A 230,686-nucleotide genomic window follows, 5' to 3' on the forward strand; every position below is an offset into this window, starting at 1 on the left:
CATTTTGCTGATTCCCGCTTTTTTGAACACTCCCTGCGTGAAATTATATCCCAAAGTAATCGTTCTGATCTTAAGATATGAAGCATCAAAATAAGCTAAAGTACTTCCATATCTTGGATTATTATTGCTTTGATAATGTCCCGGTCTTGGGTAATAGGCATCGGTATTTTCGGGAGTCCAGTAATCAACGTCTACGTTGTTTCTTCTTCCGCTTAACATATTCAGATAACCTGTATTTCCGTACAATGTGCTGATCAAAATACCTCCGCTTTTGAAAGCTCCAACAATGCTTAGATCAAAGTTTTTGTATGCCAATCTGGTATTAAATCCACCCTGAAAATCAGGATCTGTATTTAAAATCTGTCTGTCTTCAGCGTTGATAGCTCTCACAGGCGATCCATCTGGATTATAAGCTCCTGTATATAAAACTTTAATGGAGCCGATTGCTTCTCCCGGAATATTGGTAGGTTCCAGAATATTCATATAAGGATCACCTGCCTGCCACAATCCTGTATACTGATAATCATAAATTGAATTGATTGAACTTCCCACAAACCACCAGTTGGCAACATCTCTTGTAGCTCCCGAAGACAATGAGGTAATTTTATTTTTGTTTGAATAAAAGTTCACCCCGAAATCCCATGAAAAACCATTTGGATTACTGATAATCGCTCCATTTAATGATATTTCAATTCCTTTATTGCTTGTAGATCCTACATTTCCGGTGTAGCTTCCTACTCCAGAAGTTGCCGGTAATTTAACATCCAACAATAAATTTTTCGTATTCGTTGTATAATATTCTACCGTACCTGTTAATCTATTGCCGAACAATCCGAAATCCAACCCATAATTAAGCGTTTCCGAAAACTCCCAACCCAATTTTGAATTTGGCAGCGTAGAAACATAAGTTCCGATTGCATTGGTATTTCCAAAGTTATAAGGTTCTGTGGTTAAACGTCCAAAAGTAGAATAAGGAGCCACAGCCTGATTGGAAGTTTCTCCATATCCAAAACGAAGCTTTAAATTATTAATAACTTTTGAATCTTTTAAGAAATTCTCTTTAGCAACATTCCAACCCGCTGAAAAAGCGTTATAGATATTCCACTGATATCCCGGCGCCAATACTGAAGAAGCATCTCCTCTGATGGAAGCCGTAAACATATATTTTCCGTCGTATTCGTACATTACACGTCCCATCCAGGACTTAAGACCTCTTTTGTAATAGCCTTGATTATCAGGATTAATGGTAATTTCCCCCTGAGCGTGACCAAGATTGTAAAACTGAAACTGATCCGTCGGAATATCTCTTGCCGTGATGTATGAACTGTTAAATGTTCTCTGTTCCTGAGACTGTAAAGCAACGACATTTACTTTATGCTTGCTTGCAAAAGTTCTGTCGTACGTTAAGATATTTTCGTTTACCCAATGCGTCAATAAAGAATTTCCGATGGAAGCCGTGGATAAATTATTAGGCTCTGAGCTGAAAACTCCTTCTCCTGTGTAACTTCCTGTATTTGTCGTTTTAAAGTTTAAACCAACATTTGTTCTTAATGTCAAACCTTTCACCCATGGAATTTTAAATTCTCCGAAGAAATTATTATAAGAACTGAAAGAAATTGCTTTATCAATCCACGCATCTCCTAAATTTTCGATGCCGTCTCTTGTGTACACATATTGAGTATCTGCGGACATCACAATGCGCTCTTTTTGACTTCCATCTGCTCTGTAAGGATTCGCAACAGGAGTTGAGCTCAATGTATTGTAAAGCCCAAGATTACTGCCTTTATTTACTGTATAAGCATTGTTTGTCGTGATCCCAACCCGGAAATATTTACCCAAATCCTGATCTAGACTTCCTCTTAGATTAAATCTTTCAAAATTTTGTCCGGGAAGAACAGATTGCTCGTTGTAATAGCTCATTCCAAAGTTGTACGAACTTTTTTCAGTACCTCCGGAAATGCCAAGATCATGATTGGTAACGATTCCGTTTTTATACATTAAATCCTGCCAATCGGTATTGGTATCTCTTGATTCATCGGCTCCGTATTGCGTGAAAAGCCCGGCATCATCACGAAGTTTCATGAATTTTTGCGCATCCATCATCGGATATTTAGAAAAAACAGATGTAATTCCTGTATAGGTATTATAACTAAAGGTTGCTCTCTGATTTTTTCGCCCTGTTTTAGTTGTAATTAAAATTACTCCATTCGCTCCACGAGATCCATAAATTGCCGTTGCAGAAGCGTCTTTCAGGATATCCATACTCTGAATATCGTTCGGGCTGATATCTGCCAATGATCCCGGAAAAGGAATTCCGTCCAATACAATTAACGGATCGTTATCTGCCGTCAGAGAACGCGTTCCTCTGATTCTGATCTGCATCGGAGCTCCAGGTTTACTGGAAGTCTGTGCAATATCAACTCCGGCTATTCTTCCCTGTAATGCCTGACTCACATTCGCAGAAGGCACTTCTCTCATCACATCACCTTTCACAGAGGCTACAGATCCCGTTACGGATTCTTTTCTCTGTTTTCCATATCCTATTATAACAACCTCATCTATCTTCTTCTCTTTTTCAACAGTATCTTTTTTAACCTGGGAATACGCTAAGCCAGAAGGCAATAAAGCCATTGCAAAAAACAATGCAGCCTTATTTGTTTTGGCAAAATAAAATCGGTTCATAATTATTATTTTTAAAAATTAGGGTTGAATAAAAAGGCCGTTAGTAATGATCAATGTTGAAAATCCTTAGTGTTTAGCAGCCCTTTTACTGATATTAGATATACATGTTTACGATCGCTTCAAACAATTCCTGTTTTCCGCTTTTTGGCTGAGGTTCGCCTGTTTCGTGGGCGATTCTCTGAAGATCTTCCAATGTAAGATTTCCGGTTTCGAAAGCTTTACCGTTTCCGTTATCAAACGAAGAATAACGATCTGTTCTTAATTTTTTATAATCTGAATTTTCAAGAATATCGGCAGCGGCCAAAAGTCCTTTTGCGAAAACATCCATTCCGGAAATATGAGAGATAAATAAATCTTCCGGATCGGTAGAATTTCTTCTGATCTTCGCATCAAAATTAACTCCGCCATTTCCTAAACCTCCCGCCGGAAGAAGCACCAACCAAGCCTGAACCATATCATAATAATCGATCGGGAACTGATCTGTATCCCAACCATTCTGATAATCTCCGCGGTTTGCATCGATACTTCCTAAAAGTCCTGCATCAACAGCAGCCTGAAGTTCATGTTCGAAAGTATGACCCGCCAATGTTGCATGGTTTACTTCGATATTTAATTTAAAATCTTTATCTAAACCGTAATGTCTTAAAAATCCGATTACCGTTTCAGAATCGTAGTCGTACTGGTGTTTTGTAGGCTCCATCGGTTTTGGTTCAATTAAAAAAGTACCTTTAAAACCTTGCTGACGGGCATAATCACGAGACATTGAAAGAAAACGTGCCAAATGATCTTTTTCACGCTTCATATCTGTGTTTAAAAGGCTCATGTAACCTTCTCTTCCGCCCCAGAAAACGTAATTTTCTCCACCAAGAGCGATTGTTGCATCAATAGAATTTTTAACCTGAGTTCCGGCACAAGCAACTACGTCAAAATTTGGATTGGTAGAAGCTCCGTTCATGTATCTTTCATGTGTAAAAACGTTGGCTGTTCCCCATAAAAGCTTGATTCCCGTTTCCTGTTGTTTTTGTTTTGCATATTCAACAACAGCCTGAAGATTTTTTTCGTAATCTTTCCAATTGTTGGCAGGATCTACCAAGTCAATATCGTGGAAACAGTAATATTGGAAACCTATTTTAGACATAAATTCAAAACCTGCATCCATTTTTTGCATTGCTCTGGAAACCGCATCATTTCCTGCATCCCAAGGGTGGTGAATTGTTGGTCCTCCAAATGGATCGCTTCCGTTTGCGCATAGCGTGTGCCACCAAGCCATTGCAAAACGTGTCCAGTCTTTCATGGGTTTTCCCATAATTATTTTTTCAGCGTCATAATAGCGAAATGCCATTGGATTTCGGCTTTCTTTACCTTCAAATTTGATTTGATCTATTCCCGGAAAATATTCCTTAGTGTTTGTTAAAGTGCTCATATATTTTGTTTTAATTTTTGATTTAATTTTAAAATTTGTTGTAGGAATTCCCTGCTCACTGATTTTGAAAAGTCAGTAAGAACAATGGAAAGATCCGTTGTAAGGTGGATTATACTATTTCATTAAGATGCTTTGTCCATCTTGAGTAGGCTTCTAAATATTGATCTCTTTTTTCGTGTTCAGGCTCGATGACGGCAATTTTTTCAAGGGAAGAAAAGGCTTCTTTAGAATCAACATAAAAACCTATTCCCATTCCGGCAGCTCTTGCGGCTCCTACAGCTCCGTCTGTATCGTAAAGCTCAATCACCGCATTACTCACACTGGAAAGCGTTTGACGGAAAATCGAACTTAAAAACATATTGGCATTTCCTGCGCGAATCACCTGAATATCCATGCCGATATTTCTCATGATATCCATTCCATATTCGTAGGAAAATACGATTCCCTCCTGCGCTGCGCGAAGAATATCTCCTTTTGAGTGGATATTAAAATTAATTCCGTGCATCGAACAGCTTGTATCTTTATTTTCTAATACTCTTTCTGCTCCGTTTCCGAAAGGAATGATGCTTAAGCCTTTAGAACCGATGGGTGAAAGTGAAGCCAAATCGTTCATATCTCCGTAAGAAGACAATGAGGTCGCAAAATTGTGTTTTAACCAAGAATTTAGAATTCCTGTTCCGTTGATGCATAATAAAACGCCTAATCTTGTCTGTTCCGGAGTGTAATTAACGTGTGCAAACGTATTTACTCTTGATAATTTATCATATTCAAGCTGATCTAAAACCCCATAAACAACACCTGAAGTTCCTGCTGTAGAAGCAATTTCCCCCGGATTGAAGACATTTAATGACAATGCATTATTCGGTTGATCTCCCGCTCTGTAAGAAATCGGCGTTCCTTCTTTTAAGCCTAATTCCTGAGCAGCTGTAGCTGAAACAGTCGCCTGAATCCCAAAAGTCGGGATAATTTCAGGGAAAAAGCTTTTCGGAATCCCATAATAATTGATGACATCTTCTGAGATACAATTGTTTTTAAAATCCCAGAAAATTCCTTCTGATAAACCTTCAATCGTCATTCCAATTTCACCTGAAAGTCTCATGGCGATGTAATCTCCCGGAAGCATTATTTTATCAATTTTTTCGAAAATTTCGGGTTCATTTTCTTTAACCCAAGCTAATTTTGACGCGGTAAAATTTCCAGGAGAATTCAATAAATGCGATAAACATTTCTCTTCTCCAATTTCCTTGAAAGCCTTTTCACCATACGGAACAGCACGGCTGTCGCACCAGATAATCGAAGGTCTTAAAAGGTTTTGATCTTTATCTACCAAAATCAAACCATGCATCTGCCACGTAATACCAATTCCTTTGATATCCTCTGCATTGATACCGGATTCATGCATGACAGCTTCGTGAGCCAGCTTTAAATTCAACCACCAATCAGTAGGGTTTTGTTCTGCCCAACCGGGATTTACAGCAGTGATTTTCATCTCTTTTTTAGGAGAAAAATCTGATGCAATAATTTTTCCGCTGGATGCCTCAATGAGACAAACTTTTACAGATGAACTGCCAATGTCATATCCTAGTAAATACATAATTTCAAAAAAGGTATTATTTTATTAGTCTGGTATTATTTTTCTTATAAATTTTAGCATCAAATCTGTAATATCTTGCAGCGCGATGCGAAACGTTGGTTTCTATCTCCTCCAACGGGATAATGTAACTGAACGATGAAATCTTCTTGTGAAAATTTTTAATATCAATTCGTTTTTCACTTAAAGCGCTATACAATTGATACAGCTGTCTTATCGTAAATCTTTTCGGTAATAATTCGAAAATAATTGAGAAGTCGGATTCTATCCATTTTCTGATCTCAATTAAAGATTCACTGATGATTTTATTATGATCAAATGGCAATGACGGAACTTCATCAATCGGATGCCAGTCTACCGTATCGTATTTCGTACTGTTAATCTTGTGGTCGATCTTGCAAAGAGAAAGATAAGCCACGGTAATGATCCTGTCTATGTGATGTTTATACTCTGTATCCATCCACTTTATATCATCCTGATTACTGGCCCGTAACGGATCTGCAAAACATTTGAACTGTTTAAGAACCATTTTCTTAATACCAGTTAATTCATGAAGCACGCGTTGAGCTGCATCGTCTACATCTTCATCGCTAAGTATTAAACTACCCGGCAACTTTCTTTGTCTTTCGGCAGGCACATCGTCCATGCGACGCTGTACCAATAAAATGTTCAGTCGATTTTCAAGGTCGAAACCAAAAACAACACAGTCGACAGAAACATACGTATGAATAAAATTCGGACTCATTTCTATGTTAACATTTACGTAACATGACAAATATAAAAATTCAATCGAGATAAAAAAATAAAATTATCACTACCTACTGCTTATCAACATATTACATATCTATTTTCTATGATAACAATACCATAAAAAATATGATAAGGTTATCGTAAATATGATGATATATTTTTACAAAGAGATTCAGAAATAGACATTTAGATTAAAATAAATTAAGCCTAAAATAAATTTATATTATCATTAAAAATATGATAAGAAAATCAAGAAAATATTTTATTTTTTTGAAAATATTTTCATAATATTCCTCTTTTTGCTATAAAAATGACAGTAAATGATTGAAAAATTTCACCATTTTCATTATCAAAGCTTAGAATTTTATCAAAACGAGAAAATAATAGAATGAAGAATAGGATAAAACAACTTATTTAAGAATATAAGTTTAACTATGAATAGATACTTTTAATAATAGATGATTTTTTTAACGTTAAGACGCAAAGATTTTCTTTAATAATTGAGAATATTTTTCGTTCGCAGAGTCGTTTGACTACGTCGAATCTTCGATTTCACTCAGCAAAGTTGAACTTTGTATGGGGTGAGCAATTACGGACAATTTAATTAATTTTTATAAAATCTTAATTGAAAATAAATCTTATTTAGTCTAAAAATAAAATTTATTATGTTAACAAATTTAATCTCTACTAAGTGATAAATTATGTAATTTTAATACAGAAAAAATTCAATTTAAGCCTTATCTAGACTGATTTTAAATAACATTAAGGAGATATAAATTAAGTAGAAATACTGAAATTAAAACAATTTCAACTCTTTACATTTGAATAAACAAAAACTGATAATTATGGCAAATGAGCAATGCTTCAAAAAATAAAATGATAATTGTCATTTAAAAAACTTTAACCATCAAAATTTAAACGAAATGATTATTAACAAAATCCTCAACGTCGATGATTACTACTACGACGTGTTTATGGCGATTTCAGGAACTCTTACCGGATTTTCTGCGAACGAACTGCAATCCACCGGTTTGGCGGAAACCTATTACAAACATATTTTAGGTCAAATCGAAACCGCAACATTCTTAGAATTTTTGAACGTTTCAAAATCTATCCTTGAAAATTCTTTCAGTCAGGATCAATTAAGAAATGCCATTCAATCCGAAATTATGGCAGATCCGGGAATGCAGGATATGTCAAACAATATCATCACAATGTGGTATTTGGGAACCTGGGAAGGCACTTACGTGAATGAATTATCATACAAAGAAAGTTTGGTTTGGAACGTTATGCACGCACATCCACCGGGAGCAAAACAACCTGGTTTCAAATCTTGGGCGGTTCAACCTGTAAACAGCAACTCATGAGCAATATAGAATTCAAAAAAGACGTGATCATCGTAGGAACGGGGATCGCAGGATCATTGATCGCCAAACTTTTGACCGATCATGTTTTTGACACAGAAAAAGGCAAAATGGTTTACCGTGCAGAAGTTGATCATCCTGAAAACGTAAGAGAATTATCAATTTTAATGTATGAAGCTGGACTGGAAGCCGGATTAGAGCTGGACTCATCGTCATCATTGACAACCTACAACGAGTACATCCGTAAATTTTACATGGAGGAAGCCAAAGTTCCGAATTCTCCTTACCCGAATTTAAAACAGGCTCCATCACCGGACGTTTTGGATATGGAAAAAATCATTCCTCCGTTTCCGGATAAAAAAGGATATTTGGTTCAGTTTGGCCCGATGCCGTTTGCAAGTGATGCCATCAGAATCGGTGGCGGAACAACGCTTCACTGGCTGGGAACAACTCCAAGAATGCTCCCGAATGATTTTAGACTGACTGAAAAATATGGTATTGAAATCAATAAACCTGATTCTAAGGTTAAAACACCGATCAACTGGCCAATTGATTATGATGCTTTAAAACCATATTATGAAATGGCCGAATTTGAGATCGGTGTTTCAGGAAATGTTGCAGCACAGGAATATCCGATTTCGGAAAGTATGGAAGAGTATTACGGTAAAGACTATGTTTTTCCGATGGATGAAATTCCTCAAAGTTATATGGATCAAAAGATCATCAATGGTCTTGTAGGAACGAGTGTTCAATTAAATTTTGAAGAGTTTCCGTTGACGATGGTTCCATCTCCTCAGGGAAGAAATTCTACTCCAAATCCTGCATATGGAAAAGCAAAAATCATTAAAGCCAATTCTACAGATTCGGGATATAAATTATCATTAAATAATATTGAAAACGAAGAATACAAAGCGCTAGGCTCTGTCTGGAATCCCTACATGGGAGAACGTTGCGAAGGAAATGCTTCGTGTGTTCCGATCTGCCCCGTTCAGGCAAAATATAATGCGCTGAAAACGTTGAAAAAAGCGTTGTATAAATTCAATAAAAATGAAAATCTTCAAAAACATAAATTTATCAGCGTTCAGGCGCAGAGTGTTGTGTACAAATTGAGTGTTGACCAGACAGATCAGGAGAAAATTTCAAAAATTCATTTAAGAAGATATATTTCTAAAGAAAAAACAGATTTTGTGGAAGAAGTTGTTGACACCTCAGATTCAATTGTGATTCTTGCAGCCAATGCTTTTGAAAATCCGAAAATTTTACTGAATTCAAAATATACGGTTATCGAAAACGGACAAAAAGTTGAAAAAACCGTTGCCAACCGAAGCGATCAGGTAGGAAGAAACTTAATGGATCACATGGTAATGCTGACTTGGGGATTGTTCCCGGAACCGATTTATTCATACAGAGGTCCCGGTTCTACTACCAATATTTCGTCTTTCCGTGATGGTAATTTCAGAAGTGAATTTTCTGCGTGGATTTCTCCACTAGATAATTGGGGATGGAGCTGGCCAGCATTTTCTCCGGGATCGGATATTTCAGAGTTTTTGGGACAAGGTCTTTTTGGAGCTAAATTAAAAGAAGCTTTGGCTTACAGACTTTCAAGACAGGTTTTATTCCATTTTGAGATCGAACAATTACCGAATCCGAATAACAGAGTGACAATCAACGATCAATATCTGGATGCTTTGGGAATTCCCCGTCCTGTCATTAATTATGAACTGACGGAATACGAAATGAAAGCTATGGAACAGGCAAAATTAGCTTCGGATCAAATGTTTAAAAGGCTGAATATCGAAGATTTCACCAAATATACCGAAGCAGACAAAAACACTTTCATCTATAATAACGTAAGATATTCTTATAACGGAGCCGGCCACATTGTAGGAACTCACCGAATGGGCGACAATGCAGATGATTCTGTAACCAACAGCTATTGTAAATCTTGGGATCACCCGAATTTATACATCATTGGCGCAGGAAATATGACAACTTTGGGAACTTCGAACCCTACTTTAACCTTATCAGCATTCACAATTCGTTCGGTAGAATCTATTTTGAGTGATTTAGAAAACAAATTTAAAAACTGAAACCATGAGACAAAGATTAATCAATAAATCAGAACCAGAACAGATTTTATTAAAAGGTTCTTTCGACAAAAACACCCTTGTTGAAGAAGCAATTTCTTTACATTCTTTATTATTCGATACAAAAATTAGCAAAGAAGATTGGCTAGAAGGATTGAAATTTCATAGTAAAACTTTAACCAACTTATTATTGAATAATCAGATCAAAGAATTTAATGATTATTTAAGTTCACAGTTCGGATCAGTTTTACAGGAAATAAGTGTTGATAAATTAGAAGTAAAAACAGTTACTCCAACAAAGAAAAGTGGATTGCTAAACATGAATTACCGTTCTGCTTTACAAGACCTTTTGCAGACGGCGATTCTTATTGAGCATTCAACAATTCCACCTTATCTTACGGCTCTGTATTCCATTAAAGATGGGACAAATTTATTGGCTTCACAAATCATCAGAAGCGTTGCCGTGGAAGAAATGCTTCACATGATCATGGTTTGTAACGTGATGAATGCTGTAAATATTCAACCTTCCGTAAACAGACCTCAAAACTACCCTACTTATCCGATGAAATTGCCTATGAATGTTGATTTCTTTGTAGGATTGGAAACATTTTCTACGAACAGTATCGCCACATTTATCGCGATTGAAAGCCCGAGCAGTCCTTTGGTAAAAGCTCCGATATATGATCATATTGAAGAAAATCAGTCATTGCTTAAAAGTGCATCAGTAGAAGAAAATAACTTCTGGACTTTAGAAAATATGAAAGGTTTCATCATGGAAAATGTTCACACGATTGGTGAATATTATGATGTTTTATTCTTTTATATTGTTGTTTTCCAAATCATTGCTTATTACAAAGCCAACGGAAAATTACCTCAAACATTTGAAGAATTAAATACAGGAGGAATTTTCACTGGAAATCCGGCAAAACAAATTCGTCCGGAGCAATATTACGGAAGCGGCGGAAAATTACACGCGGTGGAAGCTTTATCAGGCGTAATTGCTGTTTTTCAAGAAATTAAAGGTCAGGGCGAAGGTGCGGATGATACTATTTTTGATGTTGATCCTTCTCAGTTTGAAGAAGGAATGGAATTAGCGCATTATTTCAGATTTAAAGAAATTTTCCATGAACATTATTATTTGGATGGAAACTATAAACCTTTTATGGATGAAAACGGAATGATGCCTGTCACCACTCCACCTGTCGGAAAAGCACTGCCTGTAGATTGGAACGCTGCTTATCCGATGAAACCAAACCCGAAAATGGCAGATTATCAGTCGAATCCGCAATTGTATGCGCAAGGAAAAGCATTTAATCAAACCTATAAAAATTTATTGGATGCGATTCAGGCTGCTGTAGAAGGTGATGCAAAAGAATTAGAAAAATCAATCATGTATATGTATGCTTTGAAAGAACAGGCGTTCGGATTGATGAGCCAACCGTTGGATTCTCAATACAATGCAGGGCCAACTTTTGAATATCCAACAACTTAAATTTATTTAAAATTTTAACCACAAAAGAGACAGAAGATTAACACTTAAGTTATTTAAGTTCATTTATTTATCTGCAAATAAGAACACATAAGTTTTTAAAAATCATTGATTTTATGCTTTGATGAACTTTTGATTTCTAAATAACAGTTTTAATAAATCAATAAGAGCTTTTGCTTCTTTTGCGGTTAAATTTTAAAACAACTTCATTAATTAATAACCATAAAAACAATATACCATGCTTAAAAGAAAAAAGGACAGTCTTGAAGGGAGTCAATTACTCCGTAAGAGTTCAGATGAAAGTCAAAAAAGCTATCTCGCCAATCTGATGAAAGATTACTCGAAACTTTTGATTGATGATCCCGTGAGACCTTTTAGAGAAGAAAATTTACAGGAAATTGCAAACAATGTAGATTATGGTGTTTTAGAAGCACTTAACGGAACATGGGTAAGTTATAATGCTAATTACAATAAAAATATCGGCCGTCCATCATTAGGAAGTGGAATTCACACGACGATTATGCCTTCTCCAGGAACCAATCAAAATACAATTCCAGGAAAATTTAGTTTTGATACTGAAGAATATATCGAAAAATTAACATTCGAAATCGTTCCCGGTGGTGTTCGTAACCGTGGTGGTGCAACGGAATTATTTTGTGGTGCCGTAAAATACGATCAAACCATTAAAAGTGTAAATAAAGTAGAAGGAAATCCAAATTTACAATACGCCGGAATTCACGAAGAAAACGGAATGTATCTTTGGCTAAGTGACGTTTACAATTACGCTGCAACTGAAGAAACCATCAAAAGAGACCGTGGAATTCATGCCTTTTCTAATGAAGATTTTGAAAAATACGGATATAAAGGAGAATACAGAAACGAACCTTTGGTTGAGGTAAAAGATGAACAGGGTAATTCTTCTTACATTCTTTTAAGTGAATTAAAAGAAGGACAGCAATATTATCAAATCATTCCGGCGCAAGAAATAAAGCCAATGGATGGAATTAAAGGACCTTATTTTATTCCTGATTATTCGATCTCAAGAAGTGGAGTTATCCCTCACGGAAGTACGATTACGGTATTGGGAGATATTACCCCTGAGAGTAAAGATAATAAAGTATATTACCTTAGAGACGGCGCTCCGCAATTCCCTACTGGTCTTGCAACTTGGGATCCTCCTCATCTTGCTATCTCACCAACAATGGGAGGTGCGGGAGGTGCTATTAACCTTGACGAACCGGCTCCGGCATGGGTTCACCAGACTTTAACTGATGAAACCGACCCTGGTTCAAACAAAATTTATACGCAGAGAATATTGGCAAATGAGTTATATCCTTATTGTGTAAGACCGGATATGAGATTAAGAGACACATTGAGCGGACAAAATGTTGCCAATTATGTACTTGTTCAATTATCATCAAAAATGCAAACTGGAGCGCAAGGCGGAATTCTAAATGTTCCTTTTGTTAATCGTTTTGTACCCACCGTTGAAATAGATTTTAATCTTTGGATCGAAACTGTAATTGAAGATGGAAAAGAAATTCTTCAGTTACAATACGAGCAAATTATATTTTTCGAATTTGATTTTGGAAACGATGGTGGTACAACAAGCTGGCCACACATTCAGGTAAATACGCTTCGTAAAATCGAAGATATTCCTGCAGACCAGAGAAAAATAATCGAACAGGAATTTTTCAATGCACCTCCTGCAATGAACATGACAACAACTGCTGCAGTTTCTGAGCGCATTGCCAATCCACCTTCAGGATGTCCTTATCATAAAGAATAAAATTTTGATTTAATCTTATTAATTCAAATAAACACTACTCAACCTTATAGGTTTCAGAAACCTATAAGGTTTTAAATAAACAAATTAAACTTTATTTTTTATTAGAAGCAATTTCCTGCTTTCCACTATATCTTTTTAGTTACGGCCTCCGCTTCGCTCCGGCCGCAACCAAAAAGGATGTCGTTACAATCAGGGCTATGGCTGTAGTCTTTTATTTAAATATCCACGAAGCTTGTCATCCTCTAAAGATCTAAATATAGTATTAGAAAAGTTTAGAAAGATCGGAGCCTAGATGCTTCCAGCATGACAAACATACTGGAAAACATAGCTGAAAATATAAGTTTAAAACAAATTTAAAAAACTAAAAAACCAATTTATCATGAGCAATCAATTACCTCCAATTCCTTCAGGATTTGGATTACCATTCTATTACGCAACCCTTTTCAACATTGAGGTTGCCTTTCTTGTTGATCGCGAAAAAGTTTTAAAATACCTTGAAAATACAGGACTCATCGTCGCAGATTTCGATGGAAAAGCTTTGGTAAGTTTTAATTTTCAAAATTATACCGGACAGTTTCCCAACGGATCTAGCACCACTCAGGAAATCGAGTTGAATATCGTTTCTTACCCTGAATCTCAAAAAGATACAGTCGCTTTTGTAACTGCGGAAGAATATCTTCGCGGAGAAGAACAGACAAAATTAATGGGACACAAACGCGTTTGGGTTCCTTGTGACGCAGATATGGCAATCAAAGCTGGAATAGAATTGTTTGGAGAACCGAAATTTAAGACTTCATTTACAACTAATCTTCCTTCATTAAACGTTCCCGGTCAAAATACCTGGACGGTGACTTGTAATGATCCAACTGACAGTACAGAATCAATTTTCACTTGTGTTGCAGATGTTGCGGATTTAATCCCTGAAATGTCGGCATTCTCTCCTATCACGGAATATGGAAAATTTGAAAATAAATTAATCGGTTGCCGTTGGAATATTCTTCAACCAACAAATCTTCACTTTTTAAACTCAGAAGAAAGCAAAAAACGAGTACAAATGACTTATGGAAATTCTGATCATCAAATGAAAGCCGATATGGAGTTTTTGATCGGAGATTCATCGGCTTTTGCAGTTCGTACAAGCATGTCGGCTCCGGCTGCAATCCAGACGAGAGCTTATTATATTTAATTTAAATTAAAAACTTTTAACCTTAAAAACTAAAAATTATGAATCTAGAAAGCAAAATGAGAGGATTAACATTAGGAGCACAAGTCCTTCCTCTTGAAAAAGTTTCTGCCTCAGATCTTGGCGCTTTGGCTCCACTTGTAGGAACCTGGAAAAACGTTGATGTTCCCGCAACGGCTATTTCAGCGGGTTGGAATACCATTTCTGTTCCCGGACAGGATAAAGGATTTGTCTTTGAAGTCATTCCTTACACAGAAACATTGACTTTCAATCCGGTTGTTGTACAGGCCGGAAATCGTGGCCCTGTCGTGAACGGACAACAAGTAGAGCAAATGATCTTCGGTCTTTTGTATGAGCAGCAAATTATAAGCGCATGTGACAGTAGTTTTTGCAACGAACGTGGTTTTCCTGCAGGATCAACGATTCATGTTGAGACAGGATTATTTTTAAATTTAGGTCAGCCCAACGGAGGTTACACGATTGCCCGCATGTCAACTATTCCTCACGGAAATTCATTATTGGCTCTTGGAAGCTCCATTGAAGTGGGTAATCCGGGAACAGATTTCTTTAGTCCGGCTTCTTCAATTCCAACTTTATTGAATGGTGACAGAATAACTCAACTTGGTTATTCGGATCAAATTATCGGAAATCCGCAGTTTGCACCGTTCAATCAGGTCAATCCAAATGCTTTCCTTCAATCTACACTGGAAGCTTTAGTAGGAACAGGCGGAGTGAGTAATATGACTGTTATTCAAATGTCTACCGACACACCGGAAGCCAACGGAGGAATTTTGAATATTCCGTTTATCCAGACTAACGTAAACGCTACAAAAATGGATGCAACCTTCTGGATTGAAGATATTGTAGACAGCACAGGAAATCCTAGCCAGGTATTGCAATATTCACAAACGATCAATCTGGTTTTTCCTGCTACAGGATCTGCACAGCCTGTTAACTGGCCTCACGTTACGGTCAATTCAATGGTAAAAGTACCTGAAACAATGGAACTGCAACAAAAGTTTCAAAGTTTAGATGTAATGGAAGGATTAGATGTGACGCAAGGTCTTACAGAAAGTTAATTTTAATTTTTAAATACTAAACCTCTGGATTTAATTCGGAGGTTTTTAGTTTTAATCTAGCAGCTTTCGATTTTTCTTTCTTTATTTTCCTGAAATCCCAAGGTGATATTGCGTTTTTATCTGCCCATAAACCACGTTTCTTTTTCTTTGCTAAAATTTCATATTCTTTTAACTGAAGATTTTTAGAAGCTTTAAAATACCACCATCCATAACCAGATTTGATGATTTCCGCAGAAAGATATTTGTCATCATCATAAAATATTTTGGCGATCGTTCTTCGGTATCTGTCTTTTTTGATTCTGTAAAATATAACATCTTTCCCAAAGACTTTTGAACTCGTAAATTGTTTTGCATTGTTCCCAAAAGGCTGATTCTTTTCGGGACAATCTACTTCTGCCAAACGTAAGGTTTCCTGAGTTTTATCTGCCAATAAAGCAACAACAGTATCTCCATCTTTTATGCCAATAATTTTTGCCTTGATTTGAGAAAACACCCACATAGACGCAAAAAACAGCAATACGCACATCATTTTTTTCATGAGTACAATGATAAGAACTTTAAATGGAAAATTCAAAAACCTTCAAATTAAAATTTGAAGGTTTTGCTTATTAATTATTTTTTTTTAACGCAAAGTCCGCAAAGTTTTTTTAACCAATGATTCTGCTGATTTTTAAGTTCGCAAAGGCGTTTGACTTAGCAAAGTTCACAAAAAATTTCATTATTACTTTTCAAATATTGGAAGTTCAATTCCTGAAAGCATCATTTTATATTGTTGAAGCTGATCATTAATTGTATTTAATTCTGATTGAAAGAAATTTGATTGACTAAACAGATTTTCATAATATGAAATTCCCTCAAAAAGATTTTCTTTAAAGGTTTTCCATTTCTTATCCTGTGATTTGGTAACTGTTCCTGAGAAATCGGCAATCTCTTTTTTTAAGTGATCGACATACATTTTTAGTTCGTTAATGAACATATTCGGGCGATTATTGTCGGGAAGAATATTGGTATTTCCGTAAATATGCTGTACCATCTGCGAAAGAGAAACTTCTTTATCGAAAAAAGCAAGATTAGGCCCCGGACAAATCACGACACCTTGTTTTTCTCCTTTTATTTCTAGCTTTTGTTCCATATAAGCAGCATTCACCAATCCGACACATAAACATGCTTTTTCTATGATTTCTTCTTTTCTTTTTTGGAATTGTTCCGGCGTTATCTCTTGTTTTTCGGCTTGTAAATTTTCAAGTTTAATATCTTGATACTTTTTTGATGCTGTACAAATTCCTTCTGATGAAAACTCTTTACTCAGAGCCAATAATTTTTTAGGACACGAACTTCCGTAACGGTTTTTATTATTTTTGTTTTGTCTAAAAATTTCGTTGGACGTTCCTCTCACAGTATTAAAAGGCACTCCCAAAGGCGAAAGATTACTTAAATAAAAATCGTTTTCTTTAGATTTTAAAAGTAATTTTCTTGTTTCATCATCCACTGAAGTTGCTTCCGGAACCAGTAAAAATGGTGAGCCCCAACCCACACTATTTACGTTATAGGTTTTCATTAAAAAATCATGTTCCTCTGAAGTTCCTACTCCACCCTGAACGGTGATTTTCATTTCTAAAGGCTCAGAAACGGTAATTTTCCCTTTTTGTTGTAAAGCATTGAGCATTAATGAATGTGCAGAATCGATCAGTTCGTTTTTCTTTTGTTTGAATTCTTCCATGATTGGGCCAAGCAACAAACCTTCGGTAGCAAAAGCGTGACCGCCACAATTCAAACCGGATTCTATTCTGTACTCAGAAACCCAAAGTCCTTTTTTAGCCAAAAAATTCCCTTGAATCATCGCAGAACGGAAATCACTCACTTTCAGGATAATTTTCTTTTTTAAAAAACCATTTTCATCAGGAAAAAAATCGTCAAATTCTTCGATATAACTGTATAAACGAGGATTCATCCCTGCGGAAAGTACCACTGAGGAAGATAATTTACTGTTGGCAAAACCACGCAAAGAAGCATGAGCATCATTATAAATTACAGGTAATTGCTCATTTTTTTTGAAGTTATCTTTATCAACTTTCGTCATGATATTGACATCTATACTCCCGGGAGCAAGATTTTTTTCAATAAAATGTTTAATTGAAGATGTAAAACTTTCCTTTTGATTCAGAAGATTTTGCAACCCGTTTTTCAGCTCTGATGTGTTAGGAAGCATATCCACAAAGTTCATCAAAGCGGTTTTGTTTTTCGCAATTTCTTCTTTGAAAGCATCAAACTTTTCATTGACGATATCATCCACCATGTCCAGATAAGCAGTAATTCTTTTGGCACGGTAGTCGTCTATTTTTGTTGAAATACTTGAATAATTCAAATTGAATTTTTCATTATAAAAGTTTTTCATTTTCTCTATAATTTCATCATCAATTATAGAAACAACGGAAGAAATTCCGTATTGTGCGACACGGATAGGACTGTCTATCGTATACGCTAATCCCATCACAGGAATATGGAAATTGTGTAAAGGTTTTTTGATCATTTTTATATTCATTAAAATAATTCTTGGCCTCTAAATTCCCATCAACTAATTCACTGTAAAAATATCAGTTTAAAATTAATTATGCATTAAATAATAATTGAATTTCTTGAAAATATGCTTAAAATCATTCTCTTTGAGGTTTTTTAACGCAAAGAGCGCAAGGTTTTCTTTGACTACTAACTGTTTTTAAGTTCGCGAAGGCGTTTGACTACGTCGAATCTTCGATTTCACTAAGCTAGGAGAGATATAGATACAAACCCCAACTGTTTTAGTCAGGGTATATAAGTTTTTATAATTAAAAATAAACCTTTAATGTCGCATCAATGCCTGTTAATAATCAAATAAAAACAGTGCAAATCGAAAATAAGTTCTTAAAAAATTAACTGCTCATTAAAAATCTAAACTTATTGATATTTTTAAGCGCGATTCCTGTTCCACGAACAACTGCTCTTAAAGGATCTTCAGCAACACATACAGGCAGTCCTGTTTTTTTGTGTAATCTGTCTGCCAATCCGTTTAATAAAGCACCTCCTCCGGCAAGATAAATACCTGTTTTGTAGATATCTGCAGCCAATTCGGGTGGAGTAAGAGAAAGCGTTTCCATCACAGCATCTTCAATTCTCATGATAGATTTATCCAAAGCTTTGAAAATCTCTTTATAATTGATCATGATCTCTTTTGGCTTACCCGTAATCAAATCTCTTCCCTGTACAGGAATGTCTTCTAAAGGATAATCCAGTTCCTCCAGTGCAGAACCTATTTCAATTTTTATTCTTTCGGCAGTTCGCTCTCCAATATATAAGTTATGATATGATCTTAAAAAGTAAGAAATATCATTGGTAAATACATCACCAGCAATTTTTAAAGATTTGTCACAAACAATTCCTCCAAGCGCAACAACAGCGATTTCGGTAGTTCCCCCACCTATATCAACAATCATATTTCCTTCAGGACTCTGTACGTCAATTCCAGCTCCAATAGCGGCTGCCATTGGTTCATAGATCAACTTTACTTCCTTGGCATTTACCTTCAATGCAGAGTCTTTAACGGCTCTTTTTTCAACTTCGGTGATTCCGGAAGGAATACAAATAACAATTCTAAGTGCAGGCTGAATAAACCTGCCTCTGATTCCCGGAATTTGTTTGATGAATTCCTTGATCATATGTTCCGAAGCGTGAAAATCGGCAATAACTCCATCTTTTAAGGGACGGATTGTTTTAATATTTTCGTGGGTTTTCCCTTGCATTAATTTGGCTTGTTCGCCAACTGCAATGGGCTTTCCTGTTGTTCTGTCTATAGCGACAATGGAGGGTTGATCAATAACAATCTTGTTATTATGTATGATTAGTGTATTAGCGGTTCCAAGATCCATTGCGATCTCCTGCGTAAACATATCAAATAACCCCATTTTATCGTTCTTTTATTATATTGCAAAGTACGGCTTTCTGTACGGATATAGATGTCGGGAAAATTGATAACAGAAGTTAAAGTTGTGTTAATCTTTTTTTAATATCTAATTTTTAATAATGCTAATTTTTATGCAAAGTTTGTTGAAATTTTTCATTTTAAGTTATATCAATTTATTCATGAATGTATTTTATCTCTTATAATTCACTTTATTATTTTTAATTTCCAAAATATAACTTACACAACAGTAAATAATTATCAATTATTGAAATAACACAGAAAACATTTTATCTGATATTCATAAAACTTATCTATTTTTAGCCCATCAAATTAAAAACTAAAATGAAGGCTAAAACTCCTTTTTACATTGCTCTCGTTTTCGGAATGATGGCAACCCCTTTTTCGGCACAAACAGACTCTCAATTAAAAAATGAAATATCTAAAGTAGAATCAGGATTGATGCCTGTTGTTCGGTTTGAAGGTGAACCTCTCTGGACTTTAGAATCCCGAATGAAATATTACAATGTTCCCGGAGTGAGCATCGCTGTCATTAAAAATTCTAAAGTGATCTGGAGCAAAACATACGGATTTGCAGATGTAGAATCTAAAACTCCTGTGAATTCCAACACGCTATTTCAGGCGGCATCTATGAGTAAACCAGTAAGTGCTTATGCTATGCTAAAAGAAGTGGAAATGGGGAAACTCGATCCAAATGCAGATGTAAATTCTTATCTAAAATCATGGAAAGTTCCTGAAAATGAATTCACAAAACAAAAGAAGGTAAGTCTCAAAAATATTGTCAGTCACACTGCAGGTTTTAGTGTGAGCGGATTTGCGGGTTACGAAGTTGGCCAACCTATTCCGACATTAGTTCAGGTTTTGAATGGACAAAGTCCCGCCAATTCTCAGGCAGTTATTGTCAATAAACTTCCAGGAACACCTTTTCGTTATGCCGGCGGTGGATATTGTGTGTTGCAACAAATGTTGATAGACCTCGAAGGAAAAGATTTCGCCTCAATATTGACTGAAAAAGTACTTTCACCTCTAAATATGAAAAACAGTACTTTCTCTCAACCCTTATCGGAAGCTCAAGCTCAGTTTGCAGCTACGGCTTATAATGAAAACGGAATTAAAGTTCAAGGGAAATACCATGTTTATCCAGAATTAGCTGCGGCAGGTTTGTGGACAACTGCAGAAGATTATGCAAAGTTTGTGATTGATGTTCAAAACACGCTGAGCAATAAAAGCCAGACAGTTATTTCTAAAAAAACAGCCGAGGAATTTACAACTCCGTTTATTGATCCATACATGGGATTAGGTATTTTTCTGGAAAATAGAAATGGTAAGGTCTACTTCACGCACGGTGGTTGGAATGAGGGTTTTTCCAGCAAATCTATAGGAAATAAAACCAGCGGTGACGGAATTGTAGTTTTAACGAATACCAACAAACCTGCATTTATTGAAGAACTTATCCGATCGGTTGCAAACGTTTATCAGTGGCCGAATTACGTGAATTCAATTAATAAAATCCTACCTACTACCGAAAAAGATTTTAGCAATAATATTGGTCGCTACAAATCTGACAAGTATGGTTTTTATAAAGTTTATCAGGAGAATGGAAAGCTAATGGCCATCAATAATACGGAAGCTCCAACAGAACTTATTAAAGTAGGTGAAGACACTTTTGCAATTCGGGATTGGGATTTTCAATTTAAATTTATAAAAAATAGTAAAACCGGAAAGAGGGAATTGATACAAATTCTGGGGGACAAGACCATAAGATCTAAAAATCCACAAATGAGTGCTAATGAAAAGACGCCTTTAGAGCTTATTTTGGAAGGTAATTTTGATAAAGGTTTACAATTATATAAAAAAGCAAAAACTGAAGATGCCAATCATAATCTGATTTCCGAAGGTTATTTAAATGGAGTTGGCTACGCTCTTCTTCAACAAAAGCAACCCAACAAAGCCATCGATGTTTTCCGAGTGAATACTCTACTTTATCCTAAAAGCGAAAATGTGTACGACAGTCTAGGAGAAGCCTATCTGGGAGCCGGACAAAAGGAAAAAGCCAAACAGAATTATCAAAAAGTATTGGAAATAAATCCTAAAAATGAAAATGCCGCTAAGATTTTAAAAACATTATAAAAGAAATTGCCTTCATTAATTTGGAGGCATTTTTTGTTTTAGAGCTTTTAATTCAGATTAAAATAAGCCAGTTTAAATTTTTTATTTAAACCACAAAAGATACAAAAGCTATGATTGAACTTTTTAAAATTTAGCCGTTTTAAAAACAAAAGCCCTCAAAAGATAAAAATCAAAGATTTTTAAAAACTTATGTGTTCTTGTTTGCAGTTCATCATGAACTTAAATAAGTAACATGTTCAGTCTTTTGTGCCTTTTGTGGTTTAAACAAGTTCAATAAAAAATCCCAACTTTCGTCAGGATTTCATTATTTTTTTTTCAATAAAAATATTTTCTATTCAATCACAATACTTCTCTTACTAACCGTATGTGCTGAAAAATATCCTAAAGCTCCGTTATTAATATTGCTTGGCGGATTGGAAGGTGTAACACCTCCACCAGGGCCACCATCTCCAGAAATCTGAAGAAGAGCGCTGTAATACGTGAAAATATTATTGTCGATACTCTGCATTTCAACATGAATGGTATCTCCTGCCACAACTAAAACATCATCCGGTTCATCACCATCATCGTTGGGAAGAAACAAAGGACGCTGATTCGGCAATCCGTTATTTACATTATCTGAAAAAACTTCGAATGTCTTTTTAGGTTTGTCATTAACTGTAAAATTAAATAAATAACGATTTCCTAATGCCTGAGGATCAGTGAAAACAGGTAAAAGTGTGTATGTTGTTGTCCCTCCAAACACAAAAGAATCCTGCGTTAATCCATCAAAACTTACTTCCTGAGGCATCGTACTTTGAGCCGTATATTCTTTTCCTTCTGCCTGAATTTTCAATGTATAAGTTCTTCCCATTACTCCGCTGAAAGCTGTGGTTTTATATTTTCCGTCGCTAACATATTGCAATGTTTCGGTCTGACCTGTATTATCGCTTAAAACAACCTGAGCATTGGTAACTGCAGGATATTGATTGTTTTCTGTAAAAGCCACAGATTTTGTTATTCTCACAAAATAAGGGCCGGGCTGATTGGTTATATTAGCTTCTATGACGATGTTTCCGCCTTTGTTATCAAGGTCTAAATCGATTTCTTTTTCGCAAGACGTTAATAAAAACAGGGATAATATGATAAAAAATGTATTCTTCATGATTTAAAATTTGAAATTGTAAGTGATGTTTGGTACCCAACGGAATAACGAAGTCTGCATAGCGCGGGTTGTTCCCGGATTGTTCGGATTATCTTCAAAAGTAATCGTGTAGGCATTTTCGCGACCGTACACATTATAAATTCCGAATGACCAAGAGCCTTTGAAACGTTTTGTAGATTCCGGCTCATAGGTTGCGCTCAGATCCATTCTGTGATAGGCAGGCATTCTGTCTGCATTTCGGTTGCTGTACTGGAAAATTGTTTGTCCGTTCAACTCATATTTTCCGGTTGGGAAAGTCACCGCATTTCCTGTGCTGTAAAGGAATAATCCTGAAAGTGACCATTTTTTACTCAACTCATAGGTTGCAACGATGGAAAGATCGTGGGTTTTATCCATTCTGGCGTTGTACCATTCATTATCGTTGATGCCGTCTATTTTTCTTTCTGTTTTTGATAAAGTATAGGAAATCCAGCCTGTCAGTTTACCGCTTTTCTTTTTAGCAATTAATTCTAAACCATAAGCTCTTCCTTTACCGAAAAGTAACTCACTTTCAACGTCTGCAGCGGTATCAAATGAGATTTGAGCCCCATTTTTAAAGTCGATCTGATTTTGCATTGATTTGTAATAAACCTCAGCATTAATCTCATAATTATTGTTATTGAAATTTCTGCTATAGCCTAAACTTACCTGATCTGCAATTTCAGGTTTTACGCTGTAACTACTTCCAATCCATTGATCTGTAGGATTTCCACTGCTGCTGTTACTCAACAAATGTAAATTCTGTGTGTTTCTGGAATACCCTCCTTTTACACTACTCAACTCATTAATACGGTAGTTTGCCGTAATACGCGGTTCAAGATTTACATATGTTTTCCCGAATTTTCCTTTTTCTAAAAACCTGCTGTCTGTGAGAACTCCGTTTTCATAACTATTAAACGTATCACCTCCTAAAACACTGAAACCGGAAAGTCTTAACCCATAATTAACGGTCAGTTTTTCGGTTGCTTTAAAATCATCATTGATATAGACTGCATTTTCCCATGAAGATCTAGGATTTCTAGGAAAACTGCTCACACTTGTCCCCGAAGCACTGCTTGGTGTAATCGTATGATAGATAGACTGTAAACCAAAACGCACCGAATGTTTATTCCCTGCAAACCATGTGAAATCCTGTTTAAGATTCCAGTCTTCGATCTGAGAATCTAGTCCGAATGTATTGTCGTTGCTTTTTAAACTTACTTTATAATTGTAGTTGCTGTAAATTAAAGACGTGTTGGAGAATAATTTACTATTAATAATACTATTCCAACGAAGTGTTGCCGTCGTATTTCCCCAATCTGTTGAAAAAGTATCGCCTAATCCCAAGACATCTCTTCCAAAATATCCTGATAAATAAAGACGGTTATTTTCGTTAACCTGATAATTTGCTTTTAAATTAAGATCATAAAAATACAGTTTGCTGTCTTTAAAATCGTCGGTTGATTTCAAAAATAAATCAGCGTACGTTCTTCTTCCAGAAACAATGAATGATGATTTTTCCTTTTGAATCGGGCCTTCAACGCTCAATCTGCTGCTTATTAAACCGATTCCTCCGTTGACGTTGTAATCTTTATTATTTCCGTCCTTCATTTTAACATCCATCACGGAAGAAAGACGTCCGCCATACTGTGCAGGGCTGTTTCCTTTGATGATACTTGCATCTTTTAGTGCATCACTGTTGAAAGTACTGAAAAATCCAAGTAAGTGTGAAGCGTTATAAACAGGTGCTTCATCCAACAATATTAAATTCTGATCGGTTGCACCTCCTCTTACACTAAATCCGCTGCTTCCTTCACCGTTACTTTTAATTCCCGGTAAAAGCTGGATTGTCTTCATCACATCTTTTTCACCAAATAAGACCGGCAGTTTTTCTATATTTTTGATGCTCAACGTTTCCGTACCCATTTGAGCGGTCGAAAGGTTTTTATCTTTTTTAACCCCGGAAATAATAACCTCATCGATATTTGCTGTTCTTTCCTGTTTTTCTTCCTGAAATAAAGGAAGATCCAATTTAATATTTTGATCAACTTTTATATTCTGTTCAAAATCTTTGTAACCCGGATAAGAAATGATCATTCTGTAATCACCCTCCGGCAGGGATAAAGAATAGAATCCGTATTCATTGGCCACCACATTGATCGATGGATCTTCCGCTACTTTTACGGTCACTCCGATCAGTAATTCGCCGTTTTTTTGGTCTTTTACAGTTCCGCTTACCGAGTATTTCTGCTGGGCTACAGCTAAAGTACTGAAACAGAGCGCAGCCGAAGCAGCCGCGATTTTAAAAAAAGATGTTTGCATTCAGTTTATTATTTAATGTAGTAGAATTTTTTTAATATTAATAAAGTTTATTGATGTTAATTAAATAGATGAAATAGGAAATTAATTGAACAAAAAAGAACTAAAAAACAGTCATTTTTTCTCATTAATAGGCCTATTCTAGGATATTTCACTGCAAAGATAAATATCAACTTGGAATAAAAACTCTTTGATGTCGAAATTATTGCCTTTGTACTGATAAAAAGTGAATATAAAATTTTATGTTATTTCTGGATTTTATTGATTTAATACAAATTATATATATATGATTCTATAATCCAATGTTTTTATTGTGATTTTAAAGAGTAATTTTTGTTTATCCTAAAGCCCATACAAATTTTCAATTATTTAAATTAGATATTTTATTTTGTTTTTTTTTTACTTCTACCTAAATTTGTAAAAAATAAATTAATGAATTATAAACTTGAGCTCAATACGCAGGAACCTAACTCTAATATTGTTTTCAATACAATCGTATTCGAGTCATTCAAGGTAAATGTAGTCGAAAGGTATGTCGGAAAGATGCGTTTCGCTCCAAAATTATGTCATGCTTTGTTTAAAATCAGGACTTTGGAGAATGAACTCATCGAAACCAGAGACGGGAATTTAAGGGTGAAAATTAAAGATGATAATTTTGAAACTTACCAGAAATTGATAAATGTATTAAATTCTTACGATTATAAAAACAAACTGATCAACAGAAAAGATGCAGATCAGGATTATGTTCATTTCATTTTAGGTTTAGTAATCGCTAATTATGATCTTAATTAAATAATATTTTATTTCATAACAGTATACTAGAATATATTTTCTTAGTATATTGATGCTATGGATATTAGTGCTGTTTATTGTAAGAATAATTATTTAGTCATTGAAAATAATTTTATGTTGGAGAAGATTGATAGTAAATCTTTTGACGACATTATAATCTTTCATGAATATCCTACACGGAAATATAAGATTTTTATGTTTTTCACTAATCCTGTACAATATGAACCCCAAAAGGGATTTATTAATAAAATCATTTGCTCCATTTTTAATCATAACAACAATCCTTACGAAATAAAAAGGGTTTATTATGACCATGATATCGAGGTTTTACTTCCAATCCTTAAACAATGTTTACCGGATGCACAGATTCCAGATCTAAAAAACAGTCTGTTTTGGAGAACAGAAGAAGATAAAAATTCTGTTCCCAAAACAAAATTGGTTTACAGTAAAGATAAACTTTCATTAACAGATGTTTTCAGAAAGCATAAAATGATGAAATAATTTCATGTATCTTAAAGCTATGAAAAATATAGTTTTAATTGTTTCAGTTTTTGCCGAAATTCTTACCTATTCGCAGCAAAAACAGCATCCTTTTGTGCAAGTACGAGAAGAATTGGGCGATCTTAATAAAGCAAGAAGAAAATCACTTTAAACCCCTTGCCTACTATTCAAACTCTTAGAAAATTTGATCATCAATTGGAGTAAACTTATTTAAAATTGATTCGGTTGGTAAATCGCAAAGGCGCAAATTATAACTAAAACACTGTTGTAAGGCACAAGGATTTTATCTGCGATAAAATTTGTACTGTTTATACTTAACGTTTTCTGAAAATCTTCGATTTTCTTGCGCCTTAAAAGCAATATGGAGATCAAAAACCTTTGCGATTTACCAACAAAAAGCATTTTCCTTTTGCATCTTCTCTCATGCGCTCTTTCTATCGAACTTCATTAAGTATTTCTACTTAAAGCTGTAATTCATTATTTCTACTCTACCACATTTTCTGCCTTCTTTGTTACTTTGAAATACATAGTAAAGACAACAATAATGTGCTTGAAAATCCCTGCACATGAGGATTTAGATTTAATCTTTGAAATATTGTCTTCTTTACTTGTTTCAAAAACAGCATAAAACCTAAAAACAAATAACCATGAATACTGAAAACTACGACGTAATTGTTATTGGCGGAGGAGCAATAGGTCTTGCAACGGCCTACCATCTCGGCAAACGCAAGGCAAAGACGTTGGTTCTTGAGCAGTTTACTTTTGTGAATCAACTTGGAAGTTCAGCAGGAGTATCGCGCCAATTCCGAATCCCCTATCCTGACGAATATATGGTGCAGATGGCTTTAGATGCACAGCCTTATTGGGATGAGCTACAAAAAGAAACTGAAACTTCATTGCTTGACAAAGTGGGTACACTTTGGTTTGGAGATCCTGAAGTACATTCCACCGAAGGAAATATAGCTGAAGCTGAAAAAGCCTTAAAAGCTTTAAATGTTCCTTACACTACCCTAACCGCAAAGGAAATTGAAGATCAATATCATTTTAGAAATTTACCTGAAAATTATACGGGATTATTTCAGCCGGATGGTGCCAGCATCAATTTTAAAGCGACGATTGAAACGCTTTTAAGTTTATGTAAAAAAGAAGAAACAGTTGAATTGAGAGAGGATTCCCCTGTACTTGAAATCAAACAAAATGGTGAACTTTTTGAAATCACTACTCCGAACGGAATTTATATTGCTAAAAAGCTGGCGATTATTCCAGGGCCGTACATCAACAGCGTAATCAACTTGTTAGATTTTAAAATAGAAGCCACGTATTGGAATATGTCTTCCGCTTATTTCAAAAAAACTGACCCTAGCATACAATATCCGACATGGTTTGTTTTCCAGAATCCTGTAGGAAAAAATGGGAATGAATTTTATGGTTTCCCATCAGTCTCTTGGGATCATCCGGAATATATTCGTGTGGCGCCAGATTTTGTTATCAATCCTTTAGAAGAGCCTAGTGACAGAACTTTAATTCCAAATCCACAAGAACTTGCCTACACTTCTGAATGGATAAAAGAGCACATGACAGGCCTAAGTACAGAACCTGAATATACTTCAACATGTCTTATTGCTTTGAGTACGATACCCAACAAAGAATTGTTGATTGATTTTGCCCCAAAGTACGTTCCCAATTATAAAAACATTGTGGTTTACGCCACCGGATGGGCCGCAAAATTCACTCCATTTTTAGGTAAAATCATGTCTGATCTTGCCTTAGATGGACATACGGATTTCGATATTTCTCATTTCCAATTAGGACGTAAATTCTTTAAAGCCATTTAAAACTATTACACCATGAATAAAAACACCCCATTAAATCCAGGAATGCATCCTGATTTAAAAATTGAAGTCGCTATTATCGGTGCCGGAACTTCCGGTTTATACACCGCGTACCGTTTAGTAACGGATAAAAAATTCACTGCCGACCAAGTACAGATTTTCGATATGAATAATAAGCTTGGCGGAAGACTGGAATCTGTAGTTATGCCCGGAATGAATTTCTGGGGCGAATTGGGAGGTATGCGTTACCTGACCTCTCAGGAAATTGTAACAACATTAATTGAAGGTTATCCCCTTTCTGAAGCAAATCCAGATAAGCGTATTCCCGTTTTGAAAGATAAAATGACGTCCGTCCCATTTCCGATGGGCGATCCTACAAAATTATTAATGTATCTTCGAAAAGAACGTTTCAAACAAGATGCTTGGGATGTGGCTCAAAAAGAAGGTAAAAAACTGGAAACCAGATATTATTTGAATGATGATGATTATGGTTTCAGTTCAGATCAGCTTTTTAACAAGATTATTTATGATGTTTTAATGGCAGATCCTTGGGTAGCTAAAAAATACGGAGATAAGATCATTAAAGGTGATACGATCTACGATTACAGCTTTAAATTAACAAGCAAAGACTGGGATGATATCAAACCTAAATTGGTCTATAATTTCCCTAATTCTCCTTACGATCAGCGTAAAGTAAATGATTTAGGATTTTGGAATTTAATTAAAGATCAAGTTTCGCAGGAAGGATACGAATTTGTAGCCAATGCGGGCGGATATTACTCAAATACAATCAATTGGAACTCAGCGGAAGCCTTTCCTTATATGGTTGGAGATTTTTCTGCAGGAACAATTTACAAAACCATAGAAGAAGGTTATGACAGCATTGCGTATGCAGTCGCCAATTCTTATATGGATCATGATGGAGCCTGTATTTGGTCTGAAAATAAGCTACTTACATTCACCAAAGATCATTCTTTAAAAGATACTCATAAATATCAACTGACTTTTCTCAATCTGAAAACCAACACAACATGGAATGTTTATGCAAATAAGCTAATTCTTGCCATGCCTAGAAAATCTCTTGAGCTTTTGGATCAGAATAATTTCTTTTTTGATATTAATGAAAATTCAGTGATCAATAAAAATATCCGTTCGGTGATTATGGAACCTGCGTTTAAAATTTTAATGGGCTTCCAATACCCTTGGTGGAAAGAATTAAAAATTGATTCCGGGCATTCTATTACCGATTTACCAATGAGACAATGTTATTATTTCGGAACAGATCCTGAGACCAATAACTCAATGCTGTTGGGAAGTTACGGAGATATGGAAACCGAGACTTTCTGGAAAGCATTAACTGATGACAAGCTACTTTTTGAAGTAAAACCCGCTAAATCTGCATCATTGAAAGAACTTCATCAACTGGATGATGTTCAGGCTACTCAATTAATGGTGGATGAATTAATGAATCAACTTAGAGAACTTCACGGTCCGGATATTACGATCCCAGATCCTTACGTAACCTATTTTAAAGATTGGACAGATGAACCCTTCGGCGCAGGATATCACGCATGGAAAGCCGGATATTCGGTTGAAAATGTGATGCCTTACATGAGAAAACCTGTATCTGATGAGCAAATTCATATTATCGGAGAAGCTTATTCTGATCAGCAAGGCTGGGTGGAAGGTGCTTTCTGTGAAGCCGAGAAAATGCTTCAGGAACATTTTGGAATGCATCGCCCGATTTGGTTGAGCCCTGATTATTATTTAGGATGGTAGATCAAAAAGGTAGATTATAAAACAAATAAAGCCAGTTCATTTTTAATGATGAGCTGGCTTTTGTTTAAAAATATCTGTTCTTTACTAACTAACAGAAATCATTATACACTTCATTTTAGTTTTCTACTATATCGCAATACAAAATACATATAATTAAAATTTGAAAAATAAGGAAGGGAGAATAAATGGATATTGTTCAAAAGGTTTCAGTGCATCGTCATGACCTAGCATCATTGGTAAATCTGTAATGTTAAATACCATAATGACTATCAGCAACGCTTTGCTTCCTTTGAAATACCACCAACAGAATATTCCGTACATTAACTCAAACACAAAATTCAAAAGTGGATAATCTATAAATCCTAATCCCCAAACAGATTTGTCTGAAAACGGTGAAAGCCGAATATCTTTTCGTGAAATACATGATTAATTGCATACATAATCTCTGATTTATTTTATTAATTTTTTAGGTAACAATATACTTAAATGAACTGTATGTAAAAATTATTGATTTTGCTCTTAAACTATATATTATTACCAATATTTTTTATGTATTTTTTAGAAAGCCAAACGTAAAAGGCACCAATTCTCTTACAGACTATAATTTAATCCTAATTTCTCCAGTTGTCGTTTTATATAGCTTGCCTGATGCCAAACCACCGGCTGCCGCTAAAGAATCATTATTATATGATGGAAGCGAGCTAAAATCAAAATCCGTTGCAGAAAGTGAAGCGGTAGTTACGGTTTTTAAAACACCTGTTGCGTCAGCTACTACGATTTTATCTGTTGCTGTACCTGTTTTCAAGCCTTCGAAACGGACAGGGTCTGTAGTCCCTCCTTTAATATGTAAAGTATTTGTGGGAATGAAGGCTGTACCTAAGCCTATCTTACCATTATCTCCAAAAATCCAGTTGCCAATATTTAGTTGATTTGATCCGGTTTGTGAAACTTTTGCGACTGCATTTCTTCCTATCAGAATATTATCGCTACCTGATCTTAGGTTATTACCAGAATTGTAACCTAATCCGATATTACCCAAACTATTAGTATCACCAACAAAATTTCCAAGTGCATTAGAACCTATACCAACATTTCCAGTTCCAATAATCTGACTTGTTAATGCTTCTGCACCCACCGCAACATTTAAAATTCCTGTAGTATTTTGTCCCAGCGTCCAGATTCCACCTATTGCCGTATTGTAATTTCCTGTAGTATTAGAATTAAGTGCAGCACCTCCTATTGCCAGGTTATATTCCCCATCTGTATTTTCTGCGAGAGCAGAACCTCCCAACACTATATTGTAACTTCCTGTTGTATTTTTACCACCACTTCCATCACTAGATTCTGTATTAATTACCAAATTACCATTTCCACTTGTATTTGATTGAAGCGCAGAGCTACCAATACCAATATTGTCTTTTCCGGTAGTATTCGATTTTAAAACATCCTTACCCAAAGCGATATTGTTTGTACCTGTACCTACACTTGTTCCATTACTGCCAATTCCGGCATCTTGTGTAATATGGCTACTACCTACAACCCTTAAATCTACTGTCATTTTTTGCCAGATATTTCCATCAAAATAGAAATAGCCTAATGCTGTTACATTTATCGTTTTGGCAGTTGTGTCGGTTGGCGCTAATATTTCGGTAACATAGACGATTGCTCCTGTTTGCAGCAAGGTATAATTTGCATCTTTTGCTTTTAGTTCTGTGCCTTTCAATCTTGGTGCGATAAATCCATCGGTTTTGCTCAGATCTGACGGAATTGCCGTCACATCAAACGTAGCATTAGGTGTTGCTGTATTTATACCCACCTGCGAATATGTGGCTCCGCCAATCATAAGGGCGAGTAAGAGAAAATAATTTTTTTTCATTTTGATAAGGGTTTTATAAGGAGATATTGTATTTTAATAACAAAAGCTTGTGTCTTTGATTAATTTTAGAAGTAAGTTATTAATCATTGTGCTTGTTATATAATTTGATTTTTACAGCTATTTGACACAAATCTGAGAGGGAGATTATTATCTTACTTATGCTGCCACAAAACTCTTAATTTTCATTTTCCCCTCAAAAAAAAAATCTATTACATAGGTGTTACAGCAAAAAAAACGCACCAAAATTTAATTAAATAAGCTGCAATATTATTATATTTTGATAAGTAAAAAAAGACAATATAAATATTGAATTACGCTAAATATTCAAATGTAATATCCGTGTCATATTTGATATTATATCTGTTTTTGCTTAAAAAAACAATCTTATATTCTTTATCATTTTTTTCAAGAATATGAGATTGATATACAGAAAGAAACCCCTTCAGAATTCTTACCTGAAGAGGAAATCTTTTCAAATTTTAGTTTTGTCCGCCAGTACCTCCTGTTGGATTTGAAGGAGTTGTAGGACAGCTTTTTGAATAAACTGCTTTTGAACTGCTTATTGCACAGCAAAGAAAGTATTTTGTTGTTACTTTATAGGTAACTGTACAAGATCCTTCTTTCTCTGTTACATAAGATATTTTATAACAAAAGAAGTTTGCTTCTTCTGGTTCTGCAAATTTTACTGTGTTTGCGCTCATCATTGAAGTACCGAATGTTGCAAGTAACATACCTGCCAAAATAGTTTTTTTCATCGTAAATTGAAATTTAAAAATTAATAATTAGTTTAAAATATTTTTTGCAAAAAAATTTTCTAGTATAAAGCCACGGCCTGGAACTTCGTTCCCTGGCCTCCTCCACCTTGTCGACATGTGATGTATGGGTTACAAGTACCCTCCAGTTTAATGGTGTGAGTTCCGGCAGTCAGTTTTACAAAAGCACTGCCTGTATTAAAGAAAATACCTTTAAGAGCTTCTGCACTGGTGCCTGTTCCGGTACCTACAGAAGAATTGGTGTATATATTTGTAGATTTTACTACAATTATATTATCAACCACCAAATGTGTTCTCAACATTTTGGAACCTCCATCTGTAGGAGCAACACCAGTACCATATTTAAAGACATCCCAGATAGGAACAGCAAAATTAATCTGTACCAAAGCATCTTTTGTAAGAGTAATTGTCTGGCTTTGGATCATACCCGGTGTTCTGGCATCATCTCCATTAGGATTACTGTCGCTAATACCGACGTCTGTAATTGGAGTAAGATCAAACAGAACTTCATAAGAATTAGATGAAATAGCATTTGCTGGTACAGATTTTAATGCACCATTGGCATCTGCAACTACTATTTTATCTACACTGGAATTAAAAGTATTGGGAAGAAGATTTCTTACCCTAGCTGTTCCATTAACGTCTAATGTGTTTGTAGGAGTGCTTGTGTTTACACCTACCAGTCCGGTCTGTGCATTGATCATTACTGATGCTATCGCAACAGCAACAGTGAAACATTTTTTTTTCATTTGTAAGATTTATAATTGTGTTTAATTTGTGTTTTTGATTGAATGAATTGTTATAATATTAGATAAAATAGTTTTTTCTACTTTGCTATAGTATTTCTGCTTAATTTAAATGAAGCGCCAAGCGAGAATTAATAACGATTTTATAATAATCTTTTTGAAGGATAAAAATTAATTCATATAAAATTGCGAAGTATATTTATTCTAATCTTGTTAGAGTTACTCTATAGCTTCTACTGACATTCCCGTTATTCGTAACATTTATTGTCCCAGCAGACGGCATTGTTAGTGTATAATTAAGAGCAGTACTATCACCTCCATCTTGACAGACTGGCTTGCCTGTCCAAGTAGTAGTTGTAGTATTTTTATTTGGTTCTCCAAAAGTAGGCCCTTTAGTAGCACTAGGACTAAGAAGTCCTGTAACTCCCCTAATAGTAAAACTTCCATTAAAAGAATAATTAATCATAAGATACTCAGCAACAGCAACATAAACACATCCATCTGAATCAATAACAATCACTTTATAAATACCTTGAGCTACCCCGGTAATTAATGTTCCGGTAGCACCACTTGCGACAGTAACCGAATTTGAAGTAAGTTCCCCATAAACAGCAGAAGGAGATGCTTTTACCAAAACCCCATTAGTATCAGAATACACAGGAGTAACAGCTGTTGATCCTGCTACAGGAATAATCGTTCTTACTCTTGTATTACCATTTACATCTAATGTATTTGTAGGAGCACTTGTGTTTACACCCACAAGCCCAGTCTGTGCATTGATCATTACTGATGCTATGGCAACAGCAACAGTGAAACATTTTCTTTTCATTTGTAAGATTTATAATTGTGTTTAATTTGTGTTTTTGATTGAATGAATTATCAGAGTATTGGATAAAATAGTTTCTTCCACTTAGCGATCGTATTTCGGCTTAGTTGAAAATGTATTGATAATTGAGAATTATTAAGTTTATTTTTAATCTGATATTCCAAAATTTCGTGAATTGCTGAGATATCATAAGATTTATGTCTCTGATTGGATAAAGAAATTTCTTTATTTTTAACATCAAATAATAAGGAATTAAGTTTTATAATATCTAAAAATGATAATTCCTGCTTGCTCAATATCGGATTACATTGTTCTCTTTTTTCCGGATACTTTCTTGCTATAATATCGTTGTAGATTTTTTTGTAATCTGGAGATCCTATTTTTTGCATCATGTGTTTTTTAGAACTTACTTAATTTTAAAATCTGATTTTGATTTTGCCTAAATTGTCTTTATCCCTATTTGACATTTTATTGAAAAAATTAATCCAAGAAATAATCATCTTGTTACTATTTTTTGACACTGCAAATTTGCTCTTTCTGCTCTTTCCTTCAAAGAAAACACACCTTACTTAGCTATGACAATCAAGAAAAAACTGAATGAGATAGTTATGTAATACCTATCACGACGTATAAAAATCTGTAATAGATATATTTTAAAACTCTCATTATCAAACATTTAAAACTAAGCGATAACTCATAAAACTACTGAAAGTAAGATGTTATTTATTATTGATGTTTTTCATCCAGATATAAATATCTTCATCGGAAGAAATATTCAACTTTTTTCTCAATCTGTTTTTTCTGGTTTGTATAGATTGAGGCTGTACAAATGTGTAAGCAGCTATATCTTTAGCAGAAAAATTCAGAAATAATAATGCACAGAACTTTAATTCTGTATTGATGAGCTGAGGTTCAATTTCTAACAGTTTTGGGAAAAACTCAGGATAAACTTCCTGAAATCTTGTAAGGAACTCAGGATCATTGTTTTTAGCTAATTGTACCACTTCATCAAAAGCAACGTTCAGTTTTTGACTTAATTCTTTTGTCTCCTGTACTTTTACATCTAAAATTCTGTTTTTTTTGCGCATTCTTTTTACGACTAAAAAGATAAAAATAACCAAGCCTAAAATTCCAACCCAGATACTGTAGAGTAAAAATTTATTTTTTTCTTTTATTTTGTTTTCCTTTTTTGTGACTAGTTCTTTTACTGTATTTTCAATTTCGGGTTGTTTAACATTTATTAAACTGTCGGTAATCAAAGTATATTTTTGGTGATATTCTCTGGCAGAATTTTCATCGCCGGCCTGTTTATAAACTTTGGAAACAGCGTCATAGAGCCATCGCACCTGTATAACATTTTTACCTTTTTTAGATAATTGGATAGCCTTATGATAATTAAGGATGGCCGAATCATACTCCTTTTTATGTTCATTAATTAAGCCTTTTATTTTATATAATTTAAAATTGCTGTTCCCAAGTACCTTTATTGATTGAGCTTCCAATGGTTTAAGCTTCATTTCTGCAGAATCAAATCTTTTTTCTTCAATATCAATTTCTATTAACGCCAGAGTATACCATAATAACATGGCCTTTAATTTGGGCGTCAATTTTTTTTCATGTCGTAAAATATCAGTTCCTTTCTGGATGTAGAATCTGGATGAATCTAATTGATTTCTAGTTTTATATACCGTTCCTATTTCGCAAAAAGCATAAGATTTATGATATATTCTTACTGAATCAATCGGAACTTCGTCAGACAATATGGTGATTTCTTTAAACTCAGAGATCGCTTCCTGATAAAGTCCCATATTAAAATAGTTAAAGCCCAACGTATTTTTAACTAAAATCTGAAAGTCGGAATTATTCTGAGCATATTCGGTATTTTCTGCCAGTTTTAAAAATTCCATCCCTTTTTTGTAATTCTTTGCGTATGAATAACCGTTAGAGAGATTTAGATATCCTACTGCAATTCCTTTAGAATAGCTGATTGTTTTAGACTCTTTCAGTAAGAGCATGTTTTTTTTAATGTACTCATCGTACTTACCTTCTCTGGCTAAAATTTCGGTCTTATCGAACTCTAAGTCAATATATTTGGTCGAAATTTGTTGTCCAGACAATAGAATGGAAAAAAATAAAATAAAAAGTTTCATTTTGTGTTAATTATTTATAAATATAAAAGTAAAATATTCCTAAATAGTAATTGAAATTGAAATTATCATACTAAATTAACAATATTATCATTATATCTAGATTAAATAATTCAAAATTATGTTTACATATTTCAAAAAATCATGATTGATTTATTTTGGGGGCAATAATAAAAATTTACATGTTATAAATTCGTTTAAATACATATTACACAGATATGACATTTTGAGTTTTTAACATTTTTGAGCATTTTTTTCTATCTAAAAACAATACGCTTTCTCAATCAAATAACAATAAATGATTATTCTTTTCTATAAATAATAAGTAAGGAGGTTGTGTCACATATAAGTAAAGCCCTATTTTTTGTATTTTCTAAAAATAAAAGCTTAAAATTGAACTTTCCTGTTTTTAAATTCTTAATAAAAAACAAAAAAGCTAAAATCCATACAAACAAACACAATAACAAATAAAAAACTACCTATCAACACATTACAAACATGTAACACCCGTGTCATACGTGATAATTTGCAAAAACCTGATCTTCTAATGTAATATTGCCGAGTCAAATTTTATAAATATTGGGTAAAAAAATTTGAAGATTCTAAACACACAAATAAGTCGAAAATTAGTTATACAGGGTAATACTGCCCTGTATAAAATGAAGAGACAAAAAGAAGAATTAAAATTAATCTCGTGTTTTCTGAAACTTCATATTTACTCGATAATGACCATCATCATTTTATTTTCTCAAATATGATTTTTAAGAATATTCATATCGGCAAATTAGTACAAACAAGAGTCAGTGAAACAGATTTTTCGGTAGAAAGAATCATCAATTTTTTACAATGCGACGAAGAAGATCTAGAAAAAATGTATAATAGTGCCTCTCTGGATTCAGAAATACTTCTAAAGTGGAGTAAATTATTAAAATATGATTTCTTTAGGATGTATTCACAACATCTTTTATTATACTCTCCTCCATCTTCTGTTACTTATAATGAGACAAAGAATCAGAAAACAGAGCTCCCTGAATTTAGAAAAAATATATATTCAGTTGAAATTATAGACTTCATCCTAGGCCTATTAAGGACTAACGAAAAATCAAAACAACAAATAATAAGTGAATACAAAATACCTAAAACTACACTATATAAATGGTTGAAAAAATATTAGCGAAAAAATTTAACCCTACAACAAAGAGTATTTGCTAATATGAATAATTGATAAACAAGTTTTTTTATTATTAGATTCGGTGAGAATACTATTTTACTACTCACCGAATTGCTTTTCCCCCAGTTAAAATTTTACAATTTTTAATTATATTTTTAATACAAAAAGCCTTTAAATAGTATTATTTAAAGGCTTTTGAAGTTATTCAATTTGAGAAGAGCGGGACTCTCACTTATTACTTTAATATACATCAGTTTTACTTAAATAATTATCATTATATGGACTATTATTGTCTGTAGTACTACTCATTGTAATGATTTTCAATGTTATACAAATAAAACCTGTTGTGCATTTAGGTTAAGCTAATTTTTGTTTTGTTTAGACTTCTTTTAAAGACAAAAAACTTTATCTACTGAATCATTGTAAAAGAAGTAATTTTAGAAGCAATTCTTGCTACTAAGCCTAGAAACATTTTAGCAAAATTGAGATTGATTGAAAATTGTCCTCCCAATTGAGAGATTGTAGTTTCAATTGACTGCGTCGAACTACCTCGTTAGGTTTCTCGTATTCGTTCAATAAAAAAAGATTTCTTTTCCTTTTATTATAAACACTTTGTTCAATTTTATCATCCAAACCAGCTCCAGGAATACATCTAAACAGCTTTAATTCAGAATTTATTGACATATATTCTGCGGTGATGTTAAAGACAACAAGCTCCAGGTCAAAAAGTTTTGGAATTCTAATTTGTTTTATAGATTTGATATGACCACAAGATTTTGTCAATTCTTTTAAAATAATTTTGAATAAGATCATCCACTTCTTTAATAGATTGGTAGTCAATTAAATATAAGATTTATTTAACCAAATGATTTTTTTTATTCTTTACTAAATGCACAACGGGTCTATTTATCTTCTAACATCAACAAATGGTTTATCACTTTCAAATAAAACTTCTCCGTTTTGATCCGAAGTTGATTTATATATTGCTGATTTTGAATAAATTTTATTTAAAGCCGATGAAAGCAGGGTTTCATTAGAATCACCCAACGGCAAAAGCGGCAAGGCTATGTATTCATTTACCATAATTTGCGGAGAAATTCCGTTGCTGTAACCTCCTTCCCCATTGGCATTGAAAACTTTATAAATAACAGGATGAATCTGCCATGTGACCTTTTTAGGTTTTCGTTTATCTTCAATGGCAAAACCTGCCATGTCTTTTCCTAATGTAACCTGGCCAATCTGAGTCACTTGCAGATAAGGTTTTAAATTATTAATAACAATTTCCGAAGCCGAAGCTGTGTTGTTTGAAGTAAGAATATAAACTTTATTCAAACCTAATGCATTGGCGTGAAGCGTATTAAAATCAAGTGCATTGGGATCGTATGCAATTTGTTGTGCAAATGTTCTTTTTACTTCGCCCCCGTTTTTATTTCCTTTATAGGTAATAAATTGTGAATTGGCTGTTATCCCCGACGGAATCAGCGAACAAAGCGCTGCCGCAGACGAAACCGAACCACCATAATTGTACCGAAGATCAAGAATTAATTCCTGTACTCCTGCAGCTTTAAATTCGATAAACTTTTGATTCAAAGTCTGTGTCATCCCATCCGGAAAGTCGTAAATGTAAAGATATCCGGTCTTTTTACCGTTTTCTTCAAAAATTTTAGACATCACCGACTGTTCAAAGGAATATCCGTAATAAACGGTTATATTTTTTTCATTAACAATTGTATTATTTTGCCAGTCTCCAACGGTCAATTCAAAAACGGTCTGATTAGGAATTGATGAGGTTAACTGCTCCGCATTAGAAGCTGTGATCAGTGTTCCGTTGATTTTTTTGATCATCATTCCTCTTTTTAATCCAGCATTCATGGCAGGTGAATTATTAAGAACGAGTTTTATGACCGTCACTACGTCGCCATTTCCCAACTGTAAAATAGCATAGTCAAAACCGTACATATTGCGGATAGAACGCGGATAGGTAGAAGAATCCTGTGTATCAACAATATAGGAAAAACGATCCTGCGGCGACAGTAAACTCTGAAAAAAGTCTTTGACAGAAAGATGGTAATCCGGTTTTGCAGGCATCTGATCTGCCCAATAATAATAGCGTTTCATGCTGTCCTGAACCCAGACATTTTTATATTCCGTGCTGCCTTCCGGAAAATCGGGAATTCCTTCATCTGCGTCTCTGCACGATACAAAACTGATGCCTATTACTAAAATAAGCAATACACGAAATTGTAAAAAACTCTTGATTTTTTTCATCGTTTTATAGATAATCTGCTACGTCTATATCACCTTTTACGACCAATACTCCGTTCTCCATTTTTTCCTGAAGGACAATCATATTGGCGCCAATATCCTGTTTTACTTTCACCTGAATAAGTCCGGAACCTGCGTAAGGTTCTGTCGTTCCGGGTTTGTATAATTCCAAATACACCGGAGCCGTTGTGCTGAAAAAATTATAGATTTTCACAGCGGTAAAATTATCTTTTCCGATATTTTCAAATTCTGCCAGAACTACTCCGTTTTCCCTTTTCAGAACGCCTTTAACATCATTTAAAGAAGAGCCTGAGAATTCTCCCAAATTCGGGAAAATAAACTCAAAACCTACTTTTCCTAGATTAACTTGAGGTTTAACGGCATAAGTTTTAAGGAAAATTCCGGGAAGATTAAAGAAGCTCAGATTTTTATAATCTCCTGCATTGTTGTAATTTATATTGTATTTCGCTATTTGAGCGCCTGTTTCATTATTGTAGATTGCCAATTCATCAGTTTCGCCTTTATCCAGCACAAACTGAAGCTGTGTTTCTATTTTATCGCTGTAAGAAAATTTTCCGTTAATAGATATCGGTGATCCGTTAAGTCTTAATTGAAGAATATCCGGTTTAGAAAATCCTTTAATATTGACTTCCGCAGGTTTTTGAGCTTTATCATATACCTCTAATGTATCGTTATCGGTACAGGAAAATAGTAATGTAAATAGTATCAGTGTTATGATATTTTTCATCTATATTATTTTAAACTATAAAAAATTTAAACTTAAAAAATTGCCCTACCCAAGAAGCAGGGCAATGGATTATAAAAAAAAACTAAATTGGATGTTTGTAACTAAATTTTATATATAAGCTGTTTGACAGGGTTATTTATTTTTAAAATTTTCATGGTTTTTAAAAACATCTTAGTGTTTAAAAGGAAAATTGGTTATTTTTTTGAATGTCCGCTTTTAGTAATAACATTTTTAACGCGAAGAGCGCAAAGATTTCTTTAATTATTTCAAATTGCGGCTCATCACATTATTTTTTGATAAACTTCAGCTTTTCTGATGTGTTTCCGTCAGAAACCTCAGCAAAATAAATACCTGCAGAAAGCGCTGAAACATTCATGGTTTTCGAATATTTAGTCATTAAAACTTTTTGTCCTGCCATGTTGTAAATTGAAACCGTAGTGGTATTTTCTTTTAATTTCGGATTAAGCTGTAGTTGTAGAGAATTTGTTACAGGATTTTCCATTATTTTGGTTAAGTTTTTAACTTCTTTTACATCTTTTGTGTTTAAAACTGAAGAATAAATAGAAATCTCATCAATATTGATATTCTGAGAATTAGGAGCCGAACCAGATGATATTCTGTTTGACCATAAACCGATGTAAATCTTTTTTCCTGCAAAAGCCGAAATATTAACTAAAGATTCAGCAAACTGAGTAAGATCTGTTGGTAAAGTTGCACTGGCACTAAATCTATATGTTGCCCCACCTGCATTTTGTGCATCTGTTGCCAATTGTTGAAAATCAGACAATTCAGGCACTTGTTTTTGAGGGGTGCTCACAAAAATATAAATATCTCTGCTTACACTTGTATGGGTAGATCTTTGTCTTCCGATATAACCTGCCAATGTGATAGTTCCTCCCGCTCCTGTAAGATCGATCTCAGGTGAAATGATCCAATCATTTTCGGCTGCAAATCCGGTTGCATTTCCGCTGGGCACCAAGTTGATCGAATGACGTAGAACTCCAGAAGTTCCGTACGTCAAAGCTGTCCCGTTGTAATAAATATTTGGTCCTTGAAGCCATTTGTTTCCATTTCCGTTTAGATCATGGAAAGTCCATCCCTGTAGAGAAGCAGGTGTGTCAAATGTATTACTCCAAACAAGATATTGTGCAAATATTGCTTGTGATAATAATAGAATAGATAATAAAATTAATTTTTTCATAATACCAATTATTAAAGTTTTTTTGTTTGTAATAAAAGCAGGGAATGGCAATAATACCATCCCTGCATTTAAGAAATTATTCTTGGATTGAGAAGTCATATTTTGTCCAGATACCTGTGAAATCACCACAATTTCTTGGAGATATATTCCATGCAGCTACGTTGTAGAATGGCTGAGAAATACCAAAAAGAGCAGCAGATGATGTGTTAGATATATTTGTAATTGCTGCGGTACCTACTCCTGTTACAGGAGTTGTAAATCCGTGTACGAAGATTGAACTATAAGTAGATGCAGAAGATAATTCAGAACCTGAACCTTCTACTCTGATACCTGTAGGATATCCTGTAATTACAGCATCATTTAAAGTTAATCTACCGTTTCTTCTGATGTGGATACCGTTTTCATACGTTGATCCTATTCCCGGAGTAAGTACATTTGTGTTTGTTCCTACGATTGTAAGATTATTAACAATAGGATGTGTAAGTAATGCAGTTGCAGTACCTGTTGCATTGTTATCTAATTCAATACCGTTAGTATCAGAAGCACCACCACTTGTAGTGTGTGAAGAACTAGTATCTGCCAAAGCCAATGCGCAAGTAATTGTACCTGTGTAACCATTGTCAAAGTCAAAGTTATCATCTTCTGCTGCAAAAGATACCAAGTTAGTCGCGTTTACAGTACCTCCGAAGAATTCGAAAGAATCATCCTGACCGTAAGAAACCTGGATATGATCTAAAGTAGTACCGCTTCCAACACCCCCCAAAGTTAAAGCATTAACTTCGTTACCAGAGTTAGCACCAGCGAAATCGTAACCAGCGAACTCGATACGAACATATTTCATGATCCCTGCACTATGATTAGAGACAGTACCTCCAAACTGAAAATCTTCTCCCGATAACCCCTCTACAGTAGTGGTAGTTGGTGCGTTTGTAGGAGCAGTCCCCAATAAAACTACACCTCCGAAATCTCCTGCTTCAGCAGTAGTAGATTCTTCTCCGTCCAGCAAATTGTAGCTAGTAAAGATAATTGGCTGAGATGCTGTACCAGTCGCATCAATTGAACCTGTTTTTGTAATGATTAAAACACCTCTACCTTCTCCGGCAGCGTTTGGTTTAGCTTTAATAAATGTTCCAGGTAAGATTGTTAATTTAGCACCGTTTTTCACAGCAATATTACCATCAAGTTCTATCACTCCACTCCAAGTAGTACTCGTAGTAATATCTGCATTAACAGTAGTAACAGGAAGAGCTGAAGCCGTGATATACTCAGCAGACGCTGACTGCATACCAAATGGAGATGAAGAATCTGCTAATGAATCATGTTGACAAGCTGTAAGCGATAAAGCAGCAGCTGCGATTAGAGTTAATTTTTTCATTGTTATAAATTTTTGTGGTCAGGTAGGTTGTTTATGTTTCGGACCTGATGTTTTTATATTAGAAATACCCACCTCTGTATTTCTGCGATTTGGTTAATTTTTTTCGACTTCTGCAATGTATAAGGTGACACATTACGAAGTTTCCCGATTTGTCTAAGCCAGTGTCCGAGAAAAACGACTGACCTCCGGTTTTTGCCTGAATCTTTACTGTTGTTGCGCATCATCAGTAATACTATCAATTCATTCTCAGGTTACCGAAACCTGTACATTGCTGAGCTCTTTTCTTCTATTTTTTTAATGATTTAAAATGTGTAATTCACACTTAAACCAAATATTCTTCCGCTATAGGCACGAAACAAGATCTTATCAATATTCTTGTCGTATTTATCGGTAGCACCCGGCAAAAGCTCCCACATTTCTCTGTCTGTTTGTGAAGCACCACCCTTTGCCACCGAATAAGAATTAAAATTGTTGTAATATTCTTTCACCCTGTTAAAAAGATTCCTGACATTGAATTTTACTTCTAAATTCTTATCTCTTAATAATTTATAGGATATCTGTGCATCTGCTACTGCGTAAGCGCGCTGTATTTCTTCTCCGTTATAGGCATATCCCACTGTGATGTACTGATCGCCTTTGGCATTGTATAAAAAACTTAATCCTAAACGCTCACCGTCATACATCAACCCTAAATTATAAGCATAAGGAGTCTGCCCGTAAAGCGGTCTGTCTACTTCATAGGTATCATCTGCATCTGTTGTTTTTTCCCTGTTTTTAAAAGAGATAACCTTGGTATCGTTGTAGGTAAAATTTCCACTTATAAAAAGTTTTTCAAGAAAGGAATCTGTTGCAATGAAGCCTAAATTTTTTCTTACTTCTGCTTCAAATCCTTTAAGCTTTGCATTTTTTGAGTTTCCGTTATAAAGGAATAAGTTTCCTTCGTTGGAGATAAATCCTTCACGCTCAATCGGTCGGTCGATATTTTTGTAATACAATCCTGCTGAAAAAATTTCACCTAATCCCGGAAACCATTCAAATTTAAAATCATAATTATTGACCACGGATGATACCATTTCTGTATTGAAAATCAATCCGTTTGCTATCGGATCAAAATAGGGCAAACCTGTTCTTTCATTAAACTGAGGACGAATTACCGTTCTGTTATACGCCAGTCTTACATTAATTTTATTGGTCGGACTATACGTAAAGTTGGCAGAGGGCATAAATTGCCAAGGTTTATCTTCTACAGCGGGCTTATTTACATTTTGCGGATCATCCGGATCTATTTGTTGAGAAATCAAACTATATTTAAAATATTCTGCTCTTAATCCCCATACAATCCTGAATTTACTTTTCCAACGATTATCAAACATGATATATCCGGCATGCTGATCCACTTCACCTTCATACTTTTCGTTTTCATAAAGCGGTCTTGTTTGCCATCCGATTCCTCCCGGTACGTAATGTGAGCCGTCGAACCAGTCAGAAAGTGCTCCATCCAATGTGAGTATATTATTTCCGGTCACCTTTTCATCCACCCTCAGCAAAAATTTCTGCTGGATATTCGTATTACTCTTTGATGCACCGGCGTATCCAACTTTTATATCATTTTTAAAACTTTCGCCATTAATATTCCATTTAAATGATGCTCCGTAATTGTAATCTGTCTGCTTGTTTTCAATATAACCTCTTGCAAAATCACTCGAGGAATTATATATTTGGTGATATGCCTGTATCTCATTTCCAATAAAATTATAAAGCGTAGGATGCATTGTATAATCTTTGGTATCGGATGAAACTCCTGTTCGCGCGAAAAACCAATCAATATCTACATTTCCTATTTTGTGGTTTCCTTCCAGTTTATTTTGTAAAAGAGTCTGATAAATAGGATAATTTGTATTATCTGTGTAAGGTTTGTCTAAAGATTTGATCTGTGAAGGATCATTATTGGGTATAATTCCGTGATAAAAATAATTGTATGACAATTCTGCATTACTCGGCAAACCGCTTCCCGATGTATATTCGTTCCAACCGGTGATTCTGGTAAGCGTGTTGTCATAAATATGCGTATAAGAATTACGGAAAGAGATTCTGTTTTTCCCCAATTGCAACCCGAAGTTCAACATTCCGGCAACCGTAGAATTATAGGTGTAAGAAGCTCCCTGATTTTTAAAATTATAAAATTTTACAGGGGTTTGTTGATAATCAGGATCTGCTGGATTGGTAAGATAAGTTGTATCCAGCCAGTTTCCTCTTCCTGTGTGTTCTATGTCTAATTTATTTTGTTCGTTTCTAATCGTTAACGCTCCGGCTAATCCCCATTTATTATTATTTTTAAGCTGAAAAGTCCTTCCTAAAGCCAGTTGCATATTTGAACCTAAATCTGCTTTTGTTGCATAATTGGTAAAATTATCATTCACAAACTGTTTCGACTGTTCAAAAAACAGAGGATTCTCCCAGTTCATTGCTTTAAGACCTTTTGGAAAATCTCTTGTTCCATCGTCATATCCCAAATAATCGTATTGTCCGCGCTGACGAGTCAGAAATTCCTTAAATGTAGAAATATCATTGTAAGAAGTCCCGACAGTTACCGTTGTAAAATCCTGATTAGGAATATCTTTAGTTTTTATTTCAACATAACCTCCTGCAAAACTGGCATTCATGTCCGGTGTAGCGGTTTTGCTTACGATCACGCTTTCCACCATCGCGGTAGGAATAATATCGAACGAGAAATTTTGATTGTAAGCTTCCGTGCTTGGAAGGCTGATTCCGTCCATTGCTGCGGTATTCCAGCGCTCTCCCATCGAACGGACAACCACATATTTATTGTCAATAGTAGTAATTCCCGTTACTCTTTTCAACGTTCCTCCGACATCGCTGTCAGGTGTTTTGGAGATTTGTTCGGCAGAAATTCCGTCGCTCATTTGTGCGGCTTTTTTCTGTAAAGCCAATAATCCAGCTTGGGTATCGGCTTTACGAACTCCCGTGATCACGACTTCTTTGATTTCAGTTATTTTATCTGAAATCGGCTTCATCGCAAATGAAACATTATTCGTTTCGCTATTGCTTACCGACAGTTTTTCTACTCGTAACGCATTGAATTTCGATGCTTTAATCGAAAGAGTATATACTCCGGAAGGTAAATCAATGGCAAAATCACCATTATTATCTGTTGTTATCGTTTTTCCGGCAATCGTTATTTGCGCCCCAACTACGGGATTTCCCACTTCATCAACAATCTTTCCGGAAATTCGCCCGTTTCCCAATACAGAAACATTGGAACCTTCATATTTTATTGAAATAAGATCTCCACGCAAACGAAAAACTACCGGAAGACCTTCTGTAATGTCTTTCAGGCAATTGCTTACAGGAACATTTTCACATTTTACCCCTTTTACTTTTAATTCTTTAATATCCGCTTTAGAATATGCGAGTCTTGTGCCTGTTTTCGTGGCAAATTCTTCCAAAACTTCAATCAACGGTTTGCTTGCAGGAACAGAAAATGATACTTTTTGTACTAATTCCTGCGCCTCTACTGCTGTTACAGTAAAAAACATCGCCGCGATTGTAAAACTACATTTCAAACTTTTCATCCTCTTTTTTAATTAAAATTTTTCTTATTATTTGTTTTTTGATATACTATTTTGCGGATTTTTATTTTTTCAAAATATATGTTTGGTTATCTTTTTCTACTTGCAGACCTAGTATAAATGCCAGTGCTTCTATATTTTCGTCGGTAGTTCCACCCGTAAAGTCTGCCGTGATTTTCTTATCTGAAACTTCTTTAGGATATTTGATATTGATGTCATGATTTTTTTGTAAAACTTCAATCACTTCTTTTAAAGACACATCATTAAAGCTCAAAGACAATAAAGTAGAATGCTTCTTACCCGAATTCTTTTCAGTTGAAAATGAAATAATTGCAGCCGTGCGCGGAATTCCGAAATTGGTCCATTTCTGATGAGGTTTAAGGAAAAATACTGGAACTCCGGTTGATGAAACGGCAACTTTACCTTCATAAAGATCAACCGTCTTGTCATTTCCTGATTGCGAGATTTTAAAAACCGTTCCTAAAACTTTAGTGCTAAAACCATCGGCATTTACAATAAATGGATGCTTTTTAGATTTTGCAACGGAAAATATCGCGTCTCCTTTTAAAGCAACAACTCTAGTATCGGCGGGAAAAGATTTTTCTACCGTAAGCTCAGCACCCGGAAATAAGTTCACCAACGAGCCGTCTGCCAAATGAATTTTTTTGTTCCTAGAATCAGCAACATATACATCCGGTTTAAAGAAAGTATTGTAGGTGAAAATTCCGCCTAATGATAATAACAGAATGATGACCGCCGCAGCCTGATAAATATATTTTTTAAAGCTAATTTTATGATTAGCTATTGTTGGCTCTACAAAATAAGGTTCCAAAGCGAATAAAATTCTCTCCCTGGATTCTTTTATATGAGTTTTATCCAGATCATTTTCAACATGAGCTTTCCATTTTTCCAACACTTCGGTTTCTTTTTGGGAAATCGTTTCTCCTGAAACCTCTCGCTGCCAAAGCCTGAAAACAAAAGCTTCAACATTTTTATATTTAAGACTCTTCATAAATTGTCAATTCACAAGTATTACTATCTGTAAAACTGTGAAAATGAAAAACTTCCCCAAGCCGATTTTAATATTGAATTAACATTAAGGTCGACTTGTTAACCGTTTTAGATGATTTTTAATACATCCTCAACATTCGCTTCATATTTTAATGGAATTTTTCAGAAATAATTAATATTGAATTTGCTAAAGTTCACAAAAAGTTAATTTTGCATTAGGTAATTTTGTCGTGTAATTATGAACCCGACAGACCATACTTTATTAAAGAAAATAAAATCAGGTGACAGACCTTCTTTTATGCTGTTGTACGAACGGTATTGGGATAGTCTTTACCGTTTTGTTTTCGTCAGAACCAGAGATAAGGAGATTTCGGAAGAGCTCCTGCAGAATCTTTGGGTAAAAATACTTGAGGATACAGCCGTAATTCAGACCGATGAGTCAGAAAGCGCAAAAGGCTATTTATTGCGTTATCTTCACTACAGAATCATCGATTATTACAACAGTTATAAAAAAATTCCGCCGATTGTAAGTATTGATGAATCTGATTTTCCTATTGAAATAACCGATACAGAATATTTTGAAATTCTTGAAGAAAATGATATTTCCGCTTTATTCCTCATGATCGATGAAGTGGTTTCTCAACTTCCCGTTACCGAACAAAACGTGTATGACATGAGAATCCGGAAAAATATGTCTGTTGATGAAACAGCAGAAGCTTTGGGTTTAAGTAATAAAACGGTCAGTAATAAATTAAGTAAAGCTTTGGGTGAAATTCGTGAACAGCTGAATCCTGATTACCAATCTTCTAAAAAGCTTATTTCTCTATTAATGCTGATGGAAATGATAACGAAGTATTGAAGTTTGATAAAGTGATTTTACTTCTCTAAACAAATTTTTACATCCAATTTTTGTTGCCCAGAAAACACCCTAATTAAGCTTGTATAATTTCAAATTTTCAGGCTATCCTATATAAAATTTCACATATTTGAGATATAATAAATATCTATCAACTTTAAAAAGGTACTCGATTTCAATTCGATTGTAAATGGAATAGTTATATAATATATTACCTCCGTTGTGCATTATGAATAAAAAAGTTTTTTCGTTTGATTGAAAATCAATATTTATCCAACACAAACCACTTATAATAAGCAATTTAAAACATATTTCACATGCCATATTTCTTGATCATGAAAGATTTTGAATATACAAATACATACTGCGTAAAATTTTAATCAAATAAATAGTTTGATTCTCGGTATAGTGAAATGCCTGTTATGCAATCTACAAAAGTGTAACAAAAAAACTGCATCATGTAGTAAAAAGAGCACAAGATTACTAGCTTATTTTCTTAGCAAAACACATAGATTTGAAGGGTAAAATTAGTGTAATATAATAATCCATTAATAGATAATGTATCATCACTTCAATTATCAGATTTTATTATTGAGACTTTTCTACTAAAAATAAAAAACATATAATTTAAAAAATTCATCTCATGAAAAAACACTTTATTATCGGTGGAATGTTCTTGCTGGTATCCTCTTTTACTTTTGGGCAGATTGGAATAAATACAGCAAATCCCCAAGGAGCATTCCACATTGACGGACAAAAAAATAACCCTGCAACAGGAGTTCCAAATACAACAGAACAATCTGATGATTATGTTGTGACTGCAAACGGAAATGTTGGGATAGGTTTAACGAACCCCACGGCCAAGCTAGAAGTAAATTCAGGAACTGCCGGAGTATCAGGACTAAAATTTGATAATATCAACAACTCGACATCAGTTTCTTCAAACCTTGCATTATTAGGAGTAGATGCAGCTGGAAATGTAGCCACAGCTGCGGGTACAACAGTAGCAGGGGAAATTGGAGATGTGAAAAACTCATTCAGAACTGCAGATTACAATGGCTGGTATCTTTTAAACGGAAGAGCTATTTCTACACTTTCTGCGTCAGCACAAGCAGCTGCCGCAACATTAGGATTTACAACCAATTTACCTGACGCTACTGATAGAGTTCTAAAGACTAAAACTACCTCAGAAAACTTAGGCATTACAGGAGGCTTTAACACACTTACTCTTGTTAGAGCCAATCTACCAAATTTTAATTTCGCGGGGACAATCAGTGGTACCGCATTATCTAACGGAGCTCATACACATACTCCTCCGGCTGGCGCTTTTTTATTAGGAGGTACTCAGATGGGTAATAATGGTACAGGTAATTTTGCTGGTAATGCTCCCGCAGGTGCATGGGGTGGTATAGGTGCGAGTGCTAACACAGCATCAGCGGGAGGCCATACACATACGTTAAGTGGCACGGCAAGTGTACCTTCAGGTGGTACGGGTACACCTTTAGATAACAGATCACCATACTTAGTTGTTAATACTTATGTGTACTTAGGTTTATAATTATCTATTACTTTGTGACCACTTAAAAATTTTCATAATAGTAGAGCTTTCAGTGAGGATTTAACATTCAAGTTCGTTTATTAATGACACCTATAGCGATTTTGTCCCGAAATTCTAAGTCTTCTTTTTTTCAATCCGATGACTATTTCTGCATTATTTTTGTAATCCATTTTACTCACAATCTCTAATCTTTAACTGAAAGCAAATTAGTATCTTAAAGTCTGAGCATTGAGGAAGAGTAAATTAAACAATATCCGTAAATAAATTATAACATATAATCTAATAATAGGTAGCTACAAATCTTTTGAGGTGACATAATAGTCAACGTATCATTACTAAATAAATTCATGTTTAGTTACAGTTTAAAAGCAAATTCAACAATATTTAAATACTATTGAGTTTGCTTATTTCAGTTAATTCGAATCATTATAAATTTTCAGAAGATCAATAATATTCTTAACACCTAATTTAGCATAGATTCTTCTTTTATAGGTACTTACTGTAGATATATTAATATTCAGAATATTAGAAATTTCTAAATTCCCATTTCCCTGAACTAATAGCCTAAAAACTTGCAATTCTCTTTCCGACAAAACTTCTGTTCCATTTTTTTTTGACCGATTAAAAGCCTGATCGATAAGTTTTGACGGGTAATAGTACCCCTGGTCAAAAATAGATTCAACCGCTTTTATCAGTGCTTTTTCACTACATAATTTATTTATAAAACCTTCCGCCCCCTCATGTATATATTCCAGAGCTGCACTTTCTTTAGCAGAGGAAAATATCAGAATCATCAAATCTTCCTGTATTCTCTTTAGCTCTTTTACCATAAATTTAAATGTACTCCCTGGCATTTCAATATCCAAAATGATAAGGTCGAACCTTTCACTCCGAATTTTTTCTTTTACTTCATCATAATTTTCAGCACATTCGATTGAAACGTCACTGAAATGATTTTTCAAAAGCATTGAAGTTCCGAAGGTTACTATATAATGATCATCAGCGAGCAATATTTTTTTATTCATTAATTATATAATTATTTGCATTAAATTAAAATTTTGACAATTGTTCCTCTAGATGTATTGTTATGGAAACTAATTCTGGATCTGATTTTTTTAGCAAGTTGAATAACCATAGGAAGACCCAATCCTTTCTTTGCAAAAATTAAATTCTCATCTCCAATATCTAAAAATAATTGATTGTAATATTCTATCTGATCTGTTGACATTCCTTTTCCTGTGTCAGAAATCCTGATTTCAATTTCACCATTAGTACGATCATTTGTAATTATTATTTCACCATCAACAGTGTTTTTTACAGCATTATCAATAAGATTATGTAAAATTGCTGAGATAATACTTATATTGACTTTTATCCTAGCATTTGAATTACAAAAGTTATGAATAGTTGTATTTTTTTCTGCAGAGATTTCTTCAAATAATAATTTTTTATTTTCAACTAAATCGTACAAAGAATATTCATTTTCTTCCAGTATATTTTCAGCTTTGAATAGTTCAGTATATTCCTTCAAACCTTGCGTAAATTTAAAAAGCTGACCTGAAGCCTTCGTTATGGCCTCAAAAAATTTTTTCTGATCATCAATATCTTCTGTCTCGTTGAGTTTTTGAGAAAGTAATGAAATAAACTTTACCGGAGTTGTAATATCGTGACTGATACTTTGTAGAATATTTTGTTGATATTCAGATTCATTTTTCAGTTTATTCTTCGTAACCTCAAGTTCATCACTCCTATTTTGAAGATTATTCTGTAAATTCTTATTACTGACCCTTAAAAAATTGGTTCTCATCTGAATGACAGTAACTATTGCCCCAAATATTAGAAAAAAAGCAATAATTTTAAATATAAGAGTCTGATAAAAAAATGGTTCAATTTCAATTGGAACAGTCTTATAAGTAAATTTTCCATTTTCAGAATGAATAAATCTCACAATCAAATTATATTCGCCTGGATCTATATCGTTAATAGAGTATTTTCTCTCATTACTAATATTTTCCCATTTTTCATTCTTGCTATTTTCCAGCTTACCTTCTAAATAAATATTTTCAATATTAGAAAAATAAGGAATGTCTATATAGATATCTGCAGTTTTAAAGTTACTTTTAAGTTGTAGTTTATCTTTGAAATTGACTATGTGATTGTCAATATTTGCTCTTTCAACATATATCTGATTGGGTTTGGGGTAATAATTTTTCACCTCATCTGGCTTAAAAAAAACAAAACCTTCCATTGAAGGAAATACAAACTCACCATTTTCTAATATATTGCCACCAGGATGTGCACTATTGAATTCATTGTTCAATAGGCCATTCAGTTTTGAATATCTATAATAAATAACTTTATTATTTTTATTTTTGGCATAATTCAACAGCATTTTTTCGGCAACTCTGAATAAACCATTATTAGAAGAAATCCAAAAAAAACCTTTGTTATCTTCTAATATAGTATGTGCACTTGAAATATAGCCATCCATGTCATCGGGCATTTTAACAGGCACATGGTTTTTGAGTAAATACCACCCTTTATTATAGGTCGTAAACCAAAAATTACCATCTTTTGTTCGTGAAATTTCCTTAATGGAGATATTAGCAGTCAGTTTTTTTATGATCTTGTTTTGAGCTATAGAAACCAGATAGATACCGTCATTACAACCCACATACATCATATCCTTATTATATTCGATGATACAGTTTATATTATCCCTAAATCTGATGCTATTTGTAATCTTTTGAAATTTATCATTGGTAAATAGATATAAATAATATTGATTTTTTGCATCAATGATATTTCCCATATACAATCCATTAGATTTAAACCAACCTTCAACACTATGAGAAAAAGATAAAGAATCGCTCCTTTTATATTGTGAACTCCTATATCTTCTATGTAACTTATTATACTCTACATACATTAGGTTTTTCGAGTCATCATAGAGCATGTATCTTTTTCCGGATCTAACATTAATAGGAGATATTAATCTGGTTTTATCCTTAAAATATTCAACCCCGTCTTTTGAAATCACTGAACTTTTAGAGAAAGGCAAAGAAGCATAACAAACTTCGTCAGCAAAAGGAATCTTCTTCTGTGAAATATAAAAATTGGAAAGCGTAATGATGTTAAGTCCTTTTATAGCACTACCAAGGTAAATTTTATGGGCACTTTCATCATAGAACATACAACCCACAAATTCATTTTGAATACCTTTATATTTTAACAAAAAAGCAGGTTTCATTTTACCATTTTCTATTTTGTTTAAATATATATTGTCCTCGTTAATAATAAATACTTGACCCGTCGCCTGATGCCAATATATTTTTGTCTTTGGATCGTTATAGATAGAAGGATTGTTATCATACGATACTTTTCCATTCTGGATAATCATTGTCCTTCTTTTTGAGTGATCACCTATATAAATCGTATTATGATCTACAAAGGCATTGGCGAGCTTATTATAATTAAAATTTTGGAGTATTGTTAATTCCGTTTTACTACTGCCATTATTTTTGTATTCAATGGAGTGCTTACCGAAAAAATAGGTTTCGCTACCTATTTTAATATAATAATAATCTGTGTCGGGGTAGAATTTTTGTGTGAAACTATTTTTATTAAATTTTCTATAGACTTTACCATTAACAATTCTATTATTATATACAAAAGAATTATTTTTCGAAGTGAAAACCTTAATTTTTCTTTCTGATATTACAACACCTTCTCTTTTTAAATCATTAATTGAAAAGAAATCATCTTTACCAAAAGTTTCAAAATCAAAAAAACTAAGGCTGCTAATTTTGGTACTATCCAGCAAAAAATTCTTTCCGTCATATCTCATTATCCCCCCATCTGTAGCCAACCAAATAAAACCATATTTATCTTTTACAATGTCTTTAATGCTATTTTGAGGTAGACCATTATCCATATTATACCACTGAGAAGTATAATTTTGAGCTTGTATGAATAATGAAAAAAAAACGGCAATAACGTAGTATAGTTTCATTAATTATATACTTTGATTATTATGGTGTAAAGATAGGAGATAATATTGTTACAATGATGCACATGTAGTTTTCTTCGTACAACAATGTAAACCTCTTCGCACAAATAATATCTATTTAACGAATGCATTATATTTAAATTCGCTTAGGATAAAATTACATATGCTTGTCAAACAGCTATAATCATTTTTAGCCTCTTGAATAGAAAACTTTCTTTGTGTTGTTATTTATTTTTTTAGAATTACTATCAATTATTGTATGATATTAATACTTTTCTCCTTTTAAAATTTGTTCCCAAACAAGACGTTATTTTGACAAAAATGATGAGAAAAAATGGAAAAGGCATTTTACAATAATTAATTATCGGAGCAAATGAATTGCTCCGGTTTTTTTTAGTTGCAAAAGAATAAATCAATCTTAGTAAAATAACTTCAGACACTGATAATCTTAAATTTTAAATTCACATCAGTTTTTTTACAATAATGTAGTCTTTTAACTACATCAACTTAGTATTATTCGTACAATTATGTAGCTTTCTTTGTACAATCAAGTCTCTGTTTAAGTAGTTCATTACGAGTAAATTCGCATAAAACAACGACACTATGAAAAAGATTGTACTCGTAGCATTTCTCGCGTCAGGCGTTTATGCAAAAACCCAAGTGGGTATTAAGACAACATCCCCAACCAAAATTCTAGACATCAATGGAGACCTCAGAATAAGGGTACTCCCCCAAGGAAGCACCTCACAAAGCCTCCTTATTACAGATGTAAATGGGAATATGCTCCAAATGCCCATTCCAGAAATATCTCATTCTCCGGGAGATATAAAAGACAGTTACGCAACCACAGATCATGATGGCTGGTATTTATTAAACGGAAGAAATATCAGTACATTAACTGCCACGGCAAACGCTGTAGCCATTTCTTTAAATTTTAATACTACACTGCCGGACTTTTCCGGCTATTATGCTAAAGCAGCAAAAAATGAATCGTTAAGTGCTGCCGGAGGAAATGCATCCTATACACTTACCAAACAGAATATGCCAAATTTTGCGATTTCAGGCAGCACTTTAGGCGGCGGTAGTCATTCCCATACTGCAACAGACCGTACTCCATACGGAGCAGGTCCAATCTGGGGTCATGCTACCGACGGGACTGTCAACTGGGCTCAATCCACAACCAGAACAACCAGTTCCAATGGAGCACATACCCATACACTTTCTCTTAATTCAAATGGTTCCGGACAGGCATTTGGACTTACACCAGCATTTCTAGCCGTTAATACCTTTGTTTATTTAGGTCTCTAAAATTATATACGATGAAAAAAATATATTCTCTCTTGTCAATGCCGGCAATTCTACTGATCCTATTAATAACTCCGAAAAAAATTAATGGTCAGGTCGGTATAAATACAAATAATCCAACCAAAACACTTGATGTAAATGGAGAAATGCGCATCCGCCTTTTACCTTTGGCAACAACCGATACGTATAGTTTAACGGTTGCAGACGTTGACGGAAATGTCAGTTCTGCAACATTGGTCATTCCTTCCTATACTTTTGGTGATATTAAAAAAGGCTTTCAGTCGACAGATCATGACGGCTGGTACCTGCTCGACGGAAGAGCAATAACTACTTTACCGCCAAATGCGCAGACAGCAGCAAACACGCTTTCGCTTGTAAATCTTCCCGATGCAAGAGGACGGTTATTAAAAACAAAAAATGGATCTGAACAGCTAGGTGCTTTAGGAGGAAACAACAACATCGTACTTAGCCGTACAAATCTCCCTGCTTATAATTTTTCAGGGACAACTGCACCTAATGGTCAGCATAACCATACAGTGTACGAACTCCACCAGAACACAGCTCTTAATCATCTAAATTTTCAATACTCCCCAGGTTGCTGCCAAGTATATGGCTATAGGCAAGACGCAAGAGGAACCAGTGGAGTTGGTAATCATACCCATACTTTTACAGCGAGTTCCGAAGGAAGCGCAGCGAGCTTTTCCATCATTCCACAGCACATCACAGTAAATACATTTATTTATCTGGGAAATTAAATCTAAACACAATGAAAACAATACAATATTTTATAGTTTGTGTTCTGTTTGCAACCATTGCAAGGGCACAAAGCATAGGGATCGGAACCGACAGTCCTACAAAAACACTGGATGTGAATGGAGAAACGAGAGTTCGTCTGTTGCCATCCGGTAATATGCAAAACAAAAACATGATAACGGTAGATCAGGACGGAAACCTCTACAAAACTGCAAATATTGTTGTAATGGGAGATCTTAAAAGTGGCTTAGAAACCACAGATCATAAAGGCTGGTATATTCTGAACGGAAGAAATATAAGTACACTCTCCACAAGTGCCAGGAATGTAGCAATATCACTGGGATTCACCACCACATTACCGAATTCTGCAGACAGGATAATAAAAACAAAGACTTCAGTACAGGCACTGGGATTATCTGGAGGAAGCAATTCCCAAGTTCTGATACAGGCAAACATACCCGTCTATACAATGGCAGCAACATTAAGTACGATGGGACCACACACCCATACCTGGGAAGACCATCACACATATCCTGCAGGAACCCAAACAGTGCCTGATGGCGGAAGTTATGCACACGCCCACGAAGGTGGTGATATAAATACAACCTCAGACGGATTGCATACCCATACGGCAACATCCCCTACAGGCGGATTATCCACAGCGTTTTCTCTCCTTCCGGAATACCTTATTGTTAACACTTTTATATATCTGGGAGAATAAAATATTCTTTAATAAATATCAAAAAATCAAGGCTCTAATTCATTAATTACTCACAATAACTCCCCTGAGCAAATAGTTATCAGAAGTCCAAATTCTACCAGATTACTCCTATTTGTAGTGCGTTTGGCCAAAAGGAAATTTAATATACAGCCAATCTGTATTTCTTTGAATCAGTAGACATTTTCATGTACAATTCAAATAATTTTAAATCGTAAAAAAAATGAGACAAAAGACATTTTCAGCTGTTATCCTTTTTATAGGCTTAACAATTAATGCCCAAGCAGTGGGCATTGGTACGGCTTCCCCGGCAACTTCATCAATCTTGGAATTGAGCGCTACAAACAAAGGTTTTCTGGCTCCCAGAATGACAACGGCAAACCGAACAGCTATCGCATCACCCGCAACAGGACTTCAGGTGTATGACACCACCACAAACACCTTTTGGTACTACAATGGTACAGTCTGGGTAAATTCAAGCGCAGCAGCTAGCGGTGACAACTTGGGAAATCATTTAGCAACACAGCCGTTGGCATTAAATGATAATGAATTACGGTTTAGAGCTGCAAACGACGGCGGTCAAAAGTTGGCATATAGTGCTACAGTCGATGGTCCTATTCTTACAGGATATGACGGCGGAGCTTTAGCAACAAGCAGAGACGGCTCGATCAAGAATATTTTGACTTGGAACAATGCAGGTAGTGTACAGGTAAACGGTGCTTCAACAAATACTGCAGCTTTCGATGCTGGCTCAGGAAATGGAATAGATTTCAGTAAAAGTAATTTGGCGTACACTACAGCCAATCCTGGAACAACATTTACGCTTACGGGCATAAAAAACGGAGGTACTTATACGCTCAGTGTTAGAGGCACTACAAGTGGAACGGCAAATTTTAATGCTTCAGGTTTTACGGTAAAATATGCTAATAACCGTGCAACCACCGCTGGTACAGAAACACTATATACGATAATCGCAATGGGAACAACTGTATACATTTATACAGCTACTGGTTTTTAATTTTTTTAAATATCAAAAAATATGGGAAAAATTAAAAATACACTTACAACGCTTTTTCTATGCATCGTACAACTTTGTGTTGTACAGTATAGCCAGGCACAGGCAGTGGGTACGCCCTATATGCCACAACAGGAAGTCCCCATACCATTTAGTTTTCTGAATGGGGGGGATGCGGGTGAATCTACGGAAGATGTCCAAAACACAACTGATGGGGGGTATATCACTATTGGTAGCTCTCAATCAAGAACATTAATAGGCGGTGGCGTAGTATCAGGCGCGGGAGCCAATCACGGTCAAGTTGGAAATTATGACTGGATAATTATAAAATATAACAAGCTTGGTAAAATAGAGTGGCAGCGCTTTTATGGAGGTGATCAAAATGATTGGGGAAGAGCAATCAAGCAAACCAGTGATGGAGGCTATATTATGACAGGCTTTACGGCTGCTTCTGGTAGTGGGGATGTACCGGCACAACCCGGAAGCAACCCAGTAGTGATGGTAGTTAAATTAGATACCTCGGGTGCTATTACTTGGCAAGTAAATATAGGAAGCGGCACCCTAGCATCAGGTAGAACTATACTACAAAATACCGATCTGACCTATATAGTAGGGTTTGATATCGGTGCTGTTAAGCTAAATAGCGCAGGTAATATCATTTGGCAATACAATGCAGCAGCGGGTAATAGCATGATACGTAGTTTAATCGCCACAAGTGACGGTACCGGCTACATAATGGCAGGATATGGAAGTAGTACTTCTTTTTTAATTGTAAAAATAAACCTTACAGGAGCCTTGGTATGGCAAAAGAATTACGGCGGCAGCGGTCAAGAGGAAGCTACGGAAGTAACCCCAATGCCAGATGGCGGGTGTATCGTTGTAGGTATGTCACTCTCGTCTGCCAGTGGCAACGTTACTGGAACGAACCATGGGGGTAACGATGTATGGGTAATGCGATTGGATATATCTGGGAACATTGTATGGCAGCAACTCCTTGGTGGCAGCGGTAACGAGTACGGCTATTCGGTCACCAAGACAGCCGATGGCGGACTTATGGTGGGAGCCTACTCTAGTTCTTCTGCCAATGGCAATGTAACGGGTACCAACAATGGCGCTGCTGATGTGTGGCTGATTAAGCTTAGTACTGCCGGGGCTATTCAATGGCAGCGGTTGTATGGTGGTGCTGACAATGATGGTGCTCTTCCTGGAAATGTCGCTCTAGTTATGAATTCTTATAGGCCATCATTAGTTAGGGTGAGAGAGACATCTGAGGGTAATTTTATCGTGTTGGCACCCTCAGCATCCAGTAATAGCTCGAATGTAACAGATACAAATAATGGAGTCACCGATATGTGGCTGTTTAAAATCGATCCTTCCGGCAATATTATTTCTGTGCCTAATATTGGGCAATAAAATATAGGTTCAACTTTTATTCAGTAAGAGAATTAAATTGGTTATAGATGAGCTTGCTTTCAGGCATAGTCTTTTTAGCAAGCTCTATTTTTCAAGTTTTCACGCTTACTATTCTTTGATATTTGGTAGAGAAAAATAATCATTAGTGGGAAAAAATTATTATTTCGAAAAAACTAGTTTTTAACATTATAATTAAAAAATCATGAAAATCACTACTCGAATGATGCTACTTTGATTGAATTGATTTAACTCCTGATCAAAAATTCAAAAAATGACAAAGTTAATTAATAACGTCAAAAATAAATTCTATGTTGAATCCCTTTCAGAATATATTGGTTTTAAAGGAATGCACAGAAACGAAGTAATCTCGGAAATGAAAATGGAATTTCTTCCCGATTCCGATGATGGCCTGCTGATCTATCTCATCCATAAAACATGGTATGGAAGAAAGACGTTTTTATTGGTTCTTTTTGATGATGATAGTACTGCAGATGCAGTGATTTTAAGAACATTTTACTGGTATAAGATGAACAATACTTTATGAAACAAGGAATGAACTTAAATGAATCTGCAAGAGTAATAAAGATTATAATTTAAAGTAAAAAAACTGATTTATAAGGTATTATACTTTCGTAAACCTTTTTAATAAAACATTAATACTTCAACAGCTTCTCTTCCTTTAGTAAAAGTCAAATTCATCCGATGGGTATAGAAATAATGCTGCATTCCAATAACTCCATTGACTGAGCTACCCATCAAGCCTTAGTATAAACCACTCGAACAGCAACTCGAAATATATCTACCGGGGATCTGTACTATTCTAATAAAATAAAAATATGGACAACATTATTAAAAATATCCACATTGGCAATTTAATACATCAGCGAGTAAAAGAGGACCAGACTGAACTTTCCCGGATCTGTAATTTTATGCAGTGTACAGAGGAAGAAGCTGAAAAAATGTATCAATCTAAAACAATTGATACAGAAGTTCTTTTACGTTGGAGCAAACTGCTGAAATATGATTTTTTTAGGATCTACAGCCAGCATCTGATCATGTATTCTCCTCCATCATCAGTTGATTATAATAAAACTAAGGCAGGTAAAACTTCTATACTTCCGCGGTTTAGAAAGAACATCTACACTAAGGAGATGATAGATTTTATCCTGGAGATGATTGAGAAAGAAGAGAAAACAAAAAATCAGGTCATGCAGGAATATGGAATTCCCAAAACTACACTTTATAAATGGATCCATAAATTCAGCCGCTTATGAATATAGATAACTACCAAAACTTAAAAGGTAAGAACAAAACACAGATAGTAGATGAACTGGGGGAAGAGTTTAATTTCTTTCCGGCTGATATGTGGACTTATACACTGGGAAAATCATGGTTTGGACAAAAGAAAATTCTGGTCATTTTATTCGAAAATGATACTGCAGTAAAATTATATACAAAAAGAACGTATGGGAAATTCAGCAGTAGTAATTTATAATATATATCAAAATTAAACACCGCTTTTTTACCAAAACGGCAGCTTTGATCAGGCTCTATAAAACCAATCTGCTTTATACAAATTCAAGGGCTTCATCATTATACCTCAAATAATGTCTGTATTCGTTTTTCATGATTCCTGCTATATAAATGCACGAGTTCAATAATTTTTTTAAAAGAAAATTCAAAGCAGGACTAAAAATTATTTTATACATATAGACTAAAGACAACGGTTTAAATAAAGTAACTGTTTAAACTTAACCTTTTCTTCTAATCATTCACGATACACAGGAAAGTACAATTTAATAAATATTAAAAGAAATCATCATCAATACTAAAAAAGAACCAATGGAACAATCAGGATCAGTTAATTATAAAAGAATATTTACAGATATAATCACAAAGAAATTTCCTGAAAAAATAACTGAATGTAGAAGTATTTTGGATAAAAAAGCACTATCCGTTTTAGATGTGATAGAACTTAATCGGAAAATATTCGGAAACTCCGACAAATCAACACAAATCTTTAACCAGAAAGAAAGATCATATAATGAATCCGCCATTTTAAAAATACTGGATTACCAGAAGAAGAATAAATTAAATAATTCTCAATTAGCACTCCACTTTAAAATGAGTAGGAACACCATCAGTAAATGGAAAAAAATATTTATTCAGCAATAGATAGACAAAAATAATTAAGGCAAAATTCAATAATGGTTAATTGAAATAAAAAAGAACACGAGTATATTCATCTGCCCCACTGAATTACTCATTGCCACGAAAAATAAGATCAATTAATCAAGCACGAAGCCTTTATCATTAATAATACAATATCTCTTTATAAAACTTTTATCAAAATGAAAAAAAATTATTTTCTCTTATTCGCCCTCATCATTGGCGAAGCTGCATACTCGCAGGTAGGTGTAAATACAGCAACGCCAAATGCCACATTCGATGTGACGGCAATTCCGGCAGATTTGAGCAAAACCGATGGGTTTATTGCACCCAGGTTGAAAGGCGCTGAACTGAAAGCAAAAGATGCAAATTATACCTTGCTACAAACGGGAGCAATCGTCTATGTTACCGAAATATTAGCGCCAGCCGACACAACTGCCAAAACGATAAATGTAACAGCATTAGGCTATTTCTATTTTGATGGAAATATCTGGCAAAAAATGACAGTAGATTTAAGGGTTGTAGGTAGTAGCCATATTACACAAGATGCCGGAATTGGCAGTAATGGAACAAGTGTCGGTACAGGTACAAACAATATCGCTCTGGGTAAGGATGTTTTAAAATCGAACACCACCGGAACAGACAATATTGGTATTGGTGCCTCTGCACTTCAATCAAATACAAGTGGAAATGGTAACTTGGTAATTAGTACAGAATCCAGTCAGTTTAGTGATGGAAGTGGCGGTAACAATACAACAGGAAGCTATAACATTGTGTTGGGAGGTTCTGCACTTGCACAAAATACAGCCGGGGAATATAATCTGGCCATAGGCGGTGCTGCTCTTAATTCTAATACTACAGGAAATTACAATACGGCAATAGGTGGAATCTGGACGCTGGGACAAAATACGACAGGAATCTTAAATGTTGCGGTGGGTGCAGAAGCATTGACAAGTCAAATTATTGGAACCGGAAATGTTGGTATTGGTGCTAATGCGCTTGCAAATTTTATTGGTGATGCCAATAGTTTCGGGAACATTGGATTAGGTTACAATCCGGGTAATAACCTAAGATCAGGGAGTGATAATATTCTGATAGGAAGAAATGCAGAAGCAAAAGTTTCGCAAACCGGATCTAATCAATTAAATATTGGTAACTGGATTTTTGGAGATAATGGTAAAATTGGTTTAGGTACAGCCTTCATTCCCACAAATACTTTACACGTTAAAGGAGGTACGACAAACCCTATCCGTTTCGAAGGCTTGAAAGCAGGCACATCAGCAGATAAAATAGTTGTAGTTGACGCAACAGGTATTTTAAAAACGATAACTACCGCTTCGCTTTCCGCTGCAGATTTTGATTTTAGCTCGCTTCCATCGTATGACAGTGATTCTTTAGCAGCAGCCGGTGGTCTGGCATCAGGCAAGCTATATAAAACGACAACTGGAGAAATTAGGATTAAATTATAGATTCTACTAAAAGTGTTGCCTTTTACTCTTGCTTTCTAAAAGGTTCATATAAAAATCTAAATAGCTAGTCTTAATTTTAACTAAGGACATTGCCGAGACAGTACATCTGAATATCAGTCGGAGCAATAAATAGTAATGAGCGATTCTATCAACACAATTGAATCCCAATTAAGCAGAAAGTATTCCCTTCTATTTTCTGTAAGAACTTTGAATAGTCAGAACTCCATAAGTTATGCTTACGGAGTTTTTGTTTTGGGGATTATCTGTACTCAGAATTAAGCTGATTATGCTTCACCATCCCAGGCACACTAAAGATTCGTGTAGTTATGTGTTCTTGATTAAAATATTATTGCTTTTTTTGAAACACTTTTTTATTAAAAAAAATAACAAAAAGCATCCAATTATCATTAATAACCCAGGAATAAGCATAACCAGCATTAAGCCCTAATTGAATATTTTCAAAATCACCTTGTGATTTTAAACCTTCAATTTTATAATAATAATAATAATAATAATAATAATAAGCTCCAACTCCTAAAAACCAGCTACCTGCTGATCGAAATTTTATTTCGTTGAGATCGAACGCCGCTTTACTTGAAAACGTTCTAAACCAACTCCCAAGTCAAGCGGATAACTGGGAGCATAACTCTGTTTGTCATCATTTAGCTGAATAAAACTGGTCGAAACATTTCCCATAATTCTGATTTTCTGTGGATATGATCTTACATACACAGAGTCTGATTCTTGCGCTTGCACAATTAATATTGTGTAAATCATTAAGAAAAAAATCAGAAGTTTTTTGAATTTCAAAAGTTGTTATTTTTTTATGATTGTAATCAACGTTATTCATTTATAGATTATTGTTCAGCCACTTTATTAATTTAGGTTTTTTTTCCCTACTTACAATAATTTCTTTGTCAAAAGAAAACGTCATAACGAGTTTCATTTTTCTCGGGAAGTATTCTACCGCTTCCTGTAATGAACTGCGGTTGATCAGAAATTGCCTGTTCGCCCTAAAAAAAGTTTGATTTACTTGTTTTTCAGTTTCCTCGAGTGTCTCCGGTATCAAGTATGTTTTCCCTGAGAAAAGCAGGATGTGATTCACTTCATCTTCCAAATAGAACATGGCTATCCTATCCAATGATACTGGCAGAAGCCGGTCTCTATAACGGATCATAAATGTCCCGCTTTCTTTCAAACGATAAGATTCCAATGTCTGTTTAACGGTTTCATATTGCTGCAAAATATCTTTTGCCAGTACTGTTTTAAGGTTTAGAAACTTTTGAATAGCTCTCTCGATAGACATTTTGTCATAAGGCTTCAATACATAATCAATACCGCTGGACTGAAAAGCTTCTATCGCATAGTTATCATAGGCTGTACAAAATATAATAGGAACATCGATTTCCAACTGTTGATAAATTTCCAAACTTAATCCGTCACCCAATTGTATATCACTAAAAATAAGATCTGGCCGGCTATGCGATGAAAAATATTCCACTGCTTCGCTAACAGAACTCAGGATAGCCTGTAATTGTATCTCAGGGTCTATCCGTTGCAGAGTAATGTAAAGATCTTCAGCAACAAGCTCCTCGTCTTCTATGATCACAATTTTCATCAACTTACAAATTTAAAAAGTACAGAAAATACCTCATTGTTATTACGTACTATAATGTCCTGTCCTGTTAGAAGTCTGTAGCGTTCGGAAAGATTACTTAGACCACTTTTGAGAGAGCTTTCATTATATTTTTTCTTATTGATATTGTTTGATATTTCAATAATATCATTTTGTTGGCAAATTTTAACTCTAAGCGGTTTTTCGATAGTTAATGCATTGTGCTTAATCGCATTTTCAACAAGGGGCTGCAATGAGAACGATGGTACTTTTCTATTTAAAGACTCATTATCATTTATAATGATTTCCCAGTCCAGAGAAGAGTTAAAACGGATTTTCTGCATTTCAAGATAGTTTTTACAGATAGCCAATTCCTCTTCAAAAGTGGATGTAGAGGCTTTGCTATGAGAAACGGATGCTCTTAAAAAATCTGATAACCTAAACAGATATTGTTCTCCCATTTCATGATCTTTATTATACAGAACTTTCAGTGTATTAAGTGCATTGAAAAGAAAGTGTGGATGGATCTGCTGTTTCAGAATAAGATTTTCGGCCTCTGTATTCCGCATCTGTAGCCGGTAATTTTCCAGATCTGCCTGTATCTTTGCTCTTCTGATGATAACAAAATCGTGTAATGCAAAAATGAACATATTAAGAAAAACAGCGATCATAGTGTAAATAATGACCCATCTCAATTCCCCAAAATGAGTATCTACATGAGCTATAGAGGTGAAAACGATCCAAGAAATAAAATATAATATGATACCAAAACCAAATCCTAAGATATACCTGTAAAATTTAAATCTTATAGGATTTTTACTGAATTTTAGAACACAAAACTTCAAAACAAAAGCCTGAGAATAGCTGGTTGCCATAATATACAGTCCACTTTTGATGCCCATATAAGGGATCTTATACTGTTCAAGAACCAAAAAAGAAAAAGAAAATACAAAAACCACACCCGAAAGCATATTGTTTATTTTGTATACATCCCTAAGACTTTTGGAATTGATATGCGTGCTGATATTTCCAGACATTTGTTTCTATATTTTAAAGACAAATTTATTATTAAAACTGTTTGGTATCTAAAAAAAGCCTGATAATTACTATCAGGCCCAGAATTTTTAAAAAGCTACACTGATATTATGTTAATAAATAACTCTATGAGCTTCTACAGTAGAAGAAGATTCTCCACTAAAGTAAATCGTATAGATCTTCCCTTCTTGAATATCTGTTATTTCAAAATCTTTAATCAAATTCCCAGACCCTGTTCCATAGATCGAAAATGAAAAAGTCCCAGGATTGATTGTTTTATAACCACTCTCAATATTCCTACTCAAATTGTTCACAATTTCATTACCAGAAGCATCCCTGATCCTGATATCAGAAGGTATTCCATCACTCAAATGGATAAATTTCACTTTCGCTTTACCAGAAGATGGAGAAGAAAGATCATCCTCGTATTGCTTAATTCTTGCAGTTGAACCTGAGCCAACAAGATAAGCTGTATAACGTTTCGTATTCGCCATCCAAAGTTCCCCATCAGCAGATCCACTTTCACTACTCTGATCTCGGAAGGATGCAGAAAGCCTGTTTCCTGAGCTGACACTGATATAATCTGAATATTCTGTATAACCTAAACCTTCTTTTAATAAGTTTCCTAAAAGATAAAAGTTCTGGGCAGAAGATCCCTGTGCAGCATTTACGATTTTGAGCTGCGCAGAGCCATATTCGTCCACGTCATCTTTTTCACATGATGACAATCCTAACAATATTAGCAAAATACTCATGGCTGTTGATATTTTTTTAATAATATTTTTCATTTTAAAATCAATTTAATTATTGCTATCATTTATCTCTTAATTTGTATTAATCCGCGTTTACATGATCAATAATTAGAAAAAAACGATCCATAAACAAAGAATAGAGAAAATGAAAATCATTATCAGAATGATAATTGTTTTCCTCTTTTTGTTTTCCTGTTTTCTTTCAAGCTGTGGGATTAATTGGCTTTCTAATACTGATAACTTTTCCTGAATGATCTTATAATCAGCATCTGCACGATATTGCTCTATCGAAAGCTTTTTACCTAAAAAACTCACTCCTACATCTATTTTATCTGTGAAGGCATCGATGATCTTGAAATCAGCCCGATAAGGATATAGAACTTCTTTGAAACCAGTATTTCTTTTTTTTGAAGTATGATGAAGAATGGCATTGATATATATCGTTGCTGTATCAGTTAATCTGATCACTTCAATTTTGACGTCCTCGACATTTTCGGAATATGAAAACTTCAAGAGATCTTCAGCATTAAAAATAGCTTCTTCAAGTACAGGTTTCATATCTCAAGAAATTAAAAGATATAAAATATACTGCCCTGAATTACAGCATTTTTAAAGTCAGGTTTAACGGATGAAGATGTAAACTTCCCAACATCAGTAAATCCATAATAGTATCTCGCTCCAATTCCTAATCCTTTTACCGGACCGGTTTTGAATTGATAACCAAGACCGGCAACCGCACCCCCGTCAATTTTATCAGCAAACTTCTCAAATCCGGTATTCTTTGCATCTTCGATCAAGATATTTGCCTGACCGCCTATCTCACCGTACAATCCAATATTCGAATGGTATTTTAAAAGTATCGGAACTGAAAAATAAGATAGTTTGAGATCCTTATCCCCTACAGCAAAACCATTTTTAATTTTTGCACCCTGAGTAGAATAGAGAAACTCTTCCTGTATAGACCATTTCTCAGTAAGAGCAAAATTTACAATAGCTCCGGCATGAAAACCGGTCAAGCCTTCTGTTTCAAAACTAGCACCTTCAAAATTGCTGTAATTGGCTCCGGCTTTTAATCCAAAGTGAAATCTGCTCCATAAACTTTGTTGCCCAAATGCAGCATGGCTCACTAACAGGGTGGCAGCCACTAAAAATACTTTTTTCATTGTTTTAAATTTTAAATTCTGGGACAAAACTATAAGGATTGTATTTTCTAACATAGAAAAAACAGATTGAAACGGACAAATATTCAGCAGAAGCGGTTATGTGTTAACAAACACAATCCCTGTTAATCATAAATAATTTTGTAATACCCTTTGCATAATTAAAGGAATTTAATCTATAGCAAACTTTAGGGCTAACTTTTGATTTTTCTGCAACATCATACATTGCGATCCAAAATTACCATCTTGGAGTAAGAGATTGGTTGTGGCATATTTATTTTTGTTTCTATATTAATCACTAATGAATGTTGTGAAATAAGCTGTCTAAAAAAAATGATTCTTTGCTAGAATTAAATTATCAAAAAATGCTTGCATAATTGAACAGTGTTCAGTAAATTTGCATCGTAGATATTTTTAAAATAAAATGATTCAGTATAAAAATTGATGTCTGTATAATCATTTTATTTTTTCTATTAGATATAATTAAAACAAACCTAAATTAAACCTTTAAATATTATGAGCATCACAGATAGAAAATATAAGGAAAAGCTGGAAATGCGTAAGCGTATTTTAAATGGGGCACGTAAAATTTTCCTTGAGAAAGGATATGAAAATACGAGTATGCGAAATATTGCGAGCGAAATTGATTACAGTGCAGGCACACTCTATTTTCACTTTAAAGATAAAAGTGAAATTTTTCACGAACTTCATAAAGAGGGATTTCGTCTGTTACTTGATCAGCTGAAAGTGTTGGACAGCGTTACAGATCCCTTTGAGCGTCTGAAAGCGGTAGGTAAAGTATTTATAAAATTTGCACAAGACAATAAGGATTATTATAACTTAATGTTTCTGGTTGACGAATCATCATCCGACACTTCTGAAAGTGGCGGTTTTCAAATTGCACAGGAAGCAATCAATCACCTCTTGGAACTTATTAAAGAATGTCAGAAAGAAGGCAGATTTAAAAATATGGACGCTGAATATTTCACCTTTATGTTCCTGTCATCCATACACGGGATATGTGCACTTTTCTGTAAGGAACGCACACTCAACTTTGTAAATAAAACAAATGATGAACTAATGATGAATGGCTATGATTGTTTTGTTTCACTTCTTGAAAAAGGGTAATCCTTTTTTTTATCCTATAATTGAACACTGTTTAAATTTATTACAATGATTAAATACTATCGAAAAAAACTAAGTTTGTGTTGCTACTTGGTTATTTTGTTAAGTTTTGCAACACAACCTATTGAAGCTCAGAATAAGTTGGATGATTACATCAAGCAAGGCATCGAATCCAACCAGAGCATCAAGCAACAGTCATTTATTCTGGAAAGAAATGTCTATGCGCTGGGTGAAGCAAAAAGTATGTTTTTGCCCAATGTTTCTTTTTCAACAACTTACACCAAGGCAGACGGCGGTCGTACCATAGATTTCCCAACAGGTGATCTTTTAAACAACGTCTACTCTACCCTTAATCAAATGACGGGAAGCAGTTCATTCCCACAACTTGAGAATCAGAGTATTCTTCTGAATCCTGACAATTTCTATGATGCAAAATTCCGTATTACCCAACCTATTTTGAATGCAGAATTAGGTTATAATAAAAAGATCAAGTCAAAACAGATTGATCTTCAGAAAACGGAAATAGTATTATACAAAAGAGAGTTGGTCAAGGAGATAAAAACTGCTTACTATAACTATCTCAAGGCTACGAATGCCACAAAGATCTATCAATCCTATCTAAAATTAGTCAGTGAAGGAGAAAGAGTCAATAAAAAACTATTTGATAACGGAAAAATAAACCGGACATCAGTGATCAGAAGCCAAAATGAAGTTTCAAAGATCAATGCTTCCATTATTGCATCACAGAAAACTGAGGAATCAGCACAGTATTATTTCAATTTCCTTCTCAATCGTCCATTAACAGACACCATCTTAGTTGATGATATCAATACATTGCCGGATGATGCGCAACTGTTCAATGAGAATGTCACCAATCGTGAAGAATTATCTAAACTTAAAATCTCAAAAGACATCAATAATGATCTGACAGGACTTGCCAAGTCTTATCTTATTCCCAAGATAGGAGCTAATCTGGATTTGGGTTCACAAGGTTTTGACTGGAAATTCAATCAAAAAAACAGGTATTATTTATTAGGTATTTCATTAGAATGGAATCTTTTCGCTTTTGGAAAGAACACCTATCGAATCAAACAATCTATTGCCGAAAATCAAGCAATTACCTCACAAACCGATTACGTGCAGCAGCAGCTTCTTACAGAGCTAAAAGTACGTCAAGCCAATATGGAAAGTGCGGTCGCACAATACAAAGCAGCGCAGTCGCAATTAAAGACAAGCCAGACCTACTACGGTGATATGGCAAAACTCTACAAGGAAGGAATGACGATCTACATTGAGCTTTTGGATGCTCAAAATCAATGGATAGACGCCCAATTAAAATCTAACATAACATTATTTGACACGTGGATCGCTTACACAGCCATTGAACGAGCCAATGCCAGTTTTAACATACAATAATATCCTATGAAAAAAATTCAATCAACATTTATTGCTCTTGCATTCATCTTGTCATCTTGCAGTGAAAAGCATCCCGACAAAAATCCGATGGGTCAACCTGATATCATCTCTGTAAAAGTATCGTCTTTATCATCACAAGAAGTTCCCAACTCTATCTTGGCTACCGGACTTGTAAGTACAGAAGATCAGGCCAATTATTCATTTAAAATTGGAGGTGTCATCAGCCGAATATTTGTAAATGAAGGACAATTCTTCCGTAGAGGACAACTACTTGCAACACTGAACACGACTGAAATTGCTGCCGGATTAGCCCAGGCTGATCTGAATGTTGCTAAGGCACAACGTGATTACAACAGAGCCAATAACCTTTACAAAGACAGCGTTTTCTCGCTGGAACAATTACAGAATACAAGAACATCATTAGAAGTTGCCCAAAAATCAAAACAGGCGACTGCATTCAACGAGCGGTACACCAAGATATACGCCGTTTCTGATGGATTTGTTGCCAAGAAAATAGCCAATGAAGGCGAAATTATCAGTGGCGGAATGCCTGTATTTTTAACTAATTCCACTCAAAAGAATAATAGCTATTTGTTAAAAGTGGGTGTAACCGACCGTGAATGGGCAGCAATCAAGATGGGACAATCTGCAAAAGTAACGCTTGACGGTTATCCCGATTATACATTTGAAGCTACAGTTTTCAGAAAATTACAGGCTGCGGACAGAGAAATAGGCTCATTTCAGATAGAATTAAAATTGAAACTTGACCAGGTCATTCCTGCGGTAGGAATGTTTGGAAAAGCGGAAATAAAAACAGAACAGACCGAAAAATCAATAGTTGTTCCTTACAATGCCCTTGTAGAAGCAGACGGAGAACAAGCGTTTGTATTTACACCAACCGGTAAGAACAGAGTTAAGAAGGTTCCCGTAAGCATCTTAAAATTTGACAATCAAAATGTCTTTCTTAAAGAAAAACCTTTAGGAATTGATAAGATCGTCATTTCTAACAGCGCTTACCTCAATGAACAATCTATTATTAAAATCATCAAGTAATTATGAAGATCACGAATTTCTCCGTTAAAAATTATCAGTTTACGCTGATCATATTTGTTCTGGTAGCTGTGGTAGGTATCCTGACGCTGTTCACGATGCCAAGATCAGAAGACCCGACGACAGATCCGCCACAATACCTGATCACTGTCATCTATCCGGGTACAAGTCCGAAAGATATGGAAGAACAGGTGGTGAAACCTATTGAAAACAAGATATATGGACTTGAAAATATCGATAAGATACTCACCACTGTTGAAGATGGTGTAGCTGCCATACAGGTCAAGTTCAAATACGGCGTTGATGTAGACAACAAATATCAGGAGATCTCAACAGAGATCAATGCGCTGAAGAACAGTGAACTTCCTAAAGATATTTATCTGATCAAAACTGAAAAAATATCGTCTTCAGATGTCAAGATATTGCAAGTGGCTTTGGTCTCCAATACGGTTTCAGGCAAAACACTGAGAGATAAAGCCGATCAGTTAAAAACGCAGCTTGAAAAGATCACCAATCTAAAGGAAGTAAAATATGCGGGAATTCCTGAACAGGAAATAAGGATTGATCTGCAGTTGGATAAACTGGCGCAGCTAAAAATCCCATTGAACCTTGTAATGGGAAGCCTCCAAAGTGAAGCTGCTGATATTCCCGGGGGAAGTATCAACCTTGAAAGTAAGGTTTTCAATGTAAAAACGAGCGGAAAATTTAAGAATGTAGAAGACGTTTCCAATACGGTCATCTACAACGCAAACGGTAAAATCGTTTACCTGAAGGATGTGGCAAAAGTCAGTTATAAAGATGGTACTGTCAATCACATCACACGACTGAACGGTAACCGATGTATTTTGGTAACCGCAGCAATGAAAGACAATGTAAACATCAGCAAGGTAAAAGACGAATACACTCCTATACTTGAAGCGTACAATAAAACCTTGCCGGAAAACATCAAAATGGTTAAGAATTTTGATCAGGCAGATATGGTTTCGAAACGTTTAGGACACTTGGGTTTTGACTTTGCTTTAGCGATACTTTTAGTGGTAATCACTTTACTGCCTTTGGGATTCAGAGCTTCCATTATTGTGATGATTTCTATACCATTATCTCTTGCTTTGGGATTGATTACGATGAATCTTATGGGCTATTCCCTCAATCAGCTGAGCATTGTTGGTTTGGTAGTAGCACTGGGACTGTTAGTGGATGACAGTATTGTAGTCGTTGAAAATATTGAACGATGGCTGCGGGAAGGTCATTCCAGAAAAGATGCCATCCTGAAAGGAACCAAACAGATCGGTGTTGCTGTGGTTGGATGTACCGCTACTTTGGTCATTGCATTTTTGCCATTAGCTTTTTTACCTGATATTGCCGGTGAATTTATCCGCAGTCTTCCTATGGCGGTAATGACAAGTGTGCTGGCATCAATGATTGTTGCATTGACTTTAGTTCCATTTTTAGGAAGTAAAATATTAAAGACACATACCCACGGTGAAGGAAATTTTTTCCTAAAAAATCTACAGAAATTTTTAAGTTATTCTTACAAAGGCATTATGCCAATCGCTTTAAAATGGCCAAAAGTAACAATAGGAATTTCAATTGGGTTGAGTGTATTGGCATTTTTTCTTTTTTCTTTAGCAGGTTTCAAACTATTTCCCACTTCTGAAAAACCAATGTTTTTAGTAAATATCAAAATGCCTCTGCAAGCTGATATTCCTGAAAGTGACCGTGTCACCAAACTTATTGAAAAAGAACTGAAGAAGGAGAAAGAGATCGTTTATTACACCGCAAACGTTGGTAAAGGAAACCCACAAATTTATTATAATGTACATCAACAAGATATAAAGCCTGACTTTGCCCAGATTTTTGTTCAGATGGATGAAGAGGCTAGTCCTGATACAAAGAAAGAATTAATAAAAAAGCTTCGAAACAAATTTTCAGATTTCCCCTACGCAAGGATTGAAGTTAAGGATTTCGAACAGGGAACTCCAATAGAAGCCAATATTGTCGTGAGAGTCTTCGGCGAAAATCAGGATACTTTGCGATCGATTTCATTTAAAGTGGAAGAACTTTTGCGAAAACATCCCGGAACATTTTACATCAATAATGAACTGAATGTTTATAAATCTGATATCAAAATAAAAATTGATAAAGAAAAAGCTCGAACATTAGGCGTGATGACGAGTGATGTAGATAAAGTAATCCGTATGGCTGTTGCTGGATTAAATGTGGGTGATTATATTGATGATAGAGGTGATTCCAGAAATGTGGTCATTACCCTTCCCCGGGAAAAGTTTTCAAACTTAAATGCACTTAAAAATTTATATGTCAATAATATTCAGGGTATCCCTGTACAAATTGACCAGATAGCAACCATCGGCTTTGAGAAATCCCCTACCGCTATCAATCATTTTAATAAATCTCGATTTGTTAAAGTTACCTCATTGACAAAGGATGGTGTATTAGCAAATGACATATTAAAAGATATTGTTCCGCAACTAGACAAAATGAAACTACCCGCAGGATATTCCTATAAACTGGCAGGAGAAAAAGAATCTGAAGGCGATACCTTGGGAGGGAATTTTCTTTCCGTCATTATCCTAAGTGCATTTCTTTTTGTAGCCGTTTTACTACTTCAGTTCAAAACATTCAAAGGAATCATTATCGTATTGTCCATCATCCCATTGGGAATTCTAGGTGGTGTTGTTTTACTGCTACTCACAGGAAATCCAATGTCATTGGTATCTATTATTGGTTTTATAGGTTTATCCGGGATTCAGGTCAAAAACTCTCTGTTATTGGTTGATTTTACAAACCAGCTTAGGCTTGAGGGTCACAGTATCGATGAAGCGATAAACATCGCTGGCGAAACACGTTTTCTGCCCGTAGTTTTGACTTCAATTACTGCCATTTGTGGGCTCTTGCCAATTGCATTAAACCCAAATCCATTAATCGCACCACTCGCCATCGTATTGATTGGAGGTTTAATAAGCTCCACTATATTGTCAAGAATCGTAACACCCGTGATGTACAAATTGATTCCTCCACAGCTGGACGAAAAAATATAATTATCTAAAAACAAAATTAAAGACTTGTAGCAAAATCACACAACTTGTTTGTAGAGAAACACATTAACTAAACAATCAAAATTAAATATTATGAAAATTAAAAACGTCACAGTATTTGGATCCGGTGTACTCGGTGCACAGATTGCATTTCACACAGCTTATCACGGATATAATGTTACATTATTTGATATCAGTGATGAATTGTTGAAAAATGCCAAACTAAAGTTTGAGCAGTTCAAACCTATGTATCAACAAGATATAAACGCTGCCCTCCTCGATTTGGAGGCTGCTGTATCAAGAATAAGTCTAACGACAGATTTAGCAGAATCAGTAAAAGATGCTGATCTTACTATCGAAGCAATCCCCGAAAATATTCAGATAAAGAAGGATTTTTATACTAAATTAGGGATTGTGGCACCGGCAAAAACTATTTTCTGCACCAACTCATCTACGTTGTTACCAAGCCAATTTGCTGCTGAAACAGGAAGACCGGAGCGATTTTTAGCACTGCACTTTGCAAATTATTTATGGAAGAACAATGTGGCTGAAATTATGAGCCATTCCGGTACAGATCCTGAGGTTTTTGAAAAAGTGGTACAATTTGCTAAAACGATTGGTATGTTAACAATACCAATCTATAAAGAACAACCGGGATATGTGATGAATTCCCTTCTGGTGCCTTGGTTAATAGCAGGACTAGATTTATACCGAAATGGTATTGCAGATGCATCCTCTATTGACAAGACCTGGATGAAAACCGTAGGAGCGGATCTGGGACCTATGGCTATGGCGGATCTTGTAGGAATGACCACCGCATATAATGTTTCTAAGTCCTATGCAGAATTGACTGGTGAGGAGATATGGAAAGAAAGACGAGATTTCTTGAAAGAAAACTTTATTGATCAAAACAAGCTCGGTATCTCTACTGGAGAAGGTTTCTACACGTATCCAAACCCAGCCTATCAAGCAGTTGATTTCCTAAAATAAAGTACACACTAAGATATTCATCGCTAAGATAAATTAAGTTTTAATCAAATAAACAATACTAAAAATGAAAGAATACATTTTAATTACCGGAGCATCATCCGGTATTGGTTACGAAATGGCAGACCAATTAGCAGAGAAAGCATATAACCTGATATTGGTTGCCCGTACAGAAAGTAAATTGCAACAAATGCAATCTGATTTAACAAAAAAATATGGTGTTTTGGTTCATTATTTTGCTGCGGATTTATCCAATGTAAATGCTGCAAAAGACTTGTATAAAAAGGTAAAAGATGAAAATTTGCTCGTTAGTCATCTCGTAAATAATGCAGGTGTCGGCAACTATGGTGAGTTTACTGAAACTTCATTGGAAGAAGAACTGAGTATGATTCAACTAAACATTTCCAGTTTGGTAGTATTAACCAAGCTCTTTTCACAAGATATGGTCAGCCGTAAATCTGGCAGAATTATGAACGTAGGCTCAGTACTTTCATTTTTACCATTCCCCTACTTTGCTGTTTATTCTGCGACGAAAGCATTTGTATTAGCATTTAGCGAAACACTTGCCGCCGAGTTGGAAGGGACAGGCGTAATCGTTAATTCTCTTTATCCTGGAACAACAGATACTGGCTTTACGACACCTGATATGCAATCTACGAATCTCCATAAAACCAAACCAATGCATCCAGAGATGGTTGCAGAGCAAGGTATAAAGCATCTCTTAGAAGGAAATGGAAAAAAAGTTGTCGGTTTTCAAAACTGGTTTAATTCTAAACTCCCCAATTTTGTTCCTGACAGTATTATGATGAAGATAAAGAAGGGTCTGGCGAGTCATAAATAAGTATAATTACCACTAAAGCAGTGTATTAAAAAATGAAAAGGAAAATCGCATTTGCATTGATAATGGGAGTTATAACGACGGGGATTATATCTTTTACTGTAATATCTGTTAACATTGGATTTAAACCCAATTTCTTAAAAATCTGGTCGAAGTCTTGGGGTCTTGCATACGTCGTGGCTCTCCCAACAATTTTAATAATTGCCCCACGCATTCAAAAGTTAGTCGATTATTTATTCGACAAACAAGATAGAGAAGTATCGAAAGACACATCTAAAAATCAGTAGTATTACCTCCAATGATATTGTTTCTTTCTATGTGAGAAATATCCTATCAGCGGATGATAATGATCAAAAATAATTAAGTTCAAATGATAAATCTTAAATAATGAAAACAACAAAATTTTTCATATTTGTTAGCTTAACGAGTATGTCATTATTACTTACCTCTTGTTACTCACATAAAAAAGTAGTTCAATCTAGTCTGCCTTATTCCGAAAAAATCAACTGGCCGGAAGGTTTTAAACCTGCAGAATCTGATTTTTTCATACACAACGAGATAGACATTAAAGCTTCTCCTCAAGTGGTTTGGGACATTTTCACCAATGCTGCCAAATGGCCGGAATGGTACAAAAAAGCTGAAGGTATCGAGCTGCTATTCACCTGACAGAAAGCTTAACCCAGCCAGTGTCTTTATTTGGAATCCGGCAGGGAAATTCACTTCAACCATCAAGGAGTTCAATGCTCCATACAATATCGCTTGGTTAGGCGAAACCGATAATAAAAATATGACCGTTTACAATGCGTGGATGATTATTCCAACCATAGAAGGCTGCAAGGTTGTTTCAAACGAATCCCAAAAGGGACCTAAAACAAAAATGGAGAAAATTTTTGCCCCTAATATGGTTCGTAAAAATATTAAGAATTGATTAATAAGTCTGAAAGAACTGTCAGAAAAACAATCAAATAATTAAAGCACAGGAGCTATCTCTTCGCACTTACTGTAAAGTAAACATCAAGAAGGTTAATAAAACAAGATCGAAAATAAATTACACTGCAATCTGTGTAGAAGGTGGAACCATAAAAGCAATTATCTAACAGTAAATTTCTAAATCAACTGAATGTTTGTTTTACCACGAATAAATAAACGGGATTTTAATTATAGGTTTCTTTATAAAATTTATCCATCCTGTTATTTTGTCAATGGCCAATGCCGAACCAGATATAAAACCGGCAGTTGTCAAAAAGCCGTTTTCTTTGAATGAAGATGCTAAAAACTTTGTACTTCAAAACGAAAAACTTTTTAAAACGCTCAAAAAAGCAGCAAATCGATACATTGGCGGAGAAACATTAGCTGAAACTATACTTTCAATTAAGAAATTGAACGAAAAAGACTATACTGTCACAACCGATTTTATGGGTGAGAGTATACGTAACGAAAGAGATGCAAATGATGTGACCGAAGAATTCATAAGATTTGCAAAATCTATTGCCACAGAAGGTATGAATAGTTCGATTTCTTTAGATCTATCTCATATTGGCTTATTAGTTTCAACGGAATTGACAATTAAAAATCTTAAATTGATTTGTGAAGCAACTGCAAAATCAAAACAAGAGGTGATCATAAGTATGGAAGGAACAGATAGAACCGACCAAATAATTGCTATTTACAAAGAGTCCTTGAAAGAGAATTCAAATTTAGGGATAACATTACAGGCGTATCTATACAGAACGAAAGATGACCTAAAAGACCTGATAAATTTGTCCGGTAGCATAAGACTGGTCAAAGGTGCTTATGAAGCGTCTAAGGATCTTTCAATTCCAAGAGGAGACGAGCTTGATGAAATTTATTTGCAATATGCAGAACAATTATTTGAAAACAACCATCATTGCGCAATTGCATCACACGACGACAAAATATATAGAGAAATCACAAAACTTATTGATAGGTATAAACCTACAAATTATTTCTTAGAGAGACTATTGGATATTCAAAATGAGGAATTAGAAATATATAAGAATAAGGGTTATAAATGCCGAATATATGTTGTTTACGGTAAGGAATGTTATTTGTACTTATGCAATCGTTGGGCTGAATATCCATTGAACGTATTTAGGGCATTGGCGGATATTGTAGAATAAAACCGATTAGTGAGCCTCCGAAGAAACGTAAAACACTAGGGAATAACCCTTTACAGTACCTTACTTTTTCCTATTAAAATGTTATTTAATTTTTTCTGAACATTTTGGTAGAGTGTATTTTGTTAGCGATTATTTTTATTTAATTGATAAGTATTTAATTCCTATAAATGCAGTTAAAGAATAATTAATCCTTTTTACTTTCTCTTCTTCCGTCCATTAAAAAAAACCGGCTATTTTATAAAATAGCCGGCTCTTAACCAGTTCTTTATATGATTAGTTGAATTATTCCCCCCTTTCTGTGTCTTTAGTAACCTCAGGAATGAAAACCAAATAGTCGTAACCTTTTATAATTCTTTCCAGCTTCAAGCCGTCTACTTTAAGCTTGTTTTTAGAAATTGCTTGTTTTAATGGTCTTAAATCATAAGCATACCAATTGTCATCTTTTACGACGGTTAAGAAAGATTTATATTGATCTAAATCAGCCAATGTTTTACCTTGTTGCTTTCCGATGAGCATAATGTGTAATGACTTCCGGTAATTTGCCTCTTCAATATTAGAAACCAAGTTGCCAATATCGAATACCTCCATTAAACTCTCTCCTTTGGGCATGTGATTAGCACCAAATTTGAAAAGATTCTTCTTGTCTTTCCATTCAGGAAGTTTTTCAAAAACCAAGTGTTTCATGTATTGAACTCTTAAACGATGAATTCGATTTAAATATAGTTCCCTGCTTAATTTTAATTCTTCAAGCTGCTCTTTCTCGTTGGCTGATAAATTCAGAGTGCTCAATGCGTTCATTTTTGCCAGACAATCGTCAGAGAGCAAATAGAATGTGGTGTTCTTTTTTGTGTCATAAGCAGCGGAATTATCTATCATCTGCTTATAAATTTCTTTTGCTTTAGCATTTTTGGATTGTTTACTCAATTCCGAAAGCAGTAACCGATCTGAAAATATATTAATTTGATCAGCTCCATATAGTTTGATATTATGCTGAACTATGTTTTTGAATAAATCAAACTCAGATTCACCTTGTAAAAAAGATAAAGCTGAGCCTGATTCATTACGGAATTTGTCCAGTTCAGCAGGTGATAAGGATTTAATTTTTGTTGATATTGTGTTGATTGTATATTGATCAATTTCAAGAATATAGTTGTCGAACTTAGTATTATTGATAATCGCGTTTGTGAAGTAAGGGACTTCATTGGTGAAATGTTGCTCGCCCAATAAAACAGAATTGCTTTTGCTGATTTCATCCTGTAAGGTCGTCCAGCCTTTACCTTCGAAAGCGTTGTTATTGTTTTTTTTAAAGGTGGAGTAGTTTTTTTGAATTAAACTATCCATTAATGTGGTTTGTGCGTAACTGAAATTGGCAATAAATAGGGTTAGAATTATTAGTTTGGTTTTCTTCACTTTTTTTTAGAAAGATACAATTATTAATCATTATTGTCCAGCAAAATTTAAAACCAAAACATATCTAGCAATCAATTATTTGTCATTTTATTTTGATGATTTATAGAAATTAGGCATCAAAAAAAAGACATCTGTTCACTTTCAGCTTGATCAACAATCCCGTCTTTTTCAGGATTCTCTAGAAACTTAATCAATTGAATGTAATTGAAGAGGTGGATTTTACAAAAACTAACCAAGTTTGAAAATGTTCAGTTTCTTTTGAGCTTCTTTTTTATTACGGCTATCAGTAAGTTAACTGCAAAACCAGTATAGGATTATGGTCTATCAGGAAGATATTATCAAAATAGCATTGTATTTCCGGGGGAGGTCTGCTGGAAGAGCAATGAGCGGTAAAGGAAAATCTTTGTCCATATTACAGAAATTAAAAGACATTTTTTTTGAATCCTTTAAGGACAAAGGACATCCTGAACAATTATCTCAGGAAGTGCATAGGCAAATCGAATCCTTTACAGGTATTGCACATTCTGCTTCTTACACAGTGGAAAGTTATCAGAGTCTATATTTATAAGACCTACTACCCTATAGAATTCATGGTGTCAGCCATCAATAACGGAGGTCAAGTTTACAGAATGGAAGTGTATATTCACGAAGCAAAAATGTCGGGAGTAACCATTCATAATTCGTGTATCAATCTCAGCGAATTGCAGAAGACGGTCTATGGAAAAGATGTGTGTTTGGGTTTTATGTCAAACATTGGCCAGTATTTATATATCCAGCTTGTGGTAAACAGAAAAATAATCCCATAAAGTACGATTACCATTTTCTATTAATAGCATTGCTTTCTATAGTTACTAAAGACTCTCCACGATTTAATTGATTTGATCTTGAGGAAACTCGACCTTCTTTTTATGCTCAATACTTAAATGTGACAGCAATATAATTGTTAATTTTTTCAATTGTTTTCAATGGATATCAAAGAACTTGTATGATTTAATTGATTCTTATAACTGAGGTTCCTGCTTTTTCTTTGCCGATGATCATAGGAAGTATAAGGCACATAAAACCTTAATCCTCCAAGCTGTTGGAGGAAGAGGCTCGAAATATTTTTGTCCGCAGGATTCAGGAGTGTCTGAAAAATTGATTGGAGCTTGTGGAAAGAATTTTTATAGAAACCCAAAATTATTTTTTTAGGTGACTGATACTTTTCTACATTTGCATTAGTAAAAAGCAATACCTCTGTGATAAAGATGACAAAACAGTTTCACTGATGATCTACATTTATTTGTAAGTGTTGATGAGATAGATCAAAGAGTCGGTTGAATATTTGGCAGGAAAAATCTTTTAGAACAAAACTTTTTGACGAGATTATCAACCAATACTTTATTTTAATTCATAAAATAAAATTCAAACGATAAAAACTTATATCTAAATAAAAGGTAAGTGGTTTGAAATGCTTAAAAGAAATTTTTGGAGAATGCAGGGCTTAAACAAATAAGTAAGATTAACCATCTACTATCTTGGAAGAATATATTTAATCTGATGTTTTAAGCAATTATATTATAAATTTGTAAAAAACACTAAACATCGCAAAGCCAACCAATTTTAGATGTATATACGCTTCATTATAGCACATACATTTAAGTTCATGGCAATTTAAACACAGAATCAGAATACAAGGTGTTTTGGATTAGAAAAATAAAAAGGTAATGAAAATTTCAGTAGCACAAACAAGACCAATTAAAGGCGACATATATGCAAATATTGAGATACATAAAAAATTGATTAACCTTGCTGTTTCTCATAAGACCGACTCAATATTTTTTTCCGAACTTTCTGTTACTGGTTATGAATCTGAGGACAAAGCAATGATACATTATCCAGAAATTGCAAAGAAATTTTCAATGCCAGTTTTAATGTCTAACTGCGTGGGGTTTTGCGACAACTTCCAAAGTGTTGGAAAAAGTTCGGTTCGGAGCAAGCAAGGAAATTTGGTAGGACGACCAAAAAGCAATATTGACCAATAAAAATATCAAGTGACACAAGAAGAAATTAACATAAATAACATCTTAACTTTCGACAATTTAATGGTAGAAATACCAAGTGGGAACATTGAATTGAGGGACGACAGGACAAAACAAAATTGGACTGTTGAGATAAACCCAAAAACGCTAATGGCAATTTGAGGAAACGATAATAATAAACTAATAAATAAACTAATAAAAATGACTTTCATTAAAACAATTTTTACATTTTTAATTACGCTTTTAATTGTAACAACAACTTTTGCACAAGAATCTAAACATAAAACCAAAATCTTATTAATCGGGACAATTCACTTCGAAACGCCTCATTTAGATCAGTTTGAATTAAAGACTGACGATTTTTTAGCTCCAAAAAGACAGCAGGAACTGGAAGAGTTGACCGGAATTTTGAAACGAACAAATGCTGATAAAGTGATGATAGAAAAACCATTTAATCAGCAAAAGCAAATTGATAGTTTGTATAATGCATATTCCCAAAACAAGTATAAATTAACAGTTTCTGAACGAGAGCAAATCGGTTTTAGATTAGCTAAAAAATTAAATTTAAAACATATCAATTGTATAGATGTTTTTTATGGAATGAAACATGACAGTTTAGTTTCTGTAACTGCTAAAGAGAAAAATCAGTTATATCTATTAAATGAATTAAGTACTACTGCGAATAACTTTATACTTGAAATAGATAACGTATCAAAACGAAATTCAATAACCGAAATACTAAAATATATCAACACAAAAGAACTTTTGCAGAAAAATTTATCACTGTACTTAAAATATTATGCAAAAATTGGTGCTGGAGAGAATTATATTGGTGCCGAATCAGTTTCTGATTGGTATTTGAGGAATTTAGCCATTTACGCTAATATAATTACTCAAATCAATGCAAATGACAAATACGTTATACTCATATTTGGACAAGGACATATTCCGATATTAAAACACCTACTACAAAATAATGACGACTTTGAACTCGTTGAATTAAATAGCGTATTAAAATAAACTGCGCCCAACCGCCCGTTTGGCAATATGAAGGATTTAGGCTAAATTTGAAGATGGTTTTGTACTTGAAAAATTAGTCAGTAACCGAAATTTGAGTTTTATTTAGTCTGCCACATCGCCAAGCGGCAAAGCGTTGTGTAACATTTTGTGCAGAACGTGTAACTAAACAAAAAAATAAATATTTTTTAACAAAAAATTATGCAAGAAGAAATAACGAAACATTCAAAAAAAATTTACAAAACTGTGAAAAATTCAGAACACACATTGGGAGAGAAAGTGAAAGAAATCATCATAGAAATTTTTATAATCGTTTTTGCTGTAACACTTTCAATATGGTTACACAGTTGGAGTGAACACAAACATCAACAAGAAGAAGTATCAGTGTTTCTTGGTAATTTAAAAAATGATTTAAAGGATGACATAAAAAAGCTCGACAATGGAAAGGAACAATATCAAAAGGCAAACATAGATTATGAAAAAATTTTAGCACTGACGCCTCTTCAACTTGACAGTATTTATAAGTCTAAAGATATAGTTCATTTCCCTGTTTTTTCACATGGAAATATAATGAATGTTGGAAATTTTGAAGGTTTTAAGTCAAGTGGTAAAATTGGCTATATTGAAGACGAAAAATTAAAACAGAAAATCTTAAGTTATTACCAAATAATTGTACCGGCAGTTAATGAAGTTGATAAAATTTATGATAGTTTTTTATTTAAATGTTTTGATAAAATGATAGAAAACGCTGATAAACCTGAAGAAAAATTATATTCAGACCCAAAATTTAAAAAAACAGTCGAATTTCTTGTCAGACTAGGTAAGAATAACATAAGGGTTTATGACGAAAATACAAAACCAGAAGCAATTGAACTTATTAAAGAAATTGAAAAGAAAGAGAATAAATAAAACGGTACACAACGTCCGTTTGCCAAAATGGCGGGTTTAGGCTTAACTTGAAGATGGTTTTGTACTTGTAAACGAAATTCTTTAGTTTAATAACAGTTTTAAGAAATAAAAAATATTTAAAAAAATTAACAACTGTCTGAAACGATCATTTTAAATTTTGTACTATATTTACAATACAAAAAGTTAAAATTGCAATATGCACCCGGCAAAGGTGCATGTATCTATCATTTGATTATTCCAATTAAGTATATGAATTTCAAATCATTTCAATTCATCCTGACACTTTCGTTAATCTTTATTACAACTTCAGTTTCATTTGGTCAGTCAAAAGACGAGGTAGAAATCAGAAGGCTAGAAAAACTTTGGACTACCCTCCTGGACAAAGGTGATACAGTTTCGCTAGCATCTATATGGTCAAAAGATTATGTTGTGAACAATCCGAACGGAAAAATTGTTACACCTTCTGATATAATTAAATTAATGAAAGAAGGTCACAAATTTCCATTAGTAGAAAGGTATATTGAAAAAATAACATTCAATGAAAATGTGGCTATCGTGATGGGTAAAGAAATGCAACAGCCTTCTGAAAATATTAAGAATGTTGACAATTGGCTTCCTCGTAGATTTACGAATGTGTGGATTAAAAAAGGAAAAAACTGGCAGCTTGCAGCAAGACAATCAACAGAAATCAGCGTCAGCAAATAGAACAAAATATTACTACTCCTTTCTCTCTGCGGGTGCGACAGCATACCAGTAGCATAATCATCTTGCTTACTTTGGGTTGGGAATACATATATTTTCTTTGGATAAACACTTTTCCATAGCCTTCATTCTGCCTCGCTTGTATTTTCATCTGGCTAAAAGTAACCCCAAGCATCATAATTTATTCTTCAGTAAAATATAGTGTCAATGGTTGATGAAAATCCGTCAAAGTCCATAACGATATGATCTGCCCATTTGATTTTTTCCCAAGCGTCTAGTAAATCAGGTTCTAATTCGGTTCTCTTTTGGTAGCCAATAAATTTTTCAAGTCTGTGATTATAATTGATTTCACTTCTGCTCCTTGTTTATAGGCTGTCGCAATTTCAAAATTGAAAGAATCCTTATTCGGATGCCCATTAATTATTAATATTTTTTTGTTCATCTGCTTTTTGATTTATTTAAAACACAAAAGTAAAGATGGAATTTTTGTTCTGGCAGGACATTTGTCTTAAAAAAAATCTTTTCTTATCCTTCTCAAATGTCTTTGTGTAACACCTAACTGTTCGGCAACTATTTTCAAGAATTTCACCCAATTCGGATTCTTCAATGCCAAATCATCAATTATATTTTTCGGGAAGATCAACAATTCAACTGAAGTAATTGCCTGGATGTTCTCGGCTGTACCTTGTCCTGTAATAAAAGATGAATAAGCGGTCACTAAATTATTTGGGAAAGTAATACAATACGTAATTTCTTCTCCTTTGTCTGAAATATAATAGGAACGAAAAATACCGGTTAAAACAAAAGCCACTTCTTTGCAAGTTTCGCCTTCACGAATAAAATAATCCGCCTTGTTTAAATCTCTTTTAGTAGATAGTTGAATGAGGTTTCCAATTTCATCGTCTGTTAAAACATTGAAGGATTTAAGGCTATTTTTTTATCATTATTATTTAGCTTTTGACAATGCCATTTTAATTGCAAGTCCAGTTAAAACACTTGCCATAAACCATTTTTGCACTTTTACCCAAGAAGGTTTTTTGGCAAAAAACAGTGCGACTCTTGAGGCTGTTAGTACAATAATAAAGTTGATCGTAAAACTAACTAAAACTTGCACGGCCCCAAGTTGTAAGCTCTGCGTCATAATAGAACCATATTCCGTTTTTATGAATTGTGGAAAAAAGGATAAATAAAATACTGCAACTTTCGGATTGAGCACATTTGTTAAAAATCCAGTGCTGAATAGTTTGCCAGGCTTGTCATAAGGCAAGTTTTTTTTTGTTTCAAAAATATTTTTGCTGTTTGGCTTTATTGCCTGGTAAGCTAAGTACAAAAGATAAATAACGCCTAATGATTTCAATGTTGTATAAGCAAATGGTACTGCAAAAAGCACCGCAGTAAGCCCAAAGGAAACCATAACAATATGAAACATAAAACCAAAAACAACGCCTGCTAGCGAAATTAGACCAGCCTTTCTGCCTTGCATTATAGAACGGGAAATCAAATAAATCATATTCGGTCCCGGACTGATAACAAGTACCAAAGCAGATAGTGCAAAAATCAAAATATCATTTAATGGGATCATATTTTTCTGTTTTTATTTTTGGTATTTTATAATGACTGCAAGGGGTTTCTGCTTTGTGCTGGTGGGGTAATTAGAATTTCTTCGGGTCAAATTTAGTACAAAAGCTGAATTTATCCTGTATCAGTTTAAATGGTTTTTGTTTTCTTGTAAATAGATCATTGCTTCTTTAACTGCTTGTATTGAATTTTTTGGATTAAAACCTAATTCTGTTCTTGCTTTTGTGATGTCGAAATCTTGTTGAAGGCCTGAAAACATCGCAATGTCTTTTGTACTCAACAAAGGTGCTTTGCCACTTATTTTACTACCAATTTCCATAAACCAAGCGATTATAAATAATATTGGTTTGGGAACCGCCACAGGAAGTTTTATTTTCAAGTCTGGAAATAATTCCTGTGCAATTTGTGTTGTAGCTTTTATAGAAGTACACTTTTCATTTGCTAAAATATAGCGTTCGCCATTTTTCCCTTTTGTTGCAGCTAAATAACAACCTTCTGCAACATCTTTTACATCAATCCAATTTAAAGTGATGTTTGTTTCAACCGGGATTTGTTTTTCAATAATTAAGGAGATAATGTTGTAAGAAACGCTTAAAGGTTTAAAAGCGGTGCTGCCAATCATTGCAGATGGTAAAACGGCAACCAATTCTATATTGTGCTTTTGGGCCAATTCAAAAGCTAACTTTTCGCCGTCGTTTTTTGAATTGTAATACATATCCCTACGGTCAGGATTTTGACCATAACTTTCTTTAGTGGGAAGTTTAGAATAATTTAGGGCAGCAATAGAACTTACGTACACAATTCGTTTTACGCCTGCTTCTGCTGCGGCTTCAACCATATTTCTTGTACCTTCAAGATTGACATCATAAATTTCTTTTTTAGGATCTTTCGCCCAAAGTTTAAAAACAGCGCCAACAGCATAAAATGTTTCCACGCCTTGTAAAGCTTTTATTAATGACTGTTTGTCGGAAATATCAGATTGTACCACCTCACAATCTAAACCAATAAAAGGCTCTTTGTTTTTGATGTTGCGAACCGAAGCCCTTACAGGAATGCCTTTACTGATAAGCAATCTTACCAAGTTGTTACCAAGATGTCCGTTTGCACCTGTTACCAATGCTAAATTTTTCTGTGCCATTTTTTTAATTTTTAGTAGGACACAAAGTTGGGTAATGCATTTTCAAATACACTTCGCAAATGTTACTTAATCATCTGCTTTCTAATTCTACTCAAACTTTTGGGGTTCATTCCTAAAAACGAAGCAATGTATTGAAGAGGAACATTGTGTACAATTTCAGGATAATTGTCAGTTAACTTTTTATAACGCTGTTCAGCCGTTAAGGTTGCTAAATCTTTTGACCGGTTTTCGTTGTATGTAATAGATTGTTGAAACACCCAAATGCTAAAATCTTTAAATGCTAAACTATTTTGAATAAGAAAGTCCAAATCAATTTTTGTAATTCTCAAAAGTTCACATGCTGTAATGCATTCTACATTTTCAATAGATTTTGTTTGGCTAGTAAAATTGGTGTAGGAAGTCAAAAATCCAGGTGGGCAATTGATATGCGTTGTAACTTCATCACCTAAATCGTTGTAATAAAACAATCGCATAAAACCTGATACAACAAAATAAAGATATTTAGGAATTTTGTCTTCGTGTTCAATAATTCGATTTTTAGGAAATAACACGGGCTCAAAATACTTTTTGCATAATTCTTTGTCGTTGTCAGTAAGTACAACTTTTAGACTGATCAGATTTGATAATTGGTCGTGCATTTTTTAATATTAGGATTTCTGTATACTATTTAATCTACGTTTGGCAGCTTGGCGATGTGGCAAATAAGAAAGCTTAAACCCTCCGTATTGCCAAACTGCGGCTAGCGGTCGTTATTGTTTGGCCACTCTTTGACAGGTTCTATCCAATCATCTAATGCTTTAAACAAAAAACCGTGTTTTAATTTTGTATTTAATTCAATTTCTTTATAATAAACTTGTCTAATAAACCTTCAAAATCCAATCAATTTAAGAATTGTTCTCTATATTCTGTTGGGGTTAAGCCTACTTCTTTCTTAAATAGCCTTGAAAAATAAGGAGGATTCTCAAATCCCAGTTGATAAGCAGTTTCAGAAACAGTATTGTCTGTACTTATCAGTAAGTTTTTAGCTTCCGTAATCAAGGAAATATGAATATGATCTAATGCTGTCTTTCCTGTTTCCTGTTTTAGAAGATCACTTAAATATCTTGTGGATAGAGATAATTCTGATGCCATATAAGTAACTGTTGGCAGTCCTTCTTTTTGAAGTTTACCACTCTCAAAATATGATTTTAAAATTTGAGTAAACTTAGTGATTATTGTTCCTGACAACGAAGTTCTATTTAAAAATTGTCTTTTATAATAGCGCTGGGAATATTTTAAAATTGAATCAATATGGGTCAGCATAATATCTTTGCTGAAATCGTCCTGATTATTGTAATATTCCAATTTTATTTTTTTAAAGAGATCCCAAATCGTGTCTTCTTCTTTGGGAGATAAATGCAGAGCTTCATTAACTTCATAATCAAAAAAACCATACTTTTTAATTTCTGAATAAAGATTTGTATTCATCAGAAAATCTTCGTGAATGTAGATCATAAAGCCCTTTTCAGTCACCTCAATATCACTCATCGTAATTTTTTGTCCCGGTTTCACAAAAGCCATAGAACCATTATTATGATCATACTTTGTTTTCCCATAAAGAATGGTACCAGATTTTATTTTTTTTAAGGCAATTTTATAAAAGTCCATTGTAAATTCTGTTTCTGCAAATGTGCAGCCTTTTAATTCTTCAAAAGTTACTAAACCCAGCAAAGGATTTTCAGGCGGTGGAAATCCATTCGAGGTATACAGATCGCTAATTGTTTTGTAATTGATCATTTGAAAACTGTTTATAAAATATAAATTTACGTTTTTGTAAGATTATTTTAAATTGGTTCCTTAGATTTCTTCAAGATAAGTAACGTTCGGTTCAACCATCAGTTTTCCATTTAGAAATGCAAAAAATTGTGTTACATAATCTTGCTCAAGATGCCAGTCATAAGTCTGTTTCGAAGTATAAACAGCAAAAATAATGATGGTATTTGGATCTTTTACTTTTCTCATCAGTATAAAATTTTCACAACCCTCCTCATTCAGTATGTGAATTCTTGTTTCCTTGGCTAGCGGCAGAACTTCATTAATATATTCAGATTGGATTTTAAGAACAGCATAAGTTATAATTTTATTTACCATTTTTTCTTATTTAATACTTTTTAAGATTGAGCTCTCAAACATCTTAGGTGCAAATTGCTGTAAGAAAACAATCATACTAGACATTTTCCCAACAGGATTGCTGAATTTAGGTTCTTTGGTTTCTATTAATTTTGAAATAGCATTTACAACAACTGCTGGAGACTGAGCTTCATCTAATCCTTTCTGAGTTGCCACATTCACTTTTTTTCTGTAATGGTTATAATCTTCAATATTTCCTACTGACGAAACAGCATTATGTCCAAGATTTGTTTTGAACCACACTGGTTCAACCACACTTACTTTAATGTTAAATTGATGCAATTCAAAACGTAATGATTTGAAATATCCTTCTATTGCATGCTTAGAAGCAGAATAGTATGATAAATTCGGAGGTCCTATCAATCCAACAATAGAACTTACGGTAATGATCTGCCCGGATTTTTGTTTTCTTAAATACGGTAACAAGATATTAGTTAATTTAACTGTTCCCCAAAAGTTGGTTTCAAACTGTTGTCTTGCAATTTCTATGGGCGTCTCCTCTGCAATTCCTGTTACCATAAATCCAGCATTATTAACGAGAACATCCAAACGTTCTATTTCATTGAATAGCTTTTGACTAAAGGTGTTTATTGATTTATCATTATCAAGATCTAACGGTAAAAGTTTAAAAGGCACATTGTATTTTTGTGGATCTCTACTGGTTCCAATCACTTTAAAACCTTTCTTATGAAGATCATTTGCCAACACTAATCCAAAGCCAGATGATGCTCCGGTTATTAAAATTGTCTTGCTCATATTTTTTAATTTTTCGTTATTATTAATGAGGCAAAGTTAAATTGATCGTGTCTGCTGCTTGTTATACAAAAGTGGGTAGATATGATACATTTCTACGTTGATTAAATCACAAAAAATATAAATATTAGAAAGTACCTAAGATTCATTTTTAAATTTATTTAAAGATCACTATTGAGGTTATATCAAAAACCATTAATCTTTCAATAAAAAGCCCCTATTTGAAATGCCTGACAAATTTTATGTAGAACAAAAACTTAAATGCCTTAAAAAGATTTATTTCAGGAATATTGTAAGAAACAAGATAAACAAGAATGTGGAAAGAATAAGAAATAGCTGATAATATTTATAATATGCTTGCCATAATTATTTATATTAAATATATTTACAAATATAAAAATTTATTAAATATATAAGATAGTAAATTTTAAAATTAAGACGGCTTTATTCCTCGGAATACATGAAAAGTACTAGTACGAAAATGTAACAATAAATTTCATTGTACATGAAATTTTTCATAAAATTTAAAACAATAACCATATGAAAAAACACATTTTTAGCTTACTAGCTGTGATCAATTCACTATTTTCATTCTCTCAGATTGGAATTAATACTCCAACACCTCAAAAAACACTGCACGTAAACGGCTCTTTACAGGTAACTCGTGAATTAAATCTTGGAGGAGATGACGCTACAGAAGGAAACGCCGGAAACAAAGGCCAAATACTTACCTCTAATGGCTCTGGTCAAGTCCCCAACTGGACTGATCCTAATACTTCAGCTGGAAGTATGACATTTTCCGGTTTGGGAGAAAGGACAACCTTAAGTAATATTATCCAGCCTAGCGTCACAGTCTATGTTCCGTATGAAACCATTCCATTGATATCTGCAAATTTGATGTATGAGACGTCTACCAATTCATTTGTGGTTTTAAAAGCAGGATATTATCAATGTATGGCATTTATTCGATTTGATTTTCTTTCTTCACCAACAGGGGCTGCAAATACTGGTATCTTTATTGTTAGAAATGATTTTCCCAACGTGATTGGTGCTGTAACTTCTAGTGTTATAAGTGGTCAAACCGGATTATATAGCAACTTAGCGGGAATAGGTTATTTTAATGTAGGAGATAAGATTAAAACAGCTATAATCGTTGGAGGTAAGGAATGGAAATACGATGTTGGTAACTTGAGTATTACACGCATAAATTAACCTTATTTTACAACAGCATGTAACTTTTAATGTTATTAATTAAAGCTTAATTCTATTTCAAAAAAACAAGAGCATTTCAAAAATAAAGGCTCTTGTTTTTTATTTGAAAGAATATCTTATACTATATTAGAAATTTAAGCTTAGTTGAAAAAAAATATTTAATACAGCTACAAATTAATGACTCTATTTTAAATCTATTAAAATTATATTTGTAATTTAAATCATATACTTTACTAAGATGGAATTTGAAATTGTCTACACAAAGTCTATCGACAATCTATTTAAGAAAAGCCCTAAAAAGAATGGCTTTTATAGTGTTTTGCTTTGTTTGAAAGGTAGTTTATCAATAAAAATAGGCTATCATAGTTTTGAACTACGTTCCAACATGATATCTATTTTAGCTCCCGATATGATTTTTTCAACGGCTCAACCCTCAGATAATTTTGAAATAATTCAACTAATTTTTCCTAAATCTTTTTTGCAAAAAATCTTTCTTAAAGAGGAAATCATCAATGAACTATTGGAACTGAACACTGATTATCCGCCCGTATTTATGTTGGAAGAATCTTTTGGTCACGTTTTACAAAAATTCAATCAAATCGGCGAGGAACTTGAAAGAAAATCTGCTTATCATCTAGATATTATCCGGTTAATCACAGTAGAAATTTTGTACGAATATAACCGTGCTTGTGAGTACTGTTTACTCGGTTTCCGAAAAAACATGAACCGCAACTATCAACTTACCTACCAGTTCAAAAAATTAGTAGATGAGCACTTTTTAATGTGGAGGTCAATTGGTAATTATGCAGATCATCTGGGTATTACGGCAAAGCATTTAACCGAAGTTGTCAAAATAGAAACAGGGCATACAGCATTGCAAATTCTTCATGAGCGATTACTGTTAGAAAGTCAGTATTTACTAAAGCATACGGCAAACTCTATAAAAGAATGTGCATATCTCTTAGGATTTGATACACCTTCTTATTTCACCCGGTTTTTTAAAACGCAGATGGAAATTTCTCCTCACGAGTATAGAGACCAAGAACAATAGGTGATTTTATATCAAGTCAATGAAGATAAATTCTACTTCTCAATCGTCATACCTATCGCCCATTAAACAATTGTTATAATATCTTTTTTTATCAAACATCAAGGGGGAGAAAGAACGAAATGTCCATAATCCGAAAATAATGAAATAGATTCCGAAGAATTGGGATGGTGTAAATGTGTCTGTATTTCGAAATTTGTCATCATCAATTAAAATCGAAATGAGTACGATCAATCAAACAACATCTCTTTCTGAAACGGCCAGTTGGAAAGCTTTGTTTATCGGCGGTAATGGAATAAAAGCGATTGCTTTAGCATTGGGAGTTATGCTACATGCTACAAATATATATTTGGCAACAACGGTCATGCCTTCTATTATAGAAGAAATTGGTGGATTGGAGTATTATGCTTGGAATACCACTTTATTTGTGGTTGCCTCAATAATAGGATCTGTTATTTCCGCTAATAGACTTTCGTTATTAGGACCTCGAAAAGCATATCAGACTGCTATTATTCTATTTTTCTTAGGGTCATTATGCTGCGCTTTTGCACCAAGTATGTACATCTTGCTGATGGGCAGGTTTATACAGGGGCTTGGAGGCGGGTTGCTCTTTGCCTTGTCATACGCTATGGTTCGTATCGTTTTCGATAAAAGATTATGGTCTAGGGCTATGGCCTTAATCTCAGGAATGTGGGGGATTGCCGCTTTCTCTGGACCTTTTATCGGCGGTATTTTTGCGGAAAATGATCAATGGCGCTGGGCATTTGGTAGCCTTTTGGTCATATGTATCCTTATATTTATTATCAGTAGCATAATTCTTCCTGTTCATAAAAGTAAAAACAATGCCCCATTAATACCGTATTTAAAACTAGTATTGCTTGTTCTGGCTGTCTTATCTGTTTCTATAGGAAGTATTTTAGAAAATATCATTGCTAATGTCTCAGGGGTCATTCTTGCCTTACTACTGTTATATATATTAATGGTAGCAGAGAAAAAAAATAGTGTGCGTCTTTTGCCTACCGGTGCATACAAACTCTCCTCTCCATTAGGTACTACCTATGCAATTATGACATTGCTGACAATTGCCACATCAATTGAAATTTTCGTTCCTTACTTTGCACAGATCATTAACGGATTTTCGCCTTTGAAATCAGGGTATCTCACCGTTTTAATTGCATTTGGATGGACCTTTTCTTCTCTTCTGTTCTCTGGTGTAAAAACTAGTTCTGTTGCTAAAATCATTCGCTTTGGCGCGGTATTTATGTTGGTCGGTTTAGTAGGGCTAACTTGGATTGCCGGTACAAATAATCATTCTACGTCATTATTTTTGATTTTGAATTGTCTATTTCTCTTTTTGATAGGCGTAGGAATTGGAATGGGCTGGCCTCATTTATTAACGAGTGTATTTTCAATGGCACCCAAAGGAGAAGAAGAGTTAGCGTCTGCTTCGGTCACCACTGTTCAATTAATGGCAACTGCTTTCGGAGCTGCTATAGCGGGGTTGGTTTCCAATATGGGAGGTATAACCGAACCCGGCGGTATAATAGGAGCACAAAATGCATCTTTGCTGTTATATGGTGTCTTTTCTATTGCTCCACTGTTAGCAATAGCGCTACTATTGAAAAAAAATAAGTAACAAATTAAAAATTTAAGATATGATAAGAGGACTTTATGAAACGCATATTCAAGTGAGTGATTTGAAAAAATCAGTTGAATTTTATACCCAGGTTTTAGGATTAAAATTTGCGCATTATGATGTAAACAGACCCATAGCTTTTTTATGGATCGGAGATGATAAGAAAGCTATGCTTGGCTTGTGGGAGCAAAAAGAAAATTTACAAAAACGACATTTTGCTTTTAGCTGTGATCAAGATTTTATACTGAATTCTGCTGAAGGATTTTTAAGCGATCGTGATTTAAAACCCTATAATTTCCTGAAAAATAAATCTGAAAAACCAATGGTGTTTAGCTGGATGCCTGCACTTGCTATTTATTTTGATGATAGAGATGGCAATCAATTAGAATTTATTTCTATTCTGGAAGGAGAAAGTCAGCCAGAATTAGGCGTAATTACCTACCAGGAATGGCTTGAATTGAAAAAGTAATTAGAGTTTGCTAAGAAATCAAATTGATTTTGATAATCAAAGAATTGTTACAATATTTTATTGAATAAATTTGGAACACGGCAAATTAATGCTATAAATCAACTGTCAACTCAATGAGCAACAGCGATGAAAATAAAATACATATAGACCAAATGTGGAGATTGTTCGTGGGATATTTTAACGACAATGTTTTACATCGGTACTATACTTTACAAATTGGTGTTGCTTTAAAGCAAAATTTTGAAATAAGCCTTGCAACATTTATATTATTGTAAGGCTTTATTTTCGTATTTAAATAATTGATATTAAATCTGATGCTATTTTTAGAAAACATTTTACATATCTCTAATTTCTTCCTAGGATTAATACTAAATCCTTTGTGAAAATTGAATTCACCCTGTGTAATCGATTTACAAAAGTAGAAGCTCTCTGTGGATTTTTACCATATACATTTTTCACCCGTTAGTACTTGTTGGAGTCATACTGGCTGTAAGAAACTGGTCGATTGAGCCCTGCATAAAACATCTGGTTGTAATGCCATTAATAGTATTAAAAAGCTTTGTGTTTGGAACACTTATTTTACTAATCCTTGGAATCAATAACATAATTTAATGATATTTCAATATTTAAAAAAAACGTTATTGCTGTGCTCTAAATTAATCCACAGTTGTTTTTTTGACCTTGATAAGAATTACTGAAAAGGAAGCCAGTAAAAATAAAACACCAGCCATAACAATAGCATTTGAAGGGTTGCTGCCTAAAAAACATTTGTAAATAAATCCAAAAGAAACTGTCTGAATCAGCATCGGAATGACGATCATCATATTGATCACCCCCATATAAACTCCCCTCTTGTTTGAAGGAATCGATGGAGAAACCATCGAATACGGTAACCCCATCATTGCAGCCCATCCAATTCCAAAGAGAACCATCGGTAATAATATCAAATATTCATTGTGAATGAATGGTAGGATTAGTAATGATATTCCTGTTGCCAAGAGACAAAATACATATACATTTTTGGAAGAATATTTAAGAGCAAAAGGAATCAGAAGCAGTGCTGAGATCATCGTTATAAAATTATAAAAACCATTCATCAGTCCTGTCTGACCGACTGCTGTTTCTACCAAACGAAGTATATTATGAGCCCATTCTATTTCAGTTGAATTTCCCAAACCAGTCTTCGAAAGTGCAATAATATGTTTAGCTTTTACCTCATCATTTTCAGAAACGTGATACAAGGTCTGCTTGATCATTGGAGTGACAAACTGCCAATAGCAGAACAGTGCATACCATTGAAATAAATAGACCAGAGCCAACTGCCAGAGTATTTTTGGCATATTGACAATAGACGTAAAAATATCAACAAATGGTGTAAAAACTGTATCTTTTTCTTTTTCCGCTTTCAACTTTACAAGTTCTTCTTCCGTTGGTGGAATTTCCGGTGTTTTGTACACAGACCATACCACAGAAGCAATGGAACAGAAAGAACCTAAGAAAAATGAATAATAGACCCAAGCAGGAATACCCCCCGATTCCGAAGTTCCACCGAAATATTTTTGAAAAACAAATAAGGAAAGGTTTGCCAGCGTAATTCCACCACCTACAAACAGACTCTGCATCTGAAAACCATAGGTCTGCTGTTCTTCTGGAAGTTTATCGCCAATAAAAGCTCGGTATGGTTCCATTGCGGTATTATTTGCAGCATCCAAAATCCACAGTAATCCTACCGCCATCCAAATTGAAGAACTGAATGGAAAAACGAATAATGCCAAACTGCAAAATACTGCACCCAGCAAGAAAAAGGGTTTGCGGCGTCCCCATTTTACACTCCACGTTTTATCACTTATTGCCCCGATCAATGGTTGAATAAGTAATCCTGTAACAGGACCTGCCAAATTGAGAATAGGAAGTTGATCTGCGTGAGCACCTAAAAATGAATACAATGGATTTACAGCAGTTTGCTGAAGCCCAAAACTATACTGAATCCCAAAAAATCCAACATTCATATTCCATATCTGCCAAAAACTCAGTCTTGGTATTATTTTCTTATTCATCGCTTATGACTTTATAATTTGATAGTTCTTATCAAGTACGATATCCGCCTTTTCTTTGAATTCACGGATGATGTTGTGTTCAATATCCAAAACTTTTTCAACAAAATCACTCTGCTCATCACGGTTTCTTTCCATTCGGTTTTCATATGTATCTTTATAATTACGATCTATGAAAATACTGAAATCAAAATCATCAATGTCCAATATATAAGTTCCTTCAATAATGAGAACCTGAGTACCGTCTATTGCTAGAATTTCCTCAGCGATAGAATTATTTATATAATGAACAAGGGGCTTTTCTATAAAAGATTTTCCTTCTTTAAACTGCTTTATATTTTCCTGAATGATATTTAAATGAACTTCGTGAATTCCAACATTGTCAAGACTTTTCTGTCGGTTTTCGTGATTGCTTTTAGGAGGAAGTTTAAAATAATCATCCATTTGTATCACTACACTTTTTATACCTTCTTCTTCCAAAACTTTTTTAAGGGCAAAGGCTGTGACCGATTTCCCGCTTCCACTTTCTCCACAAATCCCTATAGTCCATTTTTCATTGTGATTATAATTTTCCTTTATAATTTCGTAAATATTTTCAGCTGTATCCAAATGTCTCTGTTCCAAATTAATTACATCTCCAATCATCTTTCAATCCGTTTTAAAAATAAATAGTTTTTGTTTTAAATTCATTAATCTTCAGCATTATATCTTCATCAAAAGATAACCGGAGGCTGAAAAACACAGCTGATCTGTTCCTGAAGGGATCAACTGATCCGTAGAATAGTATTCTCTGAAACTCGAACCCTTCTCTGTGAGAAGTTTCTCATATTGGTTTACAATTTTTAAAGGTATTTCATTATAGCCTCTTTTCTTTAATCCCAGACAGAGCCACCCAAGATATATAGGCCAAGAACCTCCGTTATGGAAATGATAAGGCTGATTTTTAAAGTCGTAGCTGTAATTGTTTTCTAATAAATTCCAGTCAGCATCCTTTGGAAATATGATTGGATAAAAAACAGGAAGCATCCAATGATTAAACTCATCACTTAATTGTTCTAAAAACTGTAAAAAGGTTTCCATATTTAAATCAAAACCTAAAAGCACTGCCAAGGCATTTCCTGCAAGATCGAAGCGTTCATCATATCCGTCAGCATTCAACGATGCCCAGAAATAAGGTTTTTCATTAGCTTTTTGATAGGCTGTTTCGTGATATTTAGTTTCTCCAGAACTGTTTTTTCTGAAATTATTTTCTATCAGTTTTTTGGTTGTTTCAGCAAAAGATTTTAGCTTTTTATCTTCATATACTTCCGCTGCATTTTTCAAAGCCCAGTATCGCAGAACATTATCATAAAGTACATAGCCTGAAGTAACATATTCGTCTGCCCAATTCCCACCTAACGGACTATACAATAAACCTTTTTGATTAAATTCCCACGTTTTTAAGCAAGAAAATGCCTGATATATTTTATCCTTTAAAGTTTCTTTTAAATCTTCATCTTTAGAATATATGATGTATTCGCAGGCTCCAATAATCCACCAGATCGTTGCGTCTGTTCTTCCTACTAGCGTACCATAACTTGCCTTATCTCCATAAACATTGGAAGGGATCTGTCCGTTTTCGGCCTGATGATTTGCAAGAGTTTTTATAGATTTTTCCAGACCGTCCACTATCGTTTGATTTTTGATAAAAATCCCCGTGATTCCTGTCATCATAGAATCTCTTGACCATACCCTCGCATAATTATCTTTTTTCTCCGAAGATGCCAGGATTCCCTGGTCTGAAATTGCTTGTTCTATAACGCATAAAGCTTTTTTTGTAAACATATAATTTTTTAAATATGATTAAAGAAACTAACAGCAGAATATGCTGTTAGTTTATAATGTAAATTCATTTCACTATCAATAAGTGATCATCTGATGGTCATCATTCGTTATTAAAAATCAAATTTCATGCTCGCTCCGAAAGTCCTTCCCGGTAGTGTTCTCGCTCTGATGATTCCATTGGTTCCCTGTAAAGTACCTTCTTCTGCCTCTGTAATAGCCAATGCATTGAATACATTGTTGGCATTGACATTAAGCGTCAAATTTTTCAATAACCTATAAGAAATGTACGGATTTACGATCACATAACCCGGCATAATCAGCTCATTGCTGTCCTGAGTAAACGCTTTTGTAGATCCTACCGCAAAGAAACCAAAGCTTAACTTTTCAATATTCACATTTGGATTGAAAGAGTACATTACTTTTGGAGTTCTTCTCGGCATATTTCCGATGATGGTCTGATCTATCGCATTTTTAATTTCAGCGTGGGTATAGGTAAGTCCGGCTTTGATGTCAAAGTTTTTATTGATCTTATAGAACCCATCTAACTCTACTCCAAATGACTCATATTTATTTTCTGTTCTAAGCTGTGTGGTCGCTTCGTAATTAGCTTCAATTGTTCTCGCTTGAAATAAGGTCGTATTCAGGAAATAATTCGCACCTCTTAATTTGTAACCTACTTCGATCTGATTGAGTTTATTTACTTTTACTGCATCTAAAGCTGGATCATCATTATTCGTGTAGTTATAGCCTGCAAAAAGAATTCTGTCGGCAGAAGCACTTCCACCCTGACTTACCCTTGCAAAAACTGCATTACGGGAATTTAAAGCATAGTTTGCCCCAAATGAATATCCGAAAATACCATATTTGTAATCAACAGGAACATTTCCGTTCACGACTTCCACTGAAAGTTCGGGTGTTTCCAAAGTTCCGTTTTGATTAATGTCTATTGCACCTTTCGTATTCTGCGTCCCTGAGAAACTTCCCGTAACATTTCCGAAATCATATCTTGCTCCAAAATCCAACGTCAATTTTTCAATCGGATTTATTTCCACCTGAGCGTGTGGAGCTATCACTGAGTATTTGGTATCGTAAATTCTGTTCACGCCGCCAAAAGCCGGAACACCGTAATTTAGAAGTCCGTTATCTGTAATTTTAGTTCCTGTAGGGCTCAAAACATCCACTAATCTGGCATTATTATCAGAGACTTCCATCAGATAAGTATTCCAGTTCCAAGAGAGATTGATGTTTTGTGAGCTGTTGTAAACGCCGGTATTCAACTTTACTTTGTTCCATTTTTTACTGACATTAACATCGCTGAAAAAGTTGTTCAGATTATTTATTTTAGTGTTGAACAAAACCGTTTTCATATATTTTGCATTGCTGTCAACCGCTGTATTGGTTCCTGCATATACTGCGCTTCCGTAACCTATAACAGATTCCAAAATTTCAGATTTACTTCCAACTGATGCCGGAAACGGTGCTAAAAACTGACCGTCGTTTGCTGCATATCTTGCTTTAGCATCGACTTTCCAACCGGAACCGAAATCATAATTAAATTCAAACCCAACTGTTTTTGAGACGGAATGCATTCCGTCACGAATATCACTTTTCAAAATCTGTCCGTTTGCGCCAAGCGTAACATCATTTTTGAAGTTGGAAGACTGTAAAGCGCCAGTTAGGATATTATAATTGCTGAGAGAGCTGTAATCCGGATTCGAATCTGAGCCTGAAACTGCAATAGGCATCGGCATATAAGCTGCTGTACGGTCGTCTAGATATTTACCATAAATTCTGACACTTCCCTTTTCGAATTTCTTTAATAATGATAAACGAAACTGTCCTCCGTTATTGGAAGTATAGCCCGTTTTTCTGGGTCCGTCTCCTCCTCTGTAGAAGCCACCAACTCCAATGAAAAAATCTTTGCCAAGCCGTGTTCCATAATCGATATCTGTTCTGAAGTTTTTATAATTCAGACCAACCTGCTGGGTGATACTACCTCCTTCCTTTTCACCCGTTTTCGTAATAAAGTTAATGATCCCGGCTGGTGAATTAGATGCAAAAACAGATGCAGAACCTCCTCTCAATGCTTCAACCCGAGATACAAAAGAATCAAATCTTGTAAACTGATCCTGTGTTCCAAAAGCAATATCTCCAAACTGCATTACGGGAAGACCATCTTCCTGAATTAAAAGATACCTAGATCCTCCAGCAGAAACAGGAACCCCTCTCACAGTAATGTTCGAGTTACCCTCACCTCCTGAAGATTCGGCGCGTATTCCCGGAATGGTTCTGAAAATCTCAGCAGTGGTTCTTGGTGCAGCATTGATAATATCCGCTTGTTTTAAAGTAGAAATTGAAGTACTGGTCTTGATCGAAGATTTAGGATTAGAGTTACCTGTAATCACAACTTCGTCTATCACCTTATCTCGGGTTGATATTGTATCAGTAACAGTATTCTGAGAGAACATAAAGGCTGCAATATTCATTGTCCCGAAAATCAGTAATTTCTTTATTACTTGTGATTCCATAATATTTCTTAGTTTTTGTTATGTCTCAAAAGTATTTTTTTTAGGGTATCAAAAATTGATTTTAAACAAACTGTTAACAGCGTATTAATTTCAAACGATTGCGCAAACGGTTGCGGTTGGTAACTTTAAAATATATTAACTTTTAATTAACAAATACATTGTATTTATTTAACAAATATTAACAAAATACTATTACGTAATTATTCTTATTTTCTCCCAATAATTGAGACGAACAATCAAAATGAAAAGAACGACCATAAAAGACCTTGCTGAGATGCTTAATATTAGTACCTCAACAGTTTCGAGAGCATTGAAGGATCATCCTGACATTAGTAGTTCTGTTAAGCTCAAGGTCAGAGAAGCTGCTGAAACATTTAATTATGTTCCCAATGATTTCGCCATCAACTTTAGAAAAAAGTCTTCTAAAGTTATCGGTCTTATTGTTCCTGAGATATCGATGTTTTTTATACCCTCCATCATTAGGGGAATTTCCTCTGTACTTAATAAGGAAGGATATCATTTTTTCATCCTTTCTTCTGACGATACTTCTGCAACAGAAGAACAAAATATACAAACCTGTATTAACTCCAGAGTAGATGGTATTCTTGTTTCTCTCACAAAAGAAACGAAAGACTTTCAACATTTTCAAAAAGTAAAGGAAATGGAAATCCCCATTGTGATTTTTGATAAGATCATACCTCACCATAGCTTCGATTCTGTGATCTTTGATAATGCAAAAAACTCGGAACTATGTGCAGAGAATCTAATAAAGAATGGCTGTAAGAATATATTAGCAATTTTTGGTGATGAAAGTCTCGATATCACACAAACGAGAATGGATTCTTTCTTAAAAAAAATCGGGGAGTTTCCGGAAATTGAATGCAAAACAATATTTTGTGAGTCTGCAGATGTAGTAAAAGAAAAACTTGATATTCTTTTGAGTCAAAATAATTTTGATGGCTTTTTTGCGATGAGCGACGAAACTTTAATTGGACTTCATAGTTCCCTAATTAAAACAAATCTCCACAACAGTAACATAAAAGTGATTGCAATAAGTGAAGGTACACTTCCAAAATATCTTGACGAATCTTACCAATTTCAAATTAATGATGGATATAAAATGGGGATTATTGCAGCATCCGAATTACTTAAAATTATAAATAAAGTAGATGATGATGGTAGTACGAGACGTCTTCCTACTACACATCTCATATAATTACCTTAAAGCTGTTTACTACAAGGAAAAAATAGGGAAAATGCATTGGAAGCTTACAGAATTTTATAGCAGGAGTCTGGCGATCTAATGTATTTGGATATTCAGATACCAAATCTGAACGGAATTGAATCTCTTAAATCATTAAATAAAAGGTCTAACAGTTTTCATTACCGCTTATCGTGAATATACCATTGAAGGATTCGAATTGGAGGCTGCTGATTATTTATTGAAGCCCATGACATTTGAACGATTTTTCAAATCAGTTTAATTTATTATAGCAAATCAGGACGGATCAGTAATTAAAATAGTTAGTTCCTTACTGTTGACCTGAATAAATAATTAAAATCGACTGATTAATATAATGTTACAATTTTTCAAAAATAAAAATATACCTTTCGGTATTATTTCATATCTTTGTTATACAACTATCAGATAAATGACAAAGGCAGAACAAACGCGACAGTTCATTATTGAAAAAACAGCACCTATTTTTAATAAAAAAGGTTACGCAGGTACCTCTTTGTCAGATATTACCAATGCCACAGGTTTAACTAAAGGAAGTATCTATGGGAATTTTTTAAATAAAGAAGAGGTTGGCCTTGCCGTCTTTAAGTATAATACAAAAGAACTTTCAAGAAAAACCGAAGCTTGGATCTCAAAGAAGAACAATGCCTACGAACAGCTGATAGCATTTCTGAATTTTTACCGTGTAAATTGGAAAACTGTCTTTGAAAATGGCGGATGTCCGATTCTAAATTCAGCTGCAGAATCCGATGATGTTATGCCTGCGATGAAAGCATTGGTAAGATCAACTTTTGAAAATTGGGAAGACTATATTTCAGCGATGATAGATGAAGGTAGACAGAAAGAACTATTTAAAAAGGAAATTAATGTTCCTGAATACTCTAAATTATTCATTATGATGATAGAAGGAGGGATTTTGTTTGCGAAAATTTCAGATGATCCGGCAGATCTTTACTTAGTGTTGAACAGAATTAAGAAAATCATTGATGTGGAAATTATAAAGTAAAATTTTTTACCCATAAAAATACCGATTGGTATATTTTATTGATCATTAAAAACAAAAAAAATATGACACCACTAGAAAAAATCAAATCCTATAGAGGAAAAGAATTTACTGAATCACCATCGCCATTTATGCGTTGGTTGAATCCAATCATTGTTGCGGCGGAGCCGGGAAAACTGGAATTCACTTACCGAATTTGCCCGGAGTGGTTAAATCCTGTAGGTAATCTTCATGGAGGTGTTACAGCTGATATCATAGATGATATCATTGGTGCAACAATGTTTTCATTGGATGAGCCCTATTTCTATACTACAATTAATAATGTTATTGATTATTTTTCTCCAGTGGCAGGTGACGAAATTATCATTGCAAAAACGACTATTGTAAAAAAAGGAAAACAATTTATCAATGCCGAATGCGAAATCTGGAACAGTGACAAAAGCAGATTAATAGCTAAAGGCTCTTCCAATTTATTTAAAACAGAAATTAAAAAAAACTAATGAAAAGAGTTGTAATTACAGGCTTAGGAACAATCAATCCTTTGGGAAATGATATAGATTCTTTCTGGGACAATGCCGTAAATGGCCATAGTAGCACAGACTATATCACACGATTTGACGCCTCGAAATTCCGTACGCAGATTGCTTGTGAAATTAAGAATTTTGAACCTCAAAAGTACCTTGACCGTAATGAAATCAAAAGAAGCGACCTATTTACGCAGTATGCCCTCTACAGTGCCTCGCAAGCATTGGAAGATTCAGGCTTGGACATCTCATCTATAGACCCTTTCGACATCGGTGTTATTTGGGGTGTTGGTCAGGGAGGTATGGAAACATTTGAAAGCGAAGTAGAAAATTACGTCACAGGAAATTACGTTCCCAGGTTCAGTCCCTTCTTTGTACCTAAACTGATCGTTAATATGGCATCAGGAATGATCTCCATTAAATTTGGTCTGCAGGGAATCAATTATACAACAGTATCAGCATGTGCTACATCAAATACAGCAATAATGGATTCCTTTAATTACATACGTTTAGGAAAAGCAAAAATATTTGTGACCGGTGGTTCAGAAGCTCCGATCACCGCTGCTTCTATTGGAGGATTTTCTTCGATGAAAGCAATGTCAGCCCGCAACGCTGATCCGCTTACTGCAAGCCGACCTTTTGATAGAGACCGTGATGGTTTTGTAATGGGTGAAGGTGCCGGTGCAATAATTTTGGAAGAATATGAGCACGCAAAAAAAAGAGGAGCGAAAATCTATGCTGAATTAGTAGGGGCATCAATGACTGCTGACGCCTACCATATGACCTCCCCACATCCGGAAGGGTTAGGTGCTTCTAAAGCAATGCAACTTGCCTTGAAAGAAGCAAAATTAAATCCCTCAGAACTAGACTACCTGAATCTTCACGCAACCTCTACACCTGTAGGAGATATTGCAGAACTTAATGCTGTCAATAAAACTTTTCAGGGTTCCAGTAACTTATGGGTGAGTTCATCAAAATCCATGACCGGACATTTATTGGGAGCTGCCGGAGCCATTGAGGCCATACTTGCTATCAAATCGATAAATGAAAATATCATTCCTCCAACGATCAATATTGAAAATCTTGACCCTCTAGTGCCAAAAGGTATTCAAATAGTGATGAACCAGCCATTGCAGAAAAAAGTTACAACGGCAATGAGTAATGCTTTCGGATTTGGAGGTCACAACTCAACTGTTATATTTCGTGAAATTTAAATTGAATTAATAATGAAAGATGTTTTTATAGTAGCCGCTAGACGTACACCTATCGGTGGTTTTTTAGGCAATTTTGCAGAAGTTTCAGCAACCGAGCTAGGAGCGGCAGCAATCAAAGGTGTCATGAGTACTGTAGGTATAGACGGTAAAAATATTGACAGTGTCTATATGGGAAATGTTCTGTCTGCAAATTTGGGTCAGTCTCCTGCCCGACAAGCCTCAAAATTTGCAGGAATTCCTGATGAAACAGATTGCACCACAATAAATAAAGTATGTGCGGCCGGAATGAAAGCAACAATACTTGGCGCCCAGCAAATCCAGTTGGGACTTGAAGATCTTGTAATTTCCGGAGGAATGGAAAGTATGAGCAATGTTCCTCATTATACCAATAAACGCAAGATAAACAAACTAGGTCATGAAACCTTGACAGATGGACTCCTAAAAGATGGACTGACTGATGTGTATAATGATTATCATATGGGAAATGCCGCTGAGCTTTGCGTTGAGAAATTTCAAATAACAAGAGAGCAGCAGGACGAATATGCGATTCAATCTTATGAAAAAGCGGCTAATGCAACCAAATCAGGAAAGTTTGAAAAAGAAATCATTCCATTTAATTTAAAACAGAAAAATGGAGAAATATTAATTACTGAGGATGAAGATATTTATAAAATAGTTCCTGAGAAAGTTTCTAAATTAAAACCAACTTTTGTTGAAGGTGGAACCATTACAGCAGCCAATGCCAGTAATTTAAATGACGGTGCCGCGGCTATACTATTAGCATCCAAAGAAGCGGTGGAAAAATACAATCTCAAGCCTTTGGCAAAAATTATAAGCTATGCAGATGCTGCTCAGGCTCCGGAATGGTTTACCACTGCTCCATCTGTTGCCATTCCAAAAGCATTAGAAAGAGCAAATCTCACATTGGAAGACATTGATTTTTTTGAAATCAACGAAGCTTACGCTGCCGTGTCTTTGGCAAATCAAAAGATATTGGAATTGAATCCTGAAAAAATAAATGTATATGGAGGTGCAGTAGCATTAGGACATCCCTTAGGTGCATCAGGAGCTCGAATTATTTGTACTTTAGTTTCTGTATTAAAACAGGAAAATGGAAAATATGGTGTTGCAGCTATCTGTAATGGAGGTGGTGGCGCATCTGCAATTGTCATAGAAAATATAACTCACTAAAGATATATGCATAATGGAAAATTTTGACATCGCAGTAATCGGGTCAGGACCCGGAGGATATGTTGCTGCAATACGTTGTGCCCAATTGGGTTATAAAACTGCAATTATTGAAAAATATCCAACATTGGGCGGAACTTGTACTAACGTGGGATGCATCCCTACCAAAGCTTTACTTGACAGCTCAGAACATTACCATCAGGCAATAGAAACTTTCGATAAACATGGGATTGAAGTGGGTGAGGTAAATCTGAATTTTCAGCAATTTATCTCAAGGAAAAATGAGGTGGTTGCACAAAACACGAAGGGATTGAATTTTTTAATGAATAAAAATAAAATTACTGTATTTGAGGGGACTGCACAATTTCTGAACAATACTACTATAAAAGTCACTCAATCAAATGATATAGTTACAGAAATTCAAGCTAAACACTTTATCATTGCCACAGGCTCAAAACCTGCAACACTTCCCGGTATTACAATCGATAAAAAAAGGATTATTACTTCTACTGAAGCTTTAACTTTAAAGGATAAGCCCAAAAGCATGATCATCATTGGCGGTGGCGTTATTGGGGTAGAAATAGCATCCATATATAACCGGATCGGAACTAAGGTTACAATAATTGAATATACGAAGGAACTGATCTCGACAATGGACCGTGAACTTGGTACTAGTTTAAGGAAGATCCTCACCAAGCAAGGTATTGACATCCAACTCAATCAAAGTGTTTATAATGTAGAAAATGCGGGAGATAAAGCAATCGTATATTATAAGAATGAAAGTCAGGAAGATTTTAATTTGGAAGCTGATTATGTATTGATGGCTGTAGGACGCAGACCATACACCGAAGGGCTTGGCCTGGAAAATACAGAAATCGAGCTCGATGAGAAAGGCAGAATAAAAACCAATGAAAATCTTCAGACAAATGTTCCATCAATTTACGCTATCGGAGATGTAGTTGCAGGACCAATGTTGGCTCACAAAGCGGAAGAAGAAGGTGTATTTGTGGCAGAAATTATTAATGGACAAAAGCCCCATATTCATTATAATAGAATCCCTGGAGTAGTTTACACCTGGCCTGAAGTCGCATCTGTAGGTTATACGGAAGAAGAGTTGATAGCTAAAGGAATTGAGTACAGAAAAGGGAAATTTCCATTTTCCGCAAGTGCCAGAGCCAGAGCGGCTATGGAGAAAGATGGTTTTGCAAAGGTATTATCAGAACCTAAATATGGCGAGGTTTTGGGCGTGCATATCATCGGCCCCCGAGCTGCTGATCTGATTGCTCAAGCTGTAATTTCATTAGAATATGAAGTTACCGACAGTGATATGTTTATGATTTCTTATGCACATCCTACCTATTCAGAAGTTTTGAAAGAAGCCTATATGCTGGTCTCCGGTCAACCTGCAATTAATATTTAATTAAAAAAACCAAAAATGACACCAAAAAAAGTCGCCATTGTAGGTTATAACAGAACGCCTTTTGTAAAACATAACGGCGTTTTTGCCGATGCTACTAATCAGGATTTATTAGTTGCTGCCCTAAATGGATTAATTGATAAATGTAATTTAACCAATAAAAGATTGGGGGAAGTTGCAGGCGGATCTGTGATCAAGCACATTTCTGAGAGCAACCTTATTCGGGAATCTGTAATGAAAACTTCACTTGACCCGGCAACTCCCGGATGTGATATTCAACAGGCTTGCGATACGGGTATTGAATCAGCCATCTACATCGCAAATAAAATTGCATTGGGACAGATAGAAAGTGGCATCGCGTGTGGCGTGGAAGCAATGAGTAACATCCCTTTTGAAACAAATGCACGTCTGCGAAAAATACTATTAAAAGCAAACAGTGAAAAATCAACATTGGGTAAATTAAAAGTTTTATCAAAAGCGAAAATTAAAGATTTCATACCGATTCCTTACAAAGGTAAAGAGCCCGAAACTGGTTTGGTAATGGGAGAACATACAGAAATTACTGCTAAATATTACGGGATTTCCAGAGAAGATCAGGATAGATTAGCACTGCAAAGTCATCAAAATATGGCTAAAGCCTATGATGAAGGTTTTTATGATGACATGATAACCCCTTTTTTAGGAATTTCGATTGATAACAATATGAGACGTGATACTTCTTATGAGAAATTATCAAGACTAAAACCTGCCTTTGGTAAACAAAACGGAACCTTAACAGCTGGTAATTCTACCCCATTTACTGACGGCGCTTCATCCATATTGCTAGGCAGTGAAGAATGGGCAAAAGAAAATAACCTTCCAATTTTAGCGTACATCACTCAGGCTGAAATCGCAGGAATAGAATATATTAAGAACAAACAAAATTTATTATTGGCACCCGTTAATGCTGCAGATCGAATGCTAAAAAGAGCACACTTAAAGCTGGATGAATTTGACTTTTATGAGATCCACGAGGCTTTTGCGGCGCAGGTTTTAGCGACTTTAAAAATATGGGAAAGCGAAAAACTATCAAAAGAATTTGGCTTAGAAAATGCTTTAGGACACATTGACAGAAGCAAACTGAATATAAAAGGAAGTAGTCTTGCAGCGGCCCATCCATTCGCTGCTACCGGTGGAAGAATTATTGCAACGCTTGCCAAATTACTAAATGAAAAAGGAAGTGGAAAAGGTTTTATTTCGATTTGTGCTGCAAGAGGTCAAGGTGTGACCATGATTCTTGAAAAATAAATGTTTATATCAACATTAGATCAGGATAATATTATTATAAAAAATACCCTCTTTTTATCGAATCATTTAAGATCCTCCTAATCAATTATTTGACATAATCGATGAATCGGTTAAGCAGTTGTATTCATGAATCCTTAATTGGTAAATTTATCTAATATTACTGAATTTTTCTTGAGGATATATTCTCTTTCAACTATAAAACATTGGAGTCATTTACTGATGGTATAATTTCTGAAGAAAAACTAAAAAAAAATTTCAATGAAATAAGCTTTAAGTTTGGTGATCTTGAAAAACATGACATAGACCATTTTCTGCTTGGAAATCCTGTTCAGGAAAAACCATTTATACAGGTTACAGAAAATGACACTATTTTCAATACAAGTATTTCAAATCTAGACAGATCACCCATTCTTAGAGTTGTCAAATCGATACTTGTATTCATTTGGAATGCTGTAAATATATTTATAAAAATTATCAATATCAGCTGACAATTGATTTAAATATAATCCTGTTATTAGTAACTGAGGATTCTGTTTTTTCTTTGCCAATGATAGGAAATTTAACAATGAATAATAGTGAATTTTTGGTATTTCAATTAAACGACTGCCTAAACTCCAAAGGCGAAAGGTTGGTCTTGATCTTGAAAAGTTTGCTAAACGATTGTGAATGTTCAAAGCCCAATTCATAAGCAATTTCCGAAACAGATAGATCTGTCGTTGATAATTTTTCCTTCGCTTTTTCTATGATCGTATTCTGAATGTATTGCTGTGTGTTTAGTCCTGTCAATGAACTTAGCATATCGCTCAAATAACGTTGCGACAGCTTTAATTCTGTGCTGATATATTTCACCGATGGCAAACCATTTTTTAAACTATTTTCTTCTTCAAAATAGCTGTTTAAAAGTTTGTCCAAAGAAGTGATGATGTCGTGATTGACGGCTTTCCTCGTCAAAAATTGCCTGTTGTAAAAACGATTGCTGTAATTCAATAACAATTCTATCTGTGACACTAAAACGTCTTGACTGAAACTGTCGATATTGTTGTCTAATTCATTGACTATTGACGCAAATAAATTGGCTATAATTTCTTTTTCTTTTGCCGATAAAAACAAGGCTTCTGAAACATCGTAAGAGAAAAAACCATACTGATTGATCGCTTTACCTAACGGATAATTTCGGATAAAGTCCGGATGAAAATACAAAGCGATCCCTTCATAGCTTTCTGTTTCTTCGGGTGAAGTAACAATTTGTTTTGGCTTTAGAAATGCCAATCCGCCCTCTTCAAAATCATAATAGCCCTGTCCGTATTTTATTTGCCCTGTGAAAGTAGGCTTAAAGGAAATTTTGTAAAAATCAAGACTTACTTTTTGCCCTTTCGGAAACATTTCGATCGAAACATTATTGTAATCAACCAGTGCGATCAATGGGTGCAAGGGTGCAGGAAATCCTAAGACGCACACCAATTGCGATATACTTTTAATTTGATTGATGTTAGATTTTTGCTGCATTTTCGTTTACGAATGTAATCAATTTTGTTTTGACGGACGAATCACAATGTCGCCAATTTCAACATCATCAGGTTGGCTTATTGCATAAATGACGGCATTGGCAATAGCTATGGGATCTATGGCTATTTGTTCCATTCCCTTTTGAATAGCTATTTTCATTTCTTCGTTTTTTATATTGTCCGCAAAATCTGTTTTCACAAATCCGGGCGAAATGCCTGTAATGCGTATCGTTCCGTCCGACTCCTGTCGAAACGCTTCTGCAATCGTGCGAATGGCATTTTTAGTCCCTGCATAAACGCCTTGCATTGGAACAATCTTTATTCCTGACGTTGAAATGATATTGACAATATGTCCCGATCGTTGCTGTTTGAAAACGGGAATTGCAGCCGCCATCCCATACAAAACACCTTTGAGGTTAATGTCGATCATTTCTTCCCAACCGTCAATATCCAATTCATCAATGCGGCTTAATTGGCTGACCCCTGCGTTGTTTACAATGACATCCAATTTTCCGTACTGCTCAACTGCCGTATTGACCAACCTAATCAGATCAGCTTTATTCTTTACATCAATTTGAGCAAAGGCAGCTTCACCACCCTTGCTTTTAATTTCTTCAACAAGTTGTTGTAATTGTTCTGTTCGTCTTGCACCTAAAACAACCTTTGCACCATTTTTTGCTAATTCTACGGCGATGGCTTTACCCATTCCGCTGCTTGCACCTGTAATAGTGACAACTTTTCCTTCAATATTCTGCATTGCTGTTTGTTTTTATCTGTCTATTTGTTTTTCTAAAAATTCGGGATAACGGTCGCCCACAAGTGTAATCCCTTTGACTGTTGTGTCAATTTTTGCAAGCTCATCGCCTGTTAATATAATATTTGTACTGCCAATATTTTCTTCTAAACGATGTAATTTTGTGGTTCCAGGGATTGGAGTTATCCACGGCTTTTGCGCTAATAGCCAAGCCAATGCTAATTGTCCGGTCGTTATATTTTTTTGTTTTGCAATCTCAGAAAGTGCGTCCACTAAAACCAGATTGACCTTTATGTTTTCTTCGCTGAAACGGGGAATAACATTTCTACGGTCGATATCCTCTAATTTTTTGTTGATGATCCCTGTAAGGAAGCCTTTGCCCAAAGGACTGAACGGGACAAAACCAATTCCTAATTCTTCTAAAGTGGGTATAATTTCATTTTCCGGTTCACGCCAAAACAAAGAGTATTCGCTTTGCAAAGCTGATACAGGTTGAATTGAATGCGCTTTTCGAATCGTTTTAGCACTTGCTTCCGATAAACCGAAATATTTTACTTTGCCCTCCTGTATCAGGTCTTTTACCGTTCCTGCAACATCTTCTATCGGAACATTTGGGTCAACTCTATGCTGATACAGCAAGTCAATATAATCTGTTTTTAATCTTTTTAAAGATGCTTCGGTTACTGCTCTTATCGTTTCGGGTCTGCTGTCCAAACCTACTGCCGGGCTAGCTTCTTTACAGCCAAATTTTGTGGCAATCACTACATCTTCTCTATATGGTTGTAATGCCTCGCCAACAATTTCTTCGTTGGTGTAAGGTCCGTAAGCTTCTGCGGTATCAAAAAATGTGATCCCTCTTTCAACGGCGTTGTGTAGTAGCGTGATGGCATCATTTTTATCAAGGCCTTTCCCGTCCAAAAAGTTTAAACCCATACAGCCAAAGCCCAATGCGGAAACCTCTAATCCACTATTTCCTAATTTTCTTTTTTGCATAATTCTTTTTTTAATTATTTATAAAACTGACTTAAATCTCAAGTACAAAATTCCTGATTGTCGTTCTATAAAAAGTAGCCCAATTGGTAATTGTTGTAGTCCAATTTTCAATTTTTTTTAACGCTATAAATTATAGTCCGCGACCTTTATGCTGCTGACGATTTACATCAACTTGGAAGTAATACTGATATAGATCAATAAATATATCGCAGGTATAATGTTATGTGATAAGGTCTAATTTAAAGTTAATTTGAGCCAGATAAATCTTCAATTATATTTAACGATTAGTTTTTTATGCACCAAATTTATATCTTCGTATATAATAGGCAATATTTCAACACTAATACTGAACATCCTTTAAAATAATAGATAGACTAAGAAAGTTAGTAGTCTTATCTAAAATCTACAAACCCTTTAAAATTTAGTGAAAAAATGACAGAATTTATTGCCGTTATGACTATTGCAATCTTGGCAACCATAAGCCCAGGACCAGATTTCGTACTAGTTACAAAAAAAAGTCTAGTACATGGAAAAACTCCGGGGATTTATACTGCTATTGGCATATCTCTAGCGGTTATGGTTCACGTGGGTTACACTCTTTTTGGAATAGGTTATATTATTTCGCAATCCATACTTTTATTTACTGTGTTGAAAACGGTAGGATCATTATATCTTATATATATTGGCATTAAGATGTTCCTTGCAAAAAAAGGAAATAATTCCTACAAATGGTTGGATGTTCTAACTTAGCTAGGAATTCTGATTAAGGAGAAAATCTTAACTTTAGTATAATATTTAGCATCTTAATATCATGAAGCAGTAGCGATAATGCTAAAAAGCTATAATAATAAATAAAATGCAAGAAAAAGAATTTTTGAAAACAATTTTTTCAGAGAACGACTTTAAAGAAGATGAACTTTCAATGATACTTCCAAAATTCAAGAAGGTAAAATTTATCAAAAATGACTTTTTACTTCAAGAAGGGCAAACAGAAAATTATTATTGGTTTTTAGAAAGTGGCTTTGCCCGCTCGTTTGTAAATGATATCAATGGCAATGACATCACAACAAACTTTTATAGTTCAGAAGACGCTGTGATTGATTATTCATCATTCTTTCTTCGTAGTCCGACAAGAGAAAACATTCAGGCATTAACCGACTGCGTTTGCTGGCAGCTGGATTTCAAAACCTTTCAACAACTCTTTCACGGGATTGAAGCTTTCAGGGAACATGGACGAACAATATTAGTGAGTTCTTATTTTGTATTGAAAAATCATAGGGTATCAATTATTGCAGACCAAGCTAAAGAAAGATATATACAGCTTCTGAAAGACAAACCACAGATCGTTCAAAATGTTGCTTTGAAGCACATCGCAACTTTTTTAGGTATTACAAAATCTTCTTTAAGCAGAATAAGAAAGGAAATTTCTTTATAAACTCATTTTTTTTTGCCATAGGACAACTTTTCAGAAAACAGAGTCCGGTACTTTTGTTCAATAATCAGAACTAAAAGGAAAAATGGGAAACTTAAAAGAGTTTGTGTTGCTATTTAGACTACCACAAGAAGACAATCAATTAACCAACGAACGTGCTGCTAAAATTAACCAGCAGTGGAAAAAATTTATTGCATTAATTGCGTCACAGGTAAAACTAGTTAATGTCTCAAGATTAAGTTTTGAAGGGACTATAATTAAAAGTGACCTTTCAGTAGTACACAAGACTGTTCTCGAAAATGGTTTTTTTGTTAGTGGCAATTTGACAATGAAATCCGAAACAATTGAGAATGTAATTTTAGTGGCTAAAAAATGTCCCATTCTTTTGGTAGGTGGAACAGTTGAAGTACGACAAACAATTCCATTGAATTAAATGAACTTATGTCTATTTCTGAAACAAAATTTTATAAATTCTTTATAAGCATTAATAACTAATTAAATTATGAATATGGAAAATAAATCAGAAAAAAACTGTTTCAATAAAAAATTATGGCTTTGAACACACAAACGCTGGAAGTAGTTTTTTAAATTTATCAAATAACAATTGATAAATCACCCAATTCATTGTAATATTTAAATGTCCCGTCCTAAAAATCCGATACAGATTTTTAGGACGGGACAGTTTGTAATATGCTTAAATAAAATTAGCTTGTAGCTCATCAAATTATTATCATTAACGATATACTACTTCGTTTTTTCGATTCGATACTTTATCTATACAAACGAAGATGTATTAATGAAGATGAGCAGTCATTATCTTGAATTTTCAATATATGTTAGCAGCTTCTTTGAAGAAAGTTGATAATATTGATGAGTTACAAGATTGAATGGTTAAAGGAATATCGAACACATAATAATGAAGAATAGGAGTGTTTTAAAGCCAATATTTTTTTATTAAGGTAAACACTGAAAAACTCGAACACATATTTATATAACTTTATTCAAATGTAAAACATTGTAAATCAATGAATAAAGCTTACAAAAAAGGGAGACGTTTAAATATAAACGTCTCCCTAAGCGGAGAGAGAGGGATTCGAACCCCCGGACCTGTTACAGTCAATAGTTTTCAAGACTATCGCAATCGACCACTCTGCCATCTCTCCTTAAACTTCGATTATATCGTTGTTTTTGGTGGTGCAAATATAGAAAGTTTTTCAATTCTGTCAAAACATTTTCGAAAGAATTTCATTCAAAAAACAATAATCACCTATAAATCAACCTAATTATTTTTCGTAAATACCGACTACTACAGTGAAGTTTGAATTTTCATTCCTAAAATCACAGCTCCAAATCCTAAAATCAGGCTTAATAAAACATATAAAGATAAGATTCCGTACTGTTGATTTTGCCACAAAGAGAAATTTTCTACAGAGAAAGTAGAAAAAGTAGTGTAACCTCCGCAAAGTCCTGTAATTAAAAGAAATTTTAATGAATTGTCATTCTTCACAAAATAAGAAGTCAGAAAGCCAATAAGAAGGCATCCTGTGATATTCACCAAAAAAGTGCCCAACGGAAATGAATTAACATTCCAAAGTTTTTGGGTATAGTTTGATATCAGATATCTTAGAATACTTCCTAAACCACCTCCAATAAATATGTAGAAAAGATTTTTCATCGTAAAAAACAAACGCACCAAAAAGGTGCGTTTTATATTTTAAAATTAACTATTAATGTAATTCAGCTAAATATTTTTCAGCATCCATTGCAGACATACATCCACTTCCAGCCGCTGTAATCGCTTGTCTGTAGATATGATCTTGAACATCTCCTGCTGCAAAAACTCCGGGAAGATTGGTTCTTGTAGAACCTTTTTCAGTTACGATATATCCGTTTTCGTCAAGGTCGATTTGTCCTGCAAAAATATCCGTATTCGGCTTGTGACCGATCGCGATAAAAATTCCGTGAACATCAACTGTAGACTTTTCCTGAGTTTGGTTATTGATGGCAACTGCTCTTTCTACTAAATTATTTTCACCTTCAATACCAATCAATTCGTGGAAAAACTTCACTTCAATATTCGGTGTATTCTGAACTCTGTGGATCATCGCTTTTGACGCTCTGAACTCCCCTTTTCTCACTAACATGGTTACTTTATTCACCAATTTAGCAAGGTAAGTAGCTTCTTCAGCTGCTGTATCACCTGCTCCTACTACTACAACATCTTTTCCTCTGTAGAAAAATCCGTCACATGTAGCACATGCGGAAACTCCTCCTCCATTGTATTTTTTCTCGTCATCAAGACCTAAATATTTTGCTGTAGCTCCTGTTGAAATAATTACTGTTTTAGCAAAAATCTCTTTGGTTCCAGCGTATAATTTATGAACTCCTCCAACTTCTTTAGAAAATTCAACTTTAGTGATCATTTCGTAATGAACTTTAGTATCAAATCTTTCAGCTTGTTTTTGCAAATCCATCATCATTTCAGGACCTGTAATCCCTGCCGGATACCCTGGAAAGTTATCAACTTCTGTGGTTGTCGTTAATTGTCCGCCCGGCTCCAAACCTGTGTATAATTCAGGTTTTAAGTCTGCTCTTGCTGCATAAATTGCCGCTGTGAAACCAGAAGGTCCAGATCCAACGATCACACAATCTAAAATGTTTTGCTCCATAATTTGCTTTTCAAAAGATTTAAAAATTTCCGACTGCTAATTTCGGAATTTTTAATATGTAATTAAAGTTATTTTAATGATACTTGTCAATATTTAATATGTCGAATTTCGATAGTTAATGGTTGATTGTTTTTGATTGACAGATTTTAATATCCATCAACTGAAAACTAACAACAAGCAACAAAATTAGACCTTAATCTTATCTACATTGATAATCTTGTAAACCAATTCTTTGATCAATTCCGCTTCGCTCATATTTACCGCTCCGAGGCCCTTTCCTTTCATGTCAAATTCTCTCAAAATTGAAATCACTCTTGTTGCATGTTTTAAAGGATATAATCTTGCACTTTCGGCATAATCTTTAACAAAATAAGGATTAATTCCCATTTGTGAAGCGATAACCTGCGGTGGCTGACCAGCCATTGTATTGTAAATAATAACATTGGAAAAGTAGCTGTACAAATTCGCCAACATCATTACAAAAGGATTATTTTTAGGATTTTTGCCCATAAAATGAGCAATTTTAAAAGCTGCATTGGCATTTTTTGTTCCTAAAGCTTTCTGTAATTCGAAAACATTGTATTCTTTACTGATTCCGATGTGGTTTTCAATGATTGTTCCGTCGAGAACTTCTCCTTCTTTAAGGATTATTTTTAATTTATTTAATTCATTGGCGATTCTGGAAAGGTCATTTCCAAGATATTCTGCCAAGAGGTTTGAAATATTCGGGGCTGTTTTTATTTTTAATTTAAGACATTCGTCAGCTATCCATTTTGGGAGATTATTTTCTCTGATAGATTCACTCAGAAAAAGTGCTTTGGCTTTATCTAAAGCTTTCGTAACCTTTTTTCGACTGTCTAACTTCTTGTGTTTGTGGGCAAAAACCAAAACGGTAGACGGAACAGGATTTTCAACATAAGCTTCTAAAGCTCTACCTTCTTCTTCATTCAGCTTTAAATCCTGAGCTTCTTTTACGATAATTACCTGCTTATCTCCCATCATCGGAAACTGTCTGGCCAACGAAAGAATTTCCTGATAAGTAGTATCTTTTCCGTAAGTAACAGTTTGGTTGAAAGCCTTTTCATCTTCTTCCAAAAAGTCGTGTTCAAGAGCTTTTACCGCTAAATCAATAAAATAAGGTTCATCTCCGTGGAAAAAATAAATAGGTAAAACTTCTTTATTTTTAATATTTTTGAGGATTAAATCTAATTCTTTCATCTTACTATAATGGAACTCCCAAAACTGAATTTTCAGGAAACTTTTGATTTTAAATTCAAGAAAGACAAAGATAAGTTTTTTATTTATGATGTCGTTCGTAAAACTTACCTTTTGCTCACCCCCGAAGAATGGGTGCGGCAGCATTGGATACATTATTATCTTACCGTAAAATCCTATTCTGTATCGGCATTGATTACTGAAAAAAAGATTGTTTTAAACGGTTTAACAAAGAGAATTGACCTTTTGGTTACCGAAAAAGCACAACCTAAAATCTTGATTGAATGCAAGGCTCCATCTATTAAATTAACGGAGAAAACGTTTGAACAAACCGCTAGATATAATTCCATTATCGGAGCAACAGAAATTGTTCTGACAAATGGTTTGCAACATATTAATGCGTATTACGAAAACGGCGAGTATCAGTTTTATAAAGCTTAATGTTTCATAACGTTTTATTAATCGTTGTTGTGAGTTATTTTCATTAATTTAGATGAGGATTTTACTTCAAATACAAATCATTACGACAAACCTAACAGGTTTCGAAAACCTGTTAGGTTTAGATTCATAGTATGGAAAGATTCGAGTCTAGATTACTGCGGGATGACAAAGAGAATATTGATTTTATTGTGAAAAAATTTAAAATCCGACAAATACCCTAGCCCCGATTGCAGAGAAAATCCTTTTTTGAAAAAAAAGATTGTAACGGAAAGCGGGAAATAGCTCCTAAAAAATAAATTACGAAATATGATACGTTCAATCTTATTAACAGCTTCTCTCATGGCTTCAGGAACAATTTTCAGTCAAAATCTTAAAACAGTTTCTTATCAGGATGGTACGCAAAAACTGAATGGTTTGGTAACTTCCAATGCAGGTAAAAAACTTCCCGGAGTCTTAATTCTTCCAGCTTGGAAAGGAATTGATGATGAAGCAAAAATGGCTGCCACTGAATTAGAAAAACAAGGCTATATTGCTTTCATTGCTGATATTTATGGTGAAGGAAATATTCCGGCTGACGGTGATTCTGCTGCAAAAACTTCAGGATATTATAAAAAGAATTATGAAGCTTATCAAAAAAGAATTTCTTTGGCTTTGGAACAATTAAAGAAAAATGGAGCTATTTCAGATAAAATTGCCGTGATTGGTTATTGTTTCGGAGGAACGGGAGCTCTAGAATCTGCGAGAGGAAGTCTGCCTGTTGTGGGCGTTATTTCTATCCATGGAAGCATCGGGAAAGACCAAGCCAGAAAAAACGGAGTGATCTCTACTAAAATTTTAGTTGAAAACCCTGCTGATGACAAAAGCATCACACCAGAAGATTACAATAATTTGGTTAAAGAGATGAATGACGGCAATGCGGATTGGCAAATTATTACTTATGCGCACTCAAAACATACTTTTACAGATCCAAAATCACCTGATTATAACGAAGTGATGGCCAAAAGAGCTTGGAATCATACGTTGATGTTTTTGAACGAGATTTTAAAGTAAAATTCTAAAAATATAATAGTCTTTTTGTCATTCTGCCGCATTTTAACCATTAAGTTTCATTTAAGAAGTTAAGATTATTAAGGTAGATTCTTCATTCCGCTTCGCTACTTTCAGAATGACAAAGAGACTTTATAATTTTTATTCAGTTTCCTACTCTTCCCTATTTACAAGGTCAATTGAAAAGGCAGGAAGACAAATGGCAACATATTCGCAAGGCTCAGAAAAGGGATTACTGTAACGAACTCTCGCTCCTTTTTCTACTAAAATGCTTTGTCCTTTTTCGAGGATAACAATTTCGCCATCGATTTCAAATTGTTTTTTACCTGAAATAATCATGGTAAATTCGTCAAATTGAGGAGTCTGATGTGGTTCACTCCAATCTGGCGGTGCAACCATGTGAGCAATTGAAATATTTGAATTTTGGGTAGAATTGCCCCAATGTTCTTCAATTAATTTCCCGTCTGTAGTCGGAACTACAAAGGGTGATTTTTGGATTTTAAATTTTTTCATGACCAATTTTCTTTTTTGATTTCGTAAACAAAATTAGTTCTCGTAGGTTCTCCGAAATAGGCAACTTCCTCTTCCGCAATCTTCTCACCTCCAAGTCTTCCCAAAGCAATCTGCGAACGGAAATTTTCTTTACCAATATGGAAAAATACTTTGTCTACAAATTGGAAAATATAATCCAGCATTAATTTTTTGATCTTCGGATTGATTCCTTTTCCCCAAGATTTTGTACCGTAAAAAGTATAGCCAACAAAAATGCCATTTTTATTTTCATCAAAATCATAGTAACGGGTACTTCCCAAAACATCTCCGGAACTTTTATCTATAATTTTAAAAGCACCTTTGCTTTCTATTGCGCCTTTGAAAAAGTTTTCAAAAACTTCTCTCTGATAACGATCTTTATTGGGATGCTGTTCCCAAACTTTAGGGTCTGAAGCCACTTCGTATAAAGACTCAAAATCCCCTTGCTGTAAGGGGATTAATTGATATTCCTGATTTTCTAAAATAGGTTGAATAGAAAAATCCATCTCTTAGCTTTTTGTTTTTGCAGCGTCTGATTCAATTTTCTTGATCTCTTTCAGCTTTTCAGCAATTTTGGTTACTGCCTCTGGTTTTGCTGGTTTTAAAGCAACCTCTGCCTGAGCAAGATCCCATTTGATGACAAGATTTCCAGAATTTTCATCTGTTGGATTTAATGTGATTTCAAACCACTCTTGTTTGTCTGCCAATTTATTAACAGGTACTGTAACATCTACAACATCCTGTTTTGCGTCATAAGTATACGCTCCCCACTGTTGGAAATCTTTATTCAAGATTACTTTCCATTCTTTTTCTGTAGGAACGATGAACAATCCGTAAGTTCCCGCAGGAACGATTTTCCCACCGAAGTTAACCGACTGTCCGAATGTGATTTTTGTAGAAGAGTTTGCTCCCGCTCTCCAAACTTGTCCGTAAGGAACCAATTCTCCGAAGATCTTACGACCTTTTACTCCCGGTCTTCCGTAATCGATGGTGATTTTAGACATTGAGAACTGCTGTTCTACCTGTTGACGCGGACTTGCTGCCGGTACCGAGTAGTCTTGTGCAAAACTGAAAGCTGAAGCTGATATGCAAAGTGCAAATAGTAACTTTTTCACGTGTAAATTTTTGTTTAAAAATACGAAAATCAAAACAAAATAGCCTTCTCTAATTCTAATAATTTTTGTTTTCTCCAGATTCCGCCTGCGTAGCCTACCAGTTCACCGTTTGAACCGATCACCCGGTGACACGGAATTAAAATGGCTATTTTATTGATTCCGTTGGCGGTTCCTACGGCTCGAATTGCTTTTGGATTTCCTAAAAATTCAGATTGCTGTTTGTAAGTTCTGATCTCTCCTATTGGAATTTCGCGCAAAAGCTGCCAGACATTTTTCTGGAATTCTGTTCCTGTAATAAATAACGGAACATCAAATTGACTTCTTTTTCCTTCAAAATACTCTGCTAATTCATCTTCCAACTGTTTGAAATGCTTGTTTTCACCTTGAACAATTTCAGCGTTTAATGCTTTGGATAATGAGATAAATTGTTTTTCCATATTTTTTCGGTCTGTAAATTCAAGCAAACAAATACCTTCATCTACAGCGCATGCAAACATGGTTCCGAGGGGAGTTTCAATTCTTTTAAGATCAATAATCATTTGTATTCTGCTGTTTTTTGGAGAAACTCCTAGAATATTTTTAAAACTTTCATTAAAACCACTTAAACTTTCATATCCTGAATCCAAAGCTGTTTCCATAATACTTTCACCATTTTTTATTTTTTTGAAAGCTGTGTTCATCCTGAATTCTCTTTGAAAAGTCTGAAAGGTCATTCCGTGATTTTTCAGAAACCAGCGACGGATTGTTACGGGTTCAATATTTCTTTTCAGGAGATCAACATCTTTTATTTTTAAAGATTCATTTTGTGTAAGTTCAGCCAATAATTCCTGAATATATTGAGGTGTTTCATTTAATTTTTCAAGAGGCTTGCATATTTTGCATGCTCTGTATCCTTTTTCAATCGCTTCTTTTGCGTTTAGAAAGAATTCTACGTTTTCTTTCTTCGGCTTTCGTGCAGTACAGGTTGGCCGACAAAAAATTCCGGTAGTTTTTACAGCCATCCAGTAAGTTCCTTCAAATGAAGAATCTTTATCCAACGATGCCTGATACATTCTCTCTGCTGTAAGTTTCATTAATTATTTAAAAATGGGTAAAAAACTTTGTTCCTGCATAATTTCACGGCCTTTCCCTCTAAATTTTTATAAATATGTCCATTTACAAAATTACCGGAAGATATTCTTTTTACGCCTAAATCCTGAAGGGTTTTAAAATCAGGTAACTCAGGCATACACATAACGTTAACAGGGATTTTAGTTGAATTAACAATCGTTTCAATATCTTTTTCTTGAGTAATACACGGAACAAAAATTCCATCAATGCCAGCTTCTTCAAACAGTTTGATTCTTTGTAGCGTTTCTTCTACAGGATTTTCCAGTTCTAATAAAAAAGTATCTGTTCTTACGTTGATAAACATTTCTATTTTCTCTTCTTTGAGTTTTGAAATAATTGATTTCAGTTTTTCAAAAAACACTTCTTTATCTGCTATTTTCCTTGTCCCATCAATAATAAAACTGTCTTCTATATTAATACCAACCGCTCCTATTTCTGCAATTTTAGAAATATTTGAAACAACAGCATCAACTGTCTTTCCATAACCGCCTTCAAGATCCACCGTTAATGGAATTGATATTGATTTTAAAATTCTTTCAACTATATAAAGATATTCATCGAAACTCATGTTTTCTCCATCTTCATATCCTAAACTATGTGCAACGGCTGAACTTGAAGTCGCCAACGCTTTATATCCTAACTTCTCATAGATTTTAGCACTTTGCGGACTCCAGACATTTCCTAGCAATAACAGTTCGTCATTTTGATGCAGTTCTTTAAATATTTGAATATTTGTCATTCTATTTTTTTGATAAAATTAAACTTTTACACCATTGATGAGCAACCGAAAAATGGACAAGTATTTTTTTACATTCTTCTTATGTCAAAAATAAAAGGTAATTTACTTCCTTTAAAACATCAACTCATATCCAAATCATCCATGTTCAAAAAACTAAGTCTCCTCGTTCTTCTTTTCATAAGTTTTTCACTTGTAAAAGCTCAGGAAAAAATTCCGTTTAGAATAACCAAACATAACAATATCATTGTAAAAACTTTAGTAAATGATAAAGATTCTCTGGATCTTATGTTCCAAATTGCGATGGAAGACGCTTCCATTTCTCCTGAACGTACAAGAAAGGCTGACCACATTATTTTTAAAGACGAAATCAGTGAAAATAATACTGTAAAAATCGGAAAATTAACCAAGAAAAACATTCAATTTTTTGATAATGAATTGACAGGTCATGAAGCTGACGGAAAAATTGGGACGGGGATTTTCAAAGGAAAAGCTTTTAAAATTGATTATGATAACAATCAATTTATGATTTATAACAAAATGCCAGATTTGAAAGGCTACGAATCAACGCCTTTATTTTCAGAAAACGGGCAATTTTATATTGTTGCAGATAACGTTATTGGAGGTAAACAAGAGGAAGTTTATTTTCTTTTACAATCGGGATATTCTGGCGGAATTCTCTACAGTAATGAGTTCGCAGACGGAAAAGAATTAGACAAAAAATTAACCGTAACCAGCGAAAAAACATTAAAAAATTCTGCAGGAAAAAGCATCGTAACCAAACAAGGAGTTTTGCCTTTTTTGAAGTTAGGAAACATTGTATTAAAAGATGTTTCGGCCGGATTTTTTGCGGGTGATCTTAAAACTCAAAAAACAAATTATTTCGGAGCCGATTTGCTGAGAAGATTTAATTGGATCTTTGATGCAGAAAGAAAAACGGCTTATTTTAAACCTAGTAAGTATTTTTCTGAGGGGTATTATAAGATTAAATAATTTCTTTTGTCTTGAAATAAATTGTAATCTTACTCACATAAAAAACAATAAATATTTATAAATTTGTTTAAAACAAAAGAGATGGAATCTGTTACTTTAAAAAACATTAATGAAATACTGAAAGATGCTCCCGAAAGCACTTTAGAAAGGGTCTTAGGCTATATTGAAGGTATTTTAGAAGATAAAAGCAGTGAATTTAAACTTTCTGAAGAACAAAAAGAAAGTCTAAAAAAAATTAAGCAGAGGTCTTATAATCAGCACACCGAAATTGATACCTTTCTCAATGAAATGAGTTCAAAATATGGGATATAAGATCATTATTTCGGATGAAGCAAAAATCGATATAGAACATTCTTATCTCTATTATAAGACCAAAGTAAATAAAAAAGTTGCTAATCAATTTTTCAAAGAATTTAAATCTTCATTGAATATAATTTCTAAAAATCCATTTTTCAAAATTTGGTTTGATGATTTCCATGGCAAACCAATGAAAAAATATCCTTTTCTAATTTTTTACATTGTTGATAGAGAAAATCTAACAATTGTTGTAGCAAGAGTTTTTCATACTTCTCAAAGTCCTGAAAAATATCCATGATAATCTAGAAATTCTTCATGATTTACAGTGTATTAATATAACGTTATTTTACTTTTCTGAAATATAATCATATCCTATTTCTTTAGTTCCTAAAAAATCTTGCTTAGATATTCTCTTAATTAAAATTCCGTCTTGATCAAGTTCTTTCAAGATTTGCTTTAAATTTAATAATACAGACTTATTTTTAATAATGAAAGAATGTTCAATAATAGGAAAACCGAGATTCTTTAAAATACTCGTTGGTGTTATGACATATTTCTTTTTTGCCTGTTGAATCTTTAAGATTTCAATTATTTGAGCTTTGTCAAGTTCTTCTAAGTTCACAATATTGTTAATTTATGAATATCTAAATTAATCATTTTTCTTCATTTAAAAACAAAAATCCCCGCAAGAAAACTTACGAGGATTAAATTTATATTTTAGTTTTGAAACTACATCGTCTCCATTTTGAAACTCATGCTTTCGATCACTTTCAAGATTGCTTCCACTGTATCCATTGATGTTAAACAAGGAACACCGTTCTCAACACTCATTCTTCTGATTTGGAAACCATCTCTTTCAGACTGTTTTCCTTTTGTCATCGTGTTGACAACATACTGAACTTTTCCTTTTTGGATAAGATCAATTAAGTTAACGCTGTCTTCTCCGATTTTGTATCCGATCTTACAAGGAATTCCCTGTTCTGCAAAGAATTTTGCAGTTCCTTCCGTTGCCCAGATTCTGAAACCAACTTCGTGGAATCTTGCTGCCAAATCTGCCGCTTCCTGCTTGTGTTTATCTGCTACCGTGAACAAAATAGATCCGTGCATCGGAACTTTTCTTCCTGCTGCAACCAATCCTTTGTAAAGCGCTTTTTCCAACGTTGTGTCTTTCCCCATAACCTCTCCTGTAGACTTCATTTCTGGGCCTAGAGAGATGTCAACCTTCGTTAATTTAGAGAAAGAGAACACAGGAACTTTTACATAAACTCCTTCTTTGTTTGGAACCAATCCGTTTTTGTAACCTAAATCTTTCAGTTTCTGACCTAAAATTGCTTTTGTAGCAAGGTTTGCCATCGGAACTTCTGTGATTTTAGATAAGAAAGGAACTGTTCTTGATGAACGTGGATTTACCTCGATTACAAACACATTTCCTTCAAAAAGAACGTATTGAATATTCATTAATCCAATCACATTCAATCCTTTAGCTAATCTTTGAGTGTAATCTACCAAAGTATCGATTTCTGCCTGAGAAACATTCTGTGGCGGATATACTGCGATTGAATCTCCTGAGTGAACTCCAGCTCTTTCGATATGCTCCATAATTCCTGGAATCACCACCGTTTCACCGTCGCAGATTGCGTCTACTTCCACTTCTCTTCCTGTGATATAACGATCGACCAAAACAGGCTGATCAGGACTTGCGTCTACCGCAAATTCCATATAGTGCGCCAATTCTTCTTCAGTGTATACAATTTCCATTGCTCTTCCTCCCAAAACGTAGCTTGGACGAACCAAAACCGGATATCCGATTTCGTTCGCAATCACAATTGCTTCTTCTTTTGAAGTCGAAGTTTTTCCTAAAGGCTGAGGAATTCCCATTTCCTGAAGGGCTTTTTCAAACTTATCTCTATTTTCAGCTCTGTCAAGATCTTCCAATGAAGTTCCAAGGATTTTTACTCCGTAACTTGCCAATTTATCAGCTAAGTTAATTGCTGTCTGACCTCCGAACTGAACAACAACTCCCATTGGTTTTTCAAGATCGATGATGCTCATTACATCTTCTTCCGTTAAAGGCTCGAAGTATAATTTATCTGAAATTGAGAAATCTGTAGAAACTGTTTCAGGATTATTATTGATGATAATCGCTTCGTAACCCAATTCTTTGATCGCCCAAACCGAGTGAACCGTTGCGTAATCAAACTCAACTCCCTGCCCGATTCTGATTGGCCCTGAACCTAAAACGATGATCTTTTCTTTATCTGTAATGATACTTTCGTTTTCTTCTTCGTAAGTTCCGTAAAAATATGGTGTTTCGCTTTCAAATTCAGCAGCACAAGTGTCTACCATTTTGTAAACCGGAATTACGCCATTTTCTTTTCTGAAGTTATACACTTCTCTTTGAGTAGACTCCCATAAGTGAGCGATATTCTGATCCGAGAAACCTAATTTTTTAGCTTTAATTAAAATTTCTTTGTCGAATTTATGAGCAGCGATTGTTTTTTCGAAATCAACTAATTTCTTTAATTTCCAGATGAAGAATTTATCAATTTTACTCCATTCTACGATTTGTTCCCAGTCGTAACCTCTTCTTAAAGCATCACAAATGATGAACAATCTTTCGTCATCACAAACTCTGATTCTTCTTTCGATATCTTCATCTGTTAAAGCTGCAGCCTGTTTTGTTTTTAAACCTAAATGTCTCAAGCCTGTTTCCAGAGAACGAACTGCTTTTTGTAAAGACTCTTCGAAATTTCTTCCGATTGCCATTACTTCACCTGTTGCTTTCATCTGTGTTGACAATCTTCTGTCTGCTGTTTCGAATTTATCGAATGGGAATCTTGGGAATTTTGTTACCACATAATCCAAAGCCGGCTCGAAACAAGCATATGTTTTACCTGTAACCGGATTCATGATTTCATCTAAAGTTAATCCTACAGCAATTTTTGCAGCAATTTTAGCGATCGGATATCCTGTCGCTTTTGATGCTAAAGCTGATGAACGAGAAACTCTTGGGTTAACCTCGATGATATAATATTCGAATGAATGTGGATCTAAAGCCAACTGTACGTTACATCCTCCTTCAATTCCTAATGCTCTGATGATTTTTAATGAAGCATTTCTCAACATCTGATATTCTCTATCAGAAAGCGTTTGAGAAGGTGCCACAACGATTGAGTCACCAGTGTGAACTCCAACCGGATCTATATTTTCCATGTTACAAACCACAATCGCGTTGTCGTTTGCATCACGCATTACTTCATACTCAATTTCCTTGAAACCTGCAATTGATCTTTCGATAAGACATTGTGTAACAGGACTATATTTTAGACCTAATTCTGCAATTTCTTTTAATTCGATTTCATTTGAAGCGATTCCACCTCCTGTTCCACCCATTGTAAAAGCTGGACGAACAATCACAGGATAACCAATTTCTTCAGCAAAGCTTAATGCTCCTTCAACCGTTGTTACGATATCAGATTCAGGAACGGGTTCGTTCAATTCTCTCATCAATTCACGGAAAAGATCTCTGTCTTCCGCTCTGTTGATCGCAGAAAGTGTAGTTCCAAGAACCTCAACTTTACATTCTTCAAGAATTCCTGATTTTTCCAATTCTACCGCCATGTTCAGACCTGTTTGCCCACCAAGTGTCGGTAAAAGTGCATCCGGACGCTCTTTTCTGATGATGTGACTTACAAACTGAAGTGAAATCGGCTCGATATATACTTTATCAGCGATTTCAACATCCGTCATAATCGTCGCAGGGTTTGAATTAATCAAAATCACCTTGTACCCTTCTTCTCTCAAAGACAGACAAGCCTGCGTTCCTGCGTAATCAAATTCTGCTGCCTGACCAATGATAATAGGTCCTGAACCGATTACTAAAATTGTTTTTATGTCGTTTCTTTTCATTTTTTTCTTTTTTATTATTCCATGGATTGCATCCGTGGCTATTATTGTTGAACCATTTCATGGTTCTGTCTCTTTTTTTTGTTGGGCAGCCACGAAGTGGCTGAATCTTAATAGCCGTAGGTGAAACCTATGGATTGGATATTAAATCACATTCAGACAACCCATGAAATGGGTTGAATATTATTTACCACAGATATTTTTCATCAAATTCAACTCCATGAGATTTTAGCAAATTCTTATATTCATCCTCAAAAGATTCAGTTTTATGATGCTCTTTTTGATTTTTAATATAATTAATGACCATATCCTTTTCTCTTTCTGAATAGGTGAATGCGCCGTAGCCATTCTGCCATTCTTCAAAATCAGGAAATAATCCGCTTTGCTTGATCCATAAGTTGGTTGAAACCTTTATATCTTTTACAAAACTGCTTAAAGAAACTGATGGATGCAGATCTGTAAATAAATGAACATGATCCGGCATTCCATTAATCCTATAAAGTTTGCAGTTTTTATTTTTTACAATTCCCCAAATATATTTGTATAATTCATCTTCATGCTCAATATTCAACACAAGTTTTCTGTGCTTCGTACTGAAGACAATCTGATAATATATTTGACGGAATGTTGACATTTATATTTCTATCTATTAAATGTAAATTATTGATTCTTCTTACTTTTTGAAATCCTCCATCAGAGTGATGAAATCATCAAACAAATAGTTTGCATCTTCAGGACCTGGACTAGCTTCCGGGTGATACTGCACTGAGAAACAAGGATGAATTTTATGCTTCAGACCTTCGTTTGTTCTGTCGTTCAATGCGATGTGTGTTTCGATTAAATCTGTATCTTTCAAACTTTCCTGATCAACAGCGTAACCATGATTTTGAGAAGTAATTGCTACTTTATTTTTTTCTAAATCTAAAACAGGGTGATTTCCTCCTCTGTGACCGAATTTTAACTTGAAAGTTTTCGCTCCACAAGCCAATCCTATTAATTGATGTCCTAAACAGATTCCGAAGATTGGAACTTTTCCTAATAATCCACGGATCATTTCCAACGCTTGTTGATTGTCTTCGGGGTCACCAGGCCCGTTTGACAACATAATTCCGTCCGGATCCATTAATAAAATCTCTTCTGCTGTTGTATCGTGAGAAACCACTGTGATGTCGCAGTTTCTTTGAGATAATTCTCTGATAATCCCTAATTTAGATCCAAAATCTACCAACACAACTTTCAAGCCTCTACCCGGATTTGCATAAGAAGTTTTTGTAGAAACTGTTTCTACCTGATTTGTTGGAAATGTTGTTCCTTTTAATTCTGCAATAACTGTATTTTCGTCAGCATCAGCATTTACAATTTTACCTTTTACGACTCCAGAATTACGTAGAATTCTTGTCAGTCTTCTTGTATCGATTCCTGAAATTCCTGAAAGGTTTTTCTTTTTAAATAATTCATCTAAAGTAATCTGAGTACGGAAATTTGAAGGCAAATCACAAACTTCTTTTACAATAAGACCTTTGATAGCCGGCTCGATACTCTCATAATCATCTCTATTAATCCCATAGTTTCCGATTAGCGGATAAGTCATACAAACAATCTGACCGCAATATGATGGATCAGAAATCAATTCTTGATAACCCGTCATTCCGGTATTGAAAACCACCTCTCCTGCAGTCTCCAATTCTGTTCCGAAACCTTCTCCATGAAACACTTCACCGGATTCCAGTATTAACTTTTTCTTCATTTTTATTTAGATTTTCTTTTTATTCTTTCTATTTTTTGTCTTCCATGAATTTCATTCATGGCTATTAATATTTCGCCCCCTTGGGGCTCAGAAACTTTTTACTTTTAACTTGGCTCTTTTTTATTTAAAAGTATGTCCTTCTTTTTCTAAGGCTTCTTTTAAAATGGCCATTCTTGCGAAGACTCCGTTCTGCATTTGTTTGAAAACTCTTGAACGCTCGCATTCTACTAAGTCTGTATCAATTTCAACTCCTCTGTTGATTGGTGCCGGGTGCATGATAATCGCTTCTTTTTTCATTGCCTTTTCTCTTTCTTTCGTCAAACCGTATTTTCTGTGGTAATCTGAAGCTGAGAAACTCATTTTAGCATCGTGTCTTTCGTGTTGGATTCTCAATAACATTAAAACATCAACATCTTTTATCATTTCATCTACAGAAAGATATGTTCCGTTGATTAAAGCGCCTTCGTCAAACCAATCTTCTGGTCCTGAGAAGTAAACTTTAGCACCTAATCTTCTTAATGCTTCTGCATTTGAATTGGCAACTCGGCTGTGTTTTACATCTCCTACAATTCCTACTTTTAAACCTTCAAATTTCCCAAATTCCTGATAAATTGTCAGTAAATCCAGCATACATTGTGAAGGGTGATTTCCCGTTCCGTCTCCTCCGTTGATTACAGGAATTTTAATATCTTTTAATTCATCAAAATATCTGTCTTTCTTATCTCTTATCACAACAAGATTTACTCCTATACTTTCAATCGTTTTTACCGTATCATAAAGACTTTCTCCTTTGTTTACCGAACTGTGAGATGCATCGAAAGGAACCACTTGTAATCCTAATTTTCTTTCGGCAATATCAAAACTTGTTTTCGTTCTTGTACTGTCTTCAAAAAAGAGATTTGAGCAAAAAACTTCTCCTTCAATTTTGGCAGTTTTTCCATTCGCAAAAGCCATCGCTTCAGCCAGTATACTGTTGATTCTCTCGGTGCTTAGTTCTGTAATCGTAAACATAATATCTTAAATTTTTTACAAAAAAAAAGCGAAGAAAATATCTTCGCTTACTATAAATAAATATCGTAAAGGGCGTCTACGCCCGGTAATTCTAATGATATAAATACTGTGTTATTCATTAGGTGCAAAGATACTATAAATTCTGAAACTGACAAAATCAAAGTTTCAAATAAATTAAAAAACTTTAATCATTCCTTACTTTTCATTTTTAAATACTATTTTTGTTAAAACTCAAACCTTGTTTATGGACTTAAAAGACAAAATGATTCTCAGCATCATTCAGGAGGACTCTACTTATTCTGTGAAAGACATTTCAGAAAAGATAGGTCTTACCTTTACTCCGACTTATGAAAGAATCAAACAGCTAGAGAAACAGGGAATTATTGAGAAGTATGTAGGTCTATTGAATCGCGAAAAACTGGGTTTAAATATTGTCGTTTACTGCAACGTACGCCTCAAAGAACAATCCAAAAAAGTATTGGAAACGTTCGAAAAAAACATCATGCAGCACGATGAAGTTCAGGAAATCATCAGTCTTTCCGGTGAATACGATTATATGTTGAAAATCATTGCAAAGGATATTAATTCTTATAATGAATTCGCAGTTAATATTATTTCAAATATTCCTAATATTGGGCAATATCACAGTTCGATTGTGCTTCACGAGGTTAAAAAATCTACTAAGTTTAAGATTGATTTGGGGTAAATATTTAAATTACAAAGCGTAGTCACCTCTTATTATTAGATATCCCACTATATAATCTAATCAAAAATTTCAATTTAAATGATAATGCAAGAAGATTTAATACAAATCATTTCAGAAATTCCAGATACATCAGACAATAAGACTGAACAAATTTTTAGTCTCTCTCATTCAATAAATAAAAACGGATTTCTAACAAAAGAACTTGGAATGAAAATTTTAAACTGGAAATCACCAAGACCTTTTAAACATTACGATAAAAATACAAACGCTGATTTTGAAACAATTACTAAATATGCATTAATGCAAGAAGACGAGAAAATAAAAATTCATATTCTGACGGCTTTGAATGGAGTAAATTATCCAAGTGCATCTGCAATTTTAATGTTTTCTAATCCATTAAAGTATCCCGTTATTGACATAAGAGTTTGGAGACAACTTTATAAAAACCAACTTGTAACAGAAAATCCTAAAGGGCAAAACTTTACTTTAACACAGTGGGCAAAATATTTAGAAGTTATACGACAAATTTCTAATAGCCTTAATATAACGCCCAGACAGGTTGAAAAACGTTTATTTGATTATGATAAATCTACTCAAATTGGAACATTATATATTTCAAGTAAAAAATAAATCTCTCGCTTAGTTAAAATCAACCCAACAATTTATTTTTCAATTTATTAAACTGATATTCAATTTTATCTAAACAAAGATTCCCTATACTTCCCTGATGGGTATGATTAAGATTTTCTATTTCAAAATCAAACTCATTATTTTCAATCTCCTGTCCTACTTTTACATACGCATCACGGAATGAACTTCCTTTTTTCACCTCTTCATTGATCTTCTCTACACTGAAAAGATATTTATACTTTTCATCTTCCAGAATACCATCTTTTACCTGAATATTTGGTAATGTATAACTCAAAATCTCAAGACATTCTTTCAGAGAATCAATAGCTGGGAAAAGAATTTCCTTCGTCAACTGCATATCTCGGTGATAGCCTGAAGGAAGATTATTCGTCAACAAAATGAACTCATTCGGCAACGATTGAATTCTGTTGCAACGCGCACGAACCAACTCGAAAATATCCGGATTTTTCTTATGCGGCATAATACTGCTTCCCGTTGTAAACTCTTTAGGAAAGCTTATAAAATCAAAATTCTGACTTAAATACAAGCAAACATCATAAGCAAATTTCCCCAATGTTCCCGCCAAAGTTGCCATAGCCATCGACAACATTTTTTCTGATTTCCCACGCGTCATTTGAGCATAAACCGAATTATAGTTCATCGATTGAAAGCCCAAATTATAGGTTGTACTCTCACGGTCAATCGGGAAAGACGAGCCATAACCCGCCGCAGAACCCAGTGGATTTTTATTAATGATATTTTTTACTGAAAACAGCATTTCAACATCATCTAGCAACGCTTCCGCATACGCTCCAAACCATAATCCAAACGATGATGGCATTGCAATCTGTAAATGTGTATAACCCGGAAGAAGAACATTTTTATGCCGATCTGCCAGTTTGATTAATATTTGAAAGAACTCATCTGTCAACGCTGTAATTTCACGAATTTCATCAACCAGGTACAGTTTGATATCCAACAAAACCTGATCATTTCTAGATCTTGCCGTATGAATTTTCTTTCCGACATCTCCTAATTTTTCAATTAAAATAGATTCTACCTGCGAGTGAATGTCTTCCGCAGTTTTATCAATTTCAAAAGTTCCGTTTTCGATATCTTTCAAAATTTCGTCCAAAACAAATAACATCTGTTCTGATTCTTCATTGGAAATAATTCCAACTTCTGCCAACATTTTACAATGCGCCATAGAACCTTTGACATCGTATTTTGCCAAACGCTCATCAAAATCAAGATCTTTCCCGACCGTAAATTTGTTGACTAATATATTGGTGGCAAGGTCATCTTTCTGCCATATCTTTTTCATATTTTTTTCTTTAAAAATTTAGTTTGTTTTAACCACTCAGCAGGACATCTTTATTATTTTGTACAAGTCTCTCATTTCTAATTTAATTTTTGCATAAATCTTTATTAAAAATATTTCAAACTTCATCGCCTGCTGAGTGTATAGTTAAAACAGTAAAAAACTAACTAAAATCAAATTCTTTATTTTCTTTTGTCTTGAAACAAAAGAAACAAAAATTCAAGACTTGGAAATTCCGGCTAAAAATTCAAATTAAATCCTAAAATCCCCAAAACTCGCACGAATCAACATTGGTTCTTTGATTCAAAATTCCTCTCGTGCTCAAACAGTGGGAATTTTTTAACGGATTAAATTTAAATTTTCTTAACGCCTCCATTTCCTAAGTCGGTTATCTTAAAATCTTTTCTAGAATCTGGATATAAATCTCAATTCCTTCTTTTATTTCATCAATATAAATGTATTCATCCGCAGTGTGGGAGCGCCTACTGTCCCCAGGACCCATTTTCACAGATGTACACGGAATAATTGCCTGATCGGATGAAGTTGGCGAACCGTAAGTGGTCCTCCCGATTTCCAAACCTGCTTTTACAAACGGATGATCCATTTCTATTTTTGAAGGATTTAACCTGAAAGATCTTGCCGTTAAGGTTGATTTCATCTGCGATTGGATGATTTCAAACGCTTCTTCATTAGAATATTCATCCGTAACCCTAACATCCAACGTGAAAGCACAAGATTCCGGAACTACGTTATGCTGAACTCCGGCATGAATTCCTGACAACGTAACTTTAACCTCACCCAAATAATCTGAAACTTTTGGAAATTTGAAGCTTAAAATTTGTTGCAAATCTTCCATACATTTCACAATTGAGTTATCGTCATTCGGATGAGCGGCGTGAGAAGGAGTACCCTTCATTTCTCCATCAATAACCAAAAGTCCTTTTTCCGCGATTGCCAGATTCATCTGCGTTGGTTCTCCTACAATGGCAAGCTCGATATTGGGTAGTTGGGGAAACAAAGCTTCAATTCCGTCAAAACCTGAAATCTCCTCCTCAGCCGTCAAAGCAACAACTAAATTATATTTTAAATCTTCTTGAGCATAAAAATGCAAAAAAACCTGCGCCATAGAAACCAAAGAAGCACCAGCATCATTACTTCCCAATCCGAACAGTTTTCCATCCTTTTCAATTGCTAAAAACGGATCTAAAGTGTAAGCTTTATTTGGTTTTACAGTGTCATGATGTGTATTCAGTAAAATTGAGGGCTTGAATACATCAAAATTTTTGTTCACCGCCCAGATGTTATTTTTAAAACGTTTTGTCGGAATACTGTTCTTTTTAAAAAAGTTTTCAATCTCCACAGACGTATTAAATTCATCTTTGCTGAATGACGGAATCTCAATCAGTTTTTTCAACAAATCCACTGCATTATTCAGTAATTCTTCTTTACTATAAACAGATTTCAGTTCCTGCATGATGGTTTTCTATATGGTTTTTCAATTCGGTTTCTTTTATTAAGAATACCTTATTGACTTTATTTTTTACTGCTCCAAGAGCATTTTCCAACTTGGGTAAAATTCCTTTATGTAATTTTCCTTCTTCTTTTAAAAATGAAAATTCTTCTTCCGAAATATTTTTTATGACAGATTCAGGATTTTCGACATCCTCCAAAACTCCTGATTTATCAAAACAATACAATAATTCAACATCATATTTTGAAGATAAAGCCTGAGCAATTACCGAAGCAATCGTATCAGCATTGGTATTGAAAAGATTTCCTTTTTTATCGTGTGTAATTGCTGAAAACACTGGAACCAATTTAAGTTTAATTAATTTTGATATCAATTTCCTGTTCACGCTTTTCTTCTCAATGTCTCCTACAAATCCGAAATCTATTTCTGCGTGTTCTCTTTTTTTAGCTTTAATTAAATTGGCATCAGCTCCCGAAAAACCTATTGCTTTACATTTTTTCTGCTGAAGTTTCGCTACAATATTTTTGTTGATTCCTCCTGCATATACCATCGCCACAATATCCAAAGTATCTTTATCTGTGATTCTTCGTCCGTTGACCATTTTTTGTTCAACACCTAATTTATCAGCCAATATAGTTGCTAATTTTCCGCCGCCATGAACCAAAATTTTCTTTTCCTTAATGTCAGAAAACTGCTCAAGAAATTCGTTCAATAATTCCTCATCATCAATTAAAGCACCGCCGATTTTTATGATGTATAATTTTTCTTTCATTGCAAACCTTTTTTGAGAACCTTGTCAAGGTTTAAAACCTTGACAAGGTTTGCGATTATAAACCTTATAGGTTTTTGAAACCTATAAGGCTTGATTTCATTAAGAATTCAATTCATCCAAAATTTCAGAGAAAACAGCTTGTGCAGAGAAAATTCGGTTTTTTGCCTGTTGATAAATGATGGAATTTTCACCGTCCATCACCTCATCGCTCAATTCTACATTACGACGAACCGGAAGACAGTGCATTACCTTTCCCTGATTGGTATTAGCCAACTTTTCATTTGTCAGCATCCAGTTTTCTTTCACTTCAGGCATTGTTGCGTAGTTATCAAAAGACGACCAGTTTTTTACATAAATAAAATCTGCATCTTTCAAAGCTTCATCCTGATTGTGAATCACTTTCACATCTTTTGTGAAATTTTTATCCAAATCATAACCTTCTGGATTAGCGATCACCAACTCTACATCCATCTCCTTCATCCATTCTGCAAAAGAATTTCCTACCGCATGAGCAATCGGTTTGATGTGAGGCGCCCAAGTTAAAACCACTTTAGGTTTGCGTTCCTCTTTCCAGTTTTCGGTAATCGTAATACAATCTGCCAAACTTTGCAAAGGATGACGTGTAGCCGACTCCAATGAAATAACGGGAACTTTTGCATGTTGCTCGAACTGGCTTAAAATACTTTCGTTAACATCATCTTCCTTGCTTTTCATTCCTGCAAAACAACGAACCGCAATGATGTCGCAATATTGGTTTAATACTTCAATTGCATCTTTGATATGCTCAACAGTATCCCCGTTCATTACAGCTCCGTCTGCAAACTCTAAGTTCCAAGCTTCCTGAGCTGCATTTAAAGTTAAAACATTTAAACCTAAATTTTGTGCCGCAATCTGGCTGCTTAAACGGGTTCTCAAACTTGAATTTAAAAAGACAAGTCCGATGGTTTTCCCTTTTCCTTTCTCGGTTTCCGAAAGAGGATTTTCTTTAATTTGTAAAGCTTTTTTTATGATTTCCTGTAAGTTTTCAACATCACTTACGGAGGTGAATTTTTTCATTTTGAATTGATTTGTTTTACCACAAAAGTTTTTAACACATTAGTACACTTTAGAAGTTTTATATTATTGAAAATATTTAGAACACATAACTTGAAAATCAAAGATTTTAAAAATCTTAAGTGAACTTTTTCAACTTTATCTTTTAACTTAATTAATCTAAAGTGGTTAAAATTTTTGTGGTTAATTAATAATTATAGATTTTCTAAAACAGTTTTCAAAGCACTGATGAATAGATCAGTTTCTTCTTTTTTAATGTTAAGTGCCGGAAGAATCCTCAACACAGACTTATCATTGGAGTTTCCTGTGAAGATATGATGATTGTACAATAAGTTATTCCTCACTTCTGAGCAATCCCTATCGAGTTCGATTCCAATCATCAGGCCTTTCCTTCGGATAGTTTTAATATGTGGAAAATCTTTAATTTCGTTTTCAATATAAGCGCCCATTTTTTGAGCATTTTCGATAAGATTTTCATCTTTCATCACGTCCAAAACTGCAATCGCAGCGACACAAGCTAAATGATTTCCTCCAAAAGTTGTTCCCAGCAAACCATTGCTTGCCTGAAATTTTGGATGAATCAACACTCCACCGATTGGGAAACCGTTCCCCATTCCTTTTGCTGTAGTAATAATATCAGCTTCAATTCCAAATTCCTGATAAGCGAAGAAATACCCACTTCTTCCGTACCCTGACTGAACTTCATCTAAAATCAAAACTGTGTCATGTTTTTCACATAATTCTTTGATTTTAGTTAAAAATTCAACCGTTGGAATCATAATTCCTCCAACTCCTTGGATTCCTTCGATAATCACCGATGAAATTTCATTTCCTTGTTTTTCAAAAATGGCTTCAAGCTGTTCGATGTTATTCCATTCAGATTTGATGAATCTTTCGTCATAGTTTACCGGCGCTACAATCTTTGGATTATCAGTGACAGAAACTGCTGCCGAGGTTCTGCCATGAAATGAACCTGAGAAATACAATACTTTACTTTTTCCGTTGTGGAAAGAAGCCAGTTTTAAAGCATTTTCGTTCGCCTCAGCTCCTGAATTACATAAAAACAGATTATAATCTTCCAAACCTGAAAGTTTTCCTAATTTATCTGCCAATTCCGTTTGCAATTCGTTCTGAACTGAGTTTGAATAGAAAGATATTTTATCTAACTGATTCTTTAATTGAGTTTGATAATGCGGATGGTTGTGCCCGATAGAAATTACCGCGTGACCTCCGTAAAAATCAAGATATTTTTCTCCTTTATCGTCCCAAAGAAATGATCCCTGAGCTTTTACTGGATTTATGTTAAACAATGGATATACGTTGAATAAATTCATTTTCTAGTTGATTGTTGTTGGTTGATAGTTGCTGGTTTTGGGATTCGAGTTTTTAAAATTCACGATTGACTTATTGACAATTAACATTAAAACGCTACAGGTTTCAAGTTCAATCCTGAATTTTCTTCCCAGCCCATTGCAATATTCATATTTTGAACCGCTTGTCCGGAAGCTCCTTTTAACAAATTGTCAATCGCTGAATGAATAACCGCAACATTTCCACTCTTTTCTATATGAATCACACAGCGATTGGTATTGACAACCTGTTTTAAATCAATTGCTTTCTCACTTACCTTTACAAAAGGTTCATCTGCATAAAAATCCTGATACAATTGATTGATATCTGAAAGTTCTAAATCTGTTTTCACTGTGGAACTTGTAAAAATCCCTCTCGCAAAATCCCCTCTCCATGGAACAAAATTTAGACTGATTTCATTCGTATTAAAAGAAACTAACTGCTGTAAAATCTCATCTACATGTTGATGTGTCAAAGTTTTATATGCTGAAATATTATCGTTTCTCCAGGTAAAATGCGTAGTTGACTGCAAAGACTGACCGGCACCTGTTGAACCTGTAATTCCCGTTGTGTAAACCTCATTCAACAATCCTTTTTGAGCTAATGGAAGCAAGGCCAGTTGAATCGCTGTCGCAAAACATCCCGGATTTGCAATACTTTTTGCTCCTAAAAGTTGTTTTTTGTTGATTTCAGGTAAACCGTAGATAAAATTTCTGTTTCCTAAATTACCATCTAAACGAAAATCATTTCCTAAATCGATCACTAACGTTTCATCTTTTATATTATTTTGAGTCAGCCAATTCTGGCTTTCTTTGTGAGGAAGACATAAAAATAAAATATCTACATCTTCAGGCTGATCCGTTAAAACCATTTCACAAACCGTCACTAAATCCGGGTACAAATCTGAAATCTTTGTCCCCGAATTTGAACGACTATATAAAAAACTCAAAGTCACATTAGGATGAAAAGCCAACAGACGAACTAATTCGCTTCCTGTGTAGCCGTTGGCACCGATTATTCCGATATTTTTTTTCATTTTTCTTTTTTCCACAGGTTTCACCTGAGGCTATTATTATTGAACCCCTCGGTTCATTTTTAAACATTGAATTGCACGCAGCCCGACTTGAGCGGAAATCCTTTTGTGAGGAGGAACGACGAGCAAAAGATTGGGAGCGGAAGGCGGATAAAGCTGCCCAAATCTTATCTATTTATCTGATGATATATATTTAAAGAATTGCTTACAATTTTTGTATAGCCTTTCACATCTTCTCCCGTCCATACTCTGTTTGCTTCGCCATAACTTCCGAATTTATCGGACATTAGATCATGCTTAGATTCAATTCCATTTAAGATAAATCTGTATGAGTGAAGGGTTATAAATACTTTTCCGCTTACCGTTTTTTGAGAATCGACTAAAAAAGACTCTATATTTCTCATCACAGGATCTAAGAAAAGTGCTTCGTGAAGCCAGTTTCCGTACCAATCAGATAATTGAGATTTCATCATCTGCTGATATTTTGAAAGCGTATGTTTTTCCAATAAATGGTGCGCTTTGATAATCACAGACGCTGCTGCCGCTTCAAAACCAACTCTTCCTTTAATTCCAACAATTGTATCTCCAACGTGAATATCACGACCAATTCCGTACGCCGAAGCCAATTCTTCAATCTTTTGAATGGCATACACCGAATGTTCAAAATTTTCTCCATTTACTGCTACAACTTCACCATTTTTGAACTCAATTTCCAATTCCGAAGGCTGAGTTTCTTTAATTTGCGAAGGAAAAGCTTCTTCCGGAAGATAATTTCTTGAAGTCAACGTTTCTTTTCCACCAACTGAAGTTCCCCAAAGTCCTTTATTTACAGAATATTGCGCTTTCTGGAACTCCATTTCGTAGCCATGGCTTTTCAAAAATTCAATTTCTTCTTCACGAGATAAAGACATATCACGAATTGGCGTAATAATTTCTACATTTGGGCACATTACCTGAAAAATCAAGTCGAAACGAACTTGGTCATTTCCAGCACCTGTACTTCCGTGAGCGATCGCATCAGCACCAATTTCAATGGCACATTTCGCAATTTCCTGCGCTTGGATCGTACGTTCAGCACTTACAGACAATGGATACGTATTGTTTTTCAAGACATTACCAAAGATCAAATATTTTACGCAAGAATTGTAATAATCTTCTTGAGCATCAATGCACCTGTATTCTTTTACCCCAAGATTAAAGGCTTTTTTCTCCAATTCTTTTTCCTCTTCTTTAGAAAAACCTCCGGTATTTACAGTTACTGCATACACCTCATATCCAAGCGTTTCACTCAAATATTTGGCACAGTAAGAGGTATCTAGACCTCCGCTAAACGCTAAGATTACTTTCTTGCTCATTTTTATATTGATTTTCGGGTTGATTATTTACAACACCATTTACTTTATTATTTTCAGGAACGAAAAGCATTGCTGTGCAAAGACAGTTTTTACGTTCTTTTTTCATTAAAATTTCATAATTCACACAGTTTTTACAACCGTCCCAGAATTCTTCATCTTGTGTTAATTCAGAATAAATTACAGGTTTATAACCTAAATCACTGTTGATTTTCATTACGGCAAGGCCTGTTGTCAATCCAAAAACTTTCGCAGTCGGATATTTTCCTCTGGACAATTGAAAAACTCTATTTTTTATCAAAGTTGCTACTCCTCTATTCCTAAAATTGGGAGAAACAATCAACCCTGAGTTGGCCACAAACTGACCATGTGACCAAGTTTCTATATAACAGAAACCCACCCATTCGCCGTTTTCAGTGGCTATTACAGCATTACCATCTGAAATCTTTTTACTTAAATATTCTATGGAACGTTTTGCGATGCCCGTCCCTCGTCGCTGTGCAGAATCATACATTTCCTGCTGTATTTCACTCACATACATTAAATGTTCGCATGAGGAAATTTCTATTTCCATTTATTTATCTGAATTTTTTGGCAAATTTAAAGCATAATAACTTTAAAATCCAAATAAAAAAGATATTATTTTTGTTTAAATAGAATTAACAGGTAAAATTATCTTTACAGGAAAATATAATTTTGCTAATTTATTATATATTTGCTAAAATACTATATATGGAAAGTAATTGCCCCAAATGCAACAGCAATAAAATTGTAAAAAGCGGAATCATCAATGAGAAGCAAAGATTCCTTTGTAAGGAGTGTAATTATTATTTTACAGTTAAAAAATTAGGCAAAAAAATAGACGATTACTACGTAACAAAAGCACTTCAATTATATCTTGAAGGTTTAAGTTTTCGTGAAATAGAAAGGATTATCGGCGTTTCCCACGTTACAATTAGTTCATGGATCAAGAAATATAATATCATGAGACCGCCCCATTCCGAATTTCATCCGGTATATAAAATTTTAAAGCAAAATGAATTAATCGAATATATTGCTCAAGAAGAAAATCTTAAAAACTCAGGAATTATTATTACTCAGTTTGCAGATAAATATATGTTGATCAAATGGGAACGTTTTAAAAAATAGGATTTTAGAGTTATGAGTTTTAAGTTATGAATTATGAGTTTTCGAAACTTGAAACAAATTCATTAATAAACTAATAATCAAAATATTAAATTTAAATTATTATTAAAAATTTACAATTAGCAGAACTCATAATTCATAACTTAAAACTAGTAACTATATTCTTTCCACTAATATATATTAAATTTTCATAAACAAATTATTAATTACAATTTGGCTTTCACAAAATTAACGCCAAAAAATTGATAATTTATGAAGAAAATACTCACATTTATTGGATTAGCTCTAATCAGTAATTCTTTATACTCACAAGGCTCGCCCGATTACGGAAGCGGACTCAAATTAAACCTCAATCCTCAAGGCGACAAATACGTCAGATTTATTCTCTGGGATCAGTTTTGGCTAAGAAATACCCAAATGAACCCTGGAAGTATGGTCGGCGGAGAACCAACAGACAATTCCTGGAGCCTAGGAAACAGACGATTACGTGTTCTAGCATACGCTCAGATTTCCAAAAGATACATGATTCTGGCTCATTTTGGGATTAATAACCAAACATTTATCAATGGCGGCGGCTCGGGAACTTCTGGAACTGGAGGTTATGGAAACGGCAAAAAGCCTCAAATGTTTTTTCATGATGCTTGGAACGAATACGCAGTTATTTTACCTGGAGAAGCAGGAAAATTCAGTTTATCTTTAGGTGCGGGACTACATTATTACATGGGACTTTCCCGTATGACAATGGCTTCTACATTAAATTTTCTTACGGTTGACTCCCCTATTTTCACTTGGCCCTTGATCGACAACTCAGACCAGTTTGCAAGACAACTTGGAATATTTGCTAAAGGAAAATACGGCAAATTAGAATATCGTTTTAGTTTAAATAAACCTTTTGCAACAGATTTAATTCCTGCGAATGTAACTGATCCCACAAAAGCCGTAGCAGTTGATAATAACGGAAATCCTAATTTTTCAAAAGCAGGTTATGTTGAATATCAGTTTCTTGACGAAGAATCCAACACACTTCCGTTTAAAGTAGGTTCTTATTTGGGAACAAAGAAAGTGTTTAACGTTGGCGCAGGTTTTTATCATCAAAAAGACGGAACAAGAACTTCCGTTAATTCAACGATAGAAAAACACGACATCACGCTTGTGGCAGTAGATGCTTTCGCAGATATTCCTTTGGGAAATGCTAAAAATAAAATGGCAGTTTCCGCGTATGCAGGTTATTATAACTATCAATTTGGCCCGAATTATATCAGAAATTTAGGCATTATGAATATTGCTGCTTCCGATCCCAATTTTATCGGTAATAAAGCCATCGCAGGAGCAGGAAATCTACAACCAACCATCGGAACAGGTAATATTATCTACGCACAAGCCGGTTTACTATTGCCCAATCAGGTAGAGAAACCAAAAGTAAGAATTCAGCCTTTTGCAGCTTACACCCATAAAAGTTTTGATGCTTTAGAAAAATCATCTTCACAGTTTGATATCGGAGCAAATTGGTTTATAGACGGCCATCATGCGAAAATCACCACGCAATATTCAACAAGACCAGTTTATACGAGTCCGACAGAAAGTCCATCTTCCAAAGGTGAATTTATTATGCAATTTCAAATTTATTTATAAAAACTTCGAAAACTAAATATCAATTAAACTAACACAAAAATCAAACAATATGAGCGAAAATCATCACGATACCTACGAAAACATGACCGAAAAGCAGAAAAACCGCACGATTTGGAGCGTGATCACTGCCTCGTCACTCGGTACATTGATAGAATGGTATGACTTCTACATTTTTGGAAGTTTGGCCGTTGTTTTAGCCACTAAATTTTTCCCGTCAGACAATCCAACCGCAGCATTTTTATCTACATTGGCAACTTTTGCTGCCGGATTTGTGGTAAGACCTTTCGGAGCTTTATTCTTCGGAAGATTGGGAGATATTATCGGAAGAAAATATACGTTTTTGGTTACTTTATTAATTATGGGGTTTTCAACCTTCCTCATCGGATGTATCCCGAGTTTTGAAACCATTGGATATCTTGCGCCAGTTTTAGTTTTAATTTTAAGATTATTACAAGGTTTGGCGTTGGGTGGAGAATACGGAGGTGCAGCGACTTACGTTGCAGAGTATGCCCAGCCTCACAGAAGAGGTTATTGGACTTCTTGGATACAAACAACTGCAACAGCAGGACTTTTTATTTCATTAATTGTTATTTTAATTACTAAAAACACCCTTTCTGCAGAAGAATTTGACGGTTGGGGATGGAGAGTTCCTTTCTGGATTTCCATTTTAATGGTAGGAGTTTCTTACGTTATCAGAAAAAATATGAAAGAATCTCCACTTTTCGCAAAGGCTAAAAGTGAAGGAAAAACTTCAAAAAATCCTTTAAAAGAAAGTTTCGGGAATAAATATAACTTCAAATTTGTCTTATTAGCATTATTCGGAGCCGCAATGGGGCAAGGGGTAATCTGGTACACCGGACAATTTTATGCCATGAGTTTCCTCCAAAAAGTAATGAACGTAGAATCTTCACAGGTCGATTCTTTAATGGCAACCGCCTTATTGATGGGAACGCCTTTCTTCGTATTTTTCGGTTGGCTGTCAGACAAAATCGGGAGAAAAGCCATCATGATGACCGGAATGCTGGTTGCAATTTTAGCCTACAGACCAATTTATGATGCGATGTTTAAAAGTGTAAATCTTGAAACAAAAACCGTCGCAGCCAACGGAATTACAGAAAAAAGAAGCGCAAAAATCCATAAAGATATCGCCTCCGATAGTCTTGTCACTTTCCATAAAGAAATATTGTACACAGACGGAACCTTAATTAAAAAAGACAGTGTGGTTCATTGGTCGCCGAGCGGTGTTGCAATGAAAGACGGAAAGGCTGAAGAACCAAAAGTTTCTCAAACCGTAAAATTGGCTGACAACACAAAATGGTATTTGGTGTTTTTGGTATTCATTCAGGTACTATTTGTAACGATGGTTTATGGTCCGATCGCAGCCTTCTTGGTGGAAATGTTCCCGGTGAGAATCCGTTATACATCGATGTCTTTACCTTATCACATTGGAAACGGGGTGTTTGGAGGCCTACTTCCTGCCGTTGCAACCTATTTAGTAACTGTCGGGAAAGACGCAGGACATCCAACATGGTATCTTCAGGGGCTTTGGTATCCGATTGGAGTTGCCGCAGTCTGTTTGATCATCGGAATGATATATCTTAAAAATAAGAACAATAATATTCACGATTAAGCATTGAATCACTCAATTTTTTATTAATTTTAATACTACTAAAATGGACACACTAAAAAAAATATTTGGCATTATCTGGATCTTAGCAGCTCTCGTGGTGGGATATTTCGGAATAACAGTCATGGGAATCCCAAAAATCACATCAGGAAAACAGGAAGATCTGGTATTCGGAATCATTATTTTATTTGTTTTGATGCCGATTATTTCTGGCGGATTGGCAATTTTCGGCTACTATTCTTTAACAGGAGAATATTCTGACGATAAGGCCTAACCCATAAAATCATGAATGATAATTGATAAATGATGAGTTAAAACACCGTCAATTTATCAATTATCATTTATTAATTATCACTTATGAAAAAGAGACACGAACAAAAATTAATCCTTCTAAGCATTGGTCTTTTGGTCGCCTTCAGTATTCCTATTTCATTGTTATTCAATAGTGAAAAGGAAGTTTTTGGCTACCCGATGATTTTGATTTACGTGTTCGCAGTCTGGATGATTTCCATTATTATTTCTTTTGTAATCGTAAAAAAATATGATGAGTAGTTTCGCGTTATTTATCATTGTTTTGATCTATCTGGCACTTTTGTTCTTAGTCGCTCATTTGGCGGAGAAGAAAAAAAGCAAAGTCTGGATCAACAATCCTTACATTTACGCATTGTCTTTGGCTGTGTATTGCACGGCCTGGACGTACTACGGAAGCATTGGTGTTGCGGCTACGAGTGGACTTAATTATCTTCCGATTTACATTGGCCCCATCATAGTAATTCCGGCATGGATTTACATTAATACCAGAATTGTAAGGATTTCAAGGGTTAATAAAATCAGTAGTCTGGCAGATTTTATTTCGTTAAGATACGGGAACAGCAGAAGTTTCAGTGCAATTATTACGATCGTATGTCTTTTGGCGATTGTTCCTTACATTGGTTTACAGATTAAGGCGATTTCCGAAACATTTCATTTGGTTACAGAAACGCCAATGTCTAAAAATATTTTGACTGATAATGCCACTTTTGTTGTTGTTTTAATTGCTTTATTTTCATCTTATTATGGAACAAAATATGTAGATGCTTCTGAAAAACGTTTGGGAATTATTTCCGCTATTGCATTGGAAAGTTTTCTAAAATTATTCTTCATCATTATTTTAGGACTTTTCGTTATTTATTATGCTTTTGATGGGTTTTCAGACATTTATGAGAAGGCGAGTAAGTTTGAAGATTTTAAAGCAAAAAATACCTTCAACGGAATTGAAGGTGCGATGAACTGGATGGTTCTTTGTTTGATTTCAGGAACAGCAATTTGCATTCTTCCGAGACAGTTTCACACCTCGATTATTGAAAACAGACAGGAAAAACACATCAAAACTACGATTTGGTTTTTTCCTCTTTACTTATTGATTTTCACCATTTTTATCTTCCCAATCGCTTGGGGTGGAAGGTTAATTTTTGATGGGCAAAACGTTAATCCGGAGTTCTACTCTATTTTAATTCCGCAACATTTTGATAATACTTTAATTACGGTTTTTGTATTTCTTGGAGGCTTAAGTTCTTGTATTTCAATGATTATCATTTCTGCGATTACTTTATCTATTATGCTTTCAAACAATTTAATTATTCCTTACAGCTTATTGGGAAAATTTAAATCAGAAAATGAAGTTCAGAACACCAGAAACATTACCAACATTAGGAAATTCAGTATTTTCGCATTGATTATCATGGCGTTTGGTTTTTATAAATATTTTATTTTAAAAACTTCGCTGGATTCTGTTGGTTTGATTTCATTTGTCGTGATTGGACAATTGGCTCCCGCATTTTTTGGAGCATTATTCTGGAGAAGAGGAACATACAAAGGCGCAGTGATCGGATTGCTGGCAGGATTAGCAATTTGTTATTTCGGATTAATTATTCCACAATATTACTTCTCTTATAATCAAGAATTAAAGGGAGTTTTGAGAGAAATGTATAATGCTTTTGATTTTTTCAGCATCTCTTTTTTGAGTAAAATTCCGCAGATTTTCTTTTGGTCGATGCTCGTGAATACTGCTTTGTTTACCATTATTTCTGTTAGCGTAAAAGGAAATTATCGTGAAAGAAATTTCGCGGAATTATATGTTGATATTGATAAATACATTCAAAACCACGAAAATGCTTTCATTTGGCGCGGAACAGCTTATGTTTCAGACATTAAAAACATTCTTGAAAGGTTTTTAGGTAAAAATAAAACAGAACAGGCCTTAAGAATATTCAATTTAAAATACAGCATTGATTCCCAAACCGAGACTGCCGATTCAAGATTCATTAAATTTTCAGAAAACCTTTTGGCAGGGAGAATTGGAACTGCTTCTGCAAAGATTTTAATTGAAGGCGTAACAAAAGAAGATAAAATATCTTTAAAGGAAGTTTTAAATATTTTAGAGGAATCTAAAGAAAATATTACACTTAATAAAAAGCTAACCGAACAGTCGGATGAACTCCAAAAACTATCGGATGATTTAAGAAAAGCCAATGAAAGCCTAATTATCAAAGATCACCAAAAAGACGATTTCCTAGATTCTGTTGCTCATGAATTAAGAACTCCAATTACCGCGATTCGTTCGGCCGGAGAAATTTTAGCTGATGACGACGATATTCCTTTAGACATCAAAAGAGAATTTTTAAATAATATCATCACAGAATCCGATAGATTAAGCGAAATCATTAACGATATTTTATACTTAGATAAATTGGAACATGGTGAAATTGCCTTAAATATTCAACAAAATAATATTCTTGAAACCTATAAAAAATCTGTAAATCCACTTCTTCATTTAATTCAGCAGAAAAACATTCATTTAAGCGAGGTAAATCTTTTAAATCAATTTATATTTGAATATGATGAAGCGAGGATGATTCAGTTATTTCAGAATATTTTGGGAAATGCTTTAAAATTCACAGACGATCAAGGAACGATACAAACTAAATTATCCGAAAAGGAAAATCAATTAACAATTAAAATCTTCAACACAGGAAAAACAATTCCTGAAGAAGATCTGGAAATGATCTTTGATAAATTTTATCAATCTAAAAATCAAAATATCTTAAAACCAACCGGAAGCGGACTTGGATTGGCGATTTCAAAGAAAATTGTACAAGCCCAAGGCGGAACCATAAAAGCAGAAAACAGCAGACTGGGCGTGACCTTCACCATCACCCTCTCCGAAAAAATAAAAGAGATTAAAAATGAAGTTGAACACAATTAAAACACGATATGAAAAAGATAATCATTGCAGATGATGAGCACAAAATATTAATGTCACTGGAATACAGTTTCAAGAAAAATGGCTACGACGTTTACATCGCAAGAGACGGAACCGAAGTATTGGAATTTTTAAAAACCATGATTCCCGACGTCATTCTACTCGACATTATGATGCCAAATTTGGACGGATACAGTACGCTAGACAACATTAAACAAGACGAAAAATTAAAAGATACAAAAGTCATTTTTCTGAGCGCAAAAAACAATCCGAGAGATATTGAAAAAGGCTTAGAAATGGGAGCTGATGCCTATGTTACAAAACCTTATTCTATTAAAAAATTGATGCAGCAGATTGAGGAAATGTTTGAATAGAATTTTATTTAAACACAAATATCACGAATAAATCACGCCAATAAAACACCCTAATTTGTGTCTTTTGTGAAAAAATTGGTGCAATTAGTGTTTAAAACCAAACACAAAAAATTAATATGAACACAGAGAGTTTATTTAAACAAAGCATAGAAGACAAAGAGAATTTCTGGAAAGAACAGGCTCAGGAAATCGATTGGTTTGAATTTCCTACCCAAATTCTTTCCAAAGATCAAAATGATTACGCCCAATGGTACTCCGATGGAAAACTGAATATGTGCTATTTGTGTATCGATAAACATATTGAAAACGGCTTCGGAGAGCAAATTGCCATTGTTTACGACTCTCCGGTTACCAATCAAAAAATACAATATACTTTCAATCAAGCGAAAGAAGAAATTTCAAAATTGGCGGGAGGCTTGGCTTCTTTGGGTTTAAAAAAAGGAGACACCGCCGTTATTTACATGCCGATGATTCCGCAGACGCTTTTTGCGATGTTGGCCTGCGCAAGAATTGGAGTCATTCATAATGTGGTTTTTGGAGGTTTTGCACCAAATGAATTGGTTGTGAGAATTGACGATTGCAAACCAAAAGCTTTAATCACAGCAACCGCAGGAGTAGAAATCGCCAAGAGAATTCCTTATTTGCCATTAGTTGAAAAAGCCATTGAACTCGCTCAGGATAAAGTTGAAAATATTATTGTTTACAACAGAAAATTAGTTGAAAATCAACATGAAATGTTTGATGGATTAATTGACTATGAAGAATTAGTTCAAAAATCAAAACCTGTTGATTGTATTTCTGTTGAATCCACTCATCCACTCTATTTGCTATATACCTCAGGAACGACAGGAAAGCCAAAAGGAATTACCCGCGATACAGGAGGTTACGCCACTGCTTTGAAATTTTCAATGAAATATATTTATGGAATTGAGCAAGGAGAAACATTTTGGGCAGCATCCGATTTTGGTTGGGCAGTAGGTCATAGTTTTTCGGTTTATGGACCTTTAATTAACAGAAATACCACCATTATTTTCGAAGGAAAACCCATTATGACTCCCGATGCAGGAACATTTTGGAGAATCATTTCCGAATATAAAGTTTCTGCAATGTTTACAGCTCCAACGGCAATTCGAGCGATTAAAAAAGAAGATCCAAACGGAGAATTGGTCAAAAAATATGATTTAAGCCATTTCAAAAAACAGTTTTTGGCAGGTGAAAGATGTGATGTTGCCACGTTGGATTGGTTTGAAAAACATATCGGAGTGCCCGCAATCGATCATTGGTGGCAGACAGAATCTGGCTGGCCGATGTTAGGTTTAATGACTTTCGATGATAATTATAAAATCAAAAGAGCTGCTGCCGGAAAACCAATTCCGGGGTATGATATTAAGATTTTTGATGAAAATGGATATGAGTTGGATGCTCATCAGGAAGGTTATTTAATTATAAAACTTCCGCTTCCGCCTGGTTCATTATTAGGAATTTGGAATGATAACGAAAGATTCCAAAACAGTTATTTGTCACAATATAAAGGCTATTATTTTTCCGGAGACGGAGCCATAAAAGATGAAGACGGTTATATTTTCATCACAGGAAGAGTGGATGATGTGATCAATGTAGCAGGACACCGACTTTCAACGTCAGAAATGGAGGAAATTGTTTCGTCACATCCCGATGTTGCAGAATGTGCCGTTGTCGGAATTGATGATGATCTGAAAGGTCAGATTCCTTTTGCAACGGTGGTTTTGAAGAATGGTTCAACAATTTCGGAAGAAGAGGTTGAAAAGGATATTGTAAAATCGGTTCGTGAAAAAATTGGAGCCGTTGCCTGTCTTAAAAATGTAATGATTGTCAAACGTTTGCCGAAAACACGTTCAGGAAAAATTTTAAGAAAGCTCATTAGAACATTATTAGACGGTAAGGAATTTCAGATTCCGTCAACGATTGATGATGAAAAAATCATTGAAGAAATTCAGCAAAAAATCGAGGAATATAGGGCTTAAACAAGAAATTAAGCATAAATTTAATTATAAATAAATTCAAATTTCAAAAACGAAAGGGATATGAGAAATTACTTAATAGAAGATCTTCCGCATTATTTTGAAGAGTATAAAAACTCTATTAAAAATCCTAAAAAATTCTGGGACAAAATAGCAGATCAGAACTTCGTATGGTACCAAAGATGGAGCAAGGTTGTGAAGTATGATATGAATGAAGCAAAAATCGTTTGGTTTAAAAATGCAAAATTAAATATCACTAAAAACTGTATCGACAGGCACTTAAATGAAAGAGGCGAAAAAACCGCCATCATCTGGGAACCTAACGATCCGAAAGAAGCAGCACAACATATTTCTTACAACGAATTATACACTCGCGTCAACAAAACAGCCAATATTCTTAGAGATATGGGTATCGAAAAAGGTGACAGAGTCTGCATCTATCTTCCTATGATTCCTGAACTGGCTGTTACAATGTTGGCTTGTGCAAAATTAGGTGCGGTACATTCTGTTATTTTTGCAGGTTTTTCGGCATCTGCAGTGGCGTCTAGAATTAATGATTGTGAAGCTAAAATGATCATTACATCAGACGGAAGTTACAGAGGAAGCAAGGTTTTAGATCTAAAAAGCATTGTGGATGAAGCGTTGGAAAAAACCCCGACCATCGAAAATGTTTTGGTCGTAAAAAGAACTCACAACGAGATCAAAATGAAAGAAGGCAGGGATCATTGGATAGCTGATCTTTATGAAAAAGCCTCTCTGGATTTCGTAACTGTAATTATGGATGCAGAAGATCCGCTTTTCATTCTATACACCTCAGGATCAACAGGAAAGCCAAAAGGAATGCTCCATACTTGCGCCGGATATATGGTTTACACTGCTTATACTTTTAAAAATATTTTTAATTATCAGGAAAATGACATTTATTGGTGTACCGCAGACATCGGCTGGATCACGGGACATTCGTACATTCTTTACGGCCCTCTTTGTAACGGAGCTACCACGGTAATTTTTGAAGGAGTACCAACTTATCCTGAACCAGATCGTTTTTGGGAAGTTATTGAAAAACATAAGATTACACAATTCTATACTGCCCCAACTGCTATTCGTTCATTAGCGAAAGAAAGTGCAGAATGGGTTGACAAACATGATTTGAGTTCATTAAAAGTAATCGGCTCCGTTGGAGAACCAATTAATGATGAGGCTTGGCATTGGTTCAATGATCATGTTGGAAGAAAAAAATGTCCGATTGTAGATACTTGGTGGCAGACAGAAACGGGTGGAATTATGATTTCACCACTTCCGTTCATTACTCCAACAAAACCTACTTATGCTACTCTACCTTTGCCTGGTGTTCAACCTGTTTTGATGGATGATAAGCGTAATGAAATTACAGGAAACCAAGTTACCGGAAACCTATGTATCCGTTTTCCTTGGCCGGGAATTGCCAGAACGATTTGGGGTGATCACCAAAGATATAAAGAAACTTATTTCACTGCTTTTCCGGGAAAATACTTTACAGGTGACGGCGCTTTGAGAGACGAAGTTGGATATTACAGAATTACAGGTCGTGTGGATGATGTTATCATTGTTTCAGGGCACAATTTAGGAACAGCTCCCATTGAAGATAGCATCAATCAACATCCTGCCGTTGCAGAATCTGCGATTGTTGGCTATCCTCACGACATCAAAGGAAATGCTTTGTACGGTTATGTCGTTTTAAAAGAAACAGGAGAAAGCCGTCAGAGAGAAAATCTTAAAAAAGAGATCAATCAATTAATTTCAGATCAGATTGGACCGATTGCTAAGTTGGATAAAATTCAATTCGTTTCAGGACTTCCAAAAACTCGTTCAGGCAAAATCATGCGTAGAATTTTGAGAAAAATTGCGGAAGGTGATTTTAATAGTTTTGGAGATATTTCAACGTTATTAAATCCTGAAATTGTAGAGGAAATTAAGAACGAAAAAATATAAATTAAGTTTAAAATTGAGATTTTATTTAGGTTGATAAAGATTAACTGCAAATATAAATTTAAACAAAAACATCAATAGGAACGGGCTTTAGCCCGTTTTCTTTTTTAAGAATCTTATCGATTGGCTTTAGCCAAAACTTGAATTATAAATTAACAAAAATTTAAACACGCATTCAATAGACATTCTCATAAATTTTAACAATTAAATATAGATAAAATAATATAATATTAATTTTATTAAATTAAATCCAATACATATGAGATTTAATTATTATCTTTAAGTACAAATTTAAAAACTATTGCTTATGTCAAATATATTAGCTGGGTTATTTGAACATCACAGCGATTACAAACAACTCGAAACTGATCTTGAAAGCTCGGGATTCGGAAGTTCAGATTACATCGTATATCTTGATGATACACACCATTACTCTCAGTATATGACAAGTGTTTGTGTAAAAGATAAAGAACAAATAGACAATGCAAAGAGCATTTTTAATCAAAATTCTGTAGTAAAAACTTACTTGTTTGAAAATGTAAGTATAGAACAGGCCGATTTCAACACCATTAAAAGGCTTATTGATGCAAGAAACAGAGCGGAAATACATAATAGTCCCAATGTTAAAATAAAAGCTTCAAGCCATGGCATGGACTCTGAAGTTAAATTCTAAAAACAAAATTAAATACTAATAACCGAAAATCCGTAGAACGTTCTGCGGATTTTTTAATGCTTTGAAAAGTGGGAAAATTTTCGTATTTTCGTTTAAATATAGGCTTTTACACAAATGAGTTACGACTTAGAACAGGAAAACAAAGAGATTCTTGCAAGATATAAGGATCTGATTTCGAACACCTACAGAACTTTGGATGAGGAAAATAATAAACTCATCCGAAAGGCATTTGATATCGCATTGGATGCCCACAAGGATCAAAGGAGGAAATCCGGCGAACCTTATATCTACCACCCCATTGCCGTTGCGAAAATCGTAGCGACAGAAATTGGTTTGGGAGCAACTTCCATTGCCTGTGCGTTGCTGCATGACGTAATTGAAGATTCAGATTATACTTACGAAGATCTCAAAAAGATATTTGGAGAAAAAATCGCCAATATCGTGAATGGATTAACCAAAATATCCATCATGAATCACCAGAATATCTCCGTACAATCTGAGAATTACAGAAAGCTTTTGCTTACTTTATCTGAAGATTTCAGAGTTATTTTAATTAAAATTGCCGATCGACTTCACAACATGCGAACATTGGAAAGCATGGCACCCGACAAACAGAAGAAAATCGCTTCTGAAACGGTCTATATTTATGCTCCAATGGCGCACCGTTTAGGTTTGTATAATATTAAATCTGAACTTGAAGATCTATCTTTAAAATATAATAATCCCGAAGTTTTTAACGAAATCACGGAAAAATTAGAGCTAGCCAAAGAAAACCGTGAAAGATATATTGATGAATTTAAAAAGGAAGCTTCCGAGAGATTAAAGGAAGAAGGATTAAATTTTACCATAAAAGGCCGTGCAAAAGCAATTTCTTCTATTTACAGAAAAATGCTGAAACAAGGAGTTTCTTTCGAGGAGGTGTTTGATAATTATGCAATTAGAATTATTTATAAATCTGATGCTAAAAACGAAAAATTCTTAGCCTGGAAAATTTATTCTATTGTCACAGATGTTTATCACAGTAATCCATCAAGAATGCGTGACTGGATCACTCAGCCCCGTTCTACAGGTTATGAAAGTTTGCATTTAACTGTTCTTGGTCCAGATAAAAAATGGATCGAAGTTCAAATTCGTTCCGAAAGAATGGACGAAATCGCTGAAAAAGGGGTTGCAGCACATTACAAATATAAAGAAGGCTACAAACAAAGCTCCGACGATAAGAATTTCGAAAGATGGGTAACAGAAATCCGTGATGTTCTTGAGCAGCAGCAGGATCTTTCTACTTCTGAGCTTTTAGATAATATTAAACTTAATTTATATTCAAAAGAGGTTTTCGTGTTCACTCCAAAAGGTGAAATTAAAATCTTACCAACCAATGCAACGGCTTTAGATTTTGCATTTTCAGTTCATTCTGATCTAGGAATGAAATGTTTAGGTGCAAAAATCAATGGTAAATTGGTTCCAATTTCCTATGTTCTTCAAAACGGAGATCAGGTTGACATTCTTTCTTCTCAGAATCAAAAACCAAAATTTGATTGGCTGGAATTTGTTGTTACTTCAAAGGCTAAATCAAAGATCAAAGGTTATCTGAATTCTCAAAAAAATCAATTGGTTGAGGAAGGAAAAGAAACTTTACAGAGAAAACTTCGTCATGCAAAAATCAATTTTAATGATGAAGAGATCAACAAACTTCAAAAATTCTTTAACTTAAAAACTTCTCAGGAATTATTTCTGAAATTCCAGAGTAATGAACTGGATGCAAGTAGTTTAAGAAAATACATTGAAAGTAAGAATGTATTTAATAATTTACTTTCAAGATTCAGAAAATCTCCGACAAAAAATACGGCTTATATAGAGCCAAAAGAGCAGAATCTTGACATGATCGTGTTCGGAAAAGATGAAGAAAAGCTGAATTATACGTATGCAAAATGTTGTACGGTAATTCCGGGAGACAAAATTTTCGGATTTATCACCATTTCGGAAGGTATAAAAGTTCACAGTGACAATTGTCCGAATGCGATCAATCTTAGAGCCCAATACGATTACAGGGTGATTCCTGCGAAGTGGGTAAATGCTGAAAGTTTCCAAAACAGAGTGAAAATTGAGATCGAAGGTCTCGACAGAATGGGAATGATCAACGATATTACTGCTGTCATCAGCGGTTCTATGGGAATGGATATGAAAAGTATGTCTATTGAATCCAACAACGGAATTTTTACAGGAAACATCAATCTTGAGGTTAAAAATAAAAGTCAATTGGAGGAAACATTCACAAAACTAAAAGATATTAACGGAGTTTCACGAGTGAGACGATTACAATCATAATATGAATTTATCTGTATATTTTAAAAAATTTTTCAACAATAGTCAGTCATCAGGAATTATACTTATTTTTTGTGTATTAGTTTCGTTACTAATCGCAAATTCTTCGGCTGGAGAAGATTTTCAGCATTTTTTGGATAATGAAATCGGTGTAGAACTTTTTCATTTAAAATACCCTGTCAGCATTTGGATCAATGATGGTTTAATGGCCATTTTTTTCCTTTTGGTTGGGCTGGAAATAAAAAGAGAAATGGTAGAAGGTGAACTCTCATCTTTTAAAAATGCTTCTCTTCCTATTTTTGCAGCCATCGGTGGAATGACTATTCCGGCAGGAATTTACAGTATTTTCAATGCAGAAACTCCTTATGCAAACGGCTGGGGAATTCCCATGGCAACGGATATTGCTTTTTCATTGGCGATTATTTCAATGTTGGGAAGTAAGATCCCGAATTCTATTAAAATTTTCCTAGCTGCATTAGCGATTGTTGATGACTTGGGAGCTATTTTGGTTATTGCAATTTTTTATACAGAACAGATTCATTGGACGTATTTATTACTGTCTTTTGGAGTAACTGCTTTATTATTTTTATTGAATTTTTTAAAGGTTACAAAGATTTATTTTTACATTATTCCTGGGCTATTTTTGTGGTATTTCCTGCATCATTCGGGAATTCATGCTACGATTGCGGGAGTTTTATTAGCCTTTTCAATTCCGACAAACGCTTCCAATGTAAAAATTTCACCTTTGGAAAAATTAGAACATACATTGTATTTTCCTGTAAGTTTTTTAATCATGCCCATATTTGCATTAACCAATACCAATATTGCTTTTAATAATGGAATGCTCGAAGGTTTAACGAGTACTTTAGGTTTAGGTATAATCGGCGGTTTGATTATAGGAAAATTAATCGGAATTAATTTATTCTCATTAATCGCTATTAAATTTAAACTAAGTTCACTTCCTCAAAACAGCTCGTGGACACAAATGATAGGCGTCGGTTTCTTAGCCGGAATTGGTTTTACGATGTCTATTTTCATCGCACTTCTTTCTTTCAAGGGAGAAATTGAAATTCAGGATGAAGCTAAATTTGCGATTTTAATTGCTTCTTTTTTAGCTGCTGTTTTAGGATATGTAATTTTGAATTTAGGATCAAAAAAAAAGGAGGTTATTGAGAATTAATTTTTTGTAACTGACCAACTTCCGTTTAAATTACCCATTTTCCATGTTCCGGATTTACTTTCTAAATTTCCATATAAAGTAAATCCTGAGCTAGAGGTTGTACTGCTTATCGATGAACCTATAAGTCCTGAATAAAAAGTCTCTTGGTGGCCTTGGGAAATTTTTGTACCTTCTATTGTTCCGCTTTTGTTTACATTTAAAATTAAAGTTCCGCTTTGGTCTCCCGAATAGCTACCACTCCACTTTCCCATGTAAGGAGAAGTGTAATTTTCTTCCTGTTTATCGCGTTCTACTTCATCAAGAACATGTTGGCATGAAAGGACGGTTAATAATGGAAATATGATTAGTAGGTATTTAATTTTCAGTTTCATAGTTTTTGTTTTTTTAATCATTATCATTAGAATAGCCACGTAAATCCTCTTTTCTAAGCTCATCAGACAACAGCTTCTCCACTCTTAATTTTCTAAGAGCCATATTCAGTTCGTTTCCAAACAGAAGAAGATAGACGTTTACATTTACCCAGACCATCAGTAAAATCATACTTCCAATCGATCCGTATAAAACGTTATATCTGGCAATATTTTTAACATACAGCGCGAAAAAATAAGTCGTAACAACAAATAAAACAGTCGTAAGAATCGCTCCCGGAACAGCCTGTCTGAATCTTGCGATTTTCACGGTTCCCAACCAATAAAATAATGTTAGAAGAATAAAGTAAAATAATGGAAATGATACAAATCCGATAATACTGGATAGGTTTTTCACCAACCACGAGACATTATCAACCGGAGCGAATAATTTCATTACAACTTCCACATAATAAACGCCGAAAAGAGCCAGAAAAACTATTATTATAAAGCCAATTGTGATAAAAAATGACAGAATAAATTCTTTTACATCCGTTAATTTTTCATCAGAATTTTCATTAAATCCATTGATGAGAGAAAATGTTCCGTTTGTTGCAAAAACCAAGGCTAAAACAATCGTCAAATTACTGATTCCCTTCATATTAGGAATGATATTATTTTCAATATATCCTCTCACTTCATTTTCCATGTGTGACGGAAAAACATTGTGAATCAATACTTCAAAAATATAAAACTGAAGTTTATCATAATGAGGCATATATGGCAAAACCGACAGCAAAAAGAGAAGAAACGGGAATAAACTTAATGTAAAACTCCATGAAATTGATGCTGCCTTTCGTCCAATTTTCCCTTTAAAAACTCCTGTAATATAAATCTGAAACATCTGCCACAGCGAAATACCCAACACAGGAATGTGTATATCATCAAAGAAATCTTGAATTTTTAGAATGAATGTGGGAATTTTAAGATTCATAAAGTATATTTGCGCCTAGCAAATATAAGAAATGCGTATCAATTTACTCTGCATTGGCAAAACGGATGATAAAGAAATTACTTCTTTGATCAATTATTACCTTACTCGCCTTCCCAAACATTGGAATTTTGAAATTATAGAAATTCCTGATGTAAAAAACGCCAAAAACCTTTCTCCTGATCTTTTGAAAAAAGAAGAAGCAAAGCTATTCTCTAATCATATCGACAAAAATGATTTGGTTGTAATTTTAGACGAAAAAGGAAAACAATTTACAAGCAGAGAATTTTCACAAAAAATAGATACCTGGATGAATTCTTCAGTGAAAAAAATTCACATTTTGATTGGTGGAGCTTATGGTTTTTCGGATGAAATTTACACCAGAGCAAACGAAAAAATGTCATTATCTAAAATGACATTTACGCACCAGATGATCCGGTTATTTATCGTTGAACAATTGTATCGTGCAGACCAGATTTTGCAGGGAAAACCTTATCATAATGATTGATTTTTAAACTTTATAAGAAGTTGTACGAAAAAAGCAACTTAAATCAAACCTAACAGGTTTTAAAAACCTGTTAGGTTTATCGCAGTATAATTGATCTCAGATAATATTAAACAATCAATATTCTGAATTATATTTACCTGTCTTTTTAAACTTGAAAAACACCACTGTAAATACCAACTAGACTTTTAAACCTATCTGTCTTTTTGCTTCACCAACCACAAAAGCTACTGAATTTGCAATATTAAAACTTCTAATTAAATTTGACATCGGGATCGTTAAATGGTTATCAAAACGAGATAAAACATCTTTACTCAATCCGACACTTTCTTTCCCAAAAACGAGCCAGTCACCGTCCTGAAAATCAGTTTCTAAATAGGATTTCTCAGCATGTGAACTCATTAAAAATACTCGAGATTTATCGGGAACTTGTTGAATCCATTCATCAACATTTGCATATTCTGAAACATCAAGATGAACCCAATAATCTAAGCCCGAACGTTTCAGATTTTTATCATTAATTATAAATCCAAAGGGATGAATTAGGTGCAATTTACTTTCCGTACCTACGCATAATCGTCCGATATTTCCTGTATTATTCGGTATTTCGGGTTCTACGAGAACAATGTTTAACATATTTATTTTTTACTAGTTTTCCAGAGAAAACCTTATCACAATGATTAATTATTTTGCAGGAGCTTTACATTTTGCATAATAATCCGCAAGAAGACCTTTTTCATATCCTAAACTTACAGCTTTATCTAAGGTTGTGCATGCTTCTTTCGGCTTTGCAGCATCAAACAAGATCAAAGCTTTTGTAACATAAGACTGAGAAAATTTAGGATCTATTGAAATCGCTTTGTTAACATCAACAAGAGCTTCTTTAGATTTTTTTAATTTAAGATAAACGTCGGCTCTTCCGTTGTATAAAAGAGATTCGGGTTTTTCGGAGATCAATTGATTATAATCTTTTAAAGCACCTTCCAGATCACCGCTATTTTTTTTCAGATTAGCTAATCCTGTTTTTGCATAAATATTATCTGCCGCAAAACTTAAAATTTGGTTTAAATCTTTTAAAGCCAGATCCTTTTTCCCTTGACTTTCATAAATTTTAGAACGCGTTAAATACATATCAACATTTTCAGGTTCTATCTGAAGACCTTTATCAATGTATTCCAGCGCTTTTGCCTTGCTTCCTCTCTGGCTGTTTAATGAAGCTAAATTTGCATAAACAGAAGCGGACAAAGGATTTGCTCTCAAGGCAGCTTCATAGGATTTAAAAGCCAAAGCGGTCTTTCCTAATCTTCTCTGTGACGTTCCTAAGTTATTATAATAATCAGATTGAAATTTCTGAATCTGTTCTTTTTCAGCAAGTTTAGAATATTGCTCTTCTGCACATTTGTAGTCTGCTTTTTTAAAGCATTCTTCAGCCATTTTGGCATCCTGAGCATAAAAATTTAATGAGGAAAAGGCTAATGCCAGAATTAATAAATGTTTTTTCATGAGGTTATATTTTGTTTATTGATTACTTTTTTGGCAAGTGCACCAAATATCACTCCCAATAAAAGTCCAACAAACGCCCCCACCAAAATATCTATCGGGAAATGTACACCTAAATATATTCGGCTGTATGCTACCACCACAGCCCACACAAATATAGCATAAGGAAACCAATTGAGTTTCTTTTTTAATAAAATACTTAAGTATGTTGCTAAAAAGAAGGTGTTGGAAGCATGCGCAGAATAGAAACCGAACTGCCCGCCACATTTCACGATTCTCATGTGATGCTCTAAAGTCGGGTCATGACAAGGTCTTAATCTCGCCACACCAAATTTGAAAACACTCGCCAACTGGTCGGAAACCGTAGCTCCAATTGCTATAAATATGAGAATAAAAACTAAAGATCTTAGTTTGTAATTTTTATATAAAAAGTAAAGAAATATAATGTAAAGCGGAACCCAGATCCAAGTGCTGGAGATCAGCATCCAAAACTGATCAAAAGAAGAATTTCCCAAATTATTGAGAAACAAAAAGACCTTCTTATCTTCCTGAATAATTTCTTCCATGGATTATCTGCTTACAGGCCCTTCGTGAGTTTCGTCATCGGCAGGTTTTGGCTTAGGCAGTTCATTGGATTCGGTTGGATTCGGTAAGAAGTCTTTCTCCACATCTTTCATTGGATTGTACTCTTTTGCGGCATCTTTTACCTTCTCTATTTCACGCTTTATTTCAGAAACAGGGTTATCTGTTTCCTTCATTATCTCAGTTTTGATATCTTCCACTGCACCACGCATTTTTCTTATGCCCGAGCCTAAGTCACGTGCTATCGAAGGAAGTTTATCCGGTCCGAATAATACAACAATCGCAACTGCGATCAATGCCATTTCTCCAAAGCTTAATTCCATGATACAAAATTACAAAAGTTTATACATATCTGATACAGTTATATTATATTTTAAATAAATTTTAATTTTTTAGGGTTTAGGGTTTAGGGTTTAGGGTTTAGGGTTTAGGGTTTAGGGTTTAGGGTTTAGGGTTTAGGGTTTAGGGTTTAGGGTACAAAATTAATTCTTATATAAATTTGATGAACTTCCACTCTAATTTTATTTTAATATTTTTTACGCAAACAACACAAGAATTTCTTAACAACTAATTTCTTCTAACCGTATGCAAGAGCTTTTCATTCTGAAAAGTCCCTTCAATTAAATCATACTATTATTAATTCCCTTTTCATGATCAAATTATCATTTACGCATTCATTTTTAGTATTTTATAAAATTTAATAAATAATTAATTCCAATCAAAGAGAATTATATTGCAATTTTAAATAAATTTATTACACACAAAACATTTAAATATTTTATTATGAAAAAACTACTAACTACATGTAAGATTTTTGCCATTTTAGCGGTATTAACACTTACCGGTTGTCAGGACGAAAACAATCAGGTCTTGCAGGAAAATCCATCAGAAAAAGTAAGTCTTTCTGATTTAAAAAGAGAAATTACACCATCATCACAGGTAATTCCTAAGGCTGTTCAAATTCAACTTGATGAATCAAAAAAGAACATTGAAAAGTATCTTAAAAATGATCTTAAGATTGAAGGAATTGCTGTTTTGGGTAAGTTATCAACTGAAAAAGGAGTTTCTCTTTCACAAAATTTAATTTCTCAAAAGGACAATTTTGTTGCAGCAGGAAATATTTTAGATCTGGAATCTGTAAAGATTGGCAAATTAGAAAACTTAAATTCAGGTGAAGATTTATCTATCGCTCAAAAAGGATTAAAAGATATGGCGATTGAAGAAATTAAAGCAAACGCAAACGTTCTTGAGATCAGCTGGAATCATAACGGAGAAAAATTCTCAACATTATGTTATTATAATGATTCGGGAATTATCTGGGATAATATTCTTGGCGGATTGGTCATGATGGACAAAAGAGGAAACTCTGAAGCTTCAAATGATGCGGCAGCAAAAGTATCTTCCAAATGGTACAAACAATGGTGGACTGCCAATTGGCTTTGGGGATCTAAAAGAGGTGAAATCGGATACCAAATTACCATTTACTATACAGGTTCATCGGTTTCAAATGTTGACGTGAGCGATTGGGGGAACATCAGTTTAGGAAAGGCAAAAAGCGAAAGCAAAGTAACCAAAAAAACGGGAGCTTACGGACAATGCAGATATGCTCTTGGACTTTGTACTCCAACAGGTTCTTTAAGCTTTAATTCAAGCAACTTTTCGGTATCATTCTCAGGATTGGGAAGCAATGTTGTAAGTAATGGAATAAAATCACTTTATCCATAATTATTAAATTCTTTCAAACGAAACAGGGAACCAAATTTTGGTTCCCTGTTTTTATTTATCTAAGTAATTTTACTTCTTAATTTTATTTTTTTGAAAAGCGTAATAAGTTGCAACTACACTCGCCGTCATCAATAGAAACGCTAAGAAGAATGGTGCTCCTGAGAATTTAAAAGGTGCTTCATCATGCGTGAAATAGTAAAATAGATTCGTCATCATCGGAGGACCGACAATAGATGTCGCACTCATTAAACTCGTTAATGCTCCCTGAAGTTCGCCCTGCTCGTTTGCCGGAACACTTTTCGTGATTACGGACTGAAGAGCCGGGCCGCAAATTCCACCTAAACAATAAGGTATTAAGAATGCAAACATCATCCAGCCTTCTGTAGCAAAAGCAAATAACAACATTCCGAGTGCGTATAATGCTAATCCGTAATAAATACTTTTATGTTCACCTAATCTTGGGGTCGTCCATCGTATTAAAACTCCCTGAACCAATCCAACCAATAATCCGACTACACCGAGGGAAATTCCGACCATTCTTTCTGTCCAACTGAATTTGTACATGGTAAAGAAACTCCAGTTGCTCTGTACAGCGTGTCCTGCAATATAAATTAAAATCAAGGCAACAATTAATCCTGAAATTTCAGGGTGTTTTCCTAAAAACTTAAATGAACCGACAGGATTTGCACGTTTCCAATTAAATTCTCTACGTTTATCTTTATCTAAACTTTCCGGGAGAATGAAGTATCCGTAAAGGAAATTAAGCAGACATAAACCTGCCGCAGCGTAGAACGGAACCCTCGCTCCATAATGTCCTAAAACACCACCCAAAACAGGTCCGATAATGAAACCTAAGCCAAAAGCGGCACCAATTAAACCAAAATTTTTCGCTCGGTCTTCATCCGTAGAAATATCCGCAATGTAAGCACTGGCCGTTGTGACGCTCGCTCCGGTGATTCCCGCAATGATCCGTCCTAAAAAGAGCCACCAAATTGTGGGAGCTAACGCAAGGAAAATATAATCAATCGCAAAACCGAAAAGGGAGATCAAAATAATAGGTCTTCGTCCATATTTATCACTTAAATTTCCAACAACGGGTGAAAATATAAATTGAGTAAAAGCATACGCAAAACCTAGCCAGCCACCATATTTAGCGGCTTCACTTATATCTGCATGAATAAGTTCCTCAATCAATTTGGGAACAACAGGAATGATAATTCCCCATCCTGTAATGTCAATTAACAGCGTAATAAATATAAAGCCTATGGCCGCTTTTTTCCTTGAATTTTCCATAATCCTGCAAAAATAATCAAATTGGGAAAAATAATGGTTCTAAATTATATTAATTAGTTGTTAGATATTTGTTGATGGTTTATTGAGTATTGTTGTCGCCTTTAAACTATCAACTAAGAACAATCAACATTTTATTTGCACATGTTAAAGCAAACCTAACAGGTTTTGAAAACCTGTTAGGTTTAGATTCATAATATGGAAAGATTCGAGCCCAGACCCCTATGAAATGACAAACTAAGGGTTGATTTTGCGATAATAAATGAAATTCGGACAAATACCCTAGCCCAGATTGAAACGACATCCTTTTTTGTTGCGGGCGAAGCAAAGCGAGCCCGTAACAAAAAAGATACAGTGGAAAGCTGGAAATAGCTTCAAATAAAAGATTGAAAACTTGATAGATAATTGTTGATAAAGTTTCTAATAATTGATAAAACCTTAGCGCCTAATACCAACAACAAATTCACCTTTAATACACAAAAAAAGCCTTTCAAATTGAAAGGCTTTTTCTTATTTATTGTAGTAATACTTATTTTGAAGCAAGTACTTCTTTAGTCGTAGTTGTTTTTCCGTGTACTTCATCTTCTTTTCCAGATTTAAGGAAGTCATACGCAATTGCCGAAGCAATGAATATGGATGAATACGTACCGAATCCAATACCAATCAACATTGCAAACATAAATCCTCTTAGGTTATCTCCACCGAAGATGAAGATTGCTAAAATTACAAGGATTGTTGTAAATGAAGTGTTGAACGTTCTACCTAATGTACTAGAAATAGAGTCATCGAATAATCCAGCTAATGTTAAAGCTTTCTTCTCTCTTAAATACTCTCTAATTCTATCGAAGATAATAACGGTATCGTTAATTGAATAACCCAATACGGTAAGAATCGCCGCAACGAAATCCTGATTGATCTCCATGTTGAAAGGCATATACTTGTGAAGCAATGAATAAGCTCCCAAGATAATAACCGCATCATGGAACAATGCTGCAACAGCACCTAATGAGAATTGCCATTTTCTAAATCTTAATAAGATGTATAAGAAAATACCTCCCAAAGCAGCTACTACTGCAAGAATACCATGAGTTTTGATATCATCTGCAACTGTAGGTCCTACTTTTTCAGAAGAAATAATTCCTGCATGTTCTTTATCCGCAGATTTGAAATCATGTAATGTTACATTAGCCGGTAAGCTTGATTTTAAACCTTCGTATAATTTCTGTTCTACAGTCTGGTCAGCTTTTAAAGATTCGTCTTCGATAAGGTAATCAGTAGAGATCTTTAACTGCATGTCGTTTCCAAAAGTTTTAGCTTCAACAGAAGAGTTTTTACCGTCTTCAGTTTTGAAAACTTTTACTAAGTTCTGTTCAACATCCTCAGCATTTACTGCTTTATCGAATCTTACAACGTAGTTTCTACCACCTGTAAAGTCGATTCCGTATTTAAATCCGTGGATTGCGATTGAAGCAATACAAACAACTGTTAATACAGCAGAAATGATATATGCATATTTTCTTTTCCCGATGAAATCGATCCAAGTATTTCTGAATAGGTTTTTCGTTGGAGCTGTCCAAACAGAAAGTTGTTTTCCTTTATTCAATCTTGAGAAGATCATTACTCTTGAAAGTAATACTGAAGTAAAGAATGTCATTAAGATACCAATTCCTAACGTTAAAGCAAATCCTTTAATAGGACCTGTTCCGAATAAGAATAGTACACCTGCCGTTAATAACGTCGTTAAGTGACCATCAACAATTGCACTTAATGCATGTTTGAAACCATCTTTATAAGCTTCTAAAATGCTTTTCCCTGCAAATAATTCTTCCTTCGTTCTTTCGTAGATAATAACGTTCGTATCCACGGCCATGGCCATTGTAAGAACGATACCCGCGATACCAGGAAGTGTTAATGTAAAGTCTCCGGAATCCATGATTCCGAAAATATAGAATAAGTTAATAATCATTGCAATTACAGCGTACACACCTGCACCACCGTAATAGAAAATGATATAAACGATAATAATCAAGAATGCAATAGCAAATGAAATAACCCCGGCATCAATAGACTCTTGTCCTAATGAAGGTCCTACAACAGTAGCCTGAACCACTTTTGCACCTGCAGGTAATTTACCAGCTCCCAGAACGTCAACCAATTCTTTAGCTTCTTCCTGAGAGAAGTTACCAGAGATCTGAGTTCTACCGTTAGGAATTGCGCCTACAACGTTTGGCGCAGTATAAACTCTACCATCCAATGTTACAGCAACCGGTTTACCAACGTTTTTCTCAGTTAATGTTTTCCATTCTTTAGCACCTTTAGAATCCATTTGCATGTCTACTACTACTCTGCTTAACTCATCATAGCTAATACTTGCAGTTTCAACAGCACCGTCTACAGGAGCTTTTTGGTTGATGTTACCTCTGATTGCATACAATACTAAACTTTCAGTATCTGTAGCTTCAGGTTTGTAACCCCAAAGGAACTGTGTATATTTAATATTTGAAGGACGTAAAGACTGTCCTACTTTGCTGTTCAAGATTTTGTTTACAGTAGCTGTATCAGATAATTTTACACTTCCAACAGCACTTTGGCTCATAGATTTCCCACCCTGCATGATATTCATGAAGTTGACATTCTTGGCAACTCCCATAGAATCACCTTTTACAGCGATCATTGTAGCTAATGTTTGGAAATAAGGATAAACTTCAGGAGCTTGTTGTACTTCCCAGAACTGAAGTTTTGCAGAAGTCTGAAGCATTTTCTTCACCTTATCGATATCCTTCATACCAGGCATTTCAACAGAAATTCTTGCCGTACCAGGTACTCTCTGAACGTTTGGCTGCACTGCACCCATTTTATCGATTCTGGTTCTGATCACCTCAAAAGCTGTACCTACAGAAAGATCAATTCTTCTCTTAATGATGCTTTTTACCTGCTCATCAGAAGTATTGTATTTAATCTCAGATAAATTTGTATTTCCGAAAATTTCCGGATCTGCAAGTTTAAGATTTGTTCCTTTTGCTGTGTTTACAGCATCAAACTGATCAAAGAAATTGTCGATGTAAGATTTTGTGGAACTCTTCTGAGCTTCATCAGTCTTGTTTAAAGCCTCGATAAGAACAGGGTTTGTAGAATAATTTGTAAGATCGTTCACCAAATCTCTTTGGTTGATCTCCAAAAGAACGTTAATCCCTCCTTTCAAGTCAAGACCAAGTTTCATTTCCTTGTCTTTGGCTTTAGTGTAATAAAGTTTTGTGAATCCCAGGTTCAGTGTATCTTTAGAAAGCCTTGTAATCTCTTTCTGATACTTTTCCGGATTGTCTCCTGCAACAGCAGTTGCCTGCTTTTCAATTTTGCTGGCGTACCAAGTTGGTAATAGCTCATTTAAGCAAATTAACCCTAGTACAATAGCAACAATTGTAATAAGTCCTTTTCCTTGCATTTTGTTATAACTACGTTAAATTAAGTCGGCAAATATAATGATTTTCTTGATATTTTATGAATTTTTAAGAACAGAAATCGTTTATTTTCAGATATATCGGCTATTTCACTTCTATTTAAGATTTATCAATTTTTATGTTATATTATGATGATATTTTAAATTTTATTGGTACGAAATTTTCATTCACTTAATTCAACACACTAAATATCAAAATATTATGAAAAAACTACTTTTTACGGCAAGTATTTTTTCTTCCTTAATCCTTAATTCTCAAACAATTATTTTGGAAGAATTTGCCACCGGACTTACGGCTCCGGTTGAGATTACAAACGCTAACGACAGTAGGCTTTTTGTCGTGCAACAGAACGGAATGATTAAAATTATTCAACCAAACGGGACAATTAATGCCACGAATTTTTTAAATATCAGTTCTAAAATTCTTTATGGCGGAGAAAGAGGACTTTTAGGTTTAGCATTCCACCCACAATACTCGACGAACGGGTATTTTTTTGTCTATTACAACAACACAGCTGGGAACATTATCGTTGCGAGATATACCGTAACTTCTGATGCAAATGTTGCAGATCCTAATTCTGAAAAGATTTTATTGAATATTCCAAAACCATTCGATAATCACAATGGCGGAAGTATTCATTTTGCACCTGACGGAAATTTATGGATCGTCACGGGAGACGGCGGAAGTGGCGGAGATCCTAACAACAACGCTCAAAACAAAAATTCTTTACTCGGAAAAATGTTGAGAATTGATGTTAATGCAACAGGAGCTTACAATATTCCGACCGGAAATCCTTTTATTGGCTTAGCGGTTGATGGTTTAGACGAAATCTGGGCTTACGGACTTAGAAATGCCTGGAAATGGTCTTTTGATCTTACAACAGGAAACGCAGTGATCGCAGATGTTGGACAGGGACAGATTGAAGAAATCAACAGAATCCCGCTCACACAGGCCGGAGTCAATTACGGATGGCGATGTTACGAAGGAAATACAGCTTATAACACAGCAGGTTGTGCCAGTTCTTCAACAATGACTTTTCCGGTTGCCGTTTATGATCATTCCGGAGGAAGATGTTCTATAACCGGAGGTTACGTTTATAGAGGAACTACCTATCCTACTCTTCAAGGGAAATATATTTTCAGTGATTATTGTACTCCACAGATCGGGATTTTAGATTCTGGAAATTCAATTACATGGACGACCTCATTTGCTGGTAATAATTTCTCAACTTTTGGAGAAGACAGTCAAAAAGAATTGTATGTTGCAGCGGTAAATAATGGAAAAATCTTTAAAATTAAAACAGATGCTTCTTTATCTACGAATGAAAATAATAATTTGAAGCAAATCAAAGTCTATCCGAATCCTGCTTCTAAAAAAGTTTTTATTGATGGTTTGAAAGATAAAAATATTTCCGCTGAAATTATAAGTTCAGAAGGAAGAAAAGTTCTTGAAAATGCAAAAATCAACAGCGATAACAGCATTGATATCACAGGAATTCCTGCAGGAGTTTATTATATTAATTTAAAATCCGGGGAGTTAAAATCTTACAGTCAGAAATTGATTATTAAATAAAAAAAATTAAAAGCCTCAGAATATTCTTTTTGGGGCTTTTATATAATACCCAAATCCAACAATAATTGGAATTACCATCAATATTCTTTCCATTAAAGAAAATCTTGCTACCTCATAATCAAATAAATCGGGTTGAGTTATTGCCAGAAAAACCATTACACCAGCCGAAATTATCATTAAGAAAACAGGAAACTGCTCAGACCGATTTGTATTATTTTTAAATTTCAAATTCAATATCCCAAAAACATAGTCATATAAGGGAAAGCCCAGATTCTATAGGTATCCCAAGCGACGAAATGAAGTAATAATGGAGAGAAAACTGCCATCATGAATAGAAAAAATAAAGGCAAACCTATTCTTTGGTATTCTTTATAAACAATAAACAGCAAAAACAGAATCGGAAGACTAAAAGCGAAAGATTTATGATAAATCATTTTTATGACAAAACTTTTACTCTCTGTTGCTAAATAATGTGTAAATTTTTCAGTGTATGAAGTTGCTACTAAATCTGCAATATCTTTTTTAATAAATCCTGAACCATTAAAATAATTAAACAGACTTAAGTAATGATCCTTCCCATAAATTTCCTGATAATATGATAAGAAAAACATCAAAACAGCAGGAAACACCAGAAATAAAATGCTTTTCTTTAATAATTTTAAATTAAAAACTTCTTTGAAAGAAAATTTTTCATTTGACATTTCTGCGACAATTAAAGCAAAAAGAGAAATAGGGATTGTTAGGAAAAAAGATATTTCATGAATCAGTAAACTTATGCAAACCAATATTGATGAAAGAAAGATCAGATTTTTTCTTATCAAATAAATAATCAATATCGTCAATAAAAAAACAATATGATCAAGATAGCCAATGATATGGGCACTTAAAACCACATATTGCGACAAAAAGAAAATTAAATAAAATATTACCCGATAGATATTTTGCGAAATATTATTCGCCTGTTTTAAGGCAATAAAATATATACATCCATAAAGAATCAACAATATTACCGCTGAAATCAACAGAATATTAAATTCATTTTTCTGAAAAAAGAAACCAAGTATTTGCCCTGCAAGACCTCTTTTGATAAATCCGAACCGATAATCGATCAACCAATGCGCTTCTGACCACTCATTCGGAAACCTTATCGTTTTTAGAACACTGAAAATCAGTGCATAGAAATAAAGTAAAGCAAGCAGAACCTTCCCTTTCATGGACTAGATCGTCATTGAGAAAATTCTAGTCTCAGGTTTATTTCTCATCATTCTAAGGTCAAAAACCATCGCAACGTTTCTTGTAAATGCTCGTCCTTTTTCGGTAATTTTTATCTGATTATCATGAATTTCAACCAACTCATCTTTTTCCATTTCTTTAAGCATTTCAAAAGCATTTTCCAGCTCAGGGAAAGAGTTTTGAGCATCGAAAGTTGTTTCAAGCTGACACATTAAATTCAAAATATGCCTTCTTACAATCAAATCTTCTTCATTTAAGATATGCCCTTTTACCACCGGAATTTCGCCTTCTTCAACCGTCTTCTGATACTCTTCCACAGTTTTTACATTCTGAGCAAAAGCATACCAAGAATCAGAAATAGAAGACATTCCAAGACCAACCATCAATTGAGTATTGCTCGAAGTATATCCCATGAAGTTTCTGTGAAGCTTTTTCTGAATCAATGATTGGTACAGATCATCATGTTCAAGAGAAAAATGATCCATTCCCACTTCAATATATCCTAGATCTTCCAATAATTTCTTACCATCTTCATATAAACGGCGTTTTTCTTCTCCGCTTGGGAGATCATTTTCGTCGAAACCTCTTTGTCCAACACCTTTCACCCATGGAACGTGTGCGTAAGAATAAAAAGCAAGTCTGTCAGGCTTTAATTCCATTGTTTTACGAATTGTATGTTCCATTGCTTCCCAACTCTGATGTGGAAGTCCGAAAACCAGATCGTGACTGATCCCTCTGTAGCCAATCTCTTTAGCCCATTCTGTCACATTTTTCACATTTTCAAAAGGCTGAATTCTGTTGATCGCTTTCTGAACTTTAGGATCATAATCCTGAACTCCAAAACTCACTCTTCTGAAACCTAAATCATATAAAGTCTGAAGATGATCTTTCGTTGTATTATTTGGGTGACCTTCGAAAGAAAACTCAGGATGTTCTGCAATTTCCACGCTTTCAAAGATACCTTCCAATAAAGTTTTTAAATTTTTAGGAGAGAAAAATGTCGGTGTTCCTCCGCCTAAATGAAGTTCTTTTAATTTTGGTTTTTCATTAAAAAGTTCCAGATAAAGCTTCCATTCTTTTAAAACACTTTCTAAATAAGGTGTTTCTACACTATGCTGTTTTGTAATACGCTTGTGGCACGCGCAAAATGTACACAAAGCCTCACAAAAAGGCAAATGGATGTAAATAGAAATTCCTTCCGCTGCATTACTTTCCTTAAATGACCTTATTACACTTTCCTTCCATTTTTCAGGTGAAAAAGTACTCTCATCCCAATAAGGAACAGTAGGATAAGACGTGTAACGAGGTCCCGGAATATTATATTTATCTATTAAAGAATTCATTGAAAATGTAAATTTTAAAAATAGAACTCCAAAAGGAATTTCATTATGCAAAATTAAATATAACTTATGAATTTTAAATCATGAATTATATTAGGGTTTCTTTTCGAAATTTATAATGAGTCTAAATACTGCATCCGCAAAATTATTCACTAAATTATCATAACCAACACAATAACAATACAATAAATCATTTCCTTAATTATATTTCATTTTTAATTAGACGATTGTTGCATTTTTACCATACATTATAAATTTTCTTGAGTTGATTCGATCAAATCCTCTGTCAGCCGTTATTTATTAACTTTAACTCTTCTTAAATTTGAAGTTTTTCCGATAACGAAAATTAGATTATTGATTAATAATGTTACTCTAATTTGGTTCATCAATATTTTATAGGCTTAAAATTTTAGTTTCATCAAAGATATTTTATCCTTTCCTGCCAAAACAACCCTATTTCCATCCACCCATTTGCAGACAAAAAATCCTTTTTCATCTGAAATTTTCTTCCAAGTTTTTCCAAAATCTGAAGAATAGCTGATGTGTTGATCTCCAACGGAAATAATTTCTTTTCCTTTTGAATTTGGTTTAATTTTCACACAAGTTGTATATCCAGTATTTTTTCCGGAAGCCTGAATTTGCCATGTTTCTCCACCATCGTTCGTCGTTGCAATATTATTGATATTTGCATCTTGTTTTGTATAATCTCCCCCAACAACAACTCCGAATTTATCGTTAACGAAATCTATCGAATACATTCCCTGAGAAGATTCTCCCTGAATAAATGGAGTATCAAATACTTCAAATTTTTCATTTTTAAATGTTAACCTTAAAATTCGTGATGCTTTTCCGCCTGTTGCAATCCAGAGATAATTTTTAGTTGAAGCTATGTTGGTATTACTCGCTGCAAATGCGGCTTCACCCGGATTTAATTTTATTTCATTCTCAAAAAAACTCCATTTTCCATTTTTGTACATTGTCAACTTCAATCTATTATCATCAGTATCACTGAAAGCAAAAGCTAGTTTTTCATTCACAAAATGAAAGGCATCATAAAACGCAGCTTTGCTTCTATCCGTAAAAACAAGCTGATGGTTTAAATTTTTCTTATCAATCTTAAAAAAATAAGCCGGACTTTCGATATTTACAACATAAAGAGAATCTTTGTCCTGAGCTAACGTTCTGAATTGAAGTTTTTCCTCAGACAATTTGATCTGCTTCTGATTTTGAGGATTCTTTAAATCAACAAAACCAAACTTTGAATCTGTTCCGCTGTACCAGACTTTCCCATCGTAAAGTTCCAAAGCGCGGATGCTTATTTTATCACTTAAAATAGTTGTCAGACTTTCTACTTGTTGAGAAAATGTAAGTATTCCCAAAAATGAAAATAAAATTGGTAAAAGCTTTTTCATATTAGCAAAAATAAAAAATCCACAGAATTCTGTGGATTTTAAGTTGAATATTTTTTAATTAATCTAGATCTGGTTTTTCTAAAGGCTCCTGTTCAGCCTTAAAAGTTTCGCCGTAACCTCCGTTTTGAAGTTTTGAGTTTCTCTTACTGTATAGAAAATAAATAATGAAACCGATAATTAACCAAGCAAAAGAATATAATTTAGCTTCTCTACTTAAATTGAAAATCAAATAAACATTAATTAAAATACCTAAACAAGCGATCAAAGGTAAAGCCGGAACTTTGAAGTTTCTTTGTAAGTTCGGCTCTTTTACTCTTAATACCCAAACTGCTACACAAACCATCGTGAACGCGAATAGAGTTCCGAAACTTGTCATGTGAGCAAGGTCATTAATTGGTGTTAAAGAAGCAACAACAGAAATTACACCTCCCAAAATGATAAGGTTTTTTGTAGGAACTCCCGTTTTAGGGTTTACTTTTGAGAAAGTAGCAGGGATAAGACCATCTTTAGACATTCCCAAGAAAATTCTTGACTGTCCCATGATCATTACCATTAATACTGAGATCAAACCAACTGTTGCTGCAATCGTAATGATGTAACCAGCCCAAGCATAACCGGCAATATCAAATGCGTAAGCTACAGGAGCTTTGATAGCATCAGGATATTTACCAAGTGGATTGAAATCTGTATAATGCATCATTCCCGTTAAAACAAGAGATACTAATATGTATAAAAGTGTACAGATTATTAATGAAGTAATAATAGCAAAAGGAACGTCCTTTTTAGGATTAATCGCCTCTCCTGCTTGTGTAGAAACTGCGTCAAATCCTACGTAAGCAAAGAAAATAGCAGATGCTCCTGCGACAACTCCGCCTATACCGTATGCAGAATGCGAGACTCCGCCTTCCGTAATAGTTGTAGCTTCAGGGATAAAAGGAAGCCAGTTTTTAAAAGGATCAGCTGAACCGAAAATAATAAATGCTCCTGCAATAATTACGAAAATAATAGCCGAAACCTTAAGGATAACGATAAAGTTATTTGCTTTTGCCGCTCCTTTTGTTCCTCTAACTAAAATTGAGATTACAAATAAAACGATAAAAAATGCCGGTAAATTCATTGAAAAACCAGAGTTTCCTGCCGCCCAATACGTTTGCGGATCAGTTGTAAGCCAAGCCGGCAAATGTAACCCAAACATCTTGAGAAGTTTTGCGAAATATCCCGACCAGGATACTGCGACGGTCATTGATCCCATTGCATATTCAAGAATCAATCCCCAACCGATGATCCAGGCGAAGATCTCTCCTACTGTTCCATAAGCGTAAGCGTAAGCCGAGCCTTCTACGGGAAGTATTGATGCAAATTCTGCATAACACAAAGCTGCAAATACACAGGCAATTCCTGCGATCACAAATGACAAAGCCAATGCAGGCCCTGCATTATAGTATGCTCCTGTTCCCGTCAGTACAAAAATTCCTCCTCCGATAATTGCTCCGATTCCAATAGCAGTAAGGCTCCATTTTCCAAGAACGCGTTTCAGCTCACTCTTTTTGATATCAGCTTCATAGGCGCTCATCGGTTTTTTAACCCAAATTTTAGACATATTTTATTATTTATTAAAGATTTACGAAAATATAAAAAATTTAGAAATAGTAACGTTTATTGACAAACTTTCGTCATTTATTTTAAATTTAAAAACTTAAAAATCTGATTCACATATAATTTAAGGCATTTTCAGGTGTCTGATTTTTTGTTTATTTTTGACCTCATGAATTTATACGATCTTTTCGTAAAACCGTATGAGAGCTATACTGATTTACAAATTCTGTTAGAAGCCAGCGGAACGGTCTTCGGAATTTTAAGCGTTTATTTTTCCATCAAGAAAAATATTTGGGTATATCCTACCGGTATAGTTTCTACATTAATTTATGTTTACATTCTTTTCAACTTCGGATTATTGGGAGATTGTATGATTAATGTTTATTATACCGCAATGAGTGTTTACGGTTGGATCTTGTGGGCTAAGAATTCTAAAGATCATATTCATGTTGATGTAACGTGGGCCACCAAAAAAGAATGGGTTTTTGCGACCTTCCTTTTTATAATAAGTCTACTTTTAGTTACCGTCATATATTATTATAAACCTTACATCGATAATCAGTTTTCAATGGAGGGTACCAACCTAGGTTTATATCATCTTGATTGGGCAAATTGGCTGGATGTTATCACCACTTCAATATTTTTAGTAGGGATGTGGTTTATGGCCAAACAGCGCATTGAGAACTGGATTTTCTGGATTATCGGAGATTTTATTTGCATGCCGATGATGATTTTTAAGGGTCTTGGTATCACTTCGGTTCAATATTTGGTATTTACTATAATGGCGATCCTAGGATACGTCAGTTGGAAAAAAAGTTTTAAAGAAAAAAGTACAATAAAGTCATGAAAAATTTATTAAAAATAACATTCAGTATTTTCGTTATAACGAGCTTAACATCTTGTCTTGCTTATTCAGACGGATACGCAAACAACGGATACGGAGACCCCTATTATAATAACGGAAATTACTACGCTCCTCAAGGCTATTACGGCGGAGGCGGATATTATGGTAACGATGGATATTATTACAGAAATGATATCAATTATTACTATGACAACGGTGCCCCTTATTATTATGGAAGCAACCGAAGAAAAGTGTATGTAGAAAGAAGAAATACAACTACAACTTCACAGAGACCGAATAACGGATTCCGAAACAACTCAAATAGTAACAACAACGGAGGCGGATTTAAGAATAACGGAAATAACAACGGAGGTTTCCGAAACTCCAATTCCGGAAGCAATCAAAATAGCGGAGGTTTTAGAAATTCTACTCCACCAGCGAATAATGGTAATAATGGAGGATTTAGAAATAGTACGCCATCAAATAACAATAGTGGAGGTTTCAGAAATCAACAACCAACTACTCCGGCACCACAAAATAATAACAGTGGCGGATTTAGAAATGATAACAGCTCGTCAAACAGCAATAGTGGAGGATTTAGAAACAGTACTCCACAAACTACAACTCCAACCAGATCAACCGGAGGCGGATTTAGATAAAACGATTATAAATAAGAAAACGGACAGCTAACACTGTTCGTTTTTTGTTTTAAATATACTAATTTTGCACGTTTATATTTTAGACAAGAAAAGTATGGAATTTTATAAATATCAAGGTACGGGAAATGATTTTGTAATGATCGACAATCGTGATCTACAGTTTCCTAAAGACAAAAATACAATCGAAAAATTGTGCAACAGACGTTTCGGAATCGGGGCTGATGGTCTTATTTTATTGGAAAATGAAGACAATTATGATTTTAAAATGATGTATTATAATTCTGATGGCGGAGAAAGCACAATGTGTGGAAACGGCGGAAGATGTCTTGTAGCCTTTGCTTTTTTCCTTGATATTTTTGAAGATAAATGCAAATTTATCGCCATTGATGGTGATCATGAAGCTGAAATCCATAACGGAATCATTAAACTAAAAATGATCGATGTAGAAACCGTTTCCAATGACGGAGAAGACGCTGTAATGAATACCGGCTCACCTCATTATGTAAAATATGTGGAAGACTTGGTAAATTACAACGTTTTCGCACAGGGAAATGGCATCAGAAACTCTGAAAATTATAAAGAAAAAGGCATCAACGTAAATTTTGTTGAAAAAATCACCGATGATGAGATCTTTGTAAGAACCTATGAACGAGGCGTTGAGGATGAAACTTTCAGTTGCGGAACAGGAGTTACAGCTTCTGCTTTAACTTTTCTGCAAAAACATAATCTAATCTCTGTAAAAGTTAAAACTTTAGGCGGAAACCTTAAAGTTTATGCTGAAAAAAATGGAGACTCTTTCCAGAATATTTGGTTAGAGGGTCCTGCAAAACAGGTTTTTAGAGGAAAAGTAGATCTTATTTAAAAACAACAAAAACTTTTAATCAATTTTAATAATGAAAAAAGCTATTCTCATTATCATTCTGCTAATTATTGTGATTGCAGGATTTTTTGGTTTTAGATTTTATACTAAATATTACGGAAACAACGTAGAAAAAGATGGGTATCTTTTGATCCCTCATAATGCGAGTTTTAAACAGGTATTAGATTCTATTGCTCCCTATATTAAAAACAAGGAATCTTTCGAAGGTGTGGCAAAAGATAAGGATCTTGATAAATATTTAAAAGCTGGTCGTTACCACATCCAAAGCGGAACAGGAAACACCAACTTGGTGAATATGATCAAAGCCGGAAATCAGACAGATAATACATTTAGAATTGGTGATTTTGGAGATATTTATCAAATGGTTGGTAAAGTGACCAAGAAAACAGAGCTGGATTCTTTACAATTTGTGAATGATTTTAATAAAATCGCCACAGAAAAAGGATATAATAATGCAGAAGATCTGAAAAAATATTTTTTCATTGATACGTATAATTTTTTCTGGACGGTAACTCCAAAAGAGTTCTTTAACAAGTTTGATAGTCAGTACAATGAATTTTGGAACAGCGAAAGAAAATCTAAAGAACAGCAATCCGGCTTAACAAGAGATCAGATTTATGCTTTGGCTTCTATAGTTTATAAAGAATCCGGGGGTAAAAAGGATGAAATGAAAACGATCGCTGGATTGTATTTAAACCGTTACAGAAAAGGAATGAAACTTCAATCTGATCCAACGGTAATTTATGCCATCAATAAGCAGACAAATTTTAAAGATCCGATAAAAAGAGTTTTATATAAACATTTAACGACTCCATCTCCTTATAATACGTATGCTAATAAAGGAATTCCGCCGGGACCAATTTGTGTTGTAGATAAAAGCTCTGTTGATGCCGTTTTGAATGCAGAAAACAACAACTTTATCTTTATGTGCGCAGATCCTAAAAGATTTGGATTTCACAAATTTACAGTGAGTGCGGAAGAGCATGCAGTTAATGCAAAAGCGTATCAGGATTGGCTGAATTCAAAAAATATAAAATAAGAAATAAATTTAACTTTATTTTAACAATCTAATAATTAACATTTAGGTTTAAAAAACGACATATACTTTATAAATAATAAACTAACCTTAATATATTGAAATGTATTCAATTAACAATTTCATAATATTAAGAAAGATTTTTCACGATTTTACACAAACAATACCTTATGAATCAGACGGAAATTATCAATATTTTCACAAAAAGAACTTTAGGGCTTACTTTTGTACTATCGGCGGCAGCGTTCGCCTTTGGACAGGAAAAAGCAGGTATTTCAGGAACGGTAGTTAATAAAAGTAACCAACCTGTTCCTTATGCTTCAGTGACTTTCAGTAATAAAGCAAATAAATTATTAAGTGATGCTACGCTTACCGATGAAAAAGGACAGTATAAACTAGACCTTACGCCGGGAAATTACGACATTACGATTGAGGCAATCGATTACAAGAAAAGCCTTATTAATAAGCAGATTTCAGCAGCCGGAAACATCGGAGCTTTATCTATTGAACCTGAAAAAAGCGCTACTAATGTTAAAACTCAAGATATTGAAGGAATTGTACTAACGGCTCCTACAACCAAAGCTTACAAAGTAGAATTAGATAAAAGAACTTATGATCCGTCTCAGGATATTGTAAGTAAGGGAGGAAATTTGCAGGATGTTCTTTCTAATGTACCTTCGGTTTCTGTAGATACTGACGGAACCGTTTCTATGAGAGGTAGTTCTAATGTAAGATTTTTGATTAACGGAAAACCTTCTGCTCTTCTTGGTATTGATGACGGTGCGAATGCTTTACAAAGTATACCGGCTGATCAGATCGAGAAAATTGAAGTGATTACCAATCCATCTTCAAAATTTGAAGCTTCCGGTACTGCAGGTATTTTGAATATTATTTTAAAGAAAAGCAAGAAAACCGGTTTCAATGGTAGTGTTATAGGTACTTTAGGATATCTTCCTCAAACAAACCTTAACGCCAATCTTAATTGGAGAAAAGGAAACTTTACATGGTTTCTAAATGGTGGTGGTGGTTACAGAGAATCTAAAAATACCAGTAGAAATAATGATTATTTCAACAATGCTGTATTAAATGATGATTTGGTACAAAGAAATACCAACTCTGAAACCAAAAGTAAAAATAACAACTATAATGCTTCTGCCGGAATAGTATATGATATAACGGAAAAAACATCGGTAAATGCATCTGGTACTGTAAGAACATTTGACAGTGAAAACTTCGGTAATATTGATTACAGTTACACTCCTTTTAAAGATCCTTTTTATACATCAAACAGAACTACGTTCGGTACAAACAACAATCTTGCTTTTCAGGGTGATTTTGGGTTAGATCATAAATTTGATGACAAAGGTCAAAATTTATCATTATCATTAAGTTTACAGAGAAGCCGTTCATACAATGATACTAATATTGATGATACTATTGATAATTTGAAAGATATCATCAATCAAAATACCATCAACAAATCTGTTATTGGTAAGGTTGATTATGAGTTGCCTATTGGTGAAATTTCAAAATTAGAAGCAGGATACAGAATTGATATCAATACAAATGATTACAGCAATGATGTCCGTGAAAGTACCACAACAAAGCCTTTAGATTTCCTTAAGCCCTATACTTATGATGCGACATATAAAGAAACTTTCAACGCTTTTTATTTACAATTCAAAAGTAAAATCGGAAAATTAGCTTATCAGTTGGGTGTAAGAGATGAATTGTCGAATGTAGACATTAATTATCTAAGCCTTGATCCCAAGAAAAATGCAGTTGTAACCACTAAAAATTATAATAATTTATTTCCTAGTGTTTATTTAAGCTATGAATTTGCGAAAGACAATCAACTTCTATTAAACTATACGAGAAGAATAGACCGCCCAAGATCATTCTTTATGATTCCTAACCCGAATTATAGCGACAATCAAAATATCTTCGACGGAAATATAGATCTAAATCCTTCTTACGTTGACTCTTTTGAATTTGGATATAGTATCTCTAAAAAGAAATTTACACTAAATCCTACATTATACTACAGACATCAGACTGATGACACAAAAATGTTGGTATATAATATTTTAGCTACAAACGACGATGGAACTGTTATTGATCCAAAACGTATAGAGTCTCACACAAAACCAATTAACTTGGGTACAGATGATCGTTACGGTTTAGATTTAAACTTCAACTGGGATGCAACAAGTTGGTTGAAATTCTTAGGAAACGTAGATGTATTTGGATACAACACGAAAGGAAATACTCTATATGATACTTTTGACGAAAAGGGAAATCCTATTCAGGCTGTTGCTAATTTTAATGGTAAAGGTTTCTCAACAAGAGCAAGACTTTCTACAACGGTTAAAGTAGATAAAACATTCAGTTTCCAAATACAGGGATCCTACAGAGGAGGTCAGAAAACAGCTTTTCAGGATAGAAAAGATATGTATGGTATAAACTTTGGTGCTTCAAAAACAATTTGGAAAGGAGATGGAACTTTAGCATTTAATGTTCAGGATATTTTCAATACGAGAGCCATGAGATCTACAACTTATACAGCAAATAGTGTAAGAGATTCTTACATGCAGTGGCAACCAAGACAGTTCTCAGTTTCTTTAACTTATAGATTTAAGCAAGGGGAAAAAGTAGAACAACCTAAAAAGAAAAAGGATGTTAACGCCAACGCTACAGGCGGAGACGAACAAGGTCCAATGTAAGAGACAAGATATAATCACAAAAAATCCCGAAATAAATTTTATTTCGGGATTTTTTTATTTTGTAGCTTTTGCCATTTCGGCTTCAAAGATTCTTTTCCTTAAGTCGCTCGAGGAAAACCTGTGATCTCTTTTGTTGTAAAAAATTTCGATGCCTTTTTCTTCACAGTATTTTTTTCCTGTGAAATCTTTGTCCATATAATCATCACCGATGATTCTTACATCAATTACAAAAGATTTTAGAATATCTTCCAAATCCTGTTCTGTGTAATAAGGGATGATTTCGTCAACCGCATTTACAGCTTTCAACTGAATATAACGTTCAACAATGGTTTGTGTCGGCTTATTTTTAGTCGGACGATCGTGAGACGGGTCAATTTGAAGACCAACAATTAGATAATCGCAAACCGTTTTTGCTTCTTCCAGCATTTTAATGTGACCTGCGTGTAGTAAATCAAACGAGGAAAATGTAATGCCTATTCTTTCTGTTTTCATAGTGTGTATTTAAAATTTCACTGAAATAAAGGATTTTCTAAGGGATTAAACCTAAATTCAGGAAGGTATTTTTAATTATAATTGTTGTTATTAAATTTTAAACTAAATCAAGCTTAATTATTTCTTGATTCTAAATATTTTTGCCACTCCCAAGTGGTTCTTAAAGCTTCTTCCAAACTGGTTTCAGACTTCCAATTGAGTTCCTTCTCGGCTTTGTTTGGATTAGCGTAAGCGATCGTAATATCACCTTCTCTCCTATCACAAATTTTGTAAGGTACCTCAACATTATTTGCAGTTTCAAAAGCTTTTACAACCTCCAAAACAGATGATCCTTTTCCTGTTCCTAAGTTATAAATGTCAATGGTAGCTTTATCAGACTCTTTGCTCATTAAACTTTTTAAAGCGGCAACGTGAGCTTTAGCCAAATCTACTACATAAATATAATCACGAACTGCTGTTCCGTCAACCGTTGGGTAATCATCGCCCCAAACACTTAGTTTTTCACGAATTCCGGCTGCCGTTTGCATAACATAAGGTACCAAATTATTCGGAATACCAATTGGTAATTCTCCTAATTTTGCAGATGGATGTGCTCCAATCGGATTAAAATACCTCAACAAAGAGATTTTTCGATTGTAAGCTTTAGCAAAATCGATCAAAATTTCCTCGCCCATTTGCTTTGTTTTGCCATAAACACTTTCAGGCATTTTCAATGGAGTATTTTCGTCAATTGGCATTTCATCCGCTTGTCCGTAAACTGTACAAGACGAACTGAAAATAAAATTAGAAAGTTCTCTTGTTTTAAATTCCTGAAGGATATTAATTAAAGAAAACAAATTATTCTCATAATAATCCACAGGTCTTTCCTGGCTTTCTCCAACTGCTTTATATGCTGCAAAATTGATACAACCCTCAATAGAATATGCATCAAAAACTTGGGTTAAAAGCTCCTTTCTTTTTAAATCAAAAGGATAAAAATCCGGTTTTTTACCCGTAATTTCCTCAATATTTTTTAAAATAAATTTTTCAGAATTGGATAAATCATCTACAATAACAACTTCAAAATTGTTATTCAAAAGTTCTACAACTGTATGAGAACCAATATATCCAAGACCTCCCGTTACGAGTATTGCCATTTTTAAATTATTTTTTAATCATTGTGTTTTCCTATTTCATTTATTTCTAAATCCTTTATTTCTCTAATTTTAAATTTATTTACAAAAGTTAAATAAACTATAGAAAATAGCAAATAAAACATTTGACCTCGAATAAAATATCCATATGGTTTAACGGTAAATAATAAACGAAAAACTATCAATAGGATAAATACTCCAAAAAATAAATTTATAGTTAAAATAGATTTTTTATGCTTTTCAATTAATAGAATAACTGTAAGAATACTTAATAAAAACAATGAAGTATTAACTATTACATGAAAATAATAAAAATCAGGATAATATTGAAATAGTAAAATAAATGAAAATAATACTAAATAAATGAATAAGAATATTGAAAATAGATATAACCATTTTTTGTTAAAAATTTTCTTATTCATTTTACCTTTACTTTATATCTACACCATAAATTCCAACACAGCATCCGTAATATACTTCAACTGCTCTTCATCCAACTCTGTATGCATTGGAAGAGAAATTACCTGATCCAAAAGCTTATCTGTATTCACAAAATCAGCATCGTTACTTTCCTGATAATATGCCTTTTGTTTTCTCAAAGCTACAGGATAATAAATCATTGCAGGGATTTCTTTTTCAGTTAAGAATTTTTGAAGATCGTTACGTTTTCCGTTCAAAATTCTCAATGTATATTGGTGAAATACGTGTGTAGAGTTTTCTGCTCTTTTCGGAGTTAAAATATTTTCGTTTCCGGCAAAAGCTTCATCATAATAATCAGCAGCTTTTCTTCTGGACTCATTGTAAGAATCAAGGTTAGGTAGTTTTTTTCTTAAAATTGCCGCTTGGATACTATCCAAACGAGAATTAACTCCAATTTCATCATGATAATATCTTTCGTACATTCCGTGGTTAACGATCCCTCTTAAACGGTGAGCCAAATCATCATTGTTAGTGCAAATTGCACCACCATCTCCGTAGCATCCAAGGTTTTTTGATGGAAAGAATGAAGTTGTTCCTACCGTAGACATTGTTCCGGCTTGTTTTACCGTTCCGTCTGAGAACGTAAATTCTGCACCAATTGCCTGTGCGTTGTCTTCAATGACATATAAATTATGCTCTTCAGCAATTTTTAAAATTTCCTCCATATTCGCACACTGTCCGAAAATATGTACAGGAATGATCGCTTTTGTTTTTGGAGTGATCGCTTTTCTGATCGCTTCTGTTGAAATCGTGAATGTATCGTAATCTACATCTACCAAAACAGATTTAAGTTTAAGCAAATGAATAACTTCCACAGTCGCTGCAAAAGTAAAATCAGCAGTGATTATTTCATCCCCTTCTTTCAGGTCTAAAGCCATCAATGCAATCTGTAAAGCATCTGTTCCATTTGCACAAGGAATCACATGATTTACTTCTAAATAAGACTCCAATTCATTCTGGAAAGACTTTACCTCAGGGCCATTGATAAAAGCCGCCGAATCCATTACATTTAAAACTGCATTATCTACATCATTCTTTATTTTGTAATACTGACTTTGTAAGTCAACCATCTGAATTCTTTTCATAAATAAATATTTGTGTAAAAATAAGGAATTTAAAATCCTGTCAAAAATTTTATTGATTTTGTTTTATCTTTATACAAAATAAATACATGAAAAAACTTTTACTCTTTTGTATCTTAACGGGTTACTCGGCCGTTTCTGCACAAACACAGCTTGTTTTTGTTTATTTTAATGATAAACCGAACAAGACTGCATTTTACGCCAATCCGTTATCAGAACTGTCCCAAAAGTCTCTCAACAGACGTGCAGCATTAGGAATTTCACTGAATGATCAGGATGCTCCGATTGAACCATCATACATTCAAAACATTCAAAATCTGGGATTTACTGTTACCGATTATTCAAAATGGCTGAATGGAGTTGCCGTAAATGCTACTCCTGCACAAATTATTACCCTTCAGTCTCAGCCTTACGTTGGCTCAGTGGAAAGTTTTGCAAGAAATTCGTCCGGTGTTCCCAAAACTACGAATGTAGATAAATGGGCAGATTTTAATTCCAATTATTCAACCAACAAAATATTAACAACTTTTGATTATGGTTCCGGCTCAGACCAAATTGATCAGATCAATCTAAGACAGCTTCACCTTGCAGGTTATACGGGAACGGGAGTTACCATTGCCGTGATCGATAGTGGTTTTCCGACAGTGAATACCGGTTCAGCCTATACAAGATTATGGACTAACAATCAGATAAAAGGCGGATATGATTTTGCTGCAAAAAGTACAGACATTTACAATCCTTCATTAAATGCACATGGAACTGTAGTTCTGGGAGCTATCGGAGGATTTATTCAAAATACATTTGTTGGCTCTGCTCCAGATGCAGATTTTTATTTATATCGAAGTGAAAATGCAACCGTTGAAATTCCCGAAGAGGAACTCTATTGGATCGAAGCTGCTGAGGAAGCCGACAGAAAAGGAGTTGATGTTATTACAACTTCGCTAGGTTATAATACTTTTGATGATTCGAGGTACAATTATACGTATGCCAATATGAACGGAACTACTTCTTTTATAGCAAGAGCTTCCGAAATTGCTGTTAATAAAGGAATTTTTCTTCTCGTAGCAGCAGGAAACTCGGGACAACAACCGTGGCATTATATCATAACGCCTGCTGATAATGCTAAAGTTTTTACAATTGGATCTGTTGATTCTGCAGGAGCTTCTTCTGGATTTTCATCTTATGGCCCCAATTCTGCTGGCATTGTAAAACCGGACGGAAGCACAAGAGGAAGCGGAGCTTTTACCGTTAATAATAATTCAACAACAGTAGTAACAGGAACTTCCATTGCAACGCCGATTGCTGCAGGTGGAGTCGCTTGTTTAGTCCAGGCATTTCCAACGATGAACAGAGATCTGATGAGAAATAAATTAAGACAAACCGCTTCCCTATCTCCAAGTCACACCGATCAAATGGGATTTGGAATTCTAAATTTTGGAAGTTTCTATAACGGAACATTAAATACTTCAGAAATGGTAAAACAAAAGCAGGTTGCCATTTTCCCAAACCCTGTGAAAAACATTCTGAATATTGCTACAGAAAATAATGTCTTATCTTTAGAAATCTATGATAATTTAGGAAGATTGATTACCAAAAATAACAATCAAAAATCTATTAAAGTTGAAGATTTTGCGAAAGGAACTTATTATCTGAAAATTCAGACAAAGGATAAGGTTTATTATGAGAAGTTTATAAAAGAATAAATGAAAAGCCTCTCGAATTGAGAGGATTTTTTGTTTACTGGTATTCATTGTTTTTGTCATTCCATAAGAATTTAGACTCTTATAAAAGTAGGCATAGATTCCACGCTCTACTGCGTTCCATTCTGAATGACAAACTTTATGTTTAAACTTAATATTCTTAACTTCTTAAAACAAACCTTAATGGTTCAAAATTCAATTTAAGCCGAATTCCTACTCGCATTAATATTTCCAAACAGAGAACGCGTCACCAGTTTTTCATAGGCTTCTTTATTACCTTCTCCTTTTTGGATTTTCATTAAAGCATATTGCTGAATACTCAATAACGGAAGAACAATTTTCTCTCGAATTTTCACTGATTTTCTTGACAAAGGATCTTCTTCCTGAAGCAACTTGAAGCCTGTTAATTCCAACATAATGTCTTTTGAAAGGTTGTATTCTTCAAAAAGAACATTCCAAAAAGCACCGAATTTTGGATTGCTTTTAATATAATAGGTTAATGGGAAATAAGACTTATTCATACTCATCATCGAGTTCAAAACTAAAGTTTTAAAGAAGTCCGAACCTTTATACAAATCTCTTACTTCTTCAAATCTACCCTGTTTCTTCATTTCCTCCATCGCAAAACCGAAACCGAAGAATCCAGGAACGTTTTGTTTTAATTGAGACCATGATCCAACAAACGGAATAGCTCTTAAATCTTCAAATTTCAACTCACTGTCTCCTCCACGTTTTGATGGACGGCTTCCGATATTGGTTTTACCGTAATATTCCAACGTACTCATTTCCTGCAAATACGGAACGAACATTGGATGAGCCTTTAGATCTGAATATTTCTTATAACTGATATCTGCCAGTTCAATGATCAGTTTTCTTTCTTTTTCGGTTAAATCCTTTTTAGAATTCTTGAAAACATCATTTTCAACTCCGGCTGTTAAAAGCTGTTCGAAATTATATTTTGCCTGTTCTTTATTCCCAAAAATACTTGTGATTGTCTGTCCTTGAATCGTTAATTCAATTTTATTATTCGCAATTGTATTTCCTTGAGAAGCATAGAAATCGTGGGTTTTTCCGCCACCTCTTGCGGGAGGTCCGCCTCTACCGTCGAAGAACACTACTTTGATTCCGCTTTCTTCGGAAAGTTTAGTTAAAATTTCTTTGGCTTTATAAATTTCCCAGTTGGCTTTTAAATATCCACCGTCTTTTGTTCCGTCAGAGAAACCAAGCATGATCGTTTGTTGATTCCCTCTTTTTTCCAGATGTTTTTTATAGATTGGATTTTGGTACAACTCACTCATCACATTTTCAGCATTAGCAAGACCTTCCATTGTCTCGAAAAGTGGAACAATATCCATGTTGATTTCTTCATCTTTATATCCGCAGACTTTGAAGAAAGCGTAGACATTCATTACATCTTTTACGGCATCAGAATTAGAAATAATATAGCGGTTCATTCCTCTAAATCCGTTGGCTTGCTGGATTCCTGTGATTTGAGAAACCGTCAGTAAAGTATCCTGAACAATTCCTTCAAAATCATCCGTATTTACTTTATCTGAAACTTGAATTAACTGATTGAATTTCTCATCATTCGTTGCTTCAATATTTCCAAAAACCTTAGCATGAACTTCATTAATTACCTGTTGATGAATTCTGCTATCTTGTCTAACATCCAACGTCGCAAAATGCGTCCCGAAGATCTTCACGCGATCTCTGAAATTCAACAAAAGCTCTAAAAATAAAGAATTATGATGTTCAACCAAGATTTTTTCGGCTTCATTGGCTCTTTTTAAAATATCTTCTGTTGTAATTTTTTCATTATTAAAAATTGCACCGTATAATTCGTCATTCAATTTCTGTAAAACCTCTGAAACCCCTCTGAAACTCAATCTTCTTCTGATAAATTTCAAGTGGCTGTAATACGATTTTAAAATAGCTGAACGAAGTTCTTCCGATACTCTTTTCGTAACATCTGCCGTCACAAAAGGATTACCGTCTCTGTCACCGCCCGGCCAGAAACCAAGCTGAATAATATCTTCGTGAAGGTGAAAATGACCGTTTCCAAAAGTATTTCTGATCTTTGTAAACAGCTCGCCAATCGTATCGTAATACACATATCTCAAATATGAAATAATACTCAACGCCTCATCAATCGGAGTTGGTTTTTCTTTATTAACAAAAGGCGTTTTTCCTAATTGTTGGAGTAAAGTATCGATATTTGTAACAGAATCGGTCGTAATTGCCGTTCTCAAATCCTGAATAATTCTCTGAACCGAACTTGGATAAAACTGTGTTGGATGCGCTGTAAAAACTACTTTTACGGTAAAATCTTTTAATTTCTCACGTACTTTTTCCAGTTTATGATCCAGAAGCGAACGTTCGAAAAGATTGGTTACCGTTCCGCTGTCACTTTCTGAATGCAGACTTGGGAAGGCAGCATCTTCGATACTGTCGAACAAAACGACCTGTCTTTCTATATATTGAATAATTTTGAAAAGGAGTTCAGTTTTCTGTTCCTCTGTCTGTAAATCTGTATGACTTTTAAAGAATTCTTCGACGATCTGTTCAGGTGTTTTTCCTGCTTCGTAGCCGTTCTTACTTTCTTCATACAAAAACGGAAGCAACATCCCGATATTCGTCATTTTATCATAAGGCAGGCTCATAAATAATGAATTGTAGATCTGGAATTTATTTTCAACGATCTGCCTGAATTTTTCTGCGCGTTGGTCGTGTATCATATAACAAATGTAGGGGATTTTGGTTTGAAATTAACCTATTTTCACTTTAAAAATAATTAATTTTAGCAATAATTCATAGCTAATTTAATCATTAAAAAATCTAATTTTGTAATAATCATGAAGAAATTTTTAATCATTATTTTATTCTTTTTATCTCAAATTTTTCACACACAAAAATGCAATTGTGAAAATCATCCTGAATTAAAAAAAATCATTTCATGTAAACCTCAGATTTTTAAAAATAATGCTAAAGTTTTCTGGCAATACAATTGTAATTCTTCATGGTTGATCTTTCAAAATAAACATAGTAAGAAAAAACTTTTCAGCCTTGAAAAAGATTTAATAAGTCTTACTAATAGACTAGGTTATAGTAATATTGAAGAATACAAACACTCTTTTCTAGTTGAATACAGAGTTATTTCGGGTTGCTGCCAATCTCCAGAATATATTCTACACAATAAAAACAACGGCAATGTCATTAAAAAGCTTGGAACCATACTATATAAAGGTCAAGCCAATCACAAAATACCGTTCATACTAACTTTAAAAAGCCTTACTTGCATTTTTTATACAGATTTAAATACCAATAAGATTAATTACTTTTATTTAAAAAAAGGAATGCTAGAAAAAATAATGTTACAAAATAATTATCTTTCTACAGACAATATTTTTGATAAAATAGAAATGCAAAATAATATCATTGTATTATATTACGAAACTTTCAATAAAAAGAAGCATCGTCAAAGAAAGACAATAAAAATAGATCTTAAAAAAATTCATTAATCAGCTTACAGAAGTTCTAAAAATATTTTTCTATAATAATTCAAGTCTATAATAATTTTGAACACAACACTTTAATGATTAATTTTACAAATCACAGAAATTAATCCAATGAAAAAAATATTCATATTCCTTGTAATAGCTTTTGTTTTTACAGCCTGTGGTGACGATTGCTATAATGCTCCTCAGCCGATAGCTTTTGAATTCGTTAATGCTGATGGTGAAAATCTGATCACGAATGGAACTCTTAACCCTTTTTCAATCAGTGACGAAAATCACATCGGTGTACAATTGACCAAAACATCTGATGATAGGGTCATTTTAGAAAATGTGGGAGCTTATAATGGTACAAAAAATTATACTTTTTATTCTAATCTTAAAGTTTTTGATTTTTCAATACAATCGTCTGAATTTAAAGGAGGTTGTGATGGTTACCAGATCAATAAATTAACGTTTAAAGGCGTCGGAATTGATGTAACAGATGAAAAAGGATACTATAAAATTGTTTTGGAATAAAAATAGCTAATAGTAAAATTGTCTCTGAGCATGGATAAAATCCCATCCAGGAAAATAATAAGCATGAAAATTATTTTAATCATTTCTTTTCTAATACCGGGTTTATTCCTTTCCCAAAAAACGGTTTCCGAGGATTACAAAAAAATCCCCGAAATCCTTGACAGCACTGCATTCCTCTACCCTTTTATCAAACCCGATACAAAATATCAATATTGGTCGGTTCTCCGCAACATTGAAGATCCTGATCCTGATAAATCTATCATTTACGAAAGTCAAATGCCCGATTTTATGACGCTCAATGATCCGGCTCCGGAGAGAGGTTTCTTTCAGCAATGCTCGACAAGCGATTGCTTTTCCTATATTTTAGCCTGTAAAAATGGCAAGACAGAATATTTTAATAATGAACAACAATTGAGAAATTTCATCGGATTTGTTGACAATTTACCGGAAGCGATTTTGATTGCAGAAACGTATGGTTTTAAAGTTGATACAAGTAACAGATTAGGAAGTTCTTATAAAATTGATGATCAATATATTTCGATGTATATTTCAAAACTGAAGAATGGTAATCAAAAAGAGTTTTTTTTAGTTAAAATCAATAGAAAAAGCGGGAAATTGGAGGCTAAAAGTAATGGGTCTTACTAATTTAGACTGTATTTGTCATTCTGACGAAGGAAGAATCTAACTATGCTTTAATTTGAACCATTAAGGTTGAATTAAGTAGTTAAGAAAATTAAGTTGAGATTCTTCACTTCGCTTTGCTCCGTTCTGAATGACAGTGCCATGTTATTGATTACATGCTATTAATTAATAAACACATCAAATTTCAATAGTTTTAATTAAATATAATCATAAGAATTTTAAAACTTCCTTAACTCAATTTTCACTTTGCATTGCGTAAATTTGGGTTAAATAAATTTAAGAACAATGCTTAATTTCGAGTTTAAAAATCCAACAAAAATACTTTTCGGGAAAGGTGAAATCGCTAAGATTTCAAAAGAAATTCCTCAAGACGCTAAAATATTAATGATCTACGGTGGCGGAAGCATCAAAAGTAACGGCATTTACGATCAGGTACAAGAAGCTTTAAAAGGTTATGATGTGCATGAATTCGGTGGAGTTCCTGCCAATCCTGAATATGAAGTTTTAATTGAAGCTTTACAAGTTATTAAAGAAAAAAATATCACTTATCTTCTGGCTGTCGGTGGTGGTTCTGTAATTGACGGAACTAAATTCCTTTCTGCAGCAGCAAATTATGAAGGTGAACCTTGGGAAATCCTTAAAAAATCGGTAAGAACTTTTGAAGGTGAAGGAATGCCTTTCGGTTCTATCTTAACATTGCCAGCAACGGGTTCTGAAATGAACTCAGGATACGTGATCTCAAGAAGAGAAACAAACGAAAAATTGTCTTCAGGAGGTCCCGGACTTTTCCCTGAATTTTCTGTTTTAGATCCGGAAGTCGTAAGATCAATTCCAAAAAGACAAATCGTTAATGGATTGACAGATGCTTACACCCATGTTTTGGAACAATACATGACGGCTCCTTCTTCTGCTGATTTACAGGAAAGAATTGCAGAAAGTATCCTTATCAGCTTACAGGAAACAGCTCCAAAAGTTTTGGCTGATGATTTCAATTATGAAGCAGCTGGAAACTTTATGTGGTGTTGTACAATGGCTTTGAACGGATTGATCCAAAAAGGAGTTATTACAGACTGGGCAGTTCATGCGATGGGACACGAATTAACAGCCTATTACGGAATTGATCACGCAAGAACATTGGCTGTGATCGCACCATCTCATTACCGTTATAATTTTGAGTCCAAAAAAGGAAAATTAGCTCAATATGCAGAAAGAGTTTGGGGAATCAAAGACGGAACTGTTGAAGAAAAAGCTGAATTAGGAATTAAAAAAATGGAAGAATTCTTCCACAGTCTTGATATTAAAACTAAACTTTCAGAATATACAGAAGACTATAAAGGAACCGCAGAAAGAGTGGAAAAAGCCTTTACAGAAAGGAATTGGGTAGGTTTAGGTGAACACAAAAAACTGACTCCTCAGGATGCCTACAAAATTGTAGAAATGAGTTATTAATAAAGCTGGAAGCTGGGAGTTTGAAGAAAGGAAGAGTTTAAGTCTTCCAGCTTCTGACTTCCAGCTCCCAATTAAAATTCATTTATTTACAAACATTCGTTTAAAAAACCTTAATTTCATTATAAATATTTCAAATTTATTTATATTTTAGCATATTCTTAAATTTGTGATAATGAAAAAACAGCTACTTTTATTTGCCTTTTCCGCTTTGGCGCTTACTTCGCTTACTTCTTGTGAAGATGATGACGTTCAAGCTTACGACTTAGACACCCTGCAAGGTGAATGGAAAGTCAGTAAAAAAGAGATCATTTCAGGGAAAGACGGTAAAACTGTACTTAATACTGACATTCCTGCAGGATGTGAATTAAAAAATGTGACTTCGTTCAGTACTGATTATTCCACATCGTATACTTATTATGGTGGTGTAGGAGCTAATTGCCAGATCAGTGCGCAAGAGCAGGGTAAATATACATATGACGCAGAAGCTAAGGATATGGTGATAACGTATGACGACAATATTAAAGTAAAATATAAAGTAATCATCCTTTCAAGCTCGGAACTGAAACTAATGGATGTTCCTGGTGGTGGAGATTATAACGGAGATACAATCAACGATCTTTATTATACTACTTTTAAAAGATAAAACAAAAACTCTCGATTTTATCGGGAGTTTTTTATTAGAAAGAATTTTAATTAACTAAAAATTATTAAAAAATGAAGAAGATGTTATCAGCATTATTATTGCTGACCTTTGCCCTTTTCTTTTCACAGGAAAAAAAGCCGATGTATTGGCAGGACATTCAAAATTTCAAAAAATTAGATCAGGAAAATGCACCTGCTAAAGATGCTATTCTTTTAGTCGGAAGTTCATCTTTCACAAAATGGACTGATGTTGCCAATTATTTTCCCGATAAAACGATCATCAACAGAGGATTTGGAGGATCAAGATTAACGGATCTTAATTATTATGCTAATGATTTGCTTTCTCCTTATCAGCCAAAACAAATTATTGTTTACTGTGGTGAAAATGATTTTGCAGACAATCATAAATTAAAAGCGAAAAAAGTTGTTAACCGATACAAAACGTTCTACAAAAAGATTCGAGAGAAATTCCCGAATATTGAAGTTGATTATATCTCCATAAAATACTCGCCAAGCAGAGAAAGTCTTTGGCCTCAAATGAAGGAAGCCAACAAAAAAATTGCAGCTTTTATGAAGAAGGAACCAAATGCAGAATTCATTGATATCACAAAAGCAATGGAAGACGCCAACGGAAATGTAAGGAAAGAGCTTTTTGTAGAAGATATGCTTCACATGACTCCGGAAGGCTATCAGATCTGGACGAAGGTGATGAATCCTTATATGAAATAATTTTCAACCATGATAAAAAAACGACTAACCATTTTAATTCCTATTTTCATTTGTTCTTTGATGTTTGCTCAGAAAGACACCAAAAAGGAAGTACTGAAGGAACTTTCAGAAAAAGCTTGTCAATGTACAGATTCAATCAGATTACTTAATCGGAATAAAAAAGATATCCTGAAAGATGTGCATGACTGTATCGACAAATATACAGGAGCATTACAAATTTCTACTCTTCTTTCAGGTGCAGAAGATTTAGCAAAGACCGCTCCGGAAGTAAACGGAAAAAAACAAATAAATCTAAATTTCAATACGAGCAAAGACTCTAAGCAATATATAGATAGCTACAATGATATTGAACGATATCTGATGAATAACTGCCAAAGTGTTAAAAATATTGCCACAACTTCTGAAACTAATGATGAAGGATTTTCTAAAGATAATGAGGCTATGGATTTTTACCATAATGGACGAGCGCTAACAGAAAAAAAGGATTGGAAAGGAGCTATTGAGAACTATGAAAAAGCAGTCAAAAAAGATCCTGAATTCGTTTATGCTTGGGATGCTCTAGGAATCAATTATAGAAGAAATGAGGAATTTGATAAAGCAATTTCGGCATATGAAAAATCGCTGAAACTAAATCCAAAAGGGAAAATGGCTTTACAGAATATCCCTGTGGTATATATTTATAAAAAAGAATTCCAAAAAGCAATTGATTCTTATATGAAATTGGACAAGGTATATCCCGGAGATCCGGAAGTTTATTACGGGATTGGAAATGTATATTTTAACGCATTGAAAGATGATGAAAAAGGACTAGACTACATCTGCAAAGCTTATAAAATTTATAGTAATCAAAAATCTCCTTACCGATCTGATGCAGAAGCTATGATTGCTTCTATTCATAAAAGCATGAAAGAAAAAGGTAAAACTGAAAAGTTTAAAGAAATACTGAAGAACAATAATATTAGTACTGAATAAAACAAGAGCTCTCAAATAGAGGGCTTTTTCTATTTTAAACAATCAAGAAAATATTTTGAAGCAATAGAAAATTTTTCATTTCTTTGTGAACTTTAAAAAAATTAAACTAACCATGAAGAAAATCTTATTTCTAGCTGTTTCGGCGGCTTTTGTATTCAGCTCGTGTAGTAACAATGATGATGATGACAACTCAGTAAATATTGTCGGAGTATGGAAACCATCAAAAACTTTAAAAATTTCAGGAAGTAATGGGAATCTAATTTCTACTGAAAATTCTTCTACCTGTAACAAAAAAAGTACTTATGATTTTAATGCAAACAATCAATTAACGAGTCATATTTTTGAAGATGATTCAAATACCTGTACAGATTTCGGATCACAGACAACGCCCTATTCTTATGACATGAACAACAAGAAGATTGTTATTGATGGTGATACTTATGACGTAGCAAAGCATACTTCAAACGAAATTCAAATTGTTGTGGATTACGGACAATTTAATAGTGATAATATTGAAGATCACATGATACTTGTTCTTACAAAATAACAAAAGCTCCCGATTTGGGAGCTTTTTTGTTTATTTCTTTCTTTTAGATTTTGAGATCGCTTTTTGTTGCGCTCTGTTGGCTCCAAATTTCTTAGGTTCTTTTCTTTTTGTTGGTCCGCCCCAGTTTTCTTTTTTGTTTTTATCCTTTTTCTCATGGAAAGCTCCTCCTCCATCATACAGCTTTGCATTTGCGGGATTTTTCATTAGAATTACATCTTCTTCTGAAATGATCTTTTTAGGATTAATTTTAACTCCTTCAGGGAAATCAACGAATTTTAATTCTCTGTCCATCAATAATTCAATGTCTAGCACAGGACGCTCTTCTTTTTTAGCAACAAAAGAAATAGCTTTACCGTCCTTGTCTGCTCTACCCGTTCTACCAATTCTATGAATATATTGTTCAGGAACTTCTGGAATTTCAAAGTTAATTACGTGAGTAATATTTGAAATATCCAAACCTCTCGCCATAACGTCAGTCGTGATCAAACCTCTGATTTCTTCATTTTCAAAGCGTTTCATCGCCTTCAATCTGTAGTTTTGAGATTTGTTTGAGTGAATTACATCAAACTGTTCAGGGAAAAGCTCATCAATTTTAGTAAATAATAAATCTGAATGCTTTTTATTATTAGCAAAAATCAAAACCTTAGACATATCTGCGTCTGATTTCAATAAATGTTCCAACAAATTGATCTTCGTATTAAAGTTTTCAACTTTATAGGCAGTCTGTTCAATTTTTTCAAGTGGAGTTCCGGATTTTGCTAATGAAATCTCGATTGGACCAGCAAAATACTGAGCCAGCATTTCATCCACAGCATCTGTCATGGTTGCAGAGAAAAGGATGTTTTGTCTCTTGTCTCTCATCATTTCGAAAATATGCGTCAACTGTGGTCTGAAACCTAAGTTAAGCATTTCATCAAACTCATCAATGATCAGTTTCTGAACTTCTTTAAGAGAAATAGCATTATCAATCGCTAAATCCATGATTCTTCCTGGCGTTCCAACTAAAATATCACAGCCATTGTTAAATAAAAGCTTCTGCGTATTGATATTTTTTCCACCGTAAATTCCGATAACTCTTGCAGTAATATTTTCCGTTAATTTTTCAACAATTTCAGTTACCTGAACCACTAATTCTCTTGTAGGAACTAAAACAACAACCGTTGGATTTCCAGTTTTGTTATATTTCCAAGTTTTAAGAACAGGCAGCAGATAAGCTAATGTTTTTCCGGTACCTGTTTGTGCAATTCCCATCACGTCTCTTCCGGAAAGTATAGGTCCTATACTCTTTTCCTGAATAGGCGTTGGTTCAAACAATTCCAGGTCTGCTAAAACATCTAGAACTTTAACCGGTAAATCAAAATCTGCAAAAGTTATTTTATCCATTTTGCAAAGATAGGCAATTAATTTATTTATGTATTAGAATGGGAGTCGGAAGATGGAGGTAGGAAGTTTAAAGCTTAATGTTAAAAATTTACATATTTACTAACTTCCATCTTCATGCTTCTAGCTTCAAGCCAAAAACTACTAAAGCTTAATACTTTTACTGATCACTTTAATATCATCATCCTTCCAGATGCTTGTTGTAATAATTACGTTTCCTTTCTTTTTGGGATCTTTTTTGATGGGGAATTTTTCGTCTTCCCATTGCGAACAATGTGTAGAAATAGGTGACACCAAGGGTTTCCAAACATTTTTGCTTAAAGTATAGACATATAATGGATGCCAGCAGCTTGTACACCAATTCGGGTAAAATCCGATGTCGTCTTTTCCGTCATTATTTAAATCTTTAAGATTGTATAAAGTTCCGTCCTTGGAGGGTGAAATGGTAAATGATTTTATCTTTTTATCACTAAAATAAATGATAGTTTCGCATTTTCCGTCGCACTCATCACTGCAGTCGCTGACTTTGGTGTAGGCATATTCTTTTGTTCCGTTTCCGTCGTAATCGCCTAAAACTCCCTCGCTCTTTTGGGAGAAAACTAAGGAACTGCAAAATGTAAGAGCGAATAGGATTACTGTTTTCATGATTAGTTTTTAATTTTTTCTATCATTCTGAACGAAACGAATGTGTATTGAAGAATCTATTTTGAGATTGCTTCGTCACTTCGTTCCTCGCAATGACAAAATTGTGTTTTATTTTCGAGTTATTCTCAATAAAATAATAATCACTAACAATATTGAAAAAATAAATCCAAGCAAAGCCACCAATGATATCTCCCCAATTCTTGGTCCGGATTCTGAAACAAAAACAATGGCTGTTGCAATAATATTAGCTCCTAAAATCATGGCTAAAATCAAATTAACAATACTAGATTTGATGATTTGATTGGTCTTTTCAATATTCTTAATTTCACTTGAAACAGTGAATTTATTTTCATCTAATTTTTGAAGAACAGAACGAAGTTCTTTCGGAATTTCATCGATATTATCTGTGAAATTCATCATTTTATCCATTCCATTTTTGAGGATGGTTTTTGGACTGATCTTTTTGGTGAGAATTTTTTTGGTGTATGGGTTAAGACTTTTAACGATATCAAGATCAGGGTTAATGGTTCGTCCTACCCCTTCAATCAAGCCAATTCCTTTGAATAAAAGATAGAAATAATCCGGCATGTAAAGACGGTTATCTTTTAAGACGTCTTTCATTTTATTAATGATCGCCTGTGGATCGATTTCCTTTAAAGAAGTACTGTGAACGAAATTCAGAATATCATCTACATCATTTTCAAATCTCCTTTCATCGGGGATCTCATAGCTTATCGCCATCTTTTTTAGAGATCTTACGATTTTGTGAGCATTTTTTGCGACGAAGCTTACAATTAAACTTTCAAGGATTTCTTTATCGTTTGGTTGAATTTTTCCTACGGCGCCAAAATCAATGAAAACAACTTTACCGTCTTTTTTAACTAAAATATTTCCTGCGTGAGGATCAGCATGGAAAAATCCATAATCCAGGATTTGAGATACAAATAATCGTAAACCAACTTCAGATACTTTTACAGGATCTATATTATTGGCTAAAAGTCCGGCTTTATCGGTTACTTTTATTCCGTCAATAAATTCCATACAAAGAACGTTGTTGTTGCAAAATTCTTCGTAGATCTTCGGAACGTATGTTTCTTTATTATTTTTAAAGTTTCGGGCAAATTGTAGAATATTATTCTTTTCATTAATTAAAGAAACTTCTTCTAATAATGATCTTTCAAATGTTGAGATTGCCTGTTTCAAATTCAGTTTTTCTCCTATTTCAGAGTAAGATGAAATTAGTTTTTCGAGATCTTTAATTAACAGGAGATCATCTTCGATAACGGTTTGAACATCGGCTTTTTTTATTTTTAAAATAACTTCATCACCATTCAATAAAGTTGCTTTGTAAACCTGTGCGATTGAAGCTGTTGCCAAAGGATGTTTCTGAACTTCAAGAAAATGATCATTAACCGAAATATTAAACTCATTTTCAAGAATTTCATGTACATTCATTTCGACTGTATCCACCTTGTCCTGTAGTTTTTGAAGTTCCTGCACCAATTCCGGCGGAAGAAGGTCCTCCCTGTTGCTGAACGTTTGTCCAAGCTTCACAAAGGTGGGGCCAAGTTCTTCCAAAACGAGTCTTATCCTTTCATACACTGTCCCTTTTGAAATGATCTCGTCTGAATTTGAGGAATCTTCTTCCTGCTTGTTGTTCCCGTTCATTCTTGCGAGCATATCTTTAAATCCATATTTACTTAATACGGAAATTAATCTCGCGGATCTCTTAAACTTTCTTTGTTGCTTGTCGAACATAATCTATTTTCAATAAAAAATGGAGTTGCAAAGTAACTCCAAAAATTATTCCTATTCTGTATTTTTATAGGTCTTTATGAATATTGTATAAGTCATCTGCGGTTTTACTATTACCAATGCCAATTTTGAATTTGCAAAAAGCTACTATTAAACTTTTTAATGAAGTATTTACAATTTTAGAATTTATATTTTCATTTTTTGATTTAATACCATACAATAATTATGATTAACACAAAAAAATACATAAACCACAACACATACACTAAACAAAAACTTGAAAATTCATTAAATTAAAACAAACATAAATTAAAAATATTAGTTTGTTGATATCTAAGCTTTAATTCTATGAATAAATTCAATTAAATACAATAATTTAACTTAAAAAGACCATTGTTCAGACTTTTATTCACACGTAAATTCTTTAACAATTTTTAAAAAATATATTTATCTTCGCAGCAGATTTTAACAAAAACAAAGCGTAAGCTATCATTCAGGCTAGAGAAAACTGCGAATATTCTTAACAACCCTAAAATGATAGACTTACGCTCGTGCTCTATACTGGGCGTGGGCTGTAGGTCATATCTGGTTGTTGGGTTCTTCGCAGTACCTCTCTAGCGGATTGATCTCAGTTCCACGCCTTTTGTTTTTATGAATTAATTTCCAACCTATCAGTAAAAAAATGCATCCCTATATAATAAGACATAGTTTGTCGTGTCCTGAGGATTAATTTTGAAAGTAGATAATAAAAAAGTAAAGTAAGGAAATCCACATTTTCCGGAACATAACAGTTTATAAATTTGAACACAATAAAAAAGCTAATGCTTATGAAAAAAAACTATTCGGGCGCACTTCTGGTATGCGCATTATTTAATTTTTCGGCTCAGGAAGTAGTCTGGCAGAAAGATATTAAATCCAATACACAGGATTTTCTGAGTGGGGTCACCACAACCATTGATCAGCAGTATTTGATTACAGGAAGCAGTATTCAAGCTTCTAAACTCTCTACTGGAAACAGTCAGAACAACGGCTATGACCTCCATTTAGTAAAACTTAACCAACAAGGTGAAGAAGTTTGGAAAAAGTTCTTTGTTGGAAATAATCATGATTTCTTATCTGCAACTGTCGGAACTCAAGATGGTGGATTTTTACTAGCATCAACCTCATATTCAGGCAAAAGTCTGGATAAGAAAGATGATTCTAAAGGAGGAAGTGACATCTGGTTGATTCGTTTAAACGAATTTGGGGACGAACTGTGGCAAAAAACTATTGGATCAAATGCAGATGAAGAAGCAAGATCGGTTATTCAGACTACTGATCTGGGATTCTTTGTTGCTGGAAACGTTCAGAACTCAGCAAAAGGTTACGGTTCTAAAGATGTTTTGATCATAAAACTAGACAAAAACGGAAAAGAACTGTCACAATCTGTATTTGGAGGACGTGGATCAGACGAGGTTGAAAAGATGATTCCAACCCGAGACGGAGGTGCCTTGTTAGGGATCTATTCCAGAAGTAATGCTGGGGGTTCAAAGAAAACAGAAAACTTCGGAGAAGGAGATTATTGGATTATCAAACTTAACAAGGACGGAAAGATTGAATGGGAAAAGAACTTCGGAGGAAAAGGTGACGATCATTTAAGAACACTAGCTTTAACATCGGAAGGATTTTTAATTGGTGGAGAATCCAGATCTGAGAGATCAGGAAATAAAACCGTTGGAATTGAAGAAGGAACCGATGTCTGGCTGATTTCGTTGAATGAAAAAGGAGATGAAATCTGGCAGAAATCCTTCAATTTCAAAAACAGAGATGTTTTGATGGGAATGAGTGTGATTAACAGGGAGTCGGAAGATGGAAGCGGGAAGTCTACAAAAGGAGTGCTGATCGGCGGATATACTCAAGCTGAGGGAAGAATTGAAAGTGATGATGAGAAATTTTGGATGCTTTATTTAGATGAAAACGGTAATGAACAGTGGAGAAAGCATGTAAAAGGAGAATCCAGTAAGAAAGAGGAAAGATTGTCTGATATAAAATTAAACCTTGATGGTTCAATCATTTTAGCAGGAACAAGTGCAGAGGAACTTGGAAAAGAAAACTGGAAGATTGTAAAACTTGGAGATAAACAGATCGATCAGCTGATTGTAAAACAAGATATTAAGATTTATCCGAATCCGGTTTCAGATTATGCTTATGTAGAAATTGGGTTTGAGGGTTTGAGAGAGGGAGCGTTTGAGGCGGAGATCAACCTTTATGACATGAGTGGGCGTCAATTGCAAAGTTTGAAAACTAAGAATAAAGTGACGAAGATTAATACTCAGAGTTTGATTCAGGGAGCTTATCTGGTGACTGTAAAAACCAATACGAATAAAACGGCTAACGCTAAATTAATAAAGAAATAAACACAACTTATGAAGAAAATATTTTTACTGGTGATATGCATGTTAAGTTATCATGTGTATTACAGTCAGGCACAGAGCCAAAATGCAGGAGTTACGCAGCCAGTTCCTACAGCTTCTTCGCTGGCAGCATATAACAATAGTCCTGTTTCTATACAGACAGGAATTCCGAATATTTCCTATCCTTTAATGAACGTTCCTACCAACAATAAGTTGGTGAATGTCAGCTTAGGTTTGAACTATCATGCAGGTAATACTTCCGGAGACCAATGGGTAGGTAACGTAGGAAAAGGCTGGTCGTTGTTGGGTCCGGGAGTAATCTCCAGAGAAGTTATGGCTGAGTTTGATGAAAAATATGATGACGCAAGCGCTTTTGGATATAAAAAAAATGTATTTAAAGATCTGTATAATTTCAGTACTCCGGAAGAGTCAGGTAAATTTAGAATTATAAGAGATACATTGAATAATACATTCCAGGTTGTAAAGTTGACCAATTATTCATCAAAAGTTGAGTATTTCAGAAACAGTAATACAGCAACATTAATCACGGATTCTTTTATGGTAACCAGTAATACAGGAATCAAGTACAAATTTCAAAAATACGATACTTCAAGAATGCTTGTTACAGGCGGCTTTAACCCTGCTCATGGATATTTAATGGGTAGAAAGCTCTACAGAAGCGCATTTTATCTTACCTCCATACTGGATGAAAATGATCAGGAACTGGTAAAATATAATTATCTGAAAGAAACAAAATATGTTTTGGGGCATGAAGCTGATCAACGGATAGAATCTGAAAATCACAGACTTTCGAGTATTGAAATAAAAGACCACGGTATTATAGAAATTAATTATTCTAAAAATGAAACATTAGATAAGAAAAATGATATATTCGGTATCGACAATATTATTTTAAAAACTCCAAATAATCTTTTTGTAAAGAAATACAAACTTGAATATTCAGCTCCGCTTATGCTTAGAATGTTGAATTCTTTCAGTCAGGTTGATGCCAACGAAAATACTATTGAAAAATATCAGTTCAGTTATAAAGATGTAGCCAGTCCTTATCTGGAAAACGGCAGTGGTTTTGTGACCAATGTTTTAGATAAAGTTTTGCTTCCATCCGGAGGATCTATTGAATATAATTTTGATATGGTACCGTATTATTACTATGATGTTATCAAAACAATTCCTGCCCCTCTAATGCCATATGGAGCAACATCTTTTGAGAAAGCAAATAATGCCGGTAAAAAGTATTTTTTCACAATAACAACAGAAAAAGAAATCATAATAGACGCTACAGATACCGCTGCATTATCTGGTTATACCTGGGGGATTAATTTTTACAAAAAAGTTGGTACTACTTTTCAACTATTACCAGCATTTTCTATGGGTGTAGTAGCAGGAATTACTCCCAATCCTGATGATAATCTGGTACAGACCAGAATATTTTCAACAGGAGAATATTATGCAGAATTATCTTGTGAATGGAACGTCAGCTTAATGGCTCCGATAGTTATTAATGCCTATCATAAAGTTGGAGAACCTACAGAAGAGCATATTAAGACAGCTTCAACCACAGGAGTTCCCCGTATTAAGAATATTAAGTATTTTGATTTGCCTGCTTCTAATATCAATTCATCCTCTACCCCTTCAAAAATTGAAGAATATGAGTATAATTTCTTTGATATTCCTATAGAATCCAGCGGATATTACGTAGATGGAGGTGCATTGAATGACGGAATGACCGCAGCAGCCCCGAGTATGATCTACAAAAATGTAAGGGTTTCTCAGGGTAATAATACAGGGTATACCAAATATTATTTTAAAACGCCAGGAGATTATCCTCCCATTATTGTTCAAAACGAACAATTCTGGCCTAATTATAATATTACAAGAGGAGGTTTACTGGAAAAAACTGAGGTTTATAATGCATTAAATCAAAAACAATCTGAGAGCGTTTTCGATTATACGATTCAGGATTTTGACGGTCCGGAATATTCTCTGCCAGGAGGATCTTTCAGAGTAAAAACAGTCTGGGCTAAAGAAGAAAAAGTAACCTCTAGGAATTATCTTGATTCGGGAGTTGCAGAAACCAAAAAAGAGGTGGTTAAAAATTCTAATAACTATGGTACCCATTTAGAAAGAATAACATCCTTTGACGGAACTATTCAGGAAACAACGTATCAATACGCTTTGGATAAAAATAATCAGAAACTTATTACTGCCAATATTATAGGCATCCCTTTGGAAACAACATCAATAGTTAAGAAAAATATTTCTGATGCAGGAAAATTAGTTTCCAGAGCAGAAACAAAGTATGAAAACACTGCCAATAAATTTCCCAGTTCTGCTATCTCTTATGATACACAAAACACAATTTCTGAAGAAGTTACCTTCAACAGATATGACAGTAAAGGAAATTTAGAACAATATACCACAAAAGAAGGTATTCCTGTTTCCGTAGTCTGGGGATATAATAAAACACAGCCTATCGTAAAAATAGAGGGCGCGACTTATGATCAAATATCCTCTTATCTCTCAGATATTGTTTCTAAATCTGATGCAGACGTTGATGCAGGTTCAGAACAAGCTCTGCAGAATGCTTTGGATCTTTTCAGAAATAATACCAATCTTGGGAATTATCAGATTACCACCTATGTGTATGATCCTCTGATCGGAATGAAAAGCATGACACCTCCTTCGGGAATCCGTGAGCTGTATAAGTATGATAATGCCAACAGGCTGGATCAGATTGTTGACGAGAACGGAAAAGTCTTAAAAAAATACAAATACAACTACAAACATTAATTCATGAGTAATAAGTAATGGGCAATGAGTAATTATTTTATGCTTCGCCTATTCTTTACAATTTAACGATCATCAATTATGAAAAAAATATTTTTATTCAACATAGTATTGTTTGTAGCAGGATTATCTTATGCACAGACAAGCACCGAAAACTATATACAGACAACGAACTGCCTTGATGCAGACTGTATCAAAAAAGCAGAAACCGTACAATATTTTGATTATCTGGGAAGACCTAAACAGATCGTCAGCGTAAAATCTTCGCCTACAGGAAAAGATATTGTATCTCATGTAGAATATGATGTGCTGGGAAGACAGACCAAAAGTTATCTTCCTGTTCCGCAAGCAGGAACTCAGAATGGAGAAATCTACACCTCTCCACTCTCTAACGCTCCCACTCATTATGGTGGAGAAAAGATCTACACAGAAAAGATACTTGAAAACTCTCCGCTGGAAAGGATTTTGCAGCAAAAACAGGTCGGAAATGCATGGGCAGATAAACCCGTAAATTTTGGATATGACCTTAACACCGCAGCCGATCATGTAAAAAAATATGATCCCACAACCAACTGGAATTCTACAGAGAAAATATATACTCAGGAACTTCCCCCTGCTTCGGAATATCCGGCAGGACAATTGGTGAAAAATACCGTTACCGATGAAGATGGAAATTCAACCATAGAATTTAAAGAAGGTTCGGGACAAACTGTATTAATACGAAAAGCTGTAAGCACTTCTCAAAATGCAGATACTTATTATGTGTATAATGAGTATAAGCAGCTGGCTTTCGTAATTCCGCCATTGGCTTCTGCTTTAGCGTCTGTTTCGGCTACAGCTATGGATAATCTTTGTTACCAATACAGATATGACAGTAAAAGCAGGCTCGTAGAAAAGAAACTGCCCGGAAAAGGATGGGAATATCTAGTGTATGATAAACAAAACAGATTGGTGCTGTCTCAGGATGCCAATTTAAGATCTGTCATCAACAATTTTGCCCAAAAAGGTTGGACGTTCATCAAATACGATTCTTTCGGGAGAGTAGTTTACACAGGATTCTTTGCCAATACTGCAACAAGAATAGCAATGCAGACCGCTATTAATAATATGGTATCCAATGCAGGAAACAACGAGCAGAGAGATAATAACACACCTATTATACAGGATAGTGAAAATATTTATTATACCAAAAATGCATTTCCTACAGGAAGCATGACTATTTTATCTGTTAATTATTATGATACCTATCCATCACTTCCTTCGGAGGTGAGCATTCCGTCTGCCGTTATCGGCCAGCAGGTATTGAAACAGCCTGGACAAAGCACAACGGGTAAAAATACCAGAACATTACCATTGGCTTCGTATGTGAGAAATGTGGAAGACAAAGCATGGACAAAAAGCTACACTTATTACGATGAAAAAGGAAGAGCTATCGGCTCTTATGCTCTTAATCATTTAGGAGGGTATACCAAAACAGAATCTGAGCTTGATTTTGCAGGACTTGCAAAGCAAACTAAAGTATATCACAAAAGATTAAATACCGATACTGAAAAAGTAATTATCCAAACCTATACTTATGACAGCCAAAACAGATTATTGGTTCAGAAACATAAGGTTGACAATAATACGGAAGAGATTTTAGCTCAAAATGAGTATAATGAACTTTCGCAGTTAAAAAATAAGAAAGTCGGCGGTACAAATACCGCAACTCCACTTCAAAGTATTGATTATGTCTATAATATCCGAGGATGGCTCACCAAGATCAATGATCCTGCTGATCTCAATGGGAAACTGTTCGGGTATGAAATGAGATATAATAATCCTGTGAATCCTAATATTGCATCGGGAAAATTCAACGGAAATATTACAGAAGTTGATTGGAAAAACGCTTCCGAAGATGTATTAAAAAGATACGATTATTCTTATGATAATCTCAACAGATTGCAGGATGCTGTTTATTCTGAGCCCAACTCTACGACTCCGTTTAATAATAATTTTAACGAAAGCCTAACGTATGATCTGAACGGAAATATTTCTACTTTAAAAAGAAATGCCTTCCCAATTTCAGGAAACACGTCAACATTGGTAGATGATCTTATTTACGAATACACAGGAAACCGCTTAACAAAAGTGCGTGAAACCGCTTTGAATAACACAGGCTACGAAGGAGGAAACAACGTAATAGCTTATGACCTGAACGGAAACATGACGGATATGAAGGATAAAGGTATTCAGGCTATAAATTATAATTATTTAGACCTACCTAATAGTCTTTCCATCACCCAGACAAATCCACTGGGTAAGGTCTCCAATACAAATATCAATTATCTGTACCGTGCTGACGGAACAAAGCTTCGTAAAACCTACAATAATACAGGTGATATGGGAGCGTCAATCAGCCGTATGACAGATTATCTGGATGGATTTCAATATTCCTATGAGGATAATGGTAACGGCATGGGCTGCATAACATGCAGAACAGAAGTTGCCTACGAAGCACAGGCCTATAAAAAAGGAATAATCGGAGGCCCACTTCCTACAATGCCGGAATGGAAACTTAGTTTTGTTCCTACTTCAGAAGGGTTTTACAGTTTCGCCGAAAACCGTTATATTTACCAATACAAAGATCATTTAGGAAACACAAGAGTAAGTTTTGCTAAAAACAGCGCAGGCGTTCTTCAGACTACAGATACCAATAACTTCTATCCGTTTGGATTAAGTCATATTGGAGGTTCAGCAGCTTCTAATTTTGGAAACTATTATTCTTACAAGTATAACGGTAAAGAGCTTCAAGAGACAGGGTTCTATGACTATGGCGCAAGATTTTATATGCCGGATATCGGACGTTGGGGCGTAATGGACGCAATGTCTGAAAAATACAGAAGACACAGTCCTTATAATTATGCAGTAAATAACCCGATCATGTTTATTGATCCCGATGGTAATGATGTTTTGTATGGCTTAGATGCACAAAATGCAGTAAGAGCGATGCAAGCAAATATGTCTACGAGTTCTGAAGCTTCGGGAAATAGTAATTATTTTACTGGGTTTAACTTTAATCGATTTGGTGACGGAAATCCACCTAACTTTTTGGAGCGTGTAGGAAATTTCATTAGCAGCCTTTTTGGTACTAAGAAAAAAGGAGGAGAAATAACTGAATTTGGGCCTTTCGAAAAAGTTCCTTTTGATTATTCCCCTGATGGGAGCAGGTTATTCGGATTAATACAAAATGCTTATTATAACCCGATGGCTGAGTATAGAGAAAAACGAGATAATCCATTCTATAATGCAGGTGAATCAAGCTTAGACAGATCTTTTAGATTAATGAACAGCTCCCACATAGAAATAATGCAAGACTTTGGTGGCGGCGGTTACAATATGTTTGGTGGATATGGTAGAGGTATAGCTGTAGCTGAAGAGATGTCCATAACTTCAAAAATTGCTGCAGAAGCTGAGGCAAATGGTATTTTGAGCTCTCAAAAAGGAATTAATCCAGCTAAAGTTGCGGAATATTTTGAACAAATGTCAAACGGTACATATAAACCTACTGGAGGAGCAGGATATATCTATGAAGGAAAATATATTTTGACAGATGGAAACCATAGAATGAATGCAGCTATCCAACATGGGGTAGAAACTGGTAACTTTAAATATGTTGAGCAACTTATTAACAAAGGAAACTTTATAAGAAGAAATCCTTTTTTAGATAATTATAAAGTTTATAAACTACCTGTAAAATAAAACTATGTATAAACAAATAACGATTTTCGATAAAAAAGTAGATTTAGAAGTTGGAAGTGTATATATTATTTTTAATAATTATTTATCACAAAATCAAAAATTAGATGATTCAAGGAAAATCTTTTATATTAATTTACCTTTCCAAAATTCTATTAAAATCTCAAAATATATAGATCATAAGGATTTATCTATTGATACTTACGACAAATTAATTAAAAAATATAATTTAGAATTTATTAAACCTCAAGAAATTATTGATGTATTTAACCAGCTAATCTATACAATTATTAATGAGATTGAAAATCATGATATTTTTGTTATTGGAACTATGGGAGTTTCTTTTGAGAGCGTAAAATTAATTCTTCAAGAATTAATAAATATTGCTGAAGTACAAAAAAAAATCTTTATCCTTGTACAGGACACATCAAAAAACATCAATATTTTAGAAAAAGTCAATAGATTAAAATTGAAGGATTTTGAAAATTGGTATATAAATAATTTAGGAGACAATAATAATGTATTTATATTTAAGCAAAGCTAGCACGGTAATGGGTAATGCACCCGCTGCGCAAAGTCTGTGACTTTGAGCTGTAGATAAAAATAAACCACCGCAATTGCGGTGGGTTATTTTTTATATAATACTTCAATATTTTTACGAATACGCTTTTCTAGTTTTACAATCACGGATGTAGGTATCTATCAGATCGTAAAGTGTTTGCTTTTTACTCTCTTCCAGTTGTTCCAAATCCTTAATTCTTTCTACCGTTCTTTTATCAAAAGAAACCTGATTGGTCTCACCCACCAAATAATCTAAACTTACGCCAAGAGCATCCGCAATTTTTTTTGCAGCATCAACAGAAGGAATCGCTTCCCCTCTTTCGTACTTGCCGATCATTACACGAGACACTTCGCTTTTATCTGCCAAATCGCTTTGGGAGAAGCCGTTCTTGTCTCTTAATGTAGTTATAACACTTCCTATATTCATCTCTAAAAAGATATAAAAGTTCTTAATAATTAAATATTATATCAAAAATATGAAATTAAAGGATATAAAAAAATCTAATAAGATTTGTTCAATTGAAAACAAAAAGATACTTTTGTATCTGATAGTAACATCGAAAAAAAAATAAAATATTTTTCTTTTATGGAGATTACAGAAATCAAACAACGTTTAAGTTTATCAGAAGTTCTGCAACATTACAATCTTGAGCCTAAAAACTCAATGCTCAAATGTTTTATGCATGATGACAAAATAGCAAGCCTGCAGGTGAATTTAGAAAAGAACTTCTACAAATGCCACGCATGCGGAAAAACGGGCGATGTGATCCAATTTATAGAAGATTATGAGAAGATATCAAAACATGAAGCGATAAAAAAAGCGAAAAGCTTCCTGTTAAACGAAGAGCCTACAACCAGAAGCGTTGTTAGTGGTACTGCGATTGGGCAGACAGAAATCTCAACAGAGAAGTCTGCCCTTTTTTTACAAAACACTTTTAGTTATTTTAGAAAAGCATTGTACTGTAGCGCTCCTGCGAAACAATATATTGAGAAAAGGAATTTAGATAACTCAATTTTAGAGATTGGTTATAATAGCGGACAGTTCCACCACGGAGAAAGAAAAAGTGACGAGCTGATAAAACAGGCGTTGGAAATAGGTTTACTGCAAGATAAAGGATTAATAAACAACAGAACCAAAGAAAAAGGCTACAGTATTTTTGCCAATAAATGCATTGCATTCCCTCTGAAAAACAAAGATAATCAAATCGTTAGTTTATATTTTAGGTCGATAATCGACAATAATAATTCCAAACATTATTACTTAAAAAACCGCAGCGGTGTTTATCCAAATTATCCCAACCCTGAAACTAAAAAACTCATTCTTACAGAATCTATTATTGATGCAGCTTCGCTGCTTCAATTGAAGATCATTCATGAGAAGTTTTCCGTTTTAGCCTGTTTTGGAACCAACGGATTAAATGAGGAGATTTTAAACTCAATAAAAAACCTTCCGGAATTAGAAGAAATCATCTTTTGTTTTGATAACGATAAAGCAGGAAAAGGAGCAGTAGAAAAGTATGCAAAACTCTTAAATGAGCATCTGCCTTCTAAGCAGAAGGCCCTCTTCCTTACCAAGGAAGCACCCAAGGAGCACCTGATTATGAGTCAGGTGATCTTACCAAATAAAGATGTAAACGAAACACTGCAACTGCATGATGATAAACTATTTACAAAGCTTTTAGAAGAAAGAAAGCTTATTTTTTCAGATGAAAATGTGTCGAATATTACAATCTCCACAGAAGCAACACAAAACACTGATAAAGAAAAAGTTATAGAAACTCCAAAAGACGAAATAGTAAAAAATAGTAAAACCCTCAATACTGTAGATTTTCTACAACAAAAAGATCTATTAAAATCCTTAAACGAACTCATAGAAAAAGCCGGAATTATCGGCGAAGAACAATCAAGACTTCTACTCTTCTTAATCACAATAAGCTATTTAAATAAAAGCCCGTTACACGGAATTGTTCAGGGAAGTTCGGGAAGCGGAAAAACCCATATTATCAGCAGAATTGCAGACATGATGCCGCAGGAAGATGTGCTGAGATTTACACGAATTACAGAATCAAGTTTGTATAATTGGGGTGAGTTCGATCTGTTTCAAAAGATCATTATCATTGAAGATTTAGACGGTTTAAAGGAAGATGCTTTGTATGCGTTGAGAGAATTTATATCGAATCAAGTGTTAAGAAGTTCAGTAACAATCAAGGATAAAAAAGGGAATAATAAATCGAGTCATAAAATCGTGAAAGGACAGTTCAGTAGCTTATCTGCAACCACAAAAGGAGAATTATACGAAGATAATATGAACCGCAGTTTTATTGTAGCAGTGAACGAAAGTGAAGAGCAGACAGAGAAAATCATTAGTTATCAGAACCACAGAAATGCCGGAGAAATAGATAAAAACGGAGAAGAAAAGGCTGTTGGTTTTATACAAAAAGTCATCAGGAATTTAAAGCATTATGAAGTTATAAACCCGTATGCGACACAAATACAATTACCCAGTAACGTAAAGAATAAGAGACGATTAAATGAAATGTTTCAAAGTATTATTAAGCAAATTACTATCGTGTATCAGTATCAAAGAGAAATAAAAAACGATTATTTAATTACTGAAATTGAAGATATCGAGAATGCTGTAGAGATACTATTCGAGAGTATTATTTTAAAGATTGACGAGTTAGACGGAAGCTTAAGACAGTTTTTTGAAAAGTTGAAAAAAGCCTTTAAGGAAGAGCAGTTTACAAGATTTGATGCAATGGAAATTACAGGATTTAAAAAGACACAATTACAGTTCTATCTGAACGAATTAGTGAGATTGGAATATCTGAAACAAATCGGTTTTGCGAATAAAGGATTTAAATATAAAATCTCCTATAACGATAATATACAGAGAGTTAGAAAGGAATTGAAAGAATCTTTTACAAAACAATTGGAACAATTAAAATTGAACGCTACTGAACACAAACGAACGCTAGACGGAAACCAAACGAACACTAGAATACTTATAAATACCGATGAATAAAGAGAAATAGATTAGCGTTCGGAAAAACACAAAATAGTACAAAAGCAAATTGGTCATAGATGGATGAAGAAACAATTTATCAGTACAGAAAAGAGTTACAAAACTTAGGATACAGTAAAACCGTTACCAGCAGCTATCCCAGACAAGTAAGAAGATTTTTAGAATACAGTAAAAAACTCTTTACAGAAATCGATACAGAAGATATTAAAATCTACCACGAACATATCAAAAAAGTAAAAGGAATAAAGACAAAAAAGACATTTAGTGAAACTTATATTTATTCTATTTTATTATCTATAAAAATCTATTTTAATTATCTCGAAAGATCAGGAGAAATAAAAAGTAATCCTTATCAACTCACAATAAAGCATCCAAAAAGTAAAGAAAGAAAAGTATTTACAAGTGAAGAAATTGGAAAGCTATATGCTAAAAGCAGTAAGCTACAAGCTATTATACTACATCTATGCTACGCATGCGGACTGAGAAGAACAGAAGCTGTAGAACTAAGAATTAAAGACATAGATCTTGAAAACTGCATCCTATATATAAGAAAAGGTAAAGGTAAAAAACGAAGAGTAATACCGTTTACAAAACAAGTGAAAAGAGATCTTGAAGATTTTATTTCAACTGAAACCATCAACAGACAACCATCAACAGACAACCAAAATCTACTCAATATTACAGGAGATTATATTTATAAACAGTTTAAAAAGTTACTCAAAGATACAGAACTCAATACTCAGGAATTTACACTCCATTGTTTAAGACATACTATTGCAACACAACTATTAGAGCAAGGAATGGAACTCGAAAAAGTAAGAGATTTTTTAGGGCACTCACAATTATCCGCCACACAGATTTACACAAGAATTTTAATCAAATGAAAATAGAAGATTATTTACTCACAACCCTGCATCCATCAACGATAAAGATCTATATGTATGAAATCGAAAAGTTTAGAAAATGCTATAAGAGCTCTGAAAAACTGAACTATAAAGATATCATGGGATATATAGAAATATTACGTAAAAAATACACTTCAAATAGCGTACATAGAATTTTAGCAGCACTCAAAAAATATTATGGATATATACAACATACAGGCGTAAGAAGAGATAATCCAGCTATTAACATCATCTTAAAAGACAATAAAAAAAATCCAATACAATTACAGGAATTACTTACAGAAAATGAATTAGAAAGACTCCTAGAACCAAGAGAAGAACGATATCCAATGCTTATAAAAAGAAACCAAATTATCATGAGTTTATTGGTAAATCAAGCCTTATTGGTAAGTGATATCTCAAGAATAAAAAGTGAAGATATAGATCTGAAAAATGCAAAAATAAAAATACAGAAAACAGGAAAAACAAATGAAAGAATATTGAATTTAAAAGCTGAACAAATCCTATTATTCTATGAATATGTAAAAGAAGAAAGAGAGAAATTAGTAACCTTTAGAACCGAAAAAGAAAACTATTTTTTATTAGGAAAATTAGGAACTAAAATCACTATTGAAGATATTAATTATTTAGTCTCAACATACAAAAAACACTTCACAAAAAAGCTGGTACCAACAACCATAAGACAAAGTGTGATTAAGTTAAAATTAGACCAAGGAGAGAACCTAAGAAGAGTTCAATACTTTGCAGGACACAAACACGCAGACACTACAGAAAAATACAGAGAAACAGGAATTGATGCATTACAAACTGCGATCAATCAGTTCCATCCGTTACATTAAATTAGCCTTTGAGATGAGTTTTCTGTACTATTTAGATTTTTTTAAAAAAGGAAATTAATGAAACAGCATCATTTTTCAGGAAAGAAAAAATCCCAAAAACAGAAGAAATGACACCAATTACTGTCCAAAAATCCATACCCAAATATAATAAAAAAACTCCAACTCTAAAACTCTCCCACCCAAAATGCCACAGCAAATTACATAATCAAAATTATACGCGCACCAGCCGCTAACCGTTGCCCTCCATTACGCAAGCTTCATTCCGTGCAAAATCCATCAGCGCCTATAATTTGAGATTATGTAAAATGCTTTCCTCACGCTCCGTGGAAACCACTTCACTGCCAGCGCTCTGCGTTCCTTGATTGGAATCTTAGCCACAATACCACTGAATCGCCGTTGAAAACCTGGTTGGTAAAAGAATGTGGATTTGTGGATAAAGCCAACACTGAAACCCGCACCCATTTTACCCACAAGTCCACATTTACAACAACACCGACAACAATAGAAATTTTCCACATTTTTAGAAATGAATTTATTTTTTCAATTGAAATAAAAAACTTTACGAATAAAAATCGCGCACCAACGAAATTTTTATTTTTCAAATGAATAAATCTGTATTTTTGAAAAGTGACAGAAAAGCGTTCAAAAAATAAATCGTTGCGCGAGGAAAAATAAAGTAAGCAGATCCTGAAAAGTTGAGCGGGGATATACAATTACAAGTATAACGGGAAAGAGCTTCAGGAGACAGGATTTTATGATTATGGAGCGAGATTTTATATGCCGGATATTGGACGTTGGGGCGTGATGGACGCCATGTCTGAAAAATACAGAAGACACAGCCCGTACAATTATGCCGTAAACAACCCGATCATGTTTATTGATCCGGATGGAAATGAGACTGTTTATGGTTTAGATGCACAAAATGCAGTAAGAGCTATGCAGATGAATATGTCTACAAGTTCTGAAACTTCTGGGAATTTTGGAAATCCAATGTTTCAATTTCCTAAGGGGCAAGAAGATTTTTACAAAAAAGAATATCCAGCATTTTATAATTTAGTAAAAAATATCCTTCCAAAAATTCTTGATGATAAGAATTTCTTAAATGCTTTTATGGATATTACAGGTATGAGTGAAGAAGAGACGAGGAAAGCCTTTACATATGGGCAAGGGCCTGTTCTTCACGATTGGGAATCAAATATTTCAGAGGGTCAATATGATTATTCGGTAAGTAAATTTAAAGGTGACTTGAACAATATCTCTATAGACAAAGGTGTTTTAGATTGGTTTGAGAAGGCAAATAAAGATGCTAAAACAATTGACGGAGTAGTAAACTTATCATATATGACATCTCTTATTGGGCATGAGGGAGCTCATTGGGGAAATAATATAAAAGGTCCTGGAAACTCAAATATATTGGATAAATATAAAAATTCGGACGGGATCCCCGAACATGGTAAAGCCTTTGAATTCAAAATGCTTCAAAGTATATATCCTAAAGCCGTACCAGGTGGAGGATTAGATAGTGGTAATTATAATAATATATCAAAATACTTCAAAGCTTACGTACAGAAAAACTTTCAAATATTGTCTAATATTTATAAATAATCATTATGAAAAAAATACTATGTTATTTAATTATATCTATAAGCCTGTTCATTTCATGTGGCTCACAAAATATTTCTAAATCAAATATAAATAATAACTTCACTGAACAATTTTTTACAAATCAAAATGTTTATAGAATTTTGAAAAAATATGTTCAAGATGATAAAGTAAATATTATAGATCCTGATCACAATATCACTAATGAATTTTTAATTTTTAAAAATAATGACCTTACAATTAATATTAATACTCAAAGAAAAAGCGAATATGATTTTTTCATTAAAAAAGTAATAATTAATAAAAATTTAGCTTTTATTGTTTTATGGTATAAAGATACTACTACAGCACTATGCTTTTATCCAATTAAAAGTGAGCGTACTCCTAATAAATGGATAATCGAAGAAATTACAACAAGGAGTATAAAATAGGGAGTAATGGGTAATGTATCAGATGTGTTGGTATCCAATATCGGTAATGTTCCAAAGTTAGTGATGAGAACATTTTCAAACACTAACCGCTACGCAAAGTCTGTGACTTTGAGCTGTAGATAAAAATAAACCACCGCAATTGCGGTGGTTTTTGTTTTATATAATATTGCAATATTTTTACGAATACGCTTTTCTAGTTTTACAATCACGGATGTAGGTATCTATCAGATCGTAAAGTGTTTGCTTTTTACTCTCTTCCAGTTGTTCCAAATCCTTAATTCTTTCTACCGTTCTTTTATCAAAAGAAACCTGATTGGTCTCACCCACCAAATAATCTAAACTTACGCCAAGAGCATCCGCAATTTTTTTTGCAGCATCAACAGAAGGAATCGCTTCCCCTCTTTCGTACTTGCCGATCATTACACGAGACACTTCGCTTTTATCTGCCAAATCGCTTTGGGAGAAGCCGTTCTTGTCTCTTAATGTAGTTATAACACTTCCTATATTCATCTCTAAAAAGATATAAAAGTTCTTAATAATTAAATATTATATCAAAAATATGAAATTAAAGGATATAAAAAAATCTAATAAGATTTGTTCAATTGAAAACAAAAAGATACTTTTGTATCTGATAGTAACATCGAAAAAAAAATAAAATATTTTTCTTTTATGGAGATTACAGAAATCAAACAACGTTTAAGTTTATCAGAAGTTCTGCAACATTACAATCTTGAGCCTAAAAACTCAATGCTCAAATGTTTTATGCATGATGACAAAATAGCAAGCCTGCAGGTGAATTTAGAAAAGAACTTCTACAAATGCCACGCATGCGGAAAAACGGGCGATGTGATCCAATTTATAGAAGATTATGAGAAGATATCAAAACATGAAGCGATAAAAAAAGCGAAAAGCTTCCTGTTAAACGAAGAGCCTACAACCAGAAGCGTTGTTAGTGGTACTGCGATTGGGCAGACAGAAATCTCAACAGAGAAGTCTGCCCTTTTTTTACAAAACACTTTTAGTTATTTTAGAAAAGCATTGTACTGTAGCGCTCCTGCGAAACAATATATTGAGAAAAGGAATTTAGATAACTCAATTTTAGAGATTGGTTATAATAGCGGACAGTTCCACCACGGAGAAAGAAAAAGTGACGAGCTGATAAAACAGGCGTTGGAAATAGGTTTACTGCAAGATAAAGGATTAATAAACAACAGAACCAAAGAAAAAGGCTACAGTATTTTTGCCAATAAATGCATTGCATTCCCTCTGAAAAACAAAGATAATCAAATCGTTAGTTTATATTTTAGGTCGATAATCGACAATAATAATTCCAAACATTATTACTTAAAAAACCGCAGCGGTGTTTATCCAAATTATCCCAACCCTGAAACTAAAAAACTCATTCTTACAGAATCTATTATTGATGCAGCTTCGCTGCTTCAATTGAAGATCATTCATGAGAAGTTTTCCGTTTTAGCCTGTTTTGGAACCAACGGATTAAATGAGGAGATTTTAAACTCAATAAAAAACCTTCCGGAATTAGAAGAAATCATCTTTTGTTTTGATAACGATAAAGCAGGAAAAGGAGCAGTAGAAAAGTATGCAAAACTCTTAAATGAGCATCTGCCTTCTAAGCAGAAGGCCCTCTTCCTTACCAAGGAAGCACCCAAGGAGCACCTGATTATGAGTCAGGTGATCTTACCAAATAAAGATGTAAACGAAACACTGCAACTGCATGATGATAAACTATTTACAAAGCTTTTAGAAGAAAGAAAGCTTATTTTTTCAGATGAAAATGTGTCGAATATTACAATCTCCACAGAAGCAACACAAAACACTGATAAAGAAAAAGTTATAGAAACTCCAAAAGACGAAATAGTAAAAAATAGTAAAACCCTCAATACTGTAGATTTTCTACAACAAAAAGATCTATTAAAATCCTTAAACGAACTCATAGAAAAAGCCGGAATTATCGGCGAAGAACAATCAAGACTTCTACTCTTCTTAATCACAATAAGCTATTTAAATAAAAGCCCGTTACACGGAATTGTTCAGGGAAGTTCGGGAAGCGGAAAAACCCATATTATCAGCAGAATTGCAGACATGATGCCGCAGGAAGATGTGCTGAGATTTACACGAATTACAGAATCAAGTTTGTATAATTGGGGTGAGTTCGATCTGTTTCAAAAGATCATTATCATTGAAGATTTAGACGGTTTAAAGGAAGATGCTTTGTATGCGTTGAGAGAATTTATATCGAATCAAGTGTTAAGAAGTTCAGTAACAATCAAGGATAAAAAAGGGAATAATAAATCGAGTCATAAAATCGTGAAAGGACAGTTCAGTAGCTTATCTGCAACCACAAAAGGAGAATTATACGAAGATAATATGAACCGCAGTTTTATTGTAGCAGTGAACGAAAGTGAAGAGCAGACAGAGAAAATCATTAGTTATCAGAACCACAGAAATGCCGGAGAAATAGATAAAAACGGAGAAGAAAAGGCTGTTGGTTTTATACAAAAAGTCATCAGGAATTTAAAGCATTATGAAGTTATAAACCCGTATGCGACACAAATACAATTACCCAGTAACGTAAAGAATAAGAGACGATTAAATGAAATGTTTCAAAGTATTATTAAGCAAATTACTATCGTGTATCAGTATCAAAGAGAAATAAAAAACGATTATTTAATTACTGAAATTGAAGATATCGAGAATGCTGTAGAGATACTATTCGAGAGTATTATTTTAAAGATTGACGAGTTAGACGGAAGCTTAAGACAGTTTTTTGAAAAGTTGAAAAAAGCCTTTAAGGAAGAGCAGTTTACAAGATTTGATGCAATGGAAATTACAGGATTTAAAAAGACACAATTACAGTTCTATCTGAACGAATTAGTGAGATTGGAATATCTGAAACAAATCGGTTTTGCGAATAAAGGATTTAAATATAAAATCTCCTATAACGATAATATACAGAGAGTTAGAAAGGAATTGAAAGAATCTTTTACAAAACAATTGGAACAATTAAAATTGAACGCTACTGAACACAAACGAACGCTAGACGGAAACCAAACGAACACTAGAATACTTATAAATACCGATGAATAAAGAGAAATAGATTAGCGTTCGGAAAAACACAAAATAGTACAAAAGCAAATTGGTCATAGATGGATGAAGAAACAATTTATCAGTACAGAAAAGAGTTACAAAACTTAGGATACAGTAAAACCGTTACCAGCAGCTATCCCAGACAAGTAAGAAGATTTTTAGAATACAGTAAAAAACTCTTTACAGAAATCGATACAGAAGATATTAAAATCTACCACGAACATATCAAAAAAGTAAAAGGAATAAAGACAAAAAAGACATTTAGTGAAACTTATATTTATTCTATTTTATTATCTATAAAAATCTATTTTAATTATCTCGAAAGATCAGGAGAAATAAAAAGTAATCCTTATCAACTCACAATAAAGCATCCAAAAAGTAAAGAAAGAAAAGTATTTACAAGTGAAGAAATTGGAAAGCTATATGCTAAAAGCAGTAAGCTACAAGCTATTATACTACATCTATGCTACGCATGCGGACTGAGAAGAACAGAAGCTGTAGAACTAAGAATTAAAGACATAGATCTTGAAAACTGCATCCTATATATAAGAAAAGGTAAAGGTAAAAAACGAAGAGTAATACCGTTTACAAAACAAGTGAAAAGAGATCTTGAAGATTTTATTTCAACTGAAACCATCAACAGACAACCATCAACAGACAACCAAAATCTACTCAATATTACAGGAGATTATATTTATAAACAGTTTAAAAAGTTACTCAAAGATACAGAACTCAATACTCAGGAATTTACACTCCATTGTTTAAGACATACTATTGCAACACAACTATTAGAGCAAGGAATGGAACTCGAAAAAGTAAGAGATTTTTTAGGGCACTCACAATTATCCGCCACACAGATTTACACAAGAATTTTAATCAAATGAAAATAGAAGATTATTTACTCACAACCCTGCATCCATCAACGATAAAGATCTATATGTATGAAATCGAAAAGTTTAGAAAATGCTATAAGAGCTCTGAAAAACTGAACTATAAAGATATCATGGGATATATAGAAATATTACGTAAAAAATACACTTCAAATAGCGTACATAGAATTTTAGCAGCACTCAAAAAATATTATGGATATATACAACATACAGGCGTAAGAAGAGATAATCCAGCTATTAACATCATCTTAAAAGACAATAAAAAAAATCCAATACAATTACAGGAATTACTTACAGAAAATGAATTAGAAAGACTCCTAGAACCAAGAGAAGAACGATATCCAATGCTTATAAAAAGAAACCAAATTATCATGAGTTTATTGGTAAATCAAGCCTTATTGGTAAGTGATATCTCAAGAATAAAAAGTGAAGATATAGATCTGAAAAATGCAAAAATAAAAATACAGAAAACAGGAAAAACAAATGAAAGAATATTGAATTTAAAAGCTGAACAAATCCTATTATTCTATGAATATGTAAAAGAAGAAAGAGAGAAATTAGTAACCTTTAGAACCGAAAAAGAAAACTATTTTTTATTAGGAAAATTAGGAACTAAAATCACTATTGAAGATATTAATTATTTAGTCTCAACATACAAAAAACACTTCACAAAAAAGCTGGTACCAACAACCATAAGACAAAGTGTGATTAAGTTAAAATTAGACCAAGGAGAGAACCTAAGAAGAGTTCAATACTTTGCAGGACACAAACACGCAGACACTACAGAAAAATACAGAGAAACAGGAATTGATGCATTACAAACTGCGATCAATCAGTTCCATCCGTTACATTAAATTAGCCTTTGAGATGAGTTTTCTGTACTATTTAGATTTTTTTAAAAAAGGAAATTAATGAAACAGCATCATTTTTCAGGAAAGAAAAAATCCCAAAAACAGAAGAAATGACACCAATTACTGTCCAAAAATCCATACCCAAATATAATAAAAAAACTCCAACTCTAAAACTCTCCCACCCAAAATGCCACAGCAAATTACATAATCAAAATTATACGCGCACCAGCCGCTAACCGTTGCCCTCCATTACGCAAGCTTCATTCCGTGCAAAATCCATCAGCGCCTATAATTTGAGATTATGTAAAATGCTTTCCTCACGCTCCGTGGAAACCACTTCACTGCCAGCGCTCTGCGTTCCTTGATTGGAATCTTAGCCACAATACCACTGAATCGCCGTTGAAAACCTGGTTGGTAAAAGAATGTGGATTTGTGGATAAAGCCAACACTGAAACCCGCACCCATTTTACCCACAAGTCCACATTTACAACAACACCGACAACAATAGAAATTTTCCACATTTTTAGAAATGAATTTATTTTTTCAATTGAAATAAAAAACTTTACGAATAAAAATCGCGCACCAACGAAATTTTTATTTTTCAAATGAATAAATCTGTATTTTTGAAAAGTGACAGAAAAGCGTTCAAAAAATAAATCGTTGCGCGAGGAAAAATAAAGTAAGCAGATCCTGAAAAGTTGAGCGGGGATATACAATTACGGTTATAATAATAAAGAACTACAGAAAGAAACTGGCTGGAACGATTATGGAGCAAGAATATATATGAGTGACATAGGGCGTTGGGGCGTAATGGATCCACTAGCAGAATTATACTACCCAATGAGTGCTTATAATTATGGTGCAAATAATCCTATCAAATTTATTGATCCCACTGGAATGTGGATTACAATTACTGATGGTGGAAATACTTACAGATATATGAATGGTGGACTATACTCTCAAAATTCCAGTACTAAAGCTTGGGATGCTGCAGAAAATATTCCAGAAAATAGCTATGCAGCTAAAATATTATCGGCCTTAAATTCAATGACGGGTGGTGATACAAATTCGTTTGGAAGTATGTTTCTTGAAAAATTTTCTAATGATCAAATTAACACTGACATAAGTACGAGTAAAGGAACAGCAAATGCTGGACTAAATGTAACTTTTATTGATGGTAAAGGAATTTTAACAGATTTCGATCAAAAAGTTTCCTTAGAAACTACTATGCTTGGTGAAAAAAAGAAAGCTTTACAAAGCCCTTTTTATGTTACTTTATTTCATGAGTTAGGACATGCGTGGCTAAATCAAACAGTAAGTAATAGCGAACTGAGAACGGTTTGGCTTGATGGAGAAAAACAACAACTATCGAAAGATGTTAATCGATCTGAAATAGCAGCGTCATATATTGAAAATATGCTACGAAGCGAACAAGGATTACCTCTAAGGATAAGCTACTCTCCAGATGCTCCATCAGGAGTTATAGATACTAAAAGTATAAGATTATCACCGGCACAAATAAATATTGGAACAGGATTTAATTTCAGAAACCGAATATTTACTATGCCAAATGATGTACAGGTAATTTATAATAGAATAATAAATAGCAAAAAGTAATATAATGAAAAAACAATTTTTAATTTTAATAATATTGGCATTTTGTTTTTTAAACTGCAATCCTTTATATAAACAATATAAAGATTTAGCATTAATTAATCGTCAAAAAAAATTTAGTTATGCAACTAAGGGAATTATCCGAAAAATATTAGCTAAGCATGATAATAAAAATAGTTTATTTATAATATCTTGGAAAAATAATGTATTTGACAAAGAAAAACTTGTATTTGATGCTATAATATACGATTATAACTTGAAAACGATTGAATATATTTATAATACTCAAAGTACCCAAAATAAAATAATTTCTTCAACTCACAAACCCTCCGCATATTTTGACGATGAATTATTTATCCTAAATAATTATATTGCAGAAAAAGAAGAGTATTTATTATCACTCCATGATTCTTTTAGTAGTTCAGATGCAGGTAGTTATTTTTATATCTATGATTTTTCTAAAAATAAAAAATTAAAAATCAGTGCTATAGCTTTTGATAAAAATGGAAAATTAATTCAATAGATATCGGTAATGTACTCTGTTCCGCAGAATAGTCTATTTGATGAATCTTTAGAGTATGATCTTAATGGAAATATTTCAAAACTATACCGAAACTCAAAAGGTGCCAATGGTTTTGCAGAACAGATTGATAGATTGACTTATGCTTATTCAGGAAACAGATTAAGCTCGGTAACTGACGGTTCTACAAATTACAGAGGATATCCCGATGTTTCAGGAAACGTAATTTCTTATGATGATAACGGGAATATGACCAGTCAAAAAGATAAAGGGATTTTAAATATCAATTATAATTACCTGAATCTTCCCAATTATTTAGAGTTTGATAGACAGTATTTCACCCGAAATGGTAATGTTCCAAAGTTAGTGATGAGAACAATTTCAAATACTAACTCATTGAAATTCAAATAAAATTCAAAACATTTAATTTAAAAAACCAGAGTAGAAATTACCTACTCTGGTTTATTTTTATCGAAAAAAACATATTTAAATGATTGAGAATTATACCAGGTGTTTCAGAGTTAGTGATACGGGAATTTGTAGTTATTGTTACTCCAGAAATATTATAAAAAATGGAACTACAAAAACAAAAAAAAGCAACAGTTTTTCTGCAAAAATTGTAAAAAAAGATTTATAGATTATTATACTTATCAAGCTTATCGGAAAAATATTAATTCACAAATTGTTAGCCTTACAAAAGAAGGATTAGGCATTAAAAGTACCTCCCGAATATTAAAGATTTCACCAACGACTTTACTGAAAAGAATTGTAACAATTGCTAATGCTATTTCGCGACCTCCAATTATTTATCATCAGGAATATGAATTGGATGAAATGAGATTTTTTATTAGAAAGAAATCAAACCCAAAATGGCTAGTGTATGCGATTGATAAAAACACCAAGCAAGTTGCGAATTTCTATATTGGCAGAAGAAATAACTCTACTTTAAGTTCTATTGTGAAAACATTAATTAATGCAAAAGCCACTAAAATTTATACAGATAAACTTATCAATTATAAATATTTAATTCCAAAAGAAATCCACCTAACCAAAAAGTATGGAACAAACGGAATTGAAAGAAAAAACCTAAGTATAAGAACCAACCTCAAAAGATTTAGCAGAAGAACGATCTGCTTTAGTAAAAGTATGGTAATATTAATTTCAATTTTAAAAATATATTTTTGGGATTAATCTTATTAAAATTATCAACAAATACATTCAATAAAGGTAAAATAAACACCTATTTTATGACACTTTAACTTTAAATTAAATACTAAAATTAAGCATAAAGCGTTTATGTTTCAATATTCAACGATATAACAACTTTCTGCCCTAAAATCTCTATGAATTTTTTATAAAACTTTTATAAAAAACATTGAATTATGTACTATATATTAGTAAAAACCATTTAGATTTGCATAATTAATATTAATAACAATAACTTATGAAGAAACTTTCTACTCTTTTAGTACTTCTTCTGTGTCTGATTAATGTAGGCTTCCTGTCGAAGGTCTATGGACAGGCACCTGCAACACTCCCCTACACACAAAACTTTTCGACAGCAAATGATCTTACCTTAACCAACGGAACTCAGCCAAACAAATGGTCTTACGGTTCTGCAACAGGTAATGCAGCAAATTCACTTTATATCTCGAATGATAATGGAGTTACTAATGACTACACCATTTCAGGTGCAGCAAGTACAGTCCAGGCTTATAGAGATATAACAATTCCTGCAGGGTCTACTCTAGCTACGATTACATTTGACTGGAAATCTTTAGGTGAAGTAACCTGGGATTATTTAAAGGTTTGGATGGTACCAACTACCTACACTCCTACACCAGGTACTTTAACTACCGCAGGATCAGGAAGAATCCAGGTAGGTGCTGAGTTCAGCAATCAAGCTGCTTGGCAGACTTACCTTAATACAAACTTGAATATCAGCAGTTTTGCCGGAGGCACAATGCGTTTGGTATTTGAGTGGAGAAATGACGGCGGTGGCGGTACTACCCCTCCTGCTGCAATTGACAACATCAACTTGTTTATTCCAACTTGTTTTGTGCCGACACCAACAGCTCCATCTGCAATTACTGCTACAACAGCTACAATTTCATGGACTGCTCCAACTCCGGTTCCGGCAAATGGATATGCTTATTATTTAAGTACATCAAGTGTTCCTCCTACTGCAGCTACGCTTCCTACAGGAGGTGTTGCTACAACAACTGCAAACTTAAATCCTCTAACTCCTAATACTACTTATTACTGGTGGGTACGTTCTGTTTGTAGTGGTACTGACAATAGTATTTGGGTTGCCGGAGCAAGTTTTACAACAGGACAGATCCCAACTACAATCCCGTATACTCAAAACTTTAATACAAGTAATGATTTAGGATTTACAAGTACTGGACAAGTCAATAAATGGGCATATGGTTCAGCTACAGGTAATGCAGGAAACTCTATTTATGTTTCAAATAATAATGGAGTTGCCAATGATTACACAATTTCAGGTGCTGCAAGTGTAGCGCATGCTTATAGAGATATTACAGTTCCTGCCGGTACAACTATTGCTACTTTGGCATTTGACTGGAAATCATTAGGTGAAACAGGATGGGACTACCTAAGAGTTTGGATGGTTCCTACAAGTTTTATGCCTGTTGCTGGAACTCAGATTACTGCCGGAACTGGAAGAATCCAGGTTGGTGGTGAATTTAGTAACCAAACTGCTTGGCAGAATTATCTTAATACAAACCTAACGTTAACCAGCTTTGCAGGGACAACAATGCGTTTGGTATTTGAGTGGAGAAATGATGGCGGTGGCGGTACTACTCCTCCGGCTGCTGTTGATAATATCAACTTATTTATTCCAACTTGTTTTGTACCTACAGGAATGGCTGTGCCTACTGTAACAGCAACGAATGCTACAATCACTTGGACAGCTCCAACTCCGGCTCCAGGAAATGGATACGCTTATTATTTAAGCACATCAAGCACTCCACCTGTTGCTGCAACAGCACCTACAGGAACTTCAGCTACAACGACGACAAACTTAACTCCATTAACACCGAATACAACGTATTACTGGTGGGTACGTTCTGTTTGTAGTTCTACTGATAACAGTATTTGGGTTGCCGGTCCTAGTTTTACAACAGGACAAATACCTGCAACTCTTCCATATACTCAAACTTTTAATACAAGTAATGATTTAGGATTTACAAGTGCTGGACAAACCAACAAATGGGCTTATGGATCTGCAACAGGTAATGCTGCAAATTCAGTTTATATCTCTAATGATAACGGAGTTACCAATAATTATACAATTTCAGGTGCAATAAGTACAGTTCATGCTTACAGAGATATTACGATCCCTGCAGGTACAACGATTGCTACTTTGGCATTTGACTGGAAATCATTAGGTGAAACAGGATGGGACTACCTAAGAGTTTGGATGGTACCTTCAAGTTTTATGCCTGTTGCCGGAACTCAGATTACTGCCGGAGCTGGAAGAATCCAGATTGGTGGTGAATTTAGCAACCAAACTGCTTGGCAGAATTATCTTAATACAAACCTAACGTTAACCAGCTTTGCAGGTGCAACAATGCGTTTGGTATTTGAATGGAGAAACGATGGTGGCGGTGGTACTACTCCTCCTGCTGCGATTGATAATATCAACTTGTTTATTCCTACTTGTTTTGTACCTACTGGAATGGCGGTACCAACTGTTGCAGCAACAAATGCTACAATTAGCTGGACGGCTCCTACTCAGGTTCCTGCAAGTGGATATCAATATTATTTAAGCACATCAAGTGTTCCACCGGTTGCTGCTACAGCACCTACAGGAGCATCTGCTACAACAACGACAAACTTAACTCCATTAACACCGAATACAACTTATTACTGGTGGGTACGTTCTGTTTGTAGCCCTACAGACCGTAGTCTTTGGGTTGCTGGTCCAAGTTTCACAACGACACAGATCCCGGCAACGATTCCTTATCTTCAGGATTTCACAGCTACTAATGATTTAGGATTTACAAGCACTGGTCAAACCAACAAATGGGCATATGGAACTGCTACCGGAAACACTGGAAAATCTATCTATATATCAAATGATAGCGGTGTAACCAATGCTTATACAATTGCAAGTGCTATAAGTACAGTACATGCTTACAGAGATATTACGGTTCCTGCAGGAACAACGATTGCAACATTCTCATTCGACTGGAAAGCTGTTGGAGAAAGTACTTTCGATTATTTAAGAGTTTGGTTGGTACCTGCATCTTTCATGCCTGTTGCTGGAACTCAGATTGCTGCCGGAACTGGAAGAATTCAGTTAGGAACTAATTATAATCAACAAGCAACTTGGCAGTCATATTCTAATACAAGCTTAAATATCAGCTCTTTTGCAGGTACTACGATGCGTCTTGTATACGAATGGAGAAATGATGGCAGTGGCGGTACTCAACCTCCTGTTGCTATTGACAACATTGTAATTCGTATCTGTAGTAATGTAACGCCTGTAGTAACAGTAACGCCTGCTTCTATTACTTATAATTCTGCAACAATCACTTGGCCTCAGGATATCGGTGGCGCTAGTTATAGCATCAGATACAGACCTGTTGGTTCTACAGCTCCTTGGTCTACAGCGAGTGTAGCTGCCGTAACTACAGCAACTAATACTTATAACTTAACCAACTTATTAGCTGCAACATTATACGAAGTAGAAGTAGCAGCAGTTTGTAACGCAACACCTGGTGTATTCTCACATAATCAGTTTACAACTAAATGTGATCCTACTCCACCAAATGTTACAATAAGTAATATTACTACAACATCTGCATTGATTACTTGGGCTCCGCTTGCGGCTAGTTCATCATATACATTAAGATGGAGAAAAGTAGGTACTACAGGATGGCCAAATGCTGAAATAGCTTTACCATTAGCTCCTGCAAATACATATACACTTCAGAATTTAGCTGTTTATACTTCATATGAAGTACAGATCGCAAACAAATGTGACGGAACTACTACACTTAACCCTTGGTCTAATCCTAAAGTATTTACTACTGAAAGAACATGTGATATTGCCCCTCCAGGATTAACGATTACTAACCTTACTCCTACTACAGCAGTTGTGGTTTGGGATCCGTTCCCGGGAGCAACTTATATCTTGAGATATAGAAAAGTAGGTATTCCGAGCTGGACAAACGTACCGGTTTCAACGAATACTCTTACATTAACAGGATTATTAGAATTAACTAAATATGAAATGCAGGTTGCAAATATCTGTAGTGGAACTCCAGGAACTTTCACTCCTCCATATTTGTTTACAACGCCAACAGTAACTTACTGTCCAATGTCTTCTACAAGTGCAGCTAATGAATTTATTTCAAAAGTAACGGTGAAGCCAAACGGTAAGCCAACAATGGAAAATATTTCAGTAGGATCTACTTATACAGATTATACAGCTGTTCCTGCTAAATTCATTGAATTAATTCAAGGTTCTACAGGCAACGAAATTGCAATTGAAAAAACTTGGTTAGGTACTAACAACAATGAAGGTATTGCTGTTTGGATCGACTTTGACAGAAACGGAACTTTCGATATTAACGAAAGAATCCTTGCTTCAGCTCCAAGTACAACGACTCCTGTTAAAGGAACGTTCAACGTACCAACGGATGCATTTGTTAGCTTAACTGATTACAAATATGTTGTCATGAGAGTAGCAATGCAGAAAGACGGTATCCCTGTAAACTGTACAAGTTTTGCAAATGGAGAAGTTGAAGATTACACAGTGAGAATTTCAAAACCAGGCGTTCCTAATGCAACGAACCAGACGGATATCATGATTTATCCTAACCCAGTAAAAACTGTATTGAATGTTAAAAATACAAGTTCAAGATCTAATTATAAGATCTACAATGCAGCAGGACAAGTGGTATCAGCGGGAATTATCTTAAACAACAAGATCAATGTAAGTAATTTGATCAACGGAGTTTATGTAATAGACATCGATGATGCTAAGGGTACTGCCCAAAAGAAATTTATCAAAGAATAATACTAAATTATCTTTAAAATAGAATAAGCTCTCAGAAATGGGAGCTTATTTTTTGTATTAATTCAAAGTAAATCTTCATTTTTAATCATAAAAAATCCCACTTTTAAAAAGCAGGATTAGTATATTTTTAACCTAAAATAATTTATTTAAGATAGGTTTCATAAAGATCATTTCTTCTGTCTTTCAGAATTTGAACAGAACCGTTGTAGTGAAGATCTTTTAATAAATTTAAATCAACATCAACAATTAAAGTCATTTCCGTATTAGGAGTTGCCTCTCCTTTTATAGCATTTGATGGAAAAGGAAAATCTGATGGTGTAAATACGGCTGCCTGACCAAACTGGATGTCCATATTATTAACTCCCGGTAAATTTCCTACACAACCTGCGATCGCAACATAACATTCATTTTCGATGGCTCTGGCTGCTGCACAATGGCGAACTCGTATGTACGCATTTTGCGTATCGGTAAGATAAGGAACGAATAAAATTTTCATTCCCTGATCTGCCAGAATTCTCGGAAGCTCCGGAAATTCTACATCGTAACAGATCACAAGACCAATTTTTCCACAGTCAGTATCGAAAACTTTTATTTCGCTTCCGCCTTTCATTCCGTAGTATTTTCTTTCGTTTGGAGTGATATGAATTTTACGATATTCGTCTACTCTACCATCACGATGAAGAAGATAACTCACATTATACAAATCATTATTTTCAAAAACAGGCATACTTCCGGAAATGATATTGACGTTGTAGCTAATCGCCAATTCTGAAATTTTAGCTTTGATTTGTTCCGTCAGTTTAGCCAATTCGATCATACTATCTCTTTCCGAAAGTTTATTAAATGGCGCTAATAAAGGCGTGTTGAAAAGTTCGGGGAAAAGCACAAAATCTGATTTGTAATCGCCCATCACATTCACGAAAAACTCAACCTGTTCGTAGAAAGCATTAATATCTTTAAAATGCCTCATCTGCCATTGCACCAAACCTAAACGAATGATGCTGTCTTGCATGGTGTTTGGCTTTTTACTGTAATAGACATTATTCCATTGCAGTAAAACGGCATTTTCTTTTGAAGATTCATCTTCCGGAAGATATTTTTTTAAAACCTTAATCGGCAGAAAATTATTCGACAACTGAAAAGACAAAACGGGATCGTAAATCTCTTTATCTCTTACTTTTCGGATATAATCTCTGGCTGAAAGTTCGTGGCTGTGTTTATGGTAATTCGGGATCCTTCCACCCAAAACAATGGATTTAAGATTGAGCAATTCGCAAAGCTCTTTTCTGGCATCATAAAGTCTTCTTCCCAGACGTAATTCGCGATATTCGGGATCAACGAAAACTTCAATTCCATACAAAACATCTCCCGTTGATAAGTGGGTATTGAAAGTATAATTCCCTGTGATATCAACGTAGGTATGATCATCTCCAAATTCATTATAATTCACAATAATTGAAAGGGCAACCGCCGCCAATTTACCATCTACTGTGATACAAATTTGACCTTGGGGGAAAATTTTAGTCAGTTTTTCTATACTTCTTTTTGACCATATAGATTCAGACATTTGAGGATAAGCACGCTTCATTGTCACTACCAATTCATCGTAATCCTGAACCGTCAGTGTACGTGTGTCTATTTGCATATCATGTAATTTTACCTAAATTTAAGGAAAATTACCTAGAAACTATAATGGATTTGGATACTTATATAAAATACACCGATGAAAATAACACCGAAATTTCACAAAAACAGCTTGATCAATTTTCAGAATTTAACCGTCTGACGTATGACAGTAAAACCAGTGAGCTTAAAAAAATAGAGCGGTTTTCAAAAAATTACAGGACAAAGGAAGTTGAACAATTAGGAGGTGAAGTTTATCTATCTTCGGAAGATAATTTACCGGAAGTAATTACCAATCATATAGATATCGGATCATTTGGTAAGCCTTGGACGTTTCATTACAATAAAGAAACTAACGATAAAGGAGAAACTCAATGGGATTCTATTTTGTATCGTAATGGCAGTTTGCATGGTAAAGCTATTTCTGTATTTGATAAAAGAAATAGAAAATTAGCAGGCTGTTCAATAGATCTATTAACGGGAACCCAAACGGATAAATTTAAAAATTTTTATGGGGACCCCTCCGTATTTGATTATGAATTTGAAAATGAAACAATTCCTAGTATTAAATTCACATATAATGAAGACGGTCGCGTTGACGAAATTTTCTTTCAGGATGATGAATTTTCAGTGAGAGATTTTCTAGATAATGATGAAATAGCGGCAAAATTTCCTTGGAAAGAGAATGTGTATTATCATGCTTTTGAGCCTATGCTTTTGTAAAAATAAAAAGGAAAAAATTAATGATGAAGAAACTAATAACCATTCTCCCTCTTCTATTTCTTTTAAACTGTATCTCCAGAAATAATGAAAGATATGTTTTAAGTGATCATACGGTGATATTAAAAGGTAAATTCTTTAGAATTGATAGTGCCAATAATATTTTCGTTTATCATTTTAAAAGCGACACTATTGAAGCTGTTTTTACAAGTTTTAATGATAAAGGTTTTAAAAGTCCCAACTACAAAAAAATTAAACTTCACAAAAAATATACTTTAGTTTTAAACAGAGAAGTAAAAAATACAAGTTGTTTTCAACTAAATTCTTCCGAAGAATCTTATACTGAAAATAATATTTTGGTTTGGAAAACAGGGATGAAATCTCAATATTTTGTTAGCTGTAGCAATATAACAGCAAATAAGATAAATCCAAGATTTACATTGCTTAAATATATTAATCCAAGTCCTAATAATTATTAATAACTGCCTATGTATCTCAAAAACTTATTGGCTTTGTTATTTATATCATTGATTATTGCCTGTAACTCCTACAAAGTCAAAAACATTCATTTCAAATCTGAAACAATAAAGCTCGATGCAAAAATTGACAGTATAGATTCAACAGCAAATTACTATCTATATTTTATTAAAAATGACACACTTAATGCGTATTTTTCTAAACTAAAGCTTTGCACTAATTCTTACAAAACCAATACTGAAATTAAAAAAATATATTCATTAACAGTAAAAACTGATGCTACTAAAACTTACCGATATAAAAATCAAGGTAACTATTATGTCTATGTTGATGATACTTTTTCTAATACTGATGAATCCATACTAGAATTAGTTGATTGCTTAAATATTTGCGGAAAAACAATTGAAAATCAATAATGAAAAAGCTAACCGTTATAGTTCTAATTATTTCATTAATTTATGTAATCTTATCTATTTATTTTCAATCAGATTTCTTTTTAGAATTCACACCTGTAATGTTATTTATTTTAATTCTCAACTTTTATATAATTCATCAGCATAACAAAAAAGTAATATTTTATATAATAAACAGTCTTATTTTATTGATCCTAATTTATTTTTTATGGATTGGAATAGCATTAAGACAAGACTGGTAACAAAAAATCCTGCTCATACGAACAGGATTTATATTTTAAATTAAATCAAGATTATTCCCACTCGATAGTTGCAGGTGGTTTGCTTGAAATATCGTAAGCTACTCTGTTGATTCCTCTTACTTCGTTGATGATTCTGCTAGAAACAGTATCTAAAAACTCGTAAGGAAGTCTGCTCCACGTTGCTGTCATAAAGTCGATGGTGTTGGCAGAACGAACAACCGCAGTATATTCATATGTTCTTTCATCACCCATTACTCCGACAGATTTTACAGGAAGTAAAACTACGAATGCCTGAGAAACTTTCTCATAAAGATCATTTTTATATAATTCTTCGATGAAAATATCATCAGCTTCCTGAAGGATTTTCACTTTTTCAGCATCTACAGCTCCTAAAATTCTGATTCCTAAACCTGGCCCAGGGAAAGGGTGTCTGTGTACCAAATGATGAGGAATTCCTAATTCTTCCCCAACCTTTCTTACTTCATCCTTGAAAAGCTCTCTTAAAGGCTCTAACAGCTCAAATTCCATTTCTTCTGGAAGCCCACCCACGTTGTGGTGAGACTTAATTACTGCTGAAGGCCCGTTTACTGACTGACTTTCGATAACGTCAGGGTAAATTGTTCCTTGTGCCAAGAATTTAGCCCCTTCAATTTTATGAGATTCTTCATCAAAAACATGAATAAATTCGTTTCCGATGATCTTTCTTTTTTGTTCAGGATCGTCAACTCCGGC

196 protein-coding genes, 1 tRNA gene and 5 pseudogenes (2 of these 202 only partly in view) are annotated in these 230,686 nt (G+C 34.3%); 110 read left to right on the top strand and 92 right to left on the bottom strand.

What is annotated here, in order from left to right:
* The 4 genes from A0O34_RS00230 to A0O34_RS00245 all read right to left on the bottom strand — a co-directional run.
* On the bottom strand, positions 1-2,682 hold the 5' portion of the coding sequence (locus A0O34_RS00230; protein ID WP_066749943.1) for a SusC/RagA family TonB-linked outer membrane protein. It extends 198 nt beyond the left edge of the window; only the first 2,682 of its 2,880 coding nucleotides appear in the window; it begins with the start codon at positions 2,680-2,682; its stop codon lies beyond the left edge, outside the window.
* A 94-nt stretch (positions 2,683-2,776) separates the two neighbouring features.
* Positions 2,777-4,105 (bottom strand): xylose isomerase, encoded by a 1,329-nt coding sequence (xylA, locus tag A0O34_RS00235; protein WP_066749944.1) that lies wholly within the window; start codon positions 4,103-4,105, stop codon positions 2,777-2,779.
* A gap of 109 nt (positions 4,106-4,214) precedes the next feature.
* Positions 4,215-5,699 (bottom strand): xylulokinase, encoded by a 1,485-nt coding sequence (locus tag A0O34_RS00240; RefSeq protein WP_066749946.1) that lies wholly within the window; start codon positions 5,697-5,699, stop codon positions 4,215-4,217.
* A 16-nt stretch (positions 5,700-5,715) separates the two neighbouring features.
* On the bottom strand, positions 5,716-6,441 hold the full coding sequence (locus A0O34_RS00245; protein WP_066749949.1) for an NUDIX hydrolase: 726 nt from the start codon (positions 6,439-6,441) through the stop codon (positions 5,716-5,718).
* A gap of 928 nt (positions 6,442-7,369) precedes the next feature.
* On the opposite strand from A0O34_RS00245, the gene A0O34_RS00250 reads away from it, so the two are divergent.
* From A0O34_RS00250 to A0O34_RS00275, 6 genes are all read left to right on the top strand, one after another.
* Positions 7,370-7,813 (top strand): sugar dehydrogenase complex small subunit, encoded by a 444-nt coding sequence (locus A0O34_RS00250; RefSeq protein WP_066749955.1) that lies wholly within the window; start codon positions 7,370-7,372, stop codon positions 7,811-7,813.
* Positions 7,810-9,900: a GMC oxidoreductase gene (locus A0O34_RS00255; protein ID WP_066749957.1), complete on the top strand. Its 2,091-nt coding sequence runs from the start codon at positions 7,810-7,812 to the stop codon at positions 9,898-9,900. Before A0O34_RS00250 ends, A0O34_RS00255 begins: the two co-directional genes overlap by 4 nt.
* Before the next feature lie 4 nt (positions 9,901-9,904).
* Positions 9,905-11,389: a ferritin-like domain-containing protein gene (locus A0O34_RS00260; protein ID WP_066749959.1), complete on the top strand. Its 1,485-nt coding sequence runs from the start codon at positions 9,905-9,907 to the stop codon at positions 11,387-11,389.
* Positions 11,390-11,624: 235 nt separating this feature from the next.
* On the top strand, positions 11,625-13,175 hold the full coding sequence (locus A0O34_RS00265) for a peroxidase, FMP-type (RefSeq protein ID WP_066749961.1): 1,551 nt from the start codon (positions 11,625-11,627) through the stop codon (positions 13,173-13,175).
* A 379-nt stretch (positions 13,176-13,554) separates the two neighbouring features.
* Positions 13,555-14,361: a hypothetical protein gene (locus A0O34_RS00270; RefSeq protein ID WP_066749963.1), complete on the top strand. Its 807-nt coding sequence runs from the start codon at positions 13,555-13,557 to the stop codon at positions 14,359-14,361.
* A gap of 38 nt (positions 14,362-14,399) precedes the next feature.
* Complete coding sequence (locus A0O34_RS00275; protein WP_066749966.1) at positions 14,400-15,437, top strand: heme-binding protein; 1,038 nt, start codon at positions 14,400-14,402, stop codon at positions 15,435-15,437.
* Between the two features lie 16 nt (positions 15,438-15,453).
* Here A0O34_RS00275 and A0O34_RS00280 read toward each other — a convergent pair whose 3' ends face one another.
* From A0O34_RS00280 to A0O34_RS00290, 3 genes are all read right to left on the bottom strand, one after another.
* A complete protein-coding gene (locus A0O34_RS00280) occupies positions 15,454-15,975 on the bottom strand; it encodes a thermonuclease family protein (RefSeq protein ID WP_066749967.1) in 522 nt (173 codons plus the stop codon).
* 183 nt (positions 15,976-16,158) lie between these two features.
* Positions 16,159-17,967, bottom strand: a complete 1,809-nt coding sequence (locus A0O34_RS00285; protein WP_066749969.1) for a hypothetical protein — start codon at positions 17,965-17,967, stop codon at positions 16,159-16,161.
* Between the two features lie 379 nt (positions 17,968-18,346).
* On the bottom strand, positions 18,347-19,375 hold the full coding sequence (locus A0O34_RS00290; RefSeq protein ID WP_066749971.1) for a rod shape-determining protein: 1,029 nt from the start codon (positions 19,373-19,375) through the stop codon (positions 18,347-18,349).
* A gap of 341 nt (positions 19,376-19,716) precedes the next feature.
* Between A0O34_RS00290 and A0O34_RS00295 the strand changes: the two genes are divergently transcribed.
* Complete coding sequence (locus A0O34_RS00295; RefSeq protein WP_066749973.1) at positions 19,717-21,522, top strand: serine hydrolase domain-containing protein; 1,806 nt, start codon at positions 19,717-19,719, stop codon at positions 21,520-21,522.
* Between the two features lie 331 nt (positions 21,523-21,853).
* On the opposite strand, the gene A0O34_RS00300 is transcribed toward A0O34_RS00295, so the two are convergent.
* Both A0O34_RS00300 and A0O34_RS00305 read right to left on the bottom strand, forming a co-directional pair.
* Positions 21,854-22,666, bottom strand: coding sequence for a DUF4249 domain-containing protein (locus tag A0O34_RS00300; RefSeq protein WP_066749975.1), 813 nt, complete (start codon positions 22,664-22,666; stop codon positions 21,854-21,856).
* A gap of 3 nt (positions 22,667-22,669) precedes the next feature.
* Complete coding sequence (locus A0O34_RS00305) at positions 22,670-25,006, bottom strand: TonB-dependent receptor (protein ID WP_066749977.1); 2,337 nt, start codon at positions 25,004-25,006, stop codon at positions 22,670-22,672.
* A 429-nt stretch (positions 25,007-25,435) separates the two neighbouring features.
* Between A0O34_RS00305 and A0O34_RS00310 the strand changes: the two genes are divergently transcribed.
* The 5 genes from A0O34_RS00310 (at position 25,436) to A0O34_RS00325 (ending at position 29,907) form a co-directional block, all read left to right on the top strand.
* Positions 25,436-25,795 carry a prevent-host-death protein gene (locus tag A0O34_RS00310; protein ID WP_066749980.1) on the top strand — a complete coding sequence of 120 codons (360 nt, stop codon included), beginning with the start codon at positions 25,436-25,438 and terminating at the stop codon, positions 25,793-25,795.
* Positions 25,796-25,909: 114 nt separating this feature from the next.
* Positions 25,910-26,296, top strand: coding sequence for a hypothetical protein (locus A0O34_RS00315; protein ID WP_157885921.1), 387 nt, complete (start codon positions 25,910-25,912; stop codon positions 26,294-26,296).
* A 19-nt stretch (positions 26,297-26,315) separates the two neighbouring features.
* The gene (locus tag A0O34_RS22730) at positions 26,316-26,447 is read left to right on the top strand and encodes a hypothetical protein (RefSeq protein ID WP_257737074.1); all 132 of its coding nucleotides are present in this window, start codon (positions 26,316-26,318) and stop codon (positions 26,445-26,447) included.
* A gap of 496 nt (positions 26,448-26,943) precedes the next feature.
* A complete protein-coding gene (locus A0O34_RS00320; protein ID WP_066749986.1) occupies positions 26,944-28,131 on the top strand; it encodes an FAD-dependent oxidoreductase in 1,188 nt (395 codons plus the stop codon).
* Positions 28,132-28,143: 12 nt separating this feature from the next.
* Positions 28,144-29,907: a flavin monoamine oxidase family protein gene (locus A0O34_RS00325; protein ID WP_066749989.1), complete on the top strand. Its 1,764-nt coding sequence runs from the start codon at positions 28,144-28,146 to the stop codon at positions 29,905-29,907.
* A gap of 598 nt (positions 29,908-30,505) precedes the next feature.
* On the opposite strand, the gene A0O34_RS00330 is transcribed toward A0O34_RS00325, so the two are convergent.
* The 13 genes and pseudogenes from A0O34_RS00330 to A0O34_RS00395 all read right to left on the bottom strand — a co-directional run bounded on the left by A0O34_RS00330 (position 30,506) and on the right by A0O34_RS00395 (position 47,637).
* The gene (locus A0O34_RS00330) at positions 30,506-31,783 is read right to left on the bottom strand and encodes an autotransporter outer membrane beta-barrel domain-containing protein (protein ID WP_157885922.1); all 1,278 of its coding nucleotides are present in this window, start codon (positions 31,781-31,783) and stop codon (positions 30,506-30,508) included.
* A 479-nt stretch (positions 31,784-32,262) separates the two neighbouring features.
* Complete coding sequence (locus A0O34_RS00335) at positions 32,263-32,538, bottom strand: hypothetical protein (protein ID WP_066749993.1); 276 nt, start codon at positions 32,536-32,538, stop codon at positions 32,263-32,265.
* Positions 32,539-32,597: 59 nt separating this feature from the next.
* Positions 32,598-33,305, bottom strand: a complete 708-nt coding sequence (locus A0O34_RS00340) for a hypothetical protein (protein ID WP_066749995.1) — start codon at positions 33,303-33,305, stop codon at positions 32,598-32,600.
* 196 nt (positions 33,306-33,501) lie between these two features.
* Entirely contained in the window at positions 33,502-34,131 is a 630-nt protein-coding gene (locus A0O34_RS00345) for a hypothetical protein (protein ID WP_066749997.1), read from the bottom strand.
* Positions 34,132-34,181: 50 nt separating this feature from the next.
* Entirely contained in the window at positions 34,182-34,520 is a 339-nt protein-coding gene (locus A0O34_RS00350) for a helix-turn-helix domain-containing protein (protein WP_335617687.1), read from the bottom strand.
* 327 nt (positions 34,521-34,847) lie between these two features.
* A complete protein-coding gene (locus A0O34_RS00355) occupies positions 34,848-36,278 on the bottom strand; it encodes a helix-turn-helix transcriptional regulator (RefSeq protein WP_066749999.1) in 1,431 nt (476 codons plus the stop codon).
* Positions 36,279-37,855: 1,577 nt separating this feature from the next.
* A pseudogene (locus A0O34_RS22770) lies at positions 37,856-38,259 on the bottom strand (hypothetical protein).
* Positions 38,260-38,352: 93 nt separating this feature from the next.
* On the bottom strand, positions 38,353-39,714 hold the full coding sequence (locus A0O34_RS00370; RefSeq protein ID WP_157885924.1) for a S41 family peptidase: 1,362 nt from the start codon (positions 39,712-39,714) through the stop codon (positions 38,353-38,355).
* A gap of 4 nt (positions 39,715-39,718) precedes the next feature.
* Entirely contained in the window at positions 39,719-40,459 is a 741-nt protein-coding gene (locus A0O34_RS00375) for a hypothetical protein (protein ID WP_066750005.1), read from the bottom strand.
* A 286-nt stretch (positions 40,460-40,745) separates the two neighbouring features.
* Positions 40,746-41,660 carry a T9SS-dependent choice-of-anchor J family protein gene (locus A0O34_RS00380; RefSeq protein WP_066759374.1) on the bottom strand — a complete coding sequence of 305 codons (915 nt, stop codon included), beginning with the start codon at positions 41,658-41,660 and terminating at the stop codon, positions 40,746-40,748.
* A gap of 76 nt (positions 41,661-41,736) precedes the next feature.
* Positions 41,737-43,035 (bottom strand): hypothetical protein, encoded by a 1,299-nt coding sequence (locus A0O34_RS00385; RefSeq protein ID WP_066750007.1) that lies wholly within the window; start codon positions 43,033-43,035, stop codon positions 41,737-41,739.
* A gap of 302 nt (positions 43,036-43,337) precedes the next feature.
* The gene (locus tag A0O34_RS00390) at positions 43,338-46,628 is read right to left on the bottom strand and encodes a TonB-dependent receptor (protein ID WP_066750010.1); all 3,291 of its coding nucleotides are present in this window, start codon (positions 46,626-46,628) and stop codon (positions 43,338-43,340) included.
* 61 nt (positions 46,629-46,689) lie between these two features.
* Positions 46,690-47,637 (bottom strand): FecR family protein, encoded by a 948-nt coding sequence (locus A0O34_RS00395; RefSeq protein WP_066750012.1) that lies wholly within the window; start codon positions 47,635-47,637, stop codon positions 46,690-46,692.
* Positions 47,638-47,874: 237 nt separating this feature from the next.
* Between A0O34_RS00395 and A0O34_RS00400 the strand changes: the two genes are divergently transcribed.
* Both A0O34_RS00400 and A0O34_RS00405 read left to right on the top strand, forming a co-directional pair.
* A complete protein-coding gene (locus A0O34_RS00400; RefSeq protein WP_066750014.1) occupies positions 47,875-48,495 on the top strand; it encodes an RNA polymerase sigma factor in 621 nt (206 codons plus the stop codon).
* A gap of 640 nt (positions 48,496-49,135) precedes the next feature.
* Positions 49,136-50,050, top strand: a complete 915-nt coding sequence (locus tag A0O34_RS00405; RefSeq protein ID WP_066750016.1) for a hypothetical protein — start codon at positions 49,136-49,138, stop codon at positions 50,048-50,050.
* A gap of 413 nt (positions 50,051-50,463) precedes the next feature.
* On the opposite strand, the gene A0O34_RS00410 is transcribed toward A0O34_RS00405, so the two are convergent.
* Complete coding sequence (locus tag A0O34_RS00410; protein WP_066750018.1) at positions 50,464-51,075, bottom strand: response regulator transcription factor; 612 nt, start codon at positions 51,073-51,075, stop codon at positions 50,464-50,466.
* Positions 51,076-51,095: 20 nt separating this feature from the next.
* A complete protein-coding gene (locus A0O34_RS00415; protein ID WP_066750020.1) occupies positions 51,096-54,062 on the bottom strand; it encodes a sensor histidine kinase in 2,967 nt (988 codons plus the stop codon).
* Positions 54,063-54,662: 600 nt separating this feature from the next.
* Here A0O34_RS00415 and A0O34_RS00420 point away from each other — a divergent pair.
* From A0O34_RS00420 to A0O34_RS00465, 10 genes are all read left to right on the top strand, one after another.
* Entirely contained in the window at positions 54,663-55,367 is a 705-nt protein-coding gene (locus A0O34_RS00420) for a hypothetical protein (protein ID WP_066750022.1), read from the top strand.
* Between the two features lie 11 nt (positions 55,368-55,378).
* On the top strand, positions 55,379-56,119 hold the full coding sequence (locus tag A0O34_RS00425) for a hypothetical protein (protein ID WP_066750025.1): 741 nt from the start codon (positions 55,379-55,381) through the stop codon (positions 56,117-56,119).
* 11 nt (positions 56,120-56,130) lie between these two features.
* Positions 56,131-56,838, top strand: coding sequence for a hypothetical protein (locus tag A0O34_RS00430; RefSeq protein WP_066750027.1), 708 nt, complete (start codon positions 56,131-56,133; stop codon positions 56,836-56,838).
* Positions 56,839-57,058: 220 nt separating this feature from the next.
* Positions 57,059-57,853, top strand: a complete 795-nt coding sequence (locus A0O34_RS00435) for a hypothetical protein (RefSeq protein ID WP_066750029.1) — start codon at positions 57,059-57,061, stop codon at positions 57,851-57,853.
* 21 nt (positions 57,854-57,874) lie between these two features.
* Positions 57,875-59,263 carry a PQQ-binding-like beta-propeller repeat protein gene (locus A0O34_RS00440; protein ID WP_066750031.1) on the top strand — a complete coding sequence of 463 codons (1,389 nt, stop codon included), beginning with the start codon at positions 57,875-57,877 and terminating at the stop codon, positions 59,261-59,263.
* A gap of 271 nt (positions 59,264-59,534) precedes the next feature.
* Positions 59,535-59,807, top strand: coding sequence for a hypothetical protein (locus A0O34_RS00445; protein ID WP_066750035.1), 273 nt, complete (start codon positions 59,535-59,537; stop codon positions 59,805-59,807).
* Positions 59,808-60,099: 292 nt separating this feature from the next.
* Positions 60,100-60,537 carry a transposase gene (locus A0O34_RS00450; RefSeq protein ID WP_066750037.1) on the top strand — a complete coding sequence of 146 codons (438 nt, stop codon included), beginning with the start codon at positions 60,100-60,102 and terminating at the stop codon, positions 60,535-60,537.
* A complete protein-coding gene (locus A0O34_RS00455; RefSeq protein ID WP_066750039.1) occupies positions 60,534-60,758 on the top strand; it encodes a hypothetical protein in 225 nt (74 codons plus the stop codon). Before A0O34_RS00450 ends, A0O34_RS00455 begins: the two co-directional genes overlap by 4 nt.
* Before the next feature lie 347 nt (positions 60,759-61,105).
* The gene (locus A0O34_RS00460; RefSeq protein WP_066750041.1) at positions 61,106-61,438 is read left to right on the top strand and encodes a transposase; all 333 of its coding nucleotides are present in this window, start codon (positions 61,106-61,108) and stop codon (positions 61,436-61,438) included.
* A gap of 176 nt (positions 61,439-61,614) precedes the next feature.
* On the top strand, positions 61,615-62,901 hold the full coding sequence (locus A0O34_RS00465) for an autotransporter outer membrane beta-barrel domain-containing protein (RefSeq protein ID WP_066750043.1): 1,287 nt from the start codon (positions 61,615-61,617) through the stop codon (positions 62,899-62,901).
* 346 nt (positions 62,902-63,247) lie between these two features.
* On the opposite strand, the pseudogene A0O34_RS22775 reads toward A0O34_RS00465, so the two are convergent.
* From A0O34_RS22775 to A0O34_RS00495, 6 genes and pseudogenes are all read right to left on the bottom strand, one after another.
* A pseudogene (locus A0O34_RS22775) lies at positions 63,248-63,493 on the bottom strand (DUF4421 family protein); the annotation flags it as partial.
* Positions 63,494-63,751: 258 nt separating this feature from the next.
* Positions 63,752-64,519, bottom strand: a complete 768-nt coding sequence (locus tag A0O34_RS00475) for a LytR/AlgR family response regulator transcription factor (protein ID WP_066750047.1) — start codon at positions 64,517-64,519, stop codon at positions 63,752-63,754.
* Positions 64,519-65,553, bottom strand: a complete 1,035-nt coding sequence (locus A0O34_RS00480; protein WP_066750048.1) for a sensor histidine kinase — start codon at positions 65,551-65,553, stop codon at positions 64,519-64,521. Before A0O34_RS00480 ends, A0O34_RS00475 begins: the two co-directional genes overlap by 1 nt.
* Positions 65,554-65,664: 111 nt before the next feature.
* A complete protein-coding gene (locus tag A0O34_RS00485; protein ID WP_066750050.1) occupies positions 65,665-66,339 on the bottom strand; it encodes a DUF4397 domain-containing protein in 675 nt (224 codons plus the stop codon).
* 72 nt (positions 66,340-66,411) lie between these two features.
* A complete protein-coding gene (locus A0O34_RS00490; protein WP_066750052.1) occupies positions 66,412-66,861 on the bottom strand; it encodes a hypothetical protein in 450 nt (149 codons plus the stop codon).
* Between the two features lie 11 nt (positions 66,862-66,872).
* Positions 66,873-67,466 carry a porin family protein gene (locus A0O34_RS00495; protein ID WP_066759375.1) on the bottom strand — a complete coding sequence of 198 codons (594 nt, stop codon included), beginning with the start codon at positions 67,464-67,466 and terminating at the stop codon, positions 66,873-66,875.
* Positions 67,467-67,979: 513 nt separating this feature from the next.
* On the opposite strand from A0O34_RS00495, the gene A0O34_RS00500 reads away from it, so the two are divergent.
* The 10 genes from A0O34_RS00500 (at position 67,980) to A0O34_RS00540 (ending at position 78,076) form a co-directional block, all read left to right on the top strand.
* Positions 67,980-68,591: a TetR/AcrR family transcriptional regulator gene (locus A0O34_RS00500; protein ID WP_066750054.1), complete on the top strand. Its 612-nt coding sequence runs from the start codon at positions 67,980-67,982 to the stop codon at positions 68,589-68,591.
* A 45-nt stretch (positions 68,592-68,636) separates the two neighbouring features.
* The gene (locus tag A0O34_RS00505) at positions 68,637-70,004 is read left to right on the top strand and encodes a TolC family protein (protein ID WP_066750055.1); all 1,368 of its coding nucleotides are present in this window, start codon (positions 68,637-68,639) and stop codon (positions 70,002-70,004) included.
* Positions 70,005-70,010: 6 nt separating this feature from the next.
* Positions 70,011-71,057, top strand: a complete 1,047-nt coding sequence (locus tag A0O34_RS00510; RefSeq protein WP_066750057.1) for an efflux RND transporter periplasmic adaptor subunit — start codon at positions 70,011-70,013, stop codon at positions 71,055-71,057.
* Between the two features lie 2 nt (positions 71,058-71,059).
* Positions 71,060-74,113: an efflux RND transporter permease subunit gene (locus A0O34_RS00515; RefSeq protein WP_066750058.1), complete on the top strand. Its 3,054-nt coding sequence runs from the start codon at positions 71,060-71,062 to the stop codon at positions 74,111-74,113.
* A gap of 90 nt (positions 74,114-74,203) precedes the next feature.
* The gene (locus tag A0O34_RS00520) at positions 74,204-75,100 is read left to right on the top strand and encodes a 3-hydroxyacyl-CoA dehydrogenase (RefSeq protein ID WP_066750059.1); all 897 of its coding nucleotides are present in this window, start codon (positions 74,204-74,206) and stop codon (positions 75,098-75,100) included.
* A gap of 64 nt (positions 75,101-75,164) precedes the next feature.
* Positions 75,165-75,938: an SDR family NAD(P)-dependent oxidoreductase gene (locus A0O34_RS00525; RefSeq protein WP_066750060.1), complete on the top strand. Its 774-nt coding sequence runs from the start codon at positions 75,165-75,167 to the stop codon at positions 75,936-75,938.
* Positions 75,939-75,970: 32 nt separating this feature from the next.
* Positions 75,971-76,222 carry a DUF2798 domain-containing protein gene (locus A0O34_RS00530; RefSeq protein ID WP_066750061.1) on the top strand — a complete coding sequence of 84 codons (252 nt, stop codon included), beginning with the start codon at positions 75,971-75,973 and terminating at the stop codon, positions 76,220-76,222.
* 100 nt (positions 76,223-76,322) lie between these two features.
* A complete protein-coding gene (locus tag A0O34_RS22240; protein WP_157885925.1) occupies positions 76,323-76,601 on the top strand; it encodes an SRPBCC family protein in 279 nt (92 codons plus the stop codon).
* Positions 76,540-76,863 carry a hypothetical protein gene (locus A0O34_RS00535; protein WP_066750063.1) on the top strand — a complete coding sequence of 108 codons (324 nt, stop codon included), beginning with the start codon at positions 76,540-76,542 and terminating at the stop codon, positions 76,861-76,863. Before A0O34_RS22240 ends, A0O34_RS00535 begins: the two co-directional genes overlap by 62 nt.
* A gap of 274 nt (positions 76,864-77,137) precedes the next feature.
* Positions 77,138-78,076, top strand: coding sequence for a proline dehydrogenase family protein (locus A0O34_RS00540; RefSeq protein ID WP_066750064.1), 939 nt, complete (start codon positions 77,138-77,140; stop codon positions 78,074-78,076).
* Between the two features lie 282 nt (positions 78,077-78,358).
* On the opposite strand, the gene A0O34_RS00545 is transcribed toward A0O34_RS00540, so the two are convergent.
* Positions 78,359-79,417, bottom strand: a complete 1,059-nt coding sequence (locus A0O34_RS00545) for a hypothetical protein (RefSeq protein WP_228394335.1) — start codon at positions 79,415-79,417, stop codon at positions 78,359-78,361.
* Between the two features lie 364 nt (positions 79,418-79,781).
* Here A0O34_RS00545 and A0O34_RS22245 point away from each other — a divergent pair.
* The 5 genes and pseudogenes from A0O34_RS22245 to A0O34_RS00575 all read left to right on the top strand — a co-directional run.
* Positions 79,782-80,232 (top strand): annotated as a pseudogene (locus A0O34_RS22245) (DNA polymerase III subunit alpha); the annotation flags it as partial.
* Positions 80,233-81,192: 960 nt separating this feature from the next.
* A complete protein-coding gene (locus A0O34_RS00560) occupies positions 81,193-81,510 on the top strand; it encodes a carbon-nitrogen hydrolase family protein (RefSeq protein WP_066750068.1) in 318 nt (105 codons plus the stop codon).
* 198 nt (positions 81,511-81,708) lie between these two features.
* Positions 81,709-82,527 (top strand): DUF5694 domain-containing protein, encoded by an 819-nt coding sequence (locus A0O34_RS00565; protein WP_066750070.1) that lies wholly within the window; start codon positions 81,709-81,711, stop codon positions 82,525-82,527.
* Between the two features lie 198 nt (positions 82,528-82,725).
* On the top strand, positions 82,726-83,433 hold the full coding sequence (locus tag A0O34_RS00570) for a DUF6090 family protein (RefSeq protein WP_066750072.1): 708 nt from the start codon (positions 82,726-82,728) through the stop codon (positions 83,431-83,433).
* Between the two features lie 249 nt (positions 83,434-83,682).
* A complete protein-coding gene (locus tag A0O34_RS00575) occupies positions 83,683-84,138 on the top strand; it encodes a nuclear transport factor 2 family protein (RefSeq protein WP_066750074.1) in 456 nt (151 codons plus the stop codon).
* Between the two features lie 233 nt (positions 84,139-84,371).
* Here the strand turns inward: A0O34_RS00575 and A0O34_RS22030 are convergent.
* From A0O34_RS22030 to A0O34_RS00610, 8 genes and pseudogenes are all read right to left on the bottom strand, one after another.
* A pseudogene (locus tag A0O34_RS22030) lies at positions 84,372-84,577 on the bottom strand (NAD(P)H-dependent oxidoreductase); the annotation flags it as partial.
* A gap of 66 nt (positions 84,578-84,643) precedes the next feature.
* Positions 84,644-84,946 carry a Crp/Fnr family transcriptional regulator gene (locus tag A0O34_RS00580; RefSeq protein WP_236848489.1) on the bottom strand — a complete coding sequence of 101 codons (303 nt, stop codon included), beginning with the start codon at positions 84,944-84,946 and terminating at the stop codon, positions 84,644-84,646.
* A gap of 135 nt (positions 84,947-85,081) precedes the next feature.
* Complete coding sequence (locus A0O34_RS00585; protein WP_066750076.1) at positions 85,082-85,717, bottom strand: LysE family translocator; 636 nt, start codon at positions 85,715-85,717, stop codon at positions 85,082-85,084.
* Between the two features lie 120 nt (positions 85,718-85,837).
* Entirely contained in the window at positions 85,838-86,851 is a 1,014-nt protein-coding gene (locus A0O34_RS00590) for an NAD-dependent epimerase/dehydratase family protein (protein ID WP_066750078.1), read from the bottom strand.
* A gap of 62 nt (positions 86,852-86,913) precedes the next feature.
* Entirely contained in the window at positions 86,914-87,489 is a 576-nt protein-coding gene (locus tag A0O34_RS00595) for a Crp/Fnr family transcriptional regulator (protein WP_066750080.1), read from the bottom strand.
* 241 nt (positions 87,490-87,730) lie between these two features.
* Positions 87,731-88,627, bottom strand: coding sequence for a helix-turn-helix domain-containing protein (locus tag A0O34_RS00600; RefSeq protein ID WP_066750082.1), 897 nt, complete (start codon positions 88,625-88,627; stop codon positions 87,731-87,733).
* A gap of 60 nt (positions 88,628-88,687) precedes the next feature.
* Positions 88,688-88,981 (bottom strand): putative quinol monooxygenase, encoded by a 294-nt coding sequence (locus A0O34_RS00605; RefSeq protein ID WP_066750084.1) that lies wholly within the window; start codon positions 88,979-88,981, stop codon positions 88,688-88,690.
* Positions 88,982-88,987: 6 nt separating this feature from the next.
* Positions 88,988-89,776: an SDR family NAD(P)-dependent oxidoreductase gene (locus A0O34_RS00610; protein WP_066750091.1), complete on the bottom strand. Its 789-nt coding sequence runs from the start codon at positions 89,774-89,776 to the stop codon at positions 88,988-88,990.
* A 567-nt stretch (positions 89,777-90,343) separates the two neighbouring features.
* Between A0O34_RS00610 and A0O34_RS00615 the strand changes: the two genes are divergently transcribed.
* The 4 genes from A0O34_RS00615 to A0O34_RS00630 all read left to right on the top strand — a co-directional run bounded on the left by A0O34_RS00615 (position 90,344) and on the right by A0O34_RS00630 (position 94,138).
* Positions 90,344-90,985: a hypothetical protein gene (locus A0O34_RS00615; RefSeq protein ID WP_162271021.1), complete on the top strand. Its 642-nt coding sequence runs from the start codon at positions 90,344-90,346 to the stop codon at positions 90,983-90,985.
* A gap of 238 nt (positions 90,986-91,223) precedes the next feature.
* Positions 91,224-92,036 carry a helix-turn-helix domain-containing protein gene (locus A0O34_RS00620; RefSeq protein ID WP_066750095.1) on the top strand — a complete coding sequence of 271 codons (813 nt, stop codon included), beginning with the start codon at positions 91,224-91,226 and terminating at the stop codon, positions 92,034-92,036.
* Positions 92,037-92,253: 217 nt separating this feature from the next.
* Positions 92,254-93,669 carry an MFS transporter gene (locus tag A0O34_RS00625; protein ID WP_066750097.1) on the top strand — a complete coding sequence of 472 codons (1,416 nt, stop codon included), beginning with the start codon at positions 92,254-92,256 and terminating at the stop codon, positions 93,667-93,669.
* Between the two features lie 19 nt (positions 93,670-93,688).
* Positions 93,689-94,138, top strand: a complete 450-nt coding sequence (locus A0O34_RS00630) for a VOC family protein (RefSeq protein ID WP_066750098.1) — start codon at positions 93,689-93,691, stop codon at positions 94,136-94,138.
* 656 nt (positions 94,139-94,794) lie between these two features.
* Here the strand turns inward: A0O34_RS00630 and A0O34_RS00635 are convergent.
* The 4 genes from A0O34_RS00635 to A0O34_RS00650 all read right to left on the bottom strand — a co-directional run bounded on the left by A0O34_RS00635 (position 94,795) and on the right by A0O34_RS00650 (position 100,544).
* Positions 94,795-96,195, bottom strand: a complete 1,401-nt coding sequence (locus A0O34_RS00635) for an MFS transporter (RefSeq protein ID WP_066750099.1) — start codon at positions 96,193-96,195, stop codon at positions 94,795-94,797.
* A gap of 3 nt (positions 96,196-96,198) precedes the next feature.
* On the bottom strand, positions 96,199-96,837 hold the full coding sequence (locus A0O34_RS00640; protein ID WP_066750100.1) for a uridine kinase family protein: 639 nt from the start codon (positions 96,835-96,837) through the stop codon (positions 96,199-96,201).
* A 57-nt stretch (positions 96,838-96,894) separates the two neighbouring features.
* Positions 96,895-98,016 (bottom strand): glycoside hydrolase 100 family protein, encoded by a 1,122-nt coding sequence (locus A0O34_RS00645; protein ID WP_066750101.1) that lies wholly within the window; start codon positions 98,014-98,016, stop codon positions 96,895-96,897.
* Positions 98,017-98,126: 110 nt separating this feature from the next.
* Positions 98,127-100,544, bottom strand: a complete 2,418-nt coding sequence (locus A0O34_RS00650; RefSeq protein ID WP_066750103.1) for a TonB-dependent receptor domain-containing protein — start codon at positions 100,542-100,544, stop codon at positions 98,127-98,129.
* Positions 100,545-100,785: 241 nt separating this feature from the next.
* Between A0O34_RS00650 and A0O34_RS00655 the strand changes: the two genes are divergently transcribed.
* The 8 genes from A0O34_RS00655 to A0O34_RS00690 all read left to right on the top strand — a co-directional run bounded on the left by A0O34_RS00655 (position 100,786) and on the right by A0O34_RS00690 (position 108,905).
* A complete protein-coding gene (locus A0O34_RS00655) occupies positions 100,786-101,760 on the top strand; it encodes a LacI family DNA-binding transcriptional regulator (RefSeq protein ID WP_066750105.1) in 975 nt (324 codons plus the stop codon).
* A 436-nt stretch (positions 101,761-102,196) separates the two neighbouring features.
* Complete coding sequence (locus A0O34_RS00660; RefSeq protein WP_066750108.1) at positions 102,197-102,790, top strand: TetR/AcrR family transcriptional regulator; 594 nt, start codon at positions 102,197-102,199, stop codon at positions 102,788-102,790.
* Between the two features lie 62 nt (positions 102,791-102,852).
* A complete protein-coding gene (locus A0O34_RS00665) occupies positions 102,853-103,287 on the top strand; it encodes a PaaI family thioesterase (RefSeq protein WP_066759377.1) in 435 nt (144 codons plus the stop codon).
* Positions 103,287-104,525, top strand: a complete 1,239-nt coding sequence (gene fabF / locus A0O34_RS00670) for a beta-ketoacyl-ACP synthase II (protein ID WP_066750110.1) — start codon at positions 103,287-103,289, stop codon at positions 104,523-104,525. The genes A0O34_RS00665 and fabF overlap by 1 nt, the downstream gene beginning before the upstream one ends.
* 12 nt (positions 104,526-104,537) lie before the next feature.
* A complete protein-coding gene (locus A0O34_RS00675; protein ID WP_066750112.1) occupies positions 104,538-105,716 on the top strand; it encodes an acetyl-CoA C-acyltransferase in 1,179 nt (392 codons plus the stop codon).
* A gap of 13 nt (positions 105,717-105,729) precedes the next feature.
* A complete protein-coding gene (gene lpdA, locus A0O34_RS00680; protein WP_066750114.1) occupies positions 105,730-107,133 on the top strand; it encodes a dihydrolipoyl dehydrogenase in 1,404 nt (467 codons plus the stop codon).
* Positions 107,134-107,148: 15 nt separating this feature from the next.
* Complete coding sequence (locus A0O34_RS00685) at positions 107,149-108,417, top strand: acetyl-CoA C-acetyltransferase (RefSeq protein WP_066750115.1); 1,269 nt, start codon at positions 107,149-107,151, stop codon at positions 108,415-108,417.
* 203 nt (positions 108,418-108,620) lie between these two features.
* Entirely contained in the window at positions 108,621-108,905 is a 285-nt protein-coding gene (locus A0O34_RS00690) for a hypothetical protein (protein WP_066750117.1), read from the top strand.
* Between the two features lie 103 nt (positions 108,906-109,008).
* Here the strand turns inward: A0O34_RS00690 and A0O34_RS00695 are convergent, their stop codons facing one another.
* From A0O34_RS00695 to A0O34_RS00705, 3 genes are read right to left on the bottom strand one after another with little or no spacing between them, the layout of a single operon-like run.
* Positions 109,009-109,923 (bottom strand): helix-turn-helix domain-containing protein, encoded by a 915-nt coding sequence (locus A0O34_RS00695; protein ID WP_066750119.1) that lies wholly within the window; start codon positions 109,921-109,923, stop codon positions 109,009-109,011.
* 18 nt (positions 109,924-109,941) lie between these two features.
* Entirely contained in the window at positions 109,942-110,679 is a 738-nt protein-coding gene (locus tag A0O34_RS00700) for an SDR family oxidoreductase (RefSeq protein WP_066750121.1), read from the bottom strand.
* Between the two features lie 12 nt (positions 110,680-110,691).
* Positions 110,692-111,669 (bottom strand): aldo/keto reductase, encoded by a 978-nt coding sequence (locus tag A0O34_RS00705; RefSeq protein WP_066750123.1) that lies wholly within the window; start codon positions 111,667-111,669, stop codon positions 110,692-110,694.
* A gap of 432 nt (positions 111,670-112,101) precedes the next feature.
* On the opposite strand from A0O34_RS00705, the gene A0O34_RS00710 reads away from it, so the two are divergent.
* The 3 genes from A0O34_RS00710 to A0O34_RS00720 all read left to right on the top strand — a co-directional run bounded on the left by A0O34_RS00710 (position 112,102) and on the right by A0O34_RS00720 (position 113,534).
* Positions 112,102-112,419, top strand: a complete 318-nt coding sequence (locus A0O34_RS00710; protein ID WP_066750125.1) for a LysE family translocator — start codon at positions 112,102-112,104, stop codon at positions 112,417-112,419.
* A 106-nt stretch (positions 112,420-112,525) separates the two neighbouring features.
* Positions 112,526-113,104, top strand: coding sequence for a Crp/Fnr family transcriptional regulator (locus tag A0O34_RS00715; protein ID WP_066750127.1), 579 nt, complete (start codon positions 112,526-112,528; stop codon positions 113,102-113,104).
* 82 nt (positions 113,105-113,186) lie between these two features.
* A complete protein-coding gene (locus tag A0O34_RS00720) occupies positions 113,187-113,534 on the top strand; it encodes a YciI family protein (protein WP_082891064.1) in 348 nt (115 codons plus the stop codon).
* A gap of 645 nt (positions 113,535-114,179) precedes the next feature.
* Here A0O34_RS00720 and A0O34_RS00725 read toward each other — a convergent pair.
* From A0O34_RS00725 to holA, 4 genes are all read right to left on the bottom strand, one after another.
* Positions 114,180-114,264 (bottom strand) — tRNA-Ser (locus tag A0O34_RS00725).
* A gap of 143 nt (positions 114,265-114,407) precedes the next feature.
* On the bottom strand, positions 114,408-114,776 hold the full coding sequence (crcB, locus tag A0O34_RS00730) for a fluoride efflux transporter CrcB (RefSeq protein ID WP_066750130.1): 369 nt from the start codon (positions 114,774-114,776) through the stop codon (positions 114,408-114,410).
* A 52-nt stretch (positions 114,777-114,828) separates the two neighbouring features.
* Positions 114,829-115,770: a thioredoxin-disulfide reductase gene (trxB, locus tag A0O34_RS00735; protein WP_066750132.1), complete on the bottom strand. Its 942-nt coding sequence runs from the start codon at positions 115,768-115,770 to the stop codon at positions 114,829-114,831.
* A 186-nt stretch (positions 115,771-115,956) separates the two neighbouring features.
* Positions 115,957-116,988, bottom strand: coding sequence for a DNA polymerase III subunit delta (gene holA / locus A0O34_RS00740; protein WP_066750133.1), 1,032 nt, complete (start codon positions 116,986-116,988; stop codon positions 115,957-115,959).
* A 9-nt stretch (positions 116,989-116,997) separates the two neighbouring features.
* Here holA and A0O34_RS00745 point away from each other — a divergent pair, with 9 nt between their 5' ends.
* Both A0O34_RS00745 and A0O34_RS00750 read left to right on the top strand, forming a co-directional pair.
* The gene (locus A0O34_RS00745; RefSeq protein ID WP_066750135.1) at positions 116,998-117,426 is read left to right on the top strand and encodes a type I restriction enzyme HsdR N-terminal domain-containing protein; all 429 of its coding nucleotides are present in this window, start codon (positions 116,998-117,000) and stop codon (positions 117,424-117,426) included.
* A gap of 306 nt (positions 117,427-117,732) precedes the next feature.
* A complete protein-coding gene (locus A0O34_RS00750) occupies positions 117,733-118,476 on the top strand; it encodes a dienelactone hydrolase family protein (RefSeq protein WP_066750137.1) in 744 nt (247 codons plus the stop codon).
* A 150-nt stretch (positions 118,477-118,626) separates the two neighbouring features.
* Here the strand turns inward: A0O34_RS00750 and A0O34_RS00755 are convergent, their stop codons facing one another.
* From A0O34_RS00755 to A0O34_RS00775, 5 genes are read right to left on the bottom strand one after another with little or no spacing between them, the layout of a single operon-like run.
* Positions 118,627-118,986: a cupin domain-containing protein gene (locus A0O34_RS00755; protein WP_066750139.1), complete on the bottom strand. Its 360-nt coding sequence runs from the start codon at positions 118,984-118,986 to the stop codon at positions 118,627-118,629.
* Positions 118,983-119,510: a GNAT family N-acetyltransferase gene (locus A0O34_RS00760; RefSeq protein WP_066750141.1), complete on the bottom strand. Its 528-nt coding sequence runs from the start codon at positions 119,508-119,510 to the stop codon at positions 118,983-118,985. Before A0O34_RS00760 ends, A0O34_RS00755 begins: the two co-directional genes overlap by 4 nt.
* A 3-nt stretch (positions 119,511-119,513) precedes the next feature.
* Positions 119,514-120,119, bottom strand: coding sequence for a DUF2911 domain-containing protein (locus tag A0O34_RS00765; protein WP_066759385.1), 606 nt, complete (start codon positions 120,117-120,119; stop codon positions 119,514-119,516).
* A 29-nt stretch (positions 120,120-120,148) separates the two neighbouring features.
* Positions 120,149-121,192: a bifunctional transcriptional activator/DNA repair enzyme AdaA gene (locus A0O34_RS00770; protein ID WP_066750143.1), complete on the bottom strand. Its 1,044-nt coding sequence runs from the start codon at positions 121,190-121,192 to the stop codon at positions 120,149-120,151.
* Complete coding sequence (locus A0O34_RS00775; protein WP_082891065.1) at positions 121,192-121,968, bottom strand: isocitrate lyase/PEP mutase family protein; 777 nt, start codon at positions 121,966-121,968, stop codon at positions 121,192-121,194. Before A0O34_RS00775 ends, A0O34_RS00770 begins: the two co-directional genes overlap by 1 nt.
* Before the next feature lie 81 nt (positions 121,969-122,049).
* On the opposite strand from A0O34_RS00775, the gene A0O34_RS00780 reads away from it, so the two are divergent.
* The 3 genes from A0O34_RS00780 (at position 122,050) to A0O34_RS00790 (ending at position 123,553) form a co-directional block, all read left to right on the top strand.
* On the top strand, positions 122,050-122,958 hold the full coding sequence (locus A0O34_RS00780; protein ID WP_228394336.1) for a retropepsin-like domain-containing protein: 909 nt from the start codon (positions 122,050-122,052) through the stop codon (positions 122,956-122,958).
* An 81-nt stretch (positions 122,959-123,039) separates the two neighbouring features.
* Positions 123,040-123,270, top strand: coding sequence for a hypothetical protein (locus A0O34_RS00785; protein WP_066750146.1), 231 nt, complete (start codon positions 123,040-123,042; stop codon positions 123,268-123,270).
* Positions 123,260-123,553 (top strand): type II toxin-antitoxin system RelE/ParE family toxin, encoded by a 294-nt coding sequence (locus tag A0O34_RS00790; RefSeq protein WP_066750148.1) that lies wholly within the window; start codon positions 123,260-123,262, stop codon positions 123,551-123,553. Before A0O34_RS00785 ends, A0O34_RS00790 begins: the two co-directional genes overlap by 11 nt.
* Positions 123,554-123,601: 48 nt before the next feature.
* Here A0O34_RS00790 and A0O34_RS00795 read toward each other — a convergent pair whose 3' ends face one another.
* The 5 genes from A0O34_RS00795 to A0O34_RS00815 form a co-directional block, all read right to left on the bottom strand.
* Positions 123,602-123,877 (bottom strand): hypothetical protein, encoded by a 276-nt coding sequence (locus A0O34_RS00795; RefSeq protein WP_066750153.1) that lies wholly within the window; start codon positions 123,875-123,877, stop codon positions 123,602-123,604.
* Positions 123,878-123,984: 107 nt separating this feature from the next.
* Complete coding sequence (gene carB / locus A0O34_RS00800; protein WP_066750155.1) at positions 123,985-127,164, bottom strand: carbamoyl-phosphate synthase large subunit; 3,180 nt, start codon at positions 127,162-127,164, stop codon at positions 123,985-123,987.
* A gap of 184 nt (positions 127,165-127,348) precedes the next feature.
* The gene (tnpA, locus tag A0O34_RS00805) at positions 127,349-127,795 is read right to left on the bottom strand and encodes an IS200/IS605 family transposase (RefSeq protein ID WP_066750157.1); all 447 of its coding nucleotides are present in this window, start codon (positions 127,793-127,795) and stop codon (positions 127,349-127,351) included.
* Between the two features lie 39 nt (positions 127,796-127,834).
* A complete protein-coding gene (locus A0O34_RS00810; protein ID WP_066750159.1) occupies positions 127,835-128,908 on the bottom strand; it encodes a carbamoyl phosphate synthase small subunit in 1,074 nt (357 codons plus the stop codon).
* 120 nt (positions 128,909-129,028) lie between these two features.
* Positions 129,029-129,919, bottom strand: coding sequence for an aspartate carbamoyltransferase catalytic subunit (locus A0O34_RS00815; RefSeq protein ID WP_066750161.1), 891 nt, complete (start codon positions 129,917-129,919; stop codon positions 129,029-129,031).
* 244 nt (positions 129,920-130,163) lie between these two features.
* Here A0O34_RS00815 and A0O34_RS00820 point away from each other — a divergent pair, with 244 nt between their 5' ends.
* Positions 130,164-130,625, top strand: coding sequence for an Lrp/AsnC family transcriptional regulator (locus tag A0O34_RS00820; RefSeq protein WP_066750163.1), 462 nt, complete (start codon positions 130,164-130,166; stop codon positions 130,623-130,625).
* Between the two features lie 84 nt (positions 130,626-130,709).
* Positions 130,710-131,255, top strand: a complete 546-nt coding sequence (locus A0O34_RS00825) for a hypothetical protein (protein ID WP_066750165.1) — start codon at positions 130,710-130,712, stop codon at positions 131,253-131,255.
* 19 nt (positions 131,256-131,274) lie between these two features.
* Here A0O34_RS00825 and argH read toward each other — a convergent pair whose 3' ends face one another.
* The 8 genes from argH to A0O34_RS00865 all read right to left on the bottom strand — a co-directional run bounded on the left by argH (position 131,275) and on the right by A0O34_RS00865 (position 140,181).
* The gene (gene argH, locus A0O34_RS00830; protein WP_066750167.1) at positions 131,275-132,579 is read right to left on the bottom strand and encodes an argininosuccinate lyase; all 1,305 of its coding nucleotides are present in this window, start codon (positions 132,577-132,579) and stop codon (positions 131,275-131,277) included.
* Between the two features lie 385 nt (positions 132,580-132,964).
* Positions 132,965-134,050 carry a M20 family metallo-hydrolase gene (locus tag A0O34_RS00835; protein WP_066750169.1) on the bottom strand — a complete coding sequence of 362 codons (1,086 nt, stop codon included), beginning with the start codon at positions 134,048-134,050 and terminating at the stop codon, positions 132,965-132,967.
* Complete coding sequence (gene argB / locus A0O34_RS00840) at positions 134,025-134,819, bottom strand: acetylglutamate kinase (protein ID WP_066750171.1); 795 nt, start codon at positions 134,817-134,819, stop codon at positions 134,025-134,027. Before argB ends, A0O34_RS00835 begins: the two co-directional genes overlap by 26 nt.
* 99 nt (positions 134,820-134,918) lie before the next feature.
* The gene (locus A0O34_RS00845; protein ID WP_066750176.1) at positions 134,919-135,875 is read right to left on the bottom strand and encodes an N-acetylornithine carbamoyltransferase; all 957 of its coding nucleotides are present in this window, start codon (positions 135,873-135,875) and stop codon (positions 134,919-134,921) included.
* 191 nt (positions 135,876-136,066) lie between these two features.
* Entirely contained in the window at positions 136,067-137,206 is a 1,140-nt protein-coding gene (locus A0O34_RS00850) for an aspartate aminotransferase family protein (RefSeq protein ID WP_066750178.1), read from the bottom strand.
* Positions 137,207-137,292: 86 nt separating this feature from the next.
* The gene (argC, locus tag A0O34_RS00855; protein ID WP_066759394.1) at positions 137,293-138,258 is read right to left on the bottom strand and encodes an N-acetyl-gamma-glutamyl-phosphate reductase; all 966 of its coding nucleotides are present in this window, start codon (positions 138,256-138,258) and stop codon (positions 137,293-137,295) included.
* A 164-nt stretch (positions 138,259-138,422) separates the two neighbouring features.
* The gene (gene argG / locus A0O34_RS00860; RefSeq protein WP_066750179.1) at positions 138,423-139,610 is read right to left on the bottom strand and encodes an argininosuccinate synthase; all 1,188 of its coding nucleotides are present in this window, start codon (positions 139,608-139,610) and stop codon (positions 138,423-138,425) included.
* Positions 139,582-140,181 (bottom strand): GNAT family N-acetyltransferase, encoded by a 600-nt coding sequence (locus tag A0O34_RS00865; protein ID WP_169816834.1) that lies wholly within the window; start codon positions 140,179-140,181, stop codon positions 139,582-139,584. The genes argG and A0O34_RS00865 overlap by 29 nt, the downstream gene beginning before the upstream one ends.
* A 158-nt stretch (positions 140,182-140,339) precedes the next feature.
* On the opposite strand from A0O34_RS00865, the gene A0O34_RS00870 reads away from it, so the two are divergent.
* The 12 genes from A0O34_RS00870 (at position 140,340) to nhaA (ending at position 155,770) form a co-directional block, all read left to right on the top strand.
* Complete coding sequence (locus A0O34_RS00870; protein ID WP_066750181.1) at positions 140,340-140,756, top strand: IS1/IS1595 family N-terminal zinc-binding domain-containing protein; 417 nt, start codon at positions 140,340-140,342, stop codon at positions 140,754-140,756.
* Positions 140,757-141,005: 249 nt separating this feature from the next.
* Entirely contained in the window at positions 141,006-142,385 is a 1,380-nt protein-coding gene (locus A0O34_RS00875) for a porin (RefSeq protein WP_066750183.1), read from the top strand.
* Between the two features lie 49 nt (positions 142,386-142,434).
* On the top strand, positions 142,435-144,015 hold the full coding sequence (locus A0O34_RS00880) for an MFS transporter (protein WP_066750185.1): 1,581 nt from the start codon (positions 142,435-142,437) through the stop codon (positions 144,013-144,015).
* A 43-nt stretch (positions 144,016-144,058) separates the two neighbouring features.
* Complete coding sequence (locus tag A0O34_RS00885) at positions 144,059-144,286, top strand: DUF6814 family protein (RefSeq protein ID WP_066750187.1); 228 nt, start codon at positions 144,059-144,061, stop codon at positions 144,284-144,286.
* An 83-nt stretch (positions 144,287-144,369) separates the two neighbouring features.
* Complete coding sequence (locus A0O34_RS00890; RefSeq protein ID WP_066750189.1) at positions 144,370-144,564, top strand: hypothetical protein; 195 nt, start codon at positions 144,370-144,372, stop codon at positions 144,562-144,564.
* Positions 144,557-147,256: an ATP-binding protein gene (locus A0O34_RS00895; RefSeq protein WP_066750191.1), complete on the top strand. Its 2,700-nt coding sequence runs from the start codon at positions 144,557-144,559 to the stop codon at positions 147,254-147,256. The genes A0O34_RS00890 and A0O34_RS00895 overlap by 8 nt, the downstream gene beginning before the upstream one ends.
* Before the next feature lie 8 nt (positions 147,257-147,264).
* A complete protein-coding gene (locus A0O34_RS00900) occupies positions 147,265-147,627 on the top strand; it encodes a response regulator transcription factor (RefSeq protein WP_066750193.1) in 363 nt (120 codons plus the stop codon).
* A gap of 116 nt (positions 147,628-147,743) precedes the next feature.
* Positions 147,744-149,630, top strand: a complete 1,887-nt coding sequence (locus A0O34_RS00905) for an AMP-binding protein (RefSeq protein ID WP_066750195.1) — start codon at positions 147,744-147,746, stop codon at positions 149,628-149,630.
* 30 nt (positions 149,631-149,660) lie between these two features.
* Positions 149,661-151,598, top strand: coding sequence for an acetate--CoA ligase (gene acs, locus A0O34_RS00910; protein WP_228394393.1), 1,938 nt, complete (start codon positions 149,661-149,663; stop codon positions 151,596-151,598).
* A 304-nt stretch (positions 151,599-151,902) separates the two neighbouring features.
* The gene (locus tag A0O34_RS00915; protein ID WP_066750200.1) at positions 151,903-152,268 is read left to right on the top strand and encodes a hypothetical protein; all 366 of its coding nucleotides are present in this window, start codon (positions 151,903-151,905) and stop codon (positions 152,266-152,268) included.
* A 114-nt stretch (positions 152,269-152,382) separates the two neighbouring features.
* Positions 152,383-154,593 (top strand): RelA/SpoT family protein, encoded by a 2,211-nt coding sequence (locus tag A0O34_RS00920; protein WP_066750202.1) that lies wholly within the window; start codon positions 152,383-152,385, stop codon positions 154,591-154,593.
* Position 154,594: 1 nt separating this feature from the next.
* A complete protein-coding gene (gene nhaA, locus A0O34_RS00925) occupies positions 154,595-155,770 on the top strand; it encodes a Na+/H+ antiporter NhaA (protein ID WP_066750204.1) in 1,176 nt (391 codons plus the stop codon).
* On the opposite strand, the gene A0O34_RS00930 is transcribed toward nhaA, so the two are convergent.
* Positions 155,767-156,141, bottom strand: a complete 375-nt coding sequence (locus tag A0O34_RS00930; protein ID WP_157885927.1) for a hypothetical protein — start codon at positions 156,139-156,141, stop codon at positions 155,767-155,769. The two genes, nhaA and A0O34_RS00930, sit on opposite strands and share 4 nt — an antisense overlap.
* A 13-nt stretch (positions 156,142-156,154) precedes the next feature.
* Complete coding sequence (locus tag A0O34_RS00935) at positions 156,155-157,111, bottom strand: YihY/virulence factor BrkB family protein (protein WP_066750208.1); 957 nt, start codon at positions 157,109-157,111, stop codon at positions 156,155-156,157.
* A 31-nt stretch (positions 157,112-157,142) separates the two neighbouring features.
* Between A0O34_RS00935 and A0O34_RS00940 the strand changes: the two genes are divergently transcribed.
* A complete protein-coding gene (locus A0O34_RS00940) occupies positions 157,143-157,616 on the top strand; it encodes a 23S rRNA (pseudouridine(1915)-N(3))-methyltransferase RlmH (protein ID WP_066750210.1) in 474 nt (157 codons plus the stop codon).
* A gap of 177 nt (positions 157,617-157,793) precedes the next feature.
* On the opposite strand, the gene A0O34_RS00945 is transcribed toward A0O34_RS00940, so the two are convergent.
* From A0O34_RS00945 to A0O34_RS00960, 4 genes are read right to left on the bottom strand one after another with little or no spacing between them, the layout of a single operon-like run.
* Positions 157,794-158,249 (bottom strand): tRNA (cytidine(34)-2'-O)-methyltransferase, encoded by a 456-nt coding sequence (locus A0O34_RS00945; RefSeq protein WP_066750212.1) that lies wholly within the window; start codon positions 158,247-158,249, stop codon positions 157,794-157,796.
* 48 nt (positions 158,250-158,297) lie between these two features.
* Positions 158,298-159,116: a tetratricopeptide repeat protein gene (locus A0O34_RS00950; RefSeq protein ID WP_066750215.1), complete on the bottom strand. Its 819-nt coding sequence runs from the start codon at positions 159,114-159,116 to the stop codon at positions 158,298-158,300.
* Positions 159,113-159,679, bottom strand: coding sequence for a phosphatase PAP2 family protein (locus A0O34_RS00955; protein WP_066750217.1), 567 nt, complete (start codon positions 159,677-159,679; stop codon positions 159,113-159,115). Before A0O34_RS00955 ends, A0O34_RS00950 begins: the two co-directional genes overlap by 4 nt.
* Positions 159,680-159,682: 3 nt before the next feature.
* The gene (locus A0O34_RS00960; RefSeq protein WP_066750218.1) at positions 159,683-160,018 is read right to left on the bottom strand and encodes a Sec-independent protein translocase subunit TatA/TatB; all 336 of its coding nucleotides are present in this window, start codon (positions 160,016-160,018) and stop codon (positions 159,683-159,685) included.
* Positions 160,019-160,478: 460 nt separating this feature from the next.
* Here A0O34_RS00960 and A0O34_RS00965 point away from each other — a divergent pair, with 460 nt between their 5' ends.
* The gene (locus A0O34_RS00965; RefSeq protein WP_066750220.1) at positions 160,479-161,420 is read left to right on the top strand and encodes a hypothetical protein; all 942 of its coding nucleotides are present in this window, start codon (positions 160,479-160,481) and stop codon (positions 161,418-161,420) included.
* Between the two features lie 69 nt (positions 161,421-161,489).
* Here the strand turns inward: A0O34_RS00965 and A0O34_RS00970 are convergent, their stop codons facing one another.
* A complete protein-coding gene (locus A0O34_RS00970; RefSeq protein ID WP_066750223.1) occupies positions 161,490-162,713 on the bottom strand; it encodes a TCR/Tet family MFS transporter in 1,224 nt (407 codons plus the stop codon).
* Positions 162,714-163,239: 526 nt separating this feature from the next.
* Complete coding sequence (secD, locus tag A0O34_RS00975; RefSeq protein WP_066750225.1) at positions 163,240-166,152, bottom strand: protein translocase subunit SecD; 2,913 nt, start codon at positions 166,150-166,152, stop codon at positions 163,240-163,242.
* A 217-nt stretch (positions 166,153-166,369) separates the two neighbouring features.
* Here secD and A0O34_RS00980 point away from each other — a divergent pair, with 217 nt between their 5' ends.
* A complete protein-coding gene (locus tag A0O34_RS00980) occupies positions 166,370-167,740 on the top strand; it encodes a PQQ-dependent sugar dehydrogenase (RefSeq protein ID WP_066750227.1) in 1,371 nt (456 codons plus the stop codon).
* Between the two features lie 230 nt (positions 167,741-167,970).
* Here the strand turns inward: A0O34_RS00980 and A0O34_RS00990 are convergent, their stop codons facing one another.
* The 4 genes from A0O34_RS00990 to A0O34_RS01005 all read right to left on the bottom strand — a co-directional run bounded on the left by A0O34_RS00990 (position 167,971) and on the right by A0O34_RS01005 (position 173,325).
* Positions 167,971-168,954 (bottom strand): hypothetical protein, encoded by a 984-nt coding sequence (locus tag A0O34_RS00990; protein WP_066750231.1) that lies wholly within the window; start codon positions 168,952-168,954, stop codon positions 167,971-167,973.
* Positions 168,955-168,957: 3 nt separating this feature from the next.
* The gene (gene hemN, locus A0O34_RS00995) at positions 168,958-170,316 is read right to left on the bottom strand and encodes an oxygen-independent coproporphyrinogen III oxidase (protein ID WP_066750233.1); all 1,359 of its coding nucleotides are present in this window, start codon (positions 170,314-170,316) and stop codon (positions 168,958-168,960) included.
* Between the two features lie 398 nt (positions 170,317-170,714).
* Positions 170,715-171,725, bottom strand: coding sequence for a WD40/YVTN/BNR-like repeat-containing protein (locus A0O34_RS01000; RefSeq protein ID WP_066750234.1), 1,011 nt, complete (start codon positions 171,723-171,725; stop codon positions 170,715-170,717).
* Positions 171,726-171,783: 58 nt separating this feature from the next.
* Complete coding sequence (locus tag A0O34_RS01005) at positions 171,784-173,325, bottom strand: APC family permease (RefSeq protein ID WP_066750236.1); 1,542 nt, start codon at positions 173,323-173,325, stop codon at positions 171,784-171,786.
* Positions 173,326-173,490: 165 nt separating this feature from the next.
* On the opposite strand from A0O34_RS01005, the gene pnuC reads away from it, so the two are divergent.
* The 5 genes from pnuC to A0O34_RS01030 all read left to right on the top strand — a co-directional run bounded on the left by pnuC (position 173,491) and on the right by A0O34_RS01030 (position 179,463).
* On the top strand, positions 173,491-174,168 hold the full coding sequence (gene pnuC / locus A0O34_RS01010) for a nicotinamide riboside transporter PnuC (RefSeq protein ID WP_066750239.1): 678 nt from the start codon (positions 173,491-173,493) through the stop codon (positions 174,166-174,168).
* Positions 174,165-174,824 carry a hypothetical protein gene (locus tag A0O34_RS01015; protein WP_066750241.1) on the top strand — a complete coding sequence of 220 codons (660 nt, stop codon included), beginning with the start codon at positions 174,165-174,167 and terminating at the stop codon, positions 174,822-174,824. The genes pnuC and A0O34_RS01015 overlap by 4 nt, the downstream gene beginning before the upstream one ends.
* Positions 174,825-174,918: 94 nt before the next feature.
* Complete coding sequence (gene dapF / locus A0O34_RS01020; protein WP_066750243.1) at positions 174,919-175,686, top strand: diaminopimelate epimerase; 768 nt, start codon at positions 174,919-174,921, stop codon at positions 175,684-175,686.
* Positions 175,687-175,717: 31 nt separating this feature from the next.
* Positions 175,718-176,743: an endolytic transglycosylase MltG gene (mltG, locus tag A0O34_RS01025; protein WP_066750245.1), complete on the top strand. Its 1,026-nt coding sequence runs from the start codon at positions 175,718-175,720 to the stop codon at positions 176,741-176,743.
* A 167-nt stretch (positions 176,744-176,910) separates the two neighbouring features.
* Entirely contained in the window at positions 176,911-179,463 is a 2,553-nt protein-coding gene (locus A0O34_RS01030) for a TonB-dependent receptor domain-containing protein (RefSeq protein WP_066750247.1), read from the top strand.
* A 54-nt stretch (positions 179,464-179,517) separates the two neighbouring features.
* Here the strand turns inward: A0O34_RS01030 and A0O34_RS01035 are convergent, their stop codons facing one another.
* From A0O34_RS01035 to A0O34_RS01050, 4 genes are all read right to left on the bottom strand, one after another.
* Entirely contained in the window at positions 179,518-179,955 is a 438-nt protein-coding gene (locus A0O34_RS01035; RefSeq protein WP_066750249.1) for an adenylyltransferase/cytidyltransferase family protein, read from the bottom strand.
* A gap of 113 nt (positions 179,956-180,068) precedes the next feature.
* Positions 180,069-181,091 carry a UDP-glucose 4-epimerase GalE gene (gene galE, locus A0O34_RS01040; protein WP_066750251.1) on the bottom strand — a complete coding sequence of 341 codons (1,023 nt, stop codon included), beginning with the start codon at positions 181,089-181,091 and terminating at the stop codon, positions 180,069-180,071.
* Positions 181,092-181,105: 14 nt separating this feature from the next.
* Entirely contained in the window at positions 181,106-181,510 is a 405-nt protein-coding gene (locus A0O34_RS01045; RefSeq protein WP_066750253.1) for a hypothetical protein, read from the bottom strand.
* 18 nt (positions 181,511-181,528) lie between these two features.
* Complete coding sequence (locus tag A0O34_RS01050) at positions 181,529-182,653, bottom strand: DegT/DnrJ/EryC1/StrS family aminotransferase (RefSeq protein WP_066750254.1); 1,125 nt, start codon at positions 182,651-182,653, stop codon at positions 181,529-181,531.
* 86 nt (positions 182,654-182,739) lie between these two features.
* On the opposite strand from A0O34_RS01050, the gene A0O34_RS01055 reads away from it, so the two are divergent.
* Positions 182,740-184,353: a S8/S53 family peptidase gene (locus A0O34_RS01055; RefSeq protein WP_066750256.1), complete on the top strand. Its 1,614-nt coding sequence runs from the start codon at positions 182,740-182,742 to the stop codon at positions 184,351-184,353.
* A 197-nt stretch (positions 184,354-184,550) separates the two neighbouring features.
* On the opposite strand, the gene A0O34_RS01060 is transcribed toward A0O34_RS01055, so the two are convergent.
* Positions 184,551-187,085: a phosphoenolpyruvate carboxylase gene (locus A0O34_RS01060; RefSeq protein WP_066750257.1), complete on the bottom strand. Its 2,535-nt coding sequence runs from the start codon at positions 187,083-187,085 to the stop codon at positions 184,551-184,553.
* Between the two features lie 117 nt (positions 187,086-187,202).
* Between A0O34_RS01060 and A0O34_RS01065 the strand changes: the two genes are divergently transcribed.
* From A0O34_RS01065 to A0O34_RS01100, 8 genes are all read left to right on the top strand, one after another.
* The gene (locus A0O34_RS01065) at positions 187,203-187,868 is read left to right on the top strand and encodes a hypothetical protein (RefSeq protein WP_066750259.1); all 666 of its coding nucleotides are present in this window, start codon (positions 187,203-187,205) and stop codon (positions 187,866-187,868) included.
* Positions 187,869-187,976: 108 nt separating this feature from the next.
* The gene (locus tag A0O34_RS01070; protein WP_066750262.1) at positions 187,977-188,381 is read left to right on the top strand and encodes a membrane lipoprotein lipid attachment site-containing protein; all 405 of its coding nucleotides are present in this window, start codon (positions 187,977-187,979) and stop codon (positions 188,379-188,381) included.
* A gap of 63 nt (positions 188,382-188,444) precedes the next feature.
* Complete coding sequence (locus A0O34_RS01075; protein WP_066750264.1) at positions 188,445-189,026, top strand: hypothetical protein; 582 nt, start codon at positions 188,445-188,447, stop codon at positions 189,024-189,026.
* A 282-nt stretch (positions 189,027-189,308) separates the two neighbouring features.
* Positions 189,309-190,472 carry an iron-containing alcohol dehydrogenase gene (locus A0O34_RS01080; protein WP_066750266.1) on the top strand — a complete coding sequence of 388 codons (1,164 nt, stop codon included), beginning with the start codon at positions 189,309-189,311 and terminating at the stop codon, positions 190,470-190,472.
* A 172-nt stretch (positions 190,473-190,644) separates the two neighbouring features.
* Positions 190,645-191,115 (top strand): lipocalin-like domain-containing protein, encoded by a 471-nt coding sequence (locus tag A0O34_RS01085; protein ID WP_066750268.1) that lies wholly within the window; start codon positions 190,645-190,647, stop codon positions 191,113-191,115.
* A 71-nt stretch (positions 191,116-191,186) separates the two neighbouring features.
* Entirely contained in the window at positions 191,187-191,843 is a 657-nt protein-coding gene (locus A0O34_RS01090; protein ID WP_066750270.1) for a GDSL-type esterase/lipase family protein, read from the top strand.
* Positions 191,844-191,852: 9 nt separating this feature from the next.
* Positions 191,853-192,815, top strand: coding sequence for a tetratricopeptide repeat protein (locus A0O34_RS01095; protein ID WP_082891067.1), 963 nt, complete (start codon positions 191,853-191,855; stop codon positions 192,813-192,815).
* A gap of 112 nt (positions 192,816-192,927) precedes the next feature.
* A complete protein-coding gene (locus A0O34_RS01100; protein ID WP_066750274.1) occupies positions 192,928-193,362 on the top strand; it encodes a lipocalin family protein in 435 nt (144 codons plus the stop codon).
* A 30-nt stretch (positions 193,363-193,392) separates the two neighbouring features.
* Here the strand turns inward: A0O34_RS01100 and A0O34_RS01105 are convergent, their stop codons facing one another.
* The 3 genes from A0O34_RS01105 to A0O34_RS01115 form a co-directional block, all read right to left on the bottom strand.
* Positions 193,393-194,745, bottom strand: coding sequence for a DEAD/DEAH box helicase (locus A0O34_RS01105; RefSeq protein WP_066750276.1), 1,353 nt, complete (start codon positions 194,743-194,745; stop codon positions 193,393-193,395).
* 141 nt (positions 194,746-194,886) lie between these two features.
* The gene (locus A0O34_RS01110; protein WP_066750278.1) at positions 194,887-195,387 is read right to left on the bottom strand and encodes a hypothetical protein; all 501 of its coding nucleotides are present in this window, start codon (positions 195,385-195,387) and stop codon (positions 194,887-194,889) included.
* Between the two features lie 108 nt (positions 195,388-195,495).
* The gene (locus A0O34_RS01115) at positions 195,496-197,145 is read right to left on the bottom strand and encodes an ABC1 kinase family protein (protein WP_066750280.1); all 1,650 of its coding nucleotides are present in this window, start codon (positions 197,143-197,145) and stop codon (positions 195,496-195,498) included.
* Positions 197,146-197,969: 824 nt separating this feature from the next.
* On the opposite strand from A0O34_RS01115, the gene A0O34_RS01120 reads away from it, so the two are divergent.
* From A0O34_RS01120 to A0O34_RS01135, 4 genes are all read left to right on the top strand, one after another.
* On the top strand, positions 197,970-199,538 hold the full coding sequence (locus tag A0O34_RS01120; RefSeq protein WP_066750282.1) for a T9SS type A sorting domain-containing protein: 1,569 nt from the start codon (positions 197,970-197,972) through the stop codon (positions 199,536-199,538).
* Between the two features lie 9 nt (positions 199,539-199,547).
* Positions 199,548-202,346, top strand: a complete 2,799-nt coding sequence (locus A0O34_RS01125) for a hypothetical protein (protein ID WP_157885928.1) — start codon at positions 199,548-199,550, stop codon at positions 202,344-202,346.
* A gap of 78 nt (positions 202,347-202,424) precedes the next feature.
* Positions 202,425-206,084, top strand: a complete 3,660-nt coding sequence (locus A0O34_RS01130) for a DUF6443 domain-containing protein (protein ID WP_066750285.1) — start codon at positions 202,425-202,427, stop codon at positions 206,082-206,084.
* A gap of 4 nt (positions 206,085-206,088) precedes the next feature.
* The gene (locus A0O34_RS01135; RefSeq protein ID WP_066750287.1) at positions 206,089-206,625 is read left to right on the top strand and encodes a hypothetical protein; all 537 of its coding nucleotides are present in this window, start codon (positions 206,089-206,091) and stop codon (positions 206,623-206,625) included.
* A 111-nt stretch (positions 206,626-206,736) separates the two neighbouring features.
* Here A0O34_RS01135 and A0O34_RS01140 read toward each other — a convergent pair whose 3' ends face one another.
* Complete coding sequence (locus A0O34_RS01140; RefSeq protein WP_066750289.1) at positions 206,737-207,069, bottom strand: helix-turn-helix domain-containing protein; 333 nt, start codon at positions 207,067-207,069, stop codon at positions 206,737-206,739.
* 159 nt (positions 207,070-207,228) lie between these two features.
* Here A0O34_RS01140 and A0O34_RS22035 point away from each other — a divergent pair, with 159 nt between their 5' ends.
* The 5 genes and pseudogenes from A0O34_RS22035 to A0O34_RS01170 all read left to right on the top strand — a co-directional run bounded on the left by A0O34_RS22035 (position 207,229) and on the right by A0O34_RS01170 (position 213,444).
* Entirely contained in the window at positions 207,229-209,667 is a 2,439-nt protein-coding gene (locus A0O34_RS22035; RefSeq protein WP_082891068.1) for a CHC2 zinc finger domain-containing protein, read from the top strand.
* 59 nt (positions 209,668-209,726) lie between these two features.
* Positions 209,727-210,551 carry a tyrosine-type recombinase/integrase gene (locus A0O34_RS01150; protein WP_066750291.1) on the top strand — a complete coding sequence of 275 codons (825 nt, stop codon included), beginning with the start codon at positions 209,727-209,729 and terminating at the stop codon, positions 210,549-210,551.
* Positions 210,548-211,411, top strand: coding sequence for a tyrosine-type recombinase/integrase (locus A0O34_RS01155; protein ID WP_082891069.1), 864 nt, complete (start codon positions 210,548-210,550; stop codon positions 211,409-211,411). Before A0O34_RS01150 ends, A0O34_RS01155 begins: the two co-directional genes overlap by 4 nt.
* Before the next feature lie 708 nt (positions 211,412-212,119).
* Positions 212,120-212,314 (top strand): annotated as a pseudogene (locus A0O34_RS22780) (RHS repeat-associated core domain-containing protein); the annotation flags it as partial.
* Between the two features lie 707 nt (positions 212,315-213,021).
* Positions 213,022-213,444 carry a hypothetical protein gene (locus A0O34_RS01170; RefSeq protein ID WP_066750299.1) on the top strand — a complete coding sequence of 141 codons (423 nt, stop codon included), beginning with the start codon at positions 213,022-213,024 and terminating at the stop codon, positions 213,442-213,444.
* 177 nt (positions 213,445-213,621) lie between these two features.
* Here the strand turns inward: A0O34_RS01170 and A0O34_RS01175 are convergent, their stop codons facing one another.
* Positions 213,622-213,954, bottom strand: coding sequence for a helix-turn-helix domain-containing protein (locus A0O34_RS01175; protein WP_066750289.1), 333 nt, complete (start codon positions 213,952-213,954; stop codon positions 213,622-213,624).
* Positions 213,955-214,113: 159 nt separating this feature from the next.
* Here A0O34_RS01175 and A0O34_RS22040 point away from each other — a divergent pair, with 159 nt between their 5' ends.
* The 8 genes from A0O34_RS22040 (at position 214,114) to A0O34_RS01220 (ending at position 226,479) form a co-directional block, all read left to right on the top strand.
* Positions 214,114-216,552, top strand: coding sequence for a CHC2 zinc finger domain-containing protein (locus A0O34_RS22040; protein ID WP_082891068.1), 2,439 nt, complete (start codon positions 214,114-214,116; stop codon positions 216,550-216,552).
* A gap of 59 nt (positions 216,553-216,611) precedes the next feature.
* Positions 216,612-217,436 carry a tyrosine-type recombinase/integrase gene (locus A0O34_RS01185; RefSeq protein ID WP_066750291.1) on the top strand — a complete coding sequence of 275 codons (825 nt, stop codon included), beginning with the start codon at positions 216,612-216,614 and terminating at the stop codon, positions 217,434-217,436.
* Complete coding sequence (locus tag A0O34_RS01190) at positions 217,433-218,296, top strand: tyrosine-type recombinase/integrase (RefSeq protein ID WP_082891069.1); 864 nt, start codon at positions 217,433-217,435, stop codon at positions 218,294-218,296. The genes A0O34_RS01185 and A0O34_RS01190 overlap by 4 nt, the downstream gene beginning before the upstream one ends.
* Before the next feature lie 705 nt (positions 218,297-219,001).
* Positions 219,002-219,910, top strand: coding sequence for an RHS repeat-associated core domain-containing protein (locus A0O34_RS22560; protein WP_082891070.1), 909 nt, complete (start codon positions 219,002-219,004; stop codon positions 219,908-219,910).
* A 4-nt stretch (positions 219,911-219,914) separates the two neighbouring features.
* Positions 219,915-220,430, top strand: coding sequence for a hypothetical protein (locus tag A0O34_RS01205; RefSeq protein WP_066750305.1), 516 nt, complete (start codon positions 219,915-219,917; stop codon positions 220,428-220,430).
* A gap of 9 nt (positions 220,431-220,439) precedes the next feature.
* Positions 220,440-220,838 carry a hypothetical protein gene (locus A0O34_RS01210; protein WP_066750308.1) on the top strand — a complete coding sequence of 133 codons (399 nt, stop codon included), beginning with the start codon at positions 220,440-220,442 and terminating at the stop codon, positions 220,836-220,838.
* 79 nt (positions 220,839-220,917) lie between these two features.
* Positions 220,918-221,618 (top strand): IS1 family transposase gene (locus A0O34_RS01215; protein WP_472266219.1). Its coding sequence is split into 2 segments (ribosomal slippage): positions 220,918-221,016 and positions 221,019-221,618, totalling 699 coding nucleotides; the frame shifts between segments, so codons are not numbered across the junction.
* A 253-nt stretch (positions 221,619-221,871) separates the two neighbouring features.
* Positions 221,872-226,479, top strand: coding sequence for a fibronectin type III domain-containing protein (locus A0O34_RS01220; RefSeq protein ID WP_066750312.1), 4,608 nt, complete (start codon positions 221,872-221,874; stop codon positions 226,477-226,479).
* Between the two features lie 142 nt (positions 226,480-226,621).
* On the opposite strand, the gene A0O34_RS01225 is transcribed toward A0O34_RS01220, so the two are convergent.
* Entirely contained in the window at positions 226,622-228,124 is a 1,503-nt protein-coding gene (locus tag A0O34_RS01225; RefSeq protein ID WP_066750315.1) for a carbon-nitrogen hydrolase family protein, read from the bottom strand.
* A 53-nt stretch (positions 228,125-228,177) separates the two neighbouring features.
* Between A0O34_RS01225 and A0O34_RS01230 the strand changes: the two genes are divergently transcribed.
* From A0O34_RS01230 to A0O34_RS01240, 3 genes are read left to right on the top strand one after another with little or no spacing between them, the layout of a single operon-like run.
* Positions 228,178-228,825, top strand: coding sequence for a hypothetical protein (locus A0O34_RS01230; RefSeq protein WP_162271022.1), 648 nt, complete (start codon positions 228,178-228,180; stop codon positions 228,823-228,825).
* 20 nt (positions 228,826-228,845) lie between these two features.
* Positions 228,846-229,301, top strand: coding sequence for a hypothetical protein (locus tag A0O34_RS01235; protein ID WP_066750326.1), 456 nt, complete (start codon positions 228,846-228,848; stop codon positions 229,299-229,301).
* Between the two features lie 9 nt (positions 229,302-229,310).
* On the top strand, positions 229,311-229,715 hold the full coding sequence (locus A0O34_RS01240; RefSeq protein WP_157885929.1) for a hypothetical protein: 405 nt from the start codon (positions 229,311-229,313) through the stop codon (positions 229,713-229,715).
* Positions 229,716-230,005: 290 nt separating this feature from the next.
* Here A0O34_RS01240 and guaA read toward each other — a convergent pair whose 3' ends face one another.
* Positions 230,006-230,686, bottom strand: the final stretch of a protein-coding gene (gene guaA / locus A0O34_RS01250; protein ID WP_066750333.1) for a glutamine-hydrolyzing GMP synthase. It continues 849 nt past the right edge of the window; the window shows 681 of its 1,530 coding nt (coding positions 850-1,530); its start codon lies off the right edge, out of view — the gene reads right to left on this strand; its stop codon occupies positions 230,006-230,008.

This window comes from Chryseobacterium glaciei, from assembly GCF_001648155.1.
GTDB lineage: Bacteria > Bacteroidota > Bacteroidia > Flavobacteriales > Weeksellaceae > Chryseobacterium > Chryseobacterium glaciei.

What these genes read in the sequence shown, in the direction of transcription:
- xylA (WP_066749944.1), bottom strand. Translation starts at nt 4,105, where the DNA reads ATGAGCACTTTAACAAACACTAAGGAATATTTTCCGGGAATAGATCAA.
- A0O34_RS00240 (WP_066749946.1), bottom strand. Translation starts at nt 5,699, where the DNA reads ATGTATTTACTAGGATATGACATTGGCAGTTCATCTGTAAAAGTTTGT.
- A0O34_RS00245 (WP_066749949.1), bottom strand. Translation starts at nt 6,441, where the DNA reads ATGAGTCCGAATTTTATTCATACGTATGTTTCTGTCGACTGTGTTGTT.
- A0O34_RS00250 (WP_066749955.1), top strand. Translation starts at nt 7,370, where the DNA reads ATGATTATTAACAAAATCCTCAACGTCGATGATTACTACTACGACGTG.
- A0O34_RS00255 (WP_066749957.1), top strand. Translation starts at nt 7,810, where the DNA reads ATGAGCAATATAGAATTCAAAAAAGACGTGATCATCGTAGGAACGGGG.
- A0O34_RS00260 (WP_066749959.1), top strand. Translation starts at nt 9,905, where the DNA reads ATGAGACAAAGATTAATCAATAAATCAGAACCAGAACAGATTTTATTA.
- A0O34_RS00265 (WP_066749961.1), top strand. Translation starts at nt 11,625, where the DNA reads ATGCTTAAAAGAAAAAAGGACAGTCTTGAAGGGAGTCAATTACTCCGT.
- A0O34_RS00270 (WP_066749963.1), top strand. Translation starts at nt 13,555, where the DNA reads ATGAGCAATCAATTACCTCCAATTCCTTCAGGATTTGGATTACCATTC.
- A0O34_RS00275 (WP_066749966.1), top strand. Translation starts at nt 14,400, where the DNA reads ATGAATCTAGAAAGCAAAATGAGAGGATTAACATTAGGAGCACAAGTC.
- A0O34_RS00280 (WP_066749967.1), bottom strand. Translation starts at nt 15,975, where the DNA reads ATGAAAAAAATGATGTGCGTATTGCTGTTTTTTGCGTCTATGTGGGTG.
- A0O34_RS00285 (WP_066749969.1), bottom strand. Translation starts at nt 17,967, where the DNA reads ATGATCAAAAAACCTTTACACAATTTCCATATTCCTGTGATGGGATTA.
- A0O34_RS00290 (WP_066749971.1), bottom strand. Translation starts at nt 19,375, where the DNA reads ATGGGGTTATTTGATATGTTTACGCAGGAGATCGCAATGGATCTTGGA.
- A0O34_RS00295 (WP_066749973.1), top strand. Translation starts at nt 19,717, where the DNA reads ATGAAGGCTAAAACTCCTTTTTACATTGCTCTCGTTTTCGGAATGATG.
- A0O34_RS00300 (WP_066749975.1), bottom strand. Translation starts at nt 22,666, where the DNA reads ATGAAGAATACATTTTTTATCATATTATCCCTGTTTTTATTAACGTCT.
- A0O34_RS00305 (WP_066749977.1), bottom strand. Translation starts at nt 25,006, where the DNA reads ATGCAAACATCTTTTTTTAAAATCGCGGCTGCTTCGGCTGCGCTCTGT.
- A0O34_RS00310 (WP_066749980.1), top strand. Translation starts at nt 25,436, where the DNA reads ATGAATTATAAACTTGAGCTCAATACGCAGGAACCTAACTCTAATATT.
- A0O34_RS00315 (WP_157885921.1), top strand. Translation starts at nt 25,910, where the DNA reads ATGTTGGAGAAGATTGATAGTAAATCTTTTGACGACATTATAATCTTT.
- A0O34_RS22730 (WP_257737074.1), top strand. Translation starts at nt 26,316, where the DNA reads ATGAAAAATATAGTTTTAATTGTTTCAGTTTTTGCCGAAATTCTTACC.
- A0O34_RS00320 (WP_066749986.1), top strand. Translation starts at nt 26,944, where the DNA reads ATGAATACTGAAAACTACGACGTAATTGTTATTGGCGGAGGAGCAATA.
- A0O34_RS00325 (WP_066749989.1), top strand. Translation starts at nt 28,144, where the DNA reads ATGAATAAAAACACCCCATTAAATCCAGGAATGCATCCTGATTTAAAA.
- A0O34_RS00330 (WP_157885922.1), bottom strand. Translation starts at nt 31,783, where the DNA reads ATGAAAAAAAATTATTTTCTCTTACTCGCCCTTATGATTGGCGGAGCC.
- A0O34_RS00335 (WP_066749993.1), bottom strand. Translation starts at nt 32,538, where the DNA reads ATGAAAAAAACTATTTTGGCAGGTATGTTACTTGCAACATTCGGTACT.
- A0O34_RS00340 (WP_066749995.1), bottom strand. Translation starts at nt 33,305, where the DNA reads ATGAAAAAAAAATGTTTCACTGTTGCTGTTGCGATAGCATCAGTAATG.
- A0O34_RS00345 (WP_066749997.1), bottom strand. Translation starts at nt 34,131, where the DNA reads ATGAAAAGAAAATGTTTCACTGTTGCTGTTGCCATAGCATCAGTAATG.
- A0O34_RS00350 (WP_335617687.1), bottom strand. Translation starts at nt 34,520, where the DNA reads ATGATGCAAAAAATAGGATCTCCAGATTACAAAAAAATCTACAACGAT.
- A0O34_RS00355 (WP_066749999.1), bottom strand. Translation starts at nt 36,278, where the DNA reads ATGAAACTTTTTATTTTATTTTTTTCCATTCTATTGTCTGGACAACAA.
- A0O34_RS00370 (WP_157885924.1), bottom strand. Translation starts at nt 39,714, where the DNA reads ATGAAAAAAATCAAGAGTTTTTTACAATTTCGTGTATTGCTTATTTTA.
- A0O34_RS00375 (WP_066750005.1), bottom strand. Translation starts at nt 40,459, where the DNA reads ATGAAAAATATCATAACACTGATACTATTTACATTACTATTTTCCTGT.
- A0O34_RS00380 (WP_066759374.1), bottom strand. Translation starts at nt 41,660, where the DNA reads ATGAAAAAATTAATTTTATTATCTATTCTATTATTATCACAAGCAATA.
- A0O34_RS00385 (WP_066750007.1), bottom strand. Translation starts at nt 43,035, where the DNA reads ATGAAAAAATTAACTCTAATCGCAGCTGCTGCTTTATCGCTTACAGCT.
- A0O34_RS00390 (WP_066750010.1), bottom strand. Translation starts at nt 46,628, where the DNA reads ATGAAAAGTTTGAAATGTAGTTTTACAATCGCGGCGATGTTTTTTACT.
- A0O34_RS00395 (WP_066750012.1), bottom strand. Translation starts at nt 47,637, where the DNA reads ATGAAGAGTCTTAAATATAAAAATGTTGAAGCTTTTGTTTTCAGGCTT.
- A0O34_RS00400 (WP_066750014.1), top strand. Translation starts at nt 47,875, where the DNA reads ATGAACCCGACAGACCATACTTTATTAAAGAAAATAAAATCAGGTGAC.
- A0O34_RS00405 (WP_066750016.1), top strand. Translation starts at nt 49,136, where the DNA reads ATGAAAAAACACTTTATTATCGGTGGAATGTTCTTGCTGGTATCCTCT.
- A0O34_RS00410 (WP_066750018.1), bottom strand. Translation starts at nt 51,075, where the DNA reads ATGAATAAAAAAATATTGCTCGCTGATGATCATTATATAGTAACCTTC.
- A0O34_RS00415 (WP_066750020.1), bottom strand. Translation starts at nt 54,062, where the DNA reads ATGAAACTATACTACGTTATTGCCGTTTTTTTTTCATTATTCATACAA.
- A0O34_RS00420 (WP_066750022.1), top strand. Translation starts at nt 54,663, where the DNA reads ATGAAAAAGATTGTACTCGTAGCATTTCTCGCGTCAGGCGTTTATGCA.
- A0O34_RS00425 (WP_066750025.1), top strand. Translation starts at nt 55,379, where the DNA reads ATGAAAAAAATATATTCTCTCTTGTCAATGCCGGCAATTCTACTGATC.
- A0O34_RS00430 (WP_066750027.1), top strand. Translation starts at nt 56,131, where the DNA reads ATGAAAACAATACAATATTTTATAGTTTGTGTTCTGTTTGCAACCATT.
- A0O34_RS00435 (WP_066750029.1), top strand. Translation starts at nt 57,059, where the DNA reads ATGAGACAAAAGACATTTTCAGCTGTTATCCTTTTTATAGGCTTAACA.
- A0O34_RS00440 (WP_066750031.1), top strand. Translation starts at nt 57,875, where the DNA reads ATGGGAAAAATTAAAAATACACTTACAACGCTTTTTCTATGCATCGTA.
- A0O34_RS00445 (WP_066750035.1), top strand. Translation starts at nt 59,535, where the DNA reads ATGACAAAGTTAATTAATAACGTCAAAAATAAATTCTATGTTGAATCC.
- A0O34_RS00450 (WP_066750037.1), top strand. Translation starts at nt 60,100, where the DNA reads ATGGACAACATTATTAAAAATATCCACATTGGCAATTTAATACATCAG.
- A0O34_RS00455 (WP_066750039.1), top strand. Translation starts at nt 60,534, where the DNA reads ATGAATATAGATAACTACCAAAACTTAAAAGGTAAGAACAAAACACAG.
- A0O34_RS00460 (WP_066750041.1), top strand. Translation starts at nt 61,106, where the DNA reads ATGGAACAATCAGGATCAGTTAATTATAAAAGAATATTTACAGATATA.
- A0O34_RS00465 (WP_066750043.1), top strand. Translation starts at nt 61,615, where the DNA reads ATGAAAAAAAATTATTTTCTCTTATTCGCCCTCATCATTGGCGAAGCT.
- A0O34_RS00475 (WP_066750047.1), bottom strand. Translation starts at nt 64,519, where the DNA reads ATGAAAATTGTGATCATAGAAGACGAGGAGCTTGTTGCTGAAGATCTT.
- A0O34_RS00480 (WP_066750048.1), bottom strand. Translation starts at nt 65,553, where the DNA reads ATGTCTGGAAATATCAGCACGCATATCAATTCCAAAAGTCTTAGGGAT.
- A0O34_RS00485 (WP_066750050.1), bottom strand. Translation starts at nt 66,339, where the DNA reads ATGAAAAATATTATTAAAAAAATATCAACAGCCATGAGTATTTTGCTA.
- A0O34_RS00490 (WP_066750052.1), bottom strand. Translation starts at nt 66,861, where the DNA reads ATGAAACCTGTACTTGAAGAAGCTATTTTTAATGCTGAAGATCTCTTG.
- A0O34_RS00495 (WP_066759375.1), bottom strand. Translation starts at nt 67,466, where the DNA reads ATGAAAAAAGTATTTTTAGTGGCTGCCACCCTGTTAGTGAGCCATGCT.
- A0O34_RS00500 (WP_066750054.1), top strand. Translation starts at nt 67,980, where the DNA reads ATGAGCATCACAGATAGAAAATATAAGGAAAAGCTGGAAATGCGTAAG.
- A0O34_RS00505 (WP_066750055.1), top strand. Translation starts at nt 68,637, where the DNA reads ATGATTAAATACTATCGAAAAAAACTAAGTTTGTGTTGCTACTTGGTT.
- A0O34_RS00510 (WP_066750057.1), top strand. Translation starts at nt 70,011, where the DNA reads ATGAAAAAAATTCAATCAACATTTATTGCTCTTGCATTCATCTTGTCA.
- A0O34_RS00515 (WP_066750058.1), top strand. Translation starts at nt 71,060, where the DNA reads ATGAAGATCACGAATTTCTCCGTTAAAAATTATCAGTTTACGCTGATC.
- A0O34_RS00520 (WP_066750059.1), top strand. Translation starts at nt 74,204, where the DNA reads ATGAAAATTAAAAACGTCACAGTATTTGGATCCGGTGTACTCGGTGCA.
- A0O34_RS00525 (WP_066750060.1), top strand. Translation starts at nt 75,165, where the DNA reads ATGAAAGAATACATTTTAATTACCGGAGCATCATCCGGTATTGGTTAC.
- A0O34_RS00530 (WP_066750061.1), top strand. Translation starts at nt 75,971, where the DNA reads ATGAAAAGGAAAATCGCATTTGCATTGATAATGGGAGTTATAACGACG.
- A0O34_RS22240 (WP_157885925.1), top strand. Translation starts at nt 76,323, where the DNA reads ATGAAAACAACAAAATTTTTCATATTTGTTAGCTTAACGAGTATGTCA.
- A0O34_RS00535 (WP_066750063.1), top strand. Translation starts at nt 76,540, where the DNA reads ATGCTGCCAAATGGCCGGAATGGTACAAAAAAGCTGAAGGTATCGAGC.
- A0O34_RS00540 (WP_066750064.1), top strand. Translation starts at nt 77,138, where the DNA reads ATGGCCAATGCCGAACCAGATATAAAACCGGCAGTTGTCAAAAAGCCG.
- A0O34_RS00545 (WP_228394335.1), bottom strand. Translation starts at nt 79,417, where the DNA reads ATGGATAGTTTAATTCAAAAAAACTACTCCACCTTTAAAAAAAACAAT.
- A0O34_RS00560 (WP_066750068.1), top strand. Translation starts at nt 81,193, where the DNA reads ATGAAAATTTCAGTAGCACAAACAAGACCAATTAAAGGCGACATATAT.
- A0O34_RS00565 (WP_066750070.1), top strand. Translation starts at nt 81,709, where the DNA reads ATGACTTTCATTAAAACAATTTTTACATTTTTAATTACGCTTTTAATT.
- A0O34_RS00570 (WP_066750072.1), top strand. Translation starts at nt 82,726, where the DNA reads ATGCAAGAAGAAATAACGAAACATTCAAAAAAAATTTACAAAACTGTG.
- A0O34_RS00575 (WP_066750074.1), top strand. Translation starts at nt 83,683, where the DNA reads ATGAATTTCAAATCATTTCAATTCATCCTGACACTTTCGTTAATCTTT.
- A0O34_RS00585 (WP_066750076.1), bottom strand. Translation starts at nt 85,717, where the DNA reads ATGATCCCATTAAATGATATTTTGATTTTTGCACTATCTGCTTTGGTA.
- A0O34_RS00590 (WP_066750078.1), bottom strand. Translation starts at nt 86,851, where the DNA reads ATGGCACAGAAAAATTTAGCATTGGTAACAGGTGCAAACGGACATCTT.
- A0O34_RS00595 (WP_066750080.1), bottom strand. Translation starts at nt 87,489, where the DNA reads ATGCACGACCAATTATCAAATCTGATCAGTCTAAAAGTTGTACTTACT.
- A0O34_RS00600 (WP_066750082.1), bottom strand. Translation starts at nt 88,627, where the DNA reads ATGATCAATTACAAAACAATTAGCGATCTGTATACCTCGAATGGATTT.
- A0O34_RS00605 (WP_066750084.1), bottom strand. Translation starts at nt 88,981, where the DNA reads ATGGTAAATAAAATTATAACTTATGCTGTTCTTAAAATCCAATCTGAA.
- A0O34_RS00610 (WP_066750091.1), bottom strand. Translation starts at nt 89,776, where the DNA reads ATGAGCAAGACAATTTTAATAACCGGAGCATCATCTGGCTTTGGATTA.
- A0O34_RS00620 (WP_066750095.1), top strand. Translation starts at nt 91,224, where the DNA reads ATGGAATTTGAAATTGTCTACACAAAGTCTATCGACAATCTATTTAAG.
- A0O34_RS00625 (WP_066750097.1), top strand. Translation starts at nt 92,254, where the DNA reads ATGAGTACGATCAATCAAACAACATCTCTTTCTGAAACGGCCAGTTGG.
- A0O34_RS00630 (WP_066750098.1), top strand. Translation starts at nt 93,689, where the DNA reads ATGATAAGAGGACTTTATGAAACGCATATTCAAGTGAGTGATTTGAAA.
- A0O34_RS00635 (WP_066750099.1), bottom strand. Translation starts at nt 96,195, where the DNA reads ATGAATAAGAAAATAATACCAAGACTGAGTTTTTGGCAGATATGGAAT.
- A0O34_RS00640 (WP_066750100.1), bottom strand. Translation starts at nt 96,837, where the DNA reads ATGATTGGAGATGTAATTAATTTGGAACAGAGACATTTGGATACAGCT.
- A0O34_RS00645 (WP_066750101.1), bottom strand. Translation starts at nt 98,016, where the DNA reads ATGTTTACAAAAAAAGCTTTATGCGTTATAGAACAAGCAATTTCAGAC.
- A0O34_RS00650 (WP_066750103.1), bottom strand. Translation starts at nt 100,544, where the DNA reads ATGGAATCACAAGTAATAAAGAAATTACTGATTTTCGGGACAATGAAT.
- A0O34_RS00655 (WP_066750105.1), top strand. Translation starts at nt 100,786, where the DNA reads ATGAAAAGAACGACCATAAAAGACCTTGCTGAGATGCTTAATATTAGT.
- A0O34_RS00660 (WP_066750108.1), top strand. Translation starts at nt 102,197, where the DNA reads ATGACAAAGGCAGAACAAACGCGACAGTTCATTATTGAAAAAACAGCA.
- A0O34_RS00665 (WP_066759377.1), top strand. Translation starts at nt 102,853, where the DNA reads ATGACACCACTAGAAAAAATCAAATCCTATAGAGGAAAAGAATTTACT.
- fabF (WP_066750110.1), top strand. Translation starts at nt 103,287, where the DNA reads ATGAAAAGAGTTGTAATTACAGGCTTAGGAACAATCAATCCTTTGGGA.
- A0O34_RS00675 (WP_066750112.1), top strand. Translation starts at nt 104,538, where the DNA reads ATGAAAGATGTTTTTATAGTAGCCGCTAGACGTACACCTATCGGTGGT.
- lpdA (WP_066750114.1), top strand. Translation starts at nt 105,730, where the DNA reads ATGGAAAATTTTGACATCGCAGTAATCGGGTCAGGACCCGGAGGATAT.
- A0O34_RS00685 (WP_066750115.1), top strand. Translation starts at nt 107,149, where the DNA reads ATGACACCAAAAAAAGTCGCCATTGTAGGTTATAACAGAACGCCTTTT.
- A0O34_RS00695 (WP_066750119.1), bottom strand. Translation starts at nt 109,923, where the DNA reads ATGCAGCAAAAATCTAACATCAATCAAATTAAAAGTATATCGCAATTG.
- A0O34_RS00700 (WP_066750121.1), bottom strand. Translation starts at nt 110,679, where the DNA reads ATGCAGAATATTGAAGGAAAAGTTGTCACTATTACAGGTGCAAGCAGC.
- A0O34_RS00705 (WP_066750123.1), bottom strand. Translation starts at nt 111,669, where the DNA reads ATGCAAAAAAGAAAATTAGGAAATAGTGGATTAGAGGTTTCCGCATTG.
- A0O34_RS00710 (WP_066750125.1), top strand. Translation starts at nt 112,102, where the DNA reads ATGACAGAATTTATTGCCGTTATGACTATTGCAATCTTGGCAACCATA.
- A0O34_RS00715 (WP_066750127.1), top strand. Translation starts at nt 112,526, where the DNA reads ATGCAAGAAAAAGAATTTTTGAAAACAATTTTTTCAGAGAACGACTTT.
- A0O34_RS00720 (WP_082891064.1), top strand. Translation starts at nt 113,187, where the DNA reads ATGGGAAACTTAAAAGAGTTTGTGTTGCTATTTAGACTACCACAAGAA.
- crcB (WP_066750130.1), bottom strand. Translation starts at nt 114,776, where the DNA reads ATGAAAAATCTTTTCTACATATTTATTGGAGGTGGTTTAGGAAGTATT.
- trxB (WP_066750132.1), bottom strand. Translation starts at nt 115,770, where the DNA reads ATGGAGCAAAACATTTTAGATTGTGTGATCGTTGGATCTGGACCTTCT.
- holA (WP_066750133.1), bottom strand. Translation starts at nt 116,988, where the DNA reads ATGAAAGAATTAGATTTAATCCTCAAAAATATTAAAAATAAAGAAGTT.
- A0O34_RS00745 (WP_066750135.1), top strand. Translation starts at nt 116,998, where the DNA reads ATGGAACTCCCAAAACTGAATTTTCAGGAAACTTTTGATTTTAAATTC.
- A0O34_RS00750 (WP_066750137.1), top strand. Translation starts at nt 117,733, where the DNA reads ATGATACGTTCAATCTTATTAACAGCTTCTCTCATGGCTTCAGGAACA.
- A0O34_RS00755 (WP_066750139.1), bottom strand. Translation starts at nt 118,986, where the DNA reads ATGAAAAAATTTAAAATCCAAAAATCACCCTTTGTAGTTCCGACTACA.
- A0O34_RS00760 (WP_066750141.1), bottom strand. Translation starts at nt 119,510, where the DNA reads ATGGATTTTTCTATTCAACCTATTTTAGAAAATCAGGAATATCAATTA.
- A0O34_RS00770 (WP_066750143.1), bottom strand. Translation starts at nt 121,192, where the DNA reads ATGAAACTTACAGCAGAGAGAATGTATCAGGCATCGTTGGATAAAGAT.
- A0O34_RS00775 (WP_082891065.1), bottom strand. Translation starts at nt 121,968, where the DNA reads ATGACAAATATTCAAATATTTAAAGAACTGCATCAAAATGACGAACTG.
- A0O34_RS00780 (WP_228394336.1), top strand. Translation starts at nt 122,050, where the DNA reads ATGTCAAAAATAAAAGGTAATTTACTTCCTTTAAAACATCAACTCATA.
- A0O34_RS00785 (WP_066750146.1), top strand. Translation starts at nt 123,040, where the DNA reads ATGGAATCTGTTACTTTAAAAAACATTAATGAAATACTGAAAGATGCT.
- A0O34_RS00790 (WP_066750148.1), top strand. Translation starts at nt 123,260, where the DNA reads ATGGGATATAAGATCATTATTTCGGATGAAGCAAAAATCGATATAGAA.
- carB (WP_066750155.1), bottom strand. Translation starts at nt 127,164, where the DNA reads ATGAAAAGAAACGACATAAAAACAATTTTAGTAATCGGTTCAGGACCT.
- tnpA (WP_066750157.1), bottom strand. Translation starts at nt 127,795, where the DNA reads ATGTCAACATTCCGTCAAATATATTATCAGATTGTCTTCAGTACGAAG.
- A0O34_RS00810 (WP_066750159.1), bottom strand. Translation starts at nt 128,908, where the DNA reads ATGAAGAAAAAGTTAATACTGGAATCCGGTGAAGTGTTTCATGGAGAA.
- A0O34_RS00815 (WP_066750161.1), bottom strand. Translation starts at nt 129,919, where the DNA reads ATGTTTACGATTACAGAACTAAGCACCGAGAGAATCAACAGTATACTG.
- A0O34_RS00820 (WP_066750163.1), top strand. Translation starts at nt 130,164, where the DNA reads ATGGACTTAAAAGACAAAATGATTCTCAGCATCATTCAGGAGGACTCT.
- A0O34_RS00825 (WP_066750165.1), top strand. Translation starts at nt 130,710, where the DNA reads ATGCAAGAAGATTTAATACAAATCATTTCAGAAATTCCAGATACATCA.
- argH (WP_066750167.1), bottom strand. Translation starts at nt 132,579, where the DNA reads ATGAAAAAGATATGGCAGAAAGATGACCTTGCCACCAATATATTAGTC.
- A0O34_RS00835 (WP_066750169.1), bottom strand. Translation starts at nt 134,050, where the DNA reads ATGCAGGAACTGAAATCTGTTTATAGTAAAGAAGAATTACTGAATAAT.
- argB (WP_066750171.1), bottom strand. Translation starts at nt 134,819, where the DNA reads ATGAAAGAAAAATTATACATCATAAAAATCGGCGGTGCTTTAATTGAT.
- A0O34_RS00845 (WP_066750176.1), bottom strand. Translation starts at nt 135,875, where the DNA reads ATGAAAAAATTCACCTCCGTAAGTGATGTTGAAAACTTACAGGAAATC.
- A0O34_RS00850 (WP_066750178.1), bottom strand. Translation starts at nt 137,206, where the DNA reads ATGAATTTATTCAACGTATATCCATTGTTTAACATAAATCCAGTAAAA.
- argC (WP_066759394.1), bottom strand. Translation starts at nt 138,258, where the DNA reads ATGAAAAAAAATATCGGAATAATCGGTGCCAACGGCTACACAGGAAGC.
- argG (WP_066750179.1), bottom strand. Translation starts at nt 139,610, where the DNA reads ATGAGCAAGAAAGTAATCTTAGCGTTTAGCGGAGGTCTAGATACCTCT.
- A0O34_RS00865 (WP_169816834.1), bottom strand. Translation starts at nt 140,181, where the DNA reads ATGGAAATAGAAATTTCCTCATGCGAACATTTAATGTATGTGAGTGAA.
- A0O34_RS00870 (WP_066750181.1), top strand. Translation starts at nt 140,340, where the DNA reads ATGGAAAGTAATTGCCCCAAATGCAACAGCAATAAAATTGTAAAAAGC.
- A0O34_RS00875 (WP_066750183.1), top strand. Translation starts at nt 141,006, where the DNA reads ATGAAGAAAATACTCACATTTATTGGATTAGCTCTAATCAGTAATTCT.
- A0O34_RS00880 (WP_066750185.1), top strand. Translation starts at nt 142,435, where the DNA reads ATGAGCGAAAATCATCACGATACCTACGAAAACATGACCGAAAAGCAG.
- A0O34_RS00885 (WP_066750187.1), top strand. Translation starts at nt 144,059, where the DNA reads ATGGACACACTAAAAAAAATATTTGGCATTATCTGGATCTTAGCAGCT.
- A0O34_RS00890 (WP_066750189.1), top strand. Translation starts at nt 144,370, where the DNA reads ATGAAAAAGAGACACGAACAAAAATTAATCCTTCTAAGCATTGGTCTT.
- A0O34_RS00895 (WP_066750191.1), top strand. Translation starts at nt 144,557, where the DNA reads ATGAGTAGTTTCGCGTTATTTATCATTGTTTTGATCTATCTGGCACTT.
- A0O34_RS00900 (WP_066750193.1), top strand. Translation starts at nt 147,265, where the DNA reads ATGAAAAAGATAATCATTGCAGATGATGAGCACAAAATATTAATGTCA.
- A0O34_RS00905 (WP_066750195.1), top strand. Translation starts at nt 147,744, where the DNA reads ATGAACACAGAGAGTTTATTTAAACAAAGCATAGAAGACAAAGAGAAT.
- A0O34_RS00915 (WP_066750200.1), top strand. Translation starts at nt 151,903, where the DNA reads ATGTCAAATATATTAGCTGGGTTATTTGAACATCACAGCGATTACAAA.
- A0O34_RS00920 (WP_066750202.1), top strand. Translation starts at nt 152,383, where the DNA reads ATGAGTTACGACTTAGAACAGGAAAACAAAGAGATTCTTGCAAGATAT.
- nhaA (WP_066750204.1), top strand. Translation starts at nt 154,595, where the DNA reads ATGAATTTATCTGTATATTTTAAAAAATTTTTCAACAATAGTCAGTCA.
- A0O34_RS00930 (WP_157885927.1), bottom strand. Translation starts at nt 156,141, where the DNA reads ATGAAACTGAAAATTAAATACCTACTAATCATATTTCCATTATTAACC.
- A0O34_RS00935 (WP_066750208.1), bottom strand. Translation starts at nt 157,111, where the DNA reads ATGAATCTTAAAATTCCCACATTCATTCTAAAAATTCAAGATTTCTTT.
- A0O34_RS00940 (WP_066750210.1), top strand. Translation starts at nt 157,143, where the DNA reads ATGCGTATCAATTTACTCTGCATTGGCAAAACGGATGATAAAGAAATT.
- A0O34_RS00945 (WP_066750212.1), bottom strand. Translation starts at nt 158,249, where the DNA reads ATGTTAAACATTGTTCTCGTAGAACCCGAAATACCGAATAATACAGGA.
- A0O34_RS00950 (WP_066750215.1), bottom strand. Translation starts at nt 159,116, where the DNA reads ATGAAAAAACATTTATTAATTCTGGCATTAGCCTTTTCCTCATTAAAT.
- A0O34_RS00955 (WP_066750217.1), bottom strand. Translation starts at nt 159,679, where the DNA reads ATGGAAGAAATTATTCAGGAAGATAAGAAGGTCTTTTTGTTTCTCAAT.
- A0O34_RS00960 (WP_066750218.1), bottom strand. Translation starts at nt 160,018, where the DNA reads ATGGAATTAAGCTTTGGAGAAATGGCATTGATCGCAGTTGCGATTGTT.
- A0O34_RS00965 (WP_066750220.1), top strand. Translation starts at nt 160,479, where the DNA reads ATGAAAAAACTACTAACTACATGTAAGATTTTTGCCATTTTAGCGGTA.
- A0O34_RS00970 (WP_066750223.1), bottom strand. Translation starts at nt 162,713, where the DNA reads ATGGAAAATTCAAGGAAAAAAGCGGCCATAGGCTTTATATTTATTACG.
- secD (WP_066750225.1), bottom strand. Translation starts at nt 166,152, where the DNA reads ATGCAAGGAAAAGGACTTATTACAATTGTTGCTATTGTACTAGGGTTA.
- A0O34_RS00980 (WP_066750227.1), top strand. Translation starts at nt 166,370, where the DNA reads ATGAAAAAACTACTTTTTACGGCAAGTATTTTTTCTTCCTTAATCCTT.
- A0O34_RS00990 (WP_066750231.1), bottom strand. Translation starts at nt 168,954, where the DNA reads ATGAAAGGGAAGGTTCTGCTTGCTTTACTTTATTTCTATGCACTGATT.
- hemN (WP_066750233.1), bottom strand. Translation starts at nt 170,316, where the DNA reads ATGAATTCTTTAATAGATAAATATAATATTCCGGGACCTCGTTACACG.
- A0O34_RS01000 (WP_066750234.1), bottom strand. Translation starts at nt 171,725, where the DNA reads ATGAAAAAGCTTTTACCAATTTTATTTTCATTTTTGGGAATACTTACA.
- A0O34_RS01005 (WP_066750236.1), bottom strand. Translation starts at nt 173,325, where the DNA reads ATGTCTAAAATTTGGGTTAAAAAACCGATGAGCGCCTATGAAGCTGAT.
- pnuC (WP_066750239.1), top strand. Translation starts at nt 173,491, where the DNA reads ATGAATTTATACGATCTTTTCGTAAAACCGTATGAGAGCTATACTGAT.
- A0O34_RS01015 (WP_066750241.1), top strand. Translation starts at nt 174,165, where the DNA reads ATGAAAAATTTATTAAAAATAACATTCAGTATTTTCGTTATAACGAGC.
- dapF (WP_066750243.1), top strand. Translation starts at nt 174,919, where the DNA reads ATGGAATTTTATAAATATCAAGGTACGGGAAATGATTTTGTAATGATC.
- mltG (WP_066750245.1), top strand. Translation starts at nt 175,718, where the DNA reads ATGAAAAAAGCTATTCTCATTATCATTCTGCTAATTATTGTGATTGCA.
- A0O34_RS01030 (WP_066750247.1), top strand. Translation starts at nt 176,911, where the DNA reads ATGAATCAGACGGAAATTATCAATATTTTCACAAAAAGAACTTTAGGG.
- A0O34_RS01035 (WP_066750249.1), bottom strand. Translation starts at nt 179,955, where the DNA reads ATGAAAACAGAAAGAATAGGCATTACATTTTCCTCGTTTGATTTACTA.
- galE (WP_066750251.1), bottom strand. Translation starts at nt 181,091, where the DNA reads ATGGCAATACTCGTAACGGGAGGTCTTGGATATATTGGTTCTCATACA.
- A0O34_RS01045 (WP_066750253.1), bottom strand. Translation starts at nt 181,510, where the DNA reads ATGAATAAGAAAATTTTTAACAAAAAATGGTTATATCTATTTTCAATA.
- A0O34_RS01050 (WP_066750254.1), bottom strand. Translation starts at nt 182,653, where the DNA reads ATGAAAAGAATTCAGATGGTTGACTTACAAAGTCAGTATTACAAAATA.
- A0O34_RS01055 (WP_066750256.1), top strand. Translation starts at nt 182,740, where the DNA reads ATGAAAAAACTTTTACTCTTTTGTATCTTAACGGGTTACTCGGCCGTT.
- A0O34_RS01060 (WP_066750257.1), bottom strand. Translation starts at nt 187,085, where the DNA reads ATGATACACGACCAACGCGCAGAAAAATTCAGGCAGATCGTTGAAAAT.
- A0O34_RS01065 (WP_066750259.1), top strand. Translation starts at nt 187,203, where the DNA reads ATGAAGAAATTTTTAATCATTATTTTATTCTTTTTATCTCAAATTTTT.
- A0O34_RS01070 (WP_066750262.1), top strand. Translation starts at nt 187,977, where the DNA reads ATGAAAAAAATATTCATATTCCTTGTAATAGCTTTTGTTTTTACAGCC.
- A0O34_RS01075 (WP_066750264.1), top strand. Translation starts at nt 188,445, where the DNA reads ATGAAAATTATTTTAATCATTTCTTTTCTAATACCGGGTTTATTCCTT.
- A0O34_RS01080 (WP_066750266.1), top strand. Translation starts at nt 189,309, where the DNA reads ATGCTTAATTTCGAGTTTAAAAATCCAACAAAAATACTTTTCGGGAAA.
- A0O34_RS01085 (WP_066750268.1), top strand. Translation starts at nt 190,645, where the DNA reads ATGAAAAAACAGCTACTTTTATTTGCCTTTTCCGCTTTGGCGCTTACT.
- A0O34_RS01090 (WP_066750270.1), top strand. Translation starts at nt 191,187, where the DNA reads ATGAAGAAGATGTTATCAGCATTATTATTGCTGACCTTTGCCCTTTTC.
- A0O34_RS01095 (WP_082891067.1), top strand. Translation starts at nt 191,853, where the DNA reads ATGATAAAAAAACGACTAACCATTTTAATTCCTATTTTCATTTGTTCT.
- A0O34_RS01100 (WP_066750274.1), top strand. Translation starts at nt 192,928, where the DNA reads ATGAAGAAAATCTTATTTCTAGCTGTTTCGGCGGCTTTTGTATTCAGC.
- A0O34_RS01105 (WP_066750276.1), bottom strand. Translation starts at nt 194,745, where the DNA reads ATGGATAAAATAACTTTTGCAGATTTTGATTTACCGGTTAAAGTTCTA.
- A0O34_RS01110 (WP_066750278.1), bottom strand. Translation starts at nt 195,387, where the DNA reads ATGAAAACAGTAATCCTATTCGCTCTTACATTTTGCAGTTCCTTAGTT.
- A0O34_RS01115 (WP_066750280.1), bottom strand. Translation starts at nt 197,145, where the DNA reads ATGTTCGACAAGCAACAAAGAAAGTTTAAGAGATCCGCGAGATTAATT.
- A0O34_RS01120 (WP_066750282.1), top strand. Translation starts at nt 197,970, where the DNA reads ATGAAAAAAAACTATTCGGGCGCACTTCTGGTATGCGCATTATTTAAT.
- A0O34_RS01125 (WP_157885928.1), top strand. Translation starts at nt 199,548, where the DNA reads ATGAAGAAAATATTTTTACTGGTGATATGCATGTTAAGTTATCATGTG.
- A0O34_RS01130 (WP_066750285.1), top strand. Translation starts at nt 202,425, where the DNA reads ATGAAAAAAATATTTTTATTCAACATAGTATTGTTTGTAGCAGGATTA.
- A0O34_RS01135 (WP_066750287.1), top strand. Translation starts at nt 206,089, where the DNA reads ATGTATAAACAAATAACGATTTTCGATAAAAAAGTAGATTTAGAAGTT.
- A0O34_RS01140 (WP_066750289.1), bottom strand. Translation starts at nt 207,069, where the DNA reads ATGAATATAGGAAGTGTTATAACTACATTAAGAGACAAGAACGGCTTC.
- A0O34_RS22035 (WP_082891068.1), top strand. Translation starts at nt 207,229, where the DNA reads ATGGAGATTACAGAAATCAAACAACGTTTAAGTTTATCAGAAGTTCTG.
- A0O34_RS01150 (WP_066750291.1), top strand. Translation starts at nt 209,727, where the DNA reads ATGGATGAAGAAACAATTTATCAGTACAGAAAAGAGTTACAAAACTTA.
- A0O34_RS01155 (WP_082891069.1), top strand. Translation starts at nt 210,548, where the DNA reads ATGAAAATAGAAGATTATTTACTCACAACCCTGCATCCATCAACGATA.
- A0O34_RS01170 (WP_066750299.1), top strand. Translation starts at nt 213,022, where the DNA reads ATGAAAAAAATACTATGTTATTTAATTATATCTATAAGCCTGTTCATT.
- A0O34_RS01175 (WP_066750289.1), bottom strand. Translation starts at nt 213,954, where the DNA reads ATGAATATAGGAAGTGTTATAACTACATTAAGAGACAAGAACGGCTTC.
- A0O34_RS22040 (WP_082891068.1), top strand. Translation starts at nt 214,114, where the DNA reads ATGGAGATTACAGAAATCAAACAACGTTTAAGTTTATCAGAAGTTCTG.
- A0O34_RS01185 (WP_066750291.1), top strand. Translation starts at nt 216,612, where the DNA reads ATGGATGAAGAAACAATTTATCAGTACAGAAAAGAGTTACAAAACTTA.
- A0O34_RS01190 (WP_082891069.1), top strand. Translation starts at nt 217,433, where the DNA reads ATGAAAATAGAAGATTATTTACTCACAACCCTGCATCCATCAACGATA.
- A0O34_RS01205 (WP_066750305.1), top strand. Translation starts at nt 219,915, where the DNA reads ATGAAAAAACAATTTTTAATTTTAATAATATTGGCATTTTGTTTTTTA.
- A0O34_RS01210 (WP_066750308.1), top strand. Translation starts at nt 220,440, where the DNA reads ATGTACTCTGTTCCGCAGAATAGTCTATTTGATGAATCTTTAGAGTAT.
- A0O34_RS01220 (WP_066750312.1), top strand. Translation starts at nt 221,872, where the DNA reads ATGAAGAAACTTTCTACTCTTTTAGTACTTCTTCTGTGTCTGATTAAT.
- A0O34_RS01225 (WP_066750315.1), bottom strand. Translation starts at nt 228,124, where the DNA reads ATGCAAATAGACACACGTACACTGACGGTTCAGGATTACGATGAATTG.
- A0O34_RS01235 (WP_066750326.1), top strand. Translation starts at nt 228,846, where the DNA reads ATGATGAAGAAACTAATAACCATTCTCCCTCTTCTATTTCTTTTAAAC.
- A0O34_RS01240 (WP_157885929.1), top strand. Translation starts at nt 229,311, where the DNA reads ATGTATCTCAAAAACTTATTGGCTTTGTTATTTATATCATTGATTATT.